The organism is Parahaliea mediterranea (genome assembly GCF_003402235.1).
Taxonomy (GTDB): domain Bacteria; phylum Pseudomonadota; class Gammaproteobacteria; order Pseudomonadales; family Halieaceae; genus Parahaliea; species Parahaliea mediterranea.
In genome coordinates, this window is the sequence record NZ_QEWO01000004.1 from 287,747 (window position 1) to 518,432 (window position 230,686).

Here is a 230,686-nt window from a genome sequence, read left to right on the forward strand (position 1 = left end):
TCAACCCCTTTCCGGTGGAGCCGGACATCGTCAACCGCGACATGAGCATCATGGCGCTGCTGACGGTGTCACTGTTTGTGATCGGCTTTAACTTCCGCGGCGGCGGCCGCCGCATCAACCGGGTGGAGGGCGGCGCCCTGCTGCTCTGCTTCTGCGCCTATTCGGCCTACCTGGTGCACACCTACCTCACCCCCACTGCCCAGGCCGTCAGCGGCGGCTGAGCCCGGCTAGCGGGGCGGGTCAACCCGCCCGGCGGTGGAGGTGTTCACCCGGAACCAGCCGGCAATGGAATGGCGGTCGCGCTGGGCCGGCAGTACCTCGTGAGGGAACTCCTCGCTCAAAAACACCACCACCGTGCCCAGGGCCGGCACCACCTTCAGCGTGTCGCCCCGGGCCTCATCCAGGTACATCAGCAGTTCGCCGCCGTCATCCGGCTGCCAGTGGCTGTTCAGGTACGCCACCAGCGACAGCACGCGGTTGGTGTTGCCGCGAAAGGCATCCAGGTGCTTGCGGTAGAAGTCGCCGGGGCCGTAGTGGGCAAAGTGCGATTCAAAGGAAAACAAACCCAGCAGCAGCTGGCGGTTAAGGGCCTGCTGCAGCCGCGCGCTCCAGTCGAGCCACTGGCGGCCGGCCGGGGAATCCCCGGTGATCCAGCAGATCTCGTCGGAGCGCACGAAACGATTGAGGGTGTGGTTGTCGTCCCGCCCTACCCCGGCGCGCTCGAATCGCTCGGCGGGCATGGCCTGCAGCTGGGCCAGCAGCGCGTCGCACAGTGCCAGCGGCAGCGCGCCAGGGCACACGGCGTAGCCGCGCTGGCGCACATCGTTGGCAATCTGGGTAAATAGTGCTTCGTCCGCCGCCGCAGGCGCGGGGTGTGCAAGCAGGTCGGGCGCAGTCATCAATGAGTCCGCTGGGCCCGCTCCCGCCGGGGTGGCGAAGCCAGGGCGGCGGGATTATAGGGCCGCCGCCTTGGCTTCGCCAGCGGTGTCTGCGCCAGCGGTGTGTGCGGTGCGAATTACACCAGCTGGAACAGGTTTTCCTTCTCGAAGGCGCGGGCGCTGGCCAGGCGATCTTCCTGCACCAGCTGGGCCCAGTCCGGGTTGGCGATCAGCGCCCGGCCTACGGCCACCAGGTCGAACTCGCCCCCGCCCAGGCGGCGCAGCAGTTCGTCAAGGCTGGCCGGCTCTGCCTCGCGGAAGGTGGTTTCGCCGGGCACCGGCAGAAAGTCCTCGGTGAGGCCCACACTGCCCACGGTGATCGCGGGCTTGCCGGTGAGTTTGCGGGTCCAGCCCGCCAGGTTGAGGTCGGAGCCGTCGAACTCCGGCTCCCAGAAGCGCCGGGTGGAGCAGTGGAAAATATCCACCCCCGCCGCCGACAGAGGTGCCAGGAACTGTTCCAGTTCCGCCGGGGTTTCGGCCAGGCGGGCGGTGTAATCCTGCTGCTTCCACTGGGACCAGCGCAGAATGATCGGGAACTCGGGGCCCACGGCCTCGCGCACCGCCTCGATGACTTCCACCGCAAAGCGGCCGCGCTTGTCCATGGAGCCGCCGTAGGCGTCGTCGCGCACATTGGTGCCGGCCCAGAAGAACTGGTCGATCAGGTAGCCGTGGGCGCCGTGCAGCTCCACCGCGTCAAAGCCCAGGCGCTTGGCATCCGCCGCGCCGCGGGCGAAGGCGGCGATCACATCGTCAATGTCCTGCTGGCTCATGATGTGGCGGTTCACCTTGCCCGGCACGTTCATGCCCGAGGGGGTGTAGCCGGGCACGTCGCCTTCCGGTGGCACACCGGCCTTGCGCATGCCGCCGCAGTGCCACAGCTGGGGGGCGATTTTGGCGCCCTCGGCGTGCACCGCCTCCAGCACCCGTTGCCAGCCAGCCAGGCGCTGCTCACCGTGAAAATACGGCACATCCGGGTAGCCGCTGGCGGCAATGTGGTCGATGCAGGTGCCCTCGGTGACAATCAGGCCCACGCCGCCCGCCGCGCGACGGCGGTAATACTCCGCCACGTTGTCGCCGGGGATATTGCCGGGCGAGAAGTTGCGCGTCATCGGCGCCATCACAATGCGGTTGGCCAGTTGCAGGGGGCCACAGGTGAAGGGCTGGAACAGGGGGCTGGTATCACTCACTGGGGGTTCTCCGTTGGGTTACATGCCAGGGGGCCGGGCAGAATAGCACCAACCGGCGCGCACCGGGCTACCCGAAACTGACCACGGCGATGACGCAAACTGACACGCGGGCCTGGCGCTGGCCTATCGACAGCCTATCGACAACCTATCGACAGCCTGCCGGTCGCCTGGCGCCGGCCGGCGCGGGTGCGGGCGAGCCACCGCTCCGACATTGCATCAATCGCGGGCCAGCGCGCGCATGACAACGTTGTCATACGCACCCCCATCCGCTACACTGCGGCGCAATTCCGATAACATGGCGCGGCACAGGTCGCAGCGGTAGAGGGACAGCAGGGGCATGAAAGCCACCATCAAGGACGTCGCCAAGCTGGCGGGGGTTTCCTTCAAGACGGTCTCCCGGGTGATCAACCGGGAGCCCTCTGTCGGCGAGGAACTCAAGGAGCGGGTTTGGGCGGCCATCAAGGAGCTGAACTACCAGCCCAATATCTCCGCCCGGCAGCTGCGCGGCGCCGCCAGTTTTATCGCCTTCATCTACGACAACCCCAACAGCCACTATGTGATCGAAATGCAGCACGGCCTGCTGGCGGAATGCCGCGCGCAGGGTTATGAGCTGCTGATTCACCCCCTGGCCGCCGGCACCGGCGACATCATGGCGGACCTGCAGCAACTGCTCAGCACCGGCCACATCGCCGGCCTGGTGCTGACCCCGCCCTTCTCCGAAAACCCGGCCCTGATTGCCGCCTTGCGCCAGCGCGAGCTGCACTTTGTGCGCATTGTGTCGGGCTCCGACGACCCCGGCGAAGCCGAGCCCTGCATTTATGTGGATGACTACCAGGCCGCCTTCGACATTACCGATTACCTGGCTGGCCTCGGCCACCGGCGCATCGCCTTCCTTGGCGGTGAAGACATCCACCGCTCCAGCGTAACGCGCCGCGACGGCTACCTGGCCGCTCTTGCGCAGAACGGCATTGCCGTGGACGAGGCGCTGATCGTGCCCGGCGAATTCAACTTTGATTCGGGGGCCGACCGCACCCGCCGCCTGCTGGCGATGGCGCCCCGCGCCACCGCCATTTTTGCCGCCAACGACGAAATTGCCGCGGGCGCGCTGTTCTCGGCCCGCATTCACCAGGTGGCGGTGCCCCAGGAGCTGTCCATCGTCGGCTTTGAGGACAGCCCCTTCTCGCGCCAGACCTGGCCCAAGCTGACCACCGCCCACCAGCCCAATGCCGACATTGCCAGCTGCGCCGCCAGCCACCTGATTGCCAGCATTCGCGCCAGCCGCAATGGCGCCAGCGCCGCCCCGGTGCTGCCGGGCAACGGCTTTCGCCCGCAACTGGTGGTGCGCGACTCCACCTGCCCGGCGCCGCAATGAGCGAATACCTGCTGGCGGCGCGGCTGTTCGACGGGCAAAGCCTGCGCGAGGATTGCGCCGTTCACATCGACAACGGGCAGGTTAGCGCCGTAGTGCCGGCGCATGACATCCCAACTGGCTCGCCAACCACCACACTCGGTGATGGCCTGCTGGCCCCGGGCTTTATCGACCTGCAGGTGAACGGCGGCGGCGGCGTGCTGTTTAACAACCAGCCGGATGTGGCGGGGCTGGCACAGATGCTGGCCGGCCACCGCGCCACCGGCACCACCGCCCTGCTGCCCACCCTGATCAGCGACACGCCCCAGGTGCACCGCGCCGGGGCCGAGGCGGTGCTCGCAGCCCAGGCGGCGGGCCATGCCGGCGTGATTGGCATTCACATTGAAGGCCCCTTCTTTGCCCCGGCCCGGCGCGGCACTCACCGCCAAGACCGCATCCGCCAGCCGGATGCCGGGGATATCGCCTGGCTGGCAAGCCTTGGCAGCCAGCTCACCACGGTGCTGACCGCAGCGCCGGAGCACCTGCCCGCCGGCGCCATCACCACCCTCAGCCAGGCCGGTGTGCTGGTTTGCGCCGGCCACACCAATGCCACCTATGCCGATATCAGCGCCGCCCGGGCCGAGGGGCTGCGCGGCTTTACCCACCTGTTCAATGCCATGAGCCCGCTGACATCCCGCGAGCCCGGCGTGGTTGGCGCGGCCCTGGACGCCGGCGATTGCTGGGCGGGCATTATTGCCGATGGCCACCACGTTCACCCGGCCAGCATTCGCCTTGCCGCGCGCTGCCTGGGCGGGGGCAAGCTGTGCCTGGTCACCGATGCCATGGCCACCGTGGGCGACAGCAAGGACTGGTTCGAGCTTTACGGCGAGCGCATTCAGGTGCGCGACGGCCGGCTGGTGAACGCCGAGGGCGCCCTGGCCGGCAGCGCCATCGGCATGATCGACGCTGTGCGCTACTGCCACCGGGAAGTGGGCCTGCCGCTGCCGGAATGCCTGCGCATGGCAGCGCTGTACCCCGCTACCTTCCTGCGTCGCGAGCATACCCTGGGGCGCATTGCCCCGGGGTTTCGCGCCGACTTTGTGCGGCTGGACAACGATTTGCAGGTGCTGGACACCTGGGTCGCCGGCCACCGCCAGGTGCACCGCAAACCCTAACGTTCACACCGTATAACCCGTAACCCGTAACCCGTAACCCGTAACCCGTAACCCGAAACCCAGGGCCCGCCCATGAAAGTCGTGATTCTCGATTCCCCCGCCGAGGTTGCCCGCTACGGGGCCGATATTTTCCAGCAGCAGCTCAAGCGCAAGCCGGACTCGGTGTTTGGCCTGGCCACCGGCTCCACGCCGGTACAGTTGTACCGGGAACTGATCGAGCGCAACCGCGCCGGCGACATCAGCTTTGGTGCTGTGCGCAGCTTCAACCTGGACGAGTACATGGATCTGCCGCCGACCCACCCGCAGAGCTACCGCTACTTCATGAACAGCGAGTTCTTCGACCATATCGACATCGACCCGGCCAACACCCGGGTGCCCCCCGGTGACGCGCCCGACCCGATTGCCGCCTGCGAAGCCTACGAGCAGGCCATTGGGGACGCCGGCGGCATCGACATCCAGCTGCTGGGGATTGGGCGCAACGGCCACATCGGCTTTAACGAGCCCACCTCCTGCCTGACCTCTCGCACCCGGGTAAAAACCCTGACCCGCGAAACCATTGCCGACAACGCCCGCTTTTTTGCCGAGGGCGAGCACCAGCCGCACCTGTCGGTGACCATGGGCATTGGCACCATCATGGAAGCGCGGCTGGTGGTGTTGCTGGCCACCGGCGCCAGCAAGGCGGCGGCGGTAAAGGCCATGGTGGAAGGGCCGGTGTCGGCCTGGTGTCCGGCCTCCATCCTGCAGATGCACCCCGCCGCGGTGGTGATCGCCGACGAGGAGGCCGCCAGCCACTTGAGCGACCCGGGCTTTTTCAAGCACATCGAAGCGGAAAACCAGGCCATGCTGGCGCGCCTCGGGCGCGCCTGATTGGCACGCAGGGCCTGCCTGATTAATCCTCCAGGCGATCCCACCAGTACTTTTTCAGCAGCCAGGTAGTCAGGGCGAATACGCCCAGGCTCCACAGCAGGCTGTCGGTGGCGCGGATCATCACAAACATCGGAATCACCACCAGGGTCATCTGCCACACAATGCCCACCAGCACATTGCCCATGTCGCGGGCAAAGTCGCGGTTGGGGCAAAAGGCTGGGTCCTGGGCGCTGATACGCTGCACCACCGGCGCCCACCAGCCCCAGGGGCGGGTCTGGCGGTAGAACTGATCCAGTTGCGCGGCGTCCACCGGCGGGGTCAGCAGGCAGCCGGCAACACTGCCCAGCATGGCCACCGCCAGTAACAGGGGAAACTGCTGAATGGCCAGCCACTCGATGCCGGCCGCCTCCAGCGCCGGCGGAATGACCGCCACGCCGATCATGCCCGCCGCCATGCCGGCAAAATAACCAAAGCCGTTGAAGCGCCACCACACCCACTTGAGCACGTTGGACGCCACGTAGCTGCCGTACAGCAGGCCCACAATCCAGTCGGTGCGCGCCTGGATGTTGCCGCCGGCAAAGCCGAAGTACAGGCCAATGAGCACCAGTGCGCCGGTCACCAGGTAGCTCAGGCGCACGTAGTGGCGACCGCTGCCGCTGCGGTTGAAGTACTTGCGGTAAAGGTCGTTCACCACGTAGGCGGAGCCGGCGTTGATGAAGGCGGCATAGGTGGACATAAAGGCCGCCAGCAAGCCCGCCAGCAGCAGGCCGCGAAATCCGGCGTCCACGTATTCGGATATGGCGTAGGGCAGCACCCGTTCAAAGTCCAGCCGGCCGCTGCCGTCCAGCAGGGCGCCGGCGTCCATGTACACCAGCGCCAGCACGGTGATGCCGGCAATCATGAAATAGCGCGGGAAGGACAGCACCAGCGGCGTCAGGCCAAACATCTTGGCCGCCTCGGAGGGCGAGCGGGTGCCCAGAATGCGCTGCATGTCGTAGCTGGGCACCGGGCCGGCCAGGCTGGCGAAAATGCCCTTGAAGATCATCAGCATGAACAAAAAGCCGAAGGCGCCGTAGCCATCCTCGGCGATGCGCGCATCCGCCGCCGGCAACAGTGTGGACCAGTCCAGGCCCAGCTCCCAGCCGAACCACAGGCTGTCCCAGCCCGCCGGCACCGCGGCCTGTATCTGCTCGGCGCTGGTGGCGCCAAAGGCGATCACGCCCACAATCAGGCAGGCCACCGTCATCACCAGAAACTGCATGACCTCGGTGCCCACCACGCTGTAAAAGCCGCCCTTGAGGGTGTACAGGGTGGTGAGGCCGATGATGATCAGGGCGTAGCTGTCTTCGCTGGAAAACTGCAGGCCGGCCAGGTTGAAGGCGAGGTCCCAGGGCAGGAACTGGGCGGAGAATTTGCCAATGCCCTCGACAAAGTAGGCCATGAAGGCGATCACGATGACCACCGCAAACAGCACGGTGACAATGTGGGCCAGCCGCGCGCCGGCCCCGTCGCCAAAACGGAAGCTGATCCACTCGGCGCCGGTGAGCACGCCCGAGCGCCGCATCCACAGGGCCAGGAAGATCATCATGATGATCTGGTTCCACACCGGCCACAGCCAGGGAATCCAGGCGCTCTTGATGCCGTACACGAACATCCAGGCCACGGCGATCATGGTGCCGGAAACATCGAACATGCCCGAGGCGTTGGACAGGCCCAGCATGTACCAGGGTATGTCGTTACCGGCCAGGAAGTAGGACTTGAGGTTGCGGCTGGCCAGGCGCGACAGCCACAGCCCCAGGCCAATGGTCGCCCCCAGGAACAGGGCGATAATGGCGATGTCGAGTGTGGCAAGTTTCATGTAACGCAATCCTGTGGTCGGTCGGCCGCCGCGGTGGCCGCTCAGGTCAGTACCAGTTCGTCCAGGTAGAGCGGCATGCGCTGCCGCTGTCGGGTTTCGGGGCTGTAGTAGCGCCGGCTGTTGTGCAGCCGCAGGCGCAGGTAGCGCAGGGCGCAGTGGCCGAGGTCAATGTCCACCGCGCCGCTGGCATCCAGCGCCGCCGCATCCAGCCGCGCCAGCGCCTGCCACTTCTGGTCTGCGGCGCTGGCCAGCACCTCAACGGCCGCCGGGCGCGCCAGCTGGCGGTGGGCCCCGGCCTCCAGGTTGAAGCGCAGGCGGCGCACGCGGCGCACCCGTTCCAGGTCCAGCACGATGTCTACCCGCTCGGCATCGAACACCACCCACTCGTGGTAGTGGAAAATCCGCTCGTTGCCGCGCCAGCCGTTGGTGAGCAGGGCCAGCTCCGGCGCCTGTTGCAAGCCCTCGTCCCGCCAGTAATACACCGGCCGGTGCAGGGCCAGGTGGGGCACCACGTGCAGACGCTCGTCACCGCAGGGGGCGCCCTCCGGGGTTTCGCCGCAGGCGCGCAGCACGCACTCGCGGTCGATCTCCAGCCAGGTCGGGCTGGCGGTGCCGGATGCAGATGCATTGGCAGCATCAGGCGCTGCGCCGTCCAGGGTGTAGCGACAGCGCACCCCGGGCACGCCGCCAGCCAACTGCACCCGCAGGGTGCCATCGCGGCGCGTGTCCGGCGTAAGCAGCGCTTTGTAGTGGCTGTCGGCCACGGTGTAGCCCAGTGCGCGCAGGCGCCGGGTGAGCGCCGGCAGCCGGCGGCAGAAGTCCGCCCACTGTCGGCCCTCGCCGCGCCACAGGCTCTCGGCCAGGGCCGAAAGGCGCGGCAGCGCCGTGTAGCAGACCGCCTCCGGGGTGGCCAGGTATTCGCTCCAGATGTTGCCCTGGGCGCCGAGCAACTGGCCCGCTGTTGCGCCCGCCGCCAGCGCCGCCGGGCTGTAGTCGTAAACCGCGCGCAGGGGCGTCAGGCCGTGGATGGCGGCGGGCTCATCGAGGGAGGTGGACTGGTAGAAGTCGAAGTAAACCCGGTCCACCGGGCACATCACCACCGGGTAGCCCGCCGCCAGGGCGCGCTCGCCGGCGTTGCTGTTCCAGCACATGATGGTGGTATCGCCGGACACACCACCATCCATCACTTCGTCCCAGCCCAGCACCTTTTTACCGAGCTTCTCAAGAATGCCTGCCACCCGGGCGACAAAATAGCCGTGCAGGCCGTTTTCATCCCCCAGCCCGTGCTCGCGAATGAGCTGCTGGCAGTGGGGGCAGCCGGCCCAGGCGGTTTTGACCACTTCATCGCCGCCAATGTGCACGTAGTCCCCGGGAAACAGGGCAACCACCTCGGCCAGCAGCTGCTCCAGAAAGGCGAAGGTCGGCTCCTTCGGGCACAGCACATCCGGGAAGATGCCAAAGTGTGCCTCCACCTGATAGGGCGCGCCATCGGCCCGGGGGCCACAGGCGTATTCGGGGTAGGCCGCCAGCAGGGCCGCCGCGTGGCCGGGAATGTCCAGTTCGGGGATCACCGTAATCTGCCGCTCGGCGGCATAGGCCACCACGGCGCGAATATCGTCCTCGCTGTAGTAGCCGCCGTGGGGCTGCTCGCGGTAGCTGCGCCCGGGGTTGGAGGTATGCCCGTCCACCGTGCGCTCGCGCCAGGCGCCCACTTCGGTGAGCCGCGGAAAGCGCCGGCTGGGAAAGCGCCAGCCCTGGTCATCGCTCAGGTGCCAGTGAAAGCGGTTGAGCTTGTGCAGGGCCAGCAGGTCGATGTAGCGCAGGATAAAATCCCGCGGAAAAAAGTGCCGCGCGCAGTCCAGGTGCATGCCGCGCCAGCCCAGGGCCGGGCCGTCGCTGATGCTGGCGCAGGCCAGGGTGCAAGCGCCCTGCGCCGGCAGGCCCCGCAGCGCCACGTCCGGCGGCAGCAGTTGCAGCAGGGTTTGCAGGGCATAGAACACGCCGGGCACGCCGCCGCCACTGAGGCGCACCTGCTGCGGGCTGATCTGCAGGTGGTAGTGTTCGGCACTGGCAAGGCTGGCATCCAGTGCCAGTTGCGCTGTGGTGTCAGCGGCGTCAACACCGTCAGCGGCCTTCGCCGCCGGCGCCCCCGACACCAGAGCAAGGCTGCGGGCCACGAATGCGGCCATCGCCTGCAATTCGGGCGTTTGCGCGCGCACCGCCATCTGCCGCGTAAGGTGGCATTCACCCTCCCCTGCTGCGCTGTGATGGGGGGCGGGAACAACCGGTGATGAGGCAGCGAACGACATGGCGAGAGTCTATCCCAGCGCCGCCGTGCGCGCTTGCGGGCGCGAGCGGGCAAAGCGCAGGGCGCCCTCGTCCGGCTGGCCGCGCGGTGTTACCAATGCCGCCTGTACATCCGCCGCCAGCCAGTTGGTCAGCCGCGCGCCGAGCCCCCCGAGCAGGGCAAAGTGGCTGACACCGTGAGACAGCAGGCGCCGCGCCAGTGCGTCGAGGTAGCCGGCGGCGTCTGCCAGAATGGCCGCTGCCACCGGGTCGCCGGCGTCGGCGCACTCCAGCACCAGCGGCGCCAGCGCGCCGTAATCCCGAGAGCTGGCGCCCGCCATGGCGGCCACCAGTTCCAGGCCGCTGGCACCCAGCGCGCCTTCAATGCGCGGCAGCAGCGCCGTTTGCGGCCCCAGTCCGTCCAGGTGCAGCAGGGCGGCCTTCAGGGCCTCCAGCCCCAGCCAGGCGCCACTGGCCTTGTCGCCAAAGGGAAAGCCGTGGGCGCCGTAATTGTGGCTGCGGCCATCCACGCAGACATAGCCCACCGAGCCGGTGCCCGCCACAATCACCGCGCCGTCTTCGCCGCCGTGGGCGCCCAGGCAGGCAATGTGGATGTCGGTGGTCAGATGCAGGGCCGCAAAGGGGTGCTGCCAGGCAGCCATCGCGGCGTACACGCTGGGAATATTCACCCCGGCCAGCCCGACCCCGGCCACCACACGGCTCAGGTCGGCCTCGCCAAGCCCCGCCTGGGCCAGCGCCCCGCGACTGGCGGCCTCAATGGAGGCCAGGGCCTGGGCCCGGTCCTGAAACGGGTTGGCGGGGCCGGCGGTCACGCTGGCCATTGGCCGCCCGCTGGCATCGGCCAGCAGGGCGCGGCACTTGCTGCCACCACCGTCGATGCCCAGGTAAAGGCGGCCAATGTCGGAAGTCATTGAATTCATGCTGTCGATTTACACCGCTTACACGTCGCCAGAAATAAAAAAGGCTGGTGGGCACGCTGGCACACCAGCCAAGGTAAGCCAGGGATAGGCCCGCCTTACCGCAGGGCGCCACCGCCGCGACACCCGACACACAACTTGTTGGATAAAGGGAAGCGCCATTTGCGCCGCGGCGGCCCACAGGGTGCGGCCGCGGCGCTGGCGATGGGTTAGAAGCGGTAGTTCACACCCACCACGTAGCGGGCACCGTTGTCATACAGGCGGGCCTTGCGCGCGGTGTCGATGTGGTAGTGCTCCAGTTCTTCGCCGGTGAGGTTGATGCCTTCGAACACCAGGTCGATGTTCTCCCACACGGTGACGGTGACATTGGCGTCCAGCTGGCCGTAGTCGTCGATGTACATCTCGGAGCCGAACTCGCTGAGGCCGTCGTACCACTCGGTGCGGTAGTTGTAGCTCAGGCGGGCGCTCAGCCAGTCGTTCTCGAAGTAACCGGACAGGTTGGCCATGTGCTCGGAGGAGCCTGGCACCAGGCCGGACCCGGGGCGCAGCACTGGATCGCGGTCGTCGCGGCTGTCGGCGTCGGTGTAGGTGTAGTTGGCGATAACGCCAAAGTCACCGAAGGCCTGCTGGTAGCTGACCTCCACGCCCTGCACGTCCACGCCGGCGCCGTTGTTGGGCTGCACGAAGGTCACGTCCACGTTGCGGTCCAGTTTCGGATCGTACTGGGTTTCCACGCTGGTGCTGGAGACCAGGGAGTTGCTGATGTCCTTCTGGAAGTAGGTGACCGCCAGCATGCTGTGCTCGGCGAAGTACCATTCGTAGGCCAGGTCGAACTGGTTGGCCAGCTCAGGGTCCAGGAAGGGGTTGCCGCGCACGCCGGTGCCGGTGTCCAGGTTGGCCGAGGACTGGTTGGCGATCTTGATGTAGTCCGGGCGGGACATCACCCGCGCGGCGGAGAAGCGCAGCAGGCTGTCGCCGGTCACATCGAAGGCAACGCTCAGGTTGGGCAGCACCTCGGTGTAGTCGTGATCCTCGGTCACCTGACGCACGTTGAAGTCGTCGCGGCTGTCGATGGAATCCACCAGCAGGTCGTAGCCGCCGATCAGGTCGATGGCCGCGGCGGTGGCGTCACCCTCCCAGTTGTAGCCGGTGGAGGCCACGTCGGTTTGCACCACGCGCACGCCGATGTTGCCACGGAAGCCCTCGCCCTCGAAGTCGCCGGACACATAGGCCGCGTAGATCTTCTCGTTCACATCCCAGGTGTCGGGCAGGAACAGGAAGGTGGCCGCGTTGGCATAGGCCTCCTGCGGGAAGATCACAGACTCAGCCCTGCCCACGTTCAGCAGCGGATAGGGTGCGCCGGATTCGTTGTAGGCGTAGTTGCCCAGGGTGCCGGCATCCAGGTTGCCGTACAGCCAGCGGTCCCAGCCGGAGGTGTCGCTGCCGCCGCCATAGGTGGTCGCGTCGTCCGAGTGCATGGCGTCGGTGAGCCAGTGGAAGCGTGTGCCGTTCTGGAACTGCCCCTTGTCGTGGTCGCGGTAGTACACACCGGTCTTGAAGGTGTGGAAGATGCCCACGTCGGCGTCGAACTGCAGGTCCAGGCCGGCGTAGTCTTCCTCGTCGCTCATAATGCGCTGGTTTTCCATCATCCAGCCCAGGCCGCGGCCCAGTAGTTGCTCTTCGGTCTCAGGGCTGCCGCCGACAAAGGCGGTGGAATCCAGGCCGTTGAAGGTGGAGCCAGACAGACGAGGGTTGATCTTGTCGAAGCCGTACTGGCGATCACTGCTGGTGCCGCCTTCGGCTTCGGTGTGGCCAAGGCGGGCGGTGAGGGAGAAGCTGTCAAAGTCGTGGGCGTATTCCAGATCCAGCGACTCGGTTTCGCTGTAGGATTCGCGGTCGATCACGTAGTACTCGGCGTAGTTATCGGCCACCTGGCCTGCCACCACACCGTCGCCCACCAGCTGGGCGCTGGCGGGGTCGATGGTGCCGCCTCCCGCCTGGCCGTTAAACCACTGGTAGTTGTTGTGGTTGGTGTTGTTGGCGTCCAGCTCGGAGTTCAGGTAGGTCACGGTGAACTGGCCGCGCTCGGTGGGGCGCCACTGGCCGGTAACCAGCGCGGTATCGCGCTCGCGGTCCTGGGTGAAGTGGGCATCGCCAAGGGCGCGGGGCGTCCACACGTCGCCACGGCCAAAGTTCTGGCGCTCAAAGCCGAGGATTTCGGTGCCCTCGCGCAGCAAGGTGCGATCCTGCTTGGTGAGAGAGATATTAAAACCCAGGGTCTCGGCGTCGTTCTTCCAGGAGTACAGGGCCGACAGCAGGGGGTCGACCTCTTCGGATGTCTCCGAGTACATGCCCTGCACCTGCACGCTGCCGCTGTTGGCCTCCATGTCCAGCGGACGCCGGGTGCGCAGCATCACGGTGCCGCCCAGGGAGCCTTCCTGAATGTCGGCGCGGGGTGTTTTGTACACCTCCAGCGACGACACGATGTTGGAGGGCAGCAGGGTGTAGTTGAAGGCGCGGGAGGGGTTGTCCAGCACAAACCAGTCGGCGGAGGCCACCGCGGCGCCGTTCAGCAGGGTGCGGTTCTGGTTGGGGGCGGTGCCGCGCACGGCGATCTTCTCGCCCTCGCCAAAGCCGCGGGTTACCGACACACCGGTGATGCGGCTCAGGGAGTCCGCCACGTTCTTGTCCGGGAACTTGCCGATGTCGGTGGCGTTGATCGCATCGACAATGGCCACCGCATTGCGTTTGGTGTCCATGGCTTCCTGCAGGCTGCCACGGATACCGGTCACCACGACCTCTTCCAGGGCCGGAGCGGGGTCCTGCGCCTGCGCCGAGCCGACCACGCCGCACAGGGCCATGACCGACAGGGAGCTGTGCAGGAAGCGCGAGCGGCTGCCATGCAGTGAACGGATAGATGATTTTAGTGTTTTCACGGGTTCCCCCTTCTCGTTTTGCTTATTCAAGCGACCTGTACCCCGGCGGCGAACCGTCAGCCTCCGGGAGCGGCTGAGCGTTATTATGACAAGCACATGACAACGTTGTCGGAGCTACCCTATGCGCGCTGGACAACGTTGTCAACAGGGTGAGGAAATTATTTCGCCGGTGGGTCGAGAAATGCGTAACAGCCTGTCACCACAGGCTTTGGTGCCGCGAGCTAGCGGCAAAAATCGCGGGATTTACCGCGGCCACTGCCGCAGGCCGGCCCCAGGCACCATGCCTGCCCTGGCGGCAGCGGCAATGACAACGTTGCCTTAGCTCTCAATAAAGCGCACAGGAAAAGCCCATCGGCGCCCACGAAAGGCACACGAAAAGCACAGGCAAAGCGCCGGGAAGACGGCGAAAAGGCGGGCAGAGCCGCGGGCGTCAGGCTAGTCCTGCGACAGCCAGTGGTCGATGTAGCGCTGGGCCATGGCGTGGCCGTTGAACTCGGCGCCCAGCACGGCGATAAAGGTAAACACCCCGGTGAGTTTGCGGGCAATCAGAGCAAAGTCACCCCCCGGGGCACTGAAATGGCGGGTGGCCGCGGCGCCCGCCGCCTGCTTGCCCACCCGGCGCAGCAGGGCGGAGTGGCCCCAGCGGTATTCCCCCCGCCGGTTCAGGTACTGGGCCGGCAGATGAGCTGGCTCCTCCAGCGGCTCCAGCAGCTGGCAGCAAAAATCCACAAAGGTGTCGCGGGCAAAGTCGCTGCTGTCCTCGCGCAGGCAGCCAAGGCCCAGCAGGCTCTGCGCCAGGGCTTGCCGGTCCTGGGCCATGCCGGCGGAAATGGCGTTGCCCAGGTGCAGCAGAAAGGTCGCATCCGGGGCCAGCACAGAGCCAAAATCCAGCAATACCAGTTCGTCGCCGTCGCGCCCGGGGGCCACCAGGTAGTTGCCGAAGTTGGGGTCGGTCTGCAGCTCGCCCCACTGGTACACCTCCAGGAAGAACAGCTCCAGCATGGCCTCGCCCAGGGCGTTGCGACGGCGCTGGGACAGGCGCGCCACCTCGGCCCGGCTCACCCGGTAGCCGCCCATGTACTCCATCGCCAGCACCTGCTCGCCACAGTAATTGGCGTGCAGTTGGGGAATGCGGTAGTGCACGCTGCGCCCGGTGGCGGCGTTGGCGGCCTGCACCCGCTCGCCAAAGCGCTGCAGCATGCGCGCCTCCCTGGCGTAGTCGATTTCACTGTGCAGTTGTTCGCGCAGGCTCTGCAGCCAGGTGTCCAGTTCGCGCCCGGCCTGCACCCAGCGCGCCAGCAACAGCATGCGCACCACGCTGTCAAAGTCGTCGTCGATCACCTCGGCCAGCCCGGGGTACTGCACCTTCAGCACGATGTGCTCGCCGCTGGCGCGCACGGTGGCCCGGTGCACCTGGGCGATGGATGCCGCCGCCAGCGCCTGGTGCTCCACCTGCAGTTCATCCAGGCGCGCGCCGAGCTGCTCGCGCAGCAGCGGCTCAATCTCCGCCCAGGGCAAAGGCTCGGTGCTGGCCTCCAGGGTGTGCAGGGCCTCGGTGAGGGCCGGCGGCAGAAAGTGCTCGCCAAGCAGCGCCATCATCTGGCCGATCTTGACGTAGCTGCCCTTGAGCCGCCCCAGCTCCGCCACAAAGCGCTGGGCTTCGCGGCGGGCGAAGGCGGAATCCAGCGCCGGCCCATCGCCGCCGCGCAAGCGCTGCAGGGCGCCGTCGATGGCAAAGGCGCCACCGGCCCGCAGCCCCGCCAGCGACACCGACAGGCTGCGGCTCAGGCCGCCGCGTTTCAGGCCGCCGCGCTTGCGTTGACTGCGCTGCCCATCGCGGCCCATGGCTGCGCCCTCAGGCCGCCGCGTCCAGCAGCAGCGCGGCCAGCCGCTTGCGGTGATGCAGGGCATCGCCAAACTGCTGACTGCTCCACTGGGCGCGGCGGATGTACAGCTGAGCGTCGCACTCGTAGGTAAAGCCCATGCCGCCATGAAACTGCACCGCCCGGTCACCGGCCTGCAGCAGCACCTCGCTGGACTGGGCCTTGGCCATGCGGCAGGCAATTTCCGCATCGCGATCGAAGGCGCCGTCATCCAGCAGGCTGGCGGCGTGGTAGACGAAGGAGCGGGCGGCGTCGACACCCATGAGAATGTCCACGCAGGGGTGCTTGAGGGCCTGGTAGGAGCCGATCAGCTTGCCGAACTGCTTGCGGGTTTTCAGGTAGTCCACCGTGGTATCCAGGCAGGCGCCGGCGCTGCCGGCGGCCTCCGCCGCGGTGAGCAGGGCGCCCAGCAGGTAGAAGTCGCACAGGGCCACGGTGACCTGTTCGCCGGCGATGATGGCGTCCGGGGTGAGCTGCACGCCGGTAAAGTCCACGGTCGCGGCGCGTTTGGTTTCGTCGATCAGGGTGTGGGGGCTGATCGCCCCGTCGCGCAACTGGCTGGCGCGCACCAGGGCCAGGGCCGGCAGGTTGTGGTGGCGGGTAACCACCACAAACCAGCCGGCGGCCTGGGCGTCGGGCACATACTGCTTGGCGCCCTGCAGCACCCCGCCCTCGTCGAACAGGCACTGGCAGGTATCCGCGCCCCAGTCGGGGCCTTCCAGCAGGGCCACGGTGGCGGGCACGCCGGCGGCCACATCGGCCAGAAATTCATCCACCCGCGCCTCGGCGGTGGCGCGCGCCACCAGCTGGGCCGCCAGGGTGGTGCTGATCAGCGGGGTGCCCAGCATGGCCCGGCCCATGGCCTCGGCAATGCCCACCGCGTGGCGAATGCCCAGGCCGCTGCCGCCCACCGACGCCGGCAGGGCGAGCCCCGGCCAGCCCAGGCCAACCAGCTCCTGCCACAGGGCCTCGTCGTAGCCCAGCGGCGTATCCAGCTGGGCGCGCACCGCACTGATGGGCGAGCGCTGGCGGCAAAAGTCGCGCGCCACGTCCAGAATCATCGCCTGGTCCTCGTCGAAGACCAGGGTGGTGTTGTTGATCACGCTCATGCTCGCCCCCTACTTCGGCAGGCCGAGCACGTGCTCGGCAATGATGTTGGCCTGCACCTGGCTGGTGCCGCCGCCAATGGTGGTGGAAAAGTTATTGAAATAGGCGCGCTGCCAGAACCCGCCCTGGCGGGCCTGGCCGTCGCCCACGTACAGGCCGCCGGCGGCGCCCTGCAGGCCAATAGCGAAGCGGCGCATCAGCCGGCCATGCTCGGAAAAGGCCAGCTTGTGCGACAGCGGCAGGGAAAAGGGATAGTCGGTGTTCAGGGCCTGGATGGCAGCGCGCTTGCTGTTCAGGGCGCCGGCTTTCTCGGCCATGATCAGTTGCACCAGCTCGTCGCGCACCACCGGGTCCGACAGCAGGGGCTCGCCATCGCGGGTGAGGTCGCGCACATCATCGATCATGTCGTCGATCACCACCCGCTCAAAGGCCAGCCCGCCGGCGGCGCCGGCCTCGGCCCCGCGCTCGTACTGCAGGGTCTGCATGGCGATCTTCCAGCCCTGGCCCTCCTCCCCCATCAGGCAGCTGGCGGGAATGCGCGCATCGGTGAAAAAGGTTTCGGTAAAGCCGTATTCGCCGGTGAGCTTGCGAATGGGCCGCGCCTCGATGCCCGGCACCTGCATGGGCGAGAGGAAGAACGACAAACCGTCGTACTTGCGCTCGGTGTTGGGATTGGTGCGCGCCAGCAGGATCATGTACTTGGCGAAGTTGCCCATGGTGGTCCAGATCTTGGTGCCGTTAATCACGTACTCATCGCCATCGCGTACGGCGCGGGTCTGGGCGTTGCCGAGGTCGGAGCCGTGGTCCGGCTCGGAAAAACCCTGGCACCAGATGTCCTCGCCGGTGAGGATGCCCTTGAGATAGCGGGCCTTTTCCTCCTCCGAGCCGATATGGTTGATCAGCGGACCGGCCCAGCCGAGGCCGATGACGTTGAAGCAGATGGGCACCGCGTGGCGGCGCATCTCGGCATCCACAATGCTCTGAAAGACCGGCGCCACGCCACCACCACCGTAGGCCTTGGGCCAGGCCATGCCGAGGTAGCCGGCGCGCCATACCTTGTGCTGCCACTCGCGCAGGAAGTCCAGCTGCTGTTCGGTGCCCACTTCCATAAAGGACTGGGGCAGCAAAAAACCGGGGTCGGCGGGTTTGTTGTCGGCCAGCCAGGCCGATACCTGCTGGCGGAACTCGGTCAGTTCCTGTTCGCTGGCGCTCATGGCGCGTCTCCTTCGGTCAGTTTGTTATGTGGTGTCGCCGCGCTGCTCAGCTGTTGCCAGGCAACTGCAGGGGGCCGGCGCGGTCGTCGGCGCGCACAAAGGCCGCCCGCTCGCAAAGGCGCGCCAGGTAGGCCCCGGTCTGGGGCTGGTAGTGGGCATCCAGCTGCAGCAGGCGCCCCAGGTACAGGGCGTAACCAACGGCGATGTCGGCCATGGTAAAGCGCTCGTCCACCAGGTAGTCATGCTCCGCCAGGTGGGCGTCCAGCCGCCGCAGGCGGGCCAGGAACCACTTGCTGTAGTCCTCGGCCACCGGCTTTTTGGCGGCGTCCGGCTCCAGGAAGGTGTAGCGCATCACAATGGTCTGGGGAAAGGTAAGGGTGGCGTCGGCGTGGTGCAGCCAGTTCAGGTAGGCGCCGTACTCGGTGTGCTCCGGCCCCAGGCTGAACTGGCGCCGGGTGTCGTAGCGATCCGCCAGGTACTGGCAGATGCCCACCGACTCGGTCATCTCCACCACCCCGTCGCGAAAAAAGGGCACCGTGCCCAGGGCATTGGTGTCCAGGTAGTCGCGCTGGAACAGGCGCGGCGGAAAAGGCAGTATTTCCAGCTCGTATTCCAGGCCCAGTTCTTCCAGCGCCCACAAGGGCCGCAACGAACGCGCCCCGGCGCAGTGCCACAGTTTCATCACAACCTCCTACAGTCCGTACTGGCGCGCGGCCAGATCGCGCATGATTTCCTCGGAGCCACCGCCGATGGCGTTGACCCGCACCTCGCGGTAGATGCGCTCCACCCGGTTGCCGCGCATGTAGCCGATGCCACCGAGAATCTGCATGGCCTCGCGGGCGCAAAATTCCAGGGTTTCGCTGGCCTGCACCTTGAGCATGGCAATATCGCCGGGGTTGGGCTGGCCGGCGGCTATGCTCTCGTAGCACAGGCGCAGGTAGGCCTGGGTGGCGTTGATCTTCTGCTTCATCTGGGCAATTTTGTGGCGAATCACCTGGTGGTCCGCCAACCGCTTGCCGAAGGTGCGGCGCTCGGTGGCCCAGGCCACCGCCTCTTCCAGGCACACCCGCGCCTGGGCTTCCATGCTGGCGGACATCCCCATGCGCTCGCCGTTGAAGTTGGTCATGATCACGCGAAAGCCCTGGTTTTCCTGGCCGATCAGCTGATCCGCCGGCACCCGCACATTGTCGAAATAGAGGGTGGCGGTGTCCGACGCCCACCAGCCCTGCTTGCGGGCCAGGGCGGTGCGACTGAAGCCCTCGGCATCGGTCGGAATCAGCAGCATGGACACCCCGCCGGCCCCCTCGCCACCGGTGCGCACCGCCGTGGAAACCCAGTTGGCACGCATCCCGCCGGTGATGTAGGTCTTGCTGCCGTTGACAATGTAGTGATCGCCGTCGCGCACGGCGGTGGTGGCAAGGTTGGCCACGTCTGAGCCGGCGCCGGGCTCGGTGATGCCCAGGGCAATGTGCTTGTGCCCGGCCAGCACTGGCGAGGCCACGGCCTGCTTCATGGCCTCGCTGCCCCAGTGAATGACCGGCGGCAGGCCGATGCTGTGAATCATCAGGCTGGCATTGACGCCCCCGGCGCCGATGCGCGCCATCTCCTCCGCAGCAATCGCGCTGAACCACACGTCGGTGCCCTCGGTAATACCGCCGTAGGCCTCGGGGTAGCCAAGCCCCAGCAGCCCCACCTCGGCGGCCTTGGGCCACAGGCTCATGGGCAGTTCGCCGGCCTCGTCCCAGGCATCGGCGTGGGGCATGATCTCGGCATCAATAAAGCGGCGCAGCTGGTCGCGCCAAGCGTGGTGTTGCTCTCCCAGGTGGGGGTTGGGCAGGCGGGCGCTGTCAAAGTCCAGTGACATGCAGTGGCTCCTTCAGGTGGCGTTGGTTGTGATTATCGCGCGCAGGGCTTGGCAGTATCCGCACAGGCGGTGAACCCAGCCTGAAACAATACAAGCCCCCCGCAACGAATACCACTTTCCATAGCGATCACTCGCATGTGAGCCGAAACCACGGCGCCGCTGTGCGCCAGCGCACACATTCTGCGCATTTTTTAGACAGCCCCGCACCACCGGCCTAGCTTTCTGACTGTCGCGCGCCGGGGCCAGGCGCCCTGCAGCGACCCCTTGTTTGCCTGCCTCAGCCCACGCTGAAAGGAGTTCAGCATGCCTGCACATCACGGAATGAACGAGTTACCCGGCCTGGCCCACTACTGCCACCGGGGTCACCAGCACCAGCGCGAGGAGCGCTTCGGCCGCCTGCTGCCCGACCTGCCACCCAGCTATGTCCCGGCGGATCTGCTGCGGGCCATTGGCGCCCACGGCGGCCCGATGGACGGCGGCAACGGCAGCAGCGCCAGCCGCAGCCAGACGGTGCCGGTGGGCCAGGTGATCTTCGGCCAGTTTATCGACCACGACATCACCCTGGATGTCAGCTCCAGCCTGGACCGCAACCAGGTGGCCAGCGCGGTGCCCAACGCCCGCACCCCGCGGCTGGATCTGGACTGCATCTACGGCGCCGGGCCGGAGGCCCAGCCCTATCTGTACGCCGCCGACGGCGCCCACCTGCTGACCGGCGCCGACGTGGCCGGCGCCTCGGCGGAGGTGGCCAACGACCTGCTGCGCTCGGCCAACGGCCGCGCCATGATCGGCGACCCGCGCAACGACGAAAACCGCATTGTCAGCCAGATGCAGCTGGCGATGATCAAGTTCCACAACGCCCTGTGCGACGAACTGGCCAGCAGCGATGGCCTGGCCGGCGCCCACCTGTACGAAGAAGCCAAGCGCGCCGTTACCTGGCACTACCAGTGGTGCGTGGTATTCGATTTTCTGGTGGCCATGTGCGGGCAGGCGGTGGTGGATGACATCCTTTACCACGGCCGCAAACTGTACTGCGCCGAAGCGCCCTACATTCCGGTGGAGTTCGCGGTGGCGGCCTATCGCTTTGGCCACTCCATGGTGCCGATGAAGCTGCAGGTGCAAAAGGGTGGCAACAGCTACGAGTTTTTTGGCACCACCCTGGGCCGCGGTTTCAGCCCGGTGGGCAGCGTGGACGCCCTGGTGGACTGGCACGAGCTGTTCGACACCCCCGCCGGGCGCACGGTGCAGCGCGCGGAAAAACTCGACACCAAAATGGCCTCGGACCTGCTCGACCTGCCCTTCATCAGCAGCGGCGAAAGCTCGCTGGCCAGCCGCAACCTGCTGCGCGGCAGCGTCTTTTTGCTGCCCGCGGGCGAGGCGGTGGCGGCGGCCTGCGGGCGCAGCGAGAGCGAGATTGCCCTGGTGCTGGACAAGGTGGAGGACGTATCAGCCGCCGCCATCAGCCACGCGGGGCTGGGCCAGCCGGCCCCGCGCAGCGGCGCGCCGCTGTGGCTCTATGTGCTGGCCGAGGCCGAGGTGATTGGCCGCGAAACCAGCGCCGGCACCTTCGACAAGGGCGAGGGCCTGGGGCCCACCGGGGCACGCATTGTGGCCGAGGTGCTGATTGGCCTGTTGGAACTGGACGAGCACAGCTTCCTCGGCAGCAACCGCAACTGGGTACCCAGAGCGGATTACAACCGCATCGGCAAACTGCTGGCCAGCACCAACGCCAGCATCCTGCCGAGCTGAAGCCTCAGCCGGCCATCCACGCCACGATGCGGCGGGCGGCCTGCTCGCCGCAATCTTCCTGCCAGAAGTGCCCCGCCCCCGCCAGCACGGCGTGGGGCTGGCCGGCGGCGCCGGGCACCCGCTCCTGGAACAGGGCCTCCCAGCCCCGCGTGGTGGGGTCGGCATCGCTGAACAGGGTAAGAAAGGGCCGATCGAAACGCGACAGGGCCGCCCAGGTGTCGCGGTTGATGGCGGCCCCCGGGTCGGAACTGGTCAGCGGAATCAGCAGCGGAAACTGGCGCATGCCCGCCTTGTGCCACTCGCCCGGAAAGGGCGCGTTGTAGGCCGCCACCACCGCCGGTGCCAGGGCCGACACGGTGGCAAACTGCAGCGAATCGCCCGCCTCGAAGTGCGCCTCCCGCAGGCCGTGGCGGGCCCAGTCCAGCAGGCCGCGGTTCACGGTGCTGTCGTCTTCGCCACTGGCGTGGGCGGCCCAGGCGGTGCGCCCGGCCAGCTCGGCGGAGGCGGTGTGCAGCATGGTGTTGGCGGCTACCACCCGGGCAAAACGCGGCATCTGCCGCGCCAGCACGCCAAGGCCCACCGGCCCGCCCCAGTCCTGGCAGACCAGGGTGATGTCTGTGAGGTCGAGCCCGGTGACCAGCGCCTCAAGCCAGTCCACGTGGCTTGCAAAATGGTAATACCAGGGCCGGGTGGGCTTGTCGGAGCGGCCAAAACCGATCAGATCCGGGGCCACAGCGCGATAGCCCGCCGCCACAAACAGCGGGATCATCCTGCGATAGAGGTAGCACCAGCTGGGCTCTCCGTGCAGCAACAGCACCACCGGGGCGTCGCGCGGGCCCTCGTCCAGGTAGTGCATGCGCAGCTCGCCCGCTGGCCCCGACACGCTGTGATAGTGCGGGGCAAAGGCAAAGTCCGGCAGGTTGGCAAAGCGCGCATCCGGGGTGCGCACCACCTCAGGCACATCCGGCCCGTCGTACACCGCGCTCATGACAGTACCGGCACCCGGTCAAACCAGGGTGCCGCCTCCTCCAGTTGCCCGGCCAGCTGGAACAGCAGGGCCTCTTCGCCGTAGCGGCCGGCAAACATCACCCCCACCGGCAGCCCGGCCGGGCTCCAGTGCAAGGGCAGCGACATGGCCGGCTGGCCGGTGGCGTTGTACAGGGAGGTAAAGGCCGACACATTCACCGCCGCCTTTTCGTAGCTGGGATAGGGCTGGTTGAGGCTCAGCTCCCCCAGCCGCGCCGGCGGTGTCGCCAGGGTGGGCGACAAGATCAGGTCGAACGCGTCCTGCAGCAGGGCCACCTGGCGCGCCGCGCGCCCCAGAATCTGGTGGGCCCGGTGCAAATCCAGCGCGCTGTTGCCGCGCGCGTTCTGGTACATCTGCCAGGTGATGGGCTCCAGGTCCTGCTCGGTGACCTGCCGCCCCAGGGCCTGCTCGCGGCTCTGCACCCTGTCCAGCAGGCCGGCGGCCATCACCGCGCCAAAGCCGGTGAAGAATTCCCGCGGGTCGATGGGCAGTTCAATCGGCTCAACGTGGTGCCCCAGCTGCTCGCACAGGCGGGCGGTGGCCTCGACTGCGGCGATACATTCCGGGTGGACCGGGGTGTGGGTGACCGGCCTGGTGAGCAGGCCAATGCGCAGCGCGCCCGGCGCGCGCCGGGCGGCATCCAGAAAGCCCCCGTTGCTGCCGGGGGCGATGGTGGTCTGGCCCGGCTCCGGCCCGGCGGTGGCATCGAGCAGGGCGGCGCTGTCGCGCACGCTGCGCGACACTGCGTGAGTCACCGCCAGCGTGGACGACAGCTGGCGCGGCCCGTGGGGCGTGCGGCCGCGGCTTGGCTTGAGGCCGAACAGCGCGCAGCAGGAGGCGGGAATGCGGATGGAGCCACCGCCGTCGGTGGCATTGGCCAGCGGCAGAATGCCGGCGGCCACCGCCGCGGCGGAACCGCCGGAGGAACCGCCGGGCGAATGCGCCAGGTTCCAGGGGTTGTGGGTATCGCCAAACAGCAGCGATTCGGTGGTGCCCGTGCCGCCAAACTCGGGGCTGGCGCTTTTGCCGAAAATCACCAGCCCGGCGCGCTGGTAGCGCTCGACCACGGTGCTGGTGTAGCCGGCCACGGCGTCGCGGTAAAAGCGCGAGCCGCCAGTGGTTACGGTGCCTTCGAGCATCATGCCCAGGTCTTTGAGCAAAAAGGGCACCCCGGTGAAGGGCCCGTCCGGCAGGGGCGCCTTGACGCGTTGCCGCGCCCGCTCGTAGAGCGTTTCCACAATGCAGTTCAGGCGCGGGTTCAGGGCCTGGGCCCGGGCAATGGCCACCTCCAGCACCTCGGCGGCGCTCACCTCACCCTTGCGCACCAGCGCCGCCAGCGCCAGAGCGTCCAGGGCGCGGTATTCCGCCGGGTTCAGGGCCAGCCCGGTGCCGGTGGCGGCGTGGGTGATTGACGGCAGTGCGCTGGCCGCCGCCAGGGTGGCGCCACTGCGCAACAGCGCGCGGCGCGAAAGTCCATCCTGCATGGGTGTCTCCGGTTGTGCATGTTGCAGGCATTGAAACCGCGCCAAAGGCCTGCTGCAACGCCGGAGGGCCCCTGGGCAGAGCGCCCCCGCCGGTGGTCAGCGAGGTTGAACCAGCTGGGTTTTAGGCTGGCTTAGATAGATTCAGGCCGGTTCAGGCAGACTGCGAGCCGGCTTCAGCCAGCGCCGCCCGCGCCAGCCCGATCAGCTCCGCCAGGTCGGGGCGCCGCTCGATGAGCGCAACCAGCGCCTGCTCCAGGGCGCTGCGCGTGGCCACCAGCTGCGGTTGCGACGGCAGCGCCGCCAGCAGTTCGTAGTGCAGCAGCCATTCCTCGGGATAGGCGCCGCACGCCTCGGCCAGGGCGGGCCAGTCACCACTGCCCTGCTGCGCTGCCTCGGCTACACGGCCGTACAGCGCCATCAGCGTGTCGTCACGCACCGCGGGCGGGGCGCTGTGCCCGGAGGGGGCCTCGTACAGGCGATAGCGGTCGCGGTCGGCGGTGCCGCCGAATACGGATTCCACCCGCGCGCCCACGGCCATGTCGTAGCAGCCCCAGCCGGGGTCGAACAGCACGCGGCCGTTAAGGTCTGTCACGGTGCAGTCCTCAAAGCTGAGAATCAGGTTGCGGTGCTCCTGGCGCACAATGTGGCACAGGCGCCCCTGCACGGTGATGCCCGAGAGAAACTCCAGCCGCACCCGCTCGCCAAGGGCGATAGCGTGGGCCTTGAGTTCGTCGATGGTGTAGTCCGACAGGCAGCGGCTGAAATCCTTGAGCAAACCCACCGGTGAGCCAAAGCCCTGCGGGTGGGCCTCCACCCCCTGGCCGTAGATTTCCCGGTCGCGCCAGGCGAGTTGGGTGGGGCCGGTGGTGCGCAGGTAAGTGGGGTTGCCCATCGCGTCGCAGATCACCTCTTCCATGCGCCCGCTGACCTGCATGCCGGAATCAAACTGGGCGGTGCACACAGTGCCGGCGGCAATCGCCTGGCGCAGAGATGCGGCGCCGCCGCGGCGGAAGCACATGCCGGCGGCGAACTCCTCCAGCACCTGGCTCAAATGGCGGCAGCTCTTGGTGACAAAGAGCTGGGGCTGCTCGGAGGTAATGTCGTAGGGAAAGGTCACCGCGTTGACGGTGAGCGGCAGCTTGGCAACCCGCCCGTCATCCAGGCAGTGGCGGCTTTCGCCGAGGGAGGACAGCAGGCCGGCGCCAAAAATGCGGTAGTCGTCCATCTCGCCCACCAGCCCGTACTCCACCGTCCACCAGTGCAGGCGGGTGAGCAGGGCCGCCTCGGAGGGCTCCTCTTCCCGCGCGAGCACGGTTTCCAGGGCCTGCTGGGCGGCGCGAATGTCACCCTCGCTGCTGGCCGGGCACTCCTTGACGATGGACAGCTGGCGCACCGCCTCGTACACCTCGAAGTCGTAGCGGGTGGAGATGGCCTTCATGCCCACCTCGCCAAAACGCTGCAGGAACTCGGCGTAGTCCACATCCACGATAAACGGCGCGTGGCCGGCAGACTCGTGCACAATGTCCGGCGCCGGGGTGTAAAAGATGTGATCCACGCTGCGCATATCCAGGGCGATCACCAGCACCTTCAGAGCCTGGAACTCCATGAAAATGGCCGGGGGAATAAAGCCGTCCACCACCACCGCGCGCCAGCCCAGGGCGGCCAGGGCGGCGTTCATTTCATCGATGGAGGGAATGTGATCCAGCGCAATGCCGGTGCGGGCCAGGCCCTCGAGATACACGGGGTGGGCGGTATCGCGCAACTGGCGGGTCAGCTGCAGCATGATGAAGCGCCACACGGCGTGGTCGCGCGGGGTGTAGCGATTGTAATCCTGCAGTTTGACGAAGGGCTGCAGGTGGGCCGGCAAGCTGGCCACGATGTCCCGTTGTTGAATACCGCCTTGCATACCGATAGCTCCGGGCCCGTGGGCCGCCGTTCAATCGGATGACAACTCAGACAGGCGCAGGTCCAGCTTGTCCAGCAGGGCGAACAGGGTGGCCTGTTCCGCCTCGGACAGTGGCGCCAGCAGGCGCTCTTCCCAGGCCAGGGCCTCGGGCACAATGCGCCGGTACAGTTCCAGGCCCGCCTCGGTCAGGGTGAGGAAGGCCGCGCGGCTGTCGCGGTCGCAGGGGCGGCGACTCAGCAGCCCCTTGTCCGTCATGGTGGCGACCGCCCGCGACACACGCACTTTGTCCATGCTGGTGTGGGCCGCAATCTGCTTGGACTGCAACTCGCCGTATTCCGACAGGGCCACCAGGGTGCGCCACTCGGGTACGGTAATGCCGAACTTCTGCACGTAAATGCGGGCCAGCGACACGCTGATGCGCTGGGCCAGGCTGTTGCAGCGGTAGGGCAGAAACTGCTGCAGGCTGAGTTTGTCATCCATGGGTGTTGACCATGGCCGCAGTATAGCCACGCCCCGCTATAGTTTCAAAAGAAACCATATTACCCCATGCCTCCCCAGGCCCGGGGCATTTGCATGTTCAGGCGCTCCAGGCCGCCGTTCACCCCGAGGATGTCACCGGTCACATAGCCCGCCGCCGGCGACACCAGATAGAGGGCCCCCAGGGCCACGTCTTCCACCTCGCCCAGGCGCGCCATCGGGGTCAGCTCCACCATGGTCTGTTCAATGCCTTCGGTCAGCACGGTGTTCAGCGCATCGGTTTTGGTGGAGCCCACGGCGATGGCGTTCACCCGCACCCGTGGCGCGTACTCCTGGGCCAGCTCGCGGGTGAGGAAGGACAGGGCCGCCTTGGCGGTGCCGTAGGAGGCAAAACACGGCGCCGGCTTGTGACCGGCAATGGAGGAGATATTGAGAATGCTGCCACCGCCGCTGGATTCCACCATCAGCGGCGCGCACAGGCGGCTGAGTTCGTAGGCGGTGCTGACGTTAAAGCGGAAGATCCCCTCGAACTCCTCCACGCCAATGTCGGCGGTGGGGCGCGGCGGCCCGCCGCCGGCGTTGTTGACCAGAATGTCCAGCCGCCCGAAGTGCGCCAGCACCTGCGGGCCCAACTCGCGCAACTGCGGGAAGTCCAGCACGTCCGCCTCGATCACCAGGGCCTCGCTGCCCAGGGCCGCCACCTCGGCGGCCACCCGCTCCAAATCGGCCCGGGTGCGCGCGGCAATGGCCACCTTCGCCCCCGCCTCGGCAAAGGCCCGGGCGCAGCCTGCGCCGATGCCCTTGCCACCCCCGGTAATCAAGGCCACTTTGCCATCCAGTCGGAATTTATCCAGCAGTGCCATTGCTCAGCCCTCTTATTACGTGCGTGCAGAATTTATCGGCGCGTGCTGACATTATCGACGCACAGGTTTATCGACGATAGTCCAGCGGCGGCGCGCGGTCGCCCAGCAGGGCCTCGTAGTGGAAGTCCTTGCCGCGACGCTGTTCAAATTCTTCCTCCGCCGCCTTGAGCAGCTGCGGATTCTGGTACAGATCGGCCGCGGTCAGCGCCAGCGTTTTGGCGGCAACCATCATGCCCTTATGGCCGATGGACATACCCCCGGCGGCAATCGCCTGCCAGCTGTGGGGAGCGGTGCCCGGCACCCAGGTGGCGGCGCGCATCTCCACGGTGGGTACCTGCCAGCTGACATCGCCCACATCGGTGGAACCCATGCCCTGGATAAACTCCATGGGCAGCACTTTGGCCTCCTGCCCGCTGAGGTCCTGGGACAGGTTGAGCGAGGTGGTGATCTTGTCGGCAAAGGCCCGTTCTGCAGCGCTGTAGGTTACGCCGCCCACCTGCTCCAGCCGCTGGTGCATGGCGCTGGCCAGGGTTTCGTTGGGCAACATGCTGTGGTTGCCGTGGATCACCTCGGCCTCCATGCGCGTGCCGGTGCCCTGGGCCGCGCCCTCGGCGGCGGCCATCACCCGGCCCCAGATTTTCTGCAGCTCTTCGGCTTTGGGATGCCGCACGTAATAAAACACCTCGGCAAAGTCGGGCACCACGTTGGGCGCGGAGCCGCCGCTGGTGATGACGTAGTGAATGCGCGATTCCTGCGGTACGTGCTCGCGCATCATATTGACCATGAAGTTCATGGCCTCTACCCCGTCCAGGGCAGAGCGGCCACGCTCCGGCGCCACTGCAGCGTGGGACGACTGGCCGTAAAAGCGGAACTTGGCGGACTTGTTGGCAAGGCTGGTGGCCGGGTCGGCGGCGTTGCGGTCCGCCGGGTGCCACACCAGCACCGCATCCACGTCGTCGAACAGGCCGGCACGCACCATGTATACCTTGCCGCTGCCACCCTCTTCCGCCGGGGTGCCGTACAGGCGCACGGTGCCGGGGATGTCGTTGGCCGCCAGCCAGCGCTTGATGGCCACGGCGGCGGCGGTGGAACCGGCGCCAAACAGGTGGTGGCCGCAGGCGTGGCCGGCGTGTTTGTCGGCGAGCTCATCGCGCTCGGGTTTGGCGGACTGGGAGATACCCGGCAGGGCGTCAAACTCCGCCAGCAGGCCAATCACCGGCCCGCCCTTGCCATAGCTGGCGACAAAGGCAGTGGGAATATCCGCCACGCCGGTCTCAATGGCAAAGCCCTCGGTCTTCAAGGCTTGCTGTAGCAAGGCGGAGCTTTCGGTTTCCTGGTAGCCAAGTTCAGCCTTGTCCCAGATGGTGTCCGCCAGGCTGGCGTACTGGCCGGCGTTCTGGTTCAGGTAGTCCAGCATGCTGTCGCCGGAGACGGGCTCGGCATGGGCAGCGGAAGAAGCGCACAGCACAAGGCCGGCGGCAAGGGCGGATAAACGTGACATGGTGATCCTCTGGCGTAATGTCAGGGGCACACCTTACCACTGCCGGCCACTGGCAGCACAGACGGCGCAATGCCGTAACAGCGGGAGTTGGGGGCTGGCCCGGGCGGGCCTGCCCGGCAAAAGCGCCGGGCCGGTGGCGCATGCCTGGCCACCGGCCCGAACGGTGTGCCGGGCAGGGGAACCCGGCGAGGGCGGGCACTGGCCCGCCCCTTCAGCCCGCCAGGGGTTGCAGGCTGAAGTCGTTGCCCGCTGTCAGTCGGCGGTGCTCGCCACCTGGCCGGCGTTCACCTGGCTCATGGCGTCGTTGACGGCGCGCTTGTAGCAGGCTTCGTTGTCGGCGGCGCTGCCCAGGTGACCGGTAATGCGGTAGTCACCGGAGCCGCACACATTGCGTGCCGCTGCGCTGATGCGGTAGTAGAGGCTTTGCTGCCCCTTGCTGGAGCTTAAATCCAGGTCGTCGAAGTTGACGGTCTGGGTGCGAGCCGCCTTGGACTGCACCAGGGTTTCGCTGTAGTTGTCTGCCTGCGCCTGACCCGCCAGCAGGGTCATTGCCGCTGCACAAGCCATTGCCCAGTGTTTGCCGATACGCGCCATGTTCATGAGTGTTCTCCCTACGGTTGCTGTGTGGCGGGCCTGTCCCGCCCCGGGCGCGCTGTTGTTGTGCCGCCCTTGAGGTGAACAATAGGTAAAGGCCGCGCGGCACGAAACAGCACTTCGACAAGCCGAGGGCAGCGCGCGACAGGGCGATGGAATCCGGCGATGGGGCGCCGAGCACAACCGGGCAAAGCAGGGAAAAAGGCGGGGCAAATTTGGCTTAAACCGCCCACAACCGTATATTGAACCGTTATTTCCAGAGTCGAGACCGCATGAGCCAGGCAACCCCGCAACCGCCCCAGGCGCCCACCGAGGACGGTGGCGACGGCCCCGTTGGCATCCTCATCACCAACCTCGGCACGCCCGATGCGCCCACCCGCAGCGCCCTGCGCCGCTACCTGAAGGAGTTCCTGTGGGATCCGCGGGTGGTGGAGGCCCCCCGCTGGCTGTGGTGGCTGGTGCTGAACGGCGTCATCCTCACCATTCGCCCGGGCCGCTCGGCCGCCGCCTACCGCAGTATCTGGACCGAGCGCGGCTCGCCCCTGCTGCTGCACACCCGCGACCAGGCCCAGGCCCTGCAGGCCGCCTTCCAAACCCGCTACGGCAACGACGTGCTGGTGGAATTTGCCATGCGCTACGGCAACCCGGGCATGGCCGAGGGTATTGAGTCCCTGTGGCAGCGCGGTGCCCGGCGCCTGCTGGTCATGCCTCTGTATCCCCAGTACAGCGGCGCGGCCACCGCCTCCACCTTCGACGCCGTCGGCAGTGCCTTCGCCCGCCGGCGCTGGGTGCCCCACCTGCGTTTTATCAGCGACTACCACGACCACCCTGCCTACATCAGCGCCATAGCCGACAGCGTGCGCCGCCACTGGCAGACTCACCCCCGGGCCCAGCGCCTGCTGTTCTCCTACCACGGCATACCCCAGCGCTACGTGGATCAGGGCGACCCCTACTACCGGCAGTGCCAGCGCAGCAGCGCACTGATTGCCGAGGCCCTTGAACTGGCAGCCGACGAGTGGGGCTGCTGCTTTCAGTCGCGCTTCGGGCGCGAGCCCTGGCTAAAGCCCTACACCGACGCCACCCTCAAGGCCCTGCCGGGCGAGGGGGTAAGCTCGGTACAGATGATCTGCCCCGGCTTTTCCGCCGACTGCCTGGAAACCATCGAAGAGATCGGCATGGAAAATCGCGAATACTTCATGGCCGCCGGCGGCGAGCGCTACGAGTACATTCCCTGCCTGAATGCCGAGCCGGGCCACATCGACGCCCTGCGGGACATCCTCGAGCAGCAACTGGCCGGCTGGCTGGAGCCGGCTTTGGCCGAATAACAGAGGCCGAGTGAGAGAACGGTTGAAAGAGCCAAGTGACAGCGCCGATGTGAAGGCCCCCGGTGCGAGGGTGGCCATGCCCCGCCGCAACATGCTAGCCTGTTGTCATCATTTCTGACCGGACAGCACCACGCTGTGAACCCCGCCCGCCGACATCGCCGCCCCACTGCCCTGCTGCTGTTGCTGGTGGTGCTGCTGCAGGGCCTGCTGGGTGCCGCCGAAGCCGGCCTGCTGGGCACCTCGCCAATGGATGAGGCCGGCCACCACGCCGACAGCAGCATCGAACTCGCGGCAAGTCATGCCACCGCGCCGGATCACGGCGGCGACACCTTCTACAACAGCATCTTCAACGACAACAGCAACACCAACGACAGCGGCCTGAACGGCGACGGCTGCGACCACTGCTGCCAGTGCCACGGCCACTGCAGTCACTTTGCCGCGCTGCAGCGCCCGGGTAACGAACCGGCGCTCGCTCCCCGCTTCACCCTTCCCACCCACAACCGGCAGCACACCAGCCTGCCCCTGCCCCTGCCGGACCGCCCTCCCATCGCCTGACCCTGTTCGCACCACCGGTTTTACCTCCCCTAGCGGGATAACCCGAACAGGATCACACCATGAACATGACAAGCAGCCAGCGCGCGCGCGCTGGTGCATTGCCCTATCCGGCGTGGCTGTTGTGCCTGGCACTGCTGTGCCTGGCCGCAGCCACACCGGCCAGCGCGGCGGCCGGCAGCGGCCTGTCGCTGCAACAGGCCAGCCAGCGCGCCCTGGCGCAAAACCCGGCCCTGCAGGTTTTCGACTGGCGCCAGCAGGCCCTTGAGGGGCAGCGCGAAAGCGCCGGCCTTAGGCCGCAAACCACCCTCGCCCTGGAGGCCGAGAACCTGGCCGGCAGCGGCGAGTTCAGCGGCGTGGATGCCGCCGAAGTCACCCTCAGCCTGTCCTCGGTCATCGAACTGGGCGGCCAGCTGGCGTCGCGGCTGGCCGTGGCCGACTCGCGCCTGGCCCTGAACCAGGCGCAACGCCAGGCCGACGCCCTGGATCTGCTGGGCGAGGTAGCCCGCCGCTTTGTGACCGTACAGGCGCAACAGGCCCGGCTGGACATTGCCCGTTCCGCCCTGGCCCTGGCCGAGCGCTCCCTGAAGCTGGTGCGCCAGCGGGTGGACCAGGGCGCCGCGCCGCTGGCCGAGGCCCTGCGGGCCGAGGCCGCGGTGGCCCAGGCGCGCCTGCGCCAGAACGCCCTGCGTGCCGAACTGGCCGCCGACCGCAATGCCCTGGCCGCCCTGTGGGGCGCCGAGCAACCCGACTTCGACACGCTGCAGGGGGCGCTGTTTACCTTTCCCGATGTGGGCCCGCTGGAGCCGGCCTTCGAGCGCCTGCGGCAAAGCCCACTGGCCAGGGTGTACAGCAGCGAAAAGCGCCAGTTGCAGGCCGAGGTGGATCTGGCCCGGGCCAACGCGCGGCAGGATATCGGCTGGAGCGCCGGCCTGCGCCGCCTGGAGCAAAGCAGCGATACCGCACTGACGTTGGGGCTCAGCCTGCCGCTGTTCCAGGAACGGCGCAGCCGCGGCGAGGTGCGCGCGGCCATGGCAGAGCGCTCCGCCGCCGACTACCGCGAGCAGTCGGCCCTGCTGGCCATGCACACCCAGCTGAACGCCGCCTGGCAGCGCTACCAGCAGGGCAGCGCCGCCGCCAGCACCCTGCGCACGGCGGTTATCCCGCTGCTGCAACAGGCCAGCGAAGAAACCCGGGCCGCCTACGAACAGGGGCGCTCGCGCTACCTGGACTGGGCCGAAAGCCAGCGCGAGCTGATCGATACACGCTACGCCGCGGTGGATGCCGCCAGCGAGGCGCTGCTGAACCTCGCCACGCTGGAACAGCTGACCGGCCAATCGATCGGCGCTACCAGCGACAGCGCCAGCGCCAGCAGCGACGCCAGCAACAAGGCCAACAGCAACGCCAGCACCACAACCGCGCCCCGCGACTGAACAGGACACCCTCATGAAACGCAGCATGCAATCACTGACAACGCCTTTGCTGGTGCTGGCCCTTGGCCTTGCCGCGGCCTTTGCCACCCTGCCCGGTGGTGCCAGCCCGGGCGGGATGGAAGCACCCGCTGGCGAGAACAGCCAGCCACACGCCGGCAGCGACAGCCACAATGACAATGACAATGACAATGACAATGACAATGACAATGACAATGACGGCGACAAGCACACAGACAACGAGGATCACGAGGCCATTACCCTCGCCCCCGATACCGCCCGCGAGGCGGGCCTTGGCACAGCGATAGCCGGCGCCGGCAGCATCGAGCGCCATGTCACCGTTTACGGGCGCCTGGCCACGCCCCCGGACCAGGTGGTGCAGAGCCGCGCCCGCTTCCCGGGGCTGATCCGCGACATCCGGGTGAACATTGGCGATACCGTCAAGCGCGATCAGGTGCTGGCGGTGATCGAATCCAACGAGAGCCTGCGCAGCTACGAGCTGCGCGCGCCCATCGACGCGCAAATCCAGGACCGCCAGGCCAACGTGGGTGAAATCACCGGCGAGGGCGCCCTGTTCACCCTGGTGAACAACCGCACCCTGTGGGCCCAGCTGCGGGTCTTCCCCAGCCTGCGCTTTGAGGTGGCGCCGGGGCAGACGGTACACGTGGATCACAACGGTCACCTGCACGACAGCACCATTGCCAGCGTCACCCCCGGCCCGCTGGGCGAAGCCTACGTGGTGGCGCGGGTGGTGATCCCCAACCCCCAGGGCGACATGGCCCCCGGCGATATGGTGAAGGCCGAGATCGACGCGGAAACGGTGGATGTGCCCCTGGCGGTGGCCACCACCGCCCTGCAGGACCTGCAGGGACAAACCGTGGTGTTTGTGCAGCGTGATGATCGCTACCAGGCGCGGCCGGTCACCACCGGGCGCAGCGATGGCCAGCTGACCGAGATCGTGGACGGGCTGGAGGCCGGCGAACGCTATGTCGCGCTCAACAGCTTCCTGCTGAAAGCCGAGCTGCTGAAGTCCGGCGCGAAACACGATCATTGAGGTGGCCCCATGCTGACGTCCATTGTTCGCAGCGCCATTGAACGGCGCTACCTGATCCTGTTCCTGATGCTCGGCGTGATCGCGGCCGGCGCCTGGCACTACCAGCACCTGCCAATCGACGCGGTGCCCGACATCACCAATGTGCAGGTGCAAATCAACACCAGCGCGCCGGGGTATTCGCCGCTGGAAACCGAGCAGCGCATTACCTTCCCGGTGGAAAACGCCCTCTACGGCCTGCCCGGGCTGGCCTACACCCGCTCCCTGTCGCGCTACGGCCTGTCGCAGGTGACGGTGGTGTTTGACGAGGGCACCGACATCTACCACGCGCGCAACCTGCTGGATACGCGGCTGGCCAACATCCGCAGCATCCTGCCCGAGGGCCTGGACCCACAGATGGGGCCCATCGCCACGGGGCTGGGTGAGATCTTCTTCTACACCGTCTCGGCAGAGCCCGGCGCCCTGAAGGAAGACGGGCAGCCCTACAGCCCGATGGACCTGCGCGAAATCCAGGACTGGATCATCCGCCCGCAGCTGGCCCAGGTGCCGGGGGTGGTGGAGATCAACGCCATCGGCGGCTACGAAAAGCAATTCCAGGTGCAACCGCGCCCGCGCCAGATGCTGGAACTGGGCATCAGCCTGCAGGCCCTTTCCAGCGCCCTGCGCGCCAACAACGCCGACCGGGGCGCCGGCTATATCGAGCACGAAGGCCAGCAGCTGCTGGTGCGCTCCCCCGGGCAGCTGAAAACCCTCGCCGACATCGAGCAGGTGGTGATCGGCCGCTCGGGCAGTGTGCCGGTCACCGTGGCCGACGTGGCGGATGTGCGCATCGGCGCCACCCTGCGCACCGGCGCCGCCACCCGCAACGGCGAGGAAACCGTGCTCGCCACCGCCATGATGCTGATGGGCGAAAACGCCCGACAGGTGTCGCTGGACCTGGCCGAACGGCTGGCCACCGTCCAGCGCTCGCTGCCAGACGGCATCACGGTGGACACCGTTTACAACCGCACCACGCTGGTGGACAAAACCATCGCCACGGTGCAGAAAAACCTGCTCGAAGGGGCCCTGCTGGTGGTGGCTGTGCTGTTCCTGCTGCTGGGCAATATTCGCGCCGCACTGATCACCGCCGCGGTCATTCCGCTGGCCATGCTGGCCACCATCACCGGCATGGTGCGCGGTGGCGTGTCCGCCAACCTGATGAGCCTGGGCGCACTGGACTTCGGGCTGATCGTGGACGGCGCGGTGATCATTGTCGAAAACGGCATCCGCAGGCTGGCGCTGGCGCAACCGGCGGATGGCAGCCCGCTGGCCCTGCGCCAGCGCCTGGAAACGGTCTACCAGGCCACGCTGGAAGTCATCCGCCCGAGCATGTTCGGCGTTGCCATCATCACCGTGGTGTACATCCCGATCTTTTCCCTCACCGGGGTAGAGGGCAAGATGTTCCACCCCATGGCGGCCACCGTGGTCATGGCCCTGCTGGCGGCCATGCTGCTGTCGCTGACCTTCGTGCCCGCTGCCATTGCCCTGTTCATGGGCGGGCGGGTGCGCGAGCGGGAAAGCGTGGTGATTCGCGCTGGCCATAGCCTGTACGCCCCGCTGCTGCGCGGCGCACTGCGCTGGCGCAATGGCGTTCTGGCCGCCGCCAGCACCCTGGTGCTTGGCTGCGCCTGGCTGCTCGGTACCCTGGGCACCGAGTTCATCCCCCAGCTGGACGAGGGCGATATCGCCCTGCACGCCATGCGCATACCGGGTACCGGCCTGCAGCAGTCGGTGGACATGCAATTGCAGGTCGAGCGCCTGGTGGCCGACTTTGCAGAGGTGGACAGCGTGTTCTCGCGCATCGGCACCCCGGAGGTGGCGACGGACCCCATGCCCCCCAACGTGGCCGATACCTTCGCCATGCTCAAACCCCGCGCGCAATGGCCCGACCCGACACGCCCGAAGGCGGACCTGGTAGCCGCCATGGAAGACGCCCTGGGGGCACTGCCCGGCAACAACTACGAGTTCACCCAGCCCATCCAGATGCGCTTCAACGAGCTGATCTCCGGCGTGCGGGCCGACCTTGCCATTAAACTGTTTGGCGACGACCTGGACGCCCTGGCGGCCTCGGCCGGGGACATTCTGGCCGTGCTGGAGGGCATTGACGGTGCCGCCGATGCCCGCGTCGAACAGGTCACCGGCCTGCCGGTGCTGTCCATTGAGCCGCGGCGCACCACCCTGGCGCGCTACGGCCTTAGCGTGGCGGATTTACAGGACGCGGTGGCCGCCAGCATCGGAGGTGAAGACGTGGGGCTGATCTACAGCGGCGACCGCCGCTTCCGCCTGGTGGTGCGGCTGGACGAAGCCCAGCGGGGCAGCATTGACCAGCTCGCCTACCTGCCACTGGCGGTGCCAGATGGCGACTTTGTGCCGCTGGGTGAAGTGGCCGAGGTGAAGCTGGCGCCGGCGCCGGCCCAGATCAGCCGGGAAAACGGCAAACGGCGCGTTGTGATTACCGCCAACGTGCGCGGCCGCGACCTGGGCAGTTTCGTGGCCGAGGCCCAGCAGCGCATTGCCAGTGATGTGAACCTGCCAGCGGGTTACTGGCTGGACTACGGCGGCACCTTCGAGCAGCTGGCCTCCGCCAGCCAGCGCCTGGCCATTGTGCTGCCGCTGACCCTGGCGCTGATTATCGCCCTGCTGATTGCCGCCCTGGGCTCGGTGCGCGATGCGCTGATCATCTTCACCGGCGTGCCGCTGGCGCTGACCGGCGGCGTGCTGGCCCTGTGGCTGCGCGACATGCCCCTGTCGATTACCGCCGGGGTGGGCTTTATCGCCCTGTCGGGGGTGGCGGTGCTGAACGGGCTGGTGATGGTGAGCTTTATCCGCGAGCTGCGCCACCGCCACCGCAACCTGCTGCGGGCCGTGCTGGAAGGTGCCCGCGCCCGCCTGCGGCCGGTGCTGATGACGGCCCTGGTGGCCAGCCTGGGCTTTGTGCCCATGGCGCTGAACACCGGCACTGGAGCCGAGGTGCAGCGCCCGCTGGCCACAGTGGTGATCGGCGGCATTGCCTCATCGACACTGCTGACACTGGTGGTGCTGCCGCTGCTGTACTACCGGGTACACCGGCGCCAGGCGCCCTAGCCTCCGGTGACCCCGCCTACAGCCAGCGCCGTACCCGGGCGCAGTAGGCGGGGTAGTCGTCAGGGAACAGGCCCCGCAGCATGGCTTCTTCCGGGCGGATGTAGCGCCACTCGATAATCGCCATGAAGGCCGGCGGCACCAGCAGGGCGGTACTCGCCCCCACGGTGACCGCCGTACCCGCCAGCACCAGGGCCATGCCCAGGTACATGGGGTTGCGGCTGTAGGCGTAAACACCGGTGGTCACCAGCGCCGACACCTTGCGAAAGGGAATCATGTCCGTGCCGGCGCGCTGGAACAGGCCGCCGGCAATCACCAGCATTGCCAGCCCCGCCACCAGCAGGGCGCCACCGGCCAGCCAGCTGTAGGCGCCGGTAAAACGCGGCCCGCTCAGGAATTCATTGAGTGCGAAAATGGTGATCACACCGATCACCAGCCACATGGGCGGATAAATCACGCGCTTGACCACGGTCTGCTCCTTGTCAGTAGGCCAGGTGTGCCCCCGGCCGGGTCAGTGGGCCAGGTGCGCCCCGGCCGGCTCCAGGCTGCCAATGCCGTAGGCCAGGACAATCCCGGCAATAAAAGCCAGGGTCAACTTGCCCCGGTCATGGCTGTGAAAGTGTACCTCCGGCAGCAGGTCGCTCAGGGCGATGCAGACAAAGGCCCCGGCGGAAAAGGCGAGGGCAACGGCCACGCCGTAGTGGCGCGCCTCGCCCATCAAGTCCACCCCGAAGTAAAACAGCAGCGCGCCCAACGGGCACATCAGGGCAAACAGGATATTGGCCCGTCGACGGGCGGCGGCACTCCAGCCTCCGGCCTCCATGACGGTGACAATGGACATGGCGTCGAGCGGTTTGTGCAAAAGGATAGCGAGAAACACCCCCACCCCCAGAAGGCCCACCAAACCGTGGCCACCCACCATGCCCTGTAAAACTGCCCCCAGCGCCACCCCATCAATCAAGGTGTGTACACCCAACCCGAGGGCGATGCCGACCCAACTCAGGCTGTGAACGGTGCCGTGAGTGTGGTCATTATGGCGGTGGTCGTGATGGCTGTGCTCTTCCTGGCTGAAGTCGTGCTGGTGAAAGTGGAACATGCGCAGCAACAGCAGCATCGTCACCAGGCCGATCATCAGCCACCACACCGACACGTCCGCCGCATTGGTACCCCCCAGCAGGGCCATGCTGTGGGGCAGCAGGTGGTAGAAGGCGACGCCCAGCATCAGGCCAGACACAAAGCTCATAATGAGCTGGGTGCGGGTATGGGTCATTTTCACCCAGTTGGGCAGCATGCCGCCGAGCAGGGAAAACCCCGCGATGGCAAGGCAGTACAGGGTGAGCAGCAGTGTGGGAGACACCGACATGAAGATTCCGCAGCATTGGGGCAAGCGCGCGATTATTCCATATTTGCCACCCGCCTGTAATGCGGACATGACCGCGGCGGCCAGCCGACTGAGCCGAGATGCCATTGACTCCCAGACTAACGGTTATTAGTTTGGGCCAATAACCGCCAACCGGAGCCTGCCATGGCCATCTACGAGCCCATTGAATCCACCGATTCCCGCCGCCACCTGCAACTGCGCAGCCCCGTTACCCTGGAACCCACCGGGGAGCTGGTGTGCGCCAACGCCGAGGATGTGGCCGAGGCCATCGCCCGCGCACGCAGGGCCCAACCGGCCTGGGCCGCCACCCCCATCCGCGAGCGGGCGAAAATCGCCGAGCGGGCCCTGCAGCTGGTGCTGGAGCGGCAGGACGAGATCATCGACACCGTGGTGGCGGAAACCGGCAAGGCCCGCACCGACGCCATGAGCATGGAAATTTTCTCGGTGGCGGATTCCCTGTGCTATTACGCCAAAAACGCGGAACAATTCCTCAAGCCCCGCAAGCGCAAGGTGCCCGGCATTATCGGCATCGCCAAGCAGCTGCGCATTGTCTACAAACCCCTCGGGGTGGTGGGCCTGATCACCCCCTGGAACGGCCCCTTCGTGCTGGTGATGAACCAGGCGGTGCAGGCCCTGCTGGCGGGCAATACAGTGGTGGCCAAGGGCTCCGAGGTGACCCCCTACTCGGCCAGGCTGGCCGAGACTATTTTGCGCGACGCCGGCCTGCCCGAGGGCGTGCTGCAGGTGCTGCTGGGGGATGGCGACACCGGGGCCGCCATCGTGCGCGGCGGGGTGGATAAAGTGTCCTTTACCGGCAGCGTTGCCACCGGCCGCAAGGTGGCCGAGGCCTGCGCCAGCCAGTTGATTCCCTGCACGCTGGAACTCGGCGGCAACGACGCCATGATCGTGTGCGCCGACGCCGACTTGGACCGCGCCGCCGACGGCGCCTGGCTGGGCTCGTGTATGAACACCGGCCACTACTGCTGCGGCACCGAGCGCATCTACGTGGTGGCGTCGGTGTACGACGAGTTTCTGCGCCGGGTGCTGGACAAAGGCAAGCAGGTCAAACAGGGCAGCCAGCACGGCTGGGAAGAAGACGTGGGCGCGGTGTTCTGGGACCGGCAGATGGCCATCATCGAGGCCCACGTGGAAGACGCCCGCGCCAAGGGCGCCACCATCCACATGGGCGGGCGCCGCAACCCGGACCTGCCCGGGCTGTACTACGAGCCCACGGTGATCACCGAGGTGGACCACCGCATGGACATCATGAACCTGGAAACCTTCGGCCCCATTCTCTGCATCCAGAAGGTGGCCTCCGAAGAGGAGGCGCTACAGCTCGCCAACGATTCCGAATTCGGCCTGAACGGCAACGTGTGGACCAAAGACAAGGAAAAAGGCTATCGCCTGGCCCAGGCCATCGACACCGGCAGTTGCAGCGTCAACGACATGGCGGTGAGTTACGGCATTCCCGCCGCGCCCTTCGGCGGGCGCAAGCAGTCCGGGGTGGGCCAGGTGAATGGCAAAAAGGGCCTGCGCGGCTACTGCCATGAAATGCCCATTGTCATCGACCGCTTTGGCGGCAAGATGCAAAACGCCTATCCCAACAGCGCCAAGAGCGCCGAGGGCATGCGCAAGCTGATGGACTTCCTGTGGCGCAAAACACCATTGGGGAAATGGCTGGCCTGATTCGCAGTCGGGGCCTTGCCACAGGGCAAACGCCCCGCAGCAAGCCATAGCAACGCGCAGCTGGCTATCGCAAGCGGCAGCAACCTACAGCACGACCAGGTTATCGCGGTGGATCAGCTCCTCATCGCCCTGGTAACCCAGGATGCCCTCGATGGCCGAGGACGCCCTACCCTGCAGGCGCCGGGTTTCCTCGGCGCTGTAGTTGATGAGCCCGCGGGCCACTTCGCGGCCGCTGCTGTCGCGGCAGGCCACCATGTCGCCGCGCTGGAAGTTGCCCTGCACGGCCACCACCCCCACCGGTAGCAGGCTGCGCCCGGATTCGCGCAGCACCCGCACCGCGCCGTCGTCCAGCTCCACGCTGCCCGGCACCCGCACCATGCCCGCCAGCCACTGCTTGCGCGCGTTCTGGGGCTGTTTGCCGGTGCGCAGCCAGGTGCCCACGTCTTCACCCGTTGTGGCGCGCTGGACAATGTTGGCCTCGCGCCCCGAGGCGATGATGGTCTCGCTGCCAGAGCGGGCCGCCAGGCGCGCCGCGCGCAGCTTGGTGACCATGCCGCCGCGGCCCAGGGCGCCGCCGTCGCCGGCCATGCCGTCCAGTTCCGGCGCGTGCACATCGCACTGGCGCACCAGTTCGGCGCTCGGGTTGTGCCGCGGGTCGGCGTTGAACAGCCCCTGCTGGTCGGTGAGCAGCAACAGGGCATCGGCGTCGATCAGGTTGGCCACCAGCGCGGCCAGGGTGTCGTTGTCGCCAAAGCGGATTTCGTCGGTGACCACCGTGTCGTTCTCGTTGACGATGGGCATCACCCCCAGTTGCAGCAGGGTGGTCAGGGTGCCGCGGGCATTCAGGTAGCGGTCGCGGGCAAGCACATCGTCGTGCCCCAGCAGGATCTGGGCGGTGGCAATGCCGTGGTGGCAAAAGGCATTTTCGTAACTCTGCACCAGCACCGACTGGCCCACCGCGGCGGCGGCCTGCAAGTCGTGCAGGGCACTGGGGCGGCCCGACCAGCCCAGGCGCACAATGCCCGCGGCCACCGCGCCGCTGGACACCAGCACCACCTCGCAACCGCGCTGGCGCAGGGCAGCCAGCTGATCCACCAGCTGGCCAATCACCGCCGGGTCCAGCCCGCGGCCATCGTTGGTGAGCAGGGCGCTGCCCACCTTCACTACCCAGCGCCGCGCCCCGGCGACTTCACTGCGTTCACTCACGCCCCTGCCCCTTTTGCGTGTTCTGTCACTGTCGTTTTCGTTTTCGTTTTCGTTTTCGCGGTTAATAGGCCCCGATGATGGCCGGCCTAGTGGACGTACTCCACTTCCACGTCGTCATCATCGTCATCGATGTCGTCGTCATCACGCCCCTGGCGGCGACTGGCGCGCAGGGCGGCAATGCGCTCCCGGGCCTCTTCCTGCATGCGCGACTCGGTGGCCTGCTCTTCTTCCAGCACCTGCGGGTCCGCCGCCTCCCGCTCGCGCTGTTCTTCAAGGTGCACCATCAGGTCCTGGCAGATGCGCTCGGTGCCGGTGGCACTGATGGCGGAAATCGCATACACCGGCCCCTGCCAGTCCAGCGCTTCCAGCAGCGCCTGGCGACGCTCGGCGAAGGTGTCTTCATCCAGCAGGTCGGCTTTGTTCAGCACCAGCCAGCGCGGGCGCTGGGCCAGGGTCGGGCTGAAGCGCTCCAGCTCGCGCACAATCGACAGCGCCGCCTCGGCCGGGGTCACCTCGTCCCAGGGCGCCATGTCCACAATGTGCAGCAGAATGCGGTTGCGGGTGAGGTGCTTGAGGAAGCGAATGCCCAGCCCCGCCCCTTCCGAGGCGCCCTCGATCAAACCCGGAATGTCCGCCACCACAAAGGAGCGGTGGGCATCCACCTTCACCACGCCAAGGTTGGGCACCAGGGTGGTAAAGGGGTAGTTGGCCACCTTCGGCGTGGCCGCCGACACGGCGCGGATGAAGGTCGACTTGCCGGCGTTGGGCAGGCCCAGCAGGCCCACATCCGCCAGTACTTTGAGTTCCAGCTTGAGGTTGCGGGCCTCGCCCTCGCTGCCCGGCGTGGTCTGGCGCGGGGCGCGGTTGGTGCTGGATTTAAAGCGCGTGTTGCCAAGGCCGTGAAAGCCGCCCTGGGCCACCTTGAGCTGTTCGCCGTGGGTCGACAGGTCCCCCAGAATCTCGCCGCTGTCCTCGTCGATGATGGTGGTGCCCACGGGCACCTTCAGCACCAGGTCGTCGCCGCTCTTGCCGGTGCAGTTGCGCCCGCGCCCGGCCTCACCGCTTTCGGCGCGGTAGCTGCGCTGGAAGCGATAGTCGACCATAGTGTTGAGGTTTTCATCCGCCTCCATGAACACACTGCCGCCGTCACCACCGTCGCCGCCGTCGGGGCCGCCCTTCTCGATGTATTTTTCGCGGCGGAAGCTCAGGCAGCCATTGCCACCCTTGCCGGCGAAAACTTTGATTGTTGCTTCATCTACGAATTTCATGGTTCTCGGCTCTTTCGGGGAGCGGGAGGAAACTTACTCTAACACTGATTCTGGCCCGGGTTGGGCCCGCCTGCGCGCCGGGCATTGCCCGCCACAGCCCGGCCCAAGCGGCTAAAAAGCAGCGGGCAAAAAAAAGCCCCGTCATCTGACGAGGCTTTGTTTACCGGTTCATGCAAACCGTCGTTCAGGCGCTCACCACCTGAACAAACTTGCGGTTCTTTGGACCTTTCACCACGAACTCAACCTTGCCTTCGCTGGTTGCGAACAGGGTGTGGTCCTTGCCGATGCGAACGTTGTCGCCAGCATGGAAGCGGGTGCCGCGCTGACGCACGATAATGTTGCCCGCTTTTACCACTTCACCGCCGAAGCGCTTCACGCCCAGGCGTTTACTTTCCGAATCGCGGCCGTTACGAGTACTACCGCCAGCTTTCTTGTGTGCCATGGTCGATGACCTCCTTTAGCCGCTAATACCGGTGATCTTCACCTCGGTGTACCACTGGCGATGGCCAGTTTCCTTCCGGTGGTGCTTGCGACGGTTGAATTTAACGATCTTCACCTTGTCGTGACGGCCGTGGCTGACGACTTCTGCAGTCACCTTGCCGCCCGCGACAACCGGGGTACCGATTTTTACATCGTCACCGCCGATCATCAGAACCCGGTCGAATTCCACGGATTCGCCCGTGGCCACTTCCAGTTTCTCCAGCTTGAGGGTCTCGCCCTCAACAACGCGGTGCTGCTTGCCACCGCTTTCAATTACTGCGTACATTGCGCGCTCCGTTCAATTAGCCTGCTCGCGGTTGCAAAAAACCCTTGTCAATCAAGGGGGCAGAGCCAGGCACAAACAGTTGAAAACAGCATCTACCAGGGCCGCGGGGGCCGGGGGCAGATGCAGAGGGCGGCGATTCTACTGAAAACACCCCCGCCGGGCAAGGCCTGATTTGCCGTGCCGTCATGTGAGCCTGGGTGCCGGCTTGCGTGCCTGCGCGGTGGGCTGCCCAGCCGGCGCCCGCCTGCCCGAGCCCGCCTTGACAGCCCCAGGGGGGCACCCTAGCATCCGGCATTTTCCGGGGCACCCATCCATGCAGCACATCCGCGCCAGCGTCGCCGCTGAATTCGAGGCGGTGAACCGCCTGATCGTCGAGCAGCTACACTCCGACGTCGATATGGTGGAAAACGTCGGCCACTATATTGTGGACGCTGGCGGCAAGCGCCTGCGCCCCCTGCTGGCCCTGCTGTGCGGGGCCGCCCTGGGGGGCTGTGGCGAGCGCCACATCACCTTTGCCGCGGTCATTGAGTTTATCCACACCGCCACCCTGCTGCACGACGATGTGGTGGACATCTCCACCCTGCGCCGGGGCCGCCCCACCGCCAATGCCGAGTTCGGCAACGCCCCCAGCGTGCTGGTGGGTGACTTCCTTTATACCCGCGCCTTCCAGCTGATGGTGACCCTGGATGACAGGGACATCCTGCGCCACATGGCAGATACCACCAACACCATCGCTGAGGGCGAGGTGCTGCAGCTGGTGCGCGCCGGCAACCCGGACACCACCGAGGCGGACTACCTCGAGGTCATCACCCGCAAAACCGCCATCCTGTTCGCCGCCGCCTGCTATGGCGCGGCCACCCTGTCGGGCCTGGCCGAACCTGCCCGGCGGCAGCTGACGGATTTTGGCCTTAACCTCGGCATCGCCTTTCAGATGATTGACGATGTGCTGGATTACGAGGGCGACCCGGCCACCATGGGCAAGAACGTGGGCGACGACCTGACCGAGGGCAAAGTGACCCTGCCACTGATCCATGTCATGCAACACGGCAGCGCCGAAGAGCAGGCGCTGGTGCGCGAGGCGGTTGCCGGCAAGTCCGCCGCGCACCTGGCGGACATCGTTGGCGCCGTGCAGCGCCGGGGCAGTTGCGACTTTACCCGGGAGCAGGCCCAGCGCTACCACGACCGGGCCCTGGCCTGCCTGCAGGACATTCCACCCGGATCGGCAAAGGATGCCCTGCTGGCGGTGACCGCCCTGTCGGTGCAGCGCGACCATTAACGCAGCTGCGAGCACAGGCGCTTGGCGCCACCCCTTCGGCGCGCTGCCGCGCGCTCACCCGGACGGGCCAAACCGGCCCTCGCCGGCTTTACAGCCTGCGGTTCAGCTTCCTATACTTGCCCGCTTTCTCCAGCCCGGGAAAGCCCATGACAGCCTCGTATTCACTGACCGACCTGCCGGCCTTTGGCGCGCTGCAGGCGCTCGCGCTCGACCTGAAATCCGCCAGCATCCAGCACCTGTTCGCCGAGGACCCAGCGCGCGCCAGCGACTTTGTCGCCCAGGCGGCGGGGCTGCGCCTGGACTATTCCAAGCACCTGCTTGACCGGGCGGCCCGCAGCACACTGCTGGCGCTGGCCGAACAGGCGCAGCTGCCACAAAAAGCCCAGGCCCTGCTGGGCGGCGGCGAGGTCAACAACACCGAGGGCCGGCCCGCCCTGCACAGCCTGCTGCGGGCAAGCAGCGCCCCCGGACTGGAGGACAAGTTTGCCGAGGTGGTGGCCACCCGCGCGCGCATGCGCCACTGGGCCGATCGCATCAACAACGGCGAGCAGCGCGGTTTCTCCGCTGAGGCCATTACCGATGTGGTGAATATCGGCATCGGTGGCTCGGACCTCGGCCCGCGCCTGGTGAGCGAGGCGCTCAAGCCCTTCCAGGGCGACATCCGCTGCCACTACGTGGCCAACGTCGACCCGGCAGACCTGCAGGACACCCTGCTGGACCTCGACCCCGCCTCTACCCTCTTTATCATCTGCTCCAAGTCCTTTCGCACCGAGGAAACCCTGACCAACGCCCTGGCCGCCCGCGCCTGGCTCACCCGCGCCGGCGCCCATGCCGCGGACCTGGACAGGCACTTTCTGGCCATTACCACCAATCTGGCGGCCGCCGCAGAGTTTGGCATTTCCGGCGATAACTGCCTGCCCATGTGGGACTGGGTGGGCGGCCGCTATTCGGTATGGTCGGCGGTTGGCCTGTCCTGCGCCATCGCCCTGGGCTGGGAGCACTTCGAGCAGTTTCTTGACGGCGCCGCCGCCATGGATGCCCACTTCGCCAGCGCGCCGCCGGCAGACAACCTGCCCATGCTGCTGAGCTTGCTGGAGGTGTGGTACGGCAACGGTTTTGGCGCCGGCAACCATGTGGTGCTGCCCTACGATCAAGGCCTGGCCCGACTGCCGGACTTTTTGCAGCAGCTCACCATGGAGAGCAACGGCAAGCGCGTGGCCAGCGACGGCACAGCCCTTGCCTACGACACCGGCCCGGTGCTGTGGGGCAGCGCCGGCACCATGGGCCAACACTCCTTCCACCAGCTACTGCACCAGGGCACCCGGCTGTGCCCGGTGGATTTTATTCTGCCGCTGACCACCCACACCGGCATGGCCGAACAGCACCGCCGCCTGGTGGCCAACGGCCTGGCCCAGAGCCGCACCCTGCTGGTGGGCCGCAGCGTGGAAGAGGCCCGCGACTCACTGCTGGCGCGGGGGCTCTCCAGCGACGAGGCCGCGCGCCTGGCGCCACACCTGGCCATGCCGGGCAACCGCCCCAACAGTGTGATCAGCTTCGCCGCCCTCACCCCCCACAGCCTGGGCGCCCTTATCGCGCTCTACGAACACCGCACCTTCTGCAGCGGCCAGCTGTGGGGCATCAACCCCTTCGACCAGTGGGGCGTGGAACTCGGCAAGGAGATCGGCGTGGACATCTTCGAGCGGATGGGTGGCGCAGCGCGCACCACGGCGCTGGATGCGGCCACCGAGGCGCTCATTGCCCAGTGGCGCCAGCACCAGCACTGACCCAGCCGGCCGCTCAGGCCGCGGCGGCGGCCAGTGCTGGGAACACCACGATAAAGCGCGCCCCGCCGGCGCGCTCCGGCGCCACCACATCCACGCTGGCGCCGTGGGCCAGCGCGATCTCGCGCACAATCGGCAGGCCCAGGCCACAGCCCTCCGGGTTGGTGGTGTTGCAGCGATAAAAGCGCTCGAACAGCCGCGGCCAGTGCGTGGGCGCAATCCCCGGCCCGTCGTCTTCGACGATCAGGATGACCTCCTGCCCCACACACTCCAGCGTGACCCACACGCGGCCCCCGGCGTGCACATAGCGCACCGCGTTCTCCAGCAGGTTCCAGGTCATTTCGCGCAGCAGCATGTACTCACCCAGCACCTCCAGTTCATCCGGTGGCAGGGCCAGATCGACGGTGACGCCCCGGCTCACCACCAGGCCGTGCAATTGCTCGACGACGTCGTTCACCACTTCCACCAGATCCACCGGCTCCACCTGCAAACCGCGCCCCACCGCCGCCTCGGCGCGGGCCAGTTTCATCAGCTGGGCGTTCACGTGAGCCATGCGGTCGGCGGCGCGGGAGGTGGCATCCAGGGCAGAATGCACCGAGGCCAGGTCATCTTCACGCAGGGCCAGCTGGGCCTGCAGCTTGATGCCCGCCAGGGGTGTTTTCATCTGGTGGGAGATGTTGCCGATAAACTGTTCGCGCGAATCCAGCGCCGCCTCCAGCCGGTGCAGCAACTGGTTGGTATTCTCCACAATCAGGTCCACCTCTTCCGGCGCGGAGCGCACCTGTATTGGCGTCAGGTCGCGGGAGGAACGGCGGGCGAGCTCATGGCCCAGCACCAGTAGCGGACGAATACCGCGCTGCACCGCCAGCCCCACCACCAGCAGGGCGGCAATAAAGAACGCCAGCTTGGAGCCCAGCACTTCCGCCAGCAGGGTTTCCACCAGCGGAGTGCGTTTGTTGAGGGTTTCGGCAACGCTGATCACCGCCGCCTCGCCCCCGCCCAGGTCGGCCAGCACACTCACGCTTCGCACCCGGCTGCCATCGATATGGGTGTCGGAAAACACAGGCCCCAGGGCCAACTGCCCGATGTCTGGCTGCAACCAGGCCTGGGGCCGGCCGGCCAGGTATTCGCCGTTCAGGCCGGCCACATGAAAGTAAACGCTGTCGAGCTCATCCCACTCGAACATCTCTATCGCGGTTGGGTCCGCCCGGAAGCGGATCTTGCCATCGTCCTCCTGCACCTCCAGGGCCAGCGAATAGGCCGAGTCCAGCAGCCAGCGGTCGAAAATCTGGTTGGCCGTGTGCAGGCCAATGGCGTAAGACACCAGCGACTCCACCAACAGCAAAAGGAACAGCGGCCCACCCACCAGCAACAGCAGCTGGGCCCTGAGCCCGAGCCTGCGCATCAGGCCTCTTGCTCCAGCAGGTAGCCAACGCCGCGCAGGGTGCGAATCATCAGGCCGCTGCGCTGCAGGCGGCGGCGCAAGCGGTGGACATACACCTCCACCGCGTTATCGCCCACCTCGTCGCCCTGGGTCAGCAGGCGCTGCGCCAGGCGCGCCTTGGTCACCACCCGCGGGCTGTTCAGCGCCAGCGCCTCGAGAATTTCGTACTCGCGGCTGGGCAGCTCCAGGCGTTCGGCCTGCAGCGTGGCCGAGCGGTGAAAAGGCGAAACGCTGAGGGCGCCCACTGTCACCTCGTCCGCCGCCTGGGCATTGCTGCGCCGCAACAGGGCGCGCACCCGCGCCTCGAACTCGCGCAGGTCAAAGGGTTTTTCCAGGTAGTCATCGGCCCCGGCATCCAGCGCAATCACCTGCTGCTCTACCCCGTCCCTGGCGGTGAGCACCAGCACTGGCGTGCGGTCGCGGCGCGAGCGCAGCTTGCGCAGCACCTCTACACCGTCCATGTCGGGCAAGCCCAGGTCGAGGATCACCAGATCCATGTCGTAGGCACACAGCAGGCCATCAGCCCGGGCGCCGTGGGTAACATGGGTAGCGCTGTGCCCCGCCTGGCGGAACGCTTTGAGCAGGCCCTCGGCAATCAGGGGGTCGTCTTCCACCAGCAGAATATTCATGTGCCTCTCAAAAAATGGACCAGCACGTTATGACTCGGCAAAGCCGCCGAAGTTCGCCAGCGCGAAAAAAAAGGAAAAAAGGCGGCGGGTGAAAGGTTGTTGAAAGTTTTGCTCACTAGGCTAGGCGCCCTCGTCCAACTCCAGAGGAAACCGCAGCAATGAGCCTGCACCACCTGAAAAAAGACATCCCCGCCAGCATCGTCGTCTTTTTTGTCGCCCTGCCCCTGTGCCTTGGCGTTGCCCTGGCTTCCGGCGCGCCGCTGTTTGCCGGCCTGATTGCCGGTGTTGTCGGCGGCATCGTTGTGGGGGGCATCAGCCGCTCCGCCCTCGGCGTATCCGGCCCGGCAGCTGGCCTGACGGTGATCGTGCTCAGCGCCATCGAAAGCCTGGGCGCCTATGAAACCTTCCTGCTTGCCGTGGTACTCGGTGGTATTTTGCAGGTAGTGCTCGGCGCACTGCGCGCCGGTGTGTTGGGTTATTTCTTTCCCACCTCGGTGATCAACGGCATGCTGACCGGCATCGGGCTGATTATTATCCTGAAGCAGATACCCTATGCCTTTGGCCTTGGCGACAATGCCACCGGCAACATTGCCATGCTGGAATCAGGCGGCGCCTCTGCGGCCACTTCGCTCGGCGAACTGCTGGCCATGGTGCACCCGGGGGTGATCCTGATCTCCCTGCTGTCCCTTGCCATACTGATTGGCTGGGAAACCCGCCCGGTCAAGCAAAGCCGCTGGCTGGGCATGCTACCGGGGCCGGTGGTGGCCGTATCGGCAGCGGTGCTGCTGCATTTTGCCTTTGCCGCATCCGACTCCCTGGCGCTGCTGCCGGCGCAGCTGGTGAGCGTACCGGTGGCCTCGGGCTTTGGCGAATTTGTCAGCCTGTTCACCCTGCCTGATTTTTCCCAGATCACCAATGCCACGGTGTGGACAGTGGCCATCACCATCGCCGTGGTGGCCAGCCTGGAAACCCTGCTGAGCGTCGAGGCCATCGACAAGATGGATCCGGAAAAACGCACCACACCCACCAACCGCGAGCTGGTGGCCCAGGGCGTGGGTAACAGTGTGTCCGGCCTGATTGGCGGCCTGCCGGTGACCCAGGTGATTGTGCGCAGCTCGGTGAACCTGCAAAGCGGCGCCAAGTCCCGGGCCTCCACCATGATCCACGGCGGCCTGCTGCTGGTGTGTGTTGCCACCCTGCCGCACTGGCTGAATGCCATTCCGCTGGGCGTGCTGGCGGCGGTGCTGCTGGTCACCGGCTACAAACTCGCCAAGCCGGCCCTGTTCCGCAAAATGTGGCACTGTGGCCCGGAGCAGTTCCTGCCCTTTATCGTGACCGTCTCGGCGGTAGTGCTGACAGACCTGCTGACCGGCGTGGGCCTGGGCATGGCGGTTGCCATCCTCGCCCTGCTGCAGCGCAACTACCGCAATTCCCACTTCCTGCACCGTCGGGAAAGCACCGAGCAGGACAACCGGCTGCTGGTAACGCTGCGCCTGGCGGAGGAAGTTACCTTTCTCAACAAGGGCGCCATCCGCAAGGAGTTGAGCAAGATTCCGGGCGGCGCCCATGTGGTGATCGATAAACGTGGCTGTGTCTACGTCAATTACGATGTAGAGGAGGCGCTTGCCGATTTCTGCAGCACCGCCGAGGGCCGCGGGATAAGCGTGGATATTCTCGAACCGGCGCCGGAACCGGACAGCGCAAGCGCGCGCCGCCCGAAACTGCTGGTAGCCGCCTGATCAGAGGCGGCGTCCAGGGCCACCCGGGGTACGGCACCACCGCCCCGGGGGGAGTAGCCTCAAGCGTCCATCAGTGCCAGTAATTCCCGGGTTTTGTCACGCATCAGCGCCGCGTCGGCGCGGGCTTCCACGTTCAGCCGCACCACCGGCTCGGTGTTGGACATGCGCAGGTTAAAACGCCAGTCGGCAAAGCACATGCTCAGGCCATCCACCTTTTCCACCGCCTCGGCGGCATCGGCATAGCGCGCCTCCACCATGGCCAGCACGGCGGCCGGGTCGTCGATGGTGCGGTTGATCTCGCCGCTGCAGGGGAAGGCCACCATGCGCTCGGCCACCATGGCCGACAGGGTCTTGCCGTGCTGGGCCATCAGGCCGGTCACCAGCAGCCAGGGGATCATGCCGCTGTCGCAGTAGGCGAAGTCGCGAAAATAATGGTGGGCACTCATCTCGCCGCCGTAGATCGCATTCTCCTTGCGCATGCGCTCCTTGATGAAGGCGTGGCCGGTCTTGCTCTGGATGGGTGTGCCGCCAAGCTGCTCGGTGATGGCCACGGTGTTCCAGGTCAGGCGCGGGTCGTGCACGATGCCGGCCCCCGGCTCCTTCTGCAAAAACGCCTCAGCCAGCAGCCCCACCAGGTAGTAGCCTTCGATAAAGGCGCCGTTTTCATCAAAGAAAAAACAGCGGTCGAAGTCGCCGTCCCAGGCAATGCCAAGGTCGGCACCCTGCTCGCGCACCGCCGCAATGGTGGCGCTGCGGTTTTCTTCCAGCAGGGGGTTGGGCACCCCGTTGGGAAAGTTGCCATCGGGCTCGTGGTGCAGCTTGATGAAGGTAAAGGGCAAGTGCGGTTCGAGCAGGTCGATGATGCGACCGGCGCCGCCGTTGCCGGCATCCACCACAATCTTGAGCGGCTTCAGGGCGGCCACATCGACATAGCCGAGCAGGTGCTCAATGTAGGCGGCATCGGTATCCAGCGCGTGCAACTCGCCGCGCCGGGCCGCCGGCGTAAAGTTGTTGCGCTCGGCCAGGTCGCGAATATCGAATAGCCCGGTATCGCCGGAAATGGGCTTGGAGGACTCGCGCACGAACTTCATGCCGTTGTAGTCCTTGGGGTTGTGGCTGGCGGTAACCGCGATACCACCGTCCATACCGGCGTGAGAGGTGGCGAAGTAGATCTCCTCAGTGCCACTTAAGCCAATGTCGTACACATCGACCCCCTGCTCCATCAGCCCTTCGCTCAGCGCCGCCTTGATGGCCTCCGAGGTAAGGCGGATGTCGTGGCCCACCACCACTTTGCGCGGCTTTACCACCTCGGCATAGGCGCGGCCGATACGGCGGGCGATGTCTTCGTTGAGTTGGTCGGGAATGCGCCCGCGTACGTCGTAGGCCTTGAAACAGGTGATGCTATCCACGGATTGGCTATCCCTTGCTGTAGATGTTTTCGTAGACATAGTTGGTGGCCTCGACAAAGCCCGGCACGCTGCCGCAGTCGAAGCGCCGGCCCTTGAATTTGTAGGCCATCACGCAGCCCTGTTTGGCCTGGGTCTGCAGGGCGTCGGTCAGCTGCACCTCGCCGTTGGCGCCGGGGGGCGTGTCGCGGATGATGTCGAAGATATCCGGGGTCAGGATGTAGCGGCCGATGATGGCGAGGTTGGAGGGGGCGTCCGCCGGGTCCGGCTTCTCCACCATTTCATCCACCCGGTAAATGCCGTCCTTCAAGGGTTCGCCGGCAATTACCCCGTACTTGTTCACTTCGTCCTTCGGCACTTCCTGGATGGCGACAATGGAGCAGCGAAACTGCTTGTACAGCTCGGCCATCTGCGACAGCACGCCGGGGCCGTCGTTGATGCACAGGTCATCCGAAAGAATCACGCCGAAGGGGTCGTTGCCCACCAGCGACTGCCCGGTCAGGATGGCGTGACCCAGGCCCTTCATCTCCCGCTGGCGCACCATGGTGAAGATGCCGTTGTCGAGCACGTTGCGGATGCTCTCCAGGTACACCTCCTTGCCGGAGCCGGCAATCTGGTGCTCCAGTTCAAAGTTGATGTCAAAGTGGTCGGCAATGGCGCGCTTGCCGCGGCCGGTGACCATGGCGCAGGTGTTCATGCCCGCCTCGATGGCTTCCTCCACCCCGTACTGCACCAGCGGCTTGTTGACGATGGGCAGCATTTCCTTGGGCATGCTTTTGGTGGCGGGCAGGAAGCGGGTGCCGTAGCCAGCAACCGGAAACAGGCATTTGGTGATCATGCATCGTTCTCCTTGGTGGGGTCGGATGATTCTGCACCACGACCGTAAACATCTTCAAAGCGCACAATGTCGTCTTCACCCAAATAGGTTCCGGACTGCACTTCAATCAGCTCCAGCGGGATGCGGCCGGGATTGGCCAGGCGGTGCTTGTGACCGAGGGGGATGTAGGTGGACTCGTCCTCGGCCAGCATGAAAACGCGGTCTTCGCAGGTGACTTCCGCCGTGCCGTGCACCACGATCCAGTGCTCCGCACGGTGGTGGTGCATCTGCAGGGAGAGCTTCTGGCCGGGGTTGACGATGATGCGCTTGACCTGGAAGCGCTCGCCCTCCACCAGGGATTCATAGGAGCCCCAGGGGCGGTAGACCTTGGCGTGCAGCTCGGCCTCGGGGCGCTGCTGGGCCTTCAGGGCAGTCACCAGGCGCTTGACGTCCTGCACCTGGTTGCGATCGGCCACCAGCACCGCGTCGGAGGTTTCCACCACCACCAGGTCCTTAACCCCGGTGGCGGCCACCAGGCGCGAGTCGCTGCGGAAGTAGCTGTTGCTGCAGTTGTCCAGCAGCACATCGCCGCTGGCCACATTGCCCTGCCCGTCGCGCTCGCCCACTTCCCACAGGGCAGACCAGGCGCCGATATCCGACCAGCCGCAGTCCAGCGCCACCACGCCACCGGCGTCGGTGTGCTCCATCACGGCATAGTCGATGCTGTCGGAGGGGCAGCGAGCGAAGGCTGATGCGTCGGGGCGCACAAAGTCCAGGTCGCTGGCGGCGCCTTCCATGGCCTCGCGGCAGGCGCTGAGCATGGCCGGGGCGTGCTGCGCCAGCTGGGCGAGGTAGCTGTCGGCCCGCAGCAGGAACATGCCGCTGTTCCACAGGTATTCGCCGCTGTCCAGGTAGCCCTGGGCGGTGGCGGCGTCGGGCTTCTCGACGAAGCGATCGAGGTCAAACACGCCCTCGCCCACCGTCGCGCCGCGGCGAATGTAGCCATAGCCGGTTTCGGGCGTGGCGGGCACCACGCCAAAGGTCATCAGGCGGCCGGCCTCGGCCAGCGGCAGGGCGGCGCTCACCGCGGCGCCGAAGGCCGCTACCTGCTGGATCAGGTGATCCGCCGGCAGCACCAACATCACCGCCTCCGGATCCAGCGCCTGCAGGTGCAGGGCGGCCAGGGCCACGGCGGGGGCGGTGTTGCGCCCGGACGGTTCCAGTATCAGCGCCGTCGGGTCGATGTCGATCTGGCGCAGCTGCTCGGCCACCATGAAGCGGTGCTCTTCGTTGCACACCACCAGCGGCGCCGCCGCCGACAGGCCGCCGGTGCGCTGCAGGGTGGCCTGCAGCATGGAAAACTCCCCCGCCAGGGGCAGCAATTGTTTGGGATGAAGTTCGCGGGAGACGGGCCAGAGTCGGCTCCCGACTCCTCCGGACAGCAATACCGGGACTAGCATAGTTTTCCTTGGCGTCATTGGCCCGCCACGGCGGGCTGGCAGGGAGTCTAGCAATATCCGGGCCGACCCCCACGGGGCCGACCATGTTAGCCGATAGCCGGCGCGCAGAGCCAGCCGGCGGCGCGCTGGACTTGTGGGCCGCAACCATTAGAATGGGCACGCTTGAACCATCGACACCCCTGGCCGGCCTGCACCAAACCGGCCATCACCCGCCCAAAACCGGCGCGCCCACCGTGCGAATCAGGGCACAACTGGAATCACTATGACCGGAAAAAGCGCTTACGCCAAAGAGGAACTCATCGCCTGCGGAAACGGCGATCTGTTCGGCCCCGGCAACGCCCAGCTCCCCATCGACAACATGCTGATGCTGGACCGTATCATCCACATTGCCTCCGAAGGCGGAAAGTACGGCAAGGGCGAGATTATCGCCGAGCTGGATATCCACCCGGACCTGTGGTTCTTCCAGTGCCACTTCCCCGGTGACCCGGTAATGCCCGGCTGCCTGGGGCTTGATGCCATGTGGCAGCTGGTGGGCTTTTTCCTGGGCTGGCGCGGCAACCCCGGTCGCGGCCGCGCCCTGGGCTCCGGTGAAGTGAAATTTACCGGGCAGATCCTGCCCAGCGCCAGCAAGGTGACTTACCACATTCACATGAAGCGGGTGATCGAGCGCAAACTCATCATGGGTATCGCCGACGGCACGGTCGCTGTCGACGGTAAAGAGATCTACCACGCCGCCGACCTGCGGGTCGGCCTGTTCAGTTCCACGGAGTCCTTCTAGGCCATGTCCAGACGAGTAGTAGTCACCGGGCTGGGCATTGTGTCCTGCCTGGGCAACGATGCGCAGACTGTCACCGAAGCCCTGCGCGAGGGCCGCTCCGGCATTTCGCTGCGCCAGGAACAGATCGACATCGGCATGCGCTCGCACATCGCCGGCGCTCCCGCGATCGACCTGTCTGAACACATCGACCGCAAGCAACTGCGCTTTATGGGCGACGCCGCCGGCTACGCCTATATCGCCATGCAGCAGGCCATTGCCGACAGCGGGCTGGAGGAAAAGGAAATCTCCAGCGAGCGCACCGGCATCATCGCCGGCTCCGGCGGCGCCTCCTCCGCCAGCCAGACCGAGGCCGCCGACATTCTGCGTGAGCGCGGCCTGCGCCGGGTTGGCCCCTACCGGGTCACCCAGACCATGGGCAGCACCGTCTCCGCCTGCCTGGCCACCCCCTTCAGAATCAAGGGGGTGAACTACTCCATCTCCTCCGCCTGTTCCACCAGCGCCCACTGCATTGGCAACGCCATGGAGCAGATTCAAATGGGCAAGCAGGACATTGTGTTCGCCGGCGGCGGCGAGGAGCTGCACTGGACCCTGTCCAGCCTATTTGACGCCATGGGCGCCCTGTCCACCAAGTACAACGACACCCCCGAACGCGCCTCGCGCGCCTACGACGCCGACCGCGACGGTTTTGTCATCGCCGGCGGCGGCGGCATGCTGGTGCTGGAAGAGCTGGAACACGCCAAGGCTCGCGGCGCGAAGATCTACGCCGAACTGGTGGGCTACGGCGCCACCTCCGACGGCTACGACATGGTGGCCCCCTCCGGCGAAGGCGCGGTGCGCTGCATGCGCCAGGCCCTGGCCACCGTGGAGGGTGCGGTGGACTACATCAACGCCCACGGCACCTCGACGCCTGCGGGTGACATCCAGGAGCTGAAGGCGGTGCGCACCGCCTATGAAGACCGAGACCACATTCCGGTGATCGGCTCCACCAAGTCTCTCTCTGGCCATTCACTGGGGGCCGCGGGTGTGCAGGAGGCCATCTACTCCCTGCTGATGCAGCAGGCCGGCTTTATTGCCGCCTCGGCCAATATCGAGAACCTGGATCCGGAGGCGAAAGGCCTGCCCATCGCAACCACGCGCCACGACAACGTGGACCTGCAGAGGGTGATGTCCAACAGCTTTGGCTTTGGCGGCACCAACGCGTCGCTGGTGTTCCAGAAACTGGCCGGGTAAATCCAGCCCCTTGCAGCGCGGGGCCCAGCCGGTCTCGCCTGCCAATCCCGTCTGCCAATCCCCCGTCTGCCAATCCCACCTATTAGCCTCGCCTGCCAGAAAAGCCGGCAGGCTTTATAGCCTGACCGCCGGCTACACCAGCGAATCGAAAAGCAATACCTCCACCGTCTCCCCTTCTGCCACCGTGGCTCCCGCCGGCACTACCGCCAGGCCATCGCTGTAGCACACCGAGCTCAACACGCCCGAGCTCTGGTTGGGGAAACGCCGCGCCACCAGTTCACCCCCCGCCCGCTCCAGGGTCACCCGCAGATACTCCTGCCGCCCACCCGGGCGTGGCACTGCAAAGCCCGCCCTGGCGAGCACCGCCAGCGGTTCTACATTCGTCACCCCCTGGGCCCGCAGCAACCAGGGCCGGGCGATCAAACAGAAGGTGACAAAGCTGGAGGTCGGGTTGCCCGGCAGGCCGATGAAGGGCGTGCCACACACCTGGCCAAAGGCCAGCGGCTTGCCCGGCTTGATGGCAAGGCGCCAGAGGCTGAGTTCGCCGAGGCGCTCAACCTGGGCCTTGACGTGGTCTTCCTCGCCCACCGAAACACCGCCAGAGGTAATGATACAGTCCGCCTGGCCTGCCAAAGTCTGCAGGGCCGCCGCGGTGGCCGGGCCATGGTCCGGCAGAATCCCGCCATCAACCACCGTCATGCCCAGGCGCTGCAGCAAACCGCTCAGCAGGTAGCGATTGGAATTGTAGAGCTGGCCGGGACGCAGTGCGCCGCCCGGCTCAACGAGTTCGTCACCGGTGGAGGCCACCGCCACACGCAGCGGCCGGTAGGTGGCCACGGCAGCAACGCCAATGGACGCCAGCAGGCCGATGTCCTGGGGACGCAGGCGGTGCCCCGCCGCCAGCACGGAGGCCCCGCGGGCGATGTCCTGGCCACGTGGGCGCAGGTTGTCGCCGGGGTGAACGGCGCCGTCAACATGCAGCTGGCCATCGACCTCCCGGCAATTCTCCTGCATCACCACCGCATCGGCACCCGCCGGGATGGGCGCGCCAGTGAAGATGCGCGCCGCGGTGCCACTGGCCAGCGGCCGGGGGGCGGTGCCGGCGGGAATGCGCTGGCTGACGGGCAGGGCGGTGCCGGCGGCGAGATCGGCAACGCGCAGGGCATAGCCGTCCATGGCGCTGTTGTCTTCCGGCGGCACGTCCACGGCGGCGGTAATGGTTTGTGCCAGCACGCCGCCCAGGGCTTCCAGTAACGGCCGCTGTGCGGCGGCAGTGGCCGGCGCGACCGCCGCCAGCATCTGCGCCAGCGCGTCGCTTACCGGCACCAGGGGCTTCACGGGCTGTGGCTTCTTACGCCCAGCACGCCGACAAAGTTGCAGGGGCGGTGGGTGCCATCGAGCTGTTCGCGAATCAGGCCTTCCCAGGCAGTGCGGCAGGCGCCAGTGGAGCCCGGCATGCAGAAGATGACGGTGTCGTTGGCAAAGCCCGCCAGCGCCCGGGACTGGATGGTGGATGAGCCAATTTCATCGAAAGACAGGGCGCGAAAGACCTCGCCAAAACCGTCGATGCTTTTATCGAACAGGGGGGTCACGGCCTCCGGGGTGGAGTCGCGCCCGGAAAACCCGGTGCCGCCGGTCACCAGCACGGCGTTCACCGAGGCATCAGCAATCCAGGCGGAGAGCACGGCGCGAATCTGGTAGATGTCGTCGCGCACAATGGCCTTGCCGGCGCAGCGGTGGCCCGCCTCTTCCAGCGCCGCCACCAGGTACTGGCCGGAGGTGTCGCTGTCTTCGCTGCGCGTATCCGACACGGTCAAAACCGCGATGCCAAGTGAGGCCGCTTCGGTTGCCGCTGTCATGCTCAAGTCTCCGTGGATTTCAGGTGATCAAAATAGTGTTTTACCGCATCCGCCACAAAACCGCGCCAGGGCACCTGCTTTATGGCGAAGGTGTTGCGCAGGCGGTTGCAGTCGAGGCGGCGGCTCAGGGTGTGGCCGGCTTCCTGTTCCCGCAGGGTAACGGCCTGGGGGCCAAACTCGGAGAACTGGGACGCCGCCGCCAACAGCACCTCGGCAAACTCGTAGCAGTGGGTGGCGTCGGAGCTGGCGTAGTGAAAGGCGCCCCAGCTGCTGGCGCCGGCGCTCAACTGGTCGAGCACACCGGCGACCACCCGGGCGGCATCCTGGGAGGGCACCGGGCAGCCCCGCAGGCTGTTGTCGAGGGTGAGGGTGCCGCCCTGCATCAACTGGCCCAGCATGTGGGTCATCACGTTGCGCCCGCGGTGGGAAAACACCGGCCCCAGGCGCAGCAGCAGGTGACGCTCGCAGGTCTGGGCGATGAGTTCCTCGCCGCGCTGCAACATCTTGCCGATGGTTTCACCGCTGTCGGGCACGTCCTGTTCGGTGTAGGGGCGCTCCTGTTCACCGGCAAAGACCCGCGCGCTGGACAGCATCAGGTAGATGGCGCCGTTGCGCTGGCAGGCCTTGGCCAGCCAGTGGCAGCGCTCTACATCGAGGTCGAACAGTTGCTCGCCGCTGTCCACCGCGCCCTGCAGACGGGCGTCCACCACCACGTCGGGGCGCGAACGACGCACCGCCTTTTTGGCGTGACGCTCGCTGCGCCAGCGACTGGCGGCAAAGCCGATGGATTCAAGCTCGTGACGCCCCGCGCGGCTGAGCTGCTGTTCCAGCGCGTAGCCGAGCGAGGTATCGGAGCCGATAAGCAGTACACGCACCCGCAGCTATCCCTGATCGTGGCAACCGCAGGCTGGATTAGAACGGAATATCGTCGTCGTAGTCGGCAAAGTCGTTGGGGGCGCTCTGGGGCGCCTGTTGCGGCGCCGATTGCTGGGCCGGGGCCTGGCGGGAGGGTTGCTGCTGGGGGGCGCCGCCGCCGTAACTGCCGCCCTGGGACGGGCTGTAGTCGCCCTGGCCGGCGCCGCGGCTGTCCAGCATCTGCATTTCGCTGGCCACGATTTCGGTGGTGTAGCGATCCTGGCCGTCCTGGCCCTGCCACTTGCGGGTGCGCAGGGAACCTTCCACATACACCTTGGAGCCTTTGCGCAGGTACTCGCCGGCGATCTCCGCCAGGCGGTTGAAGAACACCACCCGGTGCCATTCGGTGCGCTCTTGGGGCTGGCCGGTCTGCTTGTCTTTCCAGGTTTCGGAAGTGGCCAGGCTGACATTGGTCACGGCGCCACCGGAGGGCATGTAGCGGGTCTCGGGATCCTGGCCGAGATTGCCCACCAGAATGACTTTGTTCACGCCGCGTGAGGCCATGATGCTTCCCCTGTGAAGAGCAGATGAGTAACGGTAATCGAGCCGGGGACTATAGCAATCACACCCGCCAAATGCGACTGTCAGTGGGCCTGCAAGTCCATCGGAAGCAACCTGCGCCCGGCCAAATGAGGCGCCGGAAGCGGCGCGGCAGGTCTTTAACGGGCCTTGAACAGTCCCACAATGTGCTACTAGCCGCGCAGGGCAGCCAGCGCCGCCGACGCCCCCCGCCACAGGCGGCGCTGCCAGCGCGGCGCGCCAGCCGCGCAGGCGGACTCCTCCCGCCCGAGGACGTGGTCGGTGGCCTTGTACACCAGCCAGCGCAGGGGTTCCGGCTCCCAGCGACGCAGCGTGCGAGCGGGCAGGCCGCGGTGCGCCCAGGGCGCGCGAGCCAGGTCACTGTCGCGCGCCAGCACCAGGTCCACCAGCGTGCGCGCCAGCAGGTTGGAGGCCCCAACCCCTTCGCCAAGGTAGCCCCCGGCAGTGCCAAAGCCGCTGGCGGCATCGAACACCGCGTGGGGGCAACCGCGCCGGGGAATGCCCAGGGTGCCGCCCCAGCAGTGGGTGACGGCCACGCCTTCCAACTGGGGCAGGCAGGCGCGCATCAGCCGGGCGATGCCGGCAAAGGCGGCAGCGTCGCCGCTGAAGTCCGCCCGCGGCTGGCCGCCATAGCGGTAGCTGCCCCGGGAACCGAACACCAGACGGTTATCGGCCCGGCGCTGGGCGTAGGTAATGAGGGGGCTGGCGTCGGAGAACACTTCGCCACCGGCAAGCCCGATTGTCGCCCACTGGGCCTCGCTCAGGGGCTCGGTGGCCAGCACCCGGCTCTGCACCGGCAGTACGTGGCGGCGCTGGGCGGGTAAATCCCAGCTGAAACCCTCCACCGCCATCAGGCGCACCGGGGCGCGCACCCGGCCCTTGGCGCAGTGCAATTCCCCGCCGGCCTGCCCTATCACCGGGCTGTGCTCGAACACATCCACCCCCAGCCGCTCCACACAGGCCGCCAGGGCACGCACCAGCTTGGCCGGGTGAATGCGCGCAATGTGCGGTGTATAAATGGCACCCAGGGGCTGGTGCAGGCGCAGGCGCGCAGCGAGCTCGTCCCCGGCCAGCCAGCGGTAGTCCGCCTCGCTGTAACCGAGGGCGCGGTAGTGATCCAGGTGGGCAAGCTGGGTTGCGCGCTGCTCGGGGTAGCGGGCGGCGGCAAACAGGCCACCGCCTCGGTGGTAGTCGCAGTCGATCCCCTCCCGCGCCAGCACCGCCTCAACCTCGGGCAGGATGCCAAGAATCGCCTGCCGCGCCCGCTGGCGGGCCTCGCGGGCAAGCCCGGCCAGCAGCGTGGCCTCGCCCTCCAGGGCCGCCATCAGCCAGCCGCCGTTGCGGCCGGAGGCCCCGAAGCCGCAGACATCCCGTTCCAGCACGCAAACACGCAAAGCGGGCGCCAGGCGCTTCAGGTAGTAGGCCGTCCACAGGCCGGTGTAGCCGCCGCCGACCAGGGCGACATCGTAATCGTGTGCGTCCTGCAACGGTGGGCGCGGTGGCTGCGGCCCCAGTTCCGCCATCCACAGGCTAATGTCAGGGAAGGTTGGCGGGGCGATGCTCACGGATGTGGCATCTCGCCCTCGGCGCCCTCCAGCGCATGCACGCCGCTGGCGTAGGCCATACGGGGCAATGCCAGCAGCAGCCAGCCCAGCACCAAGGCGAGGCACAGCAGCAACAGAGCGTGAGCGCCCCACCACTGCAGCAGAACGCCCCCCGCTGCACCGCCGGCAAAGGCGCCAAGAAACTGGCAGGTTGAATACAGGCCAAGGGCCGTGCCGCGACCGCGGGGCGACACCGCCTTGCTCACCAGCGATGGCAGGGTCGCCTCCAGGTAATTAAAGCCGATAAAGAACAGCCACAGGCCGAGCCACACCAGCAGCCCCCGGGGCGGTGCCACCAGCAGCGACAGGGCCAACGACAGCAGCATCAGGCCCACCGCGAAGGCGGCGCGGGGGCGGGCGCCGCGCTCTGCCCAGCGCATCAACGGCACCACCCCCAGCAGAGACAGCAGCACCACCGCCAGGTACACCTGCCAGTGGCTTTCGCGGGCCATGGCCAGCGCGCCCTCCAGCACTCCGGGGATTACCAGAAAGGCCGCCATCAGGGTGAAATGAAGAATGAACACGCCGGCATTCAGGCGCAGCAACTCCGGGTCGGCGAGACTGCGCAGGATGAGATTGCCACGGGCACCCACCTCGTTGTGCTCGCGCGCCGGCGCCGAAGTCGGCACCACAAACAGCACCACGGCTATGCCGCCGAGGGCCAGCGCCACGGTCAGGTAGAACACGGCCGACAAGCCGCCCCAGGCCGCCACCAATGGCCCGATCACCAGGGCGAGGGTAAAGGCGAGGCCGATGCTGGCGCCGACAATGGCCATGGCCTTGGTGCGCTGTTCGTCGCGGGTCTGGTCGGCCACCAGGGCCATCACCGTGCCGGCAATGGCGCCGGCCCCCTGCAGGGCGCGGCCGAGGATAACGCCGGGAAGCGATTCCGCCATGCCCGCCACCAGGCTGCCCAGGGCAAACAGCAGCAGGCCGCCGACAATCACCGGCCGGCGGCCGATGCGGTCCGACAGCCAGCCAAGGGGGATTTGCAGCAGGGCCTGGCTGAGGCCGTAAATGCCAAGCGCAAGGCCGATCAGCGCCGGGCTGGCGCCGCGCAGCTCGGTGGCGTACACCGCCAGCAACGGCAGCACCATAAACAGGCCCAGCATGCGAAAACTGTAGAGCAGAGCAAGCGCAGAAACCGTGCGTCGCTCAAGGGCGTTCATTGGCTGGCGGGTAATCACGGACAATGTCTTTCCTCAGGGCGCGGCTATGGTAGCAGCTAAGGCCAGACGGCACATCCACCCAATTGCCAGCCCCCGGCTTTGGGTCTATAGTTGATGGTTTCGAGGCAGCCAACCGCTGCCTTTTTGCTTTTCTGGCCCTGGGGCTGGCCTGGCTTACGCCCCAGGCCAGCGGCAGGATGTACAACCGGCGCCTGACCTAGAACTAGAACTAGAACTAGAACCAGAACCAGGCCAGAACCCCAACCCAGGATAAACCAAGAGAGGAACCAGCTGTGGCCGTGCCAGCCCCCGCACCCGCCGTCGACGCGGTACCACCCCTGATGCCCACCTACGCCAGATTGCCCGTCAGCTTCGTGCGCGGCGAAGGCGTCTACCTGTTCGACAGCGACGGCCGACGCTACCTGGACGCCATCGCCGGCATCGGCGTCAACGCCCTCGGCCATGCCCACCCGGCGCTGGTGGCGGCGGTGCAGGAGCAGGCCGCGCGGCTGATCCACACCTCCAACCTCTACCGCATTGCCGAGCAGGAGGCCCTGGCCGCCAGCCTCTGCACCGTGTCGGGCATGCAGAGCTGCTTTTTCGGCAACTCCGGCGCCGAGGCCAACGAGGCCGCCATCAAGCTGGCCCGGCTGTACGGCCACCAGCGCGGCGTGGACAAGCCCACCATCATCGTGATGGAGCGCTCCTTCCACGGCCGCACCCTGGCCACCCTGAGCGCCACCGGCAACCGCAAAATCCAGGCCGGCTTTGAGCCGCTGGTGAGCGGCTTTGTGCGCGCCCCGCTGAACGACATCCAGGCGGTGCGCCAGATTGCCGCCAACAACCCCGACGTGGTGGCGGTGCTGCTGGAGCCGATTCAGGGCGAGGGCGGCCTGCGCCCGGCGGACGAGGCCTACCTACAGGCGCTGCGCGCGCTGTGCGACAGCCAGCAATGGCTGCTGATGCTGGACGAGGTGCAAACCGGCAACGGCCGCACCGGCAGCTACTTTGCCTACCAGCAACTGGGCTTTACCCCGGATGTGGTAACCACCGCCAAGGGCCTGGGCAACGGCCTGCCCATTGGCGCCTGCCTGGCCCGTGGCGAGGCCGCCCACCTGTTCAGCGCCGGCCACCACGGCTCCACCTACGGCGGCAACCCGCTGGTGTGCGCCGCCGCCAACACCGTGGTGAACACCATTGTGAAGGAGGGCCTGGCACAGCAGGCGGCCCAGCGCGGCGAGCAGCTGCGCGCCGCACTGGCGCGGGAACTGGCCGACGACAACCGCGTGGTGGACATTCGCGGCCGCGGCCTGATGGTGGGCGTGGAGCTGGATCGGGACTGTGGCGCGCTGGTGGCCCTGGCCCTGGAACAAGGCCTGCTGGTGAACGTCACCGCCGGCAATGTGCTGCGCCTGCTGCCGCCGCTGATCATCAGCGAAGCCGAGGTGGACGCGCTGGCCGCGGCCATTGGCGCCCTACTGCGCGCCTACCACTGACACCCGATCTGCAACGACAAGCAAAGAGAACTGCCATGGCCCAGGTACGCCACTTCCTGACTCTCCAGGACCTAAGCCCCGCCGAACTGCAGGCGGTGCTGGCGCGCGCCAGTGAAATGAAGCAGGAACACCGCGCCGGCCGCGACCAGCGCCAGTTCCCGGGCGCCGTACTGGCCATGATCTTCGCCAAGTCCTCCACCCGTACCCGGGTGTCCTTCGAGGCGGGCATGGCCCAACTCGGCGGCCACGCCATGTTCCTATCCCCCAACGACACCCAGCTGGGCCGCGGCGAACCGGTAGAAGACAGCGCGCGGGTGATCTCCTCGATGGTGGACATTGTGATGATCCGCACCTTCGGCCACGACATTGTGGAGCGCTTTGCCGCCCACTCCAGCGTGCCGGTGATCAATGCCCTCACCGATGACTTTCACCCCTGCCAGCTGCTGGCGGACATGCAGACCTACCAGGAACACCGCGGCAGCATCGCCGGCAAAACCGTGTGCTGGGTGGGGGATGGCAACAATATGTGCCAGTCCTACATCAATGCCGCCGAGCGCTTCGACTTCCAGCTGCGCATCGCCTGCCCCCCGGGCTACGAACCCGACGCCGCCCTGCTGGCGCAACACGCCGACCGGGCCGTGGTGGTGCACGCGCCACACGAGGCCGCCGCGGGCGCCGACCTGCTGGTGACTGATGTATGGGCCTCCATGGGCCAGGAGGACGAGCAGCGCGAGCGGGCTGCGCAGTTCGCCCCCTACCAGGTGAACCGTGAGCTGCTTGCGGTGGCCGCCCCCGATGCCCTCTACATGCACTGCCTGCCCGCCCACCGCGGCGAGGAGATCAGCGCCGAGCTGATGGACGCCCCTGACACGGTGATCTGGGACGAGGCCGAAAACCGCCTGCACGCCCAGAAAGCGCTGATGGAATTCCTGCTGAAGGCCAATCGCTAAAGGCCGCGCCGGGCGGCAAATAACCAGCCCGTCTATACAACGCGCTTTTCATAAAAAATAAATCGAACGGCCACATTTCGCCGCGCTGCCGTCTCCCCGGCCGCGGCCCCGCGTATTTGGCGGGCTGACAGGTAAGTAGGCGCAGACCTTGAAGCTGCCCACACGTTATCCACAGCATAAACCCACTCTCGTACCCTTGAACTGCCCCGCCACTCGCATTATCTTGTAGGCAACTCAGCACCAAACCCCAAGATATAGGGTGTCACTGTTGAATTTTGCACCACATCGGCCTCCCGATCCGGTCGGCGAGCGCCACAGCGGTGCAGGTGGCGAAGGCTGGCAAACAGCCCTTCGCCCCACCGGACCCAGCGGTCGCGGCCCAGCAGGGCCCGACCCGACGATAACGCCGGGCCGGACACCGGACACGGAGAGAACGTAGGGAGCACAGCGCCAAAGCAAACCGGCGCGCACAATCAGGGGAAGACCGGCGGCCGCCTGGCGCGGCTGCCATCTCGGGCCCACGCCCGGGGTTGCGGGGTATAGCCACCAGCCCCTTCCCACCTCCCGACCATTTTCGCCGCGGCTCTTTGGGGCCCGGCGGGCAGTAGTTGCCCGGCATTGCGCTGGGCGAGCGCGGTACACCGGCAACAAACAAGGCAGCGGTAAGCCGACAACAACAAACAGCCTGCGGGCTGCCGGATACGGCAAGTAAAAAGAATCTCGTTCACGGTCCAACAAAAGCGGTCAGAAACAGGCGCAGGCCACCCACATCGGAGCACATATGCAGACAGAAACCAGCCAGAGCGGCCGTTCGGCCGACAAACCCGTCACCCCACGCGAAGACAGCGGCGTCAGCGCCAATATCGCGGCCACCGCCCCCGGCCAGTTGCGCGTGATCAAGCGCAACGGCACCGTGGTGTCCTTCGAGGCGAGCAAGATCTCGGTGGCCATCACCAAGGCCTTCCTGGCCGTGGAAGGCGGCACCGCCGCCGCCTCCAGCCGCATTCACGAAACGGTGGCCAAGCTCACCGAACAGGTGACCGGCACCTTCCTGCGCCGCATGCCCTCTGGCGGCACCGTGCACATTGAAGACATCCAGGACCAGGTGGAACTGGCCCTGATGCGCGCCGGCGAGCACAAGATCGCCCGCGACTACGTGATCTACCGCGAAGAGCAGTCGCGCAAGCGCGCCGCCCGCCAGGCCCTGTCGCCCGCCACCCAGAAGGCCGCCGGCGGCATCAACGTGATCCAGAGCGACGGCAGCAAGGCCCCCCTGGACATTGAGCGCCTGCACACCATCATCTGCGAGGCCTGCGCCGGCCTGTCCGATGTCAGCGAGACCCGCATCCTCGATGAAGCCCTGAAAAACCTCTACGACGGGGTGACTGCCAAGGAGCTGTCCACCTCCCTGGTGATCACCGCCCGTACCCTGATCGAACAGGAGCCCAACTACAGCTACGTCGCCGCCCGCCTGCTGTGCGACAACCTGCGCGCCGAGGCCCTGTCCTTCCTGGGCGTGGCCGAAAGCGCCACCCAGGCCGACATGGACCGCTTCTATGCCCAGGCCCTGCCCGCCTATGTTGAGCGCGGCGCCGCCCTGGAACTGGTGTCCCCGGCCCTGAAGGACTTTGACCTGGAGCGCCTGGGCCAGGCCCTGCTGCCCGAGCGCGACCTGCAGTTCACCTACCTCGGCCTGCAGACCCTGTACGACCGCTACTTCATCCACAGCGAGGAAACCCGCTTCGAGCTGCCGCAGATCTTCTTCATGCGCGTGGCCATGGGCCTGGCGGTGGAAGAGGACGACAAGAACGCCCGTGCCATCGAGTTCTACGAGCTGCTGTCCTCCTTCGACTACATGAGCTCCACCCCCACCCTGTTCAACGCCGGCACCCTGCGCCCGCAGCTGTCCTCCTGCTACCTGACCACAGTGCCGGACGACCTGCGCGGCATCTACGGCGCCATTCAGGATAACGCCATGCTGAGCAAATTCGCCGGCGGCCTGGGCAACGACTGGACACCCGTAAGGGGCCTGGGTTCCTACATCAAGGGCACCAACGGCAAGAGCCAGGGCGTGGTGCCCTTCCTCAAGGTGGTGAACGACACCGCCGTGGCGGTGAACCAGGGCGGCAAGCGCAAGGGCGCGGTGTGTGCCTACCTTGAAACCTGGCACATGGACATCGAGGAGTTCGTGGAGCTGCGCAAGAACACCGGCGACGATCGCCGCCGCACCCACGACATGAACACCGCCAACTGGATCCCCGACCTGTTCATGAAGCGGGTGTTCGACGACGGCGAGTGGACCCTGTTCTCCCCCAACGACGTGCCCGACCTGCACGACCTCTACGGCACCGCCTTCGAGGAGCGCTACACCCACTACGAGGAACAGGCCCGCGCCGGCAAGCTGAAGCTGCACAAGAAAGTGCGCGCCCAGAACCTGTGGCGCAAGATGCTCGGCATGCTGTTCGAGACCGGCCACCCCTGGATGACCTTCAAGGACCCCTGCAACCTGCGCAGCCCGCAGCAGCACGTGGGTGTGGTGCACTCCTCCAACCTGTGCACCGAGATCACCCTCAACACGAAGGCCAATGAAGAGATCGCCGTGTGCAACCTGGGCTCGGTCAACCTGCCCCAGCACATCGACGAGAACGGCCTGAACCTGGAGAAGCTGGAGAAAACCGTGCGCACCGCCGTGCGCATGCTGGATAACGTGATCGACATCAACTACTACTCCGTCGACACCGCCCAGAACTCCAACTTCAAGCACCGCCCGGTGGGCCTGGGCCTGATGGGCTTCCAGGACGCCCTGTACAAGCAACACATTGCCTACGGCTCCGACGACGCGGTGACCTTTGCCGATCGCTCCATGGAGGCCATCAGCTACTTCGCCATCGAGGCCTCCAGCGAGCTGGCCACCGAGCGCGGCAGCTACTCCAGCTACGAAGGCTCCCTGTGGAGCCAGGGCGTGTTCCCCATCGACTCCCTGGACATCCTCGAGCAGCAGCGCGGCGCCGACTACATCCAGATCAACCGCGACGCGACCCTGGACTGGGACAGCCTGCGCGCCAAGGTAAAGGCCCAGGGCATGCGCAACTCCAACGTCATGGCGATCGCCCCCACCGCGACCATCGCCAACATCACCGGGGTGTCGCAGTCCATCGAGCCGACCTACCAGAACCTGTACGTGAAATCGAACCTGTCCGGCGAGTTCACCGTGGTCAACCCCTACCTGGTGCGCGACCTGAAGGCGCGCAAGCTGTGGGACGGGGTGATGGTCAACGACCTCAAGTACTACGACGGCAGCGTGCAGCACATCGACCGCGTACCGGCGGACCTGAAAGCCATCTACGCCACCGCCTTCGAGGTGGAGCCGCGCTGGTTGGTGGACGCCGCCAGCCGCCGCCAGAAGTGGATCGACCAGGCCCAGTCACTGAACCTGTACATCAACAATGCCAGCGGCAAAAAGCTCGACATCACCTACCGCATGGCCTGGTTCAGCGGCCTGAAGACCACCTACTACCTGCGCTCGCTGGCCGCCACCGGCACCGAGAAGTCCACCATCAGCACCGGCAACCTGAATGCCGTGTCGGCTGAACAGGGCGGCGGCCCGGCACCGGTGCCGGCAGCCTGCTCGCTGGATGACCCGGACTGCGAGGCCTGCCAGTAAGGCAGGCCCCAGCGCCAACCGAGAGAACACACGAGAACGCAGACAAAAGCAGGGAACTGATCAATGCTGAATTGGGACGACTACCACCAGGAAGAAACACCCGCCGCCAAGGCCGCCAAGACAGCGGCGCCGGCCAACCCCGCCATTGCCGAGGCGGCAGTAAACGCTGAAGCCGCAGCAAAAACCGAAGCGCCGGCACAGGCACAGGCCGCCGTGCAGGCCGAGCCAGCACCCGCCGAGGACAGCGCGGCAGCCCAGGTGGCCGCCGACAACGTTGCCGAGGCCGCCCGCGCCCTGGAGAACATGGACGTGGCCCCCGGCCTGGAAGAGCTGGAAATGGGCGCCGCCCGGGTCTCGGTGGACGAGAAGGCAATGATCAACTGCCGCGCCGACCTCAACCAGCTGGTGCCCTTCAAATACGACTGGGCCTGGCAGAAATACCTGGACGGCTGCGCCAACCACTGGATGCCCCAGGAAATCAACATGACCGCCGACGTGGCCACCTGGAAAAGCTCGGATGGCCTGAGCGAAGACGAGCGCCGCATCGTCAAGCGCTCACTGGGCTACTTTTCCACCGCCGACTCGCTGGTGGCCAACAACCTGGTGCTGGGCATCTACCGCCTGATCACCAACCCCGAGTGCCGCCAGTACCTGCTGCGCCAGGCCTTCGAGGAGGCCATCCACACCCATGCCTACCAGTACTGCATCGAGTCGCTGGGCATGGACGAGGGCGAGGTGTTCAACATGTACCGCGAGGTACCCTCTGTCGCCAAAAAAGCCACCTGGAGCCTGTCTCACACCCACCACCTGTCGGACCCGGCCTTCAAGACCGGCACCGTGGAGGCTGACCAGACCCTGCTGCGCAACCTGATCGGCTTCTACGCCGTGACCGAGGGTATCTTCTTCTACTGCGGCTTTACCCAGATCCTGTCCATGGGCCGGCGCAACAAGATGACCGGCGTGGCGGAGCAGTTCCAGTACATCCTGCGCGACGAGTCCATGCACCTGAACTTCGGCATCGACGTGATCAACCAGATCAAGCTGGAAAACCCCCACCTGTGGACCGACGCCTTCAAGCAGGAAGTGATCCAGATGATTCTGGAGGGCACCCAGTTGGAAATCGAATACGCCCGCGACACCATGCCGCGGGGCGTGCTGGGCATGAACGCGGCCATGATGGAGGAGTACCTGCACTTCATCGCCAACCGCCGCCTGTCGCAACTGGGCCTGCCGGAGCAGTTCCCCGGCGCGGCCAACCCCTTCCCGTGGATGAGCGAGATCATGGACCTGCGCAAGGAGAAGAACTTCTTCGAGACCCGGGTCATCGAGTACCAGACCGGCGGCGCCCTGAGCTGGGATTGATGGCCCGTCACAGACCCGGCGCCCTGCGCGCCGGGTGTTCCGCAAGCGTATCCAATAACAGGCAGCCAACCGGCAAGACGAGGGACACCCAATGGATGACCGCGACAAAACGCCAAAGGATAGTGAAACGGTACTGATGGCGCTGGACCAGATCAGCCAGACCATCGATGTGATGACCAGTGTGGTGGGCCGCCTGCGCACTTATGTGCAGGAGGAGGCCGCCAGCGCCGGCAAGCAACCCAACCTGCAGGAGGAGATGCGGCCAGACCGCGTGCTGCACTAGGCCCCGCCGGCAAAACAGCCCTCCACGGCATCGGTTGCACCGATGCCGCAGCCTCCTCTCCCCCGCTGTTTTCTCCCTCGCTGTTTTCTCCGCCGCCGCGCTCGCGGGGGTGCCCGCACTTGATGTATCCCATGCGGGCTCCCGGCGGGCTGCACCAGTAATCAAAACCAGAGCCTCGCACCGATGGCATGCATCTGCCAGGGTCTGGCTGTTTACATTTATTATTTACAAAGCTTTTACAATTTGTCGAGTACGCCGGAATTCAGCCGTTATAACCTGCCACAAGACAGTAAAAACCGTGCAAAAAATGCGTCCCGCAAGCACTGACCGCCCCAAAACAGGGCATGATCCAGGTCACACTCCGGAGGTTGCAATCTGTGGCAGGCTCAGTCGCCGTGTTATTTTCGTGACAACACAACAGCCAAGCTACGTACATAACGCCAGGAAGGGATGCCATGTGAACGCGTTATCAAAGCCAATCTATGCCAACGACATTGATACCAAAGTCCGATTACCGCATCGGCGTTTTAGAGGATGAACTCCCACAGGCCGAGATGTTGGCGGAGTGGCTGGCATCCTATGGCTACGACGTTTTCCATGCCGACAGCCGCAAAACGTTTTTACAAACCCTGAGCGACAATCCGGTCGATGCCATCGTGCTCGACTGGTGCCTGCCCGACAGCGAGGGCATCGAGGTGCTGTCGGAACTGCGCCAGCAACTGCAGTTTACCGGCCCCATTCTTTTCACCACCGCGCGCAACGATGAACGGGATATTGTCCAGGCCCTGGTCAGCGGCGCCGACGACTACCTGGTCAAACCCCTGCGCAAGGCCGAATTCCTGGCCCGCCTGCTATCTGCCATGCGACGCAGCAGCGATGTGCCAACAGGGATTATCAACCTCGGCCCGATTGAAATAGACTGCGAGAACAAGTCGGTCAGGCTGGACGGCGTTGCCGTTGAGCTGACCCCCACTGAGTACCGGCTCATTGAGTGCCTGGGCAAACATCCCGGCGCCCTGCTGTCGCGCCAGTACCTGTTGAACGAGGTGTGGAACGTATCAGCCAGCCTGGATACCCGTACGGTAGACATTTACATCGGCCGTTTGCGCAGAAAGCTCAACATCGGCCCTGCCACGGGCTATGTCATCCGGTCTGTGTACCGCCACGGTTATCGCCTGGAGAAAATCGAGCAATGAGACTACGTGCATTCCTGCCCGGCATCGCCGGGCTGGCGCTGTGCGCGCTGGCCACCCACGCCGTTGCCGGGGACTGGCTCTACTTTGCCAAGCAGGGCGATACCGCCTGGGATCTGTGCCAGAAGTACACCAGCAAAAATGGCTGCTGGATTGAACTCATCAAGTACAACAACATAAGCAATGACCGGGAAATTCCAGTCGGCACGAAGATACGGATTCCGGCGCAATGGATATCCCGGCCTATCGTGGTGGGCACGGTTTTGTCCGTCAATGGCGACGTTCAGGTGCAGCGCAACAACACGGATACCGAATCACTCTCAACCGGCGCCAATTTGCTTCTCGGCGATGTCATCATCGCAACTGAAGGTTCTGCCCGCATCCGTCTCGGAGCGGACAACAGCCTGCTGATTCGCCCCAACAGCACCCTGCGCCTGGAAAACCTGAGCGAACACACCTCACCCCGGCAGGCCAATGAGCTGCGCCTGCCCCGCGGCAAGGTGGAAGTCGATGTTGTGCCTGGGCGCGGTACCTTATTTGAAATCGGCACGCCTTCCGCAGTCGCGGCTGTTCGCGGCACCCGCTACCGCGTCATCAGTGATGACAGTACTCAGGTGGAAACACTGGCCGGTGCTGTCGCGGTGGCATCGGGAGAATCCAGTCTGGTAGCTGCCGGGCAGGGTATCAAGGTCGCCAGAGATGGGCGCGCCGGCCCCGCCATCGCATTGCCACCGGCTCCTGTACTTTCCAGTACACGTTATGCCGGCCGCCTGCCGATCCAGGTCGACTGGACACCTGTTGACGGCATCAATGCCTGGAACATCGATCTGTTCAGCCAGGCCTCCAACGGCGCGCTGACACACACGCTGAACGGCGAGGGAGCCCAAGCCACTATTTCTGGCCTCAATGAAGGCTGCTACTCGGCCCAAGCCAGCCTAATCAGCTCAGAGGGGTTTCGTGGGCCAACCACCGACCTGGAAATTTGCGTCGAACCCGGTCTCGGGCCAATCGAGCGATTGACCATCGACAAGATTAGCGACGCCTCTGGCAAGGACAAGCGCCGCATCAGCTGGGCACCGCTGGAAGACGCCGTCGAATACCGTGTCGAAATTGCCTCCGATGCGAACTTCGCCAGTAACCTCGTTACTCGCTCGGTCCGCGATACCGCCATTACTGTGCACGATCTGCCACGCGGCAAACTGTACGTTCGGGTGACCCCCATCGATAACAAAGGCTACAGCGGGCAAAAAGCCGAGCCGACAGCGTTTAACTACTGGGACATCACTGGCGCAAGCCTGTTCTTTGCCGCCCTCGCTCTATTGCTGTTGCTCTAGTCGGACAAGCCACCGTGCCGCTGGCCCTGCGCATCCTCGCCCGTCGTACGCTACTTGCCATTGCGGTTGGGCTGCTCTGCATATTGCTATCGAACAGCCGCCTTACCTTTCCACTGGATTATTTGGCTTACGACACCGCTGTAAGAGTCCATACACCAACCTCGGCGCAGGATATAGCGCTTGTCGCTATTGATGAGCAGAGCCTGGCTGAACTCGGGCGCTGGCCCTGGCCGCGCGAACGCCACGTAACCCTGCTGCGGGAGCTGAACCGAGCGGGTGTCGCCGCTGTGGCGATGGATATTATCTTTGCAGAACCGGATGTCGAGTACCCCGAGAATGACACGCTGCTCTCCGCAGAGATCAGCGCCCTGGGCAGTGTGGTACTACCGCTGCATTTCTCGCATACCGGCACCGGCGAGGCGCTAGCGGAAGTACTTCCCTTTGAGCCGGTTCGCAGCGCCGCGCAGGCACTGGGGCACGTGCATGTGGAAGTCGACGAGGACGGCATCACACGGGGGCTTTTCCTGCGCGAGGGAGTGGGCTCAGCCAGGTGGCCGCATCTTACCCTGGCCACCCTCGCCTTGATTAAAGGCGAAATGGGTCGAAGTAAAGCAATTCCCGGAGCGAGAAACCCCAATCGCACCGGCGAGACCCGCGCCATCGTGCGGGATCACTTCAACCTTGTGCCTTTCGACAGCCAGTCCCAAGCACCGATTATTTCCTATGCGGATATCATTCGCGGTCGGGCTCCGCTGGCACAACTTGCCGACAAGGTGGTCTTCATCGGCATCACAGCTACTGGCCTGGGTGACAATATCACCACACCGGTGGGACGCATGTCCGGCATTGAGTGGAACATGGCCGTCTACAGCGCGCTGGCCTCCGATGAACTGATTCAGACACCCAACGAACTCGTTCAAGACACGCTGTATTTCCTGCTACTGGTGCTGGCGGTGATCGTTATTACCCGCCAACCGCCGAACCGGCAGCTCATCACCTTGGGCATCGTGATTTGGCTCATCCTATGCGCCACCTTGGCGGTGCTGCATCTGCTGCGCTACTGGATTAGCCCGGTATCGCCCATACTGGCCCTGGCCATCGCCTACCCCCTGTGGAGTTGGTTGCGCCTATCTGCCGTCATGAGCCTGCTAAAGGAACAACTCACCGCGCTCAATATGGGACAACCTGAGCAAGCCGCCGACAGCTATTGGCAAGGTATAGAACACAGAGCACAACTCCTGGAAGAAGGTGGATATCTGCGTTCTTGGCGGCTGGATACGGCTAGTGGCAGGTTATTCCTCGACAAGCGCCGGCCGCTGCCGCGATGGCGACACACGCCTGGACACAGCTACTGCACCCTGCGGGACGGGCACACACACCGAACACTGCATCTGTACTGGGCTTCGCCAACCGAGCGCCCGCTACGCAGTGTGGAGAGCATTTTTCGCGGCCCGGCAAAACGAACGGCGTTGCGACACTACAGTACCGATCTGGATATCGCTCGCGTCTACCAGGCCTTCCAGCGAGCGGGTGAATTTCGAAAACTGGTAGACGAGGCTGTGGATCACCTCAGTGCTGGTATCATCGTTTGCGATATCACCGGTGCCGTCCTGTTCCACAACAGCCAAGCCAAACAGACACTGCCCAATATCGGCATCAAGGCTCATCTTCCTTCGTTACTGAGTATCCTCACCGCAACCGGCGACGTGGATTTGGCAACCGCCTTTGGCCAGTTGGCCCTGCACAACAAGCCCCTGGAATGCGAATGCTATCTTCCCAAATCCCGTCGCAGCCTGCTGATAAACGGGCACGCTCTGGATGTCGGCATGCCTGTGCTGGTCTTCACGCTGGCAGACACCACAGCCATCAAGGCAGCTGAGCTGAGTCGGGTCGAAGCGCTCAACTTTCTCTCCCACGACCTGCGGGTACCCCTGATCTCCGCGCTTTCCATCATTGAGCAGGCTCGCAGTAGCCATGAGACTGTCACCGACGGTGAATTGCTGGACCGTATAGAAAGCTACGTGCGACGAAACCTCGATTTTGCCGAGAACTTCACCCTGCTTTCCCGGCTCAAATATGCCGAACGTCCGGTGTTTGAAGCCTGCGATGCCTATGCCATAGCGGAAGAGGCCCTGTCGCAGCACCTGCAGTTGGCCCGGACCAGGGGACTGACGCTGACCATGACAACACCTGCTGAAACCCTGTGGGTGCAGGGCGATGCTGGCTTGCTGGAACGCGCCTGCCTGAACCTGATGGACAATGCCATCAAGTACAGCGAACCCGGAGGTACGATTACTGTCAGCGTCTATCGGCACAATACCTCAGCGGTGCTGGAAGTGGCCGACGAAGGTCAGGGTATCCCCCTGGACGAGCAAACGATCATCTTCGAAGCCTTCAAGCAGGGCGATGGCGCCCGCAAGGGATTGGGACTCGGCCTGCGATTTGTGGCTGAAGTCGCTCGCCAACATCGGGGGGAGGTTCGCGTAAAAAGCACCCCAGGCCAGGGGAGCCGCTTCTATCTGCACATTCCCCTGTCTGCGAGTCCAGAGACGCCTTGAGCGGCCAGCGCCTGCAAACTAAGGGCAGGATCTGACCGCCGGCTCACCCTCTGGGAACTGGATTGGCAACACCGGCTATTCAAATACCTCATCACCGGTCGGCTCATAGTGCTCGGTGCGGTTCTCGTGAATGCGTAGCCGGGACAACTCGTAGTACATGCGCCGACGTGCGCGGCTCTGGTTCCCCAGCGGGCGATGCTCGTGCAGGCAATGCCAGGGGTTGATGGTCAACTGGCGCGTAAAATCGAACTGGGCCATGGAATTGAAGGTCTGGCGCGGAATGCGGATGACGGCAGCGGCTATGAAGGGAGAGAGTTTTTCAGGCCAGCGCACCCCGGCATTTTCAATCGGCATGCGGTGGGGGTCAGTCTGCAATTGCAGCATGAGATCAAACTCCACGCCCTTTTCATCCAGGGTCCTGACCATATTGTCGCGCAGGTAATTGCCCGGCACGCTGCCAAATGGCACCCCTGGGATGTTGCGGGGAACCGGCGTTTTCGGCACAAAAGAATACTGCATCGCCTGGCCTTCCCCCAGCAGATAGGGCACACAACTGTAGTAGCGCTGTCCGAGGGGGTTGTACTGGGTTTCGTTCCACAGGCCCTGCATCAAAAAATCAAGCAGGTGGGAATCAAAGGGATTGAGAAAGTAGTAGATGGGCATGTCACGCAGGCTCCAATCCTGCAGGCGCGCGTTATCCCTGGTGTTGCGTGTAACGAAGGTCGGCGTAACCACACCCATCATGTCCTGGGTGAAGCGCTCGTCATCCATGATTTTAGGGCCGGGCACATCCATGATCTTCATAGCCATGCTGCCAAAGCCCACATCCTGAATGTCCCTGGGCACATCCGGGCCCGGCCCTGAAAACCGTATCCAGGCCGGGTAGCTGCGCGGTGTGGCAAATAGCCCCACACGCATGTGTAGCGGCAGGTCGTCACGGATAGTAACCGTACCGCGCACCAGGCCGTGGGTTTTGGTATTGCCGCCACGCTCGAACTTACCCGGTGTAAAGTGGCCCCGCATTTGCGCCGCCATCAGGCGAATGATGTCGTCCAGCGCCTGCTGCTCCCATTCGTAGCAACGCTCCTGGGCAATTTGCAGCCCATCATCCTGTCGGCGGACATTGATCAGCCATTGCAGCAGTGCCGCCGTGGGCTCGCGCAGCAGGTGATTCAACTGCGGCCGGAAAAAAGGCTCCAGCCGCCGCTCCACCTCCAGGAGTTTCACCAGCAGGCGGTGTAGCGGGCGCAGAATCATCGCTCGCTCCCGGCAATAAACTTCAGGGCACGCAGGCCAGGGAGGAAGAAATATTCCCCCCCACGCACCTGCACAAACTGCGGCAAGCCCGCTATGCGTTGCGCGGGCGCCCCAGCACGCGGCAGGCTGAACTGGTCGCTGTGCAGCGCACCCGGCAGGGGCTGGCGATTGCCCAGCAGGGGGTCTGACTCGTCGCGCAAGGCAGCAAACTTGGCACTGTTGAGCCAGGCGTTCTGAACAAACTCAAACTGACGGGCAATATCGGCGCCCAGGCAGACAAACAGCAATCCGCGCTCGTCATCGCCATCGGCATCACCTGGCGTTTCCAGCAGGGCCCGGGCAAGGTCGATGGTGTCTCCGTATACACGGCCGCGGCGCAGCAGGCGGTGGAAGCGGGTTGACGCGATGAGGTCATCACGCCCCGACGGCGAACCCAAACCCAGTGTGCGCAGCAGGCGCTTGAAAGGGCCACTGGTGCCCGGCGGAAAATCGCCTGTGCGTGGATTGGCCCGGCGCACATGGGCACCCAGGGGGCAGCACTGCCCCGCCGGATCACTGTCGTAGGTAAACGCGTTACGGTCGGCGGCCTGCAGCAGTGGCTCGCCGTCACGCTTGCGCCCGACCATGGCCTGGGCTAGTTGCTCGCGCCGCGCGGGATCACCCCCGGCGGCGCGATCCAGGCACTGCCAGAACGCAGGCACATCCTGGCGCAACTGACGCAACACGAGATAGCTGCCATTGCGGCCCAGGTCCCTGAACTGCGGCTGCTCGGCAGCAGGCGGCAGCACCGCGGCCGCGGGCTGGCGGGCAGGGTCCAGCAGGGGCCGATCGGTGTACAGGCCGTACTCGTTGACATAGCCCAACAAAATGTCACCCGCCGCCAGGCGGTGGGTGTAGGCATCACGCCAGTGGCCACCCGGTGGCGACTCCCCCTGCCAGTCGAGCGCTGGCTGGCTGATGCCGTCCATAAAGCCGAAGTGTTCTCTCCCGTCTCCCAAACCGCCCGGCAGAGCAAACCGGTGCTCAAAGGCCTGGGCAAAACTAGCGTTGAACAGGTCTTCCTGCCAGGAAACGATGCGCGCCTGCGTCGCATACAGCATCAACAATACATGGGGCACGCCAGCCTCAACGCCACCCCACCGCCACTGCCCTGGATCGTTCGGCCCGGTGTCACCCAGGCGCCGGCTGCGATTGCTGTCCCCCGCCATGCCGGCAGTGAACGCCGCCGAGAACCCGCCTACGGTGCCCTCTTCCAGCCCCAGAGCCAGCAGGCCAGCAGCAGAGAAGGCCACCTGCAATACCTGTTCAGGTCGCCCGCCTTCGCTCACCGCGCTGGTAACAGGCGCGCTGCCAAGCCAGGCACGGGCGGCACTGGCGTCCTTCACCCATAACAGATGAAACACGCTGCTGGGCAGGTGAGAGTGACCGAAACGCACCAGGCCCTGCACATCGGTGAAATCCACTGGTTGGCGCGGCGCTGTCACGGTGCTGTGCTCACAGCAGGGACACCCATTCCCGCAACTCCCGCTCACTGGGAGCAGGATTTTCCAGGCCGCGACGAATGCGATGGTGGTTGTCGAGATCCACCGCCGTGAGCCCGGGATAAGCCTTATACCAGCAGGCAGATGGCAGCTGGTTGCGGCGCAGGGTGTGCTTGTACTTTGCTTCGTACTCAGCGCCACCCTTGAGCAGGAAGCGCGTGCGCGGGTAGCCAACTCCGTTGCTAAATACCAGGTTCAGTCCCCAGGCCACTTTGTTGATGAAGTCGTCCATATAGGTGTCGGCGCTGCCATCGTAGTTGCTGGCAAAGTAGACCCGGGTGTTGCCATCCATCAGCACCCAGCGGGCAAAGTGAATGGTCCTGATACGGGTGAGGTAGCCGCGGTGATAAATATGGCGGGCACTGTAATCCAGCAACAACAGCCCGGCCTTGATGGTGGCCAGGCGCAGCAGGCCCGGCTTCACCTGGCCGAACACGTTGAAGTGGTTGGTTACTTCAAAGTCCTCCACCGCCAGCAGTGCCTGCAGGTGGCTGGGGGCCGGGGGGCGGGTATTTTCCGGGTCGGTGCGCTCAAGATGGCGCAAACGCCACAAGTAGAACGGCGCCAGCAGCACCAGCACGGGCAACAGCAAAAGGCCCAGCAGCGGAATCAACAGCAGGTGGCAGAGGTTGCCCAGCCACCAGCCTGCCGGGGTTGGCGCTGGCGGCGATAGACGCAGTCGCAAATCAGCTAACTCGGCCAGCATCGCCCGACGCAACTGGCGGTGCAGCGCACGGGGCTCAGGGGGAACCTGACCCGGGGCGGCCACAGCGCCAAGTTGTTGGCGCACGAAATGCACCAGCGCCGCTTCTTCGTGGATCTGCTGCACGGTGCGCCCACGCCAGTTGACGTAACTGGCAGCAGGGCGTTGTTTGCGCTGGTGCAGCCACGCCAGTAAGTCGTCACAACTGGCGTCGAAATCACGGCAGTGGGAAAAAATCTGCCGCAGGCCGTGCCCGGCCCGCACACACAGTTCAGCCAGGAACAGGTCAGGGTCGCCGTCGATATCCGCAATGAAAACCAGCGTGGGCTGCCAGGGTCGAGGGCGCACGCCGTGGGCGCGGATGTCGTCGTTGGTCCGCGCATGCAGCACACTAAAGCGCGCCATGTGCAACTGGCAGAACTGGCCAAAGGGCACGCTTGAATTGGCGGGATCGGCTTCGCCCGGATGCCGGTTCATGCTAGCCAGCAACGCGACCAGTTGGCTTTCGCGACCACTGGACACCGGTGCGGCAATCATGACGGTGGCCTGGGGGGTCATTGATCATTCCGGATCAGGGCGAAATCGAGTATCCGTGTTTTGCCCCACCAAACCTTGCCGAGGTAGACACCTGGCTCCACTTCGCGGATTTCATCGCGGATGCGACGCGCCAGGAAAGAGGTACTGCTGTAATCGATGACAATGGTTTCGCGACCATCCATCCAACTGGCATCGCGGTAAACCTTGGCGACAATAAAGGTCAAGCCCAGGGGCAAGATCTTGTTCACCAGTACCCCAACCTCCTTGCCTGGCCCGTAGAGGTCGAACACCTTGCCCTGCCAGGCCAATAGCCGCGCAAGGCGGGCATAGCAGCGAGCAAAGAAGGCGCCGGCGACGATAGCCGTGCCCCGTGTGTCACCCTCAGGAAGGGTGCCCGCCGGGGCTTGGCGGTACACTTCATCCAGGGTTTCACGGTCCATCGACAACCATTTGTCGATGCGCTCATTCCTGCTCATGGCTCTCCCCTGCGTTGGTTCTGGGCCTGTCGGAACTCCGCCAACGCGGCATACACGGCAATACGCACCCGGTTGATGCCGCCCAGCGGGCGGTGCTCTGGCAGGGCCTGCCAGGGGTTAAAGCGCATGGCCTCGCAGTCGCGCTGGTGGGTGCCCACATCCTGCGCCGCCAGGACAATGCGCGCCACCGGCACAAAGGGCGAGGCCGTTTCATCCCAGGCTACCGCCGCATTCTCTACCGGCATGACAGCCGGGTCTCCCTGGGGCTGTACCATAAACGCCAGGCACAGTGGCTCCTGCGCCAGGCGCGCGGCCATGGCTGCGCCAAGAAAGTCCTCTCCACGGGGGACGACGATGCCTGGCCCGCTCCCTGGGCACGCCTGTACGCTGTACTTCACCGCGCTGCCTTCGCCACCCAGGCGGTAGGGAGTGGTGCTGTAGTAGCGCAGGGCAAAGGGGTCGTCCGGTGCGCTGCGCCCGGCAAGGACAACGGGCAGCGAATACCAGTGGGCAGGATTGAGGAAGTATCGCCACACGGCGTTGTCGCGGGTCGCTTCGATGAACGAGAGAAAATCCCCCGGTGTACCGGCAAACAGTACCGGATGGGAATTCAGCAGAAAGTCCTGCGTACCTGCCTCCCCCCACAATGGGCTGCCAGCAATGCCGCTGAGCTTGATTGACAGGCCGCGAAAATCCTTCTCACGGTCATCAAAGCGGGTGGCGTTGGCGTAGCGCAGGGTGGCGGGGTAGCGCGCGCCCGCATCGGCAAACAACCCCTGGGCCAGTGGAGCGGGCACATCATCCAGCACGGTGAAGGTCCCTTTTACACAGCCCAGCGTTTTGACCTGATTGAAGCGGTGCATCAGGCCGGAGGGATTCCGCTGCAGACTGATATCTTCGATGGCGGCGATCATTGCCGCGGCAATGCGGGCCTCTTCCCCGGAAACTTTTTCGGCTCCCGGTGCCAGGGTGTCAAAGCGGGGGCTGCAGCCTGTCGCCAGCAGGACCAGCAACACAGCGCCAATACAGCACAGCCATTGACTCATGGCTGCGCGCCACCAAAGGCCGGATCAGCGACTGCATCCTGCCGCGGCCGCCAGCTGAGGTCGTAGTATTCGCCGCGATCGCGGGCCCAGGGATCGAAGACATTCACCACATGACGAAGCTCGTCCGCCAGTTCAGGCACATTGCGTAGCAGCAAACGCTTGAGGGGCGATACCAAGGCGTAGTGGCCGTTGGATTTTTTCGGCTCGTAGCAGTTTTTCCCGCGCCCTTCATGATCTTCCGGTGTATAGGGGCAATCCGCCAATGGGCCGTTATAGATCACCCAGTCATAACCCAGCTGGGAGTAGAACTCTGGACGGAAACTGGAGGTAAAAAAGCGGTCGCTAAACAAGCGCCGCGACGCATTGAGGATAAAAATGTGGAACTGGGTTTCTGAAATCGCAAAGCCGTGGGGCCGGGTGTACTCGGCCAGCCAGCCGACGATGGTATCCACATCCTCGATATTGTCCACCACGCTGCCGTCCGGGTGACCGAGACAGTCGTTGATGAAAGCGCCGGCTTCGTCGCGCTGGGCGGTGCTGATGATCTTCGATGCATCGCAGGTGTGGGTGCCGTAGAGCGCGCGCAGTTTGTCGATTACCGCCGCCTGCTGCTGGCGAACAGGGTCATCCGCGGCCAATCGCTGGTCGATAAAGTCATCAAAGCTCGACAGTGATTTGAGGCCGATCTGGCGGCGAAACTCGTTAAAACGCGGCACACCGCGCTCGCGATCGCGCAATACATCCAGGGCCACAATGTCGAGCTGGCCGCTGGGCGAGCCCAGATGGGGCATTTCCAGGTTTTGCAGAAACAGCGGGTGGTTCTGCAGATGCAGCAAACCCAGGCGCTGGCGCCCCATACTGAGGGCCCAATCCGCCATACCGTGCTCGCGCATCAAGCCGCTCGCCGCACCGCGAACGGTGGCCACCACAGGCACCGTGGAATGAATGCGATTGGGCTGACTAGCGCTGCGCATTTCGATGATATCCGGTAACAGCGGGTGCAGGCGGTAAACAGTGGTGAATTCCTCCGGGAAGTTAAACGGCGCGCCGAAGTGATTGACCCCGCGATTGAGGTCATCCGGGTTGGTAATGTCCCAGTCCCGTCCCATGCGGTTGTTGAGTCCGAAAATACCGGCGCCGGAGGCGAATACGGAATAAATGGCGTTGTCCCTGTCGCCGCCGCCTTCCCTGCCCAGTTGATCGGCGGCCCGCGACGACACCTTGCTGGGCAGATTGCGCTGGCGATCAAGAATCCGATCCAGCACCCGGGATACCGGATTGGCCTCGCCTACATTGAACAGGCCGAACCAGTTGGAATTCATGGCCAGGTACAGGGGCTCGTCGTACAGCAGTTGGGTGGTCCACTCGATGGTGTGAATCTTGGCAATCTCTGCTGCCACCACCAGTCGCGCTGCCTGGTAGATCTCCTCGTCACTCGCTTGCGCGTAGCTGATCACTGCGTTGGGATGGGCCGGGTTGCGCAGGCCAGAATCCAGTGCCGGGTGCGTCCGCTGCAACGAGCGAAAGGCGGCCACAAAGTGATTGTGCTCGCGCACAAACAGGTTGTGGTAGAAGCTCATGCCAATGCTCCAGTTGGCGGGAAACGCCGTCACTTCCTGGCCCGCCCACTGGCTTTGCATCGGGCAGTCTGGCTGGCAGCTGGCAAACAGCGGCAGGTAACCTCCGCTCTGCAAGAGTTTTGCCGGATCGTTGGGGTCGCGCAGCACGCGGCGCGCGGACACCTCATCAAAGCCGTAGATCTGCGAGGCATCCCACCAGGCGGTGACCAGGTTGGGCGTGGTGGTGTGGGCGCGTTGTGGGTAGGTGACCCCATCGTGTTCGAAGGTAGGCGCCGGCCCGCTGGCCGCGGTGATGGTGCGCTCGGCACGATCGCCAGGGCGACAACCGGTGGCCACCGGATCATCGCAACCCACCGGTTCCAGCCCGGGCCGGTTGCGCCCCTCCCGTGTGTGGGAGAACCAGTCATGGGTCATGAACTGAATCCAGTAGGCCGCCAGCACGTTGAAAAAGGAAGCCGGCTGGTAATCGCAGGCGGTGCCCCTGCCGAGGTCACAGGCCTCGCTCTGGCTCTGCTGGCGGGTAAACAGCTCCCGGCTGATACGCTGGGGGTCCGGTTTGAGCAGGCCAATGCGCAGGCCGTTCTCATCGTCACGGTGGCGATTCACTGCCAATGTATTCTGCTGCAGGCGGGGGAAGGTTACATCGAAGGCTACATTGCGAGCGAAAGGCGTGCCGGTGGATCCAACGCGTGGGTTGAATACGTCGTTGCAGATACCGGTAAGCGTACGGTGGCGAACCAGTTCGCCGCTGCAGCGTTGCTCGCCATCCCCCCCTACGGCGTCATAGGCTGGGTCGGTTGGAGCGAGGCGCATCTGCGGCCACACTTTGACATTGGGCCCGCTGACCGGGGTATCGCCGCCATCGCTGCGTCCCTTCACATAGGTTTCGTAGGTCTCGTTGTCGAACAGGTTGAACTTGATCAGTTCGATGCGCTGGTACTCCAGGTCCATCAGTGCGCCGTCGACGCCGCGCCCGTCGGGCTTGATATGCTCGCCAATCAGGGTCAGGGGGCCGTCTGGGTCCTCCCGGCTTGCCATGTCACCCGCCGCCCAGTAGTTGGCCCAGTCCACCCAAGGCGTGTCGCGGTAGTCCACCGCCCGCTGGCCACCGCGGCAGCGGGCGGCATCCTCGCCCACTTTGCCGAGAAAACGCCGCGAAGGATCATCCGGAAAATCCCTGAACCCCGCTTTCAGCAGGGAAATACAGGCAAAACTGCCGGACTTGGCATTCTGCCCCGACGACTCATCGTCGCCGGTCTCAGAACAGGCGATAAGGGCACCGGCCAGGACGACCGGAAGAAGACAACGCGGGCCGATTCCATTCATACACATCCCTCGCTGTAAGACCGGCGCATCGTTGGGCGCGGTCATCAGGTGTGCTGTCGCAGGGTGTGGCCAACGCATCGGCGCGTGACGATGAAAGCACCGGGTAGCCACGGAGCTTCTGATGATTAAAGGTAGTTCAAGGATCATGGAATGCAAAAAACGCGATGCGCTGGAGCACCCGGCAGGCTGGGCTACACTCACCTTGGCATCCTGCCCGCTACCGAAAGGAGGCTGAGCGATGGCCCTGGAACAGTATCTCCGGGATGCGCGGATTCAGCGCATTCTCACCCACCCCGACGATGACAACCACACCTGGCAGTCCGACCTGTCGCGCTTTCTCGATGGCGACCCGCAGCTGACCCGCACCTCAGCGGGCGAGGCTGCCATCAGTGCCGTGCAGCGCCTGATGGTTTTCCTCGGCTACTCCACCGCCGCCTCCGGTGCCTTTCTCGTGGACGGCAACTTTGGCCGGGGCACCAATCGTGGGGTCGCCCAGTTCCAGCTTGAGCACGGCCTGAACCGCACCCTAAATCGCACAACCCTGTGCTACCCCTGCCGCTGGAATACCGCCAGCCGCCTGATAACCGCCATTCCCGATTGCACCCTGTCAGTGGCAACGCTGCAGCGCATGGCAGAAGTGGCCATAGAGCGCACCGAGCGCGGCGATATCATGACCGGTAATTTCGACGACGCGATTTTTCACCTGAATGCCCTGCACAAGCACAACTACCTGGATTGCCGGGGCATTCTCGCTCGCTACGCAGAGTACACACGGCAGGCCTGCCTTACCCTGGCGCGCGAAAACGACATCGACCTGAAGCCCGAGTGGGTGTTGTCCATCATTCGCCAGGAGACCGCCGGGGTAATTCGCCCGCGCTTTGAACAGCACTACCTGTCGCGGCTGCACGAGCGCCACCCCCAACTCCCCCTGCCGGACCTGCGCATGCGCGCCATGAGTCTTGGACTAGGGCAAATCATGGGTGAGAATTTCCAGCGGGTGGGGGCCAACAGTGCGGGGGCGCTATTCACCGCGCCGGTGGCGGAGCAGGTGGCTTTTGTCGCGCGGTTCCTGTGCGGCAGGGCCGACAGCACCGCTCGCAATGAGCCTGCCGAGGCGGATTTTCGCCGTGTTGCGCGCTATTACAACGGGCCCGCCTATGAGGCCCATCGCTACCACGAGCACCTGGCGCGCTGGTACCGCGAATTCCGCTTGCTGTTGGCCGAGCCAGCGCCGGGCGCCACCTAGTCACGACCCCGGGCGGATACTGCAGCTGCTGGCGGGGGTAGTCAGTGTCCGCTGTCTGCCACCGGCGGGTGCTCCACCACCCACTGCTGGGCACGATCAAACCACGCCCGCAGCCGCTCTCCCCGCTTTAGGTTGCGCTTGGAGAGACTGCGTTTTAGCTCGGCCAGCAACTCCTCACTCACCACGTTCAGGGGCATATCCAACAGATCCTGATCGCCTTTTAGCAGGTGATTCACCGCCATCCGGGACAGCTTCCAGTGATCCTTCGCCCAACTGGGCAGGCGCTCCGGGTCGCGCTCGATGTAACCGTAATCGTCGGTACAGTGATACAGGCTCTGCCGGTCGAGGTGCAGCCGCCGGCACAGCGAATCAGTCACATAGTGAAAGCGGTCGGCATCGTGGCGTGAGGCGGCCATGGCCGGCGGCAGTGAGAACCAAGCGCGCAGCCCTTCGGTGAGGTAGTTGCGCCCCACCGCGGTCATCTCATCCAACTCGAACTTGGCTGCCCCGACGATGGGTAGGTTCAGGCGTTTGGCCAGGCTCTGCAACAAACGGTACATGGCCTGCTCTTCGCAGTAGCCGGCGTTCGTGATGTTGGGTAGCGGGCTGGGCAAATCGGAGGGGTTAACCCCGGGGCCCCGCACGGGATGCAGGCGCTGGCGCAGCCAGGCGGCTCCCATTTCGATGGACACCCAATGGGAGCGCAGGCTGTTGCCGGTGACAATGGCGATCACCGCCTGGGCCTGCTGCAGCTCTTCGCGCAGCGTCTCCATGGATGCCTCTCCAACGTTAATGTTCTCCACCGAGGTACAGCGCATATCGTCGCCAGACAGGCCCAACCCGCACTGCAGCCATTTGTACAGTGGCTCCACCAGTTCCCGGTCGCTCTCGGAATGGGAGATGAATATCTTGACCAAACGATGCCCCTCCAGACGCTGTTGCGCGGGCGGCAAGCGCCTGCCTGCCACTGCCAACAAGTGTAGATCACCGCACTGGCGCCGTAGAAAACACGGCGAGCCCCACTATACTTGGAGATAACAGGTATCCGTTTGGCTGCTTGAATCACCCGGGGTTTTACCGGTCATGCGCAAGGACGTCGAACAGCAAGAAGCCTCCGCGGCCGATGCCCTCCAGGTGGTCTCGGACGCCGGCCTCAAGCGCTTGGGATTGCACGATCGCATCGCCACTATCCTGCGCATTCCGCGCTGGCTGCTTTTTTCGCTGGAGGCGATAGTGCTGGTGTCGGCCTGTGCCTACCTCTGGCTTGACGCCCAGCCACTGCCTGTAGCCGACTCTCCGGTAGCGGTGTTGCTGCCCAGCGAAAAAGCACTCAGTGTCAGGGGCAATATGGAGCGACAGCGAGAGGGGTTTCTCAAAGCCTGGGAGGAAAACCGCATTGAGCCCCGCCTGCGCTACTACCAGTTTCCCCTGCACAGCGGTACCCAGGAGACAGTGACCCCCCTGCCCCCCGACCCGGGCTCTGCCCCGCCGCTGGAAGATGTGAACCAGCTGATGCTGCAACTTCAGGCCTGGTACGACGAAGGGGTGCGTGTGTTCATCGTCACAATGAGTGGCAGCGCCTTGAAAATCCGTGACCGCTTCAAGCAATGGACCCAGGCCATGCCCGACGATGAGAAGCCCATACTGATAGCTACGGTAGCCAGCGCGCCGGACATCGCCGACGCCAAGCACGGCATTTTTCGCCACTACATCCGCTCAGAGGATGAGTCCTGGATTTTCTCGCGCTACATTGACCAACGCGCCGCCGAGCAGGACTTCGAGGTTATCCTGATACAGATTCAGGACACCTACGGCGATCACGCCCGGCGCACCCTCATCAAGAATGGATTGGCCCTAAAGTCCACCATCGTGATTCCCACCACTATGGCGCGCGCGGACTACGCCGCAGCCATCCGGCTGGACTTCAGTGCGGATGATGCTATCCAGAAATTTGTTGTCGTGGTGGGCTACGGCGAAATGATCGAAACCACCCTTGAGGTGCTGCGGCACATGGAAGAACAGTTCGATGCGCAGCAGGGGGCACGCTTGATACAGGAAGTGCTGGTCGTTTCCACCTTTACCGAGCCCCTGTGGCAACCGACCCGCAGCCTGTTCAGCCGGTCGCTGTACAAGCGGGTGCGCACCCTCGGGCCGGTGATGGGAGACCGGGAACGGCGCGGTATCGGTGTGGTTTATCAGTTCTCCCTGCTCACCCTGGACAAGGCCATTTATTGCGCCCGCCAGCAGGATGGAGAATGGCACGGCCTGCAGCCCTTTGGTGCCTGCTGGGAAAAGCCCGACAGTTTTGCCAGCCGGGCGGCCCGCGACCTGAGCCCCATCATCGAACTGCTGGCCAACGGCGACACCCACATCCCGCTACAGGTGCTGGCGCCCCACGAACTCTAGCGCACGCCGTCGAGGTAATCCGCCGAGCGGCCGATGCTCACTCCTGCCTGTCGCAGTTCGCGAAGGGTTTGCTCGGCATCCCCCGGGGCGAGATTGACCGCCCGGGTGGCGTCAGTGAGCACCGTGGCATGCAGGCCGATACGCCGGGCATCCAGGGCGGTATACTTCACGCAGTAATCCAGTGCCAGGCCAACCACCACCACGCGGGTAATACCCCGGGCGGCAAGGTAGGCCTGCAGGCCGGTATCCCCGCGCTGGCCGTTATCGAAAAAGCCGCTATAACTGTCCACATTGGGGTTCTGGCCCTTGCGGAAAACCCGCGCGATAGGCTGCCGGTCCAGCCCGGCTGCCAGTTGCGCGCCGTGACTATGCTGCACGGCGTGATCTGGCCACAACACCTGGCGCAGCCCCTGCAACTCAATGACCTCCCCCACCCGGTGGCCCGGGTGGGAACTGGCAAAGCTGCCGTGGCCCGGTGGGTGCCAGTCCTGGGTGGCCACAACCAGATCGAACTGCGGTTGCAGGGCATTGATGATGCCGATCACCGCATCCCCGCCGGCGGTGGCCAGGGCTCCACCGGGTAAAAAGTCATACTGCACATCGACAATGATCAGTGCGCTGCGCTGCTCGCTCCCAGGCGTTGTATCCACCGTACTACAGGCACTCAGCAGGCTCACACAGGCCAGCAGGCCCACACAAGCCAGCCGGGCCAGGCATCGGGTCATGGCGGCATTCGCTCCAGGTTGGGAATGGCCTCGATCACCGTCGTCAGCGTTTCCAGCATGATGTCGGTGAACACCGAAAAATAGACGCGCTGGATGACTGAGTCCGGGTTGAGTTCCAGGTAATCCGCCGCGGCACCCACCTGACGGGCGGCGAGGTCCGCCAGGTCGCCACCGGCGGTGCCCGTACCCATGATGGCAAACAGCATGGACTGCAGCTGCAAGGGGCGAAAACGCGCTGTATCAGCCATATGCAGGGCGTTGCGCACACAGCGCTCGATACCGGCAATGGGCCGGTAGCCAAAGCCCAATTCACCCTCCACCGAGGCCACATGGAATACCGCCTTGACGTTGTTCGTCTGGGCCAGCAACCCGGGGCCGGTAGGCACCACCGCCGCCTTCTCCACCCGCCCCGCGCCACCCAGCGCCGCCGCCAGTTCCTGCGCCACGGTGTCCTGCTCTATCTCGCCGGTGATGGATTTGGTGGCCCCCAGGTAGCGGATCAACCCCGACACCGAACGCTCGTAGAAACGCGCCATCTGCATGTTGGTATTTTCGGAGTTCACCCACACATCGCAGTGCTTGATGTCGCGCCAGTCGCCCGCCACCAGGCAGACCGCTTTTTCCGGCTGGGCCACTAGCCGGTAGGGGTAGATATGGGTGTCCCAGAGGAAGCGCGGCTTGCGCTCGCAGATGCTGGGGCCTCGCTCAACCCGCAAATCCGTCAGTACGTCGTACACCAGGCTGTCTCGGTGCGCGGGCTGGCTGCGGGCGTTGTTCAGGAAAGCCTGCAGGCGACGCTGGAATGCTCTCCGTTTGTCACTGTCGCCAAGATCGTAGTCAATGCAGTTAAAACCCTCGATGTTAAAAGGTGACTCGGTTCCCTCGCGCCGGATCAGCACGGTGCCGGAGGGCTTCAAGGCGTGACGCACACCCAGTTCATAGAATACGTTAGGGTTCTGAGTGCTGATATCCACAACCGCCAGGGGCGCCTCCGCGATGTGGGTGATCATGTTCGAGTGAATCCAGCCCGCCTCGGAGATTTCGTCGCAACGCAGCGCCTGGATACCGTCCATCTGGGCAATCGCGTCCTTGATCAAAAACTCGTAAAGGTCGTCGAAGGAAAAGGCGCGACCGCCGGCATCCTCCTTGACCCCGAAGGGCATGATTACAAAGCAGGTCTGGGGCATCGCACTTACCCCCTTGCCGGTTCAACGTTTACCGGGCTCACTCTGGTGGCTCCTTGGCCAGCGGCGCCACCGCGCGTCGGTAGGTCTCGCCAAATTCCCTGCGTGCAATGCGATAGACCTCATCCCGGGCAGGCCAGGGTGTGGCCAGCATGTCACCTGCCCGCGCCACCTGCGCTCGCCCCCAGGGTGCAATAAAGTGGAAGCACTCGCCCACACCTAGCAATGCCAGCACATCGCGGTCAATCTCCAGCGCCAGAATTTCGCCCAAGGCATCGTAAAGGGCCCAACCGTCCCCGGCTTCGGCCACCTGCCGGTAGCGAGCGGCAAAGGTGTCCCGTCGCATCAGGTAACGCTCGCCGGACTGTGTCAGGTTCTGCACCAGCAGGTGATCGTGGCCGGCGCGGTTACGTGTCTCTTCGCCATCGGCGGTGATGGTCACTACCGCTTCCCCGGGCCGGGCCGGGCGCGCCTTTACCTGCCGATACTTGCGGTAGCGCTGGCCGCCACTGCAAATCCGCGGCAGCACGCTATCGAGCAGCTGCGACTGGGGCAGCGGCTGGGTGTGGAGGGCGGCATCGCCTGCGGCATGGGTCACGGTGGTATTCCTGTTTGCGGGGGCGGTCACTATCAGGCTAGCGCAGTGGGGCGACCTTGTCGCTCAGGTAGCGCCGGGCCAGCTTTGCAATGCGTTCGGCGTGAAGCTGCTCCAGGCCGGGTAGTTCATCCGCCAGCGCCGCCAGCAGGCGGGCGTCGTCGGTCTGCACGGCAATCACCGCGGTCTGGTCTTCCAGGTCGGGAAACAGGGCGTAGGGGTCGCCAAAGGCGAGCAGAGGCTTTTTTATCTGGCCCAGTATAGATTGCAGTTCGGCGGGCACGCTGCCGCCCGACAGATCCGCCACCACGAATTTGGAGAGGCCTGCCATGGTCACCACTGTTTCGCTGAGGCTGAGGTTATCCGGGCGCGCAAAATCGAAGATCATGGGCATGTAGCCCTGGTTTTGGAACCAGTCCCGCACTCGGTAGAGCCGCTCCAGGCCGCCGTCCTGAAAGCGGCCGAGCAGCAGCACACCACGGTCGTTAAGAATATTGAGGGTGTCGCGCATTTTCCGGTGGTTGTTCAGGTAATACACGAACTGGGCCAGTTCGATGTCATCCACCATCAGGGGGATGGTGCCGCCGGCAATCAGCTCGGAATACAGCGCATAAGTTTTCTCGATGACCAGCCGGGATTGTTCGACGTCGTCAGCCACCGCCATATCCCAGGCCGCGATCCCATACACCACTGTTTCGGTAATGCGTGCCACCTTGAAATTGGCACCCACCAGATTGACCCGGTTGAGGTTGCAGTTCACAAAGCTGGCGCCCTCGAAGCAGGCGCCAGTGAAAATTGTCTTGTTGAAGCGGGTATCGCGGAAGGTTGCGCCGCTGAAGTCGGCGCGGGAAAAGTCTCCCTCTTCAAAATGGGCGCCCACAAAATATGCATTGCGCAGATTGAGACCCTCTGCAAAGGCGTTGTAAATGGAGACGCCGGACAGGTCCATGCCGCTGAAGTCCAGGTGGTTGCGACCCTTGATCTGCAGCCCATCCGGCCCTGGACAGTCGTACCACTGCGGTGCAGCAAAGCTCAGCGGGGCGCGGTTTTGTTCGCGCCAGGCATTCCAACTGGCCGCTCCCTGCATCAGAACAGTCGCAGCCGTGGCATCAGACATGATGACCCTCCCGGTTCGGCGGTGTGTGAAACACGGCACCAATTCCCTCGTCAGTATAGTCGCCCGGTGCTGCCACAGTTGCCGCGTTTCAGGCGCTGCCGGTGGCGCGCTTGCACAGCGGGTGGTTCGACAGATACCGGCCCCTGGCCTATGTTGAAAGCGACAGCTCGCTTCACAGGGAAGTCGCGCGACACTGGCAAGACCCGGCCAGCCGGGCAGGTGCCGGGGAGAGTCAGGCTCATGAGCGATACATACCTTATCCGGGGGCGGCGGGCAGAAGCACTCACCGCCGCGCCCCTGGTGGCACCAGAGCTGAAACTCCGCCGCAGGGCCACACTGGCGATCGGGCTGGATCGGGATGACCAGGCCGACCTCTACCCGGCGGCGGCCGACGAGGTGGTTTGCCTGCACCTGCACAGCGGCGACCAGTTGTGGATGCGGGCCGACGACCTGGTGCTGGAGTTGGGCCGCAAGCAGCACGACCGCGATGGAGCCGCCGTGTGGGACATCAGCCCCCAGCCACCGGCCAGTGCAGAGCGCGGGCTGCTGGGCATCGGTATCCGGGTACTTGAGTTTTTTGGTGTTGACCTGAGCGCCACTTCGGCGGCGCGACTGGCGCAGCTGCTGGAGGACAAGACTCTCCAGCTGATTGGCGGCGAAAGCAGCCTGTGCAAGCTTGCGCTGTCCGGCGAGTTGGCCATCAACCCGATCACACAGATGCCTGCAGACAGTGCCGAAGGGCCGCTGCTGCTGTTTCTGCACGGTACCGGCTCCAGCACCCGGGGCAGCTTCGCCAGTCTGTGGGAGGACGCCGCCAGCGACGCCCGCCAGCGCCTGCACGGGCTCTACGGCAACCGGGTATTCGGCTGGGAGCACCGCAGCCTCACCCAGAGCCCGATCCAGAATGCCCTGGAGCTGGCGCGCCTGCTGCCCGAGGGCAGCACCCTGCACCTGGTGAGCCACTCCCGCGGTGGCCTGATTGGCGAACTGCTGTGCCTGGGCCAGTGCGAAAACCCGCTACAGGCCTTCAACAGCGCAGCCCTGAACACTCTGTTCCGGGGCGATCACACCATCGCCACCCAACTGGGCCTGGGGCTGCTGGATGACGATGAGTTGCAGCAACGCGATGCCGGCTACGCGCAGGATCGGGCCATGCTCGGTGAACTGCTGACATTGCTGGGTGAAAAAAACATCACAGTTGCCCGCTTCGCCCGTGTGGCCTGCCCGGCCCGCGGCACCACCCTGGCCTCCGGGCGACTGGACCGCTGGCTGTCGTTGCTGCGGCTGATCCCAGGCAACCCGCTGGTGGACGATGTCATCGACTTCCTGCTGGCGGTGGTCAAGGAGCGCACCGACCCGCGCACCCTGCCCGGGCTGGAGGCGATGATGCCGGGCTCCGCCCTCACAGCCTTTCTCGCCATGCCGCAATTTCGCAGCGCCGCCGATCTTTCGGTGATTGCCGGCGACACCGAGGGCGGCGGCCTGCTGCACCGCCTGGGCGTCTGGATTACCGACTGGTTCTACGCCGACGACCACGACCTGGTGGTCAACACGGCCTCCATGTTGGGTGGGCTGCCACGCGCGCCGGGCCAGGCCCGCTTTCGCTGCGACCGCGGCGCCGAGGTGAATCACTTCAGCTATTTCGTCAACAGCCGGTCACTGCGCTGGCTGGTGGACGCCCTGCTGCGCAACGACGCAGATGAGGCCGGGTTCCAGCCGCTACAGGACGCCGACCGCCAGCACGCCATCGCCCGCGATGCCGATGGCGAGGGCACCAGGCAACAGCGCCCCGGTTGGCGCATCGCCATGGAAAACAGCCAGGTGGCAGCGTCCGGCCGGCCGCTGGCAGTGGTGTTGCCCGGCATTCTGGGTAGCGAATTAAAGGTGGATGGCGACCGAGTGTGGTTGAACTACTGGCGCCTGCTGGGCGGAGGACTCAAGCAGCTGCGAATGAGCGCCAGGGATGTCAGCGCCGGCGATGTACTTGGAGATTTTTACGGCCCCCTGATCGAGACGCTGGCCGGCCACTGCCGGGTGGAGGTATTTCCCTACGACTGGCGGCGCTCCCTGCGCACTGCGGCGGCGGGGCTGACCACCCAACTGGATGCCTGGCTCACCCGCGCAGAACGCGAGCAGCAGCCCGTATACCTAGTGGCCCACTCGATGGGCGGGCTGGTGGTGCGGGCGATGTTGTCCGACAACGGCGCCGGCGCCCAGCTGTGGCGGCGCATTACCACCCTGCCCGGGAGCCGCCTGCTGATGCTGGGCACCCCCAACCACGGCTCCCACGAAGCCCTGCGCTGGCTCTGCGGCTTCAACCCCACCCAGGCCCGGCTGGCTCTGCTGGATTTGACCCAGGACGTGGATGACATCGTCAACTTCGCCGGCACCCTGCCGGGACTGCTGGAGCTGCTGCCCCGGGGCCAGGCCGGGCGCAATGTCTTTGACCGCGCCACCTACCAGCGCATCCGCGCGACGCTGGGCGCCCACTGGCAGGTGCCGGAGCAGCCCCTGCTGGATGCCGCCGATGCCACTTGGCGGCAACTGGAAAAGGCCGAGGTTAGCCCCCGCCATACCGTCTACCTGGCTGGCTGCCAACCCCAGACCGTGGCGGATTACGACCTGCACACCCCGCCCGGGGACGACGACAAAGCACGCGGGCGCGTGCGCTTTCTCGGCGTCGCGGAGGGCGATGGCACTGTCACCTGGGCATCGGGGCGCTTGCCGGGCGTACCCGTCTGGTATGCGCCCGACACAGCCCATGACGATCTATGCCGACAGCCCCACCTGCTACCGGCCATCATCGACCTGCTGGGCAGTGGCACTACAGAGCGCCTGTCACGCAGCCCACCACTGGCAGCACGTTCGGTAGAGGCCAGCGGCGGAACGTTCCCGCTACGGGAGCCGCCACCAGCGGACCAGATCCCCGGCCCCGGCGACCTCCACCTGTTGGGCTTTGGCCCGGGGCGCAGCGGTCGCGCCACCGTCACTGCGGCACCAACGGCGCTCACGGTCAGGGTGGTGCATGGCGATCTGGCCTACGTCAATCACACAGTGGTTGTCGGTCATTACCTGGACGACACCATGGTCAACGCCGAGGCCGAACTCGACCGGCGCCTGGGCGGGCGACTGTCCCAGCGCCTGAACCTGGGGCTGTACCCCGGCAAGCTCGGCAGCCACCTGTTCACCGCGAATGACACGCGCCACCTGCACCCGCCAGCAGCCTTGGTGGTGGGCCTGGGCCAGGCCGGCGAACTCAACCCGGTGGCGCTGGAAGCCAGCCTGCACCGGGCCTTTGTGGATTTTGCCCTGCAAGTGCAGCAGTGGCCGGACCAGCGTTTCAGTCGCGCCGACGGCATACCCTCGGCGCGCCTGTGCTGCTTGCTCGTGGGCAGCGGCCCGGGCGGTGTCACCGTGCGGGAATCGGTGGAGGCCATTCTACGCGCGGCCGTGCGGGCCAGCGATGACCTGCGCAACAGCGGCGGCGCCCAGGCCGTCACCTTCGACCAGTTGGAACTGGTCGAACTGTACCAGGACGCAGCCATCACCGCGGCGCGAGCGCTTACCGAATTGCTGTCGCGCTCCACCCTTGGCGGCCGCATCCTGTGGCCCGAGGGCACGCTTGTGCAGCGCAGTGGCCACCGCAGGCGGGTAGTGGCCGACGAAGCGCCCCACTGGTGGCATCGCATGGTAATCAGCAGGGACAGCAGGGCGCAGGCACTGCGCTTCGACATTACCACCGGCCGCGCCCGCATCGAAGAGAGCCAGTCCAGCGCGCAGTTGCAGCTGGCCGATGCGTTCATTCGCCGCGTTTGCGGTAGCTCGCGAGCGGATACCCATACCGCAAAAACCCTCTACGAGATGTTGCTGCCCCGGCACCTGAAGGGTTCCACAGCAGCCCAGCACAATCGAGTACTGGTGGTGGACAACTACGCGGCGCGCTACCCCTGGGAACTGCTGGAAGACCGCTGGAGCAGCACCGGCAAGCCGCTGGCTGTGGTTAGCGGCATGGTGCGGCAGTTCAGGACCGGCGACTTCCGCCCCGAAGTGCAATACGCCAACGGCCGCCATGCCCTGGTGATCGGCAACCCGAGGCTGGAAGGCTGGGAGCGCTTTGCCGACCTGCCGGGCGCGCGCCGCGAAGGAGCGGCGGTAGCCGCCCGCCTCGGCCAGCAGGGCTACGAGGTACTGGACGCCATCGACGAAGACGCCAACACCATTGTCGATGCCCTGCACGCCCGGCGCTGGCGCATCCTGCACCTGGCGGGGCACGGCGTACACCGCATGCCCATTAGCGCGAGCACCGAGAACAGCGAAAACAGTCTTTGGCGCAACGCCTGCCCCGACTGCAGCGCCGCAACCACTCTGTCCGGCATGGTCATCGGCAAGCACGTTGTGCTGACTCCCGGCGATATCGACCAGCTGCGCTTTGTGCCGGAGCTGGTGTTCATCAACTGCTGCCACCTGGGGCGCAGCGATAGCGCCCCGCCCTACCACGAGCTGGCCGCCAATCTCGGCGAGCAGTTTATCCGCATGGGGGTGCGGGCGGTGATCGCCGCAGGTTGGGCGGTGAACGACGCGGCAGCCATCGCATTCGCCGAACAGTTCTACAGCCTCATGTTTGCCGGGCGCAGCTTCGGCGATGCAACCCGGCTGGCACGTGAACACACCTGGGCCAACTTTCCCAACTTCAACACCTGGGGTGCTTACCAGGCCTACGGCGACCCGGGATACCGCCTGGTGGCTGGCGAGGGCAGCGCCAGCGCACACCGCCAAACTCCCTACCACGCGGTGGATGAGTTCATCGCTGCACTGGATAACTTCCGCCAGAGCCTGCGCACCCGGGCCCGCGGGCCGGGTATCCACGACGACCACGAGCAGCTGCGCCAATCCAGGGAACACCTGGAAACCCTGTTGGCGAGCGTACCGCCGGCACTGATGGGCAGCTGGCGCGAGCGTGCTGATGTCGCCGCCGCCATAGGTTTTGCCTGGGGTGAACTGTGTGACTGGCGCCGCGGCATGGCGTGGCTGGAGCGCGCCATTGCGGCCGAGCAGGGCGACTGCCCCCTGAGCGCCATCGAGCAGTGCGCCAATTACCGCAGCCGCTTCGCGGCCCCGCGCTGGGCCGCGGCACAGGCAGGGACAAAGGCAGAGCGCGAGGCCCTGCGCGCAGAGCTACTGGCCGAGCTGCAGCGGGCGGCCAGTAGCCTGTCTGACCTGCTGCAGCGAGGCGAAACCCGCGAGCGCCTGTGCCTGCTGGGGGCCACCTGCAAACGCCAGGCCTGGTTGAGCGCAAAAACCGGCGAGCGCAGCGATCTGTTGGCGGCGGCGGCCGACAGCTATCGCCAGGCCTACCACAGGACCAACCGGCCCCAAGGCACGCCCACTGCCGCTGCGGGTGAGCCGGATGCCTACACTTTCTGTAACTGGGCCAACGCCCGGACGCTGCGCTACCTCGGCAACAGCCGCCTCAGAAAACGCGAAGACCACACTGCGCTCACGGCCATCGGCGCGCAGCTGGCCAACGCCCTGCAGGCCCGAGAGCCGGACGATTTCTGGGGCGCGGTGGCAATCGCCGACTGCCAGCTGAGCCGCCTGCTGCTGCAGTTCGACACCGCCGGCCAGGGCGGCATGGATGCCAATCAGCTGGCCGCGGCACTGCCTGGCATTCAGGCCTGTTACCTGGCGGCGGCGCGGCGCGGCGTCAGCCGGCGCGAATGGTCATCGGTGCTGGAGAACCTGGACTACATGCTGGACCTGCTCAGCAACGCCCGTCGCCCCGGCGTGGCCACCCTGCACCAACAACTGGCGGAGCTGCGTAGACAGGTCGCTTTCAGCGAAGCGCCAACGTAGGGTAGACGACAGGACTGGCAACACGACAGAAAAATACCAAAACAAAGACAACAAGGGAGTACGCCCGTGAATTTCATTCCCCGCTCTATCCTGCTTACCGGCTGCCTGCTGGCCGGCTGCGGCGGTTGCGGCAACACGCCAACGACACCGGAGGCATTCGTTTCCGCCACCCTGACCGCGGATACCGGCCAGGTGTTGCTGGACAACGACGCCGCCTTTGCCAGCAAGCTGGCGCTGGTCGAGAAAGCGCAGCACAGCGTCGACATCGCCTACTACATTGTCGATAGCGACTACAGCTCATCCGCCCTGGCCGAGGCGCTGTTGCGTGCCGCCGAGCGCGGTGTGCGTATCCGCCTGCTCACTGACTACAGCGCCGCCTACAGCCAGCTCGACTGGTTCAGCATGCTGCAGCGCGACAGCAACGGGCAGCTTGAAGTCCGCTTCTACAATCGTCCCACTCGCAACATGATCATGGACGCGGCCTACCTCACCTTGGGCTGCGGCGAGTCGCCCATCCCCGGTGCCGATTGCTCACAGGCCAAGTTTGCCGAGATCGAGCGCACCTTCGCCGCCGAACGCATCGACGGCCAGGCCGCACAGGATCTGAACATCTCCAACCTTTCCGTGGCCGGATCCGGTGACTTTCTCGCCGGTCTGTACGCACGCAATGCCGAATTGGTAGCCCTGGCCGTTCAACAGGGGCAAGGGCTGGACCCCACCACCCTGCGCAGCGGCGCTGCAGCCAGCGACCCGGCCCAGGCCGAAGCCCTCAAACGCCTGGGCAAAACCTGGCTGCGGGCGCGCTACGGCGGTGGCGTGGACAGCCTCAAGGCCCGTGTCGAACTGGCCTTTGCTCGCGCTCTCTACGGCGAACAGATCGACCCGGTGTTTGGCGCTCTCGCCGCCTATATGCCACTGGAGCGCGCCGATAACGCCGCCGCCCGCCGCGACTGGGACTACCAGAGTGAGTTTTTGCACCACAAGCTGCTGTGGGTTGACGGTCGCCACCTGGTCATCGGCGGTCGCAATGTACAGGACAGCTACCACATGCATCCCGGGGAGCTGACCGACAAATACGTGTTCAACGACACCGACCTGGCCCTCACCGTTGCCAGCGGCGGCGCTGATCTCAGCGCGGCCTTCGAGCGCCTGTGGCAGTTTCGCCCGATGGTGGCGAGCCTTGACGAAGTGCGCGCCCACGCCCCCAATGCCGCCCTGGCCGGCCTGGCAGTCCTCAGTCAAGCCGAGGCGGCCTGCCCGTCCGCTGATGCCGCCACACCGGATGCCAACACCCAGGCAGACTGCGTCGCGAGCGTCTTTGCCACGTCGGCACCCTCACTGGATCAGCGCCTGGACGACGCACGCGAAAAGCTCAGCGCCAATGCCGCGCGCTACCGGAGCGACTATCAACCGTCCGTCCACACCGCACCACTGCCAGTGGATGCGAATGCCGGGCTGCTCTATCTGGAAAATCTGCCCTTCCGCGACGGCCAGCGGGGTTATGGCGCCAGCGACAGCGAACCCGACGACTGGGGTAAACACATCCACAGCGCATGGCTCACCGCTTTGGAGCACACCTGCCAGCAAGCCAGCGCCGAACAGCCGGCGCGGGTGGTCATTCACAACGCCTACTTCCTATTGCCTGCCAATCTGCTGGGCGCACTCGGCAGGATGCTGGCGGGCGATGGTGATTGCGGCTATGTCAGCATCGACGTGGTAACCAACTCCTTTGCCACCACCGACCTCAACGCGGTCAACCTGCTCGCCGCCTGGCAGCTGAAGGCCCTGGACGAGCATCGCCGGGCCCACGCCAACGCACCCGCCGCTGCCAACTTCCGCTACGAGGAATACCAGCAGCAGCCGGGCCAACAACAACTGAGCCTGCACAGCAAAGTCATGCTGTTTGGCGACACGTTGTTCATTGGCTCCGCCAATGCCGATGTGCGCAGCTTCATCATGGACACCAACAACGGCATCGCGCTACAAAACGCACCGCACCTGGTGAGCGCCTGGTCGGACTGGCTACAGGCGCAACGCGAGGCCGGGCGTATCCGCGACCTGACCGGCAACATCGGCCCAGACGCCGACCAACTGATGGCCGATAGCCTGGCCGCCATGACGGCGCTGGTGTCCAAGTACGATCGTCAGCAACGGGTCAGCCCACAGCAGGCGGCAGAGCTTGAGGCCCGTGCCCGGGAATTGTTCCTGGCCGTCTACCGGGAAAGCCAGGCTATCTTGCGCGGCGATACCAGTGCGGCCGAACGCTTCAACAGCCTGCTGAAAGTCATCTGACCGGCACTGCCCGAGCCATTGCCGGCTCGGGCGGCCATCATCCGAGCACATTGCTGCAACAAAACTGTCACACTCCTGCGCCATCATTGCGGGCTTGATTGCCGCCCGCTTGCCGGGCACCTGTGAACCCTGGCCGCGGACGAGTGCTCCATGCCCTTCGACAGAATCAGTATCTTCTTCTTTTTGCTGCTGGCCTCGGCGGCCGCCCTGTTCGCCTGGTGGGGCCTTGGCTACACAGGCTCCGGCAACGCGCTGATTTTTATGCTGGCTACCGCCTTCGGCCTGTTCATGGCTTTCAATATTGGCGGCAACGACGTGGCCAACTCCTTTGGCACCAGTGTTGGCGCCGGTACCCTCACCATCAAGCAGGCGCTGGTGGTGGCCGCCATATTTGAAGTGAGCGGCGCGCTGATTGCCGGCGGCGCGGTGACCGACACCATCCGCAAGGGCATTGTGGATTTGGGCACGCTCACCGCCGAGCCGGAATTCGACGTGATGGACTTTGTGTACATCATGATGTCGGCCCTACTGGCGGCCGCCCTGTGGCTGCTGATTGCCACCCGCCAGGGCTGGCCGGTGTCCACCACCCACTCCATTATCGGTGGCATTGTGGGCAGCTCCATCGCCCTGGGCTGGGTGGCCTCTGGCATGGACGACGCCCTGAGCCTGGTGCACTGGGACCAGATTGGCACCATCGCCGTGTCCTGGGTGCTTTCGCCGGTGCTGGGGGGGCTTGGGTCCTACGTGCTGTACTACTACATTCGCAAGCACATCCTCACCTACAACGACAGCGCCCAGCAGCGCCTGCACGATGTGAAGGCGCGCAAGAAAGCCCTGCGCAAAGAACACAAAACCATCACCGAGCGCATGACCGAGCTGCAGCAACTGGCCTACACCGGTGCCCTGGCCCGGGATGCCGCCAGCGCGCGCACTATCGAAGACGCCACCGAGGACGACTTCGAGTCCGACTATTACAAAGAGATGTACCGGCTGGAGCAGGAGAAGGAAAACATTGACGCCCACCGGGCGCTGACCCTCTACGTGCCCCTGCTGGCCGCCGGCGGCTCGATGATCATTACCGCCATGCTGCTGTACAAGGGCCTGAAGAACCTGAAGCTGGAATCCACCGACCTGCAGAACGGCCTGATTGTGCTGATGGTGGCGGCTGCTGTGTGGATGGCGGTGTACATTCTGGCGCGCACCCAGCGCAGCAGCTCGCTGGAAAAATCCACCTTCCTGCTGTTCAGCTGGATGCAGGTGTTCACCGCGGCGGGCTTTGCCTTCAGCCACGGCTCCAACGATATTGCCAACGCCATCGGCCCCTTTGCCGCCATTCTCGATGTGCTGCACAGCGGCGAGATCAACCCCAAGGCACCGGTACCCACCGCCGCCATGGTCACCTTTGGCATTGCCCTGGTAGCCGGGCTGTGGTTTATCGGCAAGGAAGTCATTCGCACCGTGGGCACCGAGCTCACCCGCATGCACCCGGCCTCGGGTTTCACTGCCGAACTGTCTGCCGCGTGCGTGGTGCTGGTGGCCTCCACCCTCGGCCTGCCGGTGTCCTCCACCCACATTCTGGTGGGCGCCGTGCTCGGCATCGGCCTGGTCAACCGCGCCACCAACTGGAACCTGATGAAGCCCATCGCCATGGCCTGGGTGATCACGCTGCCGGCGGCGGGCCTGCTGAGTGCCATCTGCTTCATGGTGATGCGCGCAATGTTCTGACCGATCAGGCCGCGGAGCGCATCGGCCCTGCCTGTGCCGGCCGTGGCCCAGCCTGGCCTTTGAGGCCGAGCGCCGCCAGCAGGCGGCGACGGGGCACCAGCAGGCAGAGCGCCCCCGCCCCCACGATGGCGGCGTGCAGCAACCAGAAATCACGGTTGGGCAGGGTTTCGTAAAACCGCCCCAGCCAGCCGCTGGTCACGCTGCCGATGAAAATCGCCACGTAGTAGGCCCCCACCATCATGGCGTTCACTGACACTGGCGCGGCACGCGACACCAGCGCCAGTGCCACCGGCCCAACATAAAGATAGCCCCAGGCGCAGATGCCGTGGAACAGCAGCAACCACCACATGGCCACCTCGGCACCCTGGGCGACCCACTCGGATAACGCCAGCCAGGCGCAGGCTGCACTGAACAGGCAGCAACCCAGGGCCAGTTTGACAAGATCATCCTGCTCCGCGCCCCGGTCGCGCTGCCGCTTCCAAAGCCACATGACCAGAGGGGCGAACAGCAGCACCGCCAGCGTGTCCAGCGACTGGAACCAGGTCACCGGCACCAGGGTGTCGAACAGCGCACGGTCTACCCTGTCTCGCACCCACAGGGGGTAGGTGTTCCACACCTGGGTCTGGGCGGTCCAGAACAGGGCGGTGATCGCCAGCACCAGCACAATCGCCGCGACAACACGCGCATCACCCGGCTGCAAATGCTGCGTCGCCGCTCCGCTGCCGCGAGGTTCATCCGGCGGCAACTGATCCCGCCCCTTGAGGTACACCACAATGCCCAGCAGCATGCCCACACCGGCCGCGCCAAAGCCGTAGTGCCAGCCGTAAACCTCGCCCAGGGTGCCGCAGACCAGCGGCGCCAGGGTGGCGCCTACATTGATTGATACGACATACAGGGAGTAGCCACTGTCGCGACGCGGATCGTCCCGGGCGTAGAGCGCGCCCACCTGGGCAGCCAGGTTGCCCTTTAACAGGCCGGAGCCGCAGATAATGGCCAGCAGGGCAAGGATGAACGACGCCTCAAAAGCCAGTAGAAAGTGCCCCAGGGCCATCGCAGCCGCACCCAGCAGCACCGCCCGGGTGCGCCCAAGCACCCTGTCGCCCAGCAGGCCGCCGAACACCGGCACGAAGTACACCAGGCCAATGTAGATGCCAAACACCTGGGTCGCCAGTGCCTGGGACGACAGGGGGCCGGTCACGGCCTCAATCGCACCGCGCATGGCCGCAAAGCCCACGACATTGGCGGCAGCATCTGGCTGGAACAGGTAACCGGCCATATACAGCACCAGCAGGCCCTGCATGCCGTAGAAGGAAAAGCGCTCCCAGGCCTCGGTGAAGACAATGTAGCCCACCCCCGCCGGGTGTCCGAGAAAGCCCCGGCTGTCGCTGGCTCCGCCAGGCGCCGCAGGGCTCATGATGACGCCCCGGGCAGCCACTGGCACAGGGCGTTGAAAAAGTCGTTGTCGTCGATGGGCTCGTCACCCAGCGGTTTGGAGCGCGCGCTCCACACCACCAGCACCGTATTCAGCACCGGGTGGATGTAAATGCGCTGGCCGAAAATGCCACGGGCGGCAAACGCCCGCTGCCGGTAGCTGCCCTGCTCGTCGGCCACCGGCCACCACATAAAGCCGTAGGGCACCTCCTGCCCGTTAATATGGGTCGGGCCTGCGGCCTCGTCCACCCAGCCCGGCGGCAACACCGGGTGGCCGTCAATGGTGCCGCCATCGCAGATGAACTGGCCGAAGCGACCGTAATCGCGCAGGGTGGCGGCAATGCCGCTACCGGCTATCTCAAGGCCATCGGGTGACTCCAGCCACCAGCTGGCGTCGGACTCCATGCCGAGCTTCGACCACAATTGTTCACTGAGAAAATCCGCCGGCCATTGCCCGGTGGCAGCCCGGATCAGCACCCCCACCAGATGGGTTTCACCGGTACTGTAATTCCAGCGCGTCCCTGATGGCGCCAGCTTGGGCAGAGAATTCATGTAGTCGAGAATGCTGCCCGGCCGCTGGCCGATCTGCAGTTCCAGCACCTGGCGTCGTTCCGATGCTGCCGCGGTGTGGGTTTCATCCCACTGCACACCAGAGGCCATCAGCATCAGGTGACGCACGGTGACATCACTGTAGGCGCCGGTGGCGAGCTGCGGCACATACTTGCTGAGTAAATCGTCAATGGACGCAATCAGCCCCTGCTGGACTGCAATACCCACCAGGGTTGTGCTGACCGACTTGGCCATGGACATCGACATCCAGCGCGTGGCTGGCGTATTGCCAAACTCATAGTGCTCCCACAGGCATTTGCCATCCTTCAGCACCAGGGCCCCGGCAATACGGTTGCGCGACACCCAGTCGAACACATCGTAGTGCTGCCCGCCGGAGCTGAAGCGAAAATGCCCGATACCCGGGTCCGGCGCTGCCACCAGGGGGCGCACCGGGCCACCGCACCGAATAGTGCGGCAGGGAAACAGCCGGTCGATATTGCGAAATGTAGGCACTTGCTGGGCGGGAAACAGGCGCCCGGCGTAGGCATCGCGCACGCTGGCTACCGGCTCCCCGGCACCGCTGCTGGCATGCCCACCCGGCATTGCCAAGCCCTGCTGCGGTGGCTTTGCTGCCTGTGAATCTTTTCTCGTCGACACCCTGACCTCTCCCTTCCCGTGCGATGTTATGTGGCTGGGGCAGCCTGCAGGTCACCGGCCAGCCCCGTCGTTTTCCCAAATGGTAAAGCAGCCCCCCGCCACCGAGTAGTTGCCATGTGCGCCTCAGGCGGTGCACGGGCCGCACCTCGGCGCGCGCGATTGGCATCTCCTGCCCTGAAAAGCGCACTCCTACAATGGCCCGACAACAACCAACCGTATCCCGCAAACCGAATTGGAGTACCCATTGATGAAACTCGACGCGCACTGGATGCCGTTTACGCCCAACAAGGCCTTCAAGGCCAACCCGCGCATGCTGGATGCCGCCAGCGGCATGTATTGGACGAGTGAAGGCCGGCAGGTGCTGGATATGACCGCCGGGCTGTGGTGCAGCAACCTGGGTCACGGCCGTGACAGCGTCGCCCGCGCCATGTACGACGCATCCACCACCCTGGACTATGCCCCCTCCTTCGGTTTTGGCCACACCGGCGCCTTTACCCTCGCCGAGCGGCTTGCCGCACTGGCGCCGGGCAACCTGAACCACGTGTTTTTCACCAACTCCGGTTCCGAGTCGGTAGACACCGCACTGAAAATGGCCATTGCCTACCAGGCGGCACGAGGCAAGGGGAACAAGCGCACCTTCATCTCGCGGGAGCGGGCCTATCACGGTGTGAACCTGGGCGGCACCAGCATTGGTGGCATTACCACCAACACCCGCACCTTTGGGCGCTGGGCGCCTGTCGACCACCTGCACAGCACGCTGGATATCGAACGCAACGCCTTCAGCAAGGGCCAGCCAAAATTCGGCATCGAACACGCCGAGGCCCTGAACGACCTGATTCAACTGCACGGCGCAGAGAACATTGCCGGCGTCATTGTTGAGCCGATTGCCGGCGCCGGCGGCGTTATTATTCCACCGCGTGGCTACCTGCAGCGCCTGCGGGAAATCTGCACGGCCCACGACATCCTGCTGATTTTTGACGAGGTGGTATGTGGCTTTGGCCGCACCGGCGCCTTCACGGCGGCCCAGCAATTCGAGGTGACTCCCGACCTCATGACAGTAGCCAAGGGCCTGACCAGCGGCACTGTGCCCATGGGGGCCGTGTTCTGCGCCGACCCGGTTCACGACACCATCATCAACAGCGCCGAAGGTATTGAGTTTTTCCACGGCTATACCTATTCCGCTCACCCCATTGCCTGTGCCGCGGCCCACGCCTGCCTGGATATCTACGAAGACGAGGCACTGTTTACCCGCGTCAATCGCGGTATTGGCACGTACTTTGAACATGTGCTGCACAACCTCAAAGACCTGCCCGACGTCATCGACATCCGCAATTACGGCCTGCTCGGCGCCATTGAATTTGCCGACCGCGGCGATGCCGTGCCCACCGGAGTGCGTGTATTCCAGGCGGCATGGGAAGAGGGCGTGATGCTGCGCGGGCTCGGCAGTGCCGTGGTGATGTCGCCGCCGCTGGTGGCCGAGGAGTCCCACATCGACGAATTCGCAGAGAAAATCTGGCGGGCCATTCGCAGGGCAACCGATAAGCAACGCCTGTCTGCCTGAACAGTCCATGCCGCGCCGCGCCCGCTGCCGTGTTAACCACCCAGTGAACGAGGAAATAAGATGAAAAGATTCAATAAGCACCTACTGGCCCTGTCCATCAGTGCCTCACTCCCCCTGATCTCTACCGGCAGCGCCGCCGATAGCGGCGCCGCCAGGCTGGAAGAGGTGCTGGTTACCGCCCAGAAGCGCGAGCAGCGGCTGGTCGATGTGCCCATGAGCATCAGCGCCTTCAGCGGTGAGGAACTCCAGCAAAAGGGCATCACCAACATCCAGGACCTTTCCTTCTCGGTGCCCGGCATGTCCCTGCGGGAATACGGCCCGGGCAGCTACATTATTTTCATGCGCGGCCTGGCAAATACGGATTCCAACGGGGCGCTGGTCAGCGTCTACCTCGACGAAGCGCCCCTTACACTGACCGGCGCGGACCAGCTTGACCTGCGCCCCATTGACCTAGAACGGGTAGAAATCCTGAAGGGGCCCCAGGGTACGCTCTACGGCCAGGGCGCTATCGCCGGTACCGTGAAGTATGTGACCCGCAACCCCGATTTCGACGGATTTTACGGCGACATCAAGGGCTCCTTTGCCAGTATTGACGATGGCGATACCCGCGAGGCGGTCACCGCCACCTTGAACATGCCGGTGATCGACGATGTATTCGCACTGCGCTTTGCAGGCACCGTGGAACGCGGCGGCGGCTGGCAGGACCAGCCAGAGGCTGGCATTGAAGATGGCAACTACCAGGATCTCAACCACTTCCGCCTGCGCGCACTGTGGAACGTCAGCGACCGCTTTACCGCCAACCTGCTGGTGCAGTCCCACCGCAACAAAAGCAAGTTGGGCCTGGGCTTCGAGGAGCCGGACCGCACCGTGGCCGTGGCCATTGACCCAGCCATTGAATTGGTTCCCAAGGAATACGACTACGATCTCTACTCCCTGACCCTGGACTACGACCTGGGCTTTGCCAACCTGATCAGTGCCACCACCTATGTCGATCACGATCACCAGTACCCCTTCACCTACTTTGGCACCGATCAGACCATCTACGACGGCACCCTGGAGGGCAATGACGAGCGGCAGGTGAACGCCGAACAGATAACCCAGGAACTGCGGCTGGTATCGGCCGGTGACACTCGATTCAACTGGACCATCGGCGCCATCTACCAGGACCTGCAGCGGGATTTCTTTGCCGTCTACGACACCTTGTCGCTGGGTGTGCTGTACCCCGGTGCGGACTATGTTTCCAACTACGCCATTGAATCCTACGCCCTGTTTGGCGATGTTTCCTACGACCTGACCCAGCGCCTGGAAATTGGCCTTGGTGTGCGCTACTACGATGACGATCAGACGTCCTTCGACGGCGGCCTCGCCGAAGCGGATGGCTTTAACTCAACAGACCCTCGCCTCTACGCCTCCTACGCCCTCAACGACAACACCAACCTCTACGCCAGCGCCGCCCGCGGCTTCCGCACCGGCGGTTTCAATCGCGGCGAGTTGCCCAATTACGATCCGGAATCAGTCACCAGCTACGAGATTGGCACCAAGGCGTCGTTGCTGGGCGGCATGCTGGATGTCGAGGCAGCCGCCTACTACACCGAATACGACGACATGCTGCGCCGGGGCCTGTTCTTCCAGGACAATTCCCTCATTGAGCTGACCAGCAATATCGGCAACGTGGAAGTTACCGGTTTTGAGGCCGGCGCAAACTGGAGCGCCACCGAACAGCTGACCCTGACGGCCACTGCATCCTGGATCGACAGCGAAGTGGTGGACGTGCGGGCCGACGATGCCACCAACCAGAAAGGCGACCCGACCGACTATGTGCCGGAATTCAGTTACACCCTGGGCGCCCACTACACCTTTAACTGGTTTGGCAACCAACCCGGCTATGCCCGCCTGGACTACAACTACCGCGATGCCGTGAACTACGTGGATCGCACCAGTTTTCCCAGCGAGAACCTGCCTCAGATGTCCGACGACCTTTCCCTGCTCAACGCCAGGATTGGCATCAGCTGGGAGCGTGTCAGCCTGGAGTTGTTCGGCACCAACCTGACCAACGAAAACGACTACATCGACCCCTACTGGGGCTGGAAAAACGCCAACCGCACCCGCCCACGGACGCTCGGGGTGGAAGCGACCTACACCTTTTAAATCACCAGGTTCTCGCCGCCCGCCGGGCAACTACCCCGGCCCGCGGGCGGCGAGCTTTTTCAAACGGCTATTGGCAATGCGAGGTTGGGATCGGTACTTTTGGTCGAGCATAAAAAAGCCCCGATAATGATCGAGGCTTTTTTTGGCAAGTAGCATGTAGCAAGCAACATGCTCTACTGTTTTGTTAGGAATATTTCCTTTTCCTGGACAGTCCAATGCCTGCCAGGCCCAGGACTAACAGGGCGATTGATGCGGGCTCTGGCACAGCAGTAGCAACAACTGCGGCTGCCGTCCAATTAGCACCGACAAGGTTGCCAGAAACATCCGCAGCCCACACACAGTCAGTTGCAGATGCTGAACAAACCACCTGATTTGCCCCATTGTTCCACCAACCGCCGTTAAGAACACCGGCCCAGGATGTCGTGATGTTGGCACCTTGATGATAACCGCCAAACCAGGTGCCTGCCGAAATCACATTACCTATGGCATCGGTTGAAAAGACCCCTGACCCAGAACTGATAAAGTCACTTTCTATCCACCAGCCTGATGCCCCTTCTATTCGATAGGAAACGAAATCAGATACGCCCCAGGTTTGAGAGAACAGGGATGAGCCTTGGTTATCAACCGTAAACGTGGTGGTTATTTCTTCCCCGACCACCCCGGGAATTGAGCCTGTCAAACTGGAGGCTGCGGAATTACTCGCGCTTTCCCTTCTGCTGCCAATGTCCGGGGTTCACAATCAGGTCACCGTCATCGCCAAATCGCAGTAGCAGGGGGTAGCGCCCCGGCACGGTAAAGTCGCGCCCGGCCACTGGCAGCAGTTTCACCTCGGCCTCGCGTTTGATGGCGTACACATCGCGCTCACCGCTGGCGCGGGCAAACAGCGCTCCCTTGTCCTGGCGCACGGCCAGCGCTGCCTGGGGGCTGAAACGGTAGTCACCCGCCAGCGCAGCCAGCGCCTTTTGCGACAGCTGCTGTTTATCAGCCGGTTGGGGATGCGCCGGCTGCTCGGGCACGGAGCTCAGGATGGCATCCCACATGACCTCCGATGCCAGGGTACCGAGCTCGGCTGGGGAGTAGATCGGCTCTTCAACCTCTGCGGTGGATACCGCGTAAAGCACGTCTCCATCAAAGATGGTGGCAAAGGGTTGCAGGCCACGGGCCATGGAAGTATGCACCTGGGCCGCCAGGCGCTTCAGTTCCGCCGGCGTCATCTTCTGGTTTGTCACAAGCAGGCTGATGGTGGTGTTCTTGGCCGCTTCCGCAGGCTCGCCGCTGCGCTTGCTCATCAGTTTGGCCATCAAATCGCGGGTTTTCAGGGGGCCGGCGCTGTCTTCCTCCGGGTAACAGGCGACCACGTTGCCGTCCCGGTCGGTGACCACGCCATAGGCATTCACCACGGTGAACGCGGCGATTTTGATGGCGCCAAACTGCCGGTATGCCCCACCCTGTCCCGAGTGGGCATTGCAGCCAAAAAAGCCGCCGCTCTGGGCAAATCGCCCCGCCCCGTGCGCCCCCAGGGGGAAGCGGCCGCTCTGGGCTGCGCGAAAGGCCGCCTGCGCCAGGCGCTTGTCGGGGTAGATTTCATTCAACCGCCGTGCGCCGAAGTCGAAAATAATCGAGCCCACCGACATGGCGATGTTCGGCTCCTGGGAAAAGGCATTGCCGTCGCGAATACCGTCATCCTTCAACGCCGTGGCCACGGCGGTGGTGGCTTCAAGGCCGTACCAGGAACCCCCGGCGAACACTACCGTATCCAGTTCCGGCAGGTCGTAACCCAGTTCCATATAGGCGGCGTTCACCGTGCCGGGGCCGCCGCCACGCACATCCACCGCTACCTGGGATTTTTCGGCGAAATGAAACACCGTCACCCCGGTGGGGCCCTCCTCATACTGGCCGGTGCCCACTTTGAAGGCCGGCCAGTCGTATTCCAGCACCCGCGCGCCGGCCTGGTTGACCACCGGTTGCAGGGTCTGCTGGGCAGCCGGCTGGGCGCCCGCCTGACCGGCGGCACCCAGGGCCAGCGCAGCGAGTGCAACGCCAGTGCGAAGCGCACGGCCGCACTGCGGCCGGATGAATGGACGTTTGAGCATACTGCCTTCCTCTTTCTGGTTATCCGAGTGTGCTTCTGATGCTACCGGAGGCCCCGCGCCACTCGGGAGATGCCAATGCCGGCCCCACTGGTGAGCCAGGTGCAACGCCGGCAACGGGATTCGCATCTACCCCGGGCAGGCATCGCTTTTCTACACTGGCGCCCAATGACACAGGAATGCAGCACCATGGACCAGGCAACACCCGCCCCCGCCGGCTATCCCCTTTCCCGCGGCTACCAGGACAGCGGAGAAGCGCTGTTCGTGCCTGCCAGCTTCCGCTTTCGCGACGAGGCCGCCATGCTGGCCGTGGCCGCCCAGTACCCGCTGGCACAGCTGTTCAGCGCCCGGGGCGACACGCATCGGGTGACGGCGAGCCCCATGGTGCTATTGCCGCAGCGCAGCACCGGCGGCGCCCTGCAATTCGTTGGCCACATGGCGCGCCGCAACCCCCACGCGGCGAGCCTGACACCGGGCAGCCGCGCCACCGCGGTGTTCAGCGGGCCGGGAGCCTATGTGTCCCCGGCCTGGTTCCGGGTGACGCCCACCGCACCCACCTGGAACTACCAGGCAGTGCAGGCCCACGGCACCATCGAACCCATCGACTGCGCCAGTGGGATAACCGAGGTATTGCGCCGCACCATCGCCCATCTGGAACAGGGGGCCCACCCCGCCGCTGACAGCACGCGCTGGCACTTTGAAGACCTGCCAACCGAACGCGCCGAGGTGCTGCTGGAAAAAGTTGTGGCATTTCGCCTGTTGGTAGAGCACCTGGAGGGTGTCAACCGCCTCAACCAGGACAAGCACCTGGATGACATTACCGCCATCCTCTGCGCCCTGGGGCGCTCACCGCAGCCCCAGGCCGCCGCCGTTGTCGCCGCCATGGCCGGCGAACTGGCCGCTGCGGCGCCGCTGCACCATGCCAACTAGCCAACCGGCCGGGAGGCCCCTGTGGTAGTCTGCCCACTCATCGACCGGGACACAGCACAGGCAACTTCTGACACGTGAACAAGCACCATGACGCCAAGCTGCCGGCGAGAAAATCCATACCGCCCTTTGAAGCCCTGCGCGCCTTCGACGCGGTAGCGCGGCTCGGCGGTATCCGCAAGGCGGCCCAGGCCCTGAGCCGCGACCACGCGGTGGTCAGCCGCCACCTGCGCACCCTGGAGGACTGGACCGGCACGGCCCTGATCGAACGCACCGCCGCCGGCGCGGTACTCACCGAAGCCGGCCAGCGCTACCACCACCAGGTGGGCCGGGCCATCGACGATATCGCCGACGCCACGCTGGAACTGCTAAAGCGCAGCCAGGACAACAGCCTTCAGGTGTGGTGCATGCCGGCCCTCGCGCTGCACTGGCTGATTGGCCATCTGGGGGAATTTGAAGCGGCACACCCCGCCCTCGACATCGAGCTGCGCTCCACCCACGAACAGGCAGACCTGCTGCGCCTGGAAGCCGATGTGGATATCCGCCTGGTGCCCGCCTCCGAGATGCCCTTCCAGCCCGCGCCTGGCGTACAGGCGGTTGAGCTGGCGCGCCCGCCGATCATCCCCGTGGCCAGCCCCGAATACCTGGCCAGCGTTGCCGAGGTTCGCTCGCCCCAGGATCTGCTGGGCCACGAACTGTTGCACGAAGAGGACTTCGACACCTGGCGCATCTGGCTGGCGGCCCACAACATCACCGCCGATGAACTCAGCGGGCCGCGCTTGTGGGACGGGCACATGACCCTGGCCGCCGCCCGCCAGGGGCGCGGTATATCGCTGACCAACCCGCTGGTGGTCGCCGATGACCTGGCCAGCGGTGTGCTGGTGGAGGTTGGCGCCGGCCTGCCGGACTTTTGCGCTGTTCATCCCTGGTCCTACTGGTTCTTCGCCCGGGCGGACCGCTGGGACAGCCCCGCCATCCACCGCTTTCGCAACTGGCTGACCCGCACCGTCAACCGGGAAATGCCGCCGCGAGACAAACCCGCTGGCTGACCACCGGTCTGGCTGACCGTTCAGCAAATGACCGCAGAGGCCTGCCATACTCACTGCCTCCCCCCTTAGCAGAGTGCCTGCTGCCACAGCCCCTTGCCAACACCGGGGCATGGTCTACGCTTCTTTCAAGGCGCGGGCCGGACGCCCGCGCTGCACATCGACAGGGAGGAGCGGTTCATGCCGATGCAAACTTCGCGTTGTCTGATCACGGTGGCGACCCTGCTGGGCGCGGCCGTCACACTGGCCGCCGACCACACGGAATCCCCCGCGGCGACGGCGGACCGCCCCGCCGATATCGGCGACATTTTCTTCTTCGACCCCACCGATACCGACAACCGCCTGGTGGCGATGATCACCTACGGCGGCGGCTCGGACACCAACGACCAGATGGACGCGGACTTCTACTGCGACCGCGATGTGCTCTACAGCTTTTACATCGACCGCGACGACAACGGCGACGGCGCCGACAGCGTGGAGCCGGATGTGCGCATTGATATCCGCATGGCGGAACAGGCCGACGGCAGCTGCGCGGTGCGCCTGGACAACGTGCCCGGCGCCGGTGACGACTTCAGCGGCAGCGTGGCGGGCAGCAACCGTATTTTCCAGAGCGCCAGCGGCCTCAACGCCTTTGTTGGCGCCACCGATGACCCCTTCTTTTTTGACTCCCAGGGCTTCGGTGAAACCCTGAGCACCGGCACGGTGTCCTTCGACAGCACGCGGGATACCTTCGGTGGCCGCAACCTGAGCGCCATTGCCTTTGAAATCGACACGGCCGCCCTGGGTAACGGGCAGACCGTGTTCCGCGCCTGGGCCACCACCGCCCGCATTGTCGAATAACCCGGGAGGCGCAGCCATGAAGCCATCCATACCCCACCTGCTGACCACCGTGCTGACTACCGCGCTGGGAGCGGGCCTGCTCGGCGCCTGTTCCGACAGCAGCAATTCCCGCGGCGACAACGGCGGCGGCGATGGCGACGGCGGCGGCACGCCCACGGTGGAGATTCGCGCCAACCCGCCCAGCGACTACGCGCGCATCGACCGCATGGGCCAGCCGGCGGTGGCCACCGCCCTGCTGCGCGGTGGCGGCCAGCCGATCCGCGACTCGGTGCCCATTAACAACAATGCCGACAACGAACGGGACTCCCTCAACCAGGGCGACCCGTCGGGCGATGCCGACTTTGCCGGCGCCTTTGTCGACACCCTGATCTTCGTCAACAACGCCCTGGCCGACGACCTCGACAGCCTGGGCCTGTCGCGCTGCGCCAGCGGTGCCCCGGGCGAGATCGACAGCGCCGACGACATCGACGCCTGCCTGCAGGTGGCCGCGCCGGTGGTGATTCCCGACGTGGTGACGCTGGATACGAGCCAGCCCAGCAGCTGGCCCAACGGCCGCCACCCGGACGACCCGGTGGTGGATCGGGTGCTGGCGGCGGTGCTGCTGGACTTGAGCGCGCACCCGCTGGACCTGTTCGCCGACCTGCCACTGAACCCGCCCGGCAACGACGCCCGGGCGGACGACGTGTCGCCGGCCAACTTCCCCTACCTGCGCGATCCCATCGCCACCCCCTGAGGCCAACCGCGCATGCAACCACGCCCCAACCGCCAGCGGCGGTGGCCACCCTCTGGGGTGTTGATAGAGGTGCTGGGAAGGATGTTGAGAGCACTGCCCAGCGCCCTGTTGCGTAGCGCGCAGCAGGCGGCGCTGTTGCCGGGGCGAATGGCGGCGCTTGTCACGGCCCTTGTCACCGTCTTCGGCGCAGCGCTGCTGGCAGCCTGCTCACCGGCGCCGGATGCCGACGCAAACCGCCCGACTCCCGCCGCGCCGGTCACTATCAGCGGCAAGCAGGTCGAGATGGACTACTGGGTGCTGAAGCAGCGCCATGAACAGCACCTTGCCACCCTGGCACAAGCGCTTGAAGACAGCCGCGCCGCCCGCGCCACGGGCCCGGCACGGGCGCTGTTTGAGGGCTGGCTCTACCACGCCCGCCTGACCGGGCAGCTGGCCAGCTTCGATCACGCCGAGGCCGCCCTGGCCGAACTGGAAGCGCGCAGCCGCGGCGAACCGCCCTGTCGCGAACAGGCGGAACTGGCCATGGCCAGCCACCGTATCGAGGCGGCGGCCCGGGCCCTGCAGGCCTGCCCCGGGGCCGATAACCGCGACCTGCTAATTGACATCGACTACTACCAGGGCCGCTACCGCGCGGCCCTGGACAGCGCGGTGGCCCTGCTGAACGAGCGCAACCTGCCGGCGGACTATGTGCGCCTGGCGCGGCTGCGCCAGGGCACCGGCTCCACCCGCGAGGCCGACGCCCTGCTGGAAGCCGCCGAGCAGCGCTACCACAACGACAACCCCCACCAGCTGGCCTGGCTGGGCCTTCAGCGCGGCATTCTGGCGCTGGAGCGCGGCGAGTACCAGCGGGCCCGGGCCCTGTTCCGCCGGGCGCAACGCGCCCTGCCGGACTGGTGGCTGGTGGACGAGCACCTGGCGGAAACCCAGATGCTGCTGGGGGATACCGACGCCGCCATCGCCCTGTATGACCAGGTGATCGATATCACCGGCGACCCGCAGTTTATCGCCGCCCGGGCGGACATCGACCGCCGCCTGGGCCGGGAAACCACCGCCCTTACCGGCATCACCCGCGCCCGCGCGGCCCTGCAGATACGGCTTGAGCAACACCCCGCGGCAACCACCGGCCACGCAGTGGATTTTTACCTGGACCACGGCCCGGCGCAGCAGGCGCTGGCGCTGGCCTGGCAGGATTACCGCCAGCGCCCCTTCGGGGCTGCCGCCACCCGGCTGGCCAGGGCCCTGCACAAGGTGGGCGAGCACCGCCAGGCGCTGGACATTCTCAGCGCCGAAGTGGACGCCGGCTGGGGCACCGCCGAGGCCCTGCAGACCCTGGCCCTGATCCGCGGCGAACTGGCCAGCGCACCCGCTGGCGGCGGGGGCTGACCGGGCTAACGGCCCCAAGCCCGGACTTGGGTCGCATTTTCGCCCATTGCCTAGCCATTGCCGGGTGTTCAAATTCCTATCGGCCCGGGAATGTGCTCAACTCGGCCCAGACGATGGTGCCAGCCCCTTGTAACGAGCCATGCCCAATCCGACAGAGCTGCAGCGGCGGCTTGCCAACAAACTGAGGAAGAACGTCCTGCAGGCCCTGCTGATCATGACGGCAGTGGCCGGCGTGGGCTTTGGCGTGCTCAACATCCGCCTGAATTCCTGGCCGCTGGCCATGGCGGAGTTTGGCATGTCTGCCTATTCCCTGTTGCTGCTCTACCGCCTGCGCGGCCTTGAGAGCCTGCAGCGGGTGGCGCTGCTGTTTTTGGTGCCCTTTTTCAGCGTGATGATGTTCGCCCTGTGGGTGCCGGGCACCAGTGTGACCATTTTCGGCTGGGTGCTGATCATCCCTATCATCAGCCACCTGCTGCTGGGCCGACACATCGGCCTTGCCATGTCGGTGCTGTACATGGCCATCGCCGCGGTGCTGTTCTGGTATCGCTTTCAGCTGTCGCTGGAGTTCACCGACCCCCGCTCAGCGGCCAACGTGGCGGTGATTGCCCTGTGCGTGCTGGCCCTGTCGCATGTGTACGAGCTGAGCCGGGAGCGCTCGGAGCAACACCTGGCCAATACCGCCCGCACCGACTTCCTCACTGCCCTGGACAACCGCCTGGGCTTTAGCGAGTCCTTTGAACGCGAGCGCAAGCGCGCCCAGCGCAGCGGCCACCCCCTGGCCCTGGTGCTGATGGATCTCGACCACTTCAAGCGCATCAACGACCGCTACGGCCACGACCGCGGCGATACGGTGCTGGCCCACGTCGCCCAGCAGATGGCCCAGCGCCTGCGCGACACCGACGCCCTGGCCCGGCTGGGCGGCGAGGAGTTTGGCGTGCTGCTGGCCAACACCGACCGGCGCCAGGCCCTGAGTGTGGCGCAGGCCCTGTGCCAGGCCGTGGCCAGCCACCCGGTGGAGGCAGGCGGGCAAGCCATCGCCGTCACCCTGAGCGCCGGCGTGGCGATGCTCGGCGCCGACGGCAACGACCTCGCCAGCCTGTACGCCGCCGCCGACAAGCGCCTGTACCAGGCCAAGGACGCCGGCCGCAACCGGGTGCAGGCGGATTCCCCGCCCCTATCGGCCTGACGGTTGGCCAGCCGGCGGCGCAGCGCTCACGGGTATTATCTTCTAAACTACAACTCATTAGTCTGCTAAACCGCGCGCCGGACGGGGGCACCGCGCCCACGCGCGCTCTACAATCGCAGCGGTTTCAGACAGATAGCGGCCACAACATAAATCGCCGCGCAGGGAGTGATCGATGACCAGCTGCCCCTTTACCAACCTGCTCGACCCGTCCAGCTACGTCGGCGGCATGCCCTACGACGAGCTGGCAAAAATCCGCGCCGCCGGCCCGGTGGTGCGCATCGAGGACCCGCTCACCGGCATCCCCTACTGGGTGGTCACACGCCAGCAGGAGCTGGACTACGTCAGCAAAAACCCGCAGCTGTTTTCCTCGGCCCTGCGCTCGCCCTTTCCCACCGAATACGAAGACTGGATGGTGACGGAAATCCACCAGCGCACCATCATCGGCATGGACCCGCCAGAGCACCAGATTGTGCGGCGTATCGTGCGCTCAGCCTTTACCCCCAAGAACGTGGAGGGCTTTGAGCCGGAGTTGCGGGCCCACGCCAGGCGCATTGTGGATGCGGTGGCAGGCCGGGGAGCCTGTGAATTTGTCGAGGACGTGGCGGCGGAGTTGCCCCTGATCGCCATTCTGGAGCTGCTCGGCGTGCCCATTGAAGATCGCAAGCAGTTCTTCGACTGGACCAACACCATGATCTTCGCCGACGACCCGGACATGTCGATCTCCGAAGAGGCCGGGCAGATCGCCTCGGCGGAGGTGATCGGCTATGCCATGAAGCTGGCCGAAGAGCACCGCAAAAACCCCAAACCCGGCCTGCTGCAGGCCCTGCTGGAAGGGGAGGTGAAGGGCCGCAGCATCACCGAGGAAGAGTTCGGCTGGATGTTCATCCTCATCCTGGTGGGCGGCAACGAGTCCACCCGCACGGTGATCGCCCACGGCATGCGCCTGCTGATGGAGCACCCGGACCAATTGCAGTACCTGGTGGATCACCCCGAACGCATCCCCGATGCCTGCGAGGAAATCCTGCGCTATAACACCGCGTTTATCGCCATGCGCCGCACCGCCACCGAGGATGTGGAACTCGGCGGCCAGCACATCTCGGCTGGCGACAAGGTGCTGCTGCACTACCACACCATCAACCACGACGAGCAGGTGTTTGGCGACGACGCCATGCGCTTTGACGTGCGCCGCGCCCAGCGCCAGCCAGACCTCGCCAACCAGTTGCGCTCCTTTGGCATTGGCCAGCACTTCTGCATTGGCTCCCACCTGGCGCGGCTGGAGTTGCGCATCATGATGGAGGAGATCGTCCCCCGTCTGCGCAACCCGCAGTTTGCCGAAGCGCCAAAATTCGTGCGCTCGTTCTTCGTCAATGCCATCAAGGAAATGCGCATCACCTTCGACCCCGAGCGCGCCGGCGCCGGCAACGAGGCGGCCTGATGAGCGGCGCGGTGCAGGACTACGACTACATCATTGTCGGCGGTGGCTCCGCCGGCTGCGCCCTGGCCAACCGCCTGTCCCGGGAGGCCAGCCGCAAGGTGCTGCTGCTGGAGGCCGGCGGTGAAGACCGCCACCCGATGATCCACATCCCCCTGGGTTTTGCCTTCCTGATGAACCACAAAACCCTGAACTGGTGCTACCACACCGAACCCGAGGCGGAACTGGCCGGGCGGCGCATCAAGTGGCCCCGGGGCAAGGTGCTCGGCGGCACCAGCGCCATCAACGGCATGGTGTACATTCGCGGCCAGCGCGAAGACTACGACCACTGGGCCAACCTTGGCCTGCCCGGCTGGGATTACGCCAGCGTGCTGCCCTACTTCAAGCGCAGCGAACACAAGGCCGAGGGCGCCAACGCCTTCCACGGCCAGGGCGGCCCGTTGTGGGTGGAGGAGTTCTCCATTGGCGAGCGCCTGGCGCTGGCGGATATTTTCATCCAGGCGGCCATGGAAACCGGCCTGCCCTACAACCCGGACTTTAACGGCCCCAACCAGGAGGGCGCCGGCTACTACCAGAAGAACATCCGTCGCGGCCGGCGCCAGAGCGCCAAGCGCTGCTTTTTGAACCCGGTGCGCTCTCGCCCCAACCTCACCGTGATCACCAACGCCCTCGCCAGCCGGGTGGTGGTGGAAGACGGGCGCGCCACGGCGGTGGAATACCGCCTGACCAGGGGCGCCCCCGGCGAGCGCCTGCGGGCCCGCGCCCGGCGCGAGATCATCCTCTGCGGGGGCACCGTAAACAGCCCGCAACTGCTGGAGCTGTCCGGCATCGGCAATGGCGAGCGCCTGGCCGCGCTGGGCCTGCCGGTGGTGCACGATGCGCCGGCGGTGGGCGAGAACCTGCAGGATCACCTCACCGTGAACGTGATCCAGGGCCTGCACGGCGTGCCCACCTTCTTTGAAGAAACCCGCCCCCTGGCCATGCTGAAGAACCTCGGCCACTACGCCATCAACGGCGGCGGCCTGCTGGCCCACCCGGCGGCCCAGGTGGGGGTGTTTTTCCGCAGCACCGAAGCCGTCGATCGCCCCGACGCCCAGGTGCATTTTGCCCCTGCCGCCAGCGAAACCGACGCTGCGGGCACGATGAAAACCTGCCCCGGCACCACCGCCACCGTCTGCCACCTGCGCCCGGCCAGCCGCGGCAGTGTGCACATTCAGTGCTCCGACCCGCTCATCGCCCCGGCGATTCGCGCCAACTACCTGTCCGAAGCCGGCGACCGCCAGGCCCTGTTGGCCGGCGTCCGGCGGGTGCGCGACTGCTTTGCCGCCCCGGCCCTGGACGCCTATCGCGGCACCGAATTTTTGCCCGGCGCCGCCATCCAGAGCGATGAACAGTTGCTGGATTACATCCGCCGCGAATCGGAGTCGGTGTACCACCCGGTGGGCACCTGCCGCATGGGCAGCGACGCCGACAGCGTGGTGGACGAACGCCTGCGGGTGCGCGGCATTGCCGGCCTGCGGGTGGCCGATGCCTCGGTGATGCCCACCCTGGTGTCTGGCAACACCAACGCCCCCACCATCATGATTGCCGAAAAGTGCGCCGACCTGCTGCTGGAGGACGCCGGCGTGCCGATTTCCCGCCCGGCCCCGGAAACCCTGGAGAACGTGTCATGAATGCCGCCGCCGACCACCCCGCCATCAACGAATCGCTGCAGGCCCTGCTGCACAACCAGCGCAGCGCCTTTCGCGCCGAGGGCTACGTGGAATACGCCACCCGCGTGGATCGCATCGACCGCTGCATCGCCCTGCTGGTGGATCACAAAGACGCCCTGTGCGAGGCGGTGAACGCCGACTTCGGCTGCCGCTCGCCCTACGTCACCCAGATGATGGACATCATGAACTCCATCGGCAGCCTCAAGTTCGTCAAGGGCAAACTGAAGCAGTGGATGAAACCCGAGCGCCGCACCCCGATGATGCCGATGAACTTTCTCGGCGGCAAAGCCCGGGTGGAATACCAGCCCAAGGGCGTGGTGGGCATCATGACCCCCTGGAACGTGCCGATTAACATGGTGTTCAGCCCCCTGGCGGATGTGCTGGGCGCCGGCAACCGGGCCATGATCAAGCCCTCCGAGTTCACCCCCCACACCGCGGACCTTTTGCAAACACTGTTTGCCCGCTACTTCGAGCCTTCAGAAATCACCCTGGTGACCGGCGGCCCGGAAGTGGGCGCCGCCTTCAGCGCCCTGCCCTTCGACCACCTGATTTTTACCGGCGCCACCGGCGTGGGCCGCAAAGTCATGCAGGCGGCGGCCAACAACCTCACCCCGGTCACCCTGGAACTGGGGGGCAAGTCGCCGGTGGTGATCTCCCACAGCGGGGACATCAGCCACATCGCCGAAACCCTCATTGTGGGCAAGGCGATGAACGGCGGCCAGCTGTGCATCAGCCCGGACTACTGCTTTGTGCCCCAGAGCCAGTTGGAGGCCTTTGTGCGCCACTGCCAGCGGGTGATCGCCCAGCACTACCCGCACATCCAGAACAACCCGGACTTTGTCGCCTGCGTCAACCAGCGCCACTACCAGCGTATTGCCGGCTACCTGGACGAAGCGGCCGAGGCCGGGGTGCGCATAGAGCCCCTGTGCCCGGCCGGGGAAGAGCGCTCGGGTGCCGAGCAGCACAAAATCGCCCTGCACCTCATCATCGACCCGCCGGACGACTTGGCCTGCATGCGCGAGGAAATCTTCGGCCCCCTACTGTGCGTGAAAACCTACCGCGACATCGACCAGGTGATCGACCACATCAACGGCGGCGAAAAGCCCCTGGCCCTGTACTACTTCGGCAAGGACAAAAAAGAACAGGCCGAGGTGTTCCGCCGCACCAGCTCCGGCGGCGCGTCCATCAACGCGGTGGCATTACACGTGGGTTGCGACGACCTGCCCTTTGGCGGCATCGGCAGGTCCGGCATGGGTAACTACCGCGGCCGCGACGGCTTTCGCACCTTCAGCCATGCGCGGGCGGTGTATGAAGAAGGCTGGGTGAACATGGCCAAGCTGGCCGGCACCCTGCCGCCCTACGGCGACAAAATTGCCAAGTTGCTGAGCTCGCAAATCAAGAAGTAAGCCCGGCCGGTGGCAAGCGCGGGCTTCAGTGCAGGCCCGCCACCCGCGACTCGCCGCTGCACTGGCTGAGGAACAGGGTGGGGCTGCGCGGGTCGAGGGCGAAGGGCGCCGCCCGGGTCAGGGCAGACAGGCCCAGCAGGTTGCGGCTGCCGCTGCCCAGCACTGCCACCTCCAGCGGCCCCAGGTCGCAGTGCAGGCCCAGGCGAAAGTGGGCCACCGCGTACACCGGCACCGCCTTCACCCGGTTGTTGGCCAGGCGCAACGCCACCCGGCGCACCTCGCGCAATTCGCCCGTATCTTCCAGCGATTCGAACAGCTCGCGGCTGATGGTCACCATGCCGGCGCCGGTATCCACCAGAAAGTCCGCCCGCTGCCCGCCCACTTCGGCGTTGATGGTCAGCGTGCCGGCGCCGGAGCGCGCCAGGGGCAGCTCCACCGGAAAGTCCAGCGCCCGCGCCGGCAGCGACAGGGCCAGCAGCGAAAAGGCCAGCAGCGACAGGCCGCCGGCGGACAGCCAGCGGCGGAGCCTGGCGGAAGGGCAAAGCCCGGCGCAAGAGGAACTGGCACGAGGGGAACCGGTCAATACAGTTGGCTGCATGGCTGTGTCCTGCCGCCTGCTGGCGGTGCGATGTCGCAGAGCGACCCTACGCCAGACATTGCAAGGGTCGTACCACCCTCATTTCGCCCCAAAAACGCCCGAAACCGGGCATTTTGCCGGGAATTCGGGGGATTTGCGCACCAATGTAGTGCGAGGCCGTGCAATTTTTGTGCAGCCTGATTAGTATCGCCGCAACATGAAGCACCACCTTTAAACACAACCCGCTCAACCCGCAAGGAGTATTGCTATGCGCAAGCTGTTGCTGACCATCACCGCCGCCAGCCTGGCCACCCTCGGCCTTGGCAGCGCGGCACAGGCCAACGAAGTGAACGCCCAGGCGGCGGAAAAGCCCCAGACCGTCCGCGTTCACAGCGTGGACATGAAGGGCAAGCCGCCCTACAAGCGCAGCACCGATGTGCTCAGCGTGAGCGACGCCGCCGCCCTGGAAGTGGCCGACGAGCCCGCCGGCAAAGCCCTCAAAGGCCGCCCGCCCTTCGCCCGCCAGCGCTGATCCGACCTGCGCCCCGCCGCCAGCGCGGGGCGCGCCCTGCCTGTTACAAGGCCGCTACAGCCGCCCCACTACCCGCCACATTCATCACGCCCCCGCACTCTCTGCACAGCCCTCGCAGCATCGGTGCCAGCAACTATCCGCCGCACGAATACCCGACATAAGCCAATCTCTTGTGTTCGCTGTCAACATACCGGTTCACGGCGGCAATCCAGCCCGCTACAATAGCCGCCCCTCCGGCCACTGCGGGTCGCCTATTCTCCCGCCCCGGCCGACCCCATCCGTCTCAGCCACACAGGACAGCGACATGATCTATCAGAGCGACGCGCTCACGGTGACCCGCCTCGATGGCGACATCGCCGAGCTGCACTTCGATCTTCAGGGCGAATCGGTCAACAAATTCGACCAGAACACGGTCAATCACCTGACCCAGGCCCTCGACGCCCTGGAGGCGGAATCCGGCCTCAAGGGTTTGCTGGTCACCAGCGGCAAGCCGGTGTTCATCGTCGGCGCCGACATTACCGAATTCACCAGCCTGTTTGGCGCGGGCGCCGATGAAATCAAGGGTTTCACCGGCCTCAACAACGCCAACTTCAACCGCCTGCAAAACCTGCCCTACCCCTCGGTGGTGGCCATCAACGGCTTTGCCCTGGGCGGCGGTTTCGAGATCTGCCTGGCCTGCGACTTCCGCGTGATGAGCACCGTGGCCAAGGTGGGCCTGCCGGAAACCAAACTCGGCATTCTGCCCGGCTGGGGCGGCACCGTACGCCTGCCGCGCATTATTGGTGTTGACGAGGCCGTGACCTGGATTGCCACCGCCAGCGAGCAGCGCCCCGATGCGGCCCTGAAGGCCGGCGCGGTGGACGCCGTGGCCGCGCCCGAGCAGCTGCGCGAGGTGGCCCTGGCCACCCTGAACAACGCCATTGGCGGCCAGCTGGACTACGCCGCCCGCCGCGCGCAGAAGAGCAGCCCCCTGCCCCTGAACGACACCGAGGCCACGATGGCCTTCTTCACCATCAAGCAGATGGTGGCCCAGCAGGCCGGGCGCAACTACCCGGCCCCGGTAAAAGTAGTGGACTGCATCGAGCAGGCCCGCGGCATGGGCCTGGAAGACGCCCTGGACGTGGAAGCCGCCGGCTTTGCCGAACTGGCCGTCACCCCGGTGGCCGCGGCCCTGGTGGGCGTGTTCCTGAACGACCAGCTACTGGGCAAAAAGGCCAAGGGCTGGGAGAAAAAAGCCGACAAGAAGGTGGCCCAGGCCGCCGTGCTCGGCGCCGGCATCATGGGGGGCGGCATCGCCTACCAGAGCGCCTACAAGGGCGTGCCGATCAAAATGAAGGACATCAACCAGGCCGGTCTGGACCTGGGCCTGAAAGAGGCCAACAAACTGCTGGCCAAGCGCGTCGAGCGCGGCCGCATGAGCCCGGCGCAAATGGGCGAAGTGCTCAACAGCATCGACCCGACCTTGACCTACGGCGGCTTTGACGACGTGGACATCGTGGTCGAGGCGGTGGTGGAAAACCCCAAAGTGAAGCACGCCGTGCTGGCGGAGACCGAAAAGCAGATCAGCCCGGACACCGTGCTGGCCTCCAACACCTCCACCATCTCCATCGACTTCCTGGCCCAGGCCCTGGAGCGCCCGGAGAACTTCTGCGGCATGCACTTCTTTAACCCGGTACACGCCATGCCGCTGGTGGAGGTGATCCGCGGCGAGAAAACCTCCGACACCGCCGTGGCCCGCACCGTGGCCTACGCCAACAAAATGGGCAAAAAAGCCGTGGTGGTGAAGGACTGCCCCGGGTTTTTGGTGAACCGCGTGCTGTTCCCCTACTTCGACGGCTTTTCCAAGCTGGTGCGCGACGGCGCCGACTTCCAGGCCGTGGACAAGGTCATGGAGCGCTGGGGCTGGCCCATGGGCCCGGCCTACCTGATGGATGTGGTGGGCATCGACACCGGTGTGCATGCGGCCGGGGTGATGGCCGAGGGCTTCCCCGACCGCATGAAGCTGGACTTCAAAACCGCCACCGAGGTGATGTTCGAGAACGAGCGCTACGGCCAGAAGAACAGCATCGGCTTTTACGAGTACGTGGAAGACAAGCGCGGCAAGCCGAAGAAAACCGTCACCGAAAGCACCTACGCGCTGATCAAGGACATTGTTGCCGAGCGCACCGAGTTCTCGGATGAGGACATCATCGCCCGCATGATGCTGCCGATGGCCACCGAGCTGGCCCGCTGCCTGGAAGAAGGCATTGTGGAAACCCCCGCCGAGGCCGACCTGGCCCTGCTGTACGGCCTGGGCTTCCCTCCCTTCCGCGGCGGTGTGTTCCGCTGGATGGACACCGTGGGCATGCAGTACATCGCAGAGGCCAGCGAAAAGTTTGCCCACCTCGGCAAGAGCTACGAGCTGACCGAAGGCATGAAAGCCAAACTCGCCGACGGCACTACTTACTACTAAGGGCAAAGGAGAATTATCGTGAGTCTGAATCCGAGAGACGCAGTTATCGTCGACTACGCCCGCAGCGCCATGGGCCGTTCCAAGAACGGCTGCTTCCGCAATGTGCGCGCCGACGACCTTTCCGTCGCTGTTATCAAAGGCCTGCTGGCCCGTAACGACAAGCTGGACCCGGCCGAAATCGACGACCTGATCTGGGGCTGTGTGCTGCAGCGCGGCGAGCAGGGCATGAACCTGGCCCGCCTGCTGGTGCTGCGCGCCGACCTGCCCTTCACCATTCCCGCCCAGACCGTGAACCGCCTGTGCGGCTCGTCCATGAGCGCCCTGCACACCGCCGCCGCCAACATCCAGGCCGGCCTTGGCGATGTGTACCTGGTGGGTGGCGTGGAGCACATGGGCCACATCCCGATGATGGGCGACGTGGACATCAACCCGCGCATGGGCCTGAACGTGGCCAAGGCCGCGGGCATGATGGGCATGACCGCCGAGTACCTGGCCCTGCTGCACGGCATTGGCCGCGAAGCCCAGGACAAACTGGGCCTGCGCTCCCACATGCTGGCCCACAAGGCCACCGTGGAAGGCAAATTCGCCAAGGAAATCATCGGTGTGGAAGGCCACGACGCCGCCGGCGCCCTGACCCTGGTAACCGAGGACGAAACCATTCGCCCCGACACCACCCTGGAAGGCCTGGCGCAACTGACCCCGTCCTTCAACCCCAAGGGTGGCACCGTGACCGCGGGCACCTCCTCGCAGATCTCCGACGGCGCCTCCGCCATGCTGATGATGTCCGCCGAGAAGGCCCAGGCCCTGGGCCTGACCCCGATCGCCAAAGTGAAAGGCATGGCCCTGGCCGGGGTGGACCCGTCCATCATGGGCTACGGCCCCGTGCCCTCCACCCAGAAAGCGCTGAAAAAACTCGGCCTGTCCATCGGCGACATCGAAATGGTGGAACTGAACGAAGCCTTCGCCGCCCAGGCCCTGCCGGTGCTGAAAGACCTGGACCTGCTGGACGACATGGAAGAGAAGGTCAACGTACACGGCGGCGCCATTGCCCTGGGCCACCCCTTCGGCTGCTCCGGCACCCGCATCACCGGCTCCCTGCTGACCGTCATGCAGGACCGCGACCTTACCCTCGGCGTGTCCACCATGTGCATCGGCCTCGGCCAGGGCATCACCACCGTGATCGAGCGCGTGTAAGGCGCCTCACCCCCCACAACGCCGCCTTCGGGCGGCGTTTTTGTTTTGGCGGTGTGCAAAAAAGCAGCGGCGGGTTCTTCAGTTCAGCCCCGGGGCCAATCCTTCGAATGAAGGCCGTATTCTGGCCGGAAAACCAAAGCAGCAACAAACAGGGCTATCAAATTTGGTGAAAACACACAGTTATCTTTCAATCGATTTACCGCCACCAAAACCCCAAATTCTCTCTGGCTTCAACTTCACAACTAATCTTGGAATGCTGCTTCTGCGTTCTATTTCAATCTCCGAGCCCTCTCCTTTTAAGTATTTCCTACTGATTTCCCTTGTGATATCACCATTTTGATCAGGATAGATTTGAGCAATACCTGTAGATTTTAGCTGTCGGTTAGGTCGATGAACACCGGATTGAATATCTTCGACTTCAATACATATTGAAGCCTTCGAATTTCGGCGAAGGTGGTCGATATATGGCTTTCCGAAAACACTGCTCATGTAGAAACTATCTTTCTTCCAAAGAAACCAAAGCGGTGTAATTCTAGGAAAGCCGCTTCGATCTATAGTTGCCAAATAAGCTGGTATCTCGGCCAATTTCAACAACTCGATTTCCGTATCAGCGAGACTTCGGCTCAGTACTTTTTTCGCTCAAACATTCGATCACCTTCTCTTAGCCTTTTAATTCAACCACCTAAACGCCTCTCCAAACCAACAAAAGCAAGGCATGGTGAGCCGCATAGAGCTTGAACCAGACCTCTATACAACTAACGAGACCTCGCAATCTCCTGATGCTTTAGCACTACCTCATCTATAACCTGACCAAGAATTGACGAAGCCAACTCCGGATCTAGTCCATACTGATTAGATAGTTCTTTTATGCGAGAGTGCTGAATCGCTTCGCGCTCAGGATCTTTTACGGGAAGGTTGTTATTGGCCTTAAAATATCCCACCCGGTTGGTTACTTTGAAACGCTCAGCCAGCATCGCAACAATTGCATTATCAATGTTATCGATACTCTTTCGCATATCATCGAGACTTTCCACACTCCAGCTCCTTTTTGCTTTTCCAGAATAAACCAATAGTAATTGACTTCGCTTCATGGCATCCACTGGCAACTGGCGGCCTCCGGCAACCAGGAAGCCATCGAATTGCTGAGTCATTCGGAGTAGTTGGATGAGAGTCTTTGTAGCCGAGAAGTCATCCATTGGCCATGCCATTGCGACCGTGTTGTCCGGGCCTCAGTAGCGCCACAAGACAAACATCGTTTCCGGCGTCGGACTGCCTCTACCTGCCCGAGGGTCACCACGGCCAGGCCAGTGAAAAGCCGTGTTTGTTGAGCATCTTGGAATGCGCATTACAAGACGCACGGCTGCTTTGGTGATGAATATAGGGTGTTTTAGAGGCACCGTTTGACACCTACCTCAACCCAAGCCGAAGCACTCGCGGCCTTTTTCCTTACATTGTAGATATTCAAAATCCTGTTATTGCCGAAATTGCGACAAGGATTGTTGTTCCACTGGGAAGGCAACAACCCTCCTACAGCACCGGCACAAAGCGCGCCTGCAGTTGCCCCGGCGCTACCGCTTGCAGGGCGAGATCAGGACTTGCGCCTGGCGCCTCGCGGTACAGGCGCACGCGCCGGGGCTGCGGCCCCAGGCCGCACAGCGCCAGGCTGAGTCCGGCGGTTTGCCCGCTCCAGGCCCAGCGCGGCGTGTTGTCCGGCCTATCCAGGGCCACTTGCCCGCCCGGGTGGTAGCGCAGGCGGTTGAGGTCGCCAAACAGGCTGCCGCCACCGAGTTTTATCGCGGCCTCTTTGAGGGTCCAGATACGATAGCCCAGGGCCGTCCGCTCGGCAGCCGGCGCGGCCTGCAGTGCCGCCTGGTCTTCGGGGGCAAAGCACTGGTTGGCAATGGCCAGCCAGTCCCGCGGGCGGCGGCGCGCTGTATTCAAGCCTTCTGAATCCAAGCACTCGATATCCAAATACTCGATGCCCAGGCCTTCTAAATCCAGGCCCTCTATATCCAGGCCCAGCCGCTCTCGGCCCAGGGCCACCGCCAGCCAGCCGCCGCTGTGGCTGAGGCTGGGAAACCAGCCGCTTGCCGCCAGCACCTGCTGCTCCAGCGCCGGGTAGGGCGTGGTGGGTGAGATATCCACTGCGATGTCATAACGCTGTAACAGGCCCCGCTGCAACAGGCGCCGCGCCGCCGCAGACTGGGCACGGCGACGCTGCCGACCCGGTGGCGGCAGCGCGCAGCGGCCCAGCCAGAGCAGAACCTCATCGGCCGCCGGGGGCGGTTTGTCGCGCTCAGTGCACACTTAATGACGTTGGGCTTTTTCGGTACAATGCGCAAAGTTTACGCGGCGTTCACGCCTTTTCATAACAAGTGCGGCCAAGCTGCCAGGGCCGAGCGCAGGCACGTTGCAGCAGCACCGGAACCAAAACCAGAACCCAAGCCAGAACCAAAGCCGAAACCGGCGACCACCCGGACTCCCTATCGCCGTGACAGCACAACAAGTCGACAATGGCCTCATCCTGCGGGTACAGCGCTGGAGCCTGTGGCAGCTGGCGGGCAGCGGAACGGACGCCACCTGGCTGTGCGCCGATGCCGAGGGCATTCGCAGCCGCACGCTGGACGCCCCGACCCTGAGCGACTTGCCGGCCATGAAGCGCCGCCGCCTCTCGCCGCTGGCCCGGGTGACCTTCCAGACCCTCGGCTTTTGCGCCGACACCGGCGCCCAGGAGCCGGTGGTGTTCAGCTCCACCTTCGGCGAAATCCAGCGCACTCAGGGCATGCTGGAGGCCATTGCCGCCAGCGACCCGGTGTCTCCCACCGCTTTCAGCCATTCGGTGCACAATGCCATCGGCGGCCTGTGGTCGCAGATGCACGGCATTACCGCCCCCATGCTGGCCCTGGCCCCCTGCGATGACAGCCCGGTGCCGGCCCTGCTGGAGGGCGCGGGCCTGCTGCAGGAGGGGCACTACAGCGCCGTGAATGTGGTGTACGCGGAGGAAAACTGCCCCGGTTTTTACCAGCCCTGGTACCAGGGCCCGCCGGCCCCCTGCGCGCTGGCGCTGCGGCTGGTGGCCGGGGCAAACGCCACGGTGGCGCTGCGCCTGAACGCTGATTCGGCGGCACGCCCGCCTGCGCCCCCCAGCAGGCAACCTGCCCCCGTTCCAGGAGCCATTGGCTCTGGCATCGGCGCGCTGACCGCCCTGCTGCAGGGCGAGCGGAGCCGGGCCGACATCACTGAGACCGGTGCCGGCTGGCGCCTGGAGCGTTGCTGAGATGGGCGCCCGGCAGGACGGCTTTTACTGGCGTGTGGCGGCCACCGGCACCAGCTTTGCCCTGTTTGGCCTGGGCGGGCTCGTGCTGGGCTATGTCATCTTTCCCGTGGTGTCCCTGCTGGCGCCCGACCGCGACACGGCGGTGCGCCGCTGCCGGGGCCTCATTCACCACAGTTTCCGGCTCTTTATTGGCTTTATGAAAGGAGCGGGGGTACTCACCTGGGACGTGCAGGGCGCGGCCGAGCTGCGCACCCCCGGGCAACTGGTGGTTGCCAACCACCCCACCCTCATCGACATTGTGTTTCTGATTTCGATGATTCCCGACGCCACCTGCATCGTGAAGTCGGACCTGTACCGCAACCCCTTCACCCGCGGCCCGGTACGCCTGGCCGGCTACGTGGCCAACGACTCCCCCGAACAGCTGCTGCGCGATGGCGCCGCCGCCATCGACAGTGGCACCACCCTGGTTGTCTTCCCCGAGGGCAGCCGCTCGGTGGGCAGTGACCTGCTCACATTTCGCCGCGGCGCGGCCTACCTGTGGCTGGCAGCGCGCTGCCCGCTGCGGCTGGTGACCATTACGGCCAGCCCGCCCACCCTGGCCAAGGGCGAAAAGTGGTACCAGATCCCCCACCGCCGGCCGCACTTTCACCTGGCCGTGCGCCAGTGGCAGGCGGCGGAGCAGGCCCAGCCGCCGGCGGGCAGCTCAGCCCGCGACGTCACCCGCGAGTGGCAACAGTATTTTCACCATGAGATATCTGCATGAACGCACTGGAACAGAATATTAAAGAACTGATCATCGAATGCCTGGAGCTGGAGGACATCAGCCCGGCCGACATCGACACCGACGAACCGCTGTTCAACGACGGCCTGGGGCTGGACTCCATCGACGCCCTGGAACTGGGCATGGCCCTGCAACAGCGCTTTGGCGTACAGCTGGATGCCGAGGACAAGTCCACCCGCAGCCACTTCCAGTCGGTGGCCACGCTGGCGCGCTTTGTGGCGACCCAAGGCAAGGGCGAAGGTGAAGGCAAGAACGAGGCCGCCTCATGAACTCCCGGCAAGAGATCAGCGAACTGCTCGCCAGCCTGCTCACCGACATGTTCGAGGTGCCGCCGCACAGCATCACCCCCGAGGCCCGCCTGTACGAAGACCTGGACGTGGACAGCATCGACGCGGTGGACTTGATCGTCGAACTGCGCGGTATTACCGGCAAGCAGATCGACCCGGACGAGTTCAAGACCGTGCGCACCGTGGACGATGTCGTCAACGCGGTGGCTCGCGTTGTAGGGATCGAATGACCCAGGCGCTGTCGCTGTTGAGCGCGGGCCTGATGGCGCTGGTGCCCCTGCTGCTGGTGTTTGGCCTCCACTGGCTTGAGGCCCGGGAGATCGCCGCCGCGTTCGCCCTGCTGGCGCTGCTGCGCTGGCGGCTCACTCCCGCCGGCAGCCCCGCCGCCCAGCTGGTGCCGGCGGCCCTGCTGGCACTGGCGCTGGTGGTGCTGGCATCGGATAACCCGGCCTGGTTCCGCTACTACCCGGTGGCCATCAACGGCGCCCTGCTGCTGCTGTTTGGCGCTTCCCTGCAGCGCGGCCCCAGCCTGATCGAGCGCATCGCGCGCCTGCGCGAGCCCGACCTGCCGCCAGAGGCGGTGCGCTACACCCGCCGGGTCACCCAAATCTGGTGCCTGTTTTTCCTGCTCAACGGCGCCGCTGCCCTGTACACGGCGCTGGCCTGCAGCCTGCAAACCTGGGCACTTTACAACGGCGGCATTGCCTACCTGCTGATGGGGCTGCTGTTCGCGGGGGAATTCTGCCTGCGCCAGCAGCTGCGCCGCCAACACCCAAGCTGACCCGCACATGCCTGACCTGACAACACTCACCGCCACCAGCTTTGCGCCGGAGCATCCGGTCATCTACGACGCCAGCGGCGACATCCACTGGCAACAGTTGCTGGCCGATGTCGCCGCCACCCGGGCCAGCATCGCCGCCCGGGGCGCGCTCCGCTGGGCCCTGTTCGAGCCGGATGGCTACCGCTTCACCGTGGCCCTGCTGGCCCTGCTGGCCGAGGGCTGCACGGTTTACCTGCCCGGGGACAACCGCGCTGCCTCGGTGGCCGCTTTGCGCGACGAAGGGGCACAGTTCTGCGGCGACTTCCCCGCAGATGCGGCTGCTGCCGGCAGCGTGACCAGCCCCATCACCGGGGCTGTTGCGAACCCATCCAGCCCCGGGCTGGCCCTGGGCGGCGAGCTGGTGATTTTCACCTCCGGCAGCACCGGCGCCCCCAAGGCCATCGTCAAGCAGCTGGCGCAAATCGACGCCGAACTGGCGGGCCTGGAACAGCAGTGGGGCGGGCAGCTTGCGGACTGCGTGATCGCCGGCACCGTGAGCCACCAGCACTTCTATGGCCTGCTGTTCAGCGTGCTGTGGCCGCTGACCCGCGGCCGGCGTTTTTGCCGCCAGCGGTTTTCCGACCCCGCGCTGCTGGCACAGCACAGCGTTCAGCTGGGGCAGGCCGGGCAACAGCGCGTGGCCTGGGTGATGAGCCCGGCCCACCTGCACCGGCTGGATGGCGCCGCCCTGCCCTGGCCCGCCTTGCGGGAGCGGGTGGCGGTGGTGTTCTCCTCCGGCGGCCCCCTGCGCCAGGCGGCGGCGCTGGTGGTTCGGGCGGGCCTTGGCGCCAGCCCGGTGGAAGTGCTGGGCAGCTCGGAAACCGGCGGCATGGCCTGGCGAGCCCAGAGCTGCAGCGCCAATGACAGCAGCTGGACGCCACTGCCGGGCGTGCAGTGCCGTGCCAGCGAGGCCGGCACCCTGGCCATCCGCTCTCCCTGGCTGGACGCTGGCTGGTACAACACCGCCGACGCCATCCACATGTGCCCCGACGGCCGCTTCCAGTTGCTGGACCGGGTCGATCGCATCGTCAAGGTGGAGGGCCGGCGGGTCGCCCTGGCCCAGGTGGAGGGCCTGCTGCTGCAAAGCCCGCTGGTTGCCGACGGCGCAAGCCTGATGCTGCAGCGCCAGCGCCAGGAACTGGGCGCCGTGGTGAGCCTGACCCACGCCGGCCAGCAGGTGCTGGAAGAGGAGGGGCTGGCGGGCCTGACGCGCCAGTTGCGCGCGCCCCTGCTGGCGGCTCTGCCGGCCACCGCCGTGCCGCGCCTGTTCCGGCCCTGCCACGCCATTGCACGCAACGCCCAGGGCAAGCTGTCGCAGCAGGCCCTGGCCCGGGCCTTTGAGCCCGGCACCCTGGCCCACCTGGTGGCGCTTGATGAGCCGGCGGATGATGCGCTGCAGCTCAAGCTCTATGTGCCGGCCAACCTGCGCTACTTCGCCGGGCACTTTCCCCAGGCGCCGGTGCTGCCCGGCGTGGTGCAGATCCACTGGGCCTGCCATTACGCCCGACAGTTTATGGGCCTGCAGCCAGCGCCGGGAGACATGAAGGCGGTCAAGTTCCAGGCCCTGGCCCGGCCAGACACCGTGCTCACCCTGACCCTCAAGGCCAGCGGCACCTGGCTGGCCTTTCAGTTTACCTCCCGCCTGGGGTCGCACAGCCAGGGGCGCCTGAGCCTCGGGGGCGAGGCGTGAACTGCTGCGCGGTGATACCGGTGTACAACCACCCGGCCGTGCTGCCGGAGTTGGTGGCCACGCTGCGCCGCCACCAGCTGCCCGTTATCCTGGTGAACGATGGCTCCAACGCCGCCTGCAGCGCCCTGCTGCGCGAACTCGCCGGCGGCGACAGCGCCGTGACGCTGGTGGAGCACCCCCGCAACCGGGGCAAGGGCGGCGCGGTAAAGAGCGGCCTGCGGGCGGCGGCCCGTGGCGGTTTTACCCACGTCCTGCAGATTGACGCCGACGGGCAGCACAATACCGATGATATCGAGCACCTGCTGACCCTGGCGCGGCGTCACCCGGACGCGCTGGTGGCCGCGGTGCCGCGCTACGACAATGCGCCGGCACTGCGCTACTACGGCCGCTACCTCACCCATGTGTGGGTGTGGATTCACACCCTGTCGCTGGATATTTCCGACGCCCTGTGCGGCTTTCGCGTGTACCCGCTGGCGGCTACCCTGGCCATCATCGACTGCGATCACACCGGCGATCGCATGGACTTCGACCCGGAGATTCTGGTGCGCCTGCACTGGGCCGGCGTGCCGGTGGTGGAGCTGCCATCGCGGGTCTGCTACCCCGCCGATGGCGTGTCCCACTTTCGCGGATTGCACGACAACGCCCTGATCAGCTGGGCCCACACCCGCCTGTTCTTTGGCATGCTGCGCCGCCTGCCGCAGCTGCTGTGGCGCCGGGTGGCGGGCGGCCAGCGCCGCCAGAACCCGGCCCCTGAACAACAGGTCAGTGAACAACACACCCCCGCACAACACACCAATGCCAAGCAGGCGCCCCATGACTGAGGCCAGGCGCTGGTCGGATATTCGCGAGGTCGGCTTTGTGGGCGGCATGCGCCTGCTGCTGTGGATTTACCGCCACATCGGCCCCTGGGCCTTCACCCTGGTCCAGCAGCCGGTGGTGCTGTACTACTTTGTGGTGCACCGCACGGCGCGCAGGGCCTCGCTGGAATACCTGCAGCGCCTGCAGGCCGCCAGCGCCCCCGGCACCACCCCGGCCCCCAACTGGTTCAACGCCTACCGCCACCAGCTCGCCTTTGGCCGCGCGGCGGTGGACAAGCTCGGCGTGTGGGCCGACGGCGAGCTGCTGCAGCATGTGCAGTTTCCCGACCGCCCGCTGCTGCTGGAGCAGCTCGACAGCGGCCGCGGCGCGGTGCTGATGGGCGCTCACCTGGGCAATATGGAAATCTGCCGCAGCCTGTCGCGCTACAACCGCCGCCTGAAGCTGAACGTGCTGGTGCACACCGGCAACGCCGACATGTTCAACCGCCTGCTGCGGGAGCTGGAAGTGGACGGCGAGGTGGAGCTGATCGAGGTAAACGACGTGTCGCCGGCCACCGCCATCCGCCTGGCGGGCTGCATTGAGCGCGGCGAGTTCATTGCCATTCTGGCCGACCGGGTGGCGGTGGGTAGCCGTGGCCGCAGCCAGCAGGTGGAATTTCTCGGCCGGCCGGCGCCCTTCCCGGAGGGGCCCTTCATCCTTGCCGCCCTGTTGAAATGCCCGGTGTACACCGTATTCTGCACCCGCGGCGCCGCCGGCTATGATGTCAGCTGCGCCAGGCTCGCCGAGCGTATCCGCCTGCCGCGCCAGGGCCGCCGGCAGGCACTGAACAGCGTGATGCAGCGCTATGCCGCCACGCTGGAAGCCAGCGTGCGACAGGCGCCGCTGCAGTGGTTTAACTTTTACCCCTTTTGGGACCAGGCCGAATGAATTCCAGACAGCGCCCCGACATACTCTTTGACGGCAGCGACCTGACCATCGAGTCGGTAATCGCCCTCGCCCACCGCCGCGCCCGCGCGCACCTGGACGCCGGCAGCGGCTTTCGTGAGCGCATCGACCGCGGCGCCGCCTTCCTCGACCGTCTGCTGGCGGAAGACGGGGTGATCTACGGCGTCACCACCGGCTACGGCGACTCCTGCCAGGTGTCGGTGCCCGCCGATCAGGTGGACAGCCTGCCGCGCCACCTTTACACCTTCCACGGCTGCGGCCTGGGGGAGCCCTTTGGCCTGGTTGAATCCCGCGCCATTCTCGCCGCGCGCCTGGCCAGCCTGGCCCGCGGCTATTCCGGCGTGCGCTACGCCCTGCTGCAACACCTGGCCCGCCTGCTGCACGAGGACATCATTCCCGTGATGCCAAGCGAAGGCTCGGTCGGCGCCAGCGGCGATCTGACGCCCCTGTCCTACCTGGCCGCGGTGGTGGAAGGCGAGCGGGAGGTCTGGTACCGCGGCCAGCGCCGGCCGACCGCCGAGGCCTACCGGGCAGCCGGCATCAGCGCCCTGCCCCTGCGCCCCAAGGAGGGGCTGGCGATCATGAACGGCACCGCCGCCATGACCGGCATTGCCTGCCTGGCCATCGGCCGCGCCCGCTACCTGGCGCAACTGGCGGCGCGCATCACCAGCCTGTGCTCCCTGGGCCTGAAGGGCAACGACTTCCACTTTGACCCGCGCCTGTTCGCCACCAAACCCCACCCCGGCCAGACCCGGGCCGCCCAGTGGATTTACAGCGACCTGCAGCACACCGACCTGCCGCGCAACAGCGACCGCCTGCAGGACCGCTACTCCCTGCGCTGCGCGCCCCATGTGATAGGCGTGCTGCTGGACACCCTGGACTTTGCCGACAAGCTGCTCACCGTGGAGCTGAACAGCGCCAACGACAACCCCATCATCGACGCCGAGGGCGAACACGTGCTGCACGGCGGCCACTTCTACGGCGGCCACGTGGCCATGGCCATGGACAGCCTGAAAACCGCCGTAGCCAACGTGGCCGACCTGCTGGACCGCCAGCTGGCGCAGCTGGTGGACCCGAAAATGAACCACGGCCTGCCCGCCAACCTGTCTGGCGCAACGGCCGGCAGCCGCGCCCTGAACCACGGCTTCAAGGCGGTGCAGATCGGCTGCTCCGCCTGGACCGCCGAGGCCCTGAAGGGCTGCATGCCGGCCAGCGTGTTCTCGCGCTCCACCGAGTGCCACAACCAGGACAAGGTGAGCATGGGCACCATTGCCGCCCGCGACTGCCAGCGCGTGCTCACCCTGAGCGAGCAGGTGGCCGCCGGCGCCCTGCTGGCGGCCTGGCAGGCCGTGCAGCTGCGCCTGCGCGCCGGCGAACTTGCGCCCTCGCAGCTGTCGCCGGCGGTCAGCGACTTTGTGCAGCAGACCGGCGAGGGCTTTCAACTGGTAGAGGAAGACCGCGCCCTGGAGGGCGATTTGCGCGCCACCTGCCAGGCCATCGCCAACACCGGGTGGGCACTTTATGAATAAGGTACTGGCGCAGGGCGAGGTGGAGATTGAAATCCCCTTTCACGACATCGACAGCATGGGCATTGCCTGGCACGGCCACTACGTGAAGTACCTGGAACTGGCGCGCACCGCCATGCTCGATGGCATCGACTACGACGTGCAGGCCATGCGCGACTCCGGCTACGCCTGGCCGGTGATCGAGCTGCACGTGCGCTACGCCCAGCCCCTGAAGTACCGCCAGAAGATCCGCGTGGTGGCCGAGCTGGTGGAAGTGGAGCACCGCATGAAGGTCAACTACCGGGTGTTTGACATAGCCAGCGGCCGCCGCCTGACCCGCGCCCACACCGTGCAGGTGGCGCTGGAACTGGACAGCGGCGAGATGCTGTTCGCCAGCCCCCCGGCCCTGACCCGCAGAGTGGCCGCCGGCGCCGGGGACTAGACCCGCTACAGCAGCTGGTCATAACCCAGGGGATGGCGAAAACGATGGCACAGGTGAAAACACACATGAAAGCTCGGGCAAAAGCAAAGGCAACTGCTAAGCGCATGACCCGCATCGGCGCCACCCTGCTGCTCGCCCTCTGCTGTCATAAGGTGGCCAGCGCGGACGCCGGTGCAGCGGCGGCGCAGGCCAGCCCGGCGCCATCGGCCGACCAGATCGCGCAGCTGGCGCGCCAGCTCACCCCGCGCCAGGCCATTCGCGGGCACTTTGAACAAACCCGCCAGCTGCCCTTCCTGCAGCAGCCATTTCGCTCCAGCGGGCAATTCTCGCTGGCGGCCAGCGGCCGGCTGGTATGGCAGGTTGAGGAGCCCGCCCCCTCACGGATGGAAGTGGACGCCAGCGGCGTCCAGCTCGATGGCAACAGCGTGGACGACCACGGCATCGGCCAGTTGCTCTCGCGCCTGATGCTCAGTTTCCTCAGCGGCGACCTGTCCGGCCTGCAACGCCACTTCGAGGTAACCGGCCTGCAGCCGGGCCCGCCCTGGCAGCTCGAACTGCGCGCCCGGGGCCGGCTGCAACAGGCCATTGCCGGCCTGAGCCTGGACGGCGGCGAATATCTGCAATCCATCCGCATTCACGAGGCCGATGGCTCCTCCACCCTCATTCAGCTCACCGCCATCGACGCCGGTGAAGATTAAACCCGGCGCCGCCCTGTGGCTGGCGGGCCTGCTGCTACTGGCCCTGCTGGCCGCCTGGCGCTGGCCGCAGGGCCCCTGGCTGCAAACCGGGTTCAGCAGCCTGCTGCCGGCCACCGCCGCCGCGCCCTGGCGCGAGCGGGCCGAAGCGGGCCGCGCCGGCGAGCTGGACACCACCCTGGTGCTGCGCGCCGCCGCCAAGGTCGAGCCCCGGCGCCCGCCGGAGGCCTTCCTCGACCAGGCAGAGCGCGAGCTCGCCGCAGCCGGCTTTGCCCCGCGCGATCGCACGGCAGAAGAGGCCGAGCGCTGGCGGGCCCTGTCGGCGGCCCTGCACCCCTACCGCTGGCGCCTGCTGACCCCCGGCGACCAGCAGGCCCTAAACGCGGACAGCGAGGCCACCCTTGCCGCCTACCGCCGCTACCTGCATACCCCCCTGGGCATGGGCGCCCTGGGCAGCCTGGACAGCGACCCGGCGGGCACCTTCCGGCGCTTTATTGAGCAGGCGGCGCCGCGCCAGGCCGGGCCGGGGGGCCAGGCCGGCGACGACGCGGCGCTGCGCATTCTGCGCCTGGACGCCGACAGCCTCGCCCTCAACCAGCTGCAGCAGCTGTTTGCCCTGTACCAGCAGTGGCAGCAACGGGCCGAGGACGAGGGGCTCAGCTTCCAGGCCAGCGGTGCGCCCCTGTACGGCGCCTACGGGGCCCACAGTGCCAGCCGCGAGGTGTCCACCATCGGCCTGGTGTCGCTGCTGGTGCTGGCGGCCCTGCTGTACCGCTATCTGCGCAGCGCCCGCGCCCTGGCCATGACGGCCCTGTGCATTGCCAGCGGCCTGCTCTGCGCGGTGCTGGCCACCACCATCGTCACCCGCCAGATTCACCTGATCACCCTGGTGTTTGGCGCCGCGCTGATCGGCATTGCCGCCGACTACGCCCTGCATTTTCTGGCCCACGCCCTGCGCCACGGCGACGGCCGGGCGGTGCTGCGCGGCGTTACGCTGGGCGCCCTGTCCAGCGCCCTGGCCTTTGGCACCCTAGTGCTGCTGCCCTTTCCCGGCATCCGCCAGATCGGCGTGTTCATGGCGGCGGGGCTGCTGGGCAGCTACGCCACCGTGGCGCTGCTGTTCCCATTGTGCCGCTTTCCCCGGAGCGCTGATGATGGCGGTGGCCCGAAGCTGCAACCCGGCCTGCGCCGGGGCTGGGCGCTGCTGGCGCTGGCGCTGCTGGCCTGCGCCCCTGGCATCAGCTTGCTGGTGCCGAAGGACGACATCCGCAGTTTTTACGCCAACCCGCCCCCATTGCAGCGCGACGCCGACCTGCTCAGCCAGGCGGCGGGCCAGGGCAATGACATAGGCATTGGCAATAGCAGCCGCTATCTGCTGCTGCGCGCAGGCAGCCCCGAGGCCCTGCTGCAGCGGGAGGAGTGGCTGCGCCGGCAACTGGCCGATGCGGGCATTACGCTGGCCGGCATTAGCCAGCTGGTGCCCTCCCAGCGCACCCAGCAGCGCAACGCCGCGCGCTATCGCCACCTGGTGCAGAGTGGGCAACTGGGCCGGCACCTGGAACAGCTCGGCTTTACCCCCGCCGCCAGCAAGTCCCTGGAGCAGGACCTGCTTGCCGGTATCGACCGCCCGCTGACCCTGGACCAGTTGCAGGGGCTGACACTGCCGGCCCTCACCGGCCGCTTTCTGGGCTGTCTGAACGGTGAATGCGCCAGTTACCTGCTGCCCACCGGCCAGGTGGACAGCGCTCACCTGCAGGCGCAGGTGCGAGCGCTGAATGCGCGCTACGACGCGGCTCAGGTTGCGGCGCAAACGCAGGCCCAAGCTCAGGCCCAAACCCAGGCCCAGCCGCCCGCCCCGACCCTCATCGACCCGGTGGCCGCCATCAACCGGCAACTGGCGGATTACCGGCACTGGGTGGCGCGGTTGCTGCTGCTGGGTGCGGCCCTGGCCAGCGCCCTGCTGTGGGCGCTGCTTGGCTGGCGCTTTGCCCTTAAGAGCCTTGCCCTGCCCCTGGGCGCCAGCCTGATCACCCTGGGCCTGCTCGGCTACCTGCAGGTGGCCTTCAGCATCGTCAACCTGCTGGCCCTGCTGCTGATCGCCGGCGTCAGCCTGGACTACGCCCTGTTCCGCAGCCTGATCCCGGCCCGCCAGCAGGGCGCCAATAACCTCGCCATCACCCTGTCGGCGCTCACCAGCACCCTGGCCTTTGGCATGCTGGGTTTTTCTGCCACCCCCATCATCAGCGCCTTTGGCATCACCATTGCCCTTGGCCTGGCCGCGGCCTACACCCTGGCCTGGGTGCTGCCCCTGGCCTCAGACACAGGCCACAGACACGGGGGTGCCAGGTGAGAGCGCTGGCCACTGTTCTGCCGGCTGTGCTGCCGCCTGTCCTGACGACGGTGCTGGCAATCGCCGTGCTCGGTGCCTGCGCGCCCTTGCGCACCGGCGCTGGCCCGCCCTGGCAGGGCGTGTGTGAGGGCGCCCTGCCCGCCAACGCGGCGGTGAGCGCCCTGCTCACCGCCGAGCACCAGGGCACCACGGCGCGCTACTTTCTTGCCCTGCACAGCGCGGGGCCCGCCACCCAGCTGCAGCTGCTGTCGCTGCAGGGCGTGCCCATCTACCGCCTGCAGTGCACCAACGGCCGGCCACAGGAGATCAACCTGGCGCGCCTGAACGGCTCCATCGCCCCCCGGCAGATGCTGGCCTACCTGCAGGCGCTGTACGCCGACAATAGTCAGCAAGGCGGCGAGCCCCTGCGTATACACCGGCAGGGCAGCGGCCCCTGGTTTAAGCGGCTGACCCTGGAGGACGCCGCCGCAGGCAACCGATTCACTGTAGCCATTGAAGAGGTGGCGCCCCTTGTATCTGAATGACCTTGGCCTGCACTGCAACATTGCCCGCACCCCGGCGGAGCTCGGCGAGCAACTGCTGCGGGCCGATACGCCGCTGCCGCTGGCTGCCGACTGCTTTCGCCCCATCGGGCCCTTCCAGGCCGGGCAGATCAGCGGCGAGCTGCCAGCCCTGCCCGCCCACCTGGGGCGCTTTGACTGCCGCAACAACCGCCTGGCCGGCGCTGTGCTGGAACAGGTGCGCGATACGCTGGAGCCCCTGCTCGGCAGCTTTGGCCCGCGCCGCATCGGCGTGGTGATGGCCACCAGCACCTCCGGCATCGACGCCACCACTAGCGCCGTCGCCGCCCAGCGCAGCGGCAGCAACCAGCCGGGCTTCCACGCCTGCCAGGGCCGCATTGGCGGGCTGGGCGAGTTTGTCGCCCACTACCTTGGCCTGCAGGGGCCCTGCTACACCCTTTCCACCGCCTGTTCGTCCAGCGCCAATGCCCTGCTCAGCGCGCGCCGCCTGCTTCGCCTGGGCCTGTGCGACGCGGTGGTCACCGGCGGCGTGGACACCCTCTGCCAGCTCACCCTGCAGGGCTTTGGCGCCCTGGAGGCCCAGTCCTCGGGGTACTGCGCGCCCTTCACCCGCGAGCGCGACGGCATCAACATCGGCGAGGCCGGGGCGGTTTTCATTCTCAGCACCGTGCCGGCGCCGGTGGCCCTGCGCGGCGGGGCCTGCACCTCCGACGCCCACCATATTTCGGCCCCCCACCCCCAGGGGCTGGGCGCCATCGCCGCCATGCGCCAGGCCCTGGCCGACGCGGGCCTGACGCCGGCTGACATCGACTACCTGAACCTGCACGGCACCGGCACGGCGCAAAACGACCTGATGGAAGCCCGGGCGGTACACGCGGTGTTTGCCGACACACTGCCCTGCAGCTCCACCAAGGCCTACACCGGGCACTGCCTGGGGGCGGCATCGGCCCTGGAACTGGGCCTGTGCTACCAGCTGCTGCGGGCGGCCCCCGACACCGTGCGCCTGCCGCCCTCGGCCCACCTGGCCCGGCGGGATGGCGCGCTGGCACCGATCGCCCTGAGCGGGCAAAATGAGCGGCCCGAACGCCCGGTGCGACACTGCATGAGTAATTCCTTCGCCTTTGGTGGCAGCAATGCCTCGCTCATTATCGGCAGCGCCGATGACTGAGCTGCCCGACATTGCCGACATCGCCCGCCTGCTGCCCCACGAGCGGCCAATGGTGCTGCTCGACCGCCTGCTGGCCGGGGGCGACGAGGGCATCACCTGCGAGGCCAGCCCCCGCGACGACGGCCTGTTCGACGATGGCGACGGCACCGTGCCGGCCTACCTGGGCCTGGAGTACATGGCGCAGGCGGTGGCCGCCTATTCCGGCCTGCGGGCCCACCGCGAGGGGCGCTCGCCCCGCCTCGGCTTTCTGCTGGGCAGCCGCCACTTTCGCAGCAACGTCACCCGCCTGCCCTGCGGCCAGCCCCTGCAAGTTTCGGCGCAGCAGCTGGTGCAGTCGGCCAGTGGCATGGCGTCCTTCGAATGCCGGGTGGAAGGCCATAACATTGTGCAGAGCGCGCGCCTGTCGGTGTACGAGCCGGCGGACCCCGCCCGCTATCTGGCGGAGGATGGCCAGTGAGCACCCGCGCCGAAGCGCCCCACACCGTGCTGGTCACCGGCTCCAGCCGCGGCCTGGGCCAGGCCATTGCCCTGGAGCTGGCGGCGGCGGGCTACCACCTGGTGCTGCACTGCCGCGACAACCGCCAAGCCGCCGAAAGCACCGCCAGCGCGGTGCGCGAGCAGGGCGTTGGGGCCCGCATTCTGCAGTTCGACATTGGCGACCGGGCCGCCGCCGCGCACGCCATCACCGGCGATATCGAGGCCCATGGGGCCTACTACGGCGTGGTGTGCAATGCCGGCATGGCGCGCGACAACGCCTTTCCGGCCCTCAGCGGCGAGGACTGGGACAGCGTGATCCACAGCAATCTCGACGGCTTTTACAACGTGCTGAACCCCCTGGTGATGCCGATGGTGCGCCGCCGCAAGCCGGGGCGCATTGTGACCATGGCCTCGGTGTCGGGGCTGGTGGGCAACCGCGGCCAGGTCAATTACTCGGCGGCCAAGGCCGGCGTGATTGGCGCCACCAAGGCGCTGGCGCTGGAACTGGCCAAACGCAAAATCACCGTGAACTGCGTGGCGCCGGGGCTGATCGACACCGACATGCTGGCCGACCTGCCCCTGGAAGCGGCCATGGAACACATCCCCATGCGCCGCCTGGGGCAGCCCGCCGAGGTGGCGGCGCTGGTGCGCTTTTTGCTGAGCGACGGCGCCGGCTACATCACCCGGCAGGTGATTTCAGTGAACGGCGGGCTGTGCTGAATGCGCGCCAGCTCACACCAGTGGTAACGGAAAGGATACCGGATGCAACCGAACAGAAAGAGAACACCATGAAGCGAGTGGTCGTCACCGGCATGGGCTGTGTGTCTGCACTGGGCAGCGATTGGCCCACCATCAGGGAGCGGCTCAAGTCGCGCCAGAGCGCCATCCGCACTATGCCGGAATGGGCTGAGTACGAGGGCCTGTTCACCCGCCTGGCCGGGCCAGTCACCGATTTCGAGAAGCCGGCCCACTATTCACGCAAGGCCACCCGCGCCATGGGGCGCGTGGCGCTGCTGTCGGTGCGCGCCACCGAGCTCGCCCTACAGGACGCCGGCCTGCTGAACGACCCCTGGCTCGGCAGCGGCGAGGTGGGTGTGGCCTATGGCTCGTCGGCGGGCAGCACCTCCGCCGTGGCGGACTTTGGCAACATGCTAATCAACAAGCGTACCGCCGGCCTCAACGCCACCAGCTACATCCGCATGATGAGCCACACTGCGCCGGTGAATATCGGCGTGTTCTTCGGCCTGAAAGGGCGCATGTACACCACCTCCAGCGCCTGCACCTCGTCCAGCCAGGGCATTGGCTACGGCTACGAGGCCATTCGCAACGGCAGCCAGGTGGCCATGGTGTGCGGCGGAGCCGAGGAACTTTGCCCCACCGAGGCCGCGGTGTTCGACACCCTGTTCGCCACCTCCACCCGCAACGACGAGCCCGAGCGCACCCCGCGCCCCTTCGACAGCGACCGCGACGGCCTGGTGATTGGCGAGGGGGCCGCCACCCTGCTGCTGGAAGAATACGAGCACGCCCGCGCCCGCGGCGCCACCATCTACGCCGAGGTCATCGGCTTTGCCACCAACTCCGACGGCAACCATGTCACCCAGCCGGACCAGGACTCCATCTGCCGGGTGCTGGCGATGTCACTGGCCAATGCCGGCCTTGGCGCCTCGGACATCGGCTATGTGAGCGCCCACGGCACCGCCACCGACCGCGGCGACATTGCCGAATCCCGGGCCACCGCACAGGTGCTGGGCAGCAACACCGCCTTCAGTGCGCTGAAGAGCTACACCGGCCACACCCTGGGCGCCTGCGGCGCCACCGAGGCCATGGCCAGCATTCACATGATGCGCGAGGGCTGGTTCCACCCCACCCTGAACCTGGACAACATCGACCCGCAATGCGGCGAGTTGGACTACATTACCGGTGAGGGAAGGCAACTGGACAGCGAGATTGTGATGTCCAACAATTTTGCCTTTGGCGGCATTAACACTTCGCTGATTTTTCGCAACATCTAGACCTTCAATCCAAACCTTCAATCCAAACCCACAATCCATACCAACAAGGCAACAACAACAGGAGCAACACAATGCGTACATGGACAGGAATCGGCCTTGCACTGGTGCTGGCATCCGGCAGCGCCCTCGCCCGCGACGACCGCAACCGCTACTCCATCGAGGAGGCGATGAACACCGCCGCGGCCCAGGAAAAACTCAATCGGGGCTACACCTTCCGCTTTGGCGGGCAGTCACATGCGCCGGTGGTCACCAACCACGGCGAGTACATGTCCAACAAAAAAACCAACGCCTTTGCCAAGTCCGACAAAGAAGCCTGCCAATGGGCCTTCCTGTCGGCCATGCTGTCCTACCAGGATCGCATCGCCAAGGAAGGCGGCAACGCGGTGATTAACCTGCGCAGCTACTACAAGAAGAACGACTTCACCAGCGACACCGAGTTCGAGTGTGGCAACGGCGCGCTCATGGCCGGGGTGACCTTCCTTGGTGATGTGGTCACCCTGCAGGCGCCCTGACGCCCGAGCTGATTCAGGCCGGGCCGACTCACTTCAGGCCCGGCTACCTCAGGTAGCCGATCACCGCCACAAAGTGACACAGTGAGCCGGCCAGTACGAACAGGTGCCAGATGCCGTGGGCGTGGTTGAGCCAGCGCGCCTTGTCCAGCAGGTAGAACACGATACCCACGGTGTAGGCGATGCCCCCGGCAACCAGCCAGGCAAAGCCCGCCGCCGGCAGAATCGCCCGCACACCGCTGAGGTCGATGGCGCACAGCCAGCCCATGCCCAGGTAAATCACCAGTTGGATGGCCTTGATGGTGCGCCCGCTAAACAGCAGCTCCGAGGCAATGCCCAGCAGCGCCAGCCCCCACACCAGCGCCAGAATCAGCTGGCCGCTGCCACCGCGCATGCTCACCAGCATGAAGGGGGTGTAGGTGCCGGCAATCAGCAGGTAGATGGAAATGTGGTCCAGCACACGGAACACGCGCTTGAGGCGCGCGCCCTGGAAACTGTGGTAAAGGGTGGACATGGTGTACAGCAGCACCAGGGTGAGGCCAAAAACCGTAAAGCCGGCAATGATGCGGGGGTCACCACTGTGCAGCGCCTGGGCCAGCAGGGCGCCCAGCGCAATCAGGGCAAACACCGCCCCCACCAGGTGGCTGATGCTGTTCAGTCGCTCACCGTAATACACAGCGCCCGCCCCTGACTATGGCACCGGCGCCGCTGGCTGGCGCTGGATGAAGCGCCACAGCGACTGCAGCCGCTTGGCGGGCCGCTCCACGAAGGGGTTGTCCCGATCCCAGGCGTAGCCCGCGAGAATGGAGCAGATCATGCGCCGGATTTCGTCGCTGCCCCCTTCAAAGAACACCACATCCTGGAAGCGCCCGGCGTACCAGGCCTCCACAAAGGTGCGAAAGGTGGCCACCCCGCGCGACAGGGGTTGGGCGAACTCGCGCTCCCAGTCCACGGCCTCGCCGCGCAGCTGGCGGTCGAGCACCGCCGCGGCCATGCTAGCCGAGCGCAGGGCAATGGTCACGCCGGACGAGAACACCGGGTCCAAGAACTCGCCGGCGTTGCCCAGCAGCGCAAACTTGTCGCCGTGCAGGGTGCTGACGTTGGCCGAGTAGCCGGTAATGCAGCGCGCCGGCGTATCCCAGCTGGCCTGTGCCAGCAGGCGCGACAGCTCCGGGTCCTGGTGAACCACGCGGGTCAGGGCCTCGGTGTGGTCGGCCGCCGCCAGCCCCGCCAGGAAGTCGGGCTCGGCCACCACCCCGATGGACGAGCGCCCGTCGCTGAAGGGAATCAGCCAGTACCACACATCCCGGTGCCGGGGATGCACGGTGATGAGTATTTTGTTGCGATCGAAATGGCTGTCGCTGATGCCGTCTTCAATGTGGGTGAACAGCGAACTGCGCACCGGGAAGCCGGAGGGGGTTTCCAGCGCCAGCAGCCGCGGCAGAACCCGCCCGAAGCCGCTGGCATCCAGCAGGAAGCGCCCGCTGAAGGTGAGGTCTTCCCCGGCCGCGTTGCAGCACTGCACCCGGGCGCGCTCGCCGCTTAAATCCACCGCGCGAATCTCGTGGCGGTAGCGAACCTCCACCCCCTGGCGCTCGGCCTCCTGCGCCAGGATGTGGTCGAAGCGCGCGCGCTGCACTTCAAAGGTCTCCCCGTAGCCGGCGGTGAACTGCTCGGAAAAATCAAAGCCGCTGTAGCGGCCCTGCCACTGGAAGCGGGCGCCGTTCTTGCGCTGGAAACCCGCCGCCTGCACCGCCTCAAGCATGCCAGCCTGCTCGAGGTATTCCATGCACTGGGGCAGCAGGCTCTCGCCAATGGAAAAGCGCGGGAACTGTTCGCGCTCAAGTATGCACACCCGGTGGCCCTGCCGCGCCAGCAGGGCGCCGGCCACCGCGCCCGAGGGCCCGGCGCCTATGATAATCACATCCGTGTTGTACTCAGCGGGCAAGGCCTTCGTCTCCTTCGGTCAGCAAATCATCCACCCGCTGCAGCGCCGCCAGCAGGGCATCCACCCCGTGCCCGGAACCGTGAAAATGCTCCTGGGCCATGGGGGTAATGGCGCAGCGCCGGGGCAGGGACTGCTCTTGCTCAAGCATGCGGTAGAGGGTGGGCAAAAACACAAACTGCAGCCACTGGGGCAGGCTGAGGGTATCCAGGCAGAAGGGCTCGGTGCTGGCCAGGGCCTCGCTGGACGGGGGAATCCGGTCCCACAGGCCAAGCCGGCGCAGCTCGGCCTCAATGTCGATCAGCGCCTCGGCAACCTCCGTGCGCATAGTAAAACCCCCAAACCCGTTGTCGTGCAGGCTGCACTCACAATAGCCGCGCATTGTAGCAACATTCAGCGCTCGCTGGCCGGGGGCGCCGCAAGCACGGCGAAGGTGCCGATCAGGGGCGCGACCAAGGCAGGCGCGCGCCTAGTGCAGTTCGCGCTGGAAGGGAGGCAGGGAATCGAGGATGGCGCGCCCGTAGCGCTTGGTGAGCAGGCGCCGGTCGGCCAGGGTGACCCGGCCGCTGTCTTCTTCGGTGCGCAGCAGGCGGCCGCTGGCCTGCACCAGTTTCAGGGCGGCGTCGGGCACGCTGATTTCCATAAAGGCGTTGCCGCCGCGGGCCTCGATCCACTCGGCCAGTCCCGCCTCGATGGGGCTGTCGGGCACGGCAAAGGGGATCTTGGCGATCACCACGTGGTCGCAGTACTTGCCGGGCAGATCCACGCCCTCGGCGAAGCTGGCCAGGCCAAAGATCACACTGCCCCGGCCGGCATCCACACGCTCGCGGTGCTGGCGCAGCATTTCCTGCCTGCTGGCGTCACCCTGCATCAGGATGCGCTCGCGCCAGGTGGCGTCGATACCCTGGTACACATCCAGCATCTGGCGGCGGGAGGAAAACAGCACCAGGCTGGCCTCCTCGGGCACCAGCCACTCGGGCAGGCCGGCCACCAGCGCCGCGGTGTGCGCCTCGACGTCGTTCGGCTCGCAGTTCATGGCCGGCACGCAAAACACCGCGCGGCTGTAATCGAAGGGGCTGGCCACCATCTTGAAGCGGGCCTCGCGGGACACGCCGGAATGCAGGATAAAGCGCTCGAAGGAGTTGAGCGCGGTGATGGTGGCCGAGGTGATCACCACCCCCGCCGCCCGCGGCCACAGGTATTCCTCCAGCAACTCGCCGGCAAGGATGGGGCTGGCGCGCAGCTCAAAGCCGTGCAGGCCGTTGTTCTCCAGCAGGGTGATCCAGCGCGCCATGGGCGGCTGCTCGTTTTCGCCGCTGACGGCGTAGGCCTGCCACAGGGCGGCGGTGGCCTCGGCCCGGCTCAGCATGCCGCCCATGTTCAGGTGCCAGGTTTCCAGCTCGTCCTTGGCCACCTCGCTGAACTCGTCCTCCAGCGCGTCTTCCAGGGCCGATTCGATACGCGACAGGCTGCCGCCCAGGGCGTCGAACTGGGCCGCCAGGGTGGCGGCAATGGGCTGCAAGGATTCGGGCACCCGGCCGTGGGGAAAACGCAGCCGGGTTTCATCGCGCCCCGGCTCCACGGCGTCAAACAGGGTCGCCACCACCTGCTCGGCCACCTTGAGGGATTCGGTGGCGGCCTCGATCTGCTCCGGCAATTTACCCAGGTGATGCTGCAGGCCGGACAGGGCGCCGAGCACCGCCGCCCCCTGGGCCACGCTCTTGCCGCTCTCCCCCAGCCAGGCCAGGGTGGTGTGCAGGCGACAGAAACTGGCGAAGTGCGACAGGGCCTTGTCCGGCAGGTGGTGGCCCTCGTCGAAGATATAGATGCAGTCCTCCGGCTCCGGCAGGATGGCCCCGCCCCCCAGGGCCAGGTCCGCCAGCACCAGGTCGTGGTTGGCGACAATCACATCGGCGTGGGTCAGCTCTTCCCGGGCGCGGTAGAAGCTGCACTGGCTGATATTGGGGCAGCGCCGGCCCGAGCACTGGCTGTGGTCGGTGGTGGCGCCAAACCAGATGGGCTCGGGAATGGCTCCCGGCCAGTTGTCGCGGTCGCCGTCCCACTCGCCGCGCCCCAGAGCGTCGATCATGGCGGTGTACACCGGCAGGGCCTCGGCCTCCAGTGGTACCTCAAACTCGTCCGGGTACAGCGGCAGCACGCCGTTCTCCCCCTGGCCCTGGGCCAGCAGGCGATCCAGCTTGGACAGGCACACATAGCGCCGCCGCCCCTTGGCCAGGGCGTAGCTGAATTCCAGCTCGCTGTGGCGGCCGATGTCGGGCAGGTCTTTGCCCACGAACTGTTCCTGCAGGGCCACGGTGGCGGTGGCCACCACCAGGCGCTTGCCCAGGGCCTGGGCCATGGGAATGGCGGCGACGGAATAGGCGATGGTTTTACCGGTGCCGGTGCCGGCCTCGATCACGCACACCGCCGGCTCGCCCGCGGGGGGCTCGCCGGGGCCGGGGATGCGGCCCAGGGTGTTGGCAATTTCGGCGATCATCTGGCGCTGGCCCCAGCGCGGTTTCAGGGACTTCTTTTCGATCACCGAGGCATAGGCCTGGCGGATGCGGTCCTTGAGGGCGTCGGTCAGCAAGGCGCGGGCGTTTCCCCGAGGCGCGCCAGCTTGCTCACCACGGCGTTGGCGTAGATGCCAAGGGCGTAGGGGCGATGGGCTTCCGGCATGGCCTCGATGCGGGCGCGAAAGGCACTGGCGCTGCAGTCGCCCTCTTCCCGGTAGAGATTATCCGGCAGCGGGGCGTCCTCGCCGTGCAGCATGCGGTAGGCGTGGATGTTACTGGGGTGCAGGCAGTACTCCGCCACGATCTGGTCATCCACCGCGGCGGCTACGGCATCGGCATCTTCGTAGTCGCCACTCAGGGGGCGGCCGAAGGACACATGAACCCGCCCCTTCTGCCCGGCAATGCCACGGCCAATGGAGGCCACGTCTTCCTGGGCCGCCTTTTTATAGGCGCCGGTGCTGGCGAGCTGGTGCAGCTCGTTGGCCTTCAGGGCGTCGCAGGGGTCCAGTTCGTAGGAGATGGCCACCGGTACAATGGCCAGCTCGCGGATGTGCTCGGCAAAGCTGCACTGCTGCTTGTCGCGGCTCATGGCCAGCATTTTGATGACCGCCGGCTCGGTGCGGTCGATGCCGCTCTTGGCGCGCCCCTCGCGCTGGGCAATCCACACCGGCGCGCGCTCCTCCAGCAGGCTGTGGCGAATGTAGGCGGACAGGTTCTTCGATGCCGCCAGCAGCTCCCGTGGGCCGCTGACGGAGCGCTTGACGATAAAGCTCTTGTTCAGGCGCATCAGGTCCGACACCCAGGGCTTGGTCAGCAGGTTGTCGCCGATGGCGATGCGGATGGTCTGGTGGCCGCCCTGGTGCAGGGCGTAATTGGTGAAGGCCGGGTCCATGGCGATGTCGCGGTGATTGCTCATGAACAGGTAGGGCCGGGTGGGGTCGAGCTGGTCCAGGCCCGACACGGAAAAGCCACCCGTAGTGTCGGCAATCATCCTGTCCATGTAGCCCTTGATGACCATCTGCATGCCGTGCACATCGCCCACCCCGTCCAGCTCGCGCCCCAGGTAGCGGCGCACCAGCGGCCGGCACAGGGCCGGTGCCAGCTTCGCCAGCCAGCCCAGGCGCAGGCTGGCCAGGGCGTCGAGCAGTTCGGGATCGCGGGTGAGCCGGGCCAGCACCGCGGGCACTTCCGCGTCGCGGTAGGGGCGAATGTCGGCGAAGGGGTCGTTCAAGCGGGGTTTCTCGCGGGGCAAAGCGCGCACCATACCCAAATTCAGTGGGCGCGTCATCAGCACAGGTGACCTGCGCCCGCGCGTTCTGCTAATCTTCCCGGCGCCAACAACACGATAAAGGAACAACCATGGATGCCAGTTCAGCCGCAATGATGACCTTCGGGGTAGCTTCCCTGCTGATCAGCTGGGTACTGCTGCTGATTGTCGCCTGGAAGGAAGACTACGCCTGGGGCCTGTGCGCCGTGCTGCTGCCGCCCTTTGCCTACCTCTACGGCCTGTTCCGCCTGGACAAGGCCGGCCAGGCCCTGCTGGTGGCCCTGGTGGGCTGGATTCTGATCGGCCTGGCGGCCTGACCCCAGCGCCCAGGGCGGCCTGCGCTGCCCAGCCGCCGGCGCTCAGCGCGCACAGTGCCTGTGGCCTGGCCGTGTGACTGTGCCGGGCCAAGCCGAACCGGGCCGGGCCCGCGGGCAGCGCGGTTCAAACATCCAGCCCCTGTTACCTATCTCCCCAGAATCGCCGCGCACTTGTAGCAAAAGTTACAAATCCGTAACGTTACCCCGCGCCAACTTGGCCTAGAATGCCCCAGTGACCTATCGGGCGCGCCTGCGCCTGCCCGGTACGCCGGCCTGCCGGCAGCCGGTTCATAGTGAGCCCAACACCTTCTGAGGAAAAGACCATGAACCTGATCAAAGTGAGCGCCGCAGCAGCCCTGCTGGCCGTGTCCGCCGGCAGCTTTGCCGCCAAACCCACCAGCATCGTATTCCAGGCCAACGGCGAAACCAGCGACGGCACGCCCTACGCCGAGTACGTAGTGAAGTGCTCCAACGGCAAGCAAATGCCGCTGACCGCATGGGACAAGCGCCGCAAGTGGTGTGTTGGCGAAGCCAGCACCGAAGGCTGCGAGAAGAAGCAGATCAAGGCCGCCAAAGCCGCCTGCGACGCATCCTGATTGCCCTGCCGGCGCCTGGCAACAGGCGCCGGTAAGCTAGTCCCCCAACCCCACTACATCCCGGCCGGCTCCGGCCCGTTCAGTCTTCCAGGTAGCGCCGGCGCAGTTCCGCCAGCTCCCGCTCGCCAACCCCCATCACCGCTTCAAGGTAGCTCGGCACGTCCGGGTAATCCTCGCGAATCACACTCAGGGCCGCCCCCAGATAGGCTTCGTCCACCTGCAGCATGGGCAGGATGGCGGCGCTGTCGGTGGCGCTCAGGCCGTATTTCTCCTGTACCCGGGCCACCTCCTTCTCGGCGTCGTAAAAGCGGCTGCTCAGCAGGTAGTCGCGCATCACCACCGCCTCCGGCACGCCCAGGGCCAGCAGCATCAGGGCGGCGGCAAAGCCGGTGCGATCCTTGCCGGCGGCGCAGTGCACCAGGTAGCGGGCGCTATCCTGGGCCAAAATGGCCTCGAACATGCGGCGGTACACGGCCGCCTCTTCCCGCGCCAGTTCCCGGTTCACGGTGACCATAAAGTCGAACATCACCTCGGGCCCGGCCACGTGGCCACCGGACTGCTGCAGAAAGCCCGAATTGTTGCCCGGCTGGATCGGCAGGCTGTGCACCCGGGGCGGGCGACGGTCCGGCAGGCGCGAGGGCTCGCTCTGCTGCTCCATCTGCTGGCGAAAGTCGAAGATCAGGTCCAGGTCGAGGGTGTCCAGCAGGGCCAGGTCGGCGTCACTGAGGCGGGCCAGGTGGCCGGAGCGGAACAGGTAACCCCAGCGCACCCGCTGGCCACCAGCGGTGCGATAGCCGCCAAAATCGCGGAAGTTGGGGCTGCCGGACAAGCCGAGGCGGCGCTCGGTGGCCAGCACCTCGGTGCCGAATTCGTCCTTCACCCGAAAGAAATGACGACGCGAGGGCGGCAGGCCGCTGATCCGGGCGCGGGAGCGCTCGGTGTAGTGGGCCTCGAAGGCGGCACCATCGGCCAGGGCCTCCACCGATACCCGGGTGGCCGGGTCGCTGGCCTGCCACTCGATGTGGTACTCCCCGTCCGGGTCGCGCCAGATGTTTACAGCTTCACTCAACAGCATGTGGTTTCCCTTGTTTGTTCAGGGTGTTTGTTCAGGGTGGGGGCAGCCTAACGCCTGTTTGTGACAGCGCGGGCACAGCGCAGTTCAGCGCGGTTTACGCAGGCCCTACGCCAGTAAATTGTGCCCGCGGTATTCAAACACCGCCTGCAACAGGGTTTTCACCAGCTTCAGCTGCTGCTCCATGGCGCCTTCGCTGAAGGGGTCCTGGCCCAGCAGGTCGCGGTACATCGGCGCCATGGTGATATAGGACATCACCAGGTTATTGAAGGCCATCACTGCCCAGGGCTGCAGGCCGGCGTCGCCCAGCACCGGCCCCGGCTCATCTTCAAAGGCGCGGCTGCTGTCAAACATGGGCCTAAACAGTTGCTCGATCAATTCGCTGGTGCCGGGCCCCCCGGACAGGGCCGCGTGCTGCAGCAGGCGCGCCAGGTTGGGGTTGGCGTGGTGCTGGCGCACGATGGTTTCCAGCCACTCCAGCACCCGCTCGTGGGTAATGGGCCCGGCCCGCAACTCGGCAATAGGGCCGGAAAAGTCCGCCACCAGTCGCTGCATGACGGCCCGGTACAGGGCCTCCTTGTTGCGGAAGTGGTTGTAAAGGCTGGGGGAGCGAATGCCCACCCGATCCGCCACATCCCCCAGGGAGGTGGCGCTGTAGCCGCGCTCGGCGAACAGGTCTTCGGCCGCATCGAGGATGCGCTCCGCGGTGGATGCGGGGGGAATGGCGTCGACGACGGCTTGATCGGTCATGGGCGGTACCGGCAGGATTGGACTAACGATCGTTAGTATACTCCTTGCAACCGACGCCACCACCGCCGGCGCGCTTTCATGCGACCGCCCCAGCCACTATGCTGTGGCTGGTTCAATACGGCGGCCAGCGCCAGCGCGCCCCGCCGGCTGTGGCCAGCCCCTCAATCACCGCGACCCGAGAGCACAGTTTGACATCTCCCCAGCCGCCCCAAGGCCCCAATATGTTCAAACCCGGCAAACGCGGCCTGGCGCGCCTGATTGCCGCCACCCGCTACTCCCGCAACGGCCTGCTGGCCGCCTGGCGCAGTGAGGAGGCCTTTCGCACCGAGGTAACCCTGGCCCTGGCCTTCCTGCCGCTGGCCTTTGTGGTGGGGTCGAGCCTGGCCCACCAGCTCATTCTGGTGGTGTGCTGCGCCCTGGTTATTCTGGCGGAGATCCTCAATACCGCCATCGAATCGGTGGTGGATCGCATCGGCCCCGAGCACGACCCGCTGTCCGGCCAGGCCAAGGACCTGGGCTCGGCGGCGGTGCTGGTGGCGCTGCTGCTGTTCACCCTGGCCTGGGGCCTGTCGCTGTGGCAGTGGTGGCGCGGCTGAACCCCGCGAACAAGCCCCGCCAGCGAGCCTCCGCCAGTGTTGACAAGAGGGCGGTGAATATGAATAATCGCGCCTCTTTGAATTTTGACCCCTTATTAAGCTTTAGAGGACAGACAACGTGGCCAATTCACCGCAAGCCAGAAAACGCGCCCGCCAGGCCGAGAAACGTCGCAGCCATAATGCCAGCCTGCGCTCCCTGGTCCGCACCCAGATCAAGAAAGTGGTTGCCGCCATCGGCACCGGCGACGCCGAGAAAGCGAAAGAAGCCTACGCTTCTGCGGTTCCGGTTATCGACCGCATGGCCGACAAGGGCATCATCCACAAGAACAAGGCCGCTCGTCACAAGAGTCGCCTGAACACCAAGGTGAAAGCCCTGGCGGCGTAAGTTGCAAACGCCTTCCACAAAAAAGCCGGCTTCGCGCCGGCTTTTTTGTGTCTGCTGCTGATGCGCCGCTAACTCGCCTTGCGCTCCTCGGCCTCCTGCAGCTTGTGGAAGTTCTCCACCATGCTCTGCTCGTAGTTTTGCGCCTCATCGGTGTCCAGCGGGCGCTCCAGCGCCGCCCAGTCGATGTCGCCGTCGGTGGCGGCGTTCTCGAACTCCAGAATGCCCAACTCCTCGAACTTGGGCCGGATCTTGTCGGTGAGCAGGCCGATGCGCTTGAGGTTGGGAATCACCCGCTGGAACAGCAGGTTGCGGAAGGTGGACATGACAAAGCCCTCCAGCACCTGTTTGCGGGTGGCCTCCACGTCCCAGCCGAAGTGGCGGAACACATCGGTGGCCACCAGCCGCTCGCGGCTCACCACGCAGGCCTCGTAGGCGAACTGGGCGCGCTCCTCGCGCTCCTCGTCCGTCAGGGTCTTCACGAACTCCTCAAGGTAGTTCACGCCAAAGGTCACATGGCGCGCCTCGTCGCGAGTCACCAGGTACACCACGTCCTTGAGTACCGGGTCCGGGGTGGTTTCGCGGGTGGTGTTAAAGGCGGACAACGCCAGGCCCTCGATCACGATCTGCATACCGATGAACTTCATGTCCCAGCGGGCGTCGGTGAGGATCTTGTCGATAATGCTCTTTAAGTGGGTGTTGATGGGGTACATCAGCCCGATGCGCTTCTGCAGGTATTTGTTGAACACCTCCACATGGCGCGCCTCGTCAAAGGTCTGCGAGCCGGCGTAGAGCTTGGCGTTCAGGGTGGGCGCGCAGGAGCACAGCTGGGACGCCACCAGCAGGGCCCCCTGCTCGCCGTGCAGGAACTGGCTCAGGCTCCAGGCGTTCATGTGCAGCCAGAACTCCTTGCGCTGGGGCTCGCTCAGGTCCAGGTAGGGCTGGTAGGTGTGCAGGTTCATCAGCTCCGGCATGCGCTCTTCTTCGGGCCAGGGGCGATCCCAGTTGATGTCGATCTCCGGGTCCCAGTTGAGCTGCTTGCCGAGGTCGTAGAGCTTTTTGATGCGGTCGTCCTGCACCTTGTAGTCCCAGTTGTAGGAACCGGTGAGGGGGGTCTGGAAGATCTCCGCGATATGGTCGACATCGCCGCTGGTGAGCAGATCCTCCAGGTCCGGGTTGTCGCTGGGAAAATCCGCCCCGGCAAATTTCTGGATTTTGCGGGGCGTCTGCTCTTTCCACTCTACGCGCATGGCACATCTCCTTACTGTTATGAATGCCGTTGTCCACACTATGGGAGAGCATTGCCAGGCCAACAAGGTAAAGTCTTGTCATTTTGCGGTCATTTATGGCCAAATGGCGGCTATGCCCAAAACCACCACCCCCGCCCAGTACATCCTGATCCTCATCGATATGGTGGAGCAGCAGGGCATTGCCCGGGAACCCCTGCTGGCCGGCACCAGCCTGGCGGCAACCGGCGTCAGCGGCATTGGCGCCCGGGTCAGCGAGGAGGATTTTGCGCGCCTGGTGGGCAACGCCTTCGCCCTCACTGGCGATGCCGCTCTGGGCCTGCACCTGGGCCTGCGCTGCAACCTCAGCGCCCACGCCGTGCTGGGCCAGGCCTTTATGACCTGCCGCGACCTGAACCAGGTGATGGAGCTGTTCCTGAAGTACTACCACCTGCTGTCGCCGGCCCTGTACCTGGAATTCGAAACCCGTGGCGAGCGCTGCTACCTGACCACCGTGAGCACTCCGGTGCAGAACCCCCTGACCTTTGCCTACGAGCTGATGTACGCCTCCATTCTCAACACCCTGCGCGGCCTGCTGAACCTGCCGGACCTGGCGCTGCGGGTGGAGGTGCCCTACCCCGAACCGGCCCACGCCAGCGAGTACTACACGGTGTTTGGCGACGACGTGCACTTTAACGCCGCGCGCGGGCGTATTTCCTTTGCCGCCGCTCTGCTGGATACGCCGCTGCCCTCCTCCAACCCGGCCCTGCGCGCCCTGTACGAAGAGGAGTGCGCGCGCCTGCTGGCCGATCTGGAAGAGGAGGAGGCGGTGGCCGAGCAGACCCTGCGCCTGCTGCGCAAGCTGGAGGGCCAGTATCCGCAGATGCCGCAGATTGCCCGCATGCTGAACTTCAGCCCGCGCACCTTCCGCCGCCGGCTGGAGCAGGAGGGGGTGTCGTTCCAGCAGTTGCTGGACAAGGTGCGCGCCGAGCACGCCACCCGCCACCTGCAGAACTCGCGCCTGCCCCTGTCCACCATTGCCTACCTGGTGGGCTTTAACGACGCCTCCAACTTCCGCCGCGCCTACCAGAAGTGGACCGGCCGTTCGCCCCGGGAGGTGCGCGGTGGCCACTAGCGCCCTGGCGGTGTACGCGGGGCAAAGCGCCGCGCAGCAGCTGGCCCGGGAAGGCTGGGACGCCAGCCTGTTCGGCGCCCTGCTGGGGGCCTCTGGCGGGCCCAAGTGGTTTGTGCTGAGCGAGCTGGACCAGCTGCTGTTTGGCGACTTCCTGCAGCGCAGCGCGGCGCCGCTGACCACGCTGGGTTCTTCCATCGGCTCCTGGCGCAACACCTGCCTGGCCCTGGACGACCCGGCGGCGGCCATCAAGCGCCTGCAGCAGGGCTACCTCTACCAGCAGTTTTCGGCCCGGCCCAACGCCGCCGAGGTGAGCGCAGTAAGCAACCGCATTCTGCAGGCCATGCTGGGTGAACAGGGGGCGGCCCAGGTGGCCGCCAACCCGCGCATTCACAGCCACATTGTGACCGCCCGCGGCCGCGGCCCGGCGGCGGCGGAGCGCGGCCCCCTGCTGGCCTCGGCCATGGCGGCCGCGGCACTTGGCAACACGCTGCACCGGCAGGTGCTGCGGCTGGGCTTTCAGCGGGTGGTGTTCCACAGTGGCCAGCGGCCGGCGCCGGGGCTGGAACTGGCGGACTTTCACACCCGCTACGCACCGCTGGGGCAGAACAACCTCAACGCCGCCCTGCACGCCAGTGGCGCCATTCCCTTTGTACTGACCGGCGAGCGCGACATTCCCGGCGCACCCCGGGGCCAATACTGGGACGGCGGCATCATCGACTACCACTTCGACCTCGCCCAGTACCGCGGCGAGGGTCTGCTGCTCTACCCCCACTTCCGGCCCGACATCACCCCCGGCTGGTTCGACAAATTCCTGCCCTGGCGCACCCGCCCCCTGCAGCGCCAGGCAGTGGACCGGCTGGTGCTGCTGTGCCCCAACCCGGCCTGGGTGGCGCAGCTGCCGCTGGGCAAAATCCCCGACCGCAGCGACTTCCAGCGCCTGGGGCCGGATGAGCGAGTGCGTTACTGGGAGGCGTGTGTTGCGCGCAGCGCAGCCCTGGCGGAGGAGTTCGCCGCCCTGCTCAGTGCCAGCGACCCGCTGGCCGGGGTGACGGTATTGCAGGACGCCGAGGCGGCCTGACTCAGTGAATGTGCTCGTCGAGGTAGCGCTGCACCTCGGCCTGCAGCATCTTCTTGAAGGGCGCGGCCAGCAGGCCCAGGCGCACCGACACATCCACCACCCCACCGCCAAAGGACAGCTCGCCATCCACCCCGGAGCCCTTGATGCGCACGGCGTCGCCACGCCAGCTGGACCGCACGCCGTGCTGGGCCTCCAGGCGCGCCGCCAGCCCCTCGGCGGCCTCGCGCAGTTCATCCTTGGGCATGGTGTAGGCTTTGGTCAGGCGGAATCCAGCCACGTCTGTCCTCCTTGTGGGTTTGCCACGAGTATAAGTCAGGCTGCCCCGCGACGCATGACCAGCCAGTTACCGGCCAGCACCAGCACCAGGCCAAACACCGCAGGCAGGGTCCACTGGTAGCCCTCCGCCACGGTGGAAATCAGCAGGGCCACCACCGGGAACAGCAGGGAACTGTAGGCCGCCCGGTCCGGGCCGATGCGCCCGATCAGGGTCACGTAGGCCCAGAAGGCCACCACCGAGCCGAACAGCGACAGGTAAAGCAGCGACAGCAAATAGGACGGCTGCCAGTCCAGGCGAATGTCGTGACCCAGCACCAGGGCGCTCAGGTAGAGGGCGCAGGCGCCGTAGAACATGCCCCAGGCATTGCACACCAGCACCGGCAGCCCGCTGCGGGTGTTACGGGCGGCGAACAGGTTGCCCACCGAGGCGCAGCAGGTGCCCGCAAAGCAAAGCAGCAGGGCGCGAAAGCTGCTGTCGGAAAAACTGAAGGCCTCCAGCTCCGGCAAAAACAGCGCGCCCATGCCCACCAGCCCCAGGGCACCGCCCACCGCCACCATGGCGCTGGCGGGAATGCCCAGAAACAGCGCCCCGCCCACCATGTTGAGTATCACCATGGTGGAGAACACCACCGCCACCAGGCCGCTGGTCAGCTCGGCGGTGGCCGGGTAAATGAACACGTAATTGCCGCTGAACAGCAGCAGCCCCTGGGCCAGCACAAAGGCGTGCTGCGTAAGCGGCAGGCGCAGGGACTGGCGGCGCAGCAGCAAAAAGCCGAACACCAGCAGGGCGGCCAGCATGGAGCGATGGGCAATGGACACCAGCACCGACACCTCGCCGAGCTGGTATTTGATGGCAATCCAGGTCGAACCCCAGATCAGTACCGTCAGAAGATAGAGAACAACGTTGTTCATCGACGCCCCGGGCAAAAGGCGCACTTTAGCACCGGGGCACGACAGGTCGCGGGCTTATTGGTTGATGAATTCCCCGGCGTACCAGTTGAGCATGGCGATCTTCTCTTCCAGCGGCTTGTCCGGCTCCATCTCGTAGACATTGCGAAAGCCAATAATCACGTCGGTTACGCCGATGGATTCCAGCTGTTCAATGCCCTCTTTGGTAAAGGCATCCTGGCCCGTGGTGTACACCTTGAAGGGGCGATCGGCGGTGCCGTACTCCTCGCGCAGCGCGTTGATGCGGCCAATGTAGCCGCGCAGGTCCTCCATGGAGGCCCCGGCGCACATCCAGCCATCGCCCACCCGGGCCGCGCGCTGCAGGGCCACATCCGCATGGCCGCCAATCAGCAGCGGCGTGGGGGCGCTCGGTGCCGGGCACATCTTGTTGGCGGGCATGGAGATCAGCTCGCCGTCGTAGCCGAAGAAGTCACCGCCTTCCAGGCCGCGCAGGATGTCGATCTGCTCGTCGAAGCGCTTGCCGCGTTTTTCCCAGGGCACACCGCACACGGCGAAGTCTTCCTCCCAGGGGGAAATGCCGATGCCAAAGTCAAAGCGGTTGCCAGAGAGCACCTGGATGCTCTGCACCTGCTTGGCCACCACGGCGGCCTGGCGCACCGCCAGCTTATAGACAAAGGTGGCAAAGCGGAGCTTTTCGGTCACCGCCGCCATGTGCGACACGGCGATCAGGCTCTCGACAAAGGGCACGCTCTCCAGAAACTCCCGGCTGCCGTCCTTGTTATAGGGATATTTGGAACTCGCCTCCTGCGGGTAGCAGATGCTGTCGGGAATGGCGACACCGTCGTAGCCAGCGGCCTCGGCGGCGCGGGCCAGCGGTACGTAGTGTTCGGCCTCACACATGCCGACCTGGTAGCTGAATCTCATGAATGGCTCCTGTTTGTGCGCGATTGCGGTTTTGCGGGTTCAGAACCCCTACAATGTAGCGACCGGCCGGCGCGCGGTCATGGCCGCCTTGAATTTTCGCCGGACTGGCCTCAAATACTGAACCCTCCAGTCCTGTTACGTACCCAGCGCGCCAAGAGATCAACCCGCGCGCCAGCAAAGGCACCCGCCATGACCGACACCACCTCCGCCGACACCAGCCTGCGCTTTCTGTTTGAAGAGGCCGACCTGCGCGGCGAGTTCGTACAACTCGATGGCGCCTACCGCGACATTCTCGCCCTGCACCACCACAGCCCGGCGGTGAGCCGCCTGCTGGGGGAATTTCTGGCCGCCTCGGTGCTGCTGGCCACCACCCTCAAGTTCGAGGGCAAACTGGTGCTGCAGGCGCGCAGCAGCGAGGGGCAGATTCCCCTGCTGATGGTTGAGTGCAGCAGCGACCTGGACCTGCGTGGCATTGTGCGCGGCGCCGGGCAGGCGACTGCCGAACGCTTCGACCTGCTGCTGGCCAAGGGGCAGCTGGCCATCACCGTGGACCCGACCCGGGGCAAGCGCTACCAGGGCGTGGTGCCGCTGGATGGCGACAACCTGGCCCAGTGCCTGCAAAGTTACTTCGCCCAGTCCGAGCAACTGGGCACCCGGGTGTGGCTGGCCGCGGACGGCGAGCGCGCCGGCGGCCTGCTGCTGCAGCAACTGCCGCCGCAGCTGGTGACCGATGCACAGCAGCGCAACAACAGCTGGGAACACGCCTGTACCCTGGCCGCCACCGTGCGCGACGACGAGCTGCTGCAACTGGCACCGGCCGAGCTGCTGCACCGCCTGTACCACGAGGAGGCCCTGCGCCTGTTCGAGCCCCGCCGGCCGCGCTTCCGTTGCAGCTGCTCGCGCGAGCGCACCCTCGGCGCACTGGCCGCGCTGGGCCGGGCGGAGCTGGAATCGCTACTGGCGGAACAGGGTGCGGTGACCATGGACTGCGAGTTCTGCAACAGCCGCTACCAGTACCAGCGCGAAGATCTGGCCGAGCTGCTGCAGGATGCACCGGAACCACCACTGCACTGAGCGCACGCCAGCAATTTGAACCGCCCTGCGGGCCAGTGAATGATGCCCGCAGGTTCGTCGAAATTTTCGCCAATTCAGTTCGCTTCCCTACCTGTTTCTGACATAATGTCGCCCCCCAAAAGACCCAACGAAATGGCAGTGCCAGTCCCACGCAGGCGGGCGCGCCGAACACAGGACACACGATGACCGCCGACATTCAAACACCCCGGGAACTGGTTGACCTGGGCACCTCGCAACTGATTGAAGAATCCCTGAAACGCAATGAAGGCATCCTCGCCGACACCGGCGCCCTGCTGGTAACCACCGGAAAGCGCACTGGCCGCTCCCCCGCCGACCGCTTTGTGGTGCGCGAGCCCAGCACCGAGGACGCCATCGACTGGGGCAGCGTCAACCGCCCCTTCGACAGCGACAAGTTCGACGCCCTGTGGGACCGCGTGGAGTCCCACATTGCCGAGCGCGACCGCTTTGTCTCTCACCTGCACGTGGGCGAGCACAGCGACCACTACCTGCCGGTCAAGGTGGTTACCGAAACCGCCTGGCAGGGCCTGTTCGGCCGCAACATGTTCATCCGCCCGGCTCAGTACAACGTTGGCCGCAAGCCGGAGTGGACCATCCTCAACGCCGCCGGCTTCAGCTGTGACCCGGAGCGCGACGGCACTAATTCCGACGGTGTGGTAATCATCAACTTCGCCCGCCGCAAAGTGCTGCTGGCCGGCATGCGTTACGCCGGCGAGATGAAAAAAGCCATGTTCTCGGTGCAGAACTTCCTGCTGCCGGAAAAAGACGTGATGCCCATGCACTGCTCGGCCAACGTGGGCGACGAGGGCGACACCACCCTGTTCTTCGGCCTCTCCGGCACCGGCAAAACCACCCTGTCCGCCGACCCCAGCCGCTACCTGATCGGCGACGACGAACACGGCTGGGCCAAGGGCTCCGTGTTCAACATTGAGGGCGGCTGTTACGCCAAAACCATCGACCTCAGCCAGAAGAACGAGCCGGTGATCTGGGATGCCATCCGCTTCGGCAGCATCATCGAGAACGTGGTGCTGGACGAGGCCCGCCACGCCGACTACTGCGACACCAGCCTGACCGAGAACGGCCGCTGCTGCTACCCGCTGGAGCACGTGGAAAAGCGCACCGAATCCAACGCTGGCGGCGAGCCCAAGTGCGTAATCTTCCTTACCTGCGACGTGTCCGGCGTGCTGCCGCCAGTGTCCATCCTCAGCAAAGAGGCGGCGGCCTTCCACTTCCTGTCCGGCTACACCGCGCGGGTGGGCTCCACCGAACTCGGCGCCGAGGCCGGCATTCACCCGACCTTCTCCACCTGCTTTGGCGCGCCCTTCATGCCGCGCCCGGCCGGCGACTACGCCGAGCTGCTGATGAAGCGCATTGAGGATTTCGGCAGCCAGGTCTACCTGATCAACACCGGCTGGACCGGCGGCTCCGGCGCCCCCGGCGGCACTGGCGCGCGCTTCCCGATTCCAGTGACCCGCGCCATTGTAGCGGCGGCCCAGAGCGGCGCCCTGCTGAACGCGCCCACCGAGCACCTGGACATCCTCAACCTGGACTTCCCCACCGCCATCCCCGGGGTGGACGCCAAGTACGTCAACCCGCGCAACAGCTGGGGCGACGTGGCGGCCTACGACGAGCAGGCGCGCAAGCTGGCCAACCTGTTCGCGCAGAACTTCGAGAAGTTCGACGTATCGGCGGCCATTGTGGCCGCGGGCCCGCAGGCCTCATAAGCCGCAACAGGCACCGCGCAAGGGCTCGCTTCGGCGGGCCCTTTTTCGTTGTGCGCCTGGGCCGTCTGTACCGCCGCCTAAGCCGCCTAAGCCGAAGCCGACTAAGCCAGTTCGGCGGCGGCCCGGCCGCGGTGCGGCAGGCGCCCGCGCACCTGCTCGCCCAGCAGGTAGAGGCAGGGCACCAGCAGCAGGGTAATGCCGGTGGCAAACAGCACGCCAAAGGCCAGTGAGGTGACCATGGGTATCAGGAACTGGGCCTGCACGCTGGTTTCGGACATGATCGGCACCAGGCCGATGAAGGTGGTGAGCGAGGTGAGGATGATGGGGCGGAAGCGGTCCTGCCCGCCCTGCAGCAGGGCATCGAGCACGCCGTGGCCGGCCGCGCGCAACTGGTTGATACGGTCGATCAGCACCAGGTTGTCATTCACCACCACGCCGGCGCAAGCGATTACCCCCAGCAGCGAAAACATGCTGATCTGCCAGTCCAGAATGAGGTGGCCAAAAATGGCGCCCATCACCCCGAAGGGCACGGCGGTCAGCACCAGCAGGGGCTGGAAGTAGGAGCGGAAGGGAATGGCCATCAGGGCATAGATGGCGAGCATCGCCAGGGCAGTGTATTTGAGCATGGCTTCCATGAAGGCGCCCTCTTCCTCCAACTCGCCGTCCAGGGCCAGGCTCAGGCCGGGGTAGCGCTGCTGCCACTGGGGCAGGTAGCGCTGCACGATGTCATCCACCACTGCCCGCGGGTCGGAGGTGCCCTCAACAACATCGGCGCTCACCTCCAGGGTGCGCTTGCGGTTCAGCCGCTCGATGGTCATGTAGCCCGGCTCAAAGTGCATTTGCGCCACGGTGGCAAAGGGCACCTGGGCGCCCGCCGGGGTGCGCACCCGCATCTCCTGCAGGTTGGCCACCGAGATACGCTCTTCCTCCGGATAGCGCACCATCACCCGCACATCCTCCTTGGTGCGCGGAATGCGCTGGGCCTCGGCCCCGTAGAAGGCCTCGCGCACCTGGCGCGCCAGGTCGGCCAGGGTAATGCCGAGGTTTTCGGCGGCGGGCTTCAAGTCCAGCACAATCTCCTGGCGCGGCGCCTGCAGGCTGTCGTTGACGTTGTAAACGCCGGGGTAGTTCTCCAGCAACTGGCGCAGCTCGCCAGACACCGCATTCAGGCTGTCCACCTGTGGTGCTGCCAGCACCAGCCGAATCGGCTTGCCGCGCTCGTTGATGGTGTAGTCCAGGGTAAAGTCCTCCACCGGCCCCAGCTCGCCAATGGCCTCGCGCCAGTCCCGCGACAGGGCGGCGGTGTCCACCGCGTCGGACAGGGTTTCCATCACCACTTTGATGGTGTTCTCGTTGGCGCGGGAGTCAATATGGCCGATCACCGGCTCGCCGCCAAAGGCCGGGTTGGCGTTGTATTCGGCCTTCAGGCGCAGGGCGGCACCCTCGATCTGGCGCAGGGTGGCAAGGGTATCGGCAAAGGCGCCGCCCTCGGGCAGTTCGACCTCGGCGTCCACATGGTCGGAGTTCACCGCCGGGAAGAAACCGGAGCGAATCCAGCCGCCGCCGTAAATGGCGAGGCTGACCAGCAGCAGGCACAGAAACAGCGCGCTCACCAGCACGTTGTGGCGCAGGCAGCGCTCCAGAAAGGGGCGATAGCGCTCGGCGGCAAAGCGGGTCATGGCGCCGGCACAGCGCAGGCGCAAGGCCTCAAGCCGGCGCAGCAGGGCAAAGCGGCTGGGGCGCGGCGGGCGCATGTGGGCCAGATGGGGCGGCAGAATGAGCAGGCTCTCCACCAGCGAAAAACTGAGGGCGATAATCACCACCACCGGAATGGCGTAGGCCGCCTGCGCCATGTCGCCTGGCATGAAGAACATGGGCACGAAGAAGATCATGGTGCTGATCACCGCGAACATCACCGGCTTGATCACACTCTGTGCCCCGCTCAGCGCGCCGCTGGTGCCGCCCTCCCCCGCGCTCTGGCGCGAGTGAATGGCCTCGCCGACGATGATGGCATCGTCCACCACAATGCCCAGAATCAGCAGGAAGGCAAACAGCGAGATCATGTTCAGGCTGACCCCGGTGTACTGCAGCATGAACAGGGTGCCCATGAAGGCCACGCCAATGCCCACACACACCCACAGGGCCAGCAGCGGCCGCAGGAACAGCACCAGCACCGCAAACACCAGCGCCAGCCCGCCCAGGCCATTCTTGAGCAGGGTATCCACACGGCCCTTGAAAGGCTCCGAGGAATCCCGCCACATCACCAGCTCCACGCCATCGGGCAGGGTCGGGCGGGTGGTTTCAACCCAGTGTTTGACGGTGTCCGAGGTGGCCAGGGTGTTGGGGTTTGAGGTGACAAACACGTGCAGGTTGAGGGAGGGCTTGTCGTTGAAGCGATTGCGCACATCCACGTCCTGGAAGCCATCGACAATGGTGGCCACTTCCCCCAGCAGCACCTGGGTGCCATCGCGACGACTGAGCAGGGGAATATCCGCAAAGTCGGCGCCGGTGTAGGCCTGGCCGCGGGTCTGCAGGCGAATGTCGCCGCCGGCGTCCTTGATGGCCCCCGCCGGCAGGTTGAGAGAGGCGGCGCGGATGGCGGCGGCAACGTCGTCAAAGGTCAGCCCGTAGCGGCGCAGGGTGACCTCGGAAATCTCCACCGCCAGCTCGAAGGGGCGCGGGGTGTCCAGCTCCACCACCGACACATCGGGCTGGGCCGACAGATCGTCCCGCAGTCGCTCGCCCAGCTCCTTCAGGGCACGCTCGCCAATATCTCCGGCCAGGGTGACGATGGCCATGTGGTGGCGAAAAGCCAGCTCGGTAACCACCGGGCGCTCGGCATCCACCGGGAAGGTATTGATGGCATCGACCCGGGTTTTCACCTCGGCGGTGAGGCGCTGCATGTCGTAGCCCGGCTCCGCCTCCACCAGCACCTGGCCCAGGCCCTCGCGCGCTTCCGAGCGGATTTCCTTGACCCCGGTGAGGTCGTGTACGGCCTCTTCTATGCGCAGGCAGATCTGCTCTTCCACCTCCCGCGGCCCGGCGCCGGGGTAGGACAGGCTGACCCGCACCTGGTTGATTTCAAACTCCGGGAAGAACTGCTTGTCCAGGGCGGGCAGGCCCCACAGGCCGCCCACCAGCAAAAACACCATCAGCAGGTTGGCGGCGATGGGGTTGTGGATGAACCAGCGCACCGGCCCGTTCATCATGGCTTGTCCACTCCTGCCACACTGCTCACTTCACGGGTGGTAACCAGCGTTCCGGCGGTCACCTGCGGGGGCTGGTGCACCACCACCCGATCGCCCCGTTGCAGCCCCTGCACCCACACCTGGCGGGCATCGCCCTGCAGCACCTGCACCGCTACCGGCAGGGTACGCTCGCGCCCATCCACCACCAGCACGCTGTCGTCGTTGCGCAGGGCGCTGCGCGGCAACACGCTCACCGCCGCCATGCTGCGGCCTTCAATACTCGCGTGCACAAACAGGCCGGGGGCCAGCGGCGGGCGGTCGCTGCCGGGTTCCCGGGCAAAGGGTTCGCGCACCTCGGCCACCGCGTACACCACCCGGCTATCGACATCGATACTGGCATCGGTGCGCACAATGCGGCCCTGCCACTGCCACTGGCGGTTGCCAAAGCGCGCCTCCAGGGTCACTGGCACCGGGTCGGCAGCCGGCTGGGCGTCGCCGGCGTAGGTCAGCGGCAAATCCAGCAGGGCAACCTGGCGGTCGGTCAGGGGCAGGCGCACCTGCACTACATCGGTGGCGTAGGCCTCGGCCACCACGGTGGCTGGCCCCAGGTACTGGCCCACCCCCACATGCCGGGCACTGATGCGGCCGTTGAAGGGCAGGCTGATGCGGGTGCGCTCCAGGTCCAGCTCGGCGGCGCGCAAATCTGCCCGGGCGCCCGCCAGCGCGGCTTCCGCGGCGGCAATCTGGGGCTCGCGCAGGAACAGGGCATTGGCGTCTACCGTGCCGAGGTCGCGCCACTCGCGCTTAGCCTGCCGGGCGCGGCCGCGCTCCTCCGCCAGGCGCTGCTCGGCGGCGGCCACCTGGGAGCGCGCCCGGGCAATGGCGAGTTCGTAATCCACCGACTCGATACCCAGCAGCTCTTCGCCGGCGCGGAAAAAACCGCCATCGGCAAAACTGTCGGCAATGGCCTCCACCCGCCCGCTCACCTGGCTCACCAGGCTCACCTTGTGCAGGGGCTCCACGGTGCCCTGGGTGTCCACGGCAATAGCGCGCGCGGCGGGCTCCACCGCGATCACATCCACCGTGGGGGGCGGCAACTCGGCGCGGGCCTCTGGCTGGGGTGTGGGCTTGCCCACCAGCAGCAGCCAGGACACCCCCAGCCCAACCACCAGTGCCATGGCGGTCCACAGGGCCTGCTTGCGAGCGGAAAGACTCATGCCGCTTCCATCCTTTTCCATCGTGGGCGCACTGTGCACCCCGGGGCTGAACTGTTGCTGAATATCGCTGCGGAATACCGATACTGAGTGACGCGGGGCGCCGATGTCGCCGCTTTGTCAGAAGTGGACAACATTCTAGTATGTTTATTCTAATTTTCTTACGTAATCTGGCGGCCAATGGATGAGCGCGCTCGTCCGCAACACCCACACAAGGAGTTGAGACATGGCCGAAGAAACCAAAGCCGCCGCCACCCAAACCAAAGCGGCCCCCAAGCGTAAAACCACCACTCGCAAGGCCCCTGCCAAGCGCAAAGCCGCCGCCAAGCGCAAGGCGCCTGCCACCAAATCCACTGTGCGCTCCAACGTGCGCAAAGTCGAGAACAAGGCCGCCGCCTACGAGCGCGATGTGCGCAAGGCCGCCCGCAAGGCCGAGAAAGAACTCGACGCGGCCGAGAAGTCCGTGAAGAAATTCGCCCGCCGCGCCCAGGAAAACAGCCGCAAGGCCTTCCTGGCCAGCCTCGGCTTTTACGGCAAAGCCTACGATCAGGCCCAGGAGCAGTTCGAAAGCCTGCAGGAGCGTATGGAAGCGCGTCGCAGCAAGGCGTCCAAAGTATACGCCGACCTGGTGAAGCGCGGCGAGAAGGTGGAAGCCGATGCCCGCGATGCCATCGACGACATCGAAATTCCCGCCATTGGCGACCGCAAGGCGCTGGAAGCCAAGCTGGACAAAGCCCGCGCGCGTTTCGAAGAGTTCAAGGGCAACCTCAGCGAGAAGTTCGCCGCCTGAGCCTGAACACAGTCACACTTGTCCCTGCGTGCAGGGCACATTTTCCGGGGCCGCAAGGCCCCTTTTTTATATCTTTGGAAAACTGCTTTAATCTCCCCGTGTACCACGGATGAGCAGGCACCCCTATGAGCGACGAAAAAAACAAGGTCAGTGACATGGCCCGCAACATCTGGCTGGCCGGCGTTGGCGCCTACGGCCGCGCGGTGGACGAAGCCCAGGGCCGGCTGGAGAAGGCCGGCGTGGAAACCCCCAAGCTGTTCCGCGACCTGGTAAAAGCCGGCACCGCCCTGGAAGAGGAAGCCCGCAGTGCCGGTGATCAGGCCCGCAACTCGGTGGAGGAACGCATCGCCCGGGTGCGGGAGAACTTTCGCCTGCAGCGCCACGGTGACGACCTGGCGGCACTGCACGAGAAAATCGACCGCCTGAGCGAACAAGTAGCCGCGCTGAGCACCGCCCTGGCCAACACGCCCCAGCGCAAGGCGCCGGCCAAAAAGGCGGCCCGCAAAACTGCGGCAAAGAAAGCATCAACAACGAAAACACCGGCAAAGAAAGCACCCGCCAAGAAGGCCACGGCAAAAAAAGCCCCCGCTAAAAAGGCGCCGGCCAAAAAGCGCCCCGGCCGCAAACCCTGACGCGGCGTGAAAACCCGCGACCGCATTCTGGTGACCAGCCTCGCCCTGTTCAATGACGAGGGCGAGGCACACACCACCACGGTGGACATTGCCAACGAAATGGACATCAGCCCGGGCAATCTCTACTACCACTTCAAGGGCAAGGAACAGATCATCGCCGAACTCTTCCAGCAGTACGAACTGGCCCTGGGTTCCACCTTATCGGCCCCCATCGAGCAGCCCCTGTCTGCCGGGCCGGGCGACGTCGAAAGCAACTGGTACTTCCTCTATGTGGTGATGGAGGAGATGTACCAGTACCGCTTTCTGTATCACAACCTGGACGACATCCTGCAGCGCTACCCGGACATCCGCCGGGGCTTTCGCCGCCTGATGCAGTTGAAGCGGGCCGCCCTGAACGCCATCTGCCAGGCGCTGCTGGAACAATCGGTGATCGACGCCCGCGGCCAGCAACTGGACGGCCTGGTAGACAACATGACCCTGACCCTCTGCTTCTGGCTCAACTACGACCAGCTAATGCACAACCCGCGCCCCCCGCAGGTCACCATCCACCAGGGCGTGCTGCAGCTGATGACCATGGTGGCGCCCTACCTCGGCGACGAGGAGTTGCGCTTCTACCGCGACTGCGAGCAGATTTACGCAACGATGCTGGAGCAGGCCGAGTTGGCTGGCTAGGTCACATAACCAGGCAGGCCGAATTAACCTAACAAGCCCAATTAACCGGGCACGCCCGGCGATGCCTGCCTGTCGGCTACTGCGTGTGGCGGGCTTCCACAATTGCCACCGTATGCTGCAGTAATTCCAACCCACCTGGCACGCCATGGCCCGGCACCACCACCGCAGCTTCGGGATAGCGCCGCGCGATGCGCGCCACCGATGCCGGCCATGCAGCCAGGTTGGCATCGGCCACGTTGCCCGCGCTCTGCCGAGCGGCTTCGTGAATGGCGCAGCCGCCAAACAGCACACCGGCGGCGGGCACATACACAACAAGGTTATCCGGCGCGTGGCCGGCGCCGGGATAGAGCACCTCAACCGGCCCGAAGCTCACGGCGCTGCCCGGGCGCTGCAGGCCATCAAGCGCATGGGCCGGCACATCGCTGCCCTGCCTCGCGGCAAGGCGGCGCGTTAAAGGTGTGGCGTAAGTGGCCACACCCGCCTCTGCCAGCACCTCGGCGCCGCCCACCCGGTCATCGTGAAAATGGGTGGAGATACTGCGCGTAATGGGCAGCCCGATCTGCTGCGCCACCGCCGCCAGCAGGGCCCGGGTATTGGCGGCGCCCCAGGGAGTGTCGATCAGCAGCAGGCTGTCGCCGTCGCGAACAATGAGGCCGTTGGAGGGATAGGTGGTTTCGCCGACTTGCCGGGTAGCAATGTGTGCCCAAACCCCGTCAGCCAGCGGATACAACCGCACCTCTGCGGGCCCCACCTCTGCAGCTGTGGGGTAATCGCCGGATGGCGGGGGCGCGGCGGCAGCGGCCCTACCGGCGAGACAGGCCCAGCAGGCCAAAACGGCAAAACCGCGCCAGAACAAAAGGGTGGCGATAGCGCCGTGGGGACAATGCCTGTTCATTGATGATCACCCCTCTGGACTGTGTGTTGTTGCCAGGCCCGGGGCGACAGCCCTGTCCACTGGCGAAAGTGGCGGCTGAACACCGCCACATCGGCATAGCCGAGCTGCAATGCCAGCTCGGTAATACTGGTGCGGCCCCGGCGCAGGTTGTCCTTGGCCAGGGTACAGCGGGTGTGTTGCAGTATCTCGCGATACCCACTGCCCTGGCGACGAAGCCGCGCCTGCAGGGTGCGCACGCTCAGGCCCAGGGTGGCGGCCACCAGTTCCACCGAGCACTCGCCGGTGGGCAGCAGGCGCCCGATTACATCGGCCACCTGGTTTTGTAGGCTGTCCGGGTAGCGTCGCTGCAGGCCCTCCAGATAACGCTGCAAGTGGTGGGCAATGGCGGCCTCGTCATGGTGGTTGCGCTGCTCCAGCCAGGCTGTGGGAAAGCTCACGCCGTCAAAGTCCTGGCCAAAGCGCACGTGCTGGTAACGCAGCTCCCCCTGCAGGTGGGGCCGGGCCTGCCGCAGATGCAGCGACAGCCCCAGTTTGTCGCAGTGCATCAGGCTGGCGACAAAGGTCGCCACATGCCCCACCGTAAGCTGCAACAGCTGGTCGGTGCTGCCGGTGGTATCAATGTGCACCTCTGCCACAAAGCGGACCCGCTCGGCGCGTTCGATGAGCCCCACATGAATGCCCGAGGCGTGCAGGTACAGGGAGCGCGCCGACTTCTCGATGGCCTCGCGCACGGTGTCACCCCGCGTTGCCAGCAGCGGCAGCGTACCCAGCACTTGCACCGGTTGGCGCTGACTCAGCAGCAGACCGAACAGGGGCGATCGGCAGGTGACACTGCACTTTTCCAGCAATTCAGCCAGCCGGCTGTAGGCAATGTAGGTATCAGGGTGGCGAAACTGGGCGGGGCTCAGGCCAACCTCGGCCATCGCCTGCACCGGGTTGCCGCCCAGTTCGCTGACCAGTTGCTGCAGGCCCTCCACCGAGCCACTTCGAACCAGCTGCATACGCTCTCCTGGGCCCGGGCCGGGCCGGGCCGGGCCGGGGGATTTGCGCAAAACATCAACTACCTTGCGCAAAAAATCAAGTTTTGCCGAACCCACCTGCCTATATTGCCTGCATTGATAATGATAAAGCGCGGCCAACGCCGCACAGCGAGGAACCCCCATGCGACTGCAAAACAAAATTGCCGTACTCACTGGTGCCTGTGGCGGTATCGGCCAGGCCATTGCCCGCAAACTGGTGGCCGAAGGCGCCTGCGTGCTGGCGTGCGACCTGAACACAAAGGGGCTGGAAGCGTTGGCCGGCGAACTGGGCGACGCGGTGGCCACCCGGCGCGTGGACGTGAGTGATTTCGAGCAGGTGCAGGCCATGGTCGAGGCCGCCGTAGCGCACTTTGGCGGCCTGGACATTGTGCTGAACAACGCCGGCATCGGCGCCCCCAAACCCCTGCTGGAGCACGACCCGGCGCAGGATTTTGAAGGCGTAACCGCCGTCAACCAGAAAGGCGTGTACTACGGCTTGGTGGCCGGCGGCCGCAAGCTGGCCCAGCTGGGCGGCGGGGTGATCGTCAACACCTCGTCGGTGTACGGCGCCATGGCGGCGGAGCTGAGTTTTACCTACAACGTAAGCAAGGCGGCGGTGGACATGATGACCAAGTGCGCCGCCCTGGAGTTTGCCCCCAACAACATCCGTGTGGTGGCCGTGGCGCCCGGGCGCGTGAACACCCCCATCCTGGATGCCTACAAGCCCCTTGGGCTCTACGAGCACCTGAAGCGCGAACAAATGCGCGAGCAACTCATTGAGCCGGAGCAAATCGCCAGCGTGGTGGCCTTCCTGGCCAGTGACGAGGCCGGCTGCATCAACGGCACCACCGTGGAGGCCGCCGACGGCTTCAGCGGCTTCAAGTTTCCCCTGCTCAACCGCTTCCAACAAAGCGGCCCCGCCTGAACGGCGGGTCGCCTGCACCCGATAACCGCAACAAACCCCAACTAACTACAACTAACTTCAACAACGCGCACCACCTGCCGCAACTGGAGGACAAGCCCATGGCCCTGCCGGACACTATCAATCATCAGGACTTTCTGCTGTCGCTGGATACCAGCAAAGAACCCGTCGTTGTCGAGGCCCTGCCCGGGGTGGATGTGTGGCCCCTGTTCCTGGACCCGGAAAACGGCGTGTGGGTACTGCGGGCGCGCTTCAAGCCCGGCACCACCCTGCCCAAGCACTTTCACACCGGCGTAGTGCACTTCTACACCCTGAGCGGCACCTGGCACTACCTGGAGTACCCGGACCAGCCCCAGACCGCCGGCTGCTACCTCTATGAACCCGGCGGTTCAATCCACACCTTCCACTGCCCGGCAGACTCAGAGGGCACCGACGGCTTTATGGTGGTGGAGGGCGCCAACATCAACTTCCACGACGGCGAGTTTGTGAACGTGATGGATGCCGGCTGGATCGAGCAGGCCGTGCTGGCCGCCGCCAAGGCCCAGGGGCTGGGCGTGCCGCGCTATATCAAACCCGGCCAGGGCGCCCGCTACAGCCGGGACTGAGGCCCGCCAGGCATTGATGAACACTTGAGGCCCCGACGCACGTAGTATTGCCCCTCAATCGGATAAAAAACCACCGAACAGGAATGGAGGATGTATGTCTGATCAACCCGTAGCCCTCATCACCGGCGCCGGCATGGGCATCGGCCGGGCCATTGCCCGCCGCCTGGCCAGCGACGGCTTTCGCATTGCCGTGAACGACATCGACCCGGCAGCGGCCGAGGCGGTGGCCGACGAACTCACCGCCCAGGGCGCAGCTGCCGCTGGCGTGCCCGCCAACGTCTGCAACCGCGACGAGGTGTTCGCCATGGTAGAGGCCGTGGTGCAAACCTTCGGGCGCCTGGATGTGCTGGTGTCCAACGCCGGCATTGCCCAGGTGGACCCGATACTGGCCATTACCGAGGAAGACTTTGACCGCCTGTTTGCGGTGAACGTGAAGGGTGTGCTGTGGTGCGCGCAGGCCGCCGCCCAGCAGATGATCGCCCAGGGCGGCGGCAAGATCATCAACGCCGGCAGTGTGGCCAGCTACACCGGGCAGGCCTTGCTTGGCACCTACTGCGCGTCCAAGTTCAGCGTGCGCGGCCTGACCCAGGTGATGGCCCGGGAGCTGGCCGACCACGGCATTACCGTGAACGCCTACTGCCCCGGCATTGTCGACACCGGCATGTGGGACACCATCGACGCCCGCGCTAGCGAAGTGATGGGCACCGAGCGCGGCGAAATGACCGCCGCCGCCCAGGCGATGATTACCCTAAAGCGCGTGGAGCAGCCTGAAGACGTGGCCAGGTTCGTGTCCTTCCTGGCCTCGCCAGACGCCAATTACATTACCGGCCAGTGCATGATGGTGGATGGCGGCATCATCATGAACTAGGCCGGGACGCTACTCTTCCTCGTCGTAGTGCCATTGTGCCGGATCGCTGATGAAGACCGCGCCGCCCGCCGGCGGTGGCTCCTCGCCGGTTTGCGGCGCCGGCACCGGGACGGGTGCCGGCTCAGCGACCGGCGCAGCCTCAGCGGCGGCGGGGAGCACTTCAGTCTGCCCGGAGTGCACCGGCGGCGGGCTTGATGATGCAACGGGGTCGACGGGCGTAGCCGGCGTATCGGCCGGCAAAATCGGACCCTCCCTCACAAACACGATCGCCGGGTGCTCCACTGGTGGAGTCGCCGTCGGGGCTTCGCCGGGGGCTTCGGCGGGGGTTTCAGCGGGGGTCTCAGCAATCGCGTCGGCGGGCACCGAGGTGAACTCGGTATCAATCACTGTTTCGGCCGGGCTTGCAGGCGCTTCCGGCACACCCGGTTCGGATTCAGCCAGTACGGGCATGTCCGATGGGGTTTCCGATGGGTTTGCTGATGGGGGTTCCGATAGGGTTTCCGATTGAGGCTCCGCCGCTTCGGGCGCCGGGCTCAGCGCAACGGCGCTTTGCGGTGGGGCCGGTTGCAGCTCTTGCAGGCGGTTGCTGACGGCGGCGAAGAAGCGCCGGTAGAAGGCCGCGTCTGCAATGGTGTCTTCGGACACTTTGACCAGCGAATCGGCGCTCTGGCCGATGGGCAGGGAAATCGACCCCACTGCACTGACGCCGACACTGGCGGAACTGCTGCTTTTCTTCAGGGCATAGGTGGTCAACAGGCCGGTGGCGAACACCGTGCTGCCGGTGGCCTCGGGCAGGCAGACAATGTTCATCTCGATAAAGGTGTTGGGGCTATCGTCCCGCTGCACCGCCTTGCGCGCCTTGAAGCTTTCGCTGCTCACCGAATCCGGCAGGTAGCCCTGCCCCAACAACACCCGGCGGGCGCTTTCGCAGGCGGGCGCAACGCCGCTGTCAACGCGCATCTTGTAGGGGCTGTCGCTGGCGAAGTGCTCGTCGCTGTACACCGCCGGCTGGCTGCTGCAGGCAGCCAGCAAGGCCACCCATGCGATGAGCAAAGGAATGTAGGTTCTATAGTTCATAACGGTACGTGGTAGCGGCCTTTGCCAGCGATAAAGGCTGGCAGTGTGTGGACGCAGGCTGGTGTTCGAATCCCTGGCTCCGACGATGACTCCAACAATAGCCGACTGGACATTGGGCCTAGTATAAAGCGTGTACAGGCCGCGGCTGGTAAAACCTGCGACGAATAGTACCAAATTCACGCCGCCGCCCGGCAGCCATCCAAGCCCTGCCGGGGCACAGAAAACGCCCTGTCCCAGGGTCTTTACACTTCAGGGTCTTTAAACTTCAGGGGCTTTACGCTTCAGGGGCTCAACGCCCGAAGGCTCAGGGCCGGCCCAGCAGTATCACGTCGGCGCCGACCAGCACCAGTTGCGCGCCCTGCTGTGCCGCCCACCAGCGCCAGGTGGTGGCGCTGAAGAAGCACACATGAGTGGGGTCGTTCTTGTAGTGCCAGCCGGCGAAGGCTTCACGATTACGCACCAGCTTGGTCATCACCCCCAGCCAGCCGCCGGGGCGCAGGCATTGCCAAAGCCGCTCCAGCTCGGCCCCGGGCCGGTGCAGGTGCTCCACCACTTCGGTGGCGCAGATGAAGTCGTATTCGCCTTGCAGGGCGGCGCCGTTAGGGTAGTAGAACGGGTCGTACAGGGCCACGCGGTGGCCCGCCTCCTCCAGCATGGCGGCCAGGGCAGGGCCTGGGCCGCAGCCGAAATCCAGGCCCCGGGCAGCCGGCGGCAGGCGCTCCCGCAGTGGTTGCGCCAGGCGCGACAGGAATCGCCGGTAGAGCGGGTCGTCCACCTGGTTGTCGTGCAGGTCGTACTCGGCTTTCTCCGCTTCGCGATCCAGGTGGAATGCCGGCGGCACAAACACCAGCGCGCAGCGGGCGCAGCGCAGGTAGGGCCGGCGCCGGTCCTGGTAGAAGGTTTCTGTCGCCGCGCTATCGCAAAGTGGGCAGTGCAGGGTTTCGCTCATCTGCTATGCTTGCCGGCGTTCCATGACAACAACCTCACGCAAGGAGCCACACCATGACTATCAAGGCCGGTGACACCATCCCCGCTGCAACGCTGAAAACCATGGGCGCCGAAGGCCCCGTGGACATCACCACGGACGAGATCTTCAAGGGCAAGAAAGTCCTGCTGTTCGCCGTGCCCGGCGCCTTCACCCCGGGCTGTTCCAAGGCCCACCTGCCCGGCTACGTGGTGAACGCCGACAAGATCAAGGCCAAAGGCGTGGACACCATCGCCTGCATGGCGGTGAACGACGCCTTTGTAATGGACGCCTGGGGCAAGGCCCAGAACGCCGAGGAGCTGCTGATGCTGGGCGATGGCAACGGTGACTTCACCGCCGCCCTGGGGCTGGAACTGGACGGCACCGGCTTTGGCCTGGGCAAGCGCAGCCAGCGCTTTGCCATGCTGGTGGAAGACGGCACCATCACCCACCTCAACGTGGAGCCGGGCCCCGGCATCGACGTCAGCTCCGCCGAAACCATGATGGCCCTGCTGTAAGGCCATTACGCGCTGGCGGGCACCAGCTCCACCCGGCCCGCCAGCCGCTCCCGATCCGCATCGGTGGCCGGCTTGCCGGTTTCGTAGTAATACATCAGCCCCGCCAGTACCCGGGTTAGCTCCGCCTCCAGGGGCTGACGCGCCGCGATCTCCCCCAGCCAGCTGCCCAGCGCGCCGAAGGGCATTTCCACCACTATCGCCAGGGTGACCCGGGTGGCCTTATCGGTCAGGGCCTCCATGTGGTAGCGAAACTCCGCCCGCTTGAAGGGCGCCATCGGCTCGTCGCCCTTGTGCAGGCGAATCACAAAGCCCTCGCCCTCGTCCCAGGCGATGACGGTTTCCTCCAGGTAGTTGCTGCCGCTCTGGTAGACCTTGCGCGAGGCCCCCACCCCGGAAGTGTTGGGCGTGGTGATTTCGGTGGCGGTCAGGCCCGGCACGTAGTGGTGGGCCACCGACAGGTCGCGCATGCGCTGCCAGGCGGCGGTGTGGGGCACCTCCACCTCGCCGCTGACCACCACTTCAATGGGTTTGCCCGGGCGCATGGCGGCAACCGCCATCACCACCACCAGGGCCAGCAGGATCCACAGGACCCACTTCAGTACTTTAGGCATTGGCATACTCCCGACGCACCAGGGCCGAGGCCCCGATGGAAAACAGACAATAAGCAAGGAAAAACCAGAAGCCCGGCTCCAGCCGCGCTTCCATCATCAGCAGGTCGCCCATCTGACCGGAGGCGGCGCCCGCCATGTAGGCCACCAGCAGGGCCATCACAAACACATCGGTCATGGACCACTTGCTGAGGGCCGCATTCACAGCCAGCAGGGGCTGGCGCAGCTCACTGCCCAGCGGGGCCAGGGCAAAAGCCTGCAGCAGCAGCTTGAACACCGGTATCACCAGGCTGAACAGCACAATCAGCAGGGCCACCAGCAGGTTGCCGGTGCCGGCCAGCTCGTTCACCGTGCCCCAGATGGAGCGGGTGCTGTGGTACACCTCCACCTCGCCCTCGATCTGGTCCAGGCCCAGAAAGCGGGAAAAGGCGCTGAGCATGTTGCGGCTCTGGTCATCGGCCCCGTCGGCTCCATCGCCGCCGGCCAGTAGGTCAATGCCGAGGTTGGCAAGGTCGGATTTTTCGATACTGCCGCTTAAGGTCAGCACCGGCTGGGTCACGCCGGGGTACAGCAGGGCGATGGATACTGCCATCAGCAGCAGGGCGACAAGGCCGCGGGATCGGGTCATGGCTCCTCCTCAGTGTGGGGGCATGATACCGAAATGCCGCCGGCGGGGAAGTGCCGGCGGCGGCAGGTGCGCAGGGCCCGGCTTACATGGCCGCCGGGTCAAAGTTGGAATAGAACTGTGAATACCACTTGCGGAACTTGGCGATGGGGCCGTCGCCGTCGCACAGCACCGGCAGGGGGCGGTAGATTTTGTGCTCCCAGATGGGCTTGTCCTCTTCCAGCTGGCCGACGATGTTGGCGATGATGGCATCGTTCACGCCGCCGCTTTTCACCTCGCCGTTTACCTTGGGCTGGGTGAAGGCAAAGCGCACGATCACGTTTTCCTCGTCGATGGGTGTGGTCAGGCCCATCAGGAAGGTGTCGGCAATGCCCTCGAACTTGGTAAAGCCCTGGCCAGGGCCCTGGGAGCCGGTGTGAATGGCGCCGTCCACCTCTCCCCGCGGGGTGGGCATTTTGGCGCGCTGGATGCCACGGGAGGTGGGGCCATCGTAGGTGGTTTCCCACTCGGGCATGCTGGCGGTGCGGTGCACAAACAGGAAGTGAGCCGGGTCGGCGGCGTTTTCCGCCATCTCCTGGGGGTGGGTGGTCAGGTGCCACTCGTAGCGCTTCAGGGGCGCCCAGTCGTCGCTGTTGGCCTCTTCATGCTCGATCACTTCCCACAGGGGGGCGACGCCGTCCGGGTGGTACCAGGCCCACACCGCCTGGTTCACCTCCACCGTGGGGAAGGCCTTCAGGCACTGCTTGCCCTGCACCTTGGGCGGCATGTTGCGGGCGTAGGGCACCTCGGTACACTCGCCGGCGCCGTTGAACTTCCAGGCGTGGAAGGGGCAGACAATGGATTCGCCCTCGATGCGCCCGCCGCGCTCGCTATTTTCGTGGATACCGTGGCCCAGGTGGGCGCCGAGGTGAGGGCAGTAGGCTTCCAGCAGCCTGGGCTGGCCGGACTCGGTGCGAAACAGCACCAGCTCCTGGCCAAAGTATTTCACCGCGCGGGATTCACCCACCGCCAGCTCGTCGGAATAACACACCACGTACCAGCCGTGGGGGATGGGCATGGGATAGCGTTTGCTCATGGCAGCGACCCTTTCTATATCAATGATTTTTGTAGGGTTATAGCCTAGCGCCACCAGCGCCACAAACAATGACGGAATCAGTCAGCACAACTGGCCGTAGCAATCAGGCCAGCAGCAGGTAGCAGGCGGTGCTGATCACCGCCACCCCCAGGAAATTGAGGGCCAGCCCCTCCCGCGCCATGCGCGCGGTGCTGATCAGGCCGCTGCCATACACCACCGAATTGGGCGCGGTGGCCACGGGCAGCATAAAGGCGCAACTGGCGCTCATGGCCGCCGGCACCATCAACAGCATGGGCTCCACGCCCGCCGCCAGGGCCGCCGCCGCCAACACCGGCATCAGCAGGGTGGTGCTGGCGGTGTTGGAGGTGGCCTCCGTCATGAAGGTCACCAGCAGGCAGATAAGCACCATCAGCAGCCAGGGGCTGAGGTCGGTAAAGCCCGCCAGCCACTGGCCCAATTCGGCGCTGAGGCCCGAGGCCACAAAACCGCGGGCCAGGCAGATACCGCCGGAAAACAGCAGCAGCACGCCCCAGGGAATACTGGCGGCGCGCTCCCAGGTGAGCAGTTTGGCGCCTTTGCCATCGGGAATAACAAACATCAGCACCACCGCCAGCAGGGCCACCGAGGCATCGTTGGCGCTGGGCACATCCAGCCAGGTCCGCCAGCCGCCAAAGGGCTCGGCCCGGGTCATCCAGGCCAGGGCGGTCAGGCCGAACACCAGCAGCACCCGTTTTTCCTCGGTGCGCCAGGCGCCCACCGCCGGCAGCTCCACCTGCAGCGTTGCCCCCATGCCCCGAGTCAGCACCAGCGCCATCAGCGGCACCATCACCACCACCACCGGCACGCCCCAGCTCATCCACTGGCTGAAGGTGACAATCTGGCCGGTCACTTCGGTATACACCTGCATAAAGATGAGATTGGGCGGCGTGCCAATGGGCGTGCCGAGCCCACCGACGCTGGCGGCGTAGGCCACCCCCAGCAGCAGCGGCACCGCCAGCCGCTCGCGCTGGCGGGCGCCCTCCAGCACCGCCAGCGCCACCGGCAGCAGCATCAGGGTAGTGGCGGTGTTGGAAATCCACATGCTGAGGCTGGCGGCCGCCACCATAAAACCGAGCACCAGGCGGCGCCCGCTGTGGGCGCCAAACAGGCGCACCATGCCAAGGGCAATGCGGCGGTGGGCACCGGAGTGCTCCATCGCCTTGGACAGCAAAAAGCCCCCGAGCAGCAGCAGAATCATGGGCGAGCCGTAGGCCTGGCCCACCTCCGCCGGGGTCAGCACCCCCAGCAGGGGCAGCAGGGCCAGCGGCAGCAGCGAGGTCACCGGAATGGGCACCGGCTCGAACACCCACCAGATCACGCACCACAGGGCCACCAGAGAAACTATGGCCATGTCCGTGCTGTAGCCTGCGCGCAGCAGCAGCCAGGCCAGCAGGGCCGCCAGCAGCGGGCCCGCCGGCAGCGTCAGCCGGTGAAGCAGCGCCGGGGTCATTGTGCGAGGGTCATCGGGCAGATATCACACGCAGGGGCATTGCGCGGGTGTCACAAAGCCGGCTCCAGCGGCATCTTCACCAGCCGGTCGCCCGTGTAGGAGCCGACATAGACCGCATCCCCCACCTGCACCGCCACCGTGCCAGCCCCCATCGGCACACCCTCGTGCCGCAGCAATTCGCGCCGGGCAAGGGTGTCCGGGTCGATCTCCACCACCGCATAGGGCAGCAGGCTGGGCGTGCCGTGGGGCAGGTTGAGGCTGTCGAACAGCTGCATCAGCGAGCCGTACTGGCTGGCCACCAGCAGCTTGCCCTCGGCGTTCCAGCTGGCGTTGTCGGGTTTGGACACTGACACCTCGCCGAGCAGCTCGCCGCCGCTCAGGCTGTACTTGGCCACCTTGTTGCCGAGGTACATATTGACGAAGAAGCTGTCGCCGTCCGGGGCGAGAATGATGCCGTTGGGCAGGCGCCCCTCGGTGTGCGCCAGGGCGCGAAAGCCCGCCTGCGCCTGCCAGTGGTACACCACGCCATTGTTGATGCCGATCACCGCCAGGAACAGCTCCCACAACGGCGACTCGGTGGAGGACATGCGGGTGACCAGAAAGCCGCCGTCAGGCAGGCCGGCGACATCGTTGAGGCTGGCATCCCCCGGCGCCTCGGCGCAGCCGCGCCAGGCCACCCGGGGGCCGTCGGGCCCTGGCAACCACTCGAAGAATTCCACGGATTCGCGGCCGCCATGGTTCACCACCAGCAGCTGCCAGCGGCCGTCGGCGCGCTGGCTGAGGTCGATGCCGTGGGCCAGCAGGGTCGCCGGCGGGCGGCTGCAGCTGGCATCACCCCACTGGGGCGCGTCTGCGTCGCTCTCGCGATAGAGGGGGCGCACACTGTGGTCACCAGTATCGAGCAGGAACAGCCCGCCGGGCTCGTGCATCTGGCCAAACACCAGGCCCTCGTCGCCGGGGGAAGTAACGATATCCTCCGGCGCACTGAGTCCGCACACGGGCTCGATGCCGGCGCGGCTTTCGCAGGGCGTGGGCGCAGGCTGCGCCGCCTGCGTCACTGGGGCAGCTGAGGTCAGCAGCATTAGAACAAGGCTCAATCCGGGGATAATTCTTATCATGGTCCCTCCATTCCACGGCGCCGCCTATCCTGTCCCAGGCGCTGGCCGCTGTAAACCCCGGGGCTAGTGGCCCTGTGCCCGAAGCAGTACACTGGCCAGCGTCATGAACACCATTACCCGCAACCTCCCGGAGGCGCGCTTTCCGGGCCAGCTGGTCGACCGCTTCCAGCGCCGTGTCGACTACCTGCGGCTGTCGGTGACTGACCGCTGTGACTTCCGCTGTGTGTACTGCATGGCGGAGGACATGACCTTCCTCCCCCGGCGGGAGGTGCTGAGCCTGGAAGAGCTGTTTGAAGTGGCCAGGGTGTTCACCGAGCTCGGCGTTGGCAAGATTCGCCTCACCGGCGGCGAGCCGCTAGTGCGCCGCGGCATTGTGGATCTGGTGCAGCGCCTGGGCCAGCTCAGCGGCCTGCGGGAGCTGGCCCTGACCACCAACGGCTCCCAGCTCGCCAAACTGGCCCCGGCCCTGCGCGAGGCGGGGGTAACCAGCGTGAATATCAGCCTGGACACCCTCAACCCCACGCGCTTTCGTGAACTCACCCGCACTGGCGACCTCGATACCGTGCAGCGCGGCATTGAAGCGGCGGTGGCCGCGGGCTTCAGGCGCATCAAGCTCAACGCGGTCATCCTGCGCGGGCGCAACGACGACGAAGTGCTGACCCTGGTGCGCTACGCCCGCGGGCTGGGTATCGACATCGCCTTTATCGAGGAAATGCCCCTCGGCCAGATTATCGAGCACGACCGCAGCCTGAGCCTGGCAGACAGCGACAGCCTGCGCCGGCAGATTGACGCCGTCTTCCCCCTCAGCAGCGAGGGCGACCCCCGCGGCAGCGCCGGCCCGGCGCGCTACTTTCGCATGCACGACAGCCCCAGCCGGGTGGGCTTTATCTCACCCCACAGCAACAACTTCTGCCACCTGTGCAACCGCGTGCGCCTGACCGTGTCCGGGCGCCTGCTGCTGTGCCTTGGCAACGAGCACTCGGTGGATTTGCGCGCCGTGCTGCGCCAGCAGGGTTATCGCAGCGAACACCTGGCGGCGGCCATCATTGCCGCCATGGACATCAAGCCCGAACGCCATCACTTCGGCGAGGACGGGGCTACCGAGATTGTCCGCTTCATGAACATGACCGGCGGCTGAGCAGCCGCAGTAAGGAAGCACTTTGCACACCCAGGACTTTCCCCAGCTCGCATCCATCGAGCGCATTGAGCAGGGCTTTGAGGCCCTGGGCTATATCTGCAGCACCAAGATCGCCACCGCCGTCTTTCTCGCCTTCCAGTTGCGCAAGCCCGTGCTGGTGGAGGGGCCGCCCGGGGTTGGCAAAACCGAGCTGGCCAAAACCTGCTCGGAGCTGCTGTCGGTGCCCCTGATCCGCCTGCAGTGCTACGAGGGCCTGGACGAAGCCAAGGCCTTGTACGAATGGAAGTACGGCAAACAGTTGCTGTACACCCAGGTGCTGAAGGAAAAGCTCGGCGACCTGCTGCACGGCGCCAAGGGCCTGGCGGAGTCGGTGGAGCGACTGCACCAGTTTGGCGACATTTTCTATTCCGAGGACTTTCTGGAACCGCGCCCCCTGCTGAAGGCCATGCAGCAGGAGCGCGGCGCCATTTTGCTGATCGACGAGGTGGACAAGTCCGACTACGAGTTTGAGTCCCTGCTGCTGGAGATTCTCTCGGACTACCAGGTGTCCATCCCCGAGATTGGCACCGTGAAGGCCGACGTGTCGCCCATGGTCTTCCTCACCAGCAACAACAGTCGCGACATCTCCGACGCCCTCAAGCGCCGCTGCCTGCACCTGTACATCCCCTTCCCCAGCGTGGAGCTGGAAGAGCGCATTGTGCGCAGCAGAGTGCCCGACATCGACGCCACCCTGCGCCACCAGCTGGTGGCCTTTGTGCACAGCCTGCGCGAGCTGGACCTGAAAAAAGCCCCGGCCATTTCCGAGACCCTCGACTGGGCCCGCAGCCTGTTGCTGCTGCACGCCAGTGAACTCGACACAGCACTGGTGCGCTCCACCCTGAACGTGCTGCTGAAGTTCGAGGACGACATCAACAACGCCGAGTCCGGCCTCGACGAACTGCTGCGCGGCGCAGGCAGCGCCGGCTGAACCGATGCAGGCCGCCCTCACCGGCTTTATCCAGCTGCTGCGCAGCCACGATTTGCGGGTATCGCCGGCGGAAACCCTGGACGCCATGGCCGTAGCCAGCGCCCTGGGCTACGCCGACCGGGGCCGCCTGCGCGACGGGCTGGCCCTGAGCCTGGCAAAAAGCGCCCGGGAAGAGGCCATTCTGCTGCGTTGCTTCGACCAGTATTTTGGCCGCGAACTGGTGGGCGAAAAGCCCGCTGCCGCCGACCCTGCCGCCGACCCCGCGACCACCGGACAAGAAGCGCCAGCGTCGGCCGACGAAGACGCCCGCCTGCTTGCCGAGGGCGCAGCGGAGTTTGCGGCGCTGGCCGAAGCCCTGCAAACCCCGCTTCTGCAACAGCTTCTGGCGGATGATCGCACCGAGCTGTCGCTATCGCTCGGCCAGGCTGGCGCCGCCACCGGCCTTGGCAACATCCGCATGTTCACCCAGAAGGGGCAATACACCCGGCGCATGCTGGACGCCCTGGGGGAGGAGACCCTGCGCCGGGCGGTGGTGGAGCTGGAGCAGGCGGGCAGCCCCCTGCTGGAGCTGCTCAAGGGCTATCGCGACCGCCTGCGGGATGAAGTGCGCGGCTATGTTGAACAGCAATACCTGCTGAACGCCGAGGGCCACAACCGGCAGTTCATGGATGACATCCTCAGCCGCACCCGCCTCAACCAGCTGGAACAGCGCTACATGGACGAGGTGCGCGAGCTGGTGCGCAAGATGGCGCGTAAACTTGCCGCCCGCCACTCCCGCAAGCCCAAAGTCCACAAGCGCGGCCAGCTCGACATGGGCCGCACCCTGCGCCGGGGCATTGCCCACGACGGGGTGATGTTCCACACCCACTGGCGCAAGGTGCGCCGCGACAAGCCGCAGATTCTCGCCCTGTGCGACGTGTCCGGTTCGGTGGCCGCCTACGCCAAGTTCCTGCTGCTGTTCCTGTACAGCCTGCAGGATGTGCTGCCCCGTGTGCGCAGCTTCGCATTTTCAAGCCATCTGGGTGAAATCAGCGAACTTTTCCGGGATTATCCGGTGGAGAAAGCCATTGAGCTGGCCAACTGGCGCTACGGCGGCGCCACCGATTACGGCCGCAGCCTGGAAGATTTTGCCGAGCTGGCGCTGGGCGACATCAACAGCAGCACCACGGTGATCATCCTCGGGGATGCGCGCAATAACGGCGGCGACCCGAAGCTGGAGATCATGCAGGGCATTTACCAGCGCGCGCGCCGGGTGCTGTGGCTGAACCCGGAATCGCGCCGGGCCTGGGGCAGCGGCGACTCGGACATGCTGCGCTACCAGAGCGCCTGCCACGTGGCCGCCGAGTGCAACAACCTGCAACAACTTGAACGGATCATCGACCAGCTACTGCGACAAAACCACTGACAAGAAGAACAACCGATGGCCTATCTCTGTAGGGATTGCAGCTACCGCGGCAAGAAGGGAGGCAGCGGCGGCGCCTGCCCCGCCTGCGGTTCATTCAACATGACCCTGGCCGGCGCGGCGCCACCGGAGCGCCAGGTGGACAGCGGCAACAGCGCCCGGCGCATCCGGCTGCTGATTGGCCTGTGGGTGCTGTTTTTCGCCCTGCTTGCGCAGAAGCTGCTGGAATAGGCGCGGCGCGCCCGTCCCTCCCTGTCCTGCAACCTGCCCTGCAACCCGCCCCTCAATAGGGGCTGGTGTCGTCGTCGCCCAGCCCTTCCAGGCTCAGCTCCACCGGCGCGCTGCCCTGCTGCATGCGCGCTTCCTTCGCCCACTTGATTTTGAGCCGCACGTTGTTGGGCGAGTCGGCATTGCGCAGGGCCTCTTCCTCGCTGATCAGACCTTCCACGTAAAGCTCCAGCAGGGCCGCGTCGAAGGTTTTCATGCCGATGTTCTCGGACTTCTCCATCACCTCCTTGATGCCGTCGATCTGCCCCTTGAGGATCAAATCCGCCACCATCGGCGTTCCCAGCAGAATCTCGATGGCAGCGCAGCGCTTGCCGTCCACCGTCGGAATCAGACGCTGGGACACAAAGGCCTGCAGGTTGAGGGACAAATCCATCAGCAACTGCGCCCGGCGCTCTTCGGGAAAGAAGTTGATGATGCGATCCAGCGCCTGGTTGGCGTTGTTGGCGTGCAGGGTGGACAGGCACAGGTGGCCGGTTTCTGCGAAGGCGATGGCGTGCTCCATGGTTTCGCGGTCGCGGATTTCACCGATCAGTATCACATCCGGCGCCTGGCGCAGGGTGTTCTTCAGGGCGTTGTGCCAGCTGCGGGTATCCACCCCCACCTCGCGCTGGTTGACGATGCACTTCTTGTGCTTGTGCACGTATTCCACCGGGTCTTCGATGGTGACGATGTGGCCGGAGCTGTTGCTGTTGCGATAGTCCAGCAGGGCCGCCAGCGAGGTGGACTTGCCAGAGCCGGTGGCACCAACAAACAGCACCAGGCCGCGCTTGCGCATGATGACTTCCGGCAGGATGGGCGGCAGGCGCAGCTGCTCCCAGTTGGGAATTTCCGCCACGATGTTGCGCGCCACGATGGCCACCTCGTTGCGCTGCACAAAGATATTGACCCGGAAGCGCCCGTAGCCGGGAATGGACGTGGCCAGGTTCATTTCCAGTTCCTGTTCGAACTCGGCGCGCTGGGTGTCGTCCATCAGCCCGTTGGCAATCTCCTTGATTTCGCCGGGCTTGAGAATGTCGCTGCCAATTGGGCGCAGGGCCCCTTCAAACTTGGCGCAGGGCGGGGCTCCGGTGCTGAGATAAAGATCCGACCCGTTCTTGTTCGCCAGTAGTTTCAACCACTCGGTAATCCGCTCCACGACCTGCCCTGCCCCCTTGTGCGCACGCTGCCTGGCGCGCGCTATTGTCATTTTGTGTGGGCCGCGCCGCTCACGCGGCGGGCCAGCGCTTACTTTATAGCAGCTTCCCCCGCCCTCACAAATGCTCCCCCTGGTCGAGCGTATCCGGCTCCCGCGCCAGGGCGCCATCCAGCGCGCGGCTCACCGTGCCGGGCGAGTGGGTGTTGCGGGCCAGCAGCATGTAGGCCATCGGAATCAGCAGCAGGGTAATCAGGGTCGACACCGTTACCCCGCACATCACCACCACCCCGATCACCGTGCGCACTTCGTGCCCCGGGCCGCTGGACACCACCAGCGGAATCGCGCCGATCACCGTGGTAAAGGCGGTCATGGCAATGGGCCGCAGGCGGCGCGAGGCGCCCTGCAGCACCGCCTGGGTCAGCTCCATCCCGGCATCGCGCATCTGGTTGATGAACTCCACAATCAGAATGCCGTTCTTGGTGGCCAGCCCCACCAGCATGATCATGCCCACCTGGCTGTAGATGTTCAGGGTCTGGTCGAACAAAAGCAGGCCGCCAATGCCACCGACCAGTGCCAGCGGCACCGTGAGCAGAATGATCGCCGGGTGAATGAAGGACTCGAACTGCGCCGCCATCACCAGGTACACCACCAGCAGCGCCAGCAGGAAGGTGAACACCGCCGACTGGCCCGCCTCGCGGTATTCCAGCGATTCGCCTTTGTAATCGATAGCGGCGGTTTCCGGCAGTTTGTCGCGCACCAGCTGCTGCAGGTAATCCAGCGCTTCGCCGAGGCTATAGTCGCCACCAAGGGCCGCGGACAAGGTCAGCGAGCGCACGCGGTTGTAGCGGTTGAGGCTGCCGGCATCGGCCTGTTCGTGGGCCGACACCAGGTTGCCCAGGGGGATGAGCTGGCCGGTGGTTTCCGAGCGCACGTAAATGGTGTTCAGGTCGCCCAGGGTGCGCTGGGCCGCGCGCTCGCCCTCCAGAATGACGTCGTATTCGCGGCCGCTGCGGATGAAGGTGGTTACTGTGCGTGAGCCCAGCAGGGTCTCCAGGGTGCGGCCAATCTCCAGCAGGCTGACGCCGAGGTCGCCGGCGCGGTTGCGGTCGATGGCCACCCGTAACTGGGGCTTGGTGGGCCGCAGGTCGGTGTCTACCCCCACCAGCTGCGGGTTGTTGCGAATTTCCTCCAGCAGCACGTCCTGCCACTCGGCCAGCTGTTCGTAACTGTCGCCGCCCACCACAAACTGCACCGGGTCTTCGCTGCTGCCACCCAGGCCACTGGGGCTGCGGATGAACACCCGGGCCCCGGGCAGGTCCGCCACCCGGCGCCGGGCATCGGCCTGTATCTCCCAGGTGGAGCGGCGGCCGCTGTCCCAGTCGGTGAGCACCATAATGGCAAAGCCCTGGTTGAAGGCCTCGCCACCAAAGCTCATCGGCGCGCGAATGAGCAGGCGCTTGATATCACCCCCGTCCACCAGCGGCATCAGGCGGCGCTCGATCTCCTCGATCTGGCGCACGGTGTATTCGTAAGAGGAGCCTTCCGGGGTCATTACCCCCATGAACAAAATGCCCCGGTCCTCCCGCGGCGAATACTCCTGGGGCACCAGCCGGAACAGGCCCACCGCCAGGGCCAGGCTCAGGGCCACGATCACCAGGGTCAGCCAGGGCCGGGTCAGCAGCGGCCGCATCAGGGCCTGATAGCGGCGCTCCATGCCAAGGCTCAGGCGCTCCACCGCATTCGCCATGCGGTTGGACACCTTGTCGCTGCTGAGCAGCTTGGAGCAGATCACCGGCGCCAGGGTGAGGGCCACAAAGCTGGAAAACAGCACCGCGATGGCCATGGTCACCGCAAATTCGCCGAACAGGCGCCCCAGGTCGCCTTCCAGAAATGTAATGGGCACAAACACCGCCGCCAGCACCAGGGTGGTGGCAATCACCGCAAAGCCCACCTGGCGGGTGCCGCGAAAGGCCGCCACCATGGGCGATTCGCCCGCCACCAGGCGCCGGTGCACGTTCTCCAGCACCACGATGGAATCGTCCACCACCAGGCCGATGGCCAGCACCAGTGCCAGCAGCGTGAGCAGGTTGATGGAGTAGCCCATCAACCACAGGGCGGTGAACGAGGACACCAGCGAGATCGGCACCGTGAGCGCCGGCACCAGCAGGCTGCGCGGGTCGCCCAGGAACAGGAAGATCACCAGCACCACCAGTACCGCGGCAATAATCAGGGTCTGGTACACCTCCTTGATGGCGGCGGCCACGAAGATGGAGTTGTCGAAGCTGGCGATGATCTCCATGCCGGCGGGCAACTGCGCGTTGATGCGGTCGATCTCGGCGGTCACCAGCGCGCTCACCGACAGGGCGTTGGCGGTGCTCTGCTTGATAATGCCCAGCCCCACCATGGACTCGCCATTGCCGCGAAACAGGCTGCGGTGCTCGGCGCTGGCCAGCTCCACCCGCGCCACATCGCCCAGGCGCACCAGATGGCCGTCGTCGCCCCGGCTAAGCACCAGCGCGGCAAAATCCGCCGGCGTGTTGTAGCTGCGGTCGATGCGCACGATAAAGTCGCGCTCGATGGAGTTCAGGGTGCCCGCCGGCAGCTCCACGTTCTGGCTGCGAATGGCGTTCTCCACATCGCCCACCGTGAGCTGGCGCGCCACCAGCGCGTTGCGGTTCAGCCAGATGCGCATGGCGTATTCCTGCTCGCCGGTAATCATCACCCGGGCCACGCCATCGAGCACCGAGAAGCGGTCCTCCAGATAGCGCTTGGCATAATCGGTGAGGGCCAGGGCATCCATCGACGGCGCCACCAGGTGCGCCCAGAAAATCACCTGTTCGTCGCTCTGGCTTTTCTGCACTTCCGGCGGGTCCGCCTCGTCGGGCAGGTTGTTCAGCAGGCGCGACAGGCGATCGCGCACGTCGTTGGCGGCGTTGTCGATGTCGCGGTCCAGGTCGAACTCCAGGGTGATCTGGGAGCGGCCGTCCATGGAGCTGGAGGTCATGGTCTTCATGCCCTCAAGGCCCGACAGGCGGTCCTCAATCAGCTCGGTGATTTTGTTCTCCACCACCGCCGCCGAAGCGCCGGGGTAGAGCGTGCTGATGTTGAGGATGGGCGGGTCGATGTCCGGGTATTCGCGCAGCGGCAGGCGGTCGAAGGCAAGCAGGCCGAAGGCCACCAGCAGCGCGCAGCACACCACCGCCATGACCGGGCGGCGCACCGAGGTATCTGACAGTATCACCGCTCAGGACTCCTGCAGCGCCACGGTGGCACTATCGCCACCCAACTTGCCAACGCCGTCGCGCACCACCGTGTCGCCGGCGGCTATGCCGGCGCGAATCTCCACCCAGCCCGGGCGGCGCCCGCCAATGGTCACCTCCACACGCTCTGCCCGCTCGCCGTCCACCACCTTCCACAGGTAGTGGGTGAGGGCGCGCGATTGCAGGGCCTCTTCCGGCACCAGCAGGGCCTGGTGCTCGGGGCCCAGCAGGGTTACCTCCATCAACTGGCCGGGGCGCAGGCGGCGCTCGGGGTTGTCAATCTGGGCACGGGCGGTAATGGAGCGGGCCACCGGGTCCACCCGGCTGTCGATGGCTAAGACATCGCCGGTAAAGGTGTCTGCAAACGCCGCCGTGGTGGCGCGCACCGGCTGGCCCACGCTGAGGGCGCCGAGTTGCAGCGCCGGCAGGGTAAAGTCCAGCCGCATGCGGCTGAGGTCGTCCAGGGTGGTAATGCGCTGACCCGGCGTGAGCAGGGCGCCGGGAGACACCTGACGCAGGCCAAGCGTACCGGCAAAGGGGGCCAAAATGGTGCGGTCCAGCACCCGGGCCTCGGCTTCCTCAATCTGGTGGCGCAGGATTTCCACCTGGGTGCGGGCCTTGTCCAGCTCATTCTGGGCCACCTGGTTGCGCTTGGCCAGGTTCTCCAGCCGGCGCACTTCGCGGCGGGCATCTTGCTGGCTGGCCTCCAACTCGCGCAGCAGGGCCTGCTCTTCATCCTGCTTGAGCAGAGCCAGCATATCGCCCTGCTCCACCTGCTGGCCGTCTTCAAAGCCGATGGCGGTCACAATCTGGGACACGCTGGCGGTGATGTCCACCGACTCCCAGGCCCGCAGGGTGCCAAGGGCGGAGATTTCCTCCCGAAACGGCAACGGCTCCACCCGGTAGACACTCACCGGAACAGGCGCCGGGCCGGCCGCGGGGCCATCCGGAGCCTGGGCCTGCCCCGGCCACAACCACACGCCCGCCGCCAATGCGCCGGCCACCAGCAACGCAGCCAGTATTCTCATAAAGCCCCCAAGCCTTGATAAGCCGGGCAGTGTAGAGACCGCCGGCAAAAAACAAAACGACTATGACAGCAGCCCCGGGTAAAAAATCCCCGCGGCACTCCTTACAAAAAACACCCCGATCAAAAAAACCGGGCCAAAAAACCCCTGCCACTAGGCAGGGGCTGGCACCGGCGCTATGCTATACAGACGTATAGTCAATAACAGAGATAACAGACCATGGAAGAAGCCCGCCCCACCCCGGTGCTGGAAGACATCGAGGGTACACGCACCAAACTGGCCAGTTGGCTCAGCGAGCAGCGCGGCTACCCGGTGGACATTCCCGAGCTGACCGTGCCCGACGGCAACGGCATGTCCAACGTAACCCTGCTGTTCGATATCCAGTGGCAGGAAAATGGGCAAACCCGCACCCAGAGCTGCGTGGGTCGCCTGCAGCCGGAAATCCAGCGCCCGGTGTTCCCCAGCTATGCCCTGGAGCCCCAGTACCGGGTGATGCAGGCCCTGGCCCGGCACACCGACATCCCCGTGCCGGAACTGCTGGGGCTGGAAACCGACACCGCCCTGCTCGGGGTGGAGTTCTACATCATGGCCCGCATTGACGGGCGCGTGCCCTCCGACATGCCGCCCTACAACATGGACGGCTGGCTGATGCACGAAACCAGCGAAGCACAACGGGCCACCCTGTGGCGCGCCGCCGTCGACATGCTAGCCCGCTACCACCAGATCGACAGCACCGCGCTGGACCTACCCGAGCTGCAGTTGCCGCCGGGCAAAACCGCCCTGCAGGCGCAGCTGGACTACTGGCAGCAATACCACGACTGGGCCCTGGAAGGGCGCACCCATGTCATCGGCCAGCGCGCCCTGGACTGGCTCAAGGCCAACCAGCCCGCCAACGAACCCACCGCCCTGTGCTGGGGCGACTCGCGGGTGGGCAACATGATGTTCGCCCCCAGCCTGGACGGCGTGGTGGCGGTGCTGGACTGGGAGATGGCCGTGGCCGGCAATCCGGTGCAGGATCTGGCCTGGTTCAACTACATCGACGCCACCTTCGCCGAGGGCCTGGGCATTCCCCGCCTGCCGGGCCTGCCCAGCTACGACGACACCGTGGCCCAGTGGGAGGCCGCCACCGGCCGCACCGCAGAGCACTACGATTACTACTGGATTTTTGCCGGCATGCGCTACGGCCTGATCATGTCACGCATCATGCTGGCCACCGGGCAGGAGCAGGAAATCCAGGGCAACTTCGTGTGCAAAATGCTGGAGCGCTATCTCGACCAGCTCGGCTAGCTCGGCCATCTCAGCTAGCTCGACCAACCCGCAGAAGCCATTCACCGGCTTTTTGCGGGGCGAGCGACAATCTATCGAATCCATACCTACCGAATACGGCCTATTGAATTCAGGTCAGGCTTCTCTACTGCCTGGCTGAACGGTGTCTGGCGTATCGATGGCAATTCAAACGCCAAAAAACTTGCAATAACGCGCTGATCCGGGCATCAAGCACCCTGTTATAGCAATGAACGTCGGGTGGGGGTCAGCAGTGATGGAAGCCTTGTTTTGCAAGCGCTCTTTTCGATTTTGGGTGGCTTTTGCGCTGGGGGTCGCCTGGACGCCGCTGGCGCTGTCGGTGGTCATCGGGTTTTATCTTCTCGATCGCGGGGTGATCGATTCTTACGCCGATGTCTCCTACCGCATGCACCAGCAGATTGAGCCCGTTCAGCGCCTGCGCCTGCACATCCAGGGCGCGCTGGTGCCGGTGGATGAATACCTGGAAGACCGCCAGGCCCAGCACTTGCCGGCCTACCGCCTGCTGCGCACGCAGGTCGAGGAGGAGTTTGTCACCCTGTCGCAGTCGCTGAACGAGGAGCAGGCCCTGCAAACCCTGCTGCAGCAGGCCCACCAGGACTGGCAGAAGGCGGATGAGCTGGCCAGCCAGCTCCTGCACACGGTACGCCAGCACAGCGAGCCGGCGCTGGTGGAGGCAATGCTGGCCTATCATGGCCGGCTGGAATCCGCCATCGACAAGCTGGCCGCCATCTACCACCAGCTGGACGCGGTGGTGGAAGAGGACTACCGGGCCGCCGGCCGCTACTACGAGCGCTCGCTGTGGATTCTGGGCATTGCCGCTGTCATCTCCCTGTTCGCCATGATTACCAGTGTGCGCCTGGTCGGGCGGCTGCTGTCTGCCAGTGTCGACCGCCTGGTGGAGGGCGCCCTGAAGTTTGCTGGCGGTGAGCGCGAACACCGCATTGACGTGGTGGTGCCGCCCGAGCTGGGGCGCGTGGCCGAAGAGTTCAACCACATGATTGAGCGCATTCACAAATCGGAATCCAAACTCGAAGAGATTGCCCGCCGGGACCCGCTCACGGGCCTGGCCAACCGGCGCGACTTTGACGAGACTCTGCCGGAAATGCGCGCCCAGATCGACCGCTTCGGCGAGCAGTGGGCCGTGCTGGCGATGGATGTGGATCACTTCAAGGCGGTGAACGATACCCACGGCCACGCGGCGGGGGACGAGGTGCTAAAGCAGGTCTCGGCAATCATGGCGGCCAACCTGCGCCCCTACGACCGGCTGTTTCGCACCGGAGGCGAGGAATTCACTGTGCTGATGCCGAGGGCCGACCGGCAAATGGCCTGCGATGTAGCGGAACGCCTGCGGGCCACCATCGGAAATACGGTGATCCCCTACAAGGACATTGAACTGCGGGTGACGGTGAGCGTGGGTATCGCCCTTTCGGGCCAGCCCTGCGACACCGCGGCGCTGATGGAAACCGCCGACAATGCGCTCTACCAGGCCAAAACCAACGGCCGCAATCGTTGTGTAGTGGGTTAGTTGTAGGTAACGGCTAGAAGCGCTCCTTCACCGTAAACAGCACCTGCACATCATCCACGTCGTCGTCCCGCACGAAGGGGAAGGCGAAATCAATGTGTATCACCGAGCCCTTTTCCGCCCGGCTGGAATTTAACCGGATGCCAAACCCGGCGTTGGCCAACACGCCGCCGTTGGAGCCGTTGTCGCGGTTTTCGTACCAGGCGCGCCCTACATCCACAAAGGCGGCAAAGCCCACCCGCAGCAGGCGGAAGGGGTGCCAGTCGGAGTAGTAGCGCTGTTCGATGTTCCATACGAAGGAGCGGTCACCCACCTGGTAGTGCAAATCGTAGCCGCGCAGGCCGTTGCTGCCGCCCAGGGTGAGCTGGTTGTCGTCGGTGAGGCCGTCGGTGTAGTCCAGGCGCAGGCCGCTGAACAGGGCCCAGCGCTCGCTCTGCTTGTACTGGTAGCGGGTTTCCACTTCCCACCAGAAGTTCTCCAGTTCCTGATCACTAACGCCGAAGAAGCCCGACAACTGGCTGCCCACCACCCAGAACTGGCGGTCATCGGCCAGCAGGGTATTGCTGTAGCCGCCGCTGAAGGCCAGCTGGTCGCGGGTGGCGCCCAGGCCCTCGGCGGAATAGCCCAGGGTCCAGGTGTAGCGCTCGCCGACAAACACATCCTCGGTGCGCCCGAGGTAGTCGAAGTTGTGCAGCTCGGCGAATTTGTCCTCCACGCTCTGGAAGCCGATATAGGGATAGCTGTAATCGCGGTCCTCGGGCAGCTGTGCCGGGGGAATGTCGGAGTCGCTGAAGCCGAAGCTATGGGCCTCGTAGTTGTAGCCCAGCAGCCAGCGGTTCACCCGCTGGTCTACCTGCACATCGGCGGCCAGGCCGCCGTAGACCCGGTACTGCTCGCGCTCGTGATCAAACTCGGATACCTCGTCGCCACGAAACCACAGTTTTTCTTCCAGCTTCTGGCTGTCCAGGCTGGTGCCGGCGGACCAGGGCTCATAAACCGAGAAGAACGGCTTCTCCAACCGCAGGCCGTGGTCGTAGCCGTCGTCGTTGTCGGTGTAGCGGGCGCGCATCTGCCAACGGCTGCCAAACAGGGCCGGGTCGGCATAGAGCAGGGTGTAACCGGCGCGCTCTTCGTCGCTGTCGTACTCCACCAGTACCTGCTTTCCGGTGCCGAGGAAGTTGGCGTCGCGAAAGCCAATGGCGTAGGCGTTCTCGCCGCCGCTGCGGCTCAGGGACAGGGACGGGGTAAAGGTCCAGATATCGCGGGTGAGCACCTCCACATCCACCACGTCGCCGCACCAGCGCCAGGGCCGCACGCGCGCGTCGTAGATAAAACGCAGGTTGCGCAGGATGCGCTCGGACTCCTCGGCCCGGCGCGGCTCAAACACATCCCCCTCGCGCAGCAGCATCTGATCTTCCAGCACCCATTCGCGGGTGATGCTGTGCAGCTCATTCGCCCAGCGGTAGAGGGTGCTGTTTTCTTCCGGGTCTTCCATGTTGAAGACGGAAAAGCGCTGGTAGCGGATGCTGCGAATACGCACGTTGGCGGGCAAGCGCGCCACCAGGTCGTCGTGGGCCGCAGAGGGTTGAAAGCGGAAGGCATCGGAATAGTCCTGCTCCGCTACGGTTACGCACTGCTCGCCGGCGCTTTGCTGGGCCATCGCCGGCAGGGCGCACAGCAACAGGGCCGCCAGCGCGGCGCCCCAACACCACCCGAGTGGCCAACCCCCAGCGCCTTGCACCATAGCCTGCCTCCTTATCATGATCTCAAGATAGCCCGGGCGCCGCGGGCCGGCAATGCCCCCTGTCGCCGGCTGTACTCAGCTTCTGCGCGGCGCTACACTTGCCCCGGGTTTGGCACCGGGCCGGCCAGGGGAAGTGCGTGGCGCGCCGCCCATAAGACAGGAGTGCTCAGTGTCAGCTCAGTTGCAACAACATCTCAAGGCCCTGTCCACGCCGGACACACTGGCCCTGCTGCAGCGCATCAACCGCGGTATCGAGAAGGAAAGCCTGCGCATCAGTGAGGCCGGACGCATTGCCCAAAGCCCCCACCCCGCCGCCCTCGGCTCCGCCCTGACCCACTCCTCCATCACCACGGATTATTCCGAGGCCCTGCTGGAATTCATCACGCCGGTGGACACGGGAGTGGAGTCCAGCCTGCAGACCCTCGCGGACATCCACCGCTTTGTGTACAGCCAACTGGACGGCGAAATCCTGTGGAGCGCCAGCATGCCCTGCGTGGTGGCCGGCAACGACAGCATACCCGTGGCGCAATACGGCAGCTCCAACGTGGCGCGGATGAAAACCGTGTACCGCTACGGGCTTGGCCATCGCTACGGCCGCGCCATGCAGGTGATTTCGGGCATCCACTACAACTTTTCCCTGCCTACCGAATTCTGGCAGCGCGAATGGCTGCAAGCCGGCGCCAGCGGCACCCTCGAAGACTGGGTAACCAGCCGCTACCTGGGGCTCATTCGCAACTTCCACCGTTACTCCTGGCTACTGATCTACCTGTTTGGCGCCTCGCCGGCGCTGTGCGCCAGCTTCCTGCGCGGGCGCGACGGCCACGGCCTGCAGGCCCTGGACCCAGAGGGCAAAACCCTCTACCTGCCCCACGCCACCGCCCTGCGCATGGGCGACCTTGGCTACAGCAGCGTGGCCCAGCGCGACCTGCGGGTGTGCTACAACAGCCTGGACAATTACGTGGATGCCCTGCGCCAGGGCATCATGCAGCCGCGGCCGGAATACCGCCACATTCCCAGCGGCCAGCAGGGCGACTACCAGCAACTGAACACCAGCCTGCTGCAGATCGAGAACGAGTTCTACAGCACCATTCGCCCCAAGCGGGTGGCCTACTCGGGCGAGACGCCCCTGAGCGCCCTGCGCCGCGGCGGCATCGAATACGTGGAAGTGCGCTGCATCGATGTGTCGCCCTTCAGCCCGGTGGGGCTGGACGCCGAGCAGATCCGCTTTCTCGACAGCTTCCTGCTGTTCTGCCTGCTTAAAGACAGCCCCGCCTGCGACGAGGCCGAGCAGGACCGTATCCAGGCCAACCTGTCGGCGGTCGTCAATCGCGGCCGCGAACCGGGCCTGGCGCTGGCGCGCCGGCACGACAGCTGCACGCTGCAGCAGTGGGCAAGCGAGTTGCTGGGCGAAATCGGCCAGCTGGCCGGTCTGCTGGATACCGCCCACGGCGGCGAGGCCTACCAGGCGGCCCTGCAAGCCCAGCAGGCCAAGGTCGACGACCCGGCGCTCACCCCGTCGGCGCGGGTGCTGCGGGAACTCACCGAGCGCAACCTGCCCTACTTTCGCTGGGCCCTGGCCCAGAGCCAGCACTGGGCCGAGTACTTTCGCAGCGCGCCACTGGCCGCTGAAAGCCACCAGCGCTTCGTCCGCGAAAGCAGCGAATCGCTGGCCGCCCAGCGCGCTATCGAGGCCGCCGACAACATCAGCTTCGAAGCCTACCTGGAACGCTTCTACGCCCAGTACGAGGCGGTCTGAACCGCGGCACCGTGAACTTCCTTGCCCACTTCCACCTCGCCTGGCCGGACCCGGGCCTGGTGGCGGGCGCGCTGGAGGGCGACTATCTCAAGGGCCCCCTGTGCGGCCAGTGCAGCCGGGACATCGAGGCCGGGGTCAAACTGCACCGGGCGGTGGACGCCTACACCGACAGCCACCCGGTACTGGCGGCCCTGCGCCAGCAGTTCCCGCCGCACCTGCGCCGCTATGCGGGCATCGTCACGGATATCAGCTTCGACCACTACCTGAGCCTAAACTGGCGCCAGTACCACCCGCACCCACTGCCGGACTTCAGCCGCGCGGTGTACCGCGTGCTGCAGGCGCGCCAGCCGGAGTTGGGCCCCGGCGCCCAGCGCATGGCCCAGCGCCTTACGGACTACGACATACTCAACGCCTACCATCGCTGGGACGCAGTGACCGGCACCGCCGAGCGCATCGGCCAGCGCCTGCGCCGCGGCAACGCCCTGGCGGGCCTAGCGCCGCACCTGCAACCCCTGCGCCCGGCCATGGAAGCGGCCTTTGTGGACTTTTATCCGCAGCTGCAGGACTTTGCCGCTGATTTCCGCCGGCGACTGAACCAATCTGGCGCGGGCGACTCCTACTAATGCCCCAGCCACCTGACGGTCACCCGGCTGTCACTCGACTGTCATCCGGCTGTCACTCGACATGGCGGGCGCGCGCCGCACATTGCGCCGCCCAACGAAAGGCACTAACGTAGCCGCCGTAGCCGCGCACCCCTGGTAAGGACACACATCATCATGCTGCAATCCCTGTCACCCCGCCTGGTCTTCTTCGGCCTTGCCCTGCTGTCACTGGTTTCCATGCTGTTTGCCTACTACTACCTGCAACAGCACCTGGGCCTGGCGCCCTGCCCCCTGTGCATGACCCAGCGCGTTGCCGTGGTTGCCGTGGGCGTGTTCGCCCTGCTGGCGGCCCTGCACAACCCGCCCGGCTGGGGGCGCCGGCTGTACGCCGGGCTGTGCCTGCTGGCGGCGGCCTTCGGCGCGGCGGTGGCCGGCCGCCATGTATGGCTGCAGCATTTGCCGGAAGACCAGGTGCCCGCCTGCGGCCCCTCGCTGGAGTACATGCTGGAAACCCTGCCCTTTTCGGAAACCGTGAGCATGGTGCTGATGGGCGATGGCAACTGCGCCGAAACCATGTGGACCTTCCTCGGCCTCACCATCCCGGAACAGACCCTGCTGCTGTTTGTTGTCATGCTGCTGGCCAGCCTGTGGCAGATGCTGCGCCCCCGGCCCACCGCCTGAGCCGCACGCGGCGAGCTATTGCCGCCCTCCCGGCGGGCGGCTTATAGTAGTCGGCCAAGCCATGGTGCGAACGAGGCCGGGACATGCCACACCGCAGTGAAGATCCAAGGGAACAATTCGAAGCGGTAGAACGCCTGCTGACCGCCTGGCTAAAAGAGCGGCGCGCCCTGCTCACCCACTACACCGCCGTGGTTGTCGCCCTCGACGGCGAACCCTCCCCCGCCAGCCTGCACCGCCGCCAGCTCGACCTGTGCAGCCTGCTGGTGGACTACATCTCCGCCGGGCATTTTGAAGTGTTCCACGAACTGGTGGAGGAGGCCGAGCGCTTCAACGACGGCAGCTGCAACCTGGCGGCGGAGCTGATACCCGCCATCAGCGACACCACCGAAGTCATTCTCGCCTACGAAGAGAAGTACACCGGCACAAGCCGCATTGATGAAACAGTCACGCGCGACCTGTCGGCGCTGGGCGAAATGCTGGAGCTGCGGTTCGAGCTGGAGGACCGGCTGATCGCCGGCCTGCACAACCGGCACCGGCGGCAGATTGCCACCGCACGCTCGGCCTAGCGGCCACTGCAAGCTCAGCCTAGTGGCCAGCGCTATCGGCCCCACCCTCCCCAGAAATAAAAGGGTATCCAAATTATCTGGCTGGAACGGATGGCTACAATTCGTATCAACAAATGATTGCTGGCTGGGATTTAAAATTCAGCGGGGCAATGGCAACAACATCGCATTATTGTGTAAAACACAGATAACTGTACAAACAATGAATCGTTCTAAAGTGTCCTCGGCGGCTGAAGATTGCAGACTAACGATCTACCGCTGTCGCCACGAAGCAGACATTCTGTCATTGATCGATTTATGTTTAACTTGGCTTTCGATACGTTAACTCCAATGTTGCCTAATGACCATTTGTGAACTGCTATTTGTAAGTATCTTCACCCTGTGCCGGACATGTAAATTCCCAGTCCAAATGCCAATACAAAGGATGGAATTACTCCGGTGCTAATTAGCATATAGCGGCTAGCCCTCGCCAAGCCCTTGGCATCGTCAGTTTGAAGACATTTCTTTCGTTTAAAAACGGCGTATACGCAAATCAGGTTGAATAGGATCGCCAGCATTGCGAAGATCAGCTTGTATAAAAACAGCCCTTCGAAGTGACGCTCTTGTAGCATAAGTAAGCCTGTGCCAAGTATAACAAGCAGGGCAGGCAGTTCTATCCACAGATCGGTGACTGCATGCATGCTTGCGGCTCGTAGATTCGCTTCTGGACTGGCAGTCCCATCGCGTTCAATCACCCACTCTGCGCCGACCACACCTATCCAGACGCCAACTGCTAGTAGGTGAATAACGAGAACTAAAGTCATAGTCTGCTCCTGTCCATGGGACTACTGATATTTTTCTATGCCAACCATCTCTCGCTGACACACAGGTACCGATTCATTGTTCAGTAATCGAAAATAATATCCAATCCATAGGTTCTAGGTTCGTTCCAGGCAACAGCACTCCCAATACCAGCAGTGAATCGATGGGCTTCATACTCGCTATCGATAAGATTGTTAGCCCACAGCGCAAAGCGAAGGCTACCGTTGTAAAATTCGTCAAAACCAATGCTTAATCTAGCGTTGACCAGACCAAAGTCATCACGAGTCCAGAATTCCTTAATAGTTGGGTCTGCAGTGGTGCTGGCACTCATGTAGGTTTCATCCTGCCAGCTGTAGGAAATGTAAAAGTCAGTGAGGCTGTTAGCCAGAGTATCAATGCTGTAATTAAGAGCGATGTTGTAAGCGTGTCGTGGGGCATAGGGTAGTGAGAACTGGCTTGTAATGTCAGAGCCATTGGCAGGATTTAATACTTCTTCTATGGTCCAATCCAAAAAAGCATAATCGACGCTGATCTGTAAGTTCTGTGTTAGCTGCATCAGCATATCCAGCTCAAATCCGCTAATCTCAGCAGAGCCTGCGTTATATGTATTAACCACCTGTATCTGCGCTGGGTCTGGAGACAAATCCAACTGCATGTCCTGGTAATCAGAGAGAAATACAGCGGTGTTGAGACGAAGCCGGCGATCTAGCCAGTATGATTTTATCCCTAATTCATAGCTGGTTATTTCTTCTGGGTCATAGGAGATGGTGAAGTCTGCAGAGGACTCTGCAAGGCCGCCCGACTTGTAAGCTGTAGATACTCTGGCGTAGCCAACTAAGTCATCAGTCCACTGATACTGAATAGACAACGATGGGTCAAAGCTTTCGTAATCGACTGCTTTCTCGACATCGACATCGACCGGAAAAGTGCTGCTGTACTCAAACACTTCGGCTGACAGATCACGGACACCGGAACGTGTATCCTCCGTATAACGCATCCCAAAAGTAAAGGTTAAACGATCATCGAGAACATGTGGCGTATAGGCCCCTTGACCATAGACAGCTCTGGATTCATTGTCAGTGGTAACATATCGGTGATAACGTAAATTGAGCGGTGATGGGATATTGTTGCCGGGGTCAAAGTTGTCTTGCAGGTCGAGCAATCCTAGAGTTTGGGCGTGGCTCGCGCTGTCGGAAAAATAGTACAGTCCAGTCACATATTCCAAGCGCTGATCGAGTGCATTGCCTACCAACTGAAATTCCTGGGAAAACTGTCTACTTTTAATATCATCCATTGACGTGTAGTAAGAATATACGAAGGCAGCATCCATGTAGTCCTGATAGTACACCGACTCCAGTTCACTGTAGTGGGAGATGGATTCCAATTGAAGTTTCTCGGATATCGACCAATCAAGTGTTAACGTATGTCCCGTAGTCTCGGTGTCACCGAGTTCCATGTCTGCAGCACGTGGTGTCTTTGTATGGGGGGAAGTCGGATAGGTCGGCGATGCAAGCAGGTCATTCTGATAGTAGATGGGTGACGATTCTAGTTCAGTGTTTTCAAATGCATAATCTATGCTGAACTGATCGGTTAAATCTGTACGAGCTGAAAATCGAAATCCCTGTTGCCGATTCTCACCGTAGTCTGGCGAGCCACCTATATTATCGACGTAGCCGTCTTTATCGCTGCTCACATAAGAAAATTTGGTAGCGATACCCGCCATTTCAGGAAGGTCTACAACGCTGAGACTACGCCAGTAATCGCGATTTCCAATACTCAATGATTGCTTAAATCCCAGTTCCCCGGCTGGCTTCTCTGTGATGATATTGACCGCGCCTCCGGTGGTGTTTCGTCCATAGAGCGTGCCCTGTGGGCCGCGCAGAACCTCTACCCGCTCAATATCGGCTAGATCCATAGTTACTGATTGGGGACGCACCATGTACACGCCATCAATGTAGACGCCGACGGCCCCTTCACGCGTTATTTGTCCAACATCATTGGCGCCCTGTCCACGCATATACATTATCAGTGCATCACTGCTGCTCGGGTACACAGAAAAATTCAACGCGGGAAGTGTAGTGGCAAGTTTCGCAAAATCGTTTGCTCCTTTGAGTTCTAATGTGTGATTGTTATAGGCAGATATTGCAATAGGAATGTCTTGAGTCGATTCACTGCGTTTCTGCGCCGTTACGACAACCTCCTCCAGTCGTAAGTTGTTTTCTGCTACAACTGGCAAGCTGAATCCAAGAGCAATGACCTGAGGAACTATTGAGGGTAAGAATTTATGGCATTGCGGCATATCCAATCTCCACGCGTATTTTTTATGTGACGCCAGCTTTTCTCGGGTTTGACCCGTCCTCCGCTCTTGGCAGTGAACTGGTATTACCGTAGTGGCTTGCTTAGGTACTCTATTAGCGTATGGCCCACGGCGCATGAGCCATTTGGCCCACTCCGGGTTACTATTGTCAGTGACAATAGAAAAGTTGGAGCGGTGTATGCCTGATCTCTTTGAGAGGTTGATGTCGGCTATTTATCAAGGGCCACTCGAACCAAAGCCTTGGCTAAGCTTTACTGAGCTGCTAAGGACTCATTTGGATGCTACAGCTGTAGCACTTGTTCTCATGCCGAGCAGTAGTGACCGCATAGAGATTAGCGTAAGAGCCGATGCAGAAGATTGTGATTTTGACTGGGTCGTGCTCAATCGTCTTTACAACGAACACTATTTAGATATAGACCCTACCAGGTCGAGCGACGTTCAACCAGGTGAGTTCCGCGACGTTTCAAACTATCGAGATTCACGGTATTACACGGAGTTTCTGCTGCCACTGGGCATCCATCATGCGTTTCGAATGAGCTTTTCTGAACCAGGGGGAATGCGTTGTTGGATATCCGCGGCTAGAACGGCAAAAAACATGCCGTTTGATCAGAGTGTTCGTGATTTATTGGTCCGAATCGCGCCTCACCTGGAACGGGCGATGACAGTATTTTCCCAACTAAAACTGAGTGAAAGCAAGGCCGAACTTTACCAGCACATGACGTCACGGCTGAACATTGGTTTGGTCTTGCTTAATGATAGAGGATTGGTAATTGATCGCAACGATATCGCCACACAATTACTCGAAGATAGCGGTGTTGTATCGTTACGCTCCGAACGCCTTAAGGCCAGTTCAGCTACTGACAACAGGATTCTACAGAATTCAATTAATGAGTTACTATCGTTGCGTAATAGCGGTCAAGAGGCAGTAAAATTATGCCGCTTTGATCGTGATAGCGAGTATCTTGTCTCTGCGTTACTGCGCGTCATTCCGCAGCACGCTTATTTCTACGGAGAAATGGCGCCGGCGATAGCAATCTATTTGTCAAATTTGTATTTGAGCGGGAGTAATAGTTGTGGTCGTGCCACATCAATTCGATTAATTTCAGATCTATTTGGATTAACTCAAGCGGAATCTCGCCTTGCGCTATTGCTGGCCGATGGTAAATCGTTGGCGGAAATAGCTGAAGAACTTTCTATATCCGAGAGAACTGCCCGGAATCATTCAAAGAATATTTATGAGAAAACCGGGATAAATCGACAAGCCAACTTAGTTCGGCTGATCTATCAGAGCGTCGTATTGCTGAGTTAAACAGCACATTTCGTTGACTGATTAAGTACGCAGTGCACTCCCTGTGGGCTATACACTAAAGCCACACACTGATTACAGTGAGTACACCCGTTTGTGTAATCGCTGTTCTGTAGCAGGTTGTTCATAAAGTTGGGGTCTTTAATTAATGCCCTTCCCATCGCTACAAACTCGAACCCTTCCTTCATAGCTTCGATTGCTGAGGCTGGGCTACTTACGCCTCCTAGATAGACCAACGGGCAATCCACTACCGAGCGTAATTTTTTTGCCAATTCCATGAAGTAAAGTTCATGGTAGGGAGTTGCCCGGTACTGCATGTGGCCAAACAACTTCAAGGCGATCTTGCTAATTGGATTCTTCTGAAGTCTAGCCATTGCAGGTATCGGGCTATCACCTCTGAACATAAATGATGTGTCACCGGAACTCCTGCCTCCACTGGTGACTATGGCATCAATTCCCGCGTCTTCCAGTCGGCGACCGATTCCAAGGTAGTCCTCAATTCTAAGACCATTTTTGGCAGCATCATCAAGGTTAATCTTTGCGATAACAGCAGCGTTATTACCGACTGCCTTTTTGACTCCTTTGACTATAGATAAAGGTAGTCGCATGCGGTTTTCTGCACTTCCGCCGTACTGGTCGCGTCGTCGGTTATGGTCTGGGCTAAGAAACTGGTTGAGAAGATAGCCGTGGCCCATTTGTATTTCCACGCAATCAAAACCAGCCTTGACGGCAACCTCGGCTGCGCCGCAGTAATCCCCCAGAAGGCTTTGGATCTGCTTCTGGGACATGCTGATTGCAAATGGTCTACCATTCGGCGCTCCCAACTTGTTGAATTGAAATGAGGGTGCCAAGGTGAAGCGAGTGCTTTGAGGTTTGTTCTGTTTGAAGAAGCCGCAGTGAGTCAATTGGGCGGATATCTTGGCTCCAGCTCTATGCACCTCGTCACAGAGCTCCTTGAGGCCGTGATGTAGGTCTGTGTGTAAATACATCTGGTTATCCAGATTACGTGCGTCCACAGATACATTGCAGCAGCCAACAGTGGTCATGGCTACGCCGCCGCGAGCGATTTCTGTATGAAGATCTATTAGCGCCTTTGTCGGGTGTCCATTGGGCGTTTTCCCTTCGAAAGTTGCGGATTTTATCACTCGATTCTTGAGTATAATTGGACCTAATGCAGATGAGCTGGCCAAAATGTCTAACCCTTCAGCGGTCATGGTGGTCATTTCACTTCCTAAGATTTACGGCGATTACCAATGGCCAGCTTAAGAGCGGCGCTATAGAGTCTCATGGGCCATTTGGCCTATCTGGATGACAGGGTCTGTTGGTCCATTGGGGGCATATCTAACTAAGACAAAATAAATATAACGTGCTGCAAGCCGGTGCCACTCAGCCTGTAGAACTTTATCTGCGGAAGGAACGAGTACTAATTTTCGGCGAAGGTTTCGGCGCTGCGCATTAGAAATTCGTCAGTTTACCGAACTTCACCTAACACTAAATTATGCGAGATTGGCTCGACGAAATGCCGCTGAGTCGTTGGTATGCTAAGAGACTGTCAGTTCGTCATGGCAAGCAATTCGAGGTCAGTCGTCGCAAGTACCGCTTACCGTTACCTATACTTCTAAAAGAAGATGGGGCAATTTGGCACGTGCTTAATCAACCACTACCTCTAACATAATCTCTTGCAGCTGCCATGACCACGATTCAACTTCTGAATCGTATAGTTACTGGTGGAAGACCTCCCCTTAGGTGACGTGGGTGTTCAGCTATGAAACCGGAAGACTTCCGCCGATCTGTTTGGAGAGCACTTTTGTTGACGCAAGAAGTTCTTCGTAATATTGCTGAAGATCGCCTGCCGATACTTCGTCTTGCATGACATGCAATGAAATGAGGTACCGAGGTTGTTTATCTGGCCCAAAAACCGGTGCAATGATATGGCTTACACCGAGGTACTCTCCTGTCGAGAGTTCCTCAGCGGAGTAAATTCTTGTTCCTACAATGTCTGCGAGTTGATCAAGCTTCGTACGAAGAATGTCTTTGGGATTTTCTGCTTGTACAGAGGTCAATAGCTCGCGCAGCTGATTAATTGTCTCATTGACATTGTTTTGTATCCCGTGCACGGCTAGGCCTATTTTGCGAATATCGAACATAACTTTTTTCTGGTGTTTACCTCGCAGGTTTGGGTCATGCCACCGGACACTGTTTAACCATCTCTCTATATCTTCATTAGAGCGCCAGGCCATCGCGATTGTGCCATGAGGAGGCTGGAGAGGGACGCTTACGCCTGGAGCAATTCCAAAGCTCTGCGTCGAGCCCACCGCCATTATTACTTCTTGGCGATCAGCATTTATTCGAGCCAGCGTGCATCCAAAACCAAACTTTTCGTGAAGGCGATTTAGCTCATCGTTCGCAATACCGAGAAGAGGAAAGCTTCGAGCAACACCGTTTAGCAGGCGCAGTACTCCGAATCCTAATCGGTATGACCGGTCGTCAAGCCGCTCAACATAATTTTTCTCTCGCAAAGTCATCAGGATGAGGGAAAGCGTTGAGGTGCTTAGATCTAGCCGCCTCGCTATTTCCACTGCGCTTAATCCCTCGGGTGTCGTTGCTAGAGTCTCTAGTATTGCAATGACCCTTGACGTAGGTGGCGAAGGCGCTACACTCATATCTATATTATTGGAATCAAAATCCATATATTAGGATAAATAAAAAAGGGTGTCAAATGTTTGGTGAAGTTAAAAGAGATATGAATGTTGGGGACCTTAGTGGGTGGGGTTTAAAGGCTTGGGATTTTGATGAGTTTCATCGAGTAGAACTCCCAGCTCGACTGAAATCCGGGGTCAATGACAAAGTGGCTTGGGATTTGGAGGGTGTACCTCCTTTCTCAATTACTCTCCCTGATGGGCGCGCTTATAGTTATGCGCTGGTTCGGGGGTGGGTCAAAATTACACAGGGGATACATGCGGATGCACAGTGTGTGATTGAGATTCAAGAGCGCGCATGGCAAAACTACGTTCATGAGTTGCGGACGACGTCATCATTGATCCTGTCACAAGCCGTGAGCTTTCTACGTGGGAGTATCGACGATTGGCGCACCTGGGCTCCTGCCATTCAGTGTATGTACTCTGGGCGGGAAATCTTTGATCCATCACTACCTCTTCTGTCCATGGACGGTACACCTCTGGACCTGAAAAAGGCCTTCTATTATGGAGATGAACCTGAGGAGATGTCCCACTTCCTTCGAACGGCAGGCTATTTGGTAATCCGAGGGGCTATGGCTCATCGTTACGAGGAAATAGCAATTGAAATAGATCGGATTCGTTCGGAGTCTAGCGAAGGGGAGATATTCTCATGGTGGACTCAGAACCTGGACACAGAGCAACGGTTTCCGTACAGGCTTATGTTTATTTCAGAGCGTTCGTCTCTTATCAGGTCTCTAATGGATGATGACGCTACTGTTCGAGATATTGTTGCCCTTTCGAAGAGAAATCTTGTCCCTCTACATGACCGCGGGCAGGGCGCTATGACGGTGCTGAAGCCCTTCGGTGAGGGAGCGAAACTGGCGCCGAGTATCGCAGGCAATCTCGGCTGGCACGCTGACTGTGGTCTCGGGGGCTGTAATATCATGTGTCCCTCTATCAATATCGGAATTCATCTAGATGCGGCGGGATCACAAAGCTCTCAGTTGTGGGCGCTCGCAGGCACTCATGGCCGCTCTGTCCACAATACGGCGCTGATGGGGACTGACCACCCGCGTGCGGTCCCCTTAGATACATCACCTGGCGACGTGACCGTCCATTACTCTTGTTTGATGCATGCGGGCCCGCCACCAACTGGCCCCAACCAACGGCGTACGCTTTACTTGCCATTTTACGCCCCGGAAACCCTGCAGCTCCTGGGGCGATTCCAAAGCTTTGAGCAAGTTCTTCCAGGATATGGTACCGGGGATATTCCAAGTCTCGATCAAGTCGCCAAAGAGCAAACAACGCATGGTATTAGTTAAGGATGGTCACGGATAGTAAAATTTCTACCAGAAAATTTAGATACAGTGATAAATTTATAATCCTGAAACATAGATGCGGATAAATGTAAGTATCCAATGCGGGAGAGATGCACGTTTACACTCGGATTCAATCCAATTTGTTGGCAAATTGGATTGAATCCTACTTTAAAATATCATCCATAGTGGAATTAAAAAATATGGATTTGTAATGCACGATTCCAGCATTACAAGCGGAATCTAGAGTTAATTTGTCTTACTTTATTAATTTCTCTGCATGCACAGTTACATGAAATGTTGCGGTTTGATGCCGATCCGAAGCTTAGCAAAGTGATTTTTTCAGAAATCAATTCAGATAGGAATTGGTGCTGAGTTTGTGCCCGCGACACTGTAGATAATCTGTCCGCTTTGAGGACGATGAGGACCGAACAGAATGCACCACTTGGCCGGTTCCAAAGGCGGTAACTTTTCTAATTCGACACCCCTTCGCTGAATCTGGCGGCAACGCTATCTGCCACGAAGACAATTACAACCAGATAATTTGATTTACGAAGGTGGTGAACCTACAAATGCCCACTAGGTAATTAAGATACCCAAATAAAAACCCCCGCGAATGCGGGGGTCGGAAAGGACAATTGCCCCGGCCTGTTTGCAGGCCGGGGCAAAGCGGGCTCAGCCCTCGGCGGCGGCTTCGGCTTCGCCTTCTTCCTGCTCGACGATGTCCAGCAGTTCCACCTCGAACACCAGGGCGGCGTTGGGGCCGATCATGCCGCCGGCACCACCGGCACCGTAGGCCAGTTCAGCGGGAATGTAGAGCTTCCACTTGGAGCCCACCGGCATCAGCTGCAGGGCTTCGGTCCAGCCGGAGATCACCTGGCCAACGCCAAACTGCACGCTCTCGCCGCGCTTGTAGGAGGAATCGAACTCGGTGCCATCGATCAGGGTGCCGCGGTAGTTCACATCCACCACGTCATCGGCGCCGGGCTTTTCACCATCGCCGGCTTCCAGCACTTCGTACTGCAGGCCGGATTCGGTGGTAACAACGCCGTCACGGGCGCCGTTTTCTTCAAGGAAGGCCGCAGAGGCAGAGGCGTTGGCTTCGGCCTGGGCCGCCTGGGCGGCTTCGGCCTCAGCCTGCATGCGCTGCTGGTAGGCCTGCATTTCCGCCTGGATTTCTTCGTTGGTCATGCGGCCTTCTTTGCCTTCCATCGCATCGCGCAGGCCGGCGGTAAAGGCGTCTACATCCAGCGGCACGGCATCGGCAGACATGCGCTTGCCAAGGCCGTAGGCAATGCCGTAACTCAGTCGCTGCTGGGTGCTCTCAAGCTTGATTTCGGCAGCGGCGGTTTCCGCGGCCGGCGTTTCCGCCTTTTCGTTACAGGCGGTCAGGCCAATAGCGGCAACCACGGCCAGAGGCAGTGCGTACTTCTTCATAGAGTTTTCCATTTGTCGATGAATGTCATGTTTTGTGCCCCGCCAACCCGTGGCTGCATCAGTCCGGGCGGGCCAACACCGCTGCGATACCACTGGCGGGATGCAAACGAAGCGCTCACGATCATACTACCCGTGGCGCCTCCGGTGCCAGCCCGCTCATCGGCGGGCCAGCTCAGTCGGCAAACTCAGCCGGCAAACTCAATCAGCAAGCAGCGCCGCCGCCAGTGCCCCGGCGCGCTCGCCCGCCTCCTCCGCGCTGGCGCCTGTGGCCTTTAGCACCACCTGCAGGTTGGCGCGGGCACACACCTCACCGGTGCTGCCCGGCAGCTGGGCGGCCAGGCGGTACAGGCACGCCTGCAATTCGCGCTCGGCCTGCAATTCAAGGGCCTTGAGCTGCTCGCGCAGCGCGGCCGCCTGCGCCAGCCCCTTCCATTGCCGGCGCAGCGCGCGCAGCGGGGCAATCACCTGCTCGCGCCACTCGGCGGTGGCTGCCAGCAGGCTGGCCAGTTGAACCGCATCCAGGGTACGCCCAGCACTTGCCAGCCAGGCGGCGAGCAGCAGCAGGTTCACGTCCGCGCCCAGTTCGTCCTGGGCCGCCAGGCACAGGGGCGCCACGCCGGGTTTGGAGTAGTGAGCCAGTGAATAGTTCCAGAATGGGTTGTCCATGCGCCTCCGCCGGGCAGCTGGTTCGGCCGCAGTGCAGCGAGTAGAATGCGCCGCCTTATGATCATACTACGCGATATCAGCCTGCGCCGTGGCACCCGACTGCTGCTGGATGCGGCCAACGTCACCATCCAACCCGGGCAGCGCCTGGCGCTGATCGGCGCCAATGGCTGCGGCAAATCCAGCCTGTTCGCCCTGCTGCTGGGTGAGCTGGGCGCCGACGGTGGCGACATCGAGGGCATGAACAACCTGCGCCTGGCGCACATGGCCCAGGAGGTGGAAAGCACCGACCTGCCGGCCGGCGAATACGTGCTGCGCGGCGACCAGGCCCTGGCCCGCCTGCGCGGCGAAATCGCCCGCTTGGAAGCGCTGCAAGACTACGCCAGCGCCGCCCCGCTGCACAGCGAACTGGAGGCCATCGACGGCTACAGCGCCGAGCGCCGGGTGCAGCGCCTGCTGCAGGGCCTGGGGTTTGCCGAGGGCGCCTGGCACCGGCCGGTGTCGGATTTTTCCGGTGGCTGGCGCATTCGCCTCAACCTCGCCCGGGCCCTGATGGCGCCCTCCGACCTGCTGCTGCTGGACGAGCCCACCAACCACCTCGACCTGGACGCCACCCTGTGGCTGCAGCAGTGGTTGCAGCGCTACCCCGGCACGCTGCTGATGATTTCCCACGACCGTGACTTCATCGACGCCACCTGCGAGCGCATCCTGCACATTGAGCACAACGCCCTCAACGCCTACAAAGGCAACTACTCGGACTTTGAAGAGCAGCGTGCCGAGCGCCTTGCCAACCAGCAGGCCAGTTACGAAAAGCAGCAGGAGCGCATCTCCCAGATCGAGGACTTTGTACGCCGCTTCCGCTACAAGGCCACCAAGGCGCGCCAGGCCCAGAGCCGCCTGAAGGAACTGGAGCGCATGCAGAAGGTGGCGCCGGCCCATGTGGATTCGGTGTTCAGCTTCAGCTTCCCGGCGCCGGACAAAAGCTCCGACCCGCTGCTGCGCCTGGACGAAGCGACCCTTGGCTACGGCGACAGCCCCATCCTCCACGGCGTTGAAATGATTCTGCGCCCGGGCAGCCGCTATGGCCTGCTGGGCAAGAACGGGGCGGGCAAATCCACCCTGCTCAAATCGCTGGTGGGCGAGCTGCCGCTGCTGGCCGGGCAGCGCCAGGGCGGCGAGCACTGCCGCATCGGCTATTTTCACCAGCAAACGCTGGAAGCGCTGGACCTGGACGCCAGCGCCGCCCTGCACATCCAGCGCCTGAGCCCGGGCGCACGGGAGCAGGAGGTGCTGAACTACCTGGGTGGCTTCAACTTTCGCGGCGATGCCGCCACCGCACCCATCCGGCCTTTTTCCGGCGGCGAAAAGGCGCGCCTGGCCCTGGCCCTGGTAGTGTGGCAAAAGCCCAACCTGCTGGTGCTGGACGAGCCCACCAACCACCTCGACCTGGACATGCGCAACGCCATGGAAGTGGCCCTGCAGGCCTACGAGGGCGCCCTGCTGCTGGTGAGTCACGACCGCCACATGCTGCGCAACACCTGCGACGAACTGCTGCTGGTGAACGCCGGCCGGGTCAGCGAATACAACGACGACCTGCAGGCCTACGAGCGCTGGGTGCTCTCCAGCTACGACGACGCCCCGCGCCAGCAGGCCGCCGCTGTGCCCAATGCCGGTAACAGTACCGGTGACAGCGCGGCCAACAAAAAAGAAAAGCGCCAGCAGGCCGCCGCCGCCCGGGCCCAGCTGAAGCCCCTGCAGCAGCGCATCAAAAAGCTCGAAGGCGAGATGGCCAGGGCGGAACAGGCGCTGGCCGTACTGCGCGAGTCACTGGCGGACCCGGCCCTGTACAACGAGGGGCGGCAGCAGGATATCGCGGCCCTCACCCGCGAAGAGGGCGAACTCCAGCAGCGTCTGGAGACCCTGGAAGCCGACTGGCTGGAACAGCAGGAAGCGCTGGAACAATTCTCAGGCTGAGCTTGCCTCACCGCGGATGAGTGCCCACTTGAGCGCCCGGTTCAGGCGCTTGATGGCCGCCTCCCGTCGCTGCGCCGTGGAGCGGTCAGCCGCAGCGGCATGCCAGCGCAGTTGCACCGGCCGGCGCCCACGGGTGTAGCGCGGGCCACCGGCCAGCGCGCCGTTGTGCTGGGCCAGGCGACGCTGCAAATCGCGGGCAATGCCGGTGTACAGGCTGCCATCGGCGCACTCCAGTATGTACACCTGCCACTCGCCGCCAGCGTCCGGCAAATCCGTGTGAACTTGTTCCCCTGCCGGCGTTCCAAAGGCACCGGACATATAGCCCCCTGCTCTATGCACATGACGAAATATTCCAGGGGCCTCGGTTGTGCCCCCTCGGGCCGGTGGTATGATAGCAGCCCTTGTTTCAGGCGGTTCCCCGTGAACTGCAACCAAAATTGGAGAACACGATGAGTGAACAAATCGTACACGTCAGCGACGCGTCCTTCGAAGACGAAGTACTGAAATCCGACCTGCCGGTGCTGGTGGACTTCTGGGCCGAGTGGTGTGGCCCCTGCAAAATGATTGCGCCGGTGCTGGATGAAATCGCCGCTGAGTACGACGGCAAGCTGAAAGTCTGCAAGGTGGACGTGGATGCTAACCCGGATGTGCCGCAAAAATTCGGCATTCGCGGTATCCCCACCCTGATCGTGTTCAAAAACGGCAACGCCGAGGCCACCAAGGTCGGCGCCCTGTCCAAATCCCAGCTGACGGATTTCGTTCAGGAAGCCATCTGACGCTGCCGGCCGGGCCCGCCCCACGGGCCCGGCCAACCTGCCCAAACACTGTGGAGCGTGCGCCAAAACACGCCGCGGCCCACACGCAAAAAGCTGTAGACGGGTCTACCGGGGCATGCTACATTGCCTCCCGTTGCACCCTTCCGTGCCAATAATAAATCCGCTACTCACGTAATTTTTACTGCTTGGAATCGCCTGGACCTCCATCCGGAGCTGTGCCAACCGGCACGTCGATTCGTAGCGCCTTACCTTTCCCGAATTCAAAAATCACTCCTATTCCCTATGAATCTGACTGACCTCAAGACCAAATCCACCCAGGAACTGATCGATATTGCCAAAGAGATCGGACTGGAAAACATGGCCCGCTCGCGCAAGCAGGACATTATCTTTGCCATCCTGAAGCGCCACGCCAAGAGCGGTGAGGACATCTACGGAGACGGAGTACTGGAAATCCTGCAGGACGGCTTCGGCTTCCTGCGCAGCGCAGACAGCTCCTACCTGGCCGGCCCCGACGACATCTACGTGTCCCCCAGCCAGATCCGCCGCTTCAACCTGCGCACCGGCGACACCATCTCCGGCAAGATCCGCCCCCCAAAAGACTCCGAGCGCTACTTCGCCCTGCTCAAAGTCGGCGAGATCAACTTCAACAAGCCCGAGAACGCCAAGCACAAAATCCTCTTCGAAAACCTCACTCCCCTGTTCCCCGACCAACGCCTGGCGCTGGAAAAGGGCAACGGCAGCTCGGAAGACCTTACCGGCCGGGTGATCGACCTGGTGGCACCCATCGGCAAGGGCCAGCGCGGCCTGTTGGTGGCCCCGCCCAAGGCCGGCAAGACCATCATGATGCAGAACATCGCCCAGGCGATTATCAGCAACAACCCCGAGTGCTACATCATTGTGCTGCTGATCGACGAGCGCCCGGAGGAAGTGACCGAAATGCAGCGCTCCGTGGGTGCCCGTGGCGCCGAGGTGGTGGCCTCCACCTTCGACGAGCCGCCGGCGCGCCACGTTCAGGTGGCCGACATGGTGATCGAAAAGGCCAAGCGCCTGGTGGAGCACAAGCGCGACGTGGTGATCCTGCTGGACTCCATCACCCGCCTGGCCCGCGCCTTCAACACCGTGGTGCCCAGCTCCGGCAAGGTGCTGACCGGTGGTGTGGACGCCCACGCCCTGGAGCGCCCCAAGCGCTTCTTCGGCGCCGCCCGTAACATCGAGGAAGGCGGCAGCCTGTCCATCATCGCCACCGCCCTGATCGACACCGGCTCCAAAATGGACGAAGTGATCTACGAGGAGTTCAAGGGCACCGGCAACATGGAATTGCACCTGGATCGCAAAATCGCCGAGAAGCGCGTGTACCCGGCCATCAACATTCGCCGCTCCGGCACCCGCCGCGAAGAACTGCTCACCGGCGAGGAAGAACTGCAGCGCATGTGGATTCTGCGCAAGCTGCTGCACGGCATGGAAGACCTGCCGGCGGTGGAGTTCCTGCTGGACAAACTGCGCGACACCAAGACCAACGACGAATTCTTCCTGTCGATGAAGCGCAAGTAAGCACACACCGTGCCCGCGCAAGCGGGCATCCATTGCACCCCTTCCCGCCAGGGGTTACTGTCCCCTGCTCTGATCGAGAAAGGCCGGACGACAGTGAACTACTCCGATCTCCGCAGCTTTATCGCCATGCTGGAACAGCGTGGCGAGCTGAAGCGCATTCGCACCGAAGTTGACCCTCACCTGGAGATGACCGAAATCGCCGACCGCACCCTGCGCGCCGGCGGCCCCGCCCTGCTGTTTGAAAACCCCAAGGGTTACAGTACACCTGTACTGGCCAACCTGTTTGGCACCGAACAGCGGGTGGCCCTGGGCATGGGGGCAGAGAGCGTGGATGCCCTGCGCGAGATTGGCGAGATTCTCGCCTACCTGCGCCAGCCCGACCCGCCCAAGGGCATGCGCGACGCCTGGGACAAGGCCCCGCTGCTCAAGCAGGTGCTGAACATGGGGCCCAAACTGGTGCGCAACCCGGCCTGCCAGTACCACGTGAAGGAAGGCGACGCCGTCGACCTGTACCAGCTGCCCATCCAGACCTGCTGGCCGGATGACGCCGCACCACTGGTAACCTGGCCGCTGGTGATCACCCGCGGGCCGCAAAAGGAGCGCCAGAACCTGGGCATTTACCGCATGCAGTTGATCGGCAAGAACAAGCTGATCATGCGCTGGCTGTCGCACCGCGGCGGCGCGCTGGATTACCGCGACTGGCAACTCAAGCACCCGGGGAAACGCTACCCGGTGGCGGTGGCCCTTGGCGCAGACCCGGCCACCACCCTGGGCGCGGTAACGCCGGTGCCGGATTCGCTGTCGGAATACGCCTTTGCCGGCCTGCTGCGCGGCGGCAAGACGGAAGTGGCCGAGTGCTACACCCCCCTGTGCCGGGAGCACGGCCTGCAGGTGCCGGCAACGGCCGAGTACATTCTGGAGGGCTACCTGGAGCCGGGGGAACTCGCCGACGAAGGCCCCTTTGGCGACCACACCGGCTATTACAACGAGGTGGAGCGCTTTCCGGTGTTTACCGTGGAGGCCATCACCCACCGCGAGAGCCCCATTTACCACAGCACCTACACCGGCCGCCCGCCGGATGAACCGGCAGTGCTGGGGCTGGCGCTGAACGAGGTTTTTGTGCCCATCCTGCGCAAGCAGTTCCCGGAGATTACCGACTTTTACCTGCCCGCCGAGGGCTGCTCCTACCGCATGGCCATTGTCACCATGCGCAAGGAGTACCCGGGGCACGCCAAGCGGGTGATGCTGGGGGTGTGGTCCTTCCTGCGCCAGTTCATGTACACCAAGTTCGTGATTGTCACCGACGACGACGTGAACGCACGCGACTGGAAGGACGTGATCTGGGCCATGACCACCCGCATGGACCCGCGCCGGGACTGCACCTTCATCGACGACTCGCCCATCGACTACCTGGACTTCGCCTCGCCGGTGTCGGGCCTGGGCTCCAAGATCGGCATGGACGCCACCAACAAGTGGCCGGGGGAAACCACCCGCGAATGGGGCCGCCCCATTGTGATGGACGACGCCGTCAAGGCACGGGTGGACACCATCTGGGATGAACTGGGCATTGCTGCCCCGTCGTCAAATCCGTAGCGCAAGCGCCTCCCGCGCCTGGCGGGCAAGGTCTTCGCGAAAGTCCGGGTGGGCGATGGCCAGCAGGGCCGAGGCCCGCTCCTGCAGCGAGCGCCCGCGCATCTGTGCCATGCCATACTCCGTCACCACGTAGTCCACCTGGGCGCGGGTGGTGACCACCCCGGCGCCGGTAGCCAGGCTCGGCACCAGTCGCGAAATGCTGCCGCCGCGGGCGGTACTGGGCAGGGCGATGATCGACTTGCCGCCTTCGGAATGGGCGGCGCCAAGCACAAAGTCCACCTGGCCTCCCACCCCGGAGTAAATCCGGTGGCCGATGGAATCGGCGCACACCTGACCGGTCAGGTCGATCTGGATCGCGCTGTTGATGGAGGTGACCCGCTTGTTGCGGGCGATGGTGACCGGGCTGTTCACAAACTCCACATCCAGAAAGGCGACCTCGGGGTTGTCGTCCACAAAGTCATAGAGGGCAGGGCTGCCCATGGCGAAGGTGGTGACCACCCGCCCCCGCCCGATTTTCTTGCGGCTGTTGGTAATCACCCCCCGCTGCAACAGCCCCAGCACACCGTCGGAGAACATTTCCGTGTGCACGCCCAGGTCGCGGTGGCTGCCAAGGCAGGCCAGGGCGGCATCCGGGATGCTGCCAATCCCCATCTGCAGGCAGGCGCCGTCTTCCACCAGGGTCGCCACCCGGGCGCCGATCTCCCGGTCGATCTCACCTGGCTCGTGCACCTCGTGGTAGATCAGGGGCGAGGCCTCGCGATAGGCAACGTCAATGGCGTCGATGTGAACAAAGCTGTCGCCGAGGGTGCGCGGCACGTTGGGGTTCACATGGGCGATGATGCGATCGGCCACCTCGCAGGCCGCCGCGGTGACCTCCACCGACACGCCCAGGGAGCAGTTGCCGTGCCGGTCGGGTTCCGACACCTGGATCAGGGCGACATTCACCGGCTGTTCACCGCGGCGCATCAGGCGCGGAATTTCCGACAGGAAGATTGGCACGTAATCCGCCAGCCCCTGGTTGATGAGGTCGCGGGTTTCACGACCAGCAAAAAAGCAGCGGCAGCGCAGGTGGCCATCCAGCGCCGGGTCGGCCAGGGCGGTGGCGTGTTCGAGGTGCAGTTGCAGCAGGGTGAGGTTGTCGCACTGGCGGGCGTGCTGGGCCAGGGCGTCCAGCAGCACCAGCGGCGTGGCGGCCATGGAGTGGCTCCAGATGACATCCCCGGAGCGGATACCGCTGACGGCTTCAGCGGCCGATTCTACCCAACGCGTCATGCGCTTCCCCCGGCGCTATGGCCTGCTGACTGCCCACGGCCGCGCCGCGGGCCGGTGCTTGACCAAGGCGTTCCTATCTAAGGCACCTATCTCAAAGCCTATCTCAAAAGCCCAACTAAGGCGCCTGCCTGAAGAGACTAGCTCAGGAGACGGCCTCAGGAACCTGCCGTCAGGCGCTTGGGCGCGGCGCGCTCCGGCATCGGCAGCTCCGGCAGTTTGACATCCCGCAGCAGGCCCTCTTCAAAGTAACGGGCGCTGACAGTGGGCTCGCCCAGCGCACCCAGCAGCCGCCCCAATTCGGCGCACACCTCGGGGGTGTGGCGCAGCTGGTAGCTGGCCTCCAGGTAATCACGCGCCTTGCCCCACAGTTCGTTGCGCGCCGACAGGCGGCCAAGGCACAGCAGGAGCTGGGCGTCTTCGCGGTGCTCCGCCAGCCAACCCTCGGCCTGGGCCAGCTGCCGGGAGGGATTGTCGCTGTGCACGAAAGCGTACAGGCGGGCCAGTTCGCTGTCCCAATCCTGCTTGAGGGCCCGCAGGCAGACCTTCTCCGCGGCGGCGTGGGCATCCTGGGTAATCAGCAGGGCCACGTAGGCCCGCAGCAGATCGCGGTCGCGCTTCCACGGGGCCGGCAGGCTCTGCCAACGCTCGTGCAGGGCATCGGCGGCGCCATCGGCCCGGGCGGCGCTGTATTGCAGGCGGCGCAGGTGCACCGTGCGCTCCAGGCTTTCCAACTCGTCGCTGGGCATCACCTTGTGCCGGGCCAGGTCCGGCAGCAGGGCGGCCAGGCTGTCCCAGTCGTCCAGGCCGCGGTAGGCCTGGCACAGCAGCTTGAGCACATGGGGGTGTTTGGCTGCGTTGCGCCGCGCGCGCACCAGGGTGGCGGCGGCCTGCTCGTACTGGCCGGCATCCAGCTTCATCTCCGCCTGGGTCAGCTCCACGGCGATGCCGGCCTCGGCGTCGGAACGCTCGGCGGCACCGAGGTATTCGCGCACTTTTTCACTGTCTCCCAGCCGGTAGCTGGCGCGGGCCGCCACCAGGTAATTGATCAGCGGGGCGTCGTTGTGGCTGGCGCCGCGCAGCAGCTGGCGGCGGGCCTTCTGCCAGTTGCCCTCGATAAAGGCGATCAGGCCGCGGTTGGTCAGGCGGGCCGCCTGGCGCGATTTGCGCGCGCCCATCCAGTGGGCCACCGAATGCTGGCCGCTGATGAGCTTGCGCAGCAGGCGCAGCGCAAAATAGAGCACCAGCACCACTACCAGCAGCAATACCAAACCCACCCAGAGGCTGGTTTCCAGCGTGTAGTTGCCGTAGGCCAGCAGCACATAACCCGGGTCGGTCTCGATCACTGCCACCACACCCACCCCCAGCAGGAGGGCGAGTAATATCAACACGAAGGCGCGGCGCATAGCCTATTGCCCCGCCACGGCGGCGCTGTCGGCGTCTGCCTTGCGCTGTTCAATGGCCTGCTCCAGCGCGCGCAGCGAGGCGCCGATGTCGGGCAGGTCCACAGTCACGGTTTCGTCGGCCAGTTGCTGCAGCTCGGCATTCAGGGCGCGGGAGGCCTCAGCGTCGGATTCGGCAAACTGCTCCACCCAGTGGCGGGCCCGCAACAGGCTCTCCCGGTACAGGCGCGCGTTGCCGGACAGCAGGGCCACCTGGGCCTGCTCGATTAGCATGCGCAGGTTCTGCCGCACCAGGCCCTCCCACTGCGGGTCCATCAGGGCCTGCATGGGCACATCGCGGCGGCGAATGATGATGTAGTCAGACAGCTTCTGCAGCGCAGCCTGATAACCCTGGCGCAGGCGCTCGCGCCAACTGTCGGCGGGCGCCTCCTGCAGGCGCTGCTCCGCCTCTGGCAGCTCGAAGATGGCAAGGCCCGCAGCCTGCTCGGCCAGTGCGGACAGGCGCAGGTACAAACCCTCGGTATCCAGCACCGGCACCGCGCGCAGGACGGCCAGTTCCGAAGCAATGGCGGCCCTGGTCGCGTGCAGGCGGGTATCGTCCAGCTGGCGCAGGATGCTGTCGGCGCTGCGCAGCAGGGCGCGGGCCGATTCGGTGTCGCCGGTCATGATCAGGCGCTGGTTGGCCAGGCGCAGCAGGTATTCCGCTTCCGCCAGCAGCCAGCCCTCACGGTCGGTGGCGTTGTAGCGGGCCAGTTCCTCGCCCTGGCTTTCCACCCGGTCGGTAATGGCCGCCAGTTGCTGCGACAGGTCGCGCAGGCTGTCGGCCTGCCGTGCCAGTTGGGGCTCTAGCGTGGCCAGCTGGCCGCGCAGCTCGCCCTGCAGCTGGCCCTTGAGGTTGTCGTTAAACTGGCGGATCTGGGCCTGCTGTTCGCCGGCGTCCATGACCTCCCGCTCGGTGACGGATTCCAGCAGCGCCAGGCGATCCACCAGGGCCGATTCGCGGCGCTGGGCCTCCAGCACCACCCAGGCGCAGGCGCCGGCCAGCGCCAGTACCAGCAGCAATACAAAGGTGGCCAGCAGCGGAAAGCCCCTGTTCGGGGCGCTCTGCAGGGCCTGCTCGAACTGGTCGCTTGCGGCGGATTCCGGTGTCGGCGCCGGTGCTTGCTCTTTTATTGGCGCCTGCGCTGGCTCGGGTGGAGATTCCGGCGCTGTTTTATCGTTGTCCTTGTCGCTCACTCACATTTCTCCAGTCTCTTGCCGCCACACATCCAGGGCTTCGAGCATGGCAGGGTCGGAGGCGTTGGCTGCCACCCGTACTTGCTCCAGCCCCGCGGCACGGGCCTGTTGCGCCACCCGTTGGGAGGGCACGATGAAAGTAGTCTGCCACAACTTGGCGGATTCTTCCGCACTCAGCAGGCCAAGCAGATTGGCCAGGCCCTCGCCGCTGCTGATCAGCAGCACATCCGGCCGCCATTGTGCCAGGCGCCCGGCCATGGCCCCCGCGGGCAGGGTGATGGGCAATCGCCGGTAACAGGCCAGCTGGTCGACCCTGGCGCCGCGGCGCTGCAATTCATCACGCAACAGCTCGCGCCCGCCCTCGCCCTTGACGATCAGGGCGCGCTGACCGCCAAGCTCGCGCAGCGCGGCCAGGCGCAGCAGGCCCTCGCTGTTCATCTCGTCCCCGGGCAGTTGCGCGTGGATGCCAAAGCCCGCCAGGGCCCGCGCCGTGCCCGCGCCCACGGCGTACCAGTTCACCCCCACCGGCCACTGGGGCCAGTAGTCCTCCAGCCAGGGCAGGGCAAAGCGCACGGCATTGCCGCTGATGAAAATCACATGCTGGTACAGGTCGAGATCAAGCACGCACTGGCGCGCCGCGGGCGCCAGTTCGGGCAGGCCCTGCAAGTCGATGAGTGGCTGGTGATACACGCGCAGGCCGCGCTGGCGCAGCGCGTTGCACAGGGCCTGCGCCTGCCCTTCGGGGCGGGTGACCAGCACCGCCCGGGCAGCCATACCGCTAGCGGCCATAGACCTCCGCCAGAATGTCCCCGGCGCCCTGGCTCAGCAGATCTTCCGCCACGGCAATGCCAAGCGCCTCGGCCTGGGCGGCGGGCGCCCGCGCTTCTGCGCGCAGCAACAGGGAGCCATCCGGGCGCCCCACCCGCCCGCGCAGCCACAGGGTATCGCCCTCCAGTTCGGCATAGCAGGCAATGGGCACCTGGCAGCCCCCTTCCAGGCGGCGGTTGAGCGCCCGCTCGGCGCTGACGCACAGGGCAGTCGGTTCGTGATGCAGCGGCCGCAGCAGGGCCAGGGTGTCGCTGTCGGCGCTGCGCAGCTCAATACCCACTGCGCCCTGGCCGCCCGCGGGCAGTGACAGGCCGTGTGGTATGCGCTGGCGAATGCGCTCGCCCAGTTCCAGCCGCAGCAGGCCGGCGGTGGCCAGAATGATCGCGTCGTACTCGCCCGCATCCAGCTTGCGCAGGCGGGTTTGCACGTTGCCGCGCAGGAACTTCACCTGCAAATCCGGCCGCTGCTGACGCAGCTGGCACTCCCGGCGCAGGCTGGAGGTGCCCACCACAGCGCCTGCCGGCAGGCTGTCCAGCGTGTCGAAATGATTGCTGACAAAGGCGTCGGAAGGGTCTTCCCGCTCGCAGATCACACCCAGCATCAGGCCTTCGGGAAAGGTCATCGGCACATCCTTCATGGAGTGCACGGCAATGTCGGCGGAGCCATCCAGCAGGGCCGTTTCCAGTTCCTTGACGAACAGACCCTTGCCGCCCACCTTCGACAGCGGCACATCCAGCAACTGATCGCCGCGCGACGTCATGCCCAGCAGCTCCACCGCCAACCCCGGGTGCGCGCACTGCAGGGCATCGCGCACGTACTCCGCCTGCCACAGGGCCAGCAGGGATTCTCGGGTGGCAATGGTCAGGCGGCGTTGCATGTCAGGTGTTCCCGTTACAAAGCCCGCATGATAACAGTCGCCCAGGCCTTCAGCGAATGGGCGGGGGAGCGGCGCCATACTGCTACAGACAACGTTCGCAACGTGTTCTTCGCAGGGTTGCAATCACCGCTGCGATTATCCAGGCCAGCGGCGTTCGCCGTAAACTGCACTATCTCACCTGTTTACGACTTTCGGGACACCCAGTAGTCAGGGCGGCGATGAAGATGAGCAATCGCCACAATTACAATTTCAGCTTGCTGCGGATCGTAATGATAGATAATTCCGTGCGGGAATTTGGCAATCAGACAGCGTCGTGTTCCCGGGCTGAAGAGTTGGTATGCAACCGGGAATTGGCGAATACGTGAAATAGCACGGAGCATCTCACTGCGAAACCTGTCTCCAAGACCGGTCTGCTCCAATTCGTAGTGGGTCACCGCCTCGTCAAACTCGACTTGCGCGAGCTTGAGAAGTTTTACTTCCACTTCAAGACGTCTTGAAGATATCCGCCAGGGATATGGCGGGCTCTCGACCGCTTTTGTACGCCGACAATCTGGATTCGGCTTCTGAAGCCCAAACGGCATCCAGTTCCGCGTCCGGCTTGTCCAGGCTCAGGAGTATCTGCTCAGCGACCACCGCCCGCTCCCGAGCAGGGAGCTCAAGCGCTTGATCTAAAACACTATTTGTTGTGGCGTCTAACATATCCCCAACTTCGTCCGTTGAGACTCGCACGCTAGGGTAGCGCTGCGCACTACCCGAGTAAACACAACGCCCCCCGCCTACCGCTTCAGCAGGCGCTCTTTAACGGCCGCCAAATGCCGGCGGCTGACGGCCGGGCGCTGGTCGATGCCGTCGAGCTCCACGCACCAGCCATCGCTGTCGCGGGCGAGGCGGCGCACGTAGGGCAGGGCGACGAGGGCGTTGCGGTGTACGCGCAGGAAGCGCTCGCCGAATTCCTGCTCCAGGTCTTTCAGGGCATCCGGTAGCAGCAGTTCGCGCTGGGGGGCGTAGGCGGTGACGTATTTCTGCTCGGCGAGAAAGCAGCGGATATCCGCCACGGGCAGGGTTTCCAGGCCGCGGTGGCCCTGGCTGCTGACCTGGCTGCGCCCGGCATTGGCATCGTCCCGGAGGGCTGCCACCTGGGCGCGGTTGATGCGCCCGGCCTGGTCGAGCGCCCGCTCCAGCTCCGCCTCGCGCACGGGCTTTAGCAGGTAGGCCACGGCCTGGTGGCGCAGGGCGTCCAGGGCGTATTCGTCGTAGGCGGTGCAAAAAATGACGGCGGGCGGGTGCTGCTGCTCGGCCAGCTCTGCCGCCAGCGCCAGCCCGCCGCGCCCCGGCATGCGCACATCCAGTAGCAACAGCTCGGCGTCGAAGGTTTGCAGCACGGCCTGGGCTGCCTCGGCGCTGTCGGCACTGCGGCACTCGGCCTGCGGCCGCACGCGCTGCAGCAGGCGCTGCAGGCGCTCCCTGGCCAGCGGCTCGTCGTCCACGATCAGCACTTTCATGCGCCCGCCTCCGCCGCGGCGCGGCAGGGGTAGTGCAATTGCACGTGGAAGGCCCCCGCCTCGCGCTGCCAGGCGAGCCCCGCCGCCTCGCCGTACTGGCTGCGCAGGCGCTGGCTGATGTTGTCGAGGGCAATACGCAGGCCGCCGCCGGCCTCCTCCGGTGGTACGGGGTTGCACACCCGGGCCTGCAGTTCGCCCTTGTGGCAAGCGATGGCCACGTCAATGCGGCCGCCTTCGGGCAGGCGGGCAATGCCGTGATACACGGCGTTTTCCACCAGCGGCTGTAGCACCAGGCTGGGCATGGGCAGTGCGCGGGCCTCATCGTCTACCTGCCAGGCCACCTGCAGGCGTTCGCCCAGGCGCAGCTGTTCAATACCGAGGTAAATCTCGCACAGGCGGATTTCGTCGGCCACGGTGAGGAGGTCGCTGGCGTCCCGCAGGCTGGTGCGAAACAGCTCGGCCAAATCTTCCACCGCCCGCTCGGCGGCCTCGGGGCGGGTTTCGATCAGGCTGGCAATGCTGTTGAGGGTGTTGAACAGGAAGTGGGGGCGAATGCGGGCGCGCAGGGCGTCGACCCGGGCCTGCAGCTCCGACCGCTCGCGCAGCCGCAGCTGCTGCTGCAAGAAGAAGTAGCGCAAGGCCACACCGGCAACCACCAGCGCCACCAGCAGGTTGCGCAGCAGGGTCCAGCCGTCCACCCGGCCGGGTTGCGACAGGGGGTAAACCCAGGTGCTGGCCAGTGTGCTGAAGGCCGTCACCAGCAGCACCAGCAGCAGGCTGCACAGGGTGGCGGTGACAATGCCAAACCGGGAGAAGGGCCCGCGCAGCAGGCACAGCAGGGCGGTGCTGAGCAGCACCACCCACTGCACAAACAGGGAGGCGGTGCCCAGCAGGTTCCAGTCAAACTGCGGCAGGCCCGCCTCCACCAGCGTGTACACCAGCACCAGCAGCTGGGCCAGCAGCACGATGACAAACACCTGCCGCGCGCCGCACAGGTCGGGGATGAAGAACTCCCCCGGACTGCCCCCGCCGTCACTCCCCTGCCGTGCTCGCCCCGCCGTGCCAGGCTGCATGCTTGCGCTCCCCCTGATTATTAGCTGGTATACTTGCATCCCGCTTTCGCACGGACAAGTGCGATCACACCGCGCCGCGGCGCGCCACAGCCAACCACGCAGGATTCAAGGGCAGCATGAGCAAGGATCAGGACACCAGCAAACTGTGGGGCGGCCGCTTCACGGAAGCCACCGACAGCTTTGTACAGCGCTTTACCGCCTCGGTCACCTTCGACCAGCGCATGGCCGAAGAGGATATCGAGGGCTCCCTGGCCCACGCCGCCATGCTGTGCGAGGTGGGCGTGCTGAGCCGCGATGAGCTGACCCAGATTCAGGACGGCCTCGGCCAGATTCGCAAGGAAATTGCCGAGGGCAACTTTGCCTGGTCTGTGGAGCTGGAAGATGTGCACATGAACATCGAGTCGCGCCTGACCCAGCTGATTGGCATCACCGGCAAGAAGCTGCACACCGGGCGCTCGCGCAACGACCAGGTGGCCACCGATATCCGCCTGTACCTGCGCAAGGCCATCGACGCCATCAGCGCGGAGCTGTCGCGCCTGCAGCTGGGCACCATTGGCCTTGCGGCCCAGCACGCACACACGGTGATGCCCGGCTTCACCCATTTGCAGACCGCCCAGCCGGTGGCCTTTGGCCACCATCTGCTGGCCTGGAACGAGATGCTGGAGCGCGACTACGGCCGCCTGCAGGACTGCCGCGCGCGGCTGAACCAGTCGCCGCTGGGGGCCGCCGCCCTGGCCGGCACCACCTATCCCATCCGCCGCGAGCTGACCGCCGCCGCCCTGGGTTTTGACAAGCCCACCGAGAACTCACTGGACTCCGTGTCCGACCGCGACTTCGCCATTGAATTCTGCAGCTTTGCCGCCCTGCTGCTGACCCACCTGTCGCGCATGAGCGAGGAGCTGGTGCTGTGGACCTCGGCCCAGTTCAACTTTATCGAGCTGCCGGATCGCTTCTGCACGGGATCGTCCATCATGCCGCAGAAGAAGAACCCCGACGTGCCGGAGCTGGTGCGCGGCAAGACCGGCCGCGTGAACGGCCACCTGATCTCCCTGCTGACCCTGATGAAAAGCCAGCCGCTGGCCTACAACAAGGACAACCAGGAAGACAAGGAGCCCCTGTTCGACACAGTGGACACGGTGCTGGATTGCCTGCGCGCCTTTGCCGACATGGTGCCGGCTATCCGCCCGCGCGCCGAGGCGATGCGTGAGGCCGCCCGCCGCGGGTTTTCCACCGCCACCGACCTGGCGGACTACCTGGTGCGCAAGGGCCTGCCCTTTCGCGATGCCCACGAGGTGGTGGGCAAGGCCGTGGCCCACGGCGTGGCCAGCGGGCTGGACCTGGCCGAGATGTCACTGGATACCCTGCGGGGCTTTAGCAGCGATATCAGCGAAGACGTATTCGACGTGCTGACCCTGGAGGGCTCACTGGCGGCCCGGGATCATCTGGGCGGCACCGCCCCGGCCCAGGTCAGCGCCGCCGCCGAGCGCGCCCGGGCGCGGGTCGAGGCCAGGGCAGCAGCAAACGCCTGACCTGCCGCCGCTGCCACACCACTGGCTACAACAGCGGCCAGCGCCCGGCCTAGCGGGGCCGGTAGCGCAGATCCAACTGGAACACCACGTCCGGTGCGGTTTCCACCGCGATATCCTCAATCACCGTGACATCCAGGGCCCAGGTCGGGTCCGGCTGCCAGCGCAGGCCGGCGCTCAACAGCATGGCAGTGCTGCCAAGGGCGTCGATATCGCTGTCCAGCGGCGCGGCGTGGGCATCCAGCTGGCCCAGCAGGCGCCAGTGCCCGGCAAAGCGCCAGCTCAGGGCAGTGCCGGCAAACCACAGGTCGCGCTCCTGCCGCGGCCCCAGCATGGCCACCTCCCCCGCCCGCAGGTAGCCGGCCTGGGCGTGCCAGTCCAAAGGCAGGCCGGCCAGACCCGCGCCGCTGGCGCGCAGGGCGGCGTACACATCGCCCTCGCCACTGCCGGTAAAATCCCCGGCGTCGCCACTGCCGAATTTGTAGCCCGCCGCCAGCGACACGGTGGCCCCCTGGCTGTGGTAAACCGCGTGCTGCAGGGCCAGGGTGGCATCCCCCAGGCCGCTGCTGTCGTCGCGCAGGGCAAAGCGCAGGGCCGGGTCGGCGTAGCGGTAATCGAGCACATCGCCCGGGGCCTCGCCGCGCCCGCCATCGGGCATGCCCCAGAAGTCGTGCCAGCCGTCAATGGCGCTGTCCAGGAAGCCGCCATCCTGGCGCAGCCAGGGCAGCTCCAGTTGCAACTCCCAGTCCGGGGCGAAGGCGTAGCGCAGCTCCAGCGCCAGGCGCTGGGTTTCACCGTCAAGATTGAGCGCCTCTGCGCTGGCGCGGTCGCGCACGTAGTGGCTGGCAAGGCTGCCGTGCAGGGCAAACTGCCAGCTGCCGGCCTCGCCCACCGCGGCGCTGCGCTGGCTGGGCAGGCCCGCAAGGCCCGCCACCGGGCTCAGGTTCTTGACGTAGAGCGGCTCTTCACCGACTAACGACACCCCCTTCGGGGGCGTAGCGGAAAAAGTGGCAGCTGATGTGGCAGCGGTAGTGGCAGCCTTAGCGGCAAAGCAAGTGCCGGCAAAACAGGCCGCCAAAAGGGTGCCCGCGGCCGCGGCGCAACAGGGTCGGGCCATGCAATATTCACCTTCGTTTCCCCAGAGATGCCGAGCATAGTAGCAGGCCGACCCCGCCAGGCAGATGACAGGGCGCACTTTGCCAGAGGTTTGTCAGAGGTTTGCCTCGGGCTGCTCGCACCCGTTTCGGGCAATGGCTATAATCGGCCGTTTTGACACCGGAGCGGACGCCATGCGCCAGCCCTTTGCCCCAGCCCTGTTGCTGGCCGCCAGCGCACTGATCCAGTCCTGCGGCCAGACCGGCCCCCTGTACATGCCCGACCAGCCACCGCCAGGCGCACAGGCCGGGGCTGCGGATGCCGGCCAGGGTCCAACAGCAACCACTCCTGATACCACCCCCGATGCCAGCCCAGATGCCGCCACTGATGCCGGCACCGGCACCGGCCCGACTCCCGAAAACTGAAGACGCACATGACCCATTTTCATTATCAACAGGGCGAACTGTTCGCCGAGGGCGTTGCCGCCAGCGCCATTGCCCAGCAGTTCGGCACCCCCTGCTACGTGTACTCCCGCGCTGCGCTGGAGCAGTCCCTGGCGGCCTACCAGGCGGCGCTGGCGGATGTCCCCCACCTGATCTGCTACGCGGTGAAGGCCAACTCCAGCCTGGCGGTGCTGGACATTCTCGCCCGCCGCGGCGCCGGCTTTGACATTGTGTCGGTGGGCGAGCTGGAGCGGGTCGTGGCCGCCGGTGGCGACCCGGCCAAAACGGTGTTCTCAGGCGTTGGCAAAACCGCCGCGGAAATGGCCCGCGCGCTGGAGCTCGGCATTCACTGCTTTAACCTGGAATCCGCCGCGGAACTGGAAGTGCTGAACCGGGTGGCCGGCGAGCTGGGCACGGTGGCCCCGGTCTCGGTGCGCGTGAACCCCGACGTGGACGCCCGCACCCACCCCTACATTTCCACCGGCCTGAAGGAGAACAAGTTCGGCGTAACAATGGAGGAGGCCCTGCGGGTCTACCGCCGCGCCGCCGAGCTGCCCCACGTGGCGGTGCGCGGCCTGGACTGCCACATCGGCTCCCAGCTCACCGAGCTGAGCCCCTTTATTGATGCCCTCAAGCGCCTGCTGACCCTGGTGGACCAATTGGCCGCAGAAGGCATTGCCATCGCGCACCTGGATCTGGGTGGTGGCCTGGGCGTGCGCTATCGCGACGAAGCGCCGCCGTCCATCGCCAGCTATATCGGCGCCATTCGCGCCGAACTGGGTGACCGCCCGCTGCAGCTGGTGCTGGAACCCGGCCGCTCCATCGCCGCCAATGCCGGCTTGCTGCTGACCACGGTGGAATACACCAAGCCCACCCCGGCGCACAATTTCGCCCTGGTGGACGCGGCCATGAACGACATGATCCGCCCCGCCCTGTACCAGGCCTGGCTGGACATTCAGCCGGTGCAGGCAACACCGGGCCGGGCGCCGAAGGTGTGGGATATTGTCGGGCCGGTGTGCGAAACCGCCGACTTCCTGGGCAAGGATCGCGAACTGGCCATTGCCGATGGCGATGTGCTGGCAGTGTTTGGCGCCGGTGCCTACGGCTTCACCATGAGCTCCAACTACAACACCCGCCCCCGGGCCGCGGAAGTGATCGTAGACGGCGATCAGCTGCACCTGGCGCGCCGCCGGGAAACCCTGGACGACCTGCTGCGCGGCGAACAGCGCCTGCCCGGCAACGGCTGAGCCATGATCCTGCGCTTTACCAAGATGCACGGCGCCGGCAATGACTTTGTGGTCATCGACCTGGTCAGCCAGCGCTGCAAGCTGCGCCCCAAGGACATCCGCAAGCTGGCCGACCGCCGCTTTGGCATCGGCTGCGACCAGGTGCTGGTGGTGGAGCCGCCGCGCCAGCCGGATGTGGACTTTCGCTACCGCATTTACAACGCCGACGGCGGCGAGGTGGAACAGTGCGGCAACGGCGCGCGCTGTTTCGCCCGCTTTGTGCGCGAGCACAAGCTCACCGCCAAAAAACGCATTTCGGTGGAAACCGCCGGTGGCGTGCTGGTGCTGAACGTGCGCGACCGCGAACAGGTGGAAGTGGACATGGGTCCGCCGCGTTTCGAGCCGCAGGACATTCCGCTGCGCGCCGACCAGCGCGCCGCCTCCTACTCACTGGCCCTGGGCGAACAGCGCCTGGAAGTGGGGGCGCTGTCGATGGGCAACCCCCACGCCATCCTGCGGGTGGACAACGTCGACAGCGCCGACGTACTGGGCCTGGGGCCACAGGTGGAACACCACCCGGACTTTCCCCAGCGGGTGAACGCCGGCTTTATGCAGGTGGTGAACGAAGCGGAGATTCGCCTGCGCGTGTTCGAGCGCGGCGTTGGCGAAACCCTGGCCTGCGGCACCGGCGCCTGCGCCGCCGTGGCCTACGGGCGCAGCCGCGGCTGGCTGGGCGAAACCGTGACAGTTCACCTGCCGGGGGGTAAGCTCTCCATAACGTGGCGGGGCGAAGGCCACAACGTCATGATGACCGGTCCCACTGCAGTGGTATTTGAAGGCACAATAAAACTCTGAAGCCGGTCACACCCGGCCACAGGGAGACCAGGGGAGAACAGGCCATGTCCGCCACCCACGATGCCGTCGCCATGAGCGACGCAACCGCGCTGGATGACGAACAGGTACGCGAGTACCTGAAAACCCATAGCGATTTTCTGCAGCGCCACCCGGATTTGCTCGACCACCTGCACGTCAGCCACGCCTCCGGCAGCGCGGTGTCGCTGGTGGAAAAGCAGGTAAGCGTGCTGCGCGAGCGCAACATGGAAATGCGCCACCGCCTGAACGCCCTCACGGTCAACGCCCGCGACAACGACAAGCTCTACGAGCGCACCCGCGCCCTGGTGCTGCGCCTGCTGGATGCCGCCGACCAGGCCGGACTGTGCGATGCCTTTATTCACAGCATGCGCGAAGACTTCGACATCGAGTTTGCCAGCATCATCCTGTTTGGCGAGCCGGCGGAGTCGCGCGGCAACCTGCGCTTTGAAACCAGCGAGAAGGTGAAGCTGGAGATCGGCGGCCTGCTCAAAGGTCGCAAGCCCCTGTGCGGCGCCCTGCGCAAGGAGGAGTTCGAGTTCATCTTTGCCAATGGCGGCAACATCGGCTCGGCCGCAGTCATGCCGCTGAAGGGCGACAACCGGGTGGGCCTGATTGCCGTGGGCAGCACCGACGCCAACCGCTATTACAACGGCATGGGCACCCTGTTCCTGCAACACATTGCCGATGTGCTGGTGCGCCTGCTGGCGCGCCCGCCCGGCAACGCGCGGGGCTGACATGGCCATCGAGGTCGTCACCTTCGACCTGGACAACACCCTGTGGGATGTGGAGCCGGCCTTGAAGCGCGCCGAAGAGGCCCAGCGCGCCTGGCTGCTGCAGCACCGCCCGGGCACCATTGAGCACCACGACCACGCCAGCCTGTGGGAATTCAAGAAAGACGTGTTCCGCCGCCACCCGGAGCTGGCCCACCATGTCAGCCACTTTCGCCTGCAGACCTTAAAGGAATTGCAGCGGCTGGCCGGCTACAGCGAGGCCGAGGCCGAGAGCGGGGCAAAGGGTGCCTTTGCCGAATTTCTCATTGAGCGGCAGCGGGTGGACCTGTACGCAGAAGCCCTGGAAGTGCTGCAACAGCTGGCCGGGCGCTACAAGCTCGGCGCCCTCACCAACGGCAACGCCGATATCTACAAAACCGACGCCGCCGAGTACTTCGACTTTGCCTTTCTGGCCGAGGACGTGGGCGCCAGCAAGCCGGCGCCGGACATGTTCCACGCCGCCCTCGATCTGACCGGCGCCAAGCCCGGCAACGTCGCCCACGTGGGCGACAACCCTGAGCACGACATTGCCGGCGCCAAGAGCGTGGGGTTTCATACAGTGTGGATGAATCAGGCGGGCATCGAATGGCCCGGCGGGGAGCCCGCAGACCGGAAAATCGCCAATCTGCGGGAGCTGCCGGCGGCGCTGGAGAGCCTGGCCGCCGGTTGAGACTTAACTAGATGGCGTCCTCGCCGGTTTCGCCGGTGCGGATGCGAATCACCTGCTCCAGGTCGGAGACAAAAATCTTACCGTCGCCAATCTTGCCGGTGTTGGCCGAGTTGATGATGGCCTCGATGGTCGCCTCAACCTGGCTCTCGCCCACGGCGATTTCCAGCTTCAGCTTGGGCAGAAAGTCCACCACGTATTCAGCGCCGCGGTAGAGTTCGGTGTGCCCGCGCTGGCGGCCGAAGCCCTTGACCTCGGTCACCGTGATGCCCTGGACCCCAATGTCCGACAGCGCCGAGCGCACATCGTCCATCTTGAAGGGCTTGATAATTGCGGTAACCAGTTTCATGCCTGACAGCCTCCGGTGTGGTTGAACATCCTATTATGGGTGGTGGCGCGTAAATGGCAATTAGCGGTACACCGGGAAGCGCGCACAGATATCCAGCACCTTGCCCTTCACGTCCTCGATCACCGCATCGGCATTGCCGTTTTCCAGGGCTTCGAGCACGTCGCACATCCAGCCGGTCAGCTCCACCGTTTCGGCTTCGCCGAAGCCGCGGGTGGTGATGGCGGGGGTGCCCACGCGCAGGCCAGAGGTAATGAAGGGCGAGCGGGGGTCGTTGGGCACGGCGTTTTTGTTGACGGTGATGTTGGCCTTGCCCAGGGCTTCGTCGGCGTCTTTGCCGGTGTAGGACTTGCCGATCAGGTTCACCAGCATCAGGTGGTTGTCGGTGCCGCCGGAGACAATGTCGATACCGCGCTCGATGAAGGTGGCGGCCATGGCCCGGGCGTTGGCAACCACCTGCTTCTGGTAGTTGACAAACTCGGGGCTGGCGGCCTCTTTGAAGCTGACGGCCTTGGCGGCAATCACGTGCATCAGCGGGCCACCCTGGCCGCCGGGGAACACGGCGCTCTGGAACTTCTTCTCCAACTCTTCGTTGGCCTTGGCCAGGATGATGCCGCCGCGCGGCCCGCGCAGGGTTTTGTGGGTGGTGGAGGTCACCACGTGGGCGTGGGGCACCGGGTTGGGATACACGCCGGCGGCAATCAGGCCGGCCACGTGGGCCATGTCCACCATCAGGTAGGCGCCCACCTTGTCGGCAATCGCGCGGAAACGCGCCCAGTCCATCACCCGGGAATAGGCGGAGAAGCCGGCCACGATCATCTTCGGCTTGTGCTCCAGGGCCAGGGCTTCCACCTGGTCGTAGTCCACTTCGCCGGTCTCGGGGTTCAGGCCGTACTGCACCGCGTTGTACATCTTGCCGGAGAAGTTGGGCTTGGCGCCGTGGGTCAGGTGGCCGCCATCGGCCAGGCTCATGCCGAGCACGGTGTCGCCGGGGGCGCACAGGGCCTGGTAGACCGCCGAGTTGGCCTGGGAGCCGGAGTGAGGCTGCACGTTGGCGTAGTCGGCGCCGAACAGCTTGCACACCCGCTCAATGGCCAGGCGCTCGGCCTCGTCCACGTACTCGCAGCCGCCGTAGTAGCGTTTGCCGGGGTAGCCTTCGGCGTACTTGTTGGTCAGCACGGTGCCCTGGGCCTGCATGACCCGGGGGCTGGTGTAGTTCTCGGAGGCGATGAGCTCGATGTGCTCTTCCTGACGGCGCTCCTCATCGCCAATTGCGGCAAAAATTTCGTCGTCAAAACCCTGGATGGTCTGGCTGCGGTCAAACATCGGTATCCCCCGGCGCGGTGAGGGCCCAGCTTGGCGAGGTTCGCGGCAGGGGGCCCGGTTTGGAAAGGCGCACATTCTACTGAAAAACGCCGCGGCCGATAAGCCTGATAGATTGGCCTGATTAATAGGCCAGAGGCGCCCTGTATTATTTCTGTCACTTTTTGGACATATAGTAGCCTCCGATGGCAACGAATCAGCAGGGAAACCGACAACCGCAATGAACATCACCATTTTTGGCAGTGGCTACGTGGGCCTGGTACAGGCCGCCATTTTCGCCGACGTGGGCCACCGCGTGGTCTGCATGGATATCGACGCCGCGCGGGTCGACCGCCTGCGCGAGGCCGATGTGCCCTTCTTCGAGCCGGGCCTGTCCAGCCTGATCCGCTCCGGCCTGGACAGCGGCCTGCTGTCTTTCACCACCGACACCAAGGCGGCGGTGCAGGCCGGCGACTACCTGTTCATCTGCGTGGGCACCCCGCCCACCTCCGAGGGCGCCGCCGATATGAGCCAGGTGATGGACGTGGCCTCGGCCATTGCCCGCTACATGGCCAGCCGCAAAGTGGTGATCACCAAGTCCACGGTGCCGGTGGGCACCACCGACGCGGTGCTGGCCCACATCAAGCAGGCCCTGCACGACCAGGGCCGCGACATTGCGGTGGAGGTTGCCTCCAACCCGGAATTCCTCAAGGAGGGCTCCGCCGTGGCCGACTGCCAGAGCCCGGACCGCATCGTGATTGGCACCCGCTCGCCCAAGGTGCTGGAAGAACTGCGCCGCATGTACCAGGCCTTCAACCGCAACCGCGAGAAGATCATGGCCATGGACCCGCCCAGCGCGGAGATGACCAAGTACGCCTCCAACGCCCTGCTGGCCACCAAAATCAGCTTCATGAACGAAATGGCCAATATCGCCGAGGCGGTGGGGGCGGATATCGAGGATGTTCGCCGCGGCATTGGCGCCGACCCCCGCATTGGCTACCAGTTCATCTACCCCGGCTGCGGCTACGGCGGCTCCTGCTTCCCCAAGGACGTGCGCGCCCTAAAATACCTGGCCGGCCAGCACGGCCACCGGGCGGAAATCCTCACCGCCGTGCACGACACCAACCAGCGCCAGAAGAACAAGCTGGCCGAGCGGGTCATGGCGCGCCTGGGCTTTGATTTGACCGGCAAGACCATCGCCGTGTGGGGCCTGTCCTTCAAGCCCAACACCGACGACATGCGCGAGGCCCCCAGCCGCTATGTACTGGAAGGCATCTGGTCCTGCGGCGGCCGGGTGCAGGCCTTCGACCCCCGGGCGGGGGACGCCTGTCGGGCGCTGTACGGCGAGCGCGACGACCTGAGCATCACCGAGCACAAGGAACAGGCCCTGGAGGGCGCCGACGCCCTGGTGATCTGCACCGAGTGGAAGGCCTTCTGGTCGCCCGACTTCGAGCAGGTGAAAGCCCTGCTGAAACAGCCGCTGATTTTCGACGGGCGCAACCTCTACAACCCGGCCTATCTGGAGGAACTGGGCATCGAGTACTACGGCATCGGCCGCGGGCGCTCGCTGCACGCGGCGGCCTGAGCGGCACCGCCGGGCCGCCACAAAGGTTTACACCTCCCCCGCACCCGGTGATACTCGACCCTTCATTCACCGGGCATTATCGGGCATGACAGACAAGGCAGTACTGGGCTGGCGGGAATGGCTGGCCCTGCCGGACCTCGGCATCGAACGCATCAAGGCCAAAATCGACACCGGGGCGCGCACCAGCGCCCTGCACGCCTTTTACGTGGAGCCCTTCGAGCGCGACGGCGCCGAATGGGTGCGCTTTGGCATCCACCCCTGGCAGCGCAACACCGAAAAAGAGGTGCACTGCGAAGCAAAGGTGCTGGACAAGCGCCAGGTCACCGACTCCGGCGGCCACCGCGAACACCGCTATGTGATCCAGAGCCGGGTGCAGGTGGGCGAGCGCATCATCGACGCCGAGATCACCCTCACCGACCGCGAGACCATGCGCTTTCGCATGCTGCTGGGGCGCACCGCCATGCGCGGCACCTTTTTAGTGGATTCCGCCCGCTCCTACCTGCAGGGCGCGCGCCCGGACAAGGAGCCAAAAGCGTGAGCCGCACGC

The 230,686-nt window shown here is 64.9% G+C and carries 202 protein-coding genes and 1 pseudogene (2 of these 203 cut by a window edge); 103 read left to right on the forward strand and 100 right to left on the reverse strand.

Translation table 11 applies throughout. From position 1 onward, the window contains the following. A protein-coding gene (locus DDZ17_RS13610) for a calcium/sodium antiporter (protein WP_116367502.1) crosses the window boundary here: on the forward strand, positions 1 to 221 show its 3' end. The gene continues 778 nt to the left of window position 1, outside the view; only the last 221 of its 999 coding nucleotides appear in the window; its start codon lies off the left edge, out of view; the stop codon is at positions 219 to 221. Positions 222 to 227: 6 nt separating this feature from the next. Here the strand turns inward: DDZ17_RS13610 and DDZ17_RS13615 are convergent, their stop codons facing one another. The 3 genes from DDZ17_RS13615 to DDZ17_RS22905 all read right to left on the reverse strand — a co-directional run bounded on the left by DDZ17_RS13615 (position 228) and on the right by DDZ17_RS22905 (position 2,464). After that, the gene (locus DDZ17_RS13615; protein WP_116367503.1) at positions 228 to 899 is read right to left on the reverse strand and encodes a 2OG-Fe(II) oxygenase; all 672 of its coding nucleotides are present in this window, start codon (positions 897 to 899) and stop codon (positions 228 to 230) included. A gap of 116 nt (positions 900 to 1,015) precedes the next feature. Then, positions 1,016 to 2,125 carry an NADH:flavin oxidoreductase gene (locus DDZ17_RS13620; protein WP_116367504.1) on the reverse strand — a complete coding sequence of 370 codons (1,110 nt, stop codon included), beginning with the start codon at positions 2,123 to 2,125 and terminating at the stop codon, positions 1,016 to 1,018. Positions 2,126 to 2,341: 216 nt separating this feature from the next. Next, on the reverse strand, positions 2,342 to 2,464 hold the full coding sequence (locus DDZ17_RS22905) for a hypothetical protein (RefSeq protein ID WP_277749319.1): 123 nt from the start codon (positions 2,462 to 2,464) through the stop codon (positions 2,342 to 2,344). Between DDZ17_RS22905 and DDZ17_RS13625 the strand changes: the two genes are divergently transcribed. The 3 genes from DDZ17_RS13625 (at position 2,463) to nagB (ending at position 5,515) form a co-directional block, all read left to right on the forward strand. Continuing rightward, positions 2,463 to 3,497: a LacI family DNA-binding transcriptional regulator gene (locus DDZ17_RS13625; RefSeq protein ID WP_116367505.1), complete on the forward strand. Its 1,035-nt coding sequence runs from the start codon at positions 2,463 to 2,465 to the stop codon at positions 3,495 to 3,497. The two genes, DDZ17_RS22905 and DDZ17_RS13625, sit on opposite strands and share 2 nt — an antisense overlap. Continuing rightward, positions 3,494 to 4,648, forward strand: a complete 1,155-nt coding sequence (gene nagA, locus DDZ17_RS13630) for an N-acetylglucosamine-6-phosphate deacetylase (RefSeq protein ID WP_116367506.1) — start codon at positions 3,494 to 3,496, stop codon at positions 4,646 to 4,648. Before DDZ17_RS13625 ends, nagA begins: the two co-directional genes overlap by 4 nt. A gap of 72 nt (positions 4,649 to 4,720) precedes the next feature. Beyond that, on the forward strand, positions 4,721 to 5,515 hold the full coding sequence (gene nagB / locus DDZ17_RS13635) for a glucosamine-6-phosphate deaminase (protein WP_116367507.1): 795 nt from the start codon (positions 4,721 to 4,723) through the stop codon (positions 5,513 to 5,515). A gap of 22 nt (positions 5,516 to 5,537) precedes the next feature. Here the strand turns inward: nagB and DDZ17_RS13640 are convergent, their stop codons facing one another. From DDZ17_RS13640 to DDZ17_RS13680, 9 genes are all read right to left on the reverse strand, one after another. Further along, positions 5,538 to 7,373, reverse strand: a complete 1,836-nt coding sequence (locus tag DDZ17_RS13640) for a sodium:solute symporter family protein (protein WP_116367508.1) — start codon at positions 7,371 to 7,373, stop codon at positions 5,538 to 5,540. Between the two features lie 41 nt (positions 7,374 to 7,414). Continuing rightward, positions 7,415 to 9,682, reverse strand: a complete 2,268-nt coding sequence (locus tag DDZ17_RS13645) for a beta-N-acetylhexosaminidase (RefSeq protein WP_116367509.1) — start codon at positions 9,680 to 9,682, stop codon at positions 7,415 to 7,417. 9 nt (positions 9,683 to 9,691) lie between these two features. Beyond that, entirely contained in the window at positions 9,692 to 10,591 is a 900-nt protein-coding gene (locus tag DDZ17_RS13650) for a glucosamine kinase nucleotide-binding domain-containing protein (protein WP_241505892.1), read from the reverse strand. A 215-nt stretch (positions 10,592 to 10,806) separates the two neighbouring features. Then, entirely contained in the window at positions 10,807 to 13,533 is a 2,727-nt protein-coding gene (locus DDZ17_RS13655; RefSeq protein ID WP_157976637.1) for a TonB-dependent receptor, read from the reverse strand. Between the two features lie 435 nt (positions 13,534 to 13,968). Continuing rightward, positions 13,969 to 15,378: an ABC1 kinase family protein gene (locus tag DDZ17_RS13660; protein WP_116367746.1), complete on the reverse strand. Its 1,410-nt coding sequence runs from the start codon at positions 15,376 to 15,378 to the stop codon at positions 13,969 to 13,971. 10 nt (positions 15,379 to 15,388) lie between these two features. Then, positions 15,389 to 16,525, reverse strand: coding sequence for an acyl-CoA dehydrogenase family protein (locus tag DDZ17_RS13665; protein WP_116367512.1), 1,137 nt, complete (start codon positions 16,523 to 16,525; stop codon positions 15,389 to 15,391). 9 nt (positions 16,526 to 16,534) lie between these two features. After that, the gene (locus tag DDZ17_RS13670) at positions 16,535 to 17,737 is read right to left on the reverse strand and encodes an acyl-CoA dehydrogenase family protein (RefSeq protein ID WP_116367513.1); all 1,203 of its coding nucleotides are present in this window, start codon (positions 17,735 to 17,737) and stop codon (positions 16,535 to 16,537) included. Between the two features lie 46 nt (positions 17,738 to 17,783). Next, a complete protein-coding gene (locus tag DDZ17_RS13675) occupies positions 17,784 to 18,419 on the reverse strand; it encodes a glutathione S-transferase family protein (RefSeq protein ID WP_193940603.1) in 636 nt (211 codons plus the stop codon). A 9-nt stretch (positions 18,420 to 18,428) separates the two neighbouring features. Further along, positions 18,429 to 19,601, reverse strand: coding sequence for an acyl-CoA dehydrogenase family protein (locus DDZ17_RS13680; RefSeq protein ID WP_116367515.1), 1,173 nt, complete (start codon positions 19,599 to 19,601; stop codon positions 18,429 to 18,431). Between the two features lie 303 nt (positions 19,602 to 19,904). Here DDZ17_RS13680 and DDZ17_RS13685 point away from each other — a divergent pair, with 303 nt between their 5' ends. Then, complete coding sequence (locus DDZ17_RS13685) at positions 19,905 to 21,347, forward strand: peroxidase family protein (protein WP_206613548.1); 1,443 nt, start codon at positions 19,905 to 19,907, stop codon at positions 21,345 to 21,347. Positions 21,348 to 21,351: 4 nt separating this feature from the next. On the opposite strand, the gene DDZ17_RS13690 is transcribed toward DDZ17_RS13685, so the two are convergent. The 7 genes from DDZ17_RS13690 to DDZ17_RS13720 form a co-directional block, all read right to left on the reverse strand. Next, positions 21,352 to 22,335, reverse strand: coding sequence for a haloalkane dehalogenase (locus DDZ17_RS13690; RefSeq protein ID WP_116367517.1), 984 nt, complete (start codon positions 22,333 to 22,335; stop codon positions 21,352 to 21,354). Next, on the reverse strand, positions 22,332 to 23,858 hold the full coding sequence (locus DDZ17_RS13695; RefSeq protein WP_116367518.1) for an amidase: 1,527 nt from the start codon (positions 23,856 to 23,858) through the stop codon (positions 22,332 to 22,334). The genes DDZ17_RS13690 and DDZ17_RS13695 overlap by 4 nt, the downstream gene beginning before the upstream one ends. A 151-nt stretch (positions 23,859 to 24,009) precedes the next feature. Beyond that, positions 24,010 to 25,764 (reverse strand): aromatic amino acid hydroxylase, encoded by a 1,755-nt coding sequence (locus DDZ17_RS13700; RefSeq protein WP_116367519.1) that lies wholly within the window; start codon positions 25,762 to 25,764, stop codon positions 24,010 to 24,012. A 30-nt stretch (positions 25,765 to 25,794) separates the two neighbouring features. Further along, positions 25,795 to 26,244, reverse strand: coding sequence for a MarR family winged helix-turn-helix transcriptional regulator (locus DDZ17_RS13705; RefSeq protein WP_116367520.1), 450 nt, complete (start codon positions 26,242 to 26,244; stop codon positions 25,795 to 25,797). Between the two features lie 59 nt (positions 26,245 to 26,303). Next, the gene (locus DDZ17_RS13710) at positions 26,304 to 27,104 is read right to left on the reverse strand and encodes a glucose 1-dehydrogenase (RefSeq protein ID WP_116367521.1); all 801 of its coding nucleotides are present in this window, start codon (positions 27,102 to 27,104) and stop codon (positions 26,304 to 26,306) included. A gap of 67 nt (positions 27,105 to 27,171) precedes the next feature. Next, complete coding sequence (locus DDZ17_RS13715; RefSeq protein WP_116367522.1) at positions 27,172 to 28,605, reverse strand: amidohydrolase; 1,434 nt, start codon at positions 28,603 to 28,605, stop codon at positions 27,172 to 27,174. A 252-nt stretch (positions 28,606 to 28,857) separates the two neighbouring features. Then, positions 28,858 to 29,205 (reverse strand): UrcA family protein, encoded by a 348-nt coding sequence (locus tag DDZ17_RS13720; protein WP_116367523.1) that lies wholly within the window; start codon positions 29,203 to 29,205, stop codon positions 28,858 to 28,860. A 266-nt stretch (positions 29,206 to 29,471) separates the two neighbouring features. Here DDZ17_RS13720 and hemH point away from each other — a divergent pair, with 266 nt between their 5' ends. The 5 genes from hemH (at position 29,472) to DDZ17_RS13745 (ending at position 36,680) form a co-directional block, all read left to right on the forward strand. Beyond that, positions 29,472 to 30,524 (forward strand): ferrochelatase, encoded by a 1,053-nt coding sequence (gene hemH, locus DDZ17_RS13725; protein ID WP_116367524.1) that lies wholly within the window; start codon positions 29,472 to 29,474, stop codon positions 30,522 to 30,524. A gap of 135 nt (positions 30,525 to 30,659) precedes the next feature. Further along, a complete protein-coding gene (locus DDZ17_RS13730; RefSeq protein ID WP_116367525.1) occupies positions 30,660 to 31,079 on the forward strand; it encodes a hypothetical protein in 420 nt (139 codons plus the stop codon). A 59-nt stretch (positions 31,080 to 31,138) separates the two neighbouring features. Continuing rightward, complete coding sequence (locus tag DDZ17_RS13735) at positions 31,139 to 32,509, forward strand: TolC family protein (RefSeq protein WP_116367526.1); 1,371 nt, start codon at positions 31,139 to 31,141, stop codon at positions 32,507 to 32,509. 13 nt (positions 32,510 to 32,522) lie between these two features. Next, positions 32,523 to 33,560 (forward strand): efflux RND transporter periplasmic adaptor subunit, encoded by a 1,038-nt coding sequence (locus tag DDZ17_RS13740; protein ID WP_116367527.1) that lies wholly within the window; start codon positions 32,523 to 32,525, stop codon positions 33,558 to 33,560. 9 nt (positions 33,561 to 33,569) lie between these two features. Continuing rightward, entirely contained in the window at positions 33,570 to 36,680 is a 3,111-nt protein-coding gene (locus DDZ17_RS13745) for an efflux RND transporter permease subunit (RefSeq protein ID WP_116367528.1), read from the forward strand. A 16-nt stretch (positions 36,681 to 36,696) separates the two neighbouring features. Here the strand turns inward: DDZ17_RS13745 and DDZ17_RS13750 are convergent, their stop codons facing one another. Continuing rightward, positions 36,697 to 37,146, reverse strand: a complete 450-nt coding sequence (locus DDZ17_RS13750) for a methyltransferase family protein (protein WP_116367529.1) — start codon at positions 37,144 to 37,146, stop codon at positions 36,697 to 36,699. Positions 37,147 to 37,188: 42 nt separating this feature from the next. Beyond that, positions 37,189 to 38,040, reverse strand: a complete 852-nt coding sequence (locus tag DDZ17_RS13755; protein WP_116367530.1) for a ZIP family metal transporter — start codon at positions 38,038 to 38,040, stop codon at positions 37,189 to 37,191. On the opposite strand from DDZ17_RS13755, the gene DDZ17_RS22910 reads away from it, so the two are divergent. Both DDZ17_RS22910 and DDZ17_RS13760 read left to right on the forward strand, forming a co-directional pair. Next, complete coding sequence (locus DDZ17_RS22910; protein WP_277749320.1) at positions 38,039 to 38,170, forward strand: hypothetical protein; 132 nt, start codon at positions 38,039 to 38,041, stop codon at positions 38,168 to 38,170. The two genes, DDZ17_RS13755 and DDZ17_RS22910, sit on opposite strands and share 2 nt — an antisense overlap. A gap of 32 nt (positions 38,171 to 38,202) precedes the next feature. Next, positions 38,203 to 39,744 carry an aldehyde dehydrogenase family protein gene (locus DDZ17_RS13760; protein ID WP_116367531.1) on the forward strand — a complete coding sequence of 514 codons (1,542 nt, stop codon included), beginning with the start codon at positions 38,203 to 38,205 and terminating at the stop codon, positions 39,742 to 39,744. 84 nt (positions 39,745 to 39,828) lie between these two features. On the opposite strand, the gene proB is transcribed toward DDZ17_RS13760, so the two are convergent. From proB to rplU, 4 genes are all read right to left on the reverse strand, one after another. Beyond that, entirely contained in the window at positions 39,829 to 40,950 is a 1,122-nt protein-coding gene (proB, locus tag DDZ17_RS13765; protein WP_116367532.1) for a glutamate 5-kinase, read from the reverse strand. An 86-nt stretch (positions 40,951 to 41,036) separates the two neighbouring features. Beyond that, positions 41,037 to 42,218 (reverse strand): Obg family GTPase CgtA, encoded by a 1,182-nt coding sequence (gene cgtA, locus DDZ17_RS13770; protein WP_116367533.1) that lies wholly within the window; start codon positions 42,216 to 42,218, stop codon positions 41,037 to 41,039. Between the two features lie 184 nt (positions 42,219 to 42,402). Further along, positions 42,403 to 42,660, reverse strand: coding sequence for a 50S ribosomal protein L27 (rpmA, locus tag DDZ17_RS13775; protein WP_116367534.1), 258 nt, complete (start codon positions 42,658 to 42,660; stop codon positions 42,403 to 42,405). A 15-nt stretch (positions 42,661 to 42,675) separates the two neighbouring features. Then, complete coding sequence (gene rplU / locus DDZ17_RS13780; protein WP_116367535.1) at positions 42,676 to 42,984, reverse strand: 50S ribosomal protein L21; 309 nt, start codon at positions 42,982 to 42,984, stop codon at positions 42,676 to 42,678. Between the two features lie 313 nt (positions 42,985 to 43,297). Between rplU and DDZ17_RS13785 the strand changes: the two genes are divergently transcribed. Together DDZ17_RS13785 and pgi are read left to right on the forward strand one after the other, a co-directional pair. After that, the gene (locus tag DDZ17_RS13785; protein ID WP_116367536.1) at positions 43,298 to 44,260 is read left to right on the forward strand and encodes a polyprenyl synthetase family protein; all 963 of its coding nucleotides are present in this window, start codon (positions 43,298 to 43,300) and stop codon (positions 44,258 to 44,260) included. A gap of 146 nt (positions 44,261 to 44,406) precedes the next feature. After that, a complete protein-coding gene (gene pgi, locus DDZ17_RS13790) occupies positions 44,407 to 46,044 on the forward strand; it encodes a glucose-6-phosphate isomerase (RefSeq protein WP_116367537.1) in 1,638 nt (545 codons plus the stop codon). 13 nt (positions 46,045 to 46,057) lie between these two features. Here pgi and DDZ17_RS13795 read toward each other — a convergent pair whose 3' ends face one another. Beyond that, complete coding sequence (locus DDZ17_RS13795) at positions 46,058 to 47,446, reverse strand: sensor histidine kinase (protein ID WP_116367538.1); 1,389 nt, start codon at positions 47,444 to 47,446, stop codon at positions 46,058 to 46,060. Continuing rightward, entirely contained in the window at positions 47,446 to 48,114 is a 669-nt protein-coding gene (locus tag DDZ17_RS13800) for a response regulator (RefSeq protein ID WP_116367539.1), read from the reverse strand. The genes DDZ17_RS13795 and DDZ17_RS13800 overlap by 1 nt, the downstream gene beginning before the upstream one ends. A gap of 158 nt (positions 48,115 to 48,272) precedes the next feature. Here DDZ17_RS13800 and DDZ17_RS13805 point away from each other — a divergent pair, with 158 nt between their 5' ends. Next, on the forward strand, positions 48,273 to 49,853 hold the full coding sequence (locus DDZ17_RS13805; RefSeq protein ID WP_116367540.1) for a SulP family inorganic anion transporter: 1,581 nt from the start codon (positions 48,273 to 48,275) through the stop codon (positions 49,851 to 49,853). 59 nt (positions 49,854 to 49,912) lie between these two features. On the opposite strand, the gene DDZ17_RS13810 is transcribed toward DDZ17_RS13805, so the two are convergent. Genes DDZ17_RS13810 through DDZ17_RS13820 form a run of 3 tightly spaced genes read right to left on the reverse strand, consistent with a single transcriptional unit; the run spans position 49,913 to position 53,536 of the window. Next, positions 49,913 to 51,262, reverse strand: coding sequence for a phosphohexomutase domain-containing protein (locus DDZ17_RS13810; protein ID WP_116367541.1), 1,350 nt, complete (start codon positions 51,260 to 51,262; stop codon positions 49,913 to 49,915). Between the two features lie 7 nt (positions 51,263 to 51,269). Then, a complete protein-coding gene (gene galU, locus DDZ17_RS13815; RefSeq protein WP_116367542.1) occupies positions 51,270 to 52,097 on the reverse strand; it encodes a UTP--glucose-1-phosphate uridylyltransferase GalU in 828 nt (275 codons plus the stop codon). Next, positions 52,094 to 53,536, reverse strand: a complete 1,443-nt coding sequence (locus DDZ17_RS13820) for a mannose-1-phosphate guanylyltransferase/mannose-6-phosphate isomerase (protein WP_277749321.1) — start codon at positions 53,534 to 53,536, stop codon at positions 52,094 to 52,096. Before DDZ17_RS13820 ends, galU begins: the two co-directional genes overlap by 4 nt. Before the next feature lie 262 nt (positions 53,537 to 53,798). On the opposite strand from DDZ17_RS13820, the gene fabA reads away from it, so the two are divergent. Further along, positions 53,799 to 54,314, forward strand: a complete 516-nt coding sequence (gene fabA / locus DDZ17_RS13825; protein ID WP_116367544.1) for a 3-hydroxyacyl-[acyl-carrier-protein] dehydratase FabA — start codon at positions 53,799 to 53,801, stop codon at positions 54,312 to 54,314. A gap of 3 nt (positions 54,315 to 54,317) precedes the next feature. Continuing rightward, a complete protein-coding gene (gene fabB, locus DDZ17_RS13830; RefSeq protein ID WP_116367545.1) occupies positions 54,318 to 55,544 on the forward strand; it encodes a beta-ketoacyl-ACP synthase I in 1,227 nt (408 codons plus the stop codon). Between the two features lie 132 nt (positions 55,545 to 55,676). Here fabB and DDZ17_RS13835 read toward each other — a convergent pair whose 3' ends face one another. From DDZ17_RS13835 to DDZ17_RS13860, 6 genes are all read right to left on the reverse strand, one after another. Continuing rightward, the gene (locus tag DDZ17_RS13835) at positions 55,677 to 56,882 is read right to left on the reverse strand and encodes a molybdopterin molybdotransferase MoeA (protein ID WP_241505893.1); all 1,206 of its coding nucleotides are present in this window, start codon (positions 56,880 to 56,882) and stop codon (positions 55,677 to 55,679) included. Next, entirely contained in the window at positions 56,879 to 57,403 is a 525-nt protein-coding gene (gene moaB / locus DDZ17_RS13840) for a molybdenum cofactor biosynthesis protein B (protein WP_116367546.1), read from the reverse strand. Before moaB ends, DDZ17_RS13835 begins: the two co-directional genes overlap by 4 nt. A 2-nt stretch (positions 57,404 to 57,405) precedes the next feature. Further along, positions 57,406 to 58,278 carry a sugar nucleotide-binding protein gene (locus DDZ17_RS13845; protein ID WP_157976638.1) on the reverse strand — a complete coding sequence of 291 codons (873 nt, stop codon included), beginning with the start codon at positions 58,276 to 58,278 and terminating at the stop codon, positions 57,406 to 57,408. Between the two features lie 37 nt (positions 58,279 to 58,315). Beyond that, on the reverse strand, positions 58,316 to 58,822 hold the full coding sequence (ssb, locus tag DDZ17_RS13850; protein ID WP_116367548.1) for a single-stranded DNA-binding protein: 507 nt from the start codon (positions 58,820 to 58,822) through the stop codon (positions 58,316 to 58,318). 188 nt (positions 58,823 to 59,010) lie between these two features. Next, complete coding sequence (locus tag DDZ17_RS13855; RefSeq protein ID WP_206613549.1) at positions 59,011 to 60,423, reverse strand: NAD(P)/FAD-dependent oxidoreductase; 1,413 nt, start codon at positions 60,421 to 60,423, stop codon at positions 59,011 to 59,013. After that, complete coding sequence (locus DDZ17_RS13860; protein WP_241505905.1) at positions 60,420 to 61,649, reverse strand: MFS transporter; 1,230 nt, start codon at positions 61,647 to 61,649, stop codon at positions 60,420 to 60,422. Before DDZ17_RS13860 ends, DDZ17_RS13855 begins: the two co-directional genes overlap by 4 nt. A 281-nt stretch (positions 61,650 to 61,930) precedes the next feature. Here DDZ17_RS13860 and DDZ17_RS13865 point away from each other — a divergent pair, with 281 nt between their 5' ends. The 8 genes from DDZ17_RS13865 (at position 61,931) to DDZ17_RS13900 (ending at position 74,471) form a co-directional block, all read left to right on the forward strand. Then, the gene (locus tag DDZ17_RS13865; protein WP_241505894.1) at positions 61,931 to 63,127 is read left to right on the forward strand and encodes an aspartate aminotransferase family protein; all 1,197 of its coding nucleotides are present in this window, start codon (positions 61,931 to 61,933) and stop codon (positions 63,125 to 63,127) included. Between the two features lie 35 nt (positions 63,128 to 63,162). Then, positions 63,163 to 64,077 (forward strand): ornithine carbamoyltransferase, encoded by a 915-nt coding sequence (gene argF, locus DDZ17_RS13870; protein ID WP_116367550.1) that lies wholly within the window; start codon positions 63,163 to 63,165, stop codon positions 64,075 to 64,077. A 781-nt stretch (positions 64,078 to 64,858) separates the two neighbouring features. Next, entirely contained in the window at positions 64,859 to 67,741 is a 2,883-nt protein-coding gene (locus DDZ17_RS13875) for a ribonucleoside-diphosphate reductase subunit alpha (RefSeq protein WP_116367551.1), read from the forward strand. 63 nt (positions 67,742 to 67,804) lie between these two features. Beyond that, positions 67,805 to 69,103, forward strand: a complete 1,299-nt coding sequence (locus DDZ17_RS13880; protein WP_116367552.1) for a ribonucleotide-diphosphate reductase subunit beta — start codon at positions 67,805 to 67,807, stop codon at positions 69,101 to 69,103. A gap of 91 nt (positions 69,104 to 69,194) precedes the next feature. Then, positions 69,195 to 69,386: a hypothetical protein gene (locus DDZ17_RS13885; RefSeq protein WP_116367553.1), complete on the forward strand. Its 192-nt coding sequence runs from the start codon at positions 69,195 to 69,197 to the stop codon at positions 69,384 to 69,386. A 482-nt stretch (positions 69,387 to 69,868) separates the two neighbouring features. Further along, complete coding sequence (locus DDZ17_RS13890; RefSeq protein WP_116367554.1) at positions 69,869 to 70,582, forward strand: response regulator transcription factor; 714 nt, start codon at positions 69,869 to 69,871, stop codon at positions 70,580 to 70,582. Beyond that, the gene (locus DDZ17_RS13895) at positions 70,579 to 71,913 is read left to right on the forward strand and encodes a FecR domain-containing protein (RefSeq protein WP_116367555.1); all 1,335 of its coding nucleotides are present in this window, start codon (positions 70,579 to 70,581) and stop codon (positions 71,911 to 71,913) included. The genes DDZ17_RS13890 and DDZ17_RS13895 overlap by 4 nt, the downstream gene beginning before the upstream one ends. A 14-nt stretch (positions 71,914 to 71,927) precedes the next feature. Beyond that, the gene (locus DDZ17_RS13900; protein WP_116367556.1) at positions 71,928 to 74,471 is read left to right on the forward strand and encodes a CHASE2 domain-containing protein; all 2,544 of its coding nucleotides are present in this window, start codon (positions 71,928 to 71,930) and stop codon (positions 74,469 to 74,471) included. 75 nt (positions 74,472 to 74,546) lie between these two features. Here DDZ17_RS13900 and DDZ17_RS13905 read toward each other — a convergent pair whose 3' ends face one another. Genes DDZ17_RS13905 through DDZ17_RS13930 form a run of 6 tightly spaced genes read right to left on the reverse strand, consistent with a single transcriptional unit; the run spans position 74,547 to position 82,937 of the window. After that, entirely contained in the window at positions 74,547 to 75,728 is a 1,182-nt protein-coding gene (locus DDZ17_RS13905) for a catalase family protein (protein WP_116367557.1), read from the reverse strand. Further along, positions 75,725 to 77,212 (reverse strand): Dyp-type peroxidase, encoded by a 1,488-nt coding sequence (locus DDZ17_RS13910; protein ID WP_116367558.1) that lies wholly within the window; start codon positions 77,210 to 77,212, stop codon positions 75,725 to 75,727. Before DDZ17_RS13910 ends, DDZ17_RS13905 begins: the two co-directional genes overlap by 4 nt. A gap of 10 nt (positions 77,213 to 77,222) precedes the next feature. Further along, positions 77,223 to 78,530 carry a hypothetical protein gene (locus tag DDZ17_RS13915; RefSeq protein WP_116367559.1) on the reverse strand — a complete coding sequence of 436 codons (1,308 nt, stop codon included), beginning with the start codon at positions 78,528 to 78,530 and terminating at the stop codon, positions 77,223 to 77,225. After that, complete coding sequence (locus DDZ17_RS13920; protein ID WP_116367560.1) at positions 78,527 to 78,985, reverse strand: hypothetical protein; 459 nt, start codon at positions 78,983 to 78,985, stop codon at positions 78,527 to 78,529. Before DDZ17_RS13920 ends, DDZ17_RS13915 begins: the two co-directional genes overlap by 4 nt. Next, complete coding sequence (locus tag DDZ17_RS13925) at positions 78,982 to 80,031, reverse strand: catalase family protein (RefSeq protein ID WP_116367561.1); 1,050 nt, start codon at positions 80,029 to 80,031, stop codon at positions 78,982 to 78,984. Before DDZ17_RS13925 ends, DDZ17_RS13920 begins: the two co-directional genes overlap by 4 nt. Next, positions 80,028 to 82,937 carry a peroxidase family protein gene (locus DDZ17_RS13930; protein WP_116367562.1) on the reverse strand — a complete coding sequence of 970 codons (2,910 nt, stop codon included), beginning with the start codon at positions 82,935 to 82,937 and terminating at the stop codon, positions 80,028 to 80,030. Before DDZ17_RS13930 ends, DDZ17_RS13925 begins: the two co-directional genes overlap by 4 nt. A gap of 238 nt (positions 82,938 to 83,175) precedes the next feature. Between DDZ17_RS13930 and DDZ17_RS13935 the strand changes: the two genes are divergently transcribed. Further along, on the forward strand, positions 83,176 to 84,183 hold the full coding sequence (locus DDZ17_RS13935) for an N-acetylmuramidase domain-containing protein (protein WP_116367563.1): 1,008 nt from the start codon (positions 83,176 to 83,178) through the stop codon (positions 84,181 to 84,183). A 41-nt stretch (positions 84,184 to 84,224) separates the two neighbouring features. Here the strand turns inward: DDZ17_RS13935 and DDZ17_RS13940 are convergent, their stop codons facing one another. Further along, the gene (locus DDZ17_RS13940; protein ID WP_157976639.1) at positions 84,225 to 85,100 is read right to left on the reverse strand and encodes a toll/interleukin-1 receptor domain-containing protein; all 876 of its coding nucleotides are present in this window, start codon (positions 85,098 to 85,100) and stop codon (positions 84,225 to 84,227) included. Between the two features lie 166 nt (positions 85,101 to 85,266). Between DDZ17_RS13940 and DDZ17_RS13945 the strand changes: the two genes are divergently transcribed. After that, the gene (locus tag DDZ17_RS13945) at positions 85,267 to 86,589 is read left to right on the forward strand and encodes a hypothetical protein (protein ID WP_116367565.1); all 1,323 of its coding nucleotides are present in this window, start codon (positions 85,267 to 85,269) and stop codon (positions 86,587 to 86,589) included. Here DDZ17_RS13945 and pncA read toward each other — a convergent pair. The 4 genes from pncA to DDZ17_RS13965 are packed head-to-tail and all read right to left on the reverse strand — an operon-like array spanning position 86,586 to position 90,210. Next, positions 86,586 to 87,314, reverse strand: a complete 729-nt coding sequence (gene pncA / locus DDZ17_RS13950; RefSeq protein WP_116367566.1) for a bifunctional nicotinamidase/pyrazinamidase — start codon at positions 87,312 to 87,314, stop codon at positions 86,586 to 86,588. The genes DDZ17_RS13945 and pncA overlap by 4 nt on opposite strands. Further along, the gene (locus tag DDZ17_RS13955; protein ID WP_116367567.1) at positions 87,311 to 88,501 is read right to left on the reverse strand and encodes a macro domain-containing protein; all 1,191 of its coding nucleotides are present in this window, start codon (positions 88,499 to 88,501) and stop codon (positions 87,311 to 87,313) included. The genes pncA and DDZ17_RS13955 overlap by 4 nt, the downstream gene beginning before the upstream one ends. A 37-nt stretch (positions 88,502 to 88,538) precedes the next feature. After that, positions 88,539 to 89,096, reverse strand: coding sequence for a hypothetical protein (locus DDZ17_RS13960; protein WP_116367568.1), 558 nt, complete (start codon positions 89,094 to 89,096; stop codon positions 88,539 to 88,541). A gap of 37 nt (positions 89,097 to 89,133) precedes the next feature. Beyond that, positions 89,134 to 90,210, reverse strand: coding sequence for a pentapeptide repeat-containing protein (locus tag DDZ17_RS13965; protein ID WP_116367569.1), 1,077 nt, complete (start codon positions 90,208 to 90,210; stop codon positions 89,134 to 89,136). 240 nt (positions 90,211 to 90,450) lie between these two features. Here DDZ17_RS13965 and DDZ17_RS13970 point away from each other — a divergent pair, with 240 nt between their 5' ends. The 3 genes from DDZ17_RS13970 to DDZ17_RS13980 all read left to right on the forward strand — a co-directional run bounded on the left by DDZ17_RS13970 (position 90,451) and on the right by DDZ17_RS13980 (position 100,080). Further along, positions 90,451 to 96,063, forward strand: a complete 5,613-nt coding sequence (locus DDZ17_RS13970; protein WP_170150214.1) for a DUF7379 domain-containing protein — start codon at positions 90,451 to 90,453, stop codon at positions 96,061 to 96,063. A 66-nt stretch (positions 96,064 to 96,129) separates the two neighbouring features. Beyond that, entirely contained in the window at positions 96,130 to 98,355 is a 2,226-nt protein-coding gene (locus DDZ17_RS13975; RefSeq protein WP_116367571.1) for a phospholipase D-like domain-containing protein, read from the forward strand. Positions 98,356 to 98,505: 150 nt separating this feature from the next. Then, positions 98,506 to 100,080 carry an inorganic phosphate transporter gene (locus DDZ17_RS13980; protein ID WP_116367572.1) on the forward strand — a complete coding sequence of 525 codons (1,575 nt, stop codon included), beginning with the start codon at positions 98,506 to 98,508 and terminating at the stop codon, positions 100,078 to 100,080. 4 nt (positions 100,081 to 100,084) lie between these two features. On the opposite strand, the gene DDZ17_RS13985 is transcribed toward DDZ17_RS13980, so the two are convergent. Continuing rightward, a complete protein-coding gene (locus DDZ17_RS13985; RefSeq protein ID WP_116367573.1) occupies positions 100,085 to 101,494 on the reverse strand; it encodes a peptide MFS transporter in 1,410 nt (469 codons plus the stop codon). Beyond that, positions 101,491 to 102,663 (reverse strand): serine hydrolase domain-containing protein, encoded by a 1,173-nt coding sequence (locus tag DDZ17_RS13990; protein WP_116367574.1) that lies wholly within the window; start codon positions 102,661 to 102,663, stop codon positions 101,491 to 101,493. Before DDZ17_RS13990 ends, DDZ17_RS13985 begins: the two co-directional genes overlap by 4 nt. 301 nt (positions 102,664 to 102,964) lie before the next feature. On the opposite strand from DDZ17_RS13990, the gene aptA reads away from it, so the two are divergent. Both aptA and DDZ17_RS14000 read left to right on the forward strand, forming a co-directional pair. Then, positions 102,965 to 104,278 carry an omega-aminotransferase AptA gene (gene aptA / locus DDZ17_RS13995; protein ID WP_116367575.1) on the forward strand — a complete coding sequence of 438 codons (1,314 nt, stop codon included), beginning with the start codon at positions 102,965 to 102,967 and terminating at the stop codon, positions 104,276 to 104,278. Positions 104,279 to 104,338: 60 nt separating this feature from the next. Beyond that, positions 104,339 to 106,426: a TonB-dependent receptor gene (locus DDZ17_RS14000; protein WP_116367576.1), complete on the forward strand. Its 2,088-nt coding sequence runs from the start codon at positions 104,339 to 104,341 to the stop codon at positions 106,424 to 106,426. Positions 106,427 to 106,610: 184 nt separating this feature from the next. On the opposite strand, the gene DDZ17_RS14005 is transcribed toward DDZ17_RS14000, so the two are convergent. Continuing rightward, positions 106,611 to 107,105, reverse strand: a complete 495-nt coding sequence (locus tag DDZ17_RS14005) for a PEP-CTERM sorting domain-containing protein (RefSeq protein WP_157976642.1) — start codon at positions 107,103 to 107,105, stop codon at positions 106,611 to 106,613. A 16-nt stretch (positions 107,106 to 107,121) separates the two neighbouring features. Continuing rightward, positions 107,122 to 108,519, reverse strand: a complete 1,398-nt coding sequence (locus DDZ17_RS14010; protein ID WP_116367578.1) for a P1 family peptidase — start codon at positions 108,517 to 108,519, stop codon at positions 107,122 to 107,124. 186 nt (positions 108,520 to 108,705) lie between these two features. Here DDZ17_RS14010 and DDZ17_RS14015 point away from each other — a divergent pair, with 186 nt between their 5' ends. From DDZ17_RS14015 to DDZ17_RS14055, 9 genes are all read left to right on the forward strand, one after another. Next, complete coding sequence (locus tag DDZ17_RS14015) at positions 108,706 to 109,446, forward strand: FMN-binding negative transcriptional regulator (RefSeq protein WP_157976643.1); 741 nt, start codon at positions 108,706 to 108,708, stop codon at positions 109,444 to 109,446. Positions 109,447 to 109,520: 74 nt separating this feature from the next. Then, positions 109,521 to 110,492 (forward strand): LysR substrate-binding domain-containing protein, encoded by a 972-nt coding sequence (locus DDZ17_RS14020; protein ID WP_116367580.1) that lies wholly within the window; start codon positions 109,521 to 109,523, stop codon positions 110,490 to 110,492. A gap of 177 nt (positions 110,493 to 110,669) precedes the next feature. Next, on the forward strand, positions 110,670 to 111,329 hold the full coding sequence (locus DDZ17_RS14025; RefSeq protein ID WP_116367581.1) for a DUF4331 family protein: 660 nt from the start codon (positions 110,670 to 110,672) through the stop codon (positions 111,327 to 111,329). A 16-nt stretch (positions 111,330 to 111,345) separates the two neighbouring features. Next, a complete protein-coding gene (locus DDZ17_RS14030; protein WP_116367582.1) occupies positions 111,346 to 112,062 on the forward strand; it encodes a hypothetical protein in 717 nt (238 codons plus the stop codon). Between the two features lie 81 nt (positions 112,063 to 112,143). Continuing rightward, positions 112,144 to 113,445, forward strand: coding sequence for a tetratricopeptide repeat protein (locus tag DDZ17_RS14035; protein WP_157976644.1), 1,302 nt, complete (start codon positions 112,144 to 112,146; stop codon positions 113,443 to 113,445). Between the two features lie 139 nt (positions 113,446 to 113,584). After that, positions 113,585 to 114,631 (forward strand): GGDEF domain-containing protein, encoded by a 1,047-nt coding sequence (locus DDZ17_RS14040; protein WP_116367584.1) that lies wholly within the window; start codon positions 113,585 to 113,587, stop codon positions 114,629 to 114,631. 172 nt (positions 114,632 to 114,803) lie between these two features. After that, positions 114,804 to 116,066: a cytochrome P450 gene (locus DDZ17_RS14045; protein ID WP_116367585.1), complete on the forward strand. Its 1,263-nt coding sequence runs from the start codon at positions 114,804 to 114,806 to the stop codon at positions 116,064 to 116,066. Further along, on the forward strand, positions 116,066 to 117,736 hold the full coding sequence (locus tag DDZ17_RS14050) for a GMC family oxidoreductase (protein ID WP_116367586.1): 1,671 nt from the start codon (positions 116,066 to 116,068) through the stop codon (positions 117,734 to 117,736). Before DDZ17_RS14045 ends, DDZ17_RS14050 begins: the two co-directional genes overlap by 1 nt. Beyond that, positions 117,733 to 119,181, forward strand: coding sequence for a coniferyl aldehyde dehydrogenase (locus DDZ17_RS14055; RefSeq protein ID WP_116367587.1), 1,449 nt, complete (start codon positions 117,733 to 117,735; stop codon positions 119,179 to 119,181). Before DDZ17_RS14050 ends, DDZ17_RS14055 begins: the two co-directional genes overlap by 4 nt. Positions 119,182 to 119,206: 25 nt before the next feature. Here the strand turns inward: DDZ17_RS14055 and DDZ17_RS14060 are convergent, their stop codons facing one another. After that, positions 119,207 to 119,779 carry a retropepsin-like aspartic protease gene (locus tag DDZ17_RS14060; protein ID WP_116367588.1) on the reverse strand — a complete coding sequence of 191 codons (573 nt, stop codon included), beginning with the start codon at positions 119,777 to 119,779 and terminating at the stop codon, positions 119,207 to 119,209. A 247-nt stretch (positions 119,780 to 120,026) separates the two neighbouring features. Between DDZ17_RS14060 and DDZ17_RS14065 the strand changes: the two genes are divergently transcribed. The 3 genes from DDZ17_RS14065 (at position 120,027) to fadA (ending at position 123,936) form a co-directional block, all read left to right on the forward strand. Further along, complete coding sequence (locus tag DDZ17_RS14065) at positions 120,027 to 120,290, forward strand: hypothetical protein (protein WP_116367589.1); 264 nt, start codon at positions 120,027 to 120,029, stop codon at positions 120,288 to 120,290. A gap of 304 nt (positions 120,291 to 120,594) precedes the next feature. Next, complete coding sequence (gene fadB / locus DDZ17_RS14070) at positions 120,595 to 122,742, forward strand: fatty acid oxidation complex subunit alpha FadB (protein WP_116367590.1); 2,148 nt, start codon at positions 120,595 to 120,597, stop codon at positions 122,740 to 122,742. Positions 122,743 to 122,760: 18 nt separating this feature from the next. Continuing rightward, complete coding sequence (gene fadA, locus DDZ17_RS14075) at positions 122,761 to 123,936, forward strand: acetyl-CoA C-acyltransferase FadA (protein ID WP_116367591.1); 1,176 nt, start codon at positions 122,761 to 122,763, stop codon at positions 123,934 to 123,936. A gap of 180 nt (positions 123,937 to 124,116) precedes the next feature. On the opposite strand, the gene DDZ17_RS14080 is transcribed toward fadA, so the two are convergent. Further along, positions 124,117 to 124,527: a pyridoxamine 5'-phosphate oxidase family protein gene (locus DDZ17_RS14080; RefSeq protein WP_157976645.1), complete on the reverse strand. Its 411-nt coding sequence runs from the start codon at positions 124,525 to 124,527 to the stop codon at positions 124,117 to 124,119. A gap of 164 nt (positions 124,528 to 124,691) precedes the next feature. After that, positions 124,692 to 125,132 carry a chorismate mutase gene (locus DDZ17_RS22725; RefSeq protein WP_206613550.1) on the reverse strand — a complete coding sequence of 147 codons (441 nt, stop codon included), beginning with the start codon at positions 125,130 to 125,132 and terminating at the stop codon, positions 124,692 to 124,694. Between the two features lie 215 nt (positions 125,133 to 125,347). On the opposite strand from DDZ17_RS22725, the pseudogene DDZ17_RS22915 reads away from it, so the two are divergent. Continuing rightward, positions 125,348 to 125,446, forward strand: a pseudogene (locus DDZ17_RS22915) (CcdB family protein); the annotation flags it as partial. A gap of 17 nt (positions 125,447 to 125,463) precedes the next feature. Here the strand turns inward: DDZ17_RS22915 and DDZ17_RS22830 are convergent. Then, entirely contained in the window at positions 125,464 to 126,081 is a 618-nt protein-coding gene (locus DDZ17_RS22830; RefSeq protein WP_157976646.1) for a 4'-phosphopantetheinyl transferase family protein, read from the reverse strand. Positions 126,082 to 126,427: 346 nt separating this feature from the next. Between DDZ17_RS22830 and DDZ17_RS14100 the strand changes: the two genes are divergently transcribed. The 18 genes from DDZ17_RS14100 to DDZ17_RS14185 all read left to right on the forward strand — a co-directional run bounded on the left by DDZ17_RS14100 (position 126,428) and on the right by DDZ17_RS14185 (position 142,237). Continuing rightward, positions 126,428 to 127,213 carry a beta-ketoacyl synthase chain length factor gene (locus DDZ17_RS14100; RefSeq protein WP_116367594.1) on the forward strand — a complete coding sequence of 262 codons (786 nt, stop codon included), beginning with the start codon at positions 126,428 to 126,430 and terminating at the stop codon, positions 127,211 to 127,213. Between the two features lies 1 nt (position 127,214). Further along, positions 127,215 to 127,976: a lysophospholipid acyltransferase family protein gene (locus tag DDZ17_RS14105; RefSeq protein ID WP_116367595.1), complete on the forward strand. Its 762-nt coding sequence runs from the start codon at positions 127,215 to 127,217 to the stop codon at positions 127,974 to 127,976. Next, positions 127,973 to 128,263 (forward strand): phosphopantetheine-binding protein, encoded by a 291-nt coding sequence (locus DDZ17_RS14110; RefSeq protein WP_116367596.1) that lies wholly within the window; start codon positions 127,973 to 127,975, stop codon positions 128,261 to 128,263. Before DDZ17_RS14105 ends, DDZ17_RS14110 begins: the two co-directional genes overlap by 4 nt. Then, positions 128,260 to 128,511: an acyl carrier protein gene (locus DDZ17_RS14115; RefSeq protein WP_116367597.1), complete on the forward strand. Its 252-nt coding sequence runs from the start codon at positions 128,260 to 128,262 to the stop codon at positions 128,509 to 128,511. Before DDZ17_RS14110 ends, DDZ17_RS14115 begins: the two co-directional genes overlap by 4 nt. After that, complete coding sequence (locus DDZ17_RS14120; RefSeq protein ID WP_116367598.1) at positions 128,508 to 129,062, forward strand: COG4648 family protein; 555 nt, start codon at positions 128,508 to 128,510, stop codon at positions 129,060 to 129,062. The genes DDZ17_RS14115 and DDZ17_RS14120 overlap by 4 nt, the downstream gene beginning before the upstream one ends. 7 nt (positions 129,063 to 129,069) lie before the next feature. After that, positions 129,070 to 130,791 (forward strand): ApeI family dehydratase, encoded by a 1,722-nt coding sequence (locus DDZ17_RS14125; RefSeq protein ID WP_116367599.1) that lies wholly within the window; start codon positions 129,070 to 129,072, stop codon positions 130,789 to 130,791. 20 nt (positions 130,792 to 130,811) lie between these two features. Beyond that, complete coding sequence (locus DDZ17_RS14130) at positions 130,812 to 131,612, forward strand: glycosyltransferase family 2 protein (RefSeq protein ID WP_241505895.1); 801 nt, start codon at positions 130,812 to 130,814, stop codon at positions 131,610 to 131,612. Beyond that, positions 131,605 to 132,537, forward strand: a complete 933-nt coding sequence (locus DDZ17_RS14135; RefSeq protein WP_157976647.1) for an LpxL/LpxP family acyltransferase — start codon at positions 131,605 to 131,607, stop codon at positions 132,535 to 132,537. The genes DDZ17_RS14130 and DDZ17_RS14135 overlap by 8 nt, the downstream gene beginning before the upstream one ends. Further along, the gene (locus tag DDZ17_RS14140; protein ID WP_116367602.1) at positions 132,534 to 134,084 is read left to right on the forward strand and encodes an HAL/PAL/TAL family ammonia-lyase; all 1,551 of its coding nucleotides are present in this window, start codon (positions 132,534 to 132,536) and stop codon (positions 134,082 to 134,084) included. The genes DDZ17_RS14135 and DDZ17_RS14140 overlap by 4 nt, the downstream gene beginning before the upstream one ends. After that, entirely contained in the window at positions 134,077 to 134,502 is a 426-nt protein-coding gene (locus DDZ17_RS14145) for an acyl-CoA thioesterase (RefSeq protein ID WP_116367603.1), read from the forward strand. The genes DDZ17_RS14140 and DDZ17_RS14145 overlap by 8 nt, the downstream gene beginning before the upstream one ends. A 65-nt stretch (positions 134,503 to 134,567) precedes the next feature. Next, entirely contained in the window at positions 134,568 to 135,200 is a 633-nt protein-coding gene (locus tag DDZ17_RS14150; RefSeq protein ID WP_157976648.1) for an outer membrane lipoprotein carrier protein LolA, read from the forward strand. Further along, positions 135,190 to 137,547 carry an MMPL family transporter gene (locus DDZ17_RS14155; RefSeq protein ID WP_157976649.1) on the forward strand — a complete coding sequence of 786 codons (2,358 nt, stop codon included), beginning with the start codon at positions 135,190 to 135,192 and terminating at the stop codon, positions 137,545 to 137,547. The genes DDZ17_RS14150 and DDZ17_RS14155 overlap by 11 nt, the downstream gene beginning before the upstream one ends. Then, on the forward strand, positions 137,544 to 138,071 hold the full coding sequence (locus DDZ17_RS14160; protein ID WP_157976650.1) for a hypothetical protein: 528 nt from the start codon (positions 137,544 to 137,546) through the stop codon (positions 138,069 to 138,071). Before DDZ17_RS14155 ends, DDZ17_RS14160 begins: the two co-directional genes overlap by 4 nt. Continuing rightward, entirely contained in the window at positions 138,058 to 139,236 is a 1,179-nt protein-coding gene (locus DDZ17_RS14165; RefSeq protein WP_116367607.1) for a beta-ketoacyl-ACP synthase, read from the forward strand. Before DDZ17_RS14160 ends, DDZ17_RS14165 begins: the two co-directional genes overlap by 14 nt. Continuing rightward, positions 139,229 to 139,693 carry a hotdog family protein gene (locus tag DDZ17_RS14170; protein ID WP_116367608.1) on the forward strand — a complete coding sequence of 155 codons (465 nt, stop codon included), beginning with the start codon at positions 139,229 to 139,231 and terminating at the stop codon, positions 139,691 to 139,693. Before DDZ17_RS14165 ends, DDZ17_RS14170 begins: the two co-directional genes overlap by 8 nt. After that, on the forward strand, positions 139,690 to 140,433 hold the full coding sequence (locus DDZ17_RS14175; RefSeq protein ID WP_116367609.1) for a 3-ketoacyl-ACP reductase FabG2: 744 nt from the start codon (positions 139,690 to 139,692) through the stop codon (positions 140,431 to 140,433). Before DDZ17_RS14170 ends, DDZ17_RS14175 begins: the two co-directional genes overlap by 4 nt. Positions 140,434 to 140,501: 68 nt before the next feature. Then, positions 140,502 to 141,725, forward strand: a complete 1,224-nt coding sequence (locus DDZ17_RS14180) for a beta-ketoacyl-ACP synthase (RefSeq protein WP_116367610.1) — start codon at positions 140,502 to 140,504, stop codon at positions 141,723 to 141,725. A gap of 71 nt (positions 141,726 to 141,796) precedes the next feature. Next, on the forward strand, positions 141,797 to 142,237 hold the full coding sequence (locus DDZ17_RS14185; RefSeq protein ID WP_116367611.1) for an excinuclease ABC subunit A: 441 nt from the start codon (positions 141,797 to 141,799) through the stop codon (positions 142,235 to 142,237). A 43-nt stretch (positions 142,238 to 142,280) separates the two neighbouring features. Here the strand turns inward: DDZ17_RS14185 and trhA are convergent, their stop codons facing one another. The 5 genes from trhA to DDZ17_RS14210 all read right to left on the reverse strand — a co-directional run bounded on the left by trhA (position 142,281) and on the right by DDZ17_RS14210 (position 147,926). Beyond that, complete coding sequence (gene trhA, locus DDZ17_RS14190; protein WP_116367612.1) at positions 142,281 to 142,910, reverse strand: PAQR family membrane homeostasis protein TrhA; 630 nt, start codon at positions 142,908 to 142,910, stop codon at positions 142,281 to 142,283. A gap of 15 nt (positions 142,911 to 142,925) precedes the next feature. After that, complete coding sequence (locus DDZ17_RS14195) at positions 142,926 to 144,182, reverse strand: NAD(P)/FAD-dependent oxidoreductase (RefSeq protein WP_116367613.1); 1,257 nt, start codon at positions 144,180 to 144,182, stop codon at positions 142,926 to 142,928. Further along, a complete protein-coding gene (locus DDZ17_RS14200; RefSeq protein WP_116367751.1) occupies positions 144,172 to 144,507 on the reverse strand; it encodes a YqcC family protein in 336 nt (111 codons plus the stop codon). Before DDZ17_RS14200 ends, DDZ17_RS14195 begins: the two co-directional genes overlap by 11 nt. Positions 144,508 to 144,648: 141 nt before the next feature. Further along, the gene (dinG, locus tag DDZ17_RS14205) at positions 144,649 to 146,769 is read right to left on the reverse strand and encodes an ATP-dependent DNA helicase DinG (protein WP_116367614.1); all 2,121 of its coding nucleotides are present in this window, start codon (positions 146,767 to 146,769) and stop codon (positions 144,649 to 144,651) included. Continuing rightward, positions 146,763 to 147,926, reverse strand: coding sequence for a 1-acyl-sn-glycerol-3-phosphate acyltransferase (locus DDZ17_RS14210; RefSeq protein WP_116367752.1), 1,164 nt, complete (start codon positions 147,924 to 147,926; stop codon positions 146,763 to 146,765). The genes dinG and DDZ17_RS14210 overlap by 7 nt, the downstream gene beginning before the upstream one ends. A 128-nt stretch (positions 147,927 to 148,054) precedes the next feature. Between DDZ17_RS14210 and DDZ17_RS14215 the strand changes: the two genes are divergently transcribed. Both DDZ17_RS14215 and DDZ17_RS14220 read left to right on the forward strand, forming a co-directional pair. Beyond that, positions 148,055 to 148,279 (forward strand): hypothetical protein, encoded by a 225-nt coding sequence (locus DDZ17_RS14215; protein WP_116367615.1) that lies wholly within the window; start codon positions 148,055 to 148,057, stop codon positions 148,277 to 148,279. Between the two features lie 323 nt (positions 148,280 to 148,602). After that, on the forward strand, positions 148,603 to 148,875 hold the full coding sequence (locus DDZ17_RS14220) for a hypothetical protein (RefSeq protein ID WP_116367616.1): 273 nt from the start codon (positions 148,603 to 148,605) through the stop codon (positions 148,873 to 148,875). A 79-nt stretch (positions 148,876 to 148,954) separates the two neighbouring features. On the opposite strand, the gene DDZ17_RS14225 is transcribed toward DDZ17_RS14220, so the two are convergent. Both DDZ17_RS14225 and DDZ17_RS14230 read right to left on the reverse strand, forming a co-directional pair. Further along, entirely contained in the window at positions 148,955 to 149,944 is a 990-nt protein-coding gene (locus tag DDZ17_RS14225; RefSeq protein ID WP_157976651.1) for a tyrosine-protein phosphatase, read from the reverse strand. Between the two features lie 111 nt (positions 149,945 to 150,055). Further along, positions 150,056 to 150,697: a TetR/AcrR family transcriptional regulator gene (locus DDZ17_RS14230; RefSeq protein ID WP_116367618.1), complete on the reverse strand. Its 642-nt coding sequence runs from the start codon at positions 150,695 to 150,697 to the stop codon at positions 150,056 to 150,058. Between the two features lie 188 nt (positions 150,698 to 150,885). On the opposite strand from DDZ17_RS14230, the gene DDZ17_RS14235 reads away from it, so the two are divergent. After that, the gene (locus DDZ17_RS14235; RefSeq protein WP_241505896.1) at positions 150,886 to 151,293 is read left to right on the forward strand and encodes a diacylglycerol kinase; all 408 of its coding nucleotides are present in this window, start codon (positions 150,886 to 150,888) and stop codon (positions 151,291 to 151,293) included. Positions 151,294 to 151,411: 118 nt separating this feature from the next. After that, on the forward strand, positions 151,412 to 151,678 hold the full coding sequence (gene rpsT / locus DDZ17_RS14240; RefSeq protein ID WP_116367619.1) for a 30S ribosomal protein S20: 267 nt from the start codon (positions 151,412 to 151,414) through the stop codon (positions 151,676 to 151,678). A 68-nt stretch (positions 151,679 to 151,746) separates the two neighbouring features. On the opposite strand, the gene DDZ17_RS14245 is transcribed toward rpsT, so the two are convergent. Beyond that, on the reverse strand, positions 151,747 to 152,925 hold the full coding sequence (locus DDZ17_RS14245) for a ferritin-like domain-containing protein (RefSeq protein WP_116367620.1): 1,179 nt from the start codon (positions 152,923 to 152,925) through the stop codon (positions 151,747 to 151,749). A gap of 112 nt (positions 152,926 to 153,037) precedes the next feature. Here DDZ17_RS14245 and DDZ17_RS14250 point away from each other — a divergent pair, with 112 nt between their 5' ends. Together DDZ17_RS14250 and DDZ17_RS14255 are read left to right on the forward strand one after the other, a co-directional pair. Beyond that, a complete protein-coding gene (locus DDZ17_RS14250; RefSeq protein WP_116367621.1) occupies positions 153,038 to 154,036 on the forward strand; it encodes an AraC family transcriptional regulator in 999 nt (332 codons plus the stop codon). After that, on the forward strand, positions 154,026 to 155,114 hold the full coding sequence (locus DDZ17_RS14255; protein WP_116367622.1) for a patatin-like phospholipase family protein: 1,089 nt from the start codon (positions 154,026 to 154,028) through the stop codon (positions 155,112 to 155,114). Before DDZ17_RS14250 ends, DDZ17_RS14255 begins: the two co-directional genes overlap by 11 nt. A gap of 1 nt (position 155,115) precedes the next feature. Here DDZ17_RS14255 and DDZ17_RS14260 read toward each other — a convergent pair whose 3' ends face one another. The 3 genes from DDZ17_RS14260 to DDZ17_RS14270 are packed head-to-tail and all read right to left on the reverse strand — an operon-like array spanning position 155,116 to position 157,223. Continuing rightward, the gene (locus tag DDZ17_RS14260; RefSeq protein ID WP_241505897.1) at positions 155,116 to 155,391 is read right to left on the reverse strand and encodes a polyhydroxyalkanoic acid system family protein; all 276 of its coding nucleotides are present in this window, start codon (positions 155,389 to 155,391) and stop codon (positions 155,116 to 155,118) included. A 35-nt stretch (positions 155,392 to 155,426) separates the two neighbouring features. After that, a complete protein-coding gene (locus DDZ17_RS14265; RefSeq protein WP_116367623.1) occupies positions 155,427 to 156,302 on the reverse strand; it encodes a DMT family transporter in 876 nt (291 codons plus the stop codon). Positions 156,303 to 156,356: 54 nt separating this feature from the next. Then, positions 156,357 to 157,223: a TIGR03619 family F420-dependent LLM class oxidoreductase gene (locus DDZ17_RS14270; RefSeq protein ID WP_116367624.1), complete on the reverse strand. Its 867-nt coding sequence runs from the start codon at positions 157,221 to 157,223 to the stop codon at positions 156,357 to 156,359. A 189-nt stretch (positions 157,224 to 157,412) separates the two neighbouring features. Between DDZ17_RS14270 and hslO the strand changes: the two genes are divergently transcribed. Next, positions 157,413 to 158,297 carry an Hsp33 family molecular chaperone HslO gene (gene hslO, locus DDZ17_RS14275; RefSeq protein WP_116367625.1) on the forward strand — a complete coding sequence of 295 codons (885 nt, stop codon included), beginning with the start codon at positions 157,413 to 157,415 and terminating at the stop codon, positions 158,295 to 158,297. A gap of 182 nt (positions 158,298 to 158,479) precedes the next feature. Next, positions 158,480 to 160,039 (forward strand): phosphoenolpyruvate carboxykinase, encoded by a 1,560-nt coding sequence (locus tag DDZ17_RS14280; protein WP_116367626.1) that lies wholly within the window; start codon positions 158,480 to 158,482, stop codon positions 160,037 to 160,039. 101 nt (positions 160,040 to 160,140) lie between these two features. Here DDZ17_RS14280 and DDZ17_RS14285 read toward each other — a convergent pair whose 3' ends face one another. Beyond that, the gene (locus tag DDZ17_RS14285; RefSeq protein ID WP_241505898.1) at positions 160,141 to 163,248 is read right to left on the reverse strand and encodes an efflux RND transporter permease subunit; all 3,108 of its coding nucleotides are present in this window, start codon (positions 163,246 to 163,248) and stop codon (positions 160,141 to 160,143) included. Next, positions 163,245 to 164,444 (reverse strand): efflux RND transporter periplasmic adaptor subunit, encoded by a 1,200-nt coding sequence (locus DDZ17_RS14290; protein WP_157976652.1) that lies wholly within the window; start codon positions 164,442 to 164,444, stop codon positions 163,245 to 163,247. Before DDZ17_RS14290 ends, DDZ17_RS14285 begins: the two co-directional genes overlap by 4 nt. A gap of 223 nt (positions 164,445 to 164,667) precedes the next feature. Here DDZ17_RS14290 and DDZ17_RS14295 point away from each other — a divergent pair, with 223 nt between their 5' ends. The 3 genes from DDZ17_RS14295 to DDZ17_RS14305 all read left to right on the forward strand — a co-directional run bounded on the left by DDZ17_RS14295 (position 164,668) and on the right by DDZ17_RS14305 (position 166,535). Beyond that, complete coding sequence (locus DDZ17_RS14295) at positions 164,668 to 165,231, forward strand: hypothetical protein (RefSeq protein ID WP_241505899.1); 564 nt, start codon at positions 164,668 to 164,670, stop codon at positions 165,229 to 165,231. Between the two features lie 125 nt (positions 165,232 to 165,356). Continuing rightward, the gene (locus DDZ17_RS14300; protein WP_116367628.1) at positions 165,357 to 165,863 is read left to right on the forward strand and encodes a phasin family protein; all 507 of its coding nucleotides are present in this window, start codon (positions 165,357 to 165,359) and stop codon (positions 165,861 to 165,863) included. 6 nt (positions 165,864 to 165,869) lie between these two features. Beyond that, a complete protein-coding gene (locus DDZ17_RS14305) occupies positions 165,870 to 166,535 on the forward strand; it encodes a TetR/AcrR family transcriptional regulator (RefSeq protein WP_116367629.1) in 666 nt (221 codons plus the stop codon). A 76-nt stretch (positions 166,536 to 166,611) separates the two neighbouring features. Here DDZ17_RS14305 and bla read toward each other — a convergent pair whose 3' ends face one another. Beyond that, a complete protein-coding gene (gene bla / locus DDZ17_RS14310; RefSeq protein ID WP_116367630.1) occupies positions 166,612 to 167,430 on the reverse strand; it encodes a subclass B1 metallo-beta-lactamase in 819 nt (272 codons plus the stop codon). Continuing rightward, on the reverse strand, positions 167,427 to 168,431 hold the full coding sequence (locus tag DDZ17_RS14315) for a helix-turn-helix transcriptional regulator (protein WP_116367631.1): 1,005 nt from the start codon (positions 168,429 to 168,431) through the stop codon (positions 167,427 to 167,429). The genes bla and DDZ17_RS14315 overlap by 4 nt, the downstream gene beginning before the upstream one ends. Positions 168,432 to 168,591: 160 nt before the next feature. Here DDZ17_RS14315 and DDZ17_RS14320 point away from each other — a divergent pair, with 160 nt between their 5' ends. The 3 genes from DDZ17_RS14320 (at position 168,592) to DDZ17_RS14330 (ending at position 170,844) form a co-directional block, all read left to right on the forward strand. Further along, positions 168,592 to 169,374, forward strand: a complete 783-nt coding sequence (locus tag DDZ17_RS14320) for an SDR family NAD(P)-dependent oxidoreductase (protein WP_116367632.1) — start codon at positions 168,592 to 168,594, stop codon at positions 169,372 to 169,374. 98 nt (positions 169,375 to 169,472) lie between these two features. Beyond that, on the forward strand, positions 169,473 to 169,976 hold the full coding sequence (locus tag DDZ17_RS14325) for a 2,4'-dihydroxyacetophenone dioxygenase family protein (protein WP_116367633.1): 504 nt from the start codon (positions 169,473 to 169,475) through the stop codon (positions 169,974 to 169,976). A gap of 94 nt (positions 169,977 to 170,070) precedes the next feature. Continuing rightward, positions 170,071 to 170,844 carry an acetoin reductase gene (locus tag DDZ17_RS14330; protein ID WP_116367634.1) on the forward strand — a complete coding sequence of 258 codons (774 nt, stop codon included), beginning with the start codon at positions 170,071 to 170,073 and terminating at the stop codon, positions 170,842 to 170,844. A gap of 9 nt (positions 170,845 to 170,853) precedes the next feature. Here the strand turns inward: DDZ17_RS14330 and DDZ17_RS14335 are convergent, their stop codons facing one another. Both DDZ17_RS14335 and DDZ17_RS14340 read right to left on the reverse strand, forming a co-directional pair. Continuing rightward, positions 170,854 to 171,921, reverse strand: a complete 1,068-nt coding sequence (locus tag DDZ17_RS14335; protein WP_116367635.1) for a DUF2242 domain-containing protein — start codon at positions 171,919 to 171,921, stop codon at positions 170,854 to 170,856. 304 nt (positions 171,922 to 172,225) lie between these two features. Continuing rightward, positions 172,226 to 172,870, reverse strand: coding sequence for a class I SAM-dependent methyltransferase (locus DDZ17_RS14340; protein ID WP_206613551.1), 645 nt, complete (start codon positions 172,868 to 172,870; stop codon positions 172,226 to 172,228). Between the two features lie 53 nt (positions 172,871 to 172,923). Between DDZ17_RS14340 and DDZ17_RS14345 the strand changes: the two genes are divergently transcribed. Beyond that, on the forward strand, positions 172,924 to 173,403 hold the full coding sequence (locus DDZ17_RS14345; protein WP_116367636.1) for a peroxiredoxin: 480 nt from the start codon (positions 172,924 to 172,926) through the stop codon (positions 173,401 to 173,403). A 5-nt stretch (positions 173,404 to 173,408) separates the two neighbouring features. Here the strand turns inward: DDZ17_RS14345 and DDZ17_RS14350 are convergent, their stop codons facing one another. From DDZ17_RS14350 to DDZ17_RS14370, 5 genes are all read right to left on the reverse strand, one after another. Further along, positions 173,409 to 174,014 carry an SRPBCC family protein gene (locus DDZ17_RS14350; protein ID WP_157976653.1) on the reverse strand — a complete coding sequence of 202 codons (606 nt, stop codon included), beginning with the start codon at positions 174,012 to 174,014 and terminating at the stop codon, positions 173,409 to 173,411. Beyond that, a complete protein-coding gene (locus DDZ17_RS14355; RefSeq protein WP_116367638.1) occupies positions 174,007 to 174,639 on the reverse strand; it encodes a paraquat-inducible protein A in 633 nt (210 codons plus the stop codon). Before DDZ17_RS14355 ends, DDZ17_RS14350 begins: the two co-directional genes overlap by 8 nt. Positions 174,640 to 174,721: 82 nt before the next feature. After that, the gene (locus tag DDZ17_RS14360) at positions 174,722 to 175,711 is read right to left on the reverse strand and encodes an aromatic ring-hydroxylating oxygenase subunit alpha (protein ID WP_116367639.1); all 990 of its coding nucleotides are present in this window, start codon (positions 175,709 to 175,711) and stop codon (positions 174,722 to 174,724) included. Between the two features lie 103 nt (positions 175,712 to 175,814). Next, a complete protein-coding gene (locus DDZ17_RS14365) occupies positions 175,815 to 177,200 on the reverse strand; it encodes an SLC13 family permease (protein ID WP_116367640.1) in 1,386 nt (461 codons plus the stop codon). Positions 177,201 to 177,250: 50 nt separating this feature from the next. Continuing rightward, on the reverse strand, positions 177,251 to 178,318 hold the full coding sequence (locus tag DDZ17_RS14370) for an SMP-30/gluconolactonase/LRE family protein (protein ID WP_157976654.1): 1,068 nt from the start codon (positions 178,316 to 178,318) through the stop codon (positions 177,251 to 177,253). A gap of 103 nt (positions 178,319 to 178,421) precedes the next feature. Between DDZ17_RS14370 and moaA the strand changes: the two genes are divergently transcribed. From moaA to DDZ17_RS14390, 4 genes are read left to right on the forward strand one after another with little or no spacing between them, the layout of a single operon-like run. Next, a complete protein-coding gene (moaA, locus tag DDZ17_RS14375; RefSeq protein ID WP_116367642.1) occupies positions 178,422 to 179,456 on the forward strand; it encodes a GTP 3',8-cyclase MoaA in 1,035 nt (344 codons plus the stop codon). A 22-nt stretch (positions 179,457 to 179,478) separates the two neighbouring features. After that, entirely contained in the window at positions 179,479 to 180,423 is a 945-nt protein-coding gene (locus DDZ17_RS14380; protein WP_116367643.1) for an AAA family ATPase, read from the forward strand. A 4-nt stretch (positions 180,424 to 180,427) separates the two neighbouring features. Next, on the forward strand, positions 180,428 to 181,828 hold the full coding sequence (locus tag DDZ17_RS14385) for a vWA domain-containing protein (RefSeq protein WP_116367644.1): 1,401 nt from the start codon (positions 180,428 to 180,430) through the stop codon (positions 181,826 to 181,828). Positions 181,829 to 181,843: 15 nt separating this feature from the next. Continuing rightward, on the forward strand, positions 181,844 to 182,056 hold the full coding sequence (locus DDZ17_RS14390) for a hypothetical protein (protein WP_116367645.1): 213 nt from the start codon (positions 181,844 to 181,846) through the stop codon (positions 182,054 to 182,056). Positions 182,057 to 182,108: 52 nt separating this feature from the next. On the opposite strand, the gene DDZ17_RS14395 is transcribed toward DDZ17_RS14390, so the two are convergent. From DDZ17_RS14395 to DDZ17_RS14405, 3 genes are all read right to left on the reverse strand, one after another. Further along, a complete protein-coding gene (locus tag DDZ17_RS14395; RefSeq protein ID WP_116367646.1) occupies positions 182,109 to 183,299 on the reverse strand; it encodes a PilT/PilU family type 4a pilus ATPase in 1,191 nt (396 codons plus the stop codon). Between the two features lie 64 nt (positions 183,300 to 183,363). Then, positions 183,364 to 186,489: an efflux RND transporter permease subunit gene (locus DDZ17_RS14400; RefSeq protein WP_116367647.1), complete on the reverse strand. Its 3,126-nt coding sequence runs from the start codon at positions 186,487 to 186,489 to the stop codon at positions 183,364 to 183,366. Between the two features lie 3 nt (positions 186,490 to 186,492). Continuing rightward, positions 186,493 to 187,536, reverse strand: coding sequence for an efflux RND transporter periplasmic adaptor subunit (locus tag DDZ17_RS14405; protein WP_116367648.1), 1,044 nt, complete (start codon positions 187,534 to 187,536; stop codon positions 186,493 to 186,495). Positions 187,537 to 187,752: 216 nt separating this feature from the next. On the opposite strand from DDZ17_RS14405, the gene DDZ17_RS14410 reads away from it, so the two are divergent. Both DDZ17_RS14410 and DDZ17_RS14415 read left to right on the forward strand, forming a co-directional pair. Further along, positions 187,753 to 188,820: a phosphotransferase family protein gene (locus tag DDZ17_RS14410; RefSeq protein ID WP_116367649.1), complete on the forward strand. Its 1,068-nt coding sequence runs from the start codon at positions 187,753 to 187,755 to the stop codon at positions 188,818 to 188,820. A gap of 292 nt (positions 188,821 to 189,112) precedes the next feature. Next, positions 189,113 to 190,363 carry a diguanylate cyclase gene (locus tag DDZ17_RS14415; RefSeq protein WP_170150215.1) on the forward strand — a complete coding sequence of 417 codons (1,251 nt, stop codon included), beginning with the start codon at positions 189,113 to 189,115 and terminating at the stop codon, positions 190,361 to 190,363. 13 nt (positions 190,364 to 190,376) lie between these two features. On the opposite strand, the gene DDZ17_RS14420 is transcribed toward DDZ17_RS14415, so the two are convergent. Further along, positions 190,377 to 192,104, reverse strand: a complete 1,728-nt coding sequence (locus DDZ17_RS14420) for a BamA/TamA family outer membrane protein (RefSeq protein WP_157976655.1) — start codon at positions 192,102 to 192,104, stop codon at positions 190,377 to 190,379. A 169-nt stretch (positions 192,105 to 192,273) separates the two neighbouring features. Between DDZ17_RS14420 and gshA the strand changes: the two genes are divergently transcribed. The 4 genes from gshA (at position 192,274) to DDZ17_RS14440 (ending at position 195,709) form a co-directional block, all read left to right on the forward strand. Further along, positions 192,274 to 193,860: a glutamate--cysteine ligase gene (gene gshA / locus DDZ17_RS14425; RefSeq protein WP_241505900.1), complete on the forward strand. Its 1,587-nt coding sequence runs from the start codon at positions 192,274 to 192,276 to the stop codon at positions 193,858 to 193,860. A gap of 11 nt (positions 193,861 to 193,871) precedes the next feature. Beyond that, positions 193,872 to 194,483, forward strand: coding sequence for an acyl carrier protein phosphodiesterase (locus tag DDZ17_RS14430; RefSeq protein ID WP_157976656.1), 612 nt, complete (start codon positions 193,872 to 193,874; stop codon positions 194,481 to 194,483). 153 nt (positions 194,484 to 194,636) lie between these two features. Next, a complete protein-coding gene (locus DDZ17_RS14435; RefSeq protein ID WP_193940605.1) occupies positions 194,637 to 195,143 on the forward strand; it encodes a disulfide bond formation protein B in 507 nt (168 codons plus the stop codon). Between the two features lie 83 nt (positions 195,144 to 195,226). Beyond that, the gene (locus DDZ17_RS14440; RefSeq protein WP_116367654.1) at positions 195,227 to 195,709 is read left to right on the forward strand and encodes an Rsd/AlgQ family anti-sigma factor; all 483 of its coding nucleotides are present in this window, start codon (positions 195,227 to 195,229) and stop codon (positions 195,707 to 195,709) included. 371 nt (positions 195,710 to 196,080) lie between these two features. On the opposite strand, the gene DDZ17_RS14445 is transcribed toward DDZ17_RS14440, so the two are convergent. Then, on the reverse strand, positions 196,081 to 196,509 hold the full coding sequence (locus DDZ17_RS14445) for a hypothetical protein (RefSeq protein ID WP_116367655.1): 429 nt from the start codon (positions 196,507 to 196,509) through the stop codon (positions 196,081 to 196,083). Between the two features lie 80 nt (positions 196,510 to 196,589). Next, on the reverse strand, positions 196,590 to 198,806 hold the full coding sequence (locus tag DDZ17_RS14450; RefSeq protein ID WP_170150216.1) for a TonB-dependent receptor: 2,217 nt from the start codon (positions 198,804 to 198,806) through the stop codon (positions 196,590 to 196,592). 196 nt (positions 198,807 to 199,002) lie between these two features. Here DDZ17_RS14450 and DDZ17_RS14455 point away from each other — a divergent pair, with 196 nt between their 5' ends. Continuing rightward, a complete protein-coding gene (locus tag DDZ17_RS14455) occupies positions 199,003 to 200,133 on the forward strand; it encodes a helix-turn-helix transcriptional regulator (RefSeq protein WP_157976657.1) in 1,131 nt (376 codons plus the stop codon). Here DDZ17_RS14455 and DDZ17_RS14460 read toward each other — a convergent pair. Continuing rightward, on the reverse strand, positions 200,130 to 201,353 hold the full coding sequence (locus DDZ17_RS14460; RefSeq protein ID WP_116367658.1) for an NADH:flavin oxidoreductase: 1,224 nt from the start codon (positions 201,351 to 201,353) through the stop codon (positions 200,130 to 200,132). The genes DDZ17_RS14455 and DDZ17_RS14460 overlap by 4 nt on opposite strands. Before the next feature lie 540 nt (positions 201,354 to 201,893). Then, entirely contained in the window at positions 201,894 to 202,820 is a 927-nt protein-coding gene (locus DDZ17_RS14465; protein WP_116367659.1) for a helix-turn-helix domain-containing protein, read from the reverse strand. 284 nt (positions 202,821 to 203,104) lie between these two features. On the opposite strand from DDZ17_RS14465, the gene DDZ17_RS14470 reads away from it, so the two are divergent. Beyond that, on the forward strand, positions 203,105 to 204,130 hold the full coding sequence (locus DDZ17_RS14470; RefSeq protein WP_157976658.1) for a phytanoyl-CoA dioxygenase family protein: 1,026 nt from the start codon (positions 203,105 to 203,107) through the stop codon (positions 204,128 to 204,130). A 669-nt stretch (positions 204,131 to 204,799) separates the two neighbouring features. On the opposite strand, the gene DDZ17_RS14475 is transcribed toward DDZ17_RS14470, so the two are convergent. Together DDZ17_RS14475 and DDZ17_RS14480 are read right to left on the reverse strand one after the other, a co-directional pair. Next, entirely contained in the window at positions 204,800 to 205,561 is a 762-nt protein-coding gene (locus DDZ17_RS14475) for a BamJ family beta-barrel-assembly machinery protein (RefSeq protein WP_116367661.1), read from the reverse strand. A gap of 198 nt (positions 205,562 to 205,759) precedes the next feature. Beyond that, complete coding sequence (locus tag DDZ17_RS14480; protein ID WP_116367662.1) at positions 205,760 to 206,227, reverse strand: TIGR02444 family protein; 468 nt, start codon at positions 206,225 to 206,227, stop codon at positions 205,760 to 205,762. 57 nt (positions 206,228 to 206,284) lie between these two features. Here DDZ17_RS14480 and DDZ17_RS14485 point away from each other — a divergent pair, with 57 nt between their 5' ends. Continuing rightward, complete coding sequence (locus DDZ17_RS14485; RefSeq protein WP_116367663.1) at positions 206,285 to 208,198, forward strand: ABC-F family ATP-binding cassette domain-containing protein; 1,914 nt, start codon at positions 206,285 to 206,287, stop codon at positions 208,196 to 208,198. On the opposite strand, the gene DDZ17_RS14490 is transcribed toward DDZ17_RS14485, so the two are convergent. Then, entirely contained in the window at positions 208,190 to 208,516 is a 327-nt protein-coding gene (locus tag DDZ17_RS14490) for a GIY-YIG nuclease family protein (protein ID WP_116367664.1), read from the reverse strand. The two genes, DDZ17_RS14485 and DDZ17_RS14490, sit on opposite strands and share 9 nt — an antisense overlap. Before the next feature lie 131 nt (positions 208,517 to 208,647). Between DDZ17_RS14490 and trxA the strand changes: the two genes are divergently transcribed. The 3 genes from trxA to ubiD all read left to right on the forward strand — a co-directional run bounded on the left by trxA (position 208,648) and on the right by ubiD (position 212,118). Next, positions 208,648 to 208,974 (forward strand): thioredoxin TrxA, encoded by a 327-nt coding sequence (gene trxA / locus DDZ17_RS14495; RefSeq protein WP_116367665.1) that lies wholly within the window; start codon positions 208,648 to 208,650, stop codon positions 208,972 to 208,974. A gap of 282 nt (positions 208,975 to 209,256) precedes the next feature. Continuing rightward, entirely contained in the window at positions 209,257 to 210,525 is a 1,269-nt protein-coding gene (gene rho / locus DDZ17_RS14500) for a transcription termination factor Rho (RefSeq protein WP_116367666.1), read from the forward strand. Between the two features lie 93 nt (positions 210,526 to 210,618). Beyond that, positions 210,619 to 212,118: a 4-hydroxy-3-polyprenylbenzoate decarboxylase gene (gene ubiD, locus DDZ17_RS14505; RefSeq protein ID WP_116367667.1), complete on the forward strand. Its 1,500-nt coding sequence runs from the start codon at positions 210,619 to 210,621 to the stop codon at positions 212,116 to 212,118. On the opposite strand, the gene DDZ17_RS14510 is transcribed toward ubiD, so the two are convergent. From DDZ17_RS14510 to DDZ17_RS14550, 9 genes are all read right to left on the reverse strand, one after another. Beyond that, on the reverse strand, positions 212,107 to 213,390 hold the full coding sequence (locus DDZ17_RS14510; protein WP_116367668.1) for an acetyl-CoA hydrolase/transferase family protein: 1,284 nt from the start codon (positions 213,388 to 213,390) through the stop codon (positions 212,107 to 212,109). The genes ubiD and DDZ17_RS14510 overlap by 12 nt on opposite strands. Positions 213,391 to 213,545: 155 nt before the next feature. After that, positions 213,546 to 214,793, reverse strand: coding sequence for a heme biosynthesis HemY N-terminal domain-containing protein (locus tag DDZ17_RS14515; RefSeq protein WP_116367669.1), 1,248 nt, complete (start codon positions 214,791 to 214,793; stop codon positions 213,546 to 213,548). A gap of 3 nt (positions 214,794 to 214,796) precedes the next feature. Beyond that, positions 214,797 to 216,026, reverse strand: a complete 1,230-nt coding sequence (locus tag DDZ17_RS14520) for a uroporphyrinogen-III C-methyltransferase (protein ID WP_116367670.1) — start codon at positions 216,024 to 216,026, stop codon at positions 214,797 to 214,799. After that, the gene (locus tag DDZ17_RS14525; RefSeq protein ID WP_116367671.1) at positions 216,027 to 216,815 is read right to left on the reverse strand and encodes a uroporphyrinogen-III synthase; all 789 of its coding nucleotides are present in this window, start codon (positions 216,813 to 216,815) and stop codon (positions 216,027 to 216,029) included. Continuing rightward, a complete protein-coding gene (gene hemC, locus DDZ17_RS14530; protein WP_116367672.1) occupies positions 216,805 to 217,731 on the reverse strand; it encodes a hydroxymethylbilane synthase in 927 nt (308 codons plus the stop codon). The genes DDZ17_RS14525 and hemC overlap by 11 nt, the downstream gene beginning before the upstream one ends. Before the next feature lie 182 nt (positions 217,732 to 217,913). Further along, positions 217,914 to 218,213, reverse strand: a complete 300-nt coding sequence (locus tag DDZ17_RS14535; protein WP_116367673.1) for a type II toxin-antitoxin system RelE/ParE family toxin — start codon at positions 218,211 to 218,213, stop codon at positions 217,914 to 217,916. 1 nt (position 218,214) lies between these two features. Further along, positions 218,215 to 218,430, reverse strand: coding sequence for an addiction module protein (locus DDZ17_RS23035; protein ID WP_116367674.1), 216 nt, complete (start codon positions 218,428 to 218,430; stop codon positions 218,215 to 218,217). A 77-nt stretch (positions 218,431 to 218,507) separates the two neighbouring features. Beyond that, complete coding sequence (locus DDZ17_RS14545) at positions 218,508 to 219,233, reverse strand: LytR/AlgR family response regulator transcription factor (protein WP_116367675.1); 726 nt, start codon at positions 219,231 to 219,233, stop codon at positions 218,508 to 218,510. Beyond that, positions 219,230 to 220,306, reverse strand: coding sequence for a sensor histidine kinase (locus DDZ17_RS14550; protein ID WP_157976659.1), 1,077 nt, complete (start codon positions 220,304 to 220,306; stop codon positions 219,230 to 219,232). The genes DDZ17_RS14545 and DDZ17_RS14550 overlap by 4 nt, the downstream gene beginning before the upstream one ends. Positions 220,307 to 220,422: 116 nt before the next feature. On the opposite strand from DDZ17_RS14550, the gene argH reads away from it, so the two are divergent. Continuing rightward, positions 220,423 to 221,835 (forward strand): argininosuccinate lyase, encoded by a 1,413-nt coding sequence (argH, locus tag DDZ17_RS14555; RefSeq protein ID WP_116367677.1) that lies wholly within the window; start codon positions 220,423 to 220,425, stop codon positions 221,833 to 221,835. Positions 221,836 to 221,884: 49 nt separating this feature from the next. On the opposite strand, the gene DDZ17_RS14560 is transcribed toward argH, so the two are convergent. Then, complete coding sequence (locus DDZ17_RS14560; protein ID WP_116367678.1) at positions 221,885 to 222,949, reverse strand: DUF3187 family protein; 1,065 nt, start codon at positions 222,947 to 222,949, stop codon at positions 221,885 to 221,887. 172 nt (positions 222,950 to 223,121) lie between these two features. Here DDZ17_RS14560 and lptM point away from each other — a divergent pair, with 172 nt between their 5' ends. Genes lptM through DDZ17_RS14585 form a run of 5 tightly spaced genes read left to right on the forward strand, consistent with a single transcriptional unit; the run spans position 223,122 to position 226,909 of the window. Further along, a complete protein-coding gene (gene lptM / locus DDZ17_RS23040; RefSeq protein WP_157976661.1) occupies positions 223,122 to 223,352 on the forward strand; it encodes an LPS translocon maturation chaperone LptM in 231 nt (76 codons plus the stop codon). Between the two features lie 8 nt (positions 223,353 to 223,360). Continuing rightward, positions 223,361 to 224,617, forward strand: coding sequence for a diaminopimelate decarboxylase (gene lysA, locus DDZ17_RS14570; RefSeq protein WP_116367680.1), 1,257 nt, complete (start codon positions 223,361 to 223,363; stop codon positions 224,615 to 224,617). Between the two features lie 3 nt (positions 224,618 to 224,620). Beyond that, positions 224,621 to 225,451 (forward strand): diaminopimelate epimerase, encoded by an 831-nt coding sequence (dapF, locus tag DDZ17_RS14575; RefSeq protein ID WP_116367681.1) that lies wholly within the window; start codon positions 224,621 to 224,623, stop codon positions 225,449 to 225,451. 44 nt (positions 225,452 to 225,495) lie between these two features. Further along, on the forward strand, positions 225,496 to 226,203 hold the full coding sequence (locus tag DDZ17_RS14580; protein ID WP_116367682.1) for a DUF484 family protein: 708 nt from the start codon (positions 225,496 to 225,498) through the stop codon (positions 226,201 to 226,203). Between the two features lies 1 nt (position 226,204). Beyond that, positions 226,205 to 226,909 carry an HAD family hydrolase gene (locus tag DDZ17_RS14585; protein ID WP_116367683.1) on the forward strand — a complete coding sequence of 235 codons (705 nt, stop codon included), beginning with the start codon at positions 226,205 to 226,207 and terminating at the stop codon, positions 226,907 to 226,909. Between the two features lie 7 nt (positions 226,910 to 226,916). Here the strand turns inward: DDZ17_RS14585 and DDZ17_RS14590 are convergent, their stop codons facing one another. Together DDZ17_RS14590 and glyA are read right to left on the reverse strand one after the other, a co-directional pair. Next, the gene (locus DDZ17_RS14590; RefSeq protein ID WP_116367684.1) at positions 226,917 to 227,255 is read right to left on the reverse strand and encodes a P-II family nitrogen regulator; all 339 of its coding nucleotides are present in this window, start codon (positions 227,253 to 227,255) and stop codon (positions 226,917 to 226,919) included. A gap of 60 nt (positions 227,256 to 227,315) precedes the next feature. Continuing rightward, on the reverse strand, positions 227,316 to 228,578 hold the full coding sequence (gene glyA, locus DDZ17_RS14595) for a serine hydroxymethyltransferase (RefSeq protein ID WP_116367685.1): 1,263 nt from the start codon (positions 228,576 to 228,578) through the stop codon (positions 227,316 to 227,318). A 217-nt stretch (positions 228,579 to 228,795) separates the two neighbouring features. Between glyA and DDZ17_RS14600 the strand changes: the two genes are divergently transcribed. From DDZ17_RS14600 to DDZ17_RS14610, 3 genes are all read left to right on the forward strand, one after another. Beyond that, a complete protein-coding gene (locus DDZ17_RS14600; RefSeq protein WP_116367686.1) occupies positions 228,796 to 230,139 on the forward strand; it encodes a UDP-glucose dehydrogenase family protein in 1,344 nt (447 codons plus the stop codon). A gap of 85 nt (positions 230,140 to 230,224) precedes the next feature. Further along, positions 230,225 to 230,677 carry an ATP-dependent zinc protease family protein gene (locus tag DDZ17_RS14605; RefSeq protein WP_116367687.1) on the forward strand — a complete coding sequence of 151 codons (453 nt, stop codon included), beginning with the start codon at positions 230,225 to 230,227 and terminating at the stop codon, positions 230,675 to 230,677. Next, positions 230,674 to 230,686: the start of a succinylglutamate desuccinylase/aspartoacylase family protein gene (locus DDZ17_RS14610; protein WP_241505902.1), read on the forward strand. It continues 1,040 nt past the right edge of the window; only the first 13 of its 1,053 coding nucleotides appear in the window; its start codon is at positions 230,674 to 230,676; its stop codon lies beyond the right edge, outside the window. The genes DDZ17_RS14605 and DDZ17_RS14610 overlap by 4 nt, the downstream gene beginning before the upstream one ends.

Coding starts and splice junctions, on each gene's coding strand:
- DDZ17_RS13760 (WP_116367531.1), top strand. CDS start 38,203: ATGGCCATCTACGAGCCCATTGAATCCACCGATTCCCGCCGCCACCTG.
- DDZ17_RS13920 (WP_116367560.1), bottom strand. CDS start 78,985: ATGAGCAGGAATGAGCGCATCGACAAATGGTTGTCGATGGACCGTGAA.
- DDZ17_RS14115 (WP_116367597.1), top strand. CDS start 128,260: ATGAACTCCCGGCAAGAGATCAGCGAACTGCTCGCCAGCCTGCTCACC.
- DDZ17_RS13645 (WP_116367509.1), bottom strand. CDS start 9,682: ATGTCGTTCGCTGCCTCATCACCGGTTGTTCCCGCCCCCCATCACAGC.
- DDZ17_RS14385 (WP_116367644.1), top strand. CDS start 180,428: ATGCAGGCCGCCCTCACCGGCTTTATCCAGCTGCTGCGCAGCCACGAT.
- DDZ17_RS14590 (WP_116367684.1), bottom strand. CDS start 227,255: ATGAAACTGGTTACCGCAATTATCAAGCCCTTCAAGATGGACGATGTG.
- DDZ17_RS23035 (WP_116367674.1), bottom strand. CDS start 218,430: ATGTTAGACGCCACAACAAATAGTGTTTTAGATCAAGCGCTTGAGCTC.
- DDZ17_RS14280 (WP_116367626.1), top strand. CDS start 158,480: ATGACCGCCGACATTCAAACACCCCGGGAACTGGTTGACCTGGGCACC.
- hslO (WP_116367625.1), top strand. CDS start 157,413: ATGACCGACACCACCTCCGCCGACACCAGCCTGCGCTTTCTGTTTGAA.
- rpmA (WP_116367534.1), bottom strand. CDS start 42,660: ATGGCACACAAGAAAGCTGGCGGTAGTACTCGTAACGGCCGCGATTCG.
- DDZ17_RS14345 (WP_116367636.1), top strand. CDS start 172,924: ATGACTATCAAGGCCGGTGACACCATCCCCGCTGCAACGCTGAAAACC.
- DDZ17_RS14285 (WP_241505898.1), bottom strand. CDS start 163,248: ATGATGAACGGGCCGGTGCGCTGGTTCATCCACAACCCCATCGCCGCC.
- DDZ17_RS14150 (WP_157976648.1), top strand. CDS start 134,568: ATGAAAGCTCGGGCAAAAGCAAAGGCAACTGCTAAGCGCATGACCCGC.
- DDZ17_RS13625 (WP_116367505.1), top strand. CDS start 2,463: ATGAAAGCCACCATCAAGGACGTCGCCAAGCTGGCGGGGGTTTCCTTC.
- DDZ17_RS14300 (WP_116367628.1), top strand. CDS start 165,357: ATGAGCGACGAAAAAAACAAGGTCAGTGACATGGCCCGCAACATCTGG.
- DDZ17_RS14510 (WP_116367668.1), bottom strand. CDS start 213,390: ATGACGCGTTGGGTAGAATCGGCCGCTGAAGCCGTCAGCGGTATCCGC.
- argF (WP_116367550.1), top strand. CDS start 63,163: ATGGCCCAGGTACGCCACTTCCTGACTCTCCAGGACCTAAGCCCCGCC.
- DDZ17_RS14475 (WP_116367661.1), bottom strand. CDS start 205,561: ATGAAGAAGTACGCACTGCCTCTGGCCGTGGTTGCCGCTATTGGCCTG.
- DDZ17_RS13930 (WP_116367562.1), bottom strand. CDS start 82,937: ATGAATGGAATCGGCCCGCGTTGTCTTCTTCCGGTCGTCCTGGCCGGT.
- DDZ17_RS13720 (WP_116367523.1), bottom strand. CDS start 29,205: ATGAACATGGCGCGTATCGGCAAACACTGGGCAATGGCTTGTGCAGCG.
- DDZ17_RS14180 (WP_116367610.1), top strand. CDS start 140,502: ATGAAGCGAGTGGTCGTCACCGGCATGGGCTGTGTGTCTGCACTGGGC.
- DDZ17_RS13640 (WP_116367508.1), bottom strand. CDS start 7,373: ATGAAACTTGCCACACTCGACATCGCCATTATCGCCCTGTTCCTGGGG.
- DDZ17_RS13735 (WP_116367526.1), top strand. CDS start 31,139: ATGAACATGACAAGCAGCCAGCGCGCGCGCGCTGGTGCATTGCCCTAT.
- DDZ17_RS14585 (WP_116367683.1), top strand. CDS start 226,205: ATGGCCATCGAGGTCGTCACCTTCGACCTGGACAACACCCTGTGGGAT.
- DDZ17_RS13990 (WP_116367574.1), bottom strand. CDS start 102,663: ATGCCGGGTGGGCATGCCAGCAGCGGTGCCGGGGAGCCGGTAGCCAGC.
- rplU (WP_116367535.1), bottom strand. CDS start 42,984: ATGTACGCAGTAATTGAAAGCGGTGGCAAGCAGCACCGCGTTGTTGAG.
- DDZ17_RS13690 (WP_116367517.1), bottom strand. CDS start 22,335: ATGAGCGCGGTGTACGACGGGCCGGATGTGCCTGAGGTGGTGCGCACC.
- cgtA (WP_116367533.1), bottom strand. CDS start 42,218: ATGAAATTCGTAGATGAAGCAACAATCAAAGTTTTCGCCGGCAAGGGT.
- DDZ17_RS14420 (WP_157976655.1), bottom strand. CDS start 192,104: ATGGTGCAAGGCGCTGGGGGTTGGCCACTCGGGTGGTGTTGGGGCGCC.
- aptA (WP_116367575.1), top strand. CDS start 102,965: ATGAAACTCGACGCGCACTGGATGCCGTTTACGCCCAACAAGGCCTTC.
- DDZ17_RS14200 (WP_116367751.1), bottom strand. CDS start 144,507: ATGCGCACGGAGGTTGCCGAGGCGCTGATCGACATTGAGGCCGAGCTG.
- fabB (WP_116367545.1), top strand. CDS start 54,318: ATGTCCAGACGAGTAGTAGTCACCGGGCTGGGCATTGTGTCCTGCCTG.
- DDZ17_RS13875 (WP_116367551.1), top strand. CDS start 64,859: ATGCAGACAGAAACCAGCCAGAGCGGCCGTTCGGCCGACAAACCCGTC.
- DDZ17_RS14450 (WP_170150216.1), bottom strand. CDS start 198,806: ATGCCGCAATGCCATAAATTCTTACCCTCAATAGTTCCTCAGGTCATT.
- DDZ17_RS14605 (WP_116367687.1), top strand. CDS start 230,225: ATGACAGACAAGGCAGTACTGGGCTGGCGGGAATGGCTGGCCCTGCCG.
- DDZ17_RS14485 (WP_116367663.1), top strand. CDS start 206,285: ATGATCATACTACGCGATATCAGCCTGCGCCGTGGCACCCGACTGCTG.
- DDZ17_RS14545 (WP_116367675.1), bottom strand. CDS start 219,233: ATGAAAGTGCTGATCGTGGACGACGAGCCGCTGGCCAGGGAGCGCCTG.
- DDZ17_RS14290 (WP_157976652.1), bottom strand. CDS start 164,444: ATGAGTCTTTCCGCTCGCAAGCAGGCCCTGTGGACCGCCATGGCACTG.
- pncA (WP_116367566.1), bottom strand. CDS start 87,314: ATGACCCGATGCCTGGCCCGGCTGGCTTGTGTGGGCCTGCTGGCCTGT.
- DDZ17_RS14270 (WP_116367624.1), bottom strand. CDS start 157,223: ATGAGATTCAGCTACCAGGTCGGCATGTGTGAGGCCGAACACTACGTA.
- DDZ17_RS14320 (WP_116367632.1), top strand. CDS start 168,592: ATGCGACTGCAAAACAAAATTGCCGTACTCACTGGTGCCTGTGGCGGT.
- DDZ17_RS13880 (WP_116367552.1), top strand. CDS start 67,805: ATGCTGAATTGGGACGACTACCACCAGGAAGAAACACCCGCCGCCAAG.
- DDZ17_RS13700 (WP_116367519.1), bottom strand. CDS start 25,764: ATGCAAGGCGGTATTCAACAACGGGACATCGTGGCCAGCTTGCCGGCC.
- DDZ17_RS13670 (WP_116367513.1), bottom strand. CDS start 17,737: ATGAGCGCCAGCGAACAGGAACTGACCGAGTTCCGCCAGCAGGTATCG.
- dapF (WP_116367681.1), top strand. CDS start 224,621: ATGATCCTGCGCTTTACCAAGATGCACGGCGCCGGCAATGACTTTGTG.
- DDZ17_RS14445 (WP_116367655.1), bottom strand. CDS start 196,509: ATGACTTTAGTTCTCGTTATTCACCTACTAGCAGTTGGCGTCTGGATA.
- DDZ17_RS14405 (WP_116367648.1), bottom strand. CDS start 187,536: ATGAGAATACTGGCTGCGTTGCTGGTGGCCGGCGCATTGGCGGCGGGC.
- DDZ17_RS14055 (WP_116367587.1), top strand. CDS start 117,733: ATGAATGCCGCCGCCGACCACCCCGCCATCAACGAATCGCTGCAGGCC.
- galU (WP_116367542.1), bottom strand. CDS start 52,097: ATGATCACCAAATGCCTGTTTCCGGTTGCTGGCTACGGCACCCGCTTC.
- moaA (WP_116367642.1), top strand. CDS start 178,422: ATGAACACCATTACCCGCAACCTCCCGGAGGCGCGCTTTCCGGGCCAG.
- DDZ17_RS13985 (WP_116367573.1), bottom strand. CDS start 101,494: ATGAGCCCTGCGGCGCCTGGCGGAGCCAGCGACAGCCGGGGCTTTCTC.
- DDZ17_RS14060 (WP_116367588.1), bottom strand. CDS start 119,779: ATGCAGCCAACTGTATTGACCGGTTCCCCTCGTGCCAGTTCCTCTTGC.
- DDZ17_RS14455 (WP_157976657.1), top strand. CDS start 199,003: ATGCCTGATCTCTTTGAGAGGTTGATGTCGGCTATTTATCAAGGGCCA.
- DDZ17_RS14340 (WP_206613551.1), bottom strand. CDS start 172,870: ATGAGCGAAACCCTGCACTGCCCACTTTGCGATAGCGCGGCGACAGAA.
- DDZ17_RS14120 (WP_116367598.1), top strand. CDS start 128,508: ATGACCCAGGCGCTGTCGCTGTTGAGCGCGGGCCTGATGGCGCTGGTG.
- DDZ17_RS13680 (WP_116367515.1), bottom strand. CDS start 19,601: ATGTCACTGGACTTTGACAGCGCCCGCCTGCCCAACCCCCACCTGGGA.
- DDZ17_RS14265 (WP_116367623.1), bottom strand. CDS start 156,302: ATGAACAACGTTGTTCTCTATCTTCTGACGGTACTGATCTGGGGTTCG.
- DDZ17_RS13685 (WP_206613548.1), top strand. CDS start 19,905: ATGCCTGCACATCACGGAATGAACGAGTTACCCGGCCTGGCCCACTAC.
- DDZ17_RS13745 (WP_116367528.1), top strand. CDS start 33,570: ATGCTGACGTCCATTGTTCGCAGCGCCATTGAACGGCGCTACCTGATC.
- DDZ17_RS14580 (WP_116367682.1), top strand. CDS start 225,496: ATGTCCGCCACCCACGATGCCGTCGCCATGAGCGACGCAACCGCGCTG.
- DDZ17_RS22725 (WP_206613550.1), bottom strand. CDS start 125,132: ATGGATGACTTCTCGGCTACAAAGACTCTCATCCAACTACTCCGAATG.
- DDZ17_RS13890 (WP_116367554.1), top strand. CDS start 69,869: ATGCCAACGACATTGATACCAAAGTCCGATTACCGCATCGGCGTTTTA.
- DDZ17_RS13945 (WP_116367565.1), top strand. CDS start 85,267: ATGCGCAAGGACGTCGAACAGCAAGAAGCCTCCGCGGCCGATGCCCTC.
- DDZ17_RS13795 (WP_116367538.1), bottom strand. CDS start 47,446: ATGCGCAGGCTCGGGCTCAGGGCCCAGCTGCTGTTGCTGGTGGGTGGG.
- bla (WP_116367630.1), bottom strand. CDS start 167,430: ATGAACAGGCATTGTCCCCACGGCGCTATCGCCACCCTTTTGTTCTGG.
- trxA (WP_116367665.1), top strand. CDS start 208,648: ATGAGTGAACAAATCGTACACGTCAGCGACGCGTCCTTCGAAGACGAA.
- DDZ17_RS14550 (WP_157976659.1), bottom strand. CDS start 220,306: ATGCAGCCTGGCACGGCGGGGCGAGCACGGCAGGGGAGTGACGGCGGG.
- DDZ17_RS14390 (WP_116367645.1), top strand. CDS start 181,844: ATGGCCTATCTCTGTAGGGATTGCAGCTACCGCGGCAAGAAGGGAGGC.
- pgi (WP_116367537.1), top strand. CDS start 44,407: ATGACAGCCTCGTATTCACTGACCGACCTGCCGGCCTTTGGCGCGCTG.
- DDZ17_RS14185 (WP_116367611.1), top strand. CDS start 141,797: ATGCGTACATGGACAGGAATCGGCCTTGCACTGGTGCTGGCATCCGGC.
- DDZ17_RS13665 (WP_116367512.1), bottom strand. CDS start 16,525: ATGAGCGTGATCAACAACACCACCCTGGTCTTCGACGAGGACCAGGCG.
- DDZ17_RS14465 (WP_116367659.1), bottom strand. CDS start 202,820: ATGGATTTTGATTCCAATAATATAGATATGAGTGTAGCGCCTTCGCCA.
- DDZ17_RS13710 (WP_116367521.1), bottom strand. CDS start 27,104: ATGGCACTGCTGGATAAATTCCGACTGGATGGCAAAGTGGCCTTGATT.
- ssb (WP_116367548.1), bottom strand. CDS start 58,822: ATGGCCTCACGCGGCGTGAACAAAGTCATTCTGGTGGGCAATCTCGGC.
- DDZ17_RS13740 (WP_116367527.1), top strand. CDS start 32,523: ATGAAACGCAGCATGCAATCACTGACAACGCCTTTGCTGGTGCTGGCC.
- DDZ17_RS13675 (WP_193940603.1), bottom strand. CDS start 18,419: ATGAAACTGTGGCACTGCGCCGGGGCGCGTTCGTTGCGGCCCTTGTGG.
- DDZ17_RS14215 (WP_116367615.1), top strand. CDS start 148,055: ATGGATGCCAGTTCAGCCGCAATGATGACCTTCGGGGTAGCTTCCCTG.
- DDZ17_RS22910 (WP_277749320.1), top strand. CDS start 38,039: ATGAAGATTCCGCAGCATTGGGGCAAGCGCGCGATTATTCCATATTTG.
- DDZ17_RS14490 (WP_116367664.1), bottom strand. CDS start 208,516: ATGTCCGGTGCCTTTGGAACGCCGGCAGGGGAACAAGTTCACACGGAT.
- DDZ17_RS13695 (WP_116367518.1), bottom strand. CDS start 23,858: ATGCAGGATGGACTTTCGCGCCGCGCGCTGTTGCGCAGTGGCGCCACC.
- nagB (WP_116367507.1), top strand. CDS start 4,721: ATGAAAGTCGTGATTCTCGATTCCCCCGCCGAGGTTGCCCGCTACGGG.
- glyA (WP_116367685.1), bottom strand. CDS start 228,578: ATGTTTGACCGCAGCCAGACCATCCAGGGTTTTGACGACGAAATTTTT.
- DDZ17_RS14435 (WP_193940605.1), top strand. CDS start 194,637: ATGCTGCAATCCCTGTCACCCCGCCTGGTCTTCTTCGGCCTTGCCCTG.
- DDZ17_RS14065 (WP_116367589.1), top strand. CDS start 120,027: ATGCGCAAGCTGTTGCTGACCATCACCGCCGCCAGCCTGGCCACCCTC.
- DDZ17_RS14370 (WP_157976654.1), bottom strand. CDS start 178,318: ATGATAAGAATTATCCCCGGATTGAGCCTTGTTCTAATGCTGCTGACC.
- DDZ17_RS14335 (WP_116367635.1), bottom strand. CDS start 171,921: ATGAACTATAGAACCTACATTCCTTTGCTCATCGCATGGGTGGCCTTG.
- DDZ17_RS14035 (WP_157976644.1), top strand. CDS start 112,144: ATGTTGAGAGCACTGCCCAGCGCCCTGTTGCGTAGCGCGCAGCAGGCG.
- DDZ17_RS14040 (WP_116367584.1), top strand. CDS start 113,585: ATGCCCAATCCGACAGAGCTGCAGCGGCGGCTTGCCAACAAACTGAGG.
- DDZ17_RS14410 (WP_116367649.1), top strand. CDS start 187,753: ATGGAAGAAGCCCGCCCCACCCCGGTGCTGGAAGACATCGAGGGTACA.
- DDZ17_RS13885 (WP_116367553.1), top strand. CDS start 69,195: ATGGATGACCGCGACAAAACGCCAAAGGATAGTGAAACGGTACTGATG.
- DDZ17_RS14010 (WP_116367578.1), bottom strand. CDS start 108,519: ATGCTCAAACGTCCATTCATCCGGCCGCAGTGCGGCCGTGCGCTTCGC.
- fabA (WP_116367544.1), top strand. CDS start 53,799: ATGACCGGAAAAAGCGCTTACGCCAAAGAGGAACTCATCGCCTGCGGA.
- DDZ17_RS14460 (WP_116367658.1), bottom strand. CDS start 201,353: ATGACCACCATGACCGCTGAAGGGTTAGACATTTTGGCCAGCTCATCT.
- DDZ17_RS13905 (WP_116367557.1), bottom strand. CDS start 75,728: ATGATTCTGCGCCCGCTACACCGCCTGCTGGTGAAACTCCTGGAGGTG.
- DDZ17_RS13895 (WP_116367555.1), top strand. CDS start 70,579: ATGAGACTACGTGCATTCCTGCCCGGCATCGCCGGGCTGGCGCTGTGC.
- DDZ17_RS13935 (WP_116367563.1), top strand. CDS start 83,176: ATGGCCCTGGAACAGTATCTCCGGGATGCGCGGATTCAGCGCATTCTC.
- DDZ17_RS13755 (WP_116367530.1), bottom strand. CDS start 38,040: ATGTCGGTGTCTCCCACACTGCTGCTCACCCTGTACTGCCTTGCCATC.
- DDZ17_RS14125 (WP_116367599.1), top strand. CDS start 129,070: ATGCCTGACCTGACAACACTCACCGCCACCAGCTTTGCGCCGGAGCAT.
- DDZ17_RS14365 (WP_116367640.1), bottom strand. CDS start 177,200: ATGACCCCGGCGCTGCTTCACCGGCTGACGCTGCCGGCGGGCCCGCTG.
- DDZ17_RS13660 (WP_116367746.1), bottom strand. CDS start 15,378: ATGGGCCGCGATGGGCAGCGCAGTCAACGCAAGCGCGGCGGCCTGAAA.
- DDZ17_RS14145 (WP_116367603.1), top strand. CDS start 134,077: ATGAATAAGGTACTGGCGCAGGGCGAGGTGGAGATTGAAATCCCCTTT.
- DDZ17_RS13915 (WP_116367559.1), bottom strand. CDS start 78,530: ATGACCCCCCAGGCCACCGTCATGATTGCCGCACCGGTGTCCAGTGGT.
- DDZ17_RS14600 (WP_116367686.1), top strand. CDS start 228,796: ATGAACATCACCATTTTTGGCAGTGGCTACGTGGGCCTGGTACAGGCC.
- DDZ17_RS14000 (WP_116367576.1), top strand. CDS start 104,339: ATGAAAAGATTCAATAAGCACCTACTGGCCCTGTCCATCAGTGCCTCA.
- DDZ17_RS13980 (WP_116367572.1), top strand. CDS start 98,506: ATGCCCTTCGACAGAATCAGTATCTTCTTCTTTTTGCTGCTGGCCTCG.
- DDZ17_RS14395 (WP_116367646.1), bottom strand. CDS start 183,299: ATGACAATAGCGCGCGCCAGGCAGCGTGCGCACAAGGGGGCAGGGCAG.
- DDZ17_RS13820 (WP_277749321.1), bottom strand. CDS start 53,536: ATGCTAGTCCCGGTATTGCTGTCCGGAGGAGTCGGGAGCCGACTCTGG.
- lptM (WP_157976661.1), top strand. CDS start 223,122: ATGCGCCAGCCCTTTGCCCCAGCCCTGTTGCTGGCCGCCAGCGCACTG.
- DDZ17_RS13800 (WP_116367539.1), bottom strand. CDS start 48,114: ATGAATATTCTGCTGGTGGAAGACGACCCCCTGATTGCCGAGGGCCTG.
- DDZ17_RS14015 (WP_157976643.1), top strand. CDS start 108,706: ATGGACCAGGCAACACCCGCCCCCGCCGGCTATCCCCTTTCCCGCGGC.
- moaB (WP_116367546.1), bottom strand. CDS start 57,403: ATGACAGCGGCAACCGAAGCGGCCTCACTTGGCATCGCGGTTTTGACC.
- nagA (WP_116367506.1), top strand. CDS start 3,494: ATGAGCGAATACCTGCTGGCGGCGCGGCTGTTCGACGGGCAAAGCCTG.
- DDZ17_RS14030 (WP_116367582.1), top strand. CDS start 111,346: ATGAAGCCATCCATACCCCACCTGCTGACCACCGTGCTGACTACCGCG.
- DDZ17_RS14525 (WP_116367671.1), bottom strand. CDS start 216,815: ATGGCCGCTAGCGGTATGGCTGCCCGGGCGGTGCTGGTCACCCGCCCC.
- argH (WP_116367677.1), top strand. CDS start 220,423: ATGAGCAAGGATCAGGACACCAGCAAACTGTGGGGCGGCCGCTTCACG.
- DDZ17_RS14170 (WP_116367608.1), top strand. CDS start 139,229: ATGACTGAGCTGCCCGACATTGCCGACATCGCCCGCCTGCTGCCCCAC.
- DDZ17_RS14025 (WP_116367581.1), top strand. CDS start 110,670: ATGCCGATGCAAACTTCGCGTTGTCTGATCACGGTGGCGACCCTGCTG.
- DDZ17_RS14360 (WP_116367639.1), bottom strand. CDS start 175,711: ATGAGCAAACGCTATCCCATGCCCATCCCCCACGGCTGGTACGTGGTG.
- DDZ17_RS14135 (WP_157976647.1), top strand. CDS start 131,605: ATGACTGAGGCCAGGCGCTGGTCGGATATTCGCGAGGTCGGCTTTGTG.
- DDZ17_RS14110 (WP_116367596.1), top strand. CDS start 127,973: ATGAACGCACTGGAACAGAATATTAAAGAACTGATCATCGAATGCCTG.
- DDZ17_RS13705 (WP_116367520.1), bottom strand. CDS start 26,244: ATGGATGACAAACTCAGCCTGCAGCAGTTTCTGCCCTACCGCTGCAAC.
- DDZ17_RS13955 (WP_116367567.1), bottom strand. CDS start 88,501: ATGCCCCAGACCTGCTTTGTAATCATGCCCTTCGGGGTCAAGGAGGAT.
- DDZ17_RS13715 (WP_116367522.1), bottom strand. CDS start 28,605: ATGTCACGTTTATCCGCCCTTGCCGCCGGCCTTGTGCTGTGCGCTTCT.
- DDZ17_RS13925 (WP_116367561.1), bottom strand. CDS start 80,031: ATGAGTCAATGGCTGTGCTGTATTGGCGCTGTGTTGCTGGTCCTGCTG.
- DDZ17_RS14105 (WP_116367595.1), top strand. CDS start 127,215: ATGGGCGCCCGGCAGGACGGCTTTTACTGGCGTGTGGCGGCCACCGGC.
- DDZ17_RS13965 (WP_116367569.1), bottom strand. CDS start 90,210: ATGTCTGATGCCACGGCTGCGACTGTTCTGATGCAGGGAGCGGCCAGT.
- DDZ17_RS13785 (WP_116367536.1), top strand. CDS start 43,298: ATGCAGCACATCCGCGCCAGCGTCGCCGCTGAATTCGAGGCGGTGAAC.
- DDZ17_RS14250 (WP_116367621.1), top strand. CDS start 153,038: ATGCCCAAAACCACCACCCCCGCCCAGTACATCCTGATCCTCATCGAT.
- lysA (WP_116367680.1), top strand. CDS start 223,361: ATGACCCATTTTCATTATCAACAGGGCGAACTGTTCGCCGAGGGCGTT.
- DDZ17_RS13805 (WP_116367540.1), top strand. CDS start 48,273: ATGAGCCTGCACCACCTGAAAAAAGACATCCCCGCCAGCATCGTCGTC.
- DDZ17_RS14220 (WP_116367616.1), top strand. CDS start 148,603: ATGAACCTGATCAAAGTGAGCGCCGCAGCAGCCCTGCTGGCCGTGTCC.
- DDZ17_RS14330 (WP_116367634.1), top strand. CDS start 170,071: ATGTCTGATCAACCCGTAGCCCTCATCACCGGCGCCGGCATGGGCATC.
- rho (WP_116367666.1), top strand. CDS start 209,257: ATGAATCTGACTGACCTCAAGACCAAATCCACCCAGGAACTGATCGAT.
- hemH (WP_116367524.1), top strand. CDS start 29,472: ATGAGCCAGGCAACCCCGCAACCGCCCCAGGCGCCCACCGAGGACGGT.
- DDZ17_RS14315 (WP_116367631.1), bottom strand. CDS start 168,431: ATGCAGCTGGTTCGAAGTGGCTCGGTGGAGGGCCTGCAGCAACTGGTC.
- DDZ17_RS14325 (WP_116367633.1), top strand. CDS start 169,473: ATGGCCCTGCCGGACACTATCAATCATCAGGACTTTCTGCTGTCGCTG.
- DDZ17_RS14440 (WP_116367654.1), top strand. CDS start 195,227: ATGCCACACCGCAGTGAAGATCCAAGGGAACAATTCGAAGCGGTAGAA.
- DDZ17_RS13615 (WP_116367503.1), bottom strand. CDS start 899: ATGACTGCGCCCGACCTGCTTGCACACCCCGCGCCTGCGGCGGCGGAC.
- DDZ17_RS14480 (WP_116367662.1), bottom strand. CDS start 206,227: ATGGACAACCCATTCTGGAACTATTCACTGGCTCACTACTCCAAACCC.
- DDZ17_RS14355 (WP_116367638.1), bottom strand. CDS start 174,639: ATGACCCGATCCCGCGGCCTTGTCGCCCTGCTGCTGATGGCAGTATCC.
- DDZ17_RS14245 (WP_116367620.1), bottom strand. CDS start 152,925: ATGCGCGTAGAGTGGAAAGAGCAGACGCCCCGCAAAATCCAGAAATTT.
- DDZ17_RS14295 (WP_241505899.1), top strand. CDS start 164,668: ATGGCCGAAGAAACCAAAGCCGCCGCCACCCAAACCAAAGCGGCCCCC.
- fadB (WP_116367590.1), top strand. CDS start 120,595: ATGATCTATCAGAGCGACGCGCTCACGGTGACCCGCCTCGATGGCGAC.
- DDZ17_RS14140 (WP_116367602.1), top strand. CDS start 132,534: ATGAATTCCAGACAGCGCCCCGACATACTCTTTGACGGCAGCGACCTG.
- DDZ17_RS13970 (WP_170150214.1), top strand. CDS start 90,451: ATGAGCGATACATACCTTATCCGGGGGCGGCGGGCAGAAGCACTCACC.
- DDZ17_RS14050 (WP_116367586.1), top strand. CDS start 116,066: ATGAGCGGCGCGGTGCAGGACTACGACTACATCATTGTCGGCGGTGGC.
- DDZ17_RS14350 (WP_157976653.1), bottom strand. CDS start 174,014: ATGCCTAAAGTACTGAAGTGGGTCCTGTGGATCCTGCTGGCCCTGGTG.
- DDZ17_RS14045 (WP_116367585.1), top strand. CDS start 114,804: ATGACCAGCTGCCCCTTTACCAACCTGCTCGACCCGTCCAGCTACGTC.
- DDZ17_RS14515 (WP_116367669.1), bottom strand. CDS start 214,793: ATGCGCCGCGCCTTCGTGTTGATATTACTCGCCCTCCTGCTGGGGGTG.
- DDZ17_RS14230 (WP_116367618.1), bottom strand. CDS start 150,697: ATGACCGATCAAGCCGTCGTCGACGCCATTCCCCCCGCATCCACCGCG.
- DDZ17_RS22905 (WP_277749319.1), bottom strand. CDS start 2,464: ATGCCCCTGCTGTCCCTCTACCGCTGCGACCTGTGCCGCGCCATGTTA.
- hemC (WP_116367672.1), bottom strand. CDS start 217,731: ATGCAACGCCGCCTGACCATTGCCACCCGAGAATCCCTGCTGGCCCTG.
- DDZ17_RS13650 (WP_241505892.1), bottom strand. CDS start 10,591: ATGACTTCCGACATTGGCCGCCTTTACCTGGGCATCGACGGTGGTGGC.
- DDZ17_RS14560 (WP_116367678.1), bottom strand. CDS start 222,949: ATGGCCCGACCCTGTTGCGCCGCGGCCGCGGGCACCCTTTTGGCGGCC.